This window comes from Desulfovibrio simplex (assembly GCF_055387835.1).
The window spans coordinates 3,388,790-3,619,475 of sequence record NZ_AP042377.1; the positions used below are offsets into that span (position 1 = coordinate 3,388,790).

General features: G+C 59.7%; 177 protein-coding genes and 1 riboswitch (2 of these 178 cut by a window edge). Of the genes, 75 read left to right on the plus strand and 102 right to left on the minus strand.

Annotation, left to right across the window (positions count from 1 at the left end; all coding sequences use genetic code 11):
- A protein-coding gene (locus ACZ5DH_RS13790) for a hypothetical protein (protein ID WP_464254818.1) crosses the window boundary here: on the plus strand, positions 1 to 1,524 show its 3' portion. 1,419 nt of this gene lie to the left of the window's left edge; 1,524 of the gene's 2,943 nt are visible here — the last part of the coding sequence; its start codon lies off the left edge, out of view; its stop codon occupies positions 1,522 to 1,524.
- A 262-nt stretch (positions 1,525 to 1,786) separates the two neighbouring features.
- Here ACZ5DH_RS13790 and ACZ5DH_RS13795 read toward each other — a convergent pair whose 3' ends face one another.
- The 4 genes from ACZ5DH_RS13795 to ACZ5DH_RS13810 all read right to left on the minus strand — a co-directional run bounded on the left by ACZ5DH_RS13795 (position 1,787) and on the right by ACZ5DH_RS13810 (position 4,950).
- Positions 1,787 to 1,912 (minus strand): hypothetical protein, encoded by a 126-nt coding sequence (locus tag ACZ5DH_RS13795; protein WP_464254819.1) that lies wholly within the window; start codon positions 1,910 to 1,912, stop codon positions 1,787 to 1,789.
- A 256-nt stretch (positions 1,913 to 2,168) separates the two neighbouring features.
- On the minus strand, positions 2,169 to 3,737 hold the full coding sequence (locus tag ACZ5DH_RS13800; protein WP_464254820.1) for an SLC13 family permease: 1,569 nt from the start codon (positions 3,735 to 3,737) through the stop codon (positions 2,169 to 2,171).
- 78 nt (positions 3,738 to 3,815) lie between these two features.
- Positions 3,816 to 4,454, minus strand: a complete 639-nt coding sequence (locus tag ACZ5DH_RS13805; protein WP_464254821.1) for a hypothetical protein — start codon at positions 4,452 to 4,454, stop codon at positions 3,816 to 3,818.
- Between the two features lie 31 nt (positions 4,455 to 4,485).
- Positions 4,486 to 4,950: a CYTH domain-containing protein gene (locus tag ACZ5DH_RS13810; protein ID WP_464254822.1), complete on the minus strand. Its 465-nt coding sequence runs from the start codon at positions 4,948 to 4,950 to the stop codon at positions 4,486 to 4,488.
- A gap of 301 nt (positions 4,951 to 5,251) precedes the next feature.
- On the opposite strand from ACZ5DH_RS13810, the gene ACZ5DH_RS13815 reads away from it, so the two are divergent.
- The 18 genes from ACZ5DH_RS13815 (at position 5,252) to ACZ5DH_RS13900 (ending at position 27,577) form a co-directional block, all read left to right on the plus strand.
- Positions 5,252 to 6,883: an outer membrane homotrimeric porin gene (locus tag ACZ5DH_RS13815; protein ID WP_464254823.1), complete on the plus strand. Its 1,632-nt coding sequence runs from the start codon at positions 5,252 to 5,254 to the stop codon at positions 6,881 to 6,883.
- A gap of 116 nt (positions 6,884 to 6,999) precedes the next feature.
- Positions 7,000 to 7,917, plus strand: coding sequence for a LysR family transcriptional regulator (locus tag ACZ5DH_RS13820; protein ID WP_464254824.1), 918 nt, complete (start codon positions 7,000 to 7,002; stop codon positions 7,915 to 7,917).
- A gap of 678 nt (positions 7,918 to 8,595) precedes the next feature.
- Entirely contained in the window at positions 8,596 to 9,834 is a 1,239-nt protein-coding gene (locus tag ACZ5DH_RS13825; protein WP_464254825.1) for a sugar transporter, read from the plus strand.
- The gene (locus ACZ5DH_RS13830; protein ID WP_464254826.1) at positions 9,831 to 10,223 is read left to right on the plus strand and encodes a DUF488 domain-containing protein; all 393 of its coding nucleotides are present in this window, start codon (positions 9,831 to 9,833) and stop codon (positions 10,221 to 10,223) included. Before ACZ5DH_RS13825 ends, ACZ5DH_RS13830 begins: the two co-directional genes overlap by 4 nt.
- A gap of 458 nt (positions 10,224 to 10,681) precedes the next feature.
- A complete protein-coding gene (locus tag ACZ5DH_RS13835) occupies positions 10,682 to 12,496 on the plus strand; it encodes a KUP/HAK/KT family potassium transporter (RefSeq protein ID WP_464254827.1) in 1,815 nt (604 codons plus the stop codon).
- Between the two features lie 450 nt (positions 12,497 to 12,946).
- On the plus strand, positions 12,947 to 13,261 hold the full coding sequence (locus tag ACZ5DH_RS13840) for an ElaB/YgaM/YqjD family protein (RefSeq protein ID WP_464254828.1): 315 nt from the start codon (positions 12,947 to 12,949) through the stop codon (positions 13,259 to 13,261).
- Positions 13,262 to 13,269: 8 nt separating this feature from the next.
- Positions 13,270 to 13,554, plus strand: a complete 285-nt coding sequence (locus ACZ5DH_RS13845) for a hypothetical protein (RefSeq protein ID WP_464254829.1) — start codon at positions 13,270 to 13,272, stop codon at positions 13,552 to 13,554.
- The gene (locus ACZ5DH_RS13850) at positions 13,518 to 13,892 is read left to right on the plus strand and encodes a hypothetical protein (RefSeq protein ID WP_464254830.1); all 375 of its coding nucleotides are present in this window, start codon (positions 13,518 to 13,520) and stop codon (positions 13,890 to 13,892) included. The genes ACZ5DH_RS13845 and ACZ5DH_RS13850 overlap by 37 nt, the downstream gene beginning before the upstream one ends.
- A 201-nt stretch (positions 13,893 to 14,093) precedes the next feature.
- On the plus strand, positions 14,094 to 15,134 hold the full coding sequence (locus ACZ5DH_RS13855; RefSeq protein WP_464254831.1) for a mechanosensitive ion channel family protein: 1,041 nt from the start codon (positions 14,094 to 14,096) through the stop codon (positions 15,132 to 15,134).
- A gap of 183 nt (positions 15,135 to 15,317) precedes the next feature.
- The gene (locus tag ACZ5DH_RS13860; protein ID WP_464254832.1) at positions 15,318 to 17,051 is read left to right on the plus strand and encodes a translation initiation factor 2; all 1,734 of its coding nucleotides are present in this window, start codon (positions 15,318 to 15,320) and stop codon (positions 17,049 to 17,051) included.
- Between the two features lie 103 nt (positions 17,052 to 17,154).
- A complete protein-coding gene (locus tag ACZ5DH_RS13865; RefSeq protein WP_464254833.1) occupies positions 17,155 to 17,946 on the plus strand; it encodes a type III pantothenate kinase in 792 nt (263 codons plus the stop codon).
- A gap of 109 nt (positions 17,947 to 18,055) precedes the next feature.
- On the plus strand, positions 18,056 to 19,354 hold the full coding sequence (gene eno / locus ACZ5DH_RS13870; protein WP_464254834.1) for a phosphopyruvate hydratase: 1,299 nt from the start codon (positions 18,056 to 18,058) through the stop codon (positions 19,352 to 19,354).
- Between the two features lie 617 nt (positions 19,355 to 19,971).
- Positions 19,972 to 20,874 carry a bifunctional methylenetetrahydrofolate dehydrogenase/methenyltetrahydrofolate cyclohydrolase FolD gene (gene folD / locus ACZ5DH_RS13875; protein WP_464254835.1) on the plus strand — a complete coding sequence of 301 codons (903 nt, stop codon included), beginning with the start codon at positions 19,972 to 19,974 and terminating at the stop codon, positions 20,872 to 20,874.
- Positions 20,875 to 21,021: 147 nt separating this feature from the next.
- A complete protein-coding gene (locus tag ACZ5DH_RS13880; protein ID WP_464254836.1) occupies positions 21,022 to 21,627 on the plus strand; it encodes a DUF805 domain-containing protein in 606 nt (201 codons plus the stop codon).
- A gap of 262 nt (positions 21,628 to 21,889) precedes the next feature.
- Positions 21,890 to 22,969 carry an iron-containing alcohol dehydrogenase family protein gene (locus tag ACZ5DH_RS13885; protein WP_464254837.1) on the plus strand — a complete coding sequence of 360 codons (1,080 nt, stop codon included), beginning with the start codon at positions 21,890 to 21,892 and terminating at the stop codon, positions 22,967 to 22,969.
- Between the two features lie 368 nt (positions 22,970 to 23,337).
- Positions 23,338 to 24,525, plus strand: coding sequence for a DegT/DnrJ/EryC1/StrS family aminotransferase (locus ACZ5DH_RS13890; protein WP_464254838.1), 1,188 nt, complete (start codon positions 23,338 to 23,340; stop codon positions 24,523 to 24,525).
- Positions 24,526 to 24,904: 379 nt separating this feature from the next.
- The gene (locus ACZ5DH_RS13895; RefSeq protein WP_464254839.1) at positions 24,905 to 26,548 is read left to right on the plus strand and encodes a cytidine 5'-phosphate N-acetylneuraminic acid synthetase; all 1,644 of its coding nucleotides are present in this window, start codon (positions 24,905 to 24,907) and stop codon (positions 26,546 to 26,548) included.
- Between the two features lie 324 nt (positions 26,549 to 26,872).
- Entirely contained in the window at positions 26,873 to 27,577 is a 705-nt protein-coding gene (locus ACZ5DH_RS13900; RefSeq protein WP_464254840.1) for a cytidylyltransferase domain-containing protein, read from the plus strand.
- Positions 27,578 to 28,010: 433 nt separating this feature from the next.
- Here the strand turns inward: ACZ5DH_RS13900 and purN are convergent, their stop codons facing one another.
- From purN to ACZ5DH_RS13920, 4 genes are all read right to left on the minus strand, one after another.
- A complete protein-coding gene (purN, locus tag ACZ5DH_RS13905; RefSeq protein ID WP_464254841.1) occupies positions 28,011 to 28,685 on the minus strand; it encodes a phosphoribosylglycinamide formyltransferase in 675 nt (224 codons plus the stop codon).
- A gap of 364 nt (positions 28,686 to 29,049) precedes the next feature.
- Complete coding sequence (gene cobA, locus ACZ5DH_RS13910) at positions 29,050 to 30,570, minus strand: uroporphyrinogen-III C-methyltransferase (RefSeq protein WP_464256563.1); 1,521 nt, start codon at positions 30,568 to 30,570, stop codon at positions 29,050 to 29,052.
- Positions 30,571 to 30,572: 2 nt separating this feature from the next.
- Positions 30,573 to 32,078: a leucyl aminopeptidase gene (locus ACZ5DH_RS13915; RefSeq protein WP_464254842.1), complete on the minus strand. Its 1,506-nt coding sequence runs from the start codon at positions 32,076 to 32,078 to the stop codon at positions 30,573 to 30,575.
- Between the two features lie 221 nt (positions 32,079 to 32,299).
- Positions 32,300 to 32,689: a winged helix-turn-helix transcriptional regulator gene (locus tag ACZ5DH_RS13920; protein WP_464254843.1), complete on the minus strand. Its 390-nt coding sequence runs from the start codon at positions 32,687 to 32,689 to the stop codon at positions 32,300 to 32,302.
- A gap of 129 nt (positions 32,690 to 32,818) precedes the next feature.
- Here ACZ5DH_RS13920 and ACZ5DH_RS13925 point away from each other — a divergent pair, with 129 nt between their 5' ends.
- Both ACZ5DH_RS13925 and hemW read left to right on the plus strand, forming a co-directional pair.
- Positions 32,819 to 33,415 (plus strand): flavodoxin family protein, encoded by a 597-nt coding sequence (locus ACZ5DH_RS13925; RefSeq protein WP_464254844.1) that lies wholly within the window; start codon positions 32,819 to 32,821, stop codon positions 33,413 to 33,415.
- 237 nt (positions 33,416 to 33,652) lie between these two features.
- Positions 33,653 to 35,065 (plus strand): radical SAM family heme chaperone HemW, encoded by a 1,413-nt coding sequence (gene hemW / locus ACZ5DH_RS13930; RefSeq protein ID WP_464254845.1) that lies wholly within the window; start codon positions 33,653 to 33,655, stop codon positions 35,063 to 35,065.
- A gap of 347 nt (positions 35,066 to 35,412) precedes the next feature.
- Here the strand turns inward: hemW and ACZ5DH_RS13935 are convergent, their stop codons facing one another.
- The 6 genes from ACZ5DH_RS13935 to ACZ5DH_RS13960 form a co-directional block, all read right to left on the minus strand.
- A complete protein-coding gene (locus ACZ5DH_RS13935) occupies positions 35,413 to 35,826 on the minus strand; it encodes a (deoxy)nucleoside triphosphate pyrophosphohydrolase (protein ID WP_464254846.1) in 414 nt (137 codons plus the stop codon).
- A 524-nt stretch (positions 35,827 to 36,350) separates the two neighbouring features.
- On the minus strand, positions 36,351 to 38,339 hold the full coding sequence (locus ACZ5DH_RS13940) for an ABC-F family ATP-binding cassette domain-containing protein (RefSeq protein WP_464254847.1): 1,989 nt from the start codon (positions 38,337 to 38,339) through the stop codon (positions 36,351 to 36,353).
- On the minus strand, positions 38,336 to 39,499 hold the full coding sequence (locus tag ACZ5DH_RS13945; RefSeq protein WP_464254848.1) for an NAD-dependent epimerase/dehydratase family protein: 1,164 nt from the start codon (positions 39,497 to 39,499) through the stop codon (positions 38,336 to 38,338). The genes ACZ5DH_RS13940 and ACZ5DH_RS13945 overlap by 4 nt, the downstream gene beginning before the upstream one ends.
- Positions 39,496 to 40,626 carry a hypothetical protein gene (locus ACZ5DH_RS13950; protein WP_464254849.1) on the minus strand — a complete coding sequence of 377 codons (1,131 nt, stop codon included), beginning with the start codon at positions 40,624 to 40,626 and terminating at the stop codon, positions 39,496 to 39,498. The genes ACZ5DH_RS13945 and ACZ5DH_RS13950 overlap by 4 nt, the downstream gene beginning before the upstream one ends.
- Before the next feature lie 3 nt (positions 40,627 to 40,629).
- Positions 40,630 to 41,556, minus strand: a complete 927-nt coding sequence (locus ACZ5DH_RS13955; protein WP_464254850.1) for a dihydroorotate dehydrogenase — start codon at positions 41,554 to 41,556, stop codon at positions 40,630 to 40,632.
- 587 nt (positions 41,557 to 42,143) lie between these two features.
- Positions 42,144 to 42,953: an iron-sulfur cluster-binding protein gene (locus ACZ5DH_RS13960; protein WP_464254851.1), complete on the minus strand. Its 810-nt coding sequence runs from the start codon at positions 42,951 to 42,953 to the stop codon at positions 42,144 to 42,146.
- A gap of 433 nt (positions 42,954 to 43,386) precedes the next feature.
- On the opposite strand from ACZ5DH_RS13960, the gene ACZ5DH_RS13965 reads away from it, so the two are divergent.
- Positions 43,387 to 44,460, plus strand: a complete 1,074-nt coding sequence (locus ACZ5DH_RS13965; protein WP_464254852.1) for a M24 family metallopeptidase — start codon at positions 43,387 to 43,389, stop codon at positions 44,458 to 44,460.
- 341 nt (positions 44,461 to 44,801) lie between these two features.
- On the opposite strand, the gene htpG is transcribed toward ACZ5DH_RS13965, so the two are convergent.
- Positions 44,802 to 46,778 (minus strand): molecular chaperone HtpG, encoded by a 1,977-nt coding sequence (gene htpG / locus ACZ5DH_RS13970; protein ID WP_464254853.1) that lies wholly within the window; start codon positions 46,776 to 46,778, stop codon positions 44,802 to 44,804.
- Between the two features lie 242 nt (positions 46,779 to 47,020).
- On the opposite strand from htpG, the gene ACZ5DH_RS13975 reads away from it, so the two are divergent.
- From ACZ5DH_RS13975 to ACZ5DH_RS13985, 3 genes are all read left to right on the plus strand, one after another.
- The gene (locus tag ACZ5DH_RS13975; RefSeq protein ID WP_464254854.1) at positions 47,021 to 48,337 is read left to right on the plus strand and encodes a cytochrome ubiquinol oxidase subunit I; all 1,317 of its coding nucleotides are present in this window, start codon (positions 47,021 to 47,023) and stop codon (positions 48,335 to 48,337) included.
- A 2-nt stretch (positions 48,338 to 48,339) separates the two neighbouring features.
- Positions 48,340 to 49,365, plus strand: a complete 1,026-nt coding sequence (gene cydB, locus ACZ5DH_RS13980) for a cytochrome d ubiquinol oxidase subunit II (protein ID WP_464254855.1) — start codon at positions 48,340 to 48,342, stop codon at positions 49,363 to 49,365.
- Between the two features lie 304 nt (positions 49,366 to 49,669).
- Entirely contained in the window at positions 49,670 to 50,032 is a 363-nt protein-coding gene (locus ACZ5DH_RS13985; RefSeq protein WP_464254856.1) for a hypothetical protein, read from the plus strand.
- A 310-nt stretch (positions 50,033 to 50,342) separates the two neighbouring features.
- Here ACZ5DH_RS13985 and ACZ5DH_RS13990 read toward each other — a convergent pair whose 3' ends face one another.
- The 17 genes from ACZ5DH_RS13990 to ACZ5DH_RS14070 form a co-directional block, all read right to left on the minus strand.
- Positions 50,343 to 52,175: a DUF6056 family protein gene (locus ACZ5DH_RS13990; protein WP_464254857.1), complete on the minus strand. Its 1,833-nt coding sequence runs from the start codon at positions 52,173 to 52,175 to the stop codon at positions 50,343 to 50,345.
- A gap of 30 nt (positions 52,176 to 52,205) precedes the next feature.
- On the minus strand, positions 52,206 to 52,553 hold the full coding sequence (locus tag ACZ5DH_RS13995) for an EamA family transporter (RefSeq protein WP_464254858.1): 348 nt from the start codon (positions 52,551 to 52,553) through the stop codon (positions 52,206 to 52,208).
- Positions 52,550 to 54,400 carry an asparagine synthase (glutamine-hydrolyzing) gene (gene asnB / locus ACZ5DH_RS14000; protein ID WP_464254859.1) on the minus strand — a complete coding sequence of 617 codons (1,851 nt, stop codon included), beginning with the start codon at positions 54,398 to 54,400 and terminating at the stop codon, positions 52,550 to 52,552. Before asnB (ACZ5DH_RS14000) ends, ACZ5DH_RS13995 begins: the two co-directional genes overlap by 4 nt.
- Positions 54,400 to 55,359 carry a glycosyltransferase family 2 protein gene (locus ACZ5DH_RS14005; RefSeq protein ID WP_464254860.1) on the minus strand — a complete coding sequence of 320 codons (960 nt, stop codon included), beginning with the start codon at positions 55,357 to 55,359 and terminating at the stop codon, positions 54,400 to 54,402. Before ACZ5DH_RS14005 ends, asnB (ACZ5DH_RS14000) begins: the two co-directional genes overlap by 1 nt.
- Positions 55,360 to 55,931: 572 nt before the next feature.
- Positions 55,932 to 57,737 (minus strand): translation elongation factor 4, encoded by a 1,806-nt coding sequence (gene lepA / locus ACZ5DH_RS14010; protein WP_464254861.1) that lies wholly within the window; start codon positions 57,735 to 57,737, stop codon positions 55,932 to 55,934.
- Between the two features lie 497 nt (positions 57,738 to 58,234).
- Positions 58,235 to 58,639: a F0F1 ATP synthase subunit epsilon gene (locus ACZ5DH_RS14015; protein WP_464254862.1), complete on the minus strand. Its 405-nt coding sequence runs from the start codon at positions 58,637 to 58,639 to the stop codon at positions 58,235 to 58,237.
- An 82-nt stretch (positions 58,640 to 58,721) separates the two neighbouring features.
- Complete coding sequence (gene atpD, locus ACZ5DH_RS14020; RefSeq protein WP_464254863.1) at positions 58,722 to 60,143, minus strand: F0F1 ATP synthase subunit beta; 1,422 nt, start codon at positions 60,141 to 60,143, stop codon at positions 58,722 to 58,724.
- A gap of 11 nt (positions 60,144 to 60,154) precedes the next feature.
- On the minus strand, positions 60,155 to 61,039 hold the full coding sequence (locus tag ACZ5DH_RS14025) for a F0F1 ATP synthase subunit gamma (protein ID WP_464254864.1): 885 nt from the start codon (positions 61,037 to 61,039) through the stop codon (positions 60,155 to 60,157).
- Positions 61,040 to 61,065: 26 nt separating this feature from the next.
- On the minus strand, positions 61,066 to 62,574 hold the full coding sequence (gene atpA, locus ACZ5DH_RS14030) for a F0F1 ATP synthase subunit alpha (RefSeq protein ID WP_464254865.1): 1,509 nt from the start codon (positions 62,572 to 62,574) through the stop codon (positions 61,066 to 61,068).
- 3 nt (positions 62,575 to 62,577) lie between these two features.
- A complete protein-coding gene (gene atpH, locus ACZ5DH_RS14035) occupies positions 62,578 to 63,129 on the minus strand; it encodes an ATP synthase F1 subunit delta (RefSeq protein WP_464254866.1) in 552 nt (183 codons plus the stop codon).
- On the minus strand, positions 63,126 to 63,707 hold the full coding sequence (locus ACZ5DH_RS14040; RefSeq protein ID WP_291303473.1) for an ATP synthase F0 subunit B: 582 nt from the start codon (positions 63,705 to 63,707) through the stop codon (positions 63,126 to 63,128). The genes atpH and ACZ5DH_RS14040 overlap by 4 nt, the downstream gene beginning before the upstream one ends.
- 105 nt (positions 63,708 to 63,812) lie before the next feature.
- Positions 63,813 to 64,232, minus strand: a complete 420-nt coding sequence (locus ACZ5DH_RS14045; protein ID WP_464254867.1) for an ATP synthase F0 subunit B — start codon at positions 64,230 to 64,232, stop codon at positions 63,813 to 63,815.
- A 330-nt stretch (positions 64,233 to 64,562) separates the two neighbouring features.
- Positions 64,563 to 65,630, minus strand: coding sequence for a glycosyltransferase (locus ACZ5DH_RS14050; protein ID WP_464254868.1), 1,068 nt, complete (start codon positions 65,628 to 65,630; stop codon positions 64,563 to 64,565).
- The gene (aroL, locus tag ACZ5DH_RS14055; protein WP_464254869.1) at positions 65,623 to 66,267 is read right to left on the minus strand and encodes a shikimate kinase AroL; all 645 of its coding nucleotides are present in this window, start codon (positions 66,265 to 66,267) and stop codon (positions 65,623 to 65,625) included. Before aroL ends, ACZ5DH_RS14050 begins: the two co-directional genes overlap by 8 nt.
- Before the next feature lie 497 nt (positions 66,268 to 66,764).
- A complete protein-coding gene (locus tag ACZ5DH_RS14060) occupies positions 66,765 to 67,475 on the minus strand; it encodes an OmpA/MotB family protein (RefSeq protein ID WP_464254870.1) in 711 nt (236 codons plus the stop codon).
- A 424-nt stretch (positions 67,476 to 67,899) separates the two neighbouring features.
- Positions 67,900 to 68,748, minus strand: coding sequence for a flagellar motor stator protein MotA (motA, locus tag ACZ5DH_RS14065; protein WP_464254871.1), 849 nt, complete (start codon positions 68,746 to 68,748; stop codon positions 67,900 to 67,902).
- 426 nt (positions 68,749 to 69,174) lie between these two features.
- Complete coding sequence (locus ACZ5DH_RS14070) at positions 69,175 to 71,268, minus strand: AsmA family protein (RefSeq protein ID WP_464254872.1); 2,094 nt, start codon at positions 71,266 to 71,268, stop codon at positions 69,175 to 69,177.
- Between the two features lie 347 nt (positions 71,269 to 71,615).
- On the opposite strand from ACZ5DH_RS14070, the gene ACZ5DH_RS14075 reads away from it, so the two are divergent.
- The 9 genes from ACZ5DH_RS14075 to ACZ5DH_RS14115 all read left to right on the plus strand — a co-directional run bounded on the left by ACZ5DH_RS14075 (position 71,616) and on the right by ACZ5DH_RS14115 (position 84,396).
- Positions 71,616 to 73,202, plus strand: coding sequence for a cobyric acid synthase (locus ACZ5DH_RS14075; protein ID WP_464256564.1), 1,587 nt, complete (start codon positions 71,616 to 71,618; stop codon positions 73,200 to 73,202).
- A gap of 156 nt (positions 73,203 to 73,358) precedes the next feature.
- Positions 73,359 to 76,370, plus strand: a complete 3,012-nt coding sequence (locus ACZ5DH_RS14080) for a response regulator (RefSeq protein ID WP_464254873.1) — start codon at positions 73,359 to 73,361, stop codon at positions 76,368 to 76,370.
- 376 nt (positions 76,371 to 76,746) lie between these two features.
- A complete protein-coding gene (locus tag ACZ5DH_RS14085) occupies positions 76,747 to 77,241 on the plus strand; it encodes a chemotaxis protein CheW (RefSeq protein WP_464254874.1) in 495 nt (164 codons plus the stop codon).
- Positions 77,242 to 77,354: 113 nt separating this feature from the next.
- Entirely contained in the window at positions 77,355 to 78,494 is a 1,140-nt protein-coding gene (locus tag ACZ5DH_RS14090) for a DegT/DnrJ/EryC1/StrS family aminotransferase (protein WP_464254875.1), read from the plus strand.
- Positions 78,461 to 79,018 (plus strand): GtrA family protein, encoded by a 558-nt coding sequence (locus tag ACZ5DH_RS14095; protein WP_464254876.1) that lies wholly within the window; start codon positions 78,461 to 78,463, stop codon positions 79,016 to 79,018. The genes ACZ5DH_RS14090 and ACZ5DH_RS14095 overlap by 34 nt, the downstream gene beginning before the upstream one ends.
- Positions 79,015 to 79,989, plus strand: a complete 975-nt coding sequence (locus ACZ5DH_RS14100) for a glycosyltransferase family 2 protein (protein WP_464254877.1) — start codon at positions 79,015 to 79,017, stop codon at positions 79,987 to 79,989. Before ACZ5DH_RS14095 ends, ACZ5DH_RS14100 begins: the two co-directional genes overlap by 4 nt.
- A 713-nt stretch (positions 79,990 to 80,702) precedes the next feature.
- Complete coding sequence (locus tag ACZ5DH_RS14105) at positions 80,703 to 82,340, plus strand: L-lactate permease (protein WP_464254878.1); 1,638 nt, start codon at positions 80,703 to 80,705, stop codon at positions 82,338 to 82,340.
- A 269-nt stretch (positions 82,341 to 82,609) separates the two neighbouring features.
- Entirely contained in the window at positions 82,610 to 82,981 is a 372-nt protein-coding gene (locus ACZ5DH_RS14110; protein ID WP_464254879.1) for a MarR family winged helix-turn-helix transcriptional regulator, read from the plus strand.
- Between the two features lie 122 nt (positions 82,982 to 83,103).
- A complete protein-coding gene (locus ACZ5DH_RS14115) occupies positions 83,104 to 84,396 on the plus strand; it encodes an MFS transporter (protein WP_464254880.1) in 1,293 nt (430 codons plus the stop codon).
- 388 nt (positions 84,397 to 84,784) lie between these two features.
- Here ACZ5DH_RS14115 and thiF read toward each other — a convergent pair whose 3' ends face one another.
- From thiF to ACZ5DH_RS14140, 5 genes are all read right to left on the minus strand, one after another.
- On the minus strand, positions 84,785 to 85,384 hold the full coding sequence (thiF, locus tag ACZ5DH_RS14120) for a sulfur carrier protein ThiS adenylyltransferase ThiF (protein WP_464254881.1): 600 nt from the start codon (positions 85,382 to 85,384) through the stop codon (positions 84,785 to 84,787).
- 356 nt (positions 85,385 to 85,740) lie between these two features.
- The gene (thiH, locus tag ACZ5DH_RS14125; protein ID WP_464254882.1) at positions 85,741 to 86,862 is read right to left on the minus strand and encodes a 2-iminoacetate synthase ThiH; all 1,122 of its coding nucleotides are present in this window, start codon (positions 86,860 to 86,862) and stop codon (positions 85,741 to 85,743) included.
- 278 nt (positions 86,863 to 87,140) lie between these two features.
- The gene (locus ACZ5DH_RS14130; RefSeq protein WP_464254883.1) at positions 87,141 to 87,953 is read right to left on the minus strand and encodes a thiazole synthase; all 813 of its coding nucleotides are present in this window, start codon (positions 87,951 to 87,953) and stop codon (positions 87,141 to 87,143) included.
- A 216-nt stretch (positions 87,954 to 88,169) separates the two neighbouring features.
- Positions 88,170 to 88,370: a sulfur carrier protein ThiS gene (gene thiS, locus ACZ5DH_RS14135; protein ID WP_464254884.1), complete on the minus strand. Its 201-nt coding sequence runs from the start codon at positions 88,368 to 88,370 to the stop codon at positions 88,170 to 88,172.
- A 205-nt stretch (positions 88,371 to 88,575) separates the two neighbouring features.
- Positions 88,576 to 89,043 (minus strand): hypothetical protein, encoded by a 468-nt coding sequence (locus tag ACZ5DH_RS14140; protein WP_464254885.1) that lies wholly within the window; start codon positions 89,041 to 89,043, stop codon positions 88,576 to 88,578.
- Positions 89,044 to 89,227: 184 nt separating this feature from the next.
- Here ACZ5DH_RS14140 and ACZ5DH_RS14145 point away from each other — a divergent pair, with 184 nt between their 5' ends.
- Positions 89,228 to 91,051, plus strand: a complete 1,824-nt coding sequence (locus ACZ5DH_RS14145) for a carbon starvation CstA family protein (RefSeq protein WP_464256565.1) — start codon at positions 89,228 to 89,230, stop codon at positions 91,049 to 91,051.
- Between the two features lie 447 nt (positions 91,052 to 91,498).
- On the opposite strand, the gene dnaJ is transcribed toward ACZ5DH_RS14145, so the two are convergent.
- Positions 91,499 to 92,605 carry a molecular chaperone DnaJ gene (gene dnaJ, locus ACZ5DH_RS14150; RefSeq protein WP_464254886.1) on the minus strand — a complete coding sequence of 369 codons (1,107 nt, stop codon included), beginning with the start codon at positions 92,603 to 92,605 and terminating at the stop codon, positions 91,499 to 91,501.
- A 111-nt stretch (positions 92,606 to 92,716) separates the two neighbouring features.
- Positions 92,717 to 92,956: a DNA-directed RNA polymerase subunit omega gene (gene rpoZ, locus ACZ5DH_RS14155; protein ID WP_464254887.1), complete on the minus strand. Its 240-nt coding sequence runs from the start codon at positions 92,954 to 92,956 to the stop codon at positions 92,717 to 92,719.
- Between the two features lie 233 nt (positions 92,957 to 93,189).
- On the opposite strand from rpoZ, the gene ACZ5DH_RS14160 reads away from it, so the two are divergent.
- From ACZ5DH_RS14160 to ACZ5DH_RS14170, 3 genes are all read left to right on the plus strand, one after another.
- Entirely contained in the window at positions 93,190 to 93,960 is a 771-nt protein-coding gene (locus ACZ5DH_RS14160; protein WP_464254888.1) for a tRNA lysidine(34) synthetase, read from the plus strand.
- 157 nt (positions 93,961 to 94,117) lie between these two features.
- A complete protein-coding gene (locus ACZ5DH_RS14165) occupies positions 94,118 to 95,017 on the plus strand; it encodes a M23 family metallopeptidase (protein WP_464254889.1) in 900 nt (299 codons plus the stop codon).
- A gap of 314 nt (positions 95,018 to 95,331) precedes the next feature.
- On the plus strand, positions 95,332 to 95,646 hold the full coding sequence (locus tag ACZ5DH_RS14170) for a DMT family transporter (protein ID WP_464254890.1): 315 nt from the start codon (positions 95,332 to 95,334) through the stop codon (positions 95,644 to 95,646).
- A gap of 483 nt (positions 95,647 to 96,129) precedes the next feature.
- Here the strand turns inward: ACZ5DH_RS14170 and ACZ5DH_RS14175 are convergent, their stop codons facing one another.
- The 5 genes from ACZ5DH_RS14175 to dnaK all read right to left on the minus strand — a co-directional run bounded on the left by ACZ5DH_RS14175 (position 96,130) and on the right by dnaK (position 102,755).
- The gene (locus ACZ5DH_RS14175; protein ID WP_464254891.1) at positions 96,130 to 96,684 is read right to left on the minus strand and encodes a cysteine hydrolase family protein; all 555 of its coding nucleotides are present in this window, start codon (positions 96,682 to 96,684) and stop codon (positions 96,130 to 96,132) included.
- 88 nt (positions 96,685 to 96,772) lie between these two features.
- Positions 96,773 to 98,233, minus strand: a complete 1,461-nt coding sequence (gene gatA / locus ACZ5DH_RS14180) for an Asp-tRNA(Asn)/Glu-tRNA(Gln) amidotransferase subunit GatA (RefSeq protein ID WP_464254892.1) — start codon at positions 98,231 to 98,233, stop codon at positions 96,773 to 96,775.
- Positions 98,234 to 98,861: 628 nt separating this feature from the next.
- A complete protein-coding gene (gene gatC / locus ACZ5DH_RS14185; RefSeq protein ID WP_464254893.1) occupies positions 98,862 to 99,158 on the minus strand; it encodes an Asp-tRNA(Asn)/Glu-tRNA(Gln) amidotransferase subunit GatC in 297 nt (98 codons plus the stop codon).
- Positions 99,159 to 99,217: 59 nt separating this feature from the next.
- Complete coding sequence (locus tag ACZ5DH_RS14190; RefSeq protein ID WP_464254894.1) at positions 99,218 to 100,576, minus strand: penicillin-binding protein activator; 1,359 nt, start codon at positions 100,574 to 100,576, stop codon at positions 99,218 to 99,220.
- Positions 100,577 to 100,841: 265 nt separating this feature from the next.
- A complete protein-coding gene (gene dnaK / locus ACZ5DH_RS14195; protein ID WP_464254895.1) occupies positions 100,842 to 102,755 on the minus strand; it encodes a molecular chaperone DnaK in 1,914 nt (637 codons plus the stop codon).
- Positions 102,756 to 103,064: 309 nt separating this feature from the next.
- Here dnaK and ACZ5DH_RS14200 point away from each other — a divergent pair, with 309 nt between their 5' ends.
- The gene (locus tag ACZ5DH_RS14200) at positions 103,065 to 103,904 is read left to right on the plus strand and encodes a split-Soret cytochrome c (RefSeq protein ID WP_464254896.1); all 840 of its coding nucleotides are present in this window, start codon (positions 103,065 to 103,067) and stop codon (positions 103,902 to 103,904) included.
- Positions 103,905 to 104,465: 561 nt separating this feature from the next.
- Here ACZ5DH_RS14200 and ACZ5DH_RS14205 read toward each other — a convergent pair.
- From ACZ5DH_RS14205 to ACZ5DH_RS14235, 7 genes are all read right to left on the minus strand, one after another.
- Positions 104,466 to 106,091 (minus strand): methyl-accepting chemotaxis protein, encoded by a 1,626-nt coding sequence (locus ACZ5DH_RS14205; protein WP_464254897.1) that lies wholly within the window; start codon positions 106,089 to 106,091, stop codon positions 104,466 to 104,468.
- 438 nt (positions 106,092 to 106,529) lie between these two features.
- On the minus strand, positions 106,530 to 107,369 hold the full coding sequence (locus tag ACZ5DH_RS14210; protein WP_464254898.1) for a ZIP family metal transporter: 840 nt from the start codon (positions 107,367 to 107,369) through the stop codon (positions 106,530 to 106,532).
- A 584-nt stretch (positions 107,370 to 107,953) separates the two neighbouring features.
- Positions 107,954 to 108,565 (minus strand): recombination mediator RecR, encoded by a 612-nt coding sequence (gene recR, locus ACZ5DH_RS14215; protein WP_464254899.1) that lies wholly within the window; start codon positions 108,563 to 108,565, stop codon positions 107,954 to 107,956.
- A gap of 4 nt (positions 108,566 to 108,569) precedes the next feature.
- Positions 108,570 to 108,881 carry a YbaB/EbfC family nucleoid-associated protein gene (locus tag ACZ5DH_RS14220; RefSeq protein ID WP_291303442.1) on the minus strand — a complete coding sequence of 104 codons (312 nt, stop codon included), beginning with the start codon at positions 108,879 to 108,881 and terminating at the stop codon, positions 108,570 to 108,572.
- Between the two features lie 258 nt (positions 108,882 to 109,139).
- Positions 109,140 to 109,361, minus strand: a complete 222-nt coding sequence (locus ACZ5DH_RS14225; protein WP_464254900.1) for a DUF6485 family protein — start codon at positions 109,359 to 109,361, stop codon at positions 109,140 to 109,142.
- Between the two features lie 64 nt (positions 109,362 to 109,425).
- The gene (dnaX, locus tag ACZ5DH_RS14230) at positions 109,426 to 111,615 is read right to left on the minus strand and encodes a DNA polymerase III subunit gamma/tau (protein ID WP_464254901.1); all 2,190 of its coding nucleotides are present in this window, start codon (positions 111,613 to 111,615) and stop codon (positions 109,426 to 109,428) included.
- Positions 111,616 to 111,815: 200 nt separating this feature from the next.
- Complete coding sequence (locus ACZ5DH_RS14235) at positions 111,816 to 112,736, minus strand: branched-chain amino acid transaminase (protein WP_464254902.1); 921 nt, start codon at positions 112,734 to 112,736, stop codon at positions 111,816 to 111,818.
- A gap of 229 nt (positions 112,737 to 112,965) precedes the next feature.
- Between ACZ5DH_RS14235 and ACZ5DH_RS14240 the strand changes: the two genes are divergently transcribed.
- From ACZ5DH_RS14240 to ACZ5DH_RS14280, 9 genes are all read left to right on the plus strand, one after another.
- Entirely contained in the window at positions 112,966 to 115,008 is a 2,043-nt protein-coding gene (locus ACZ5DH_RS14240; protein ID WP_464254903.1) for a hydantoinase/oxoprolinase family protein, read from the plus strand.
- Positions 115,009 to 115,320: 312 nt separating this feature from the next.
- Positions 115,321 to 115,803, plus strand: a complete 483-nt coding sequence (locus tag ACZ5DH_RS14245; RefSeq protein ID WP_464254904.1) for a tRNA (cytidine(34)-2'-O)-methyltransferase — start codon at positions 115,321 to 115,323, stop codon at positions 115,801 to 115,803.
- Entirely contained in the window at positions 115,800 to 116,987 is a 1,188-nt protein-coding gene (locus ACZ5DH_RS14250; RefSeq protein ID WP_464254905.1) for a CobD/CbiB family cobalamin biosynthesis protein, read from the plus strand. Before ACZ5DH_RS14245 ends, ACZ5DH_RS14250 begins: the two co-directional genes overlap by 4 nt.
- Positions 116,988 to 116,996: 9 nt before the next feature.
- The gene (locus tag ACZ5DH_RS14255) at positions 116,997 to 117,734 is read left to right on the plus strand and encodes a sulfite exporter TauE/SafE family protein (protein WP_464254906.1); all 738 of its coding nucleotides are present in this window, start codon (positions 116,997 to 116,999) and stop codon (positions 117,732 to 117,734) included.
- A 13-nt stretch (positions 117,735 to 117,747) separates the two neighbouring features.
- Positions 117,748 to 120,918 (plus strand): efflux RND transporter permease subunit, encoded by a 3,171-nt coding sequence (locus ACZ5DH_RS14260; protein WP_464254907.1) that lies wholly within the window; start codon positions 117,748 to 117,750, stop codon positions 120,916 to 120,918.
- A gap of 614 nt (positions 120,919 to 121,532) precedes the next feature.
- Positions 121,533 to 122,300 (plus strand): YkgJ family cysteine cluster protein, encoded by a 768-nt coding sequence (locus ACZ5DH_RS14265; protein ID WP_464254908.1) that lies wholly within the window; start codon positions 121,533 to 121,535, stop codon positions 122,298 to 122,300.
- A gap of 99 nt (positions 122,301 to 122,399) precedes the next feature.
- Entirely contained in the window at positions 122,400 to 123,614 is a 1,215-nt protein-coding gene (locus ACZ5DH_RS14270; RefSeq protein WP_464254909.1) for a bifunctional 3,4-dihydroxy-2-butanone-4-phosphate synthase/GTP cyclohydrolase II, read from the plus strand.
- Between the two features lie 254 nt (positions 123,615 to 123,868).
- Complete coding sequence (locus tag ACZ5DH_RS14275; RefSeq protein ID WP_464254910.1) at positions 123,869 to 124,444, plus strand: cytochrome b/b6 domain-containing protein; 576 nt, start codon at positions 123,869 to 123,871, stop codon at positions 124,442 to 124,444.
- Positions 124,445 to 124,690: 246 nt separating this feature from the next.
- Entirely contained in the window at positions 124,691 to 125,479 is a 789-nt protein-coding gene (locus ACZ5DH_RS14280; RefSeq protein WP_464254911.1) for a hypothetical protein, read from the plus strand.
- 47 nt (positions 125,480 to 125,526) lie between these two features.
- Here ACZ5DH_RS14280 and ACZ5DH_RS14285 read toward each other — a convergent pair whose 3' ends face one another.
- From ACZ5DH_RS14285 to ACZ5DH_RS14305, 5 genes are all read right to left on the minus strand, one after another.
- Positions 125,527 to 125,994 (minus strand): hypothetical protein, encoded by a 468-nt coding sequence (locus tag ACZ5DH_RS14285; protein ID WP_464254912.1) that lies wholly within the window; start codon positions 125,992 to 125,994, stop codon positions 125,527 to 125,529.
- A gap of 195 nt (positions 125,995 to 126,189) precedes the next feature.
- A complete protein-coding gene (locus ACZ5DH_RS14290; RefSeq protein ID WP_464254913.1) occupies positions 126,190 to 126,675 on the minus strand; it encodes a hypothetical protein in 486 nt (161 codons plus the stop codon).
- 217 nt (positions 126,676 to 126,892) lie between these two features.
- Positions 126,893 to 127,366: a hypothetical protein gene (locus ACZ5DH_RS14295; protein WP_464254914.1), complete on the minus strand. Its 474-nt coding sequence runs from the start codon at positions 127,364 to 127,366 to the stop codon at positions 126,893 to 126,895.
- Between the two features lie 314 nt (positions 127,367 to 127,680).
- On the minus strand, positions 127,681 to 128,586 hold the full coding sequence (locus tag ACZ5DH_RS14300) for a carcinine hydrolase/isopenicillin-N N-acyltransferase family protein (protein ID WP_464254915.1): 906 nt from the start codon (positions 128,584 to 128,586) through the stop codon (positions 127,681 to 127,683).
- Between the two features lie 314 nt (positions 128,587 to 128,900).
- A complete protein-coding gene (locus ACZ5DH_RS14305; RefSeq protein ID WP_464254916.1) occupies positions 128,901 to 130,787 on the minus strand; it encodes a 3-phosphoshikimate 1-carboxyvinyltransferase in 1,887 nt (628 codons plus the stop codon).
- Positions 130,788 to 131,236: 449 nt separating this feature from the next.
- Between ACZ5DH_RS14305 and aprB the strand changes: the two genes are divergently transcribed.
- From aprB to ACZ5DH_RS14335, 6 genes are all read left to right on the plus strand, one after another.
- Positions 131,237 to 131,725: an adenylyl-sulfate reductase subunit beta gene (gene aprB, locus ACZ5DH_RS14310; RefSeq protein ID WP_464254917.1), complete on the plus strand. Its 489-nt coding sequence runs from the start codon at positions 131,237 to 131,239 to the stop codon at positions 131,723 to 131,725.
- Positions 131,726 to 131,762: 37 nt separating this feature from the next.
- Complete coding sequence (gene aprA / locus ACZ5DH_RS14315; RefSeq protein WP_464254918.1) at positions 131,763 to 133,751, plus strand: adenylyl-sulfate reductase subunit alpha; 1,989 nt, start codon at positions 131,763 to 131,765, stop codon at positions 133,749 to 133,751.
- 431 nt (positions 133,752 to 134,182) lie between these two features.
- Positions 134,183 to 135,418, plus strand: coding sequence for a CoB--CoM heterodisulfide reductase iron-sulfur subunit A family protein (locus ACZ5DH_RS14320; RefSeq protein WP_464254919.1), 1,236 nt, complete (start codon positions 134,183 to 134,185; stop codon positions 135,416 to 135,418).
- 5 nt (positions 135,419 to 135,423) lie between these two features.
- Positions 135,424 to 137,697 (plus strand): FAD-dependent oxidoreductase, encoded by a 2,274-nt coding sequence (locus ACZ5DH_RS14325; protein ID WP_464254920.1) that lies wholly within the window; start codon positions 135,424 to 135,426, stop codon positions 137,695 to 137,697.
- A gap of 13 nt (positions 137,698 to 137,710) precedes the next feature.
- A complete protein-coding gene (gene qmoC / locus ACZ5DH_RS14330; protein WP_464254921.1) occupies positions 137,711 to 138,892 on the plus strand; it encodes a quinone-interacting membrane-bound oxidoreductase complex subunit QmoC in 1,182 nt (393 codons plus the stop codon).
- A 106-nt stretch (positions 138,893 to 138,998) separates the two neighbouring features.
- A complete protein-coding gene (locus ACZ5DH_RS14335; protein ID WP_464254922.1) occupies positions 138,999 to 139,724 on the plus strand; it encodes a hypothetical protein in 726 nt (241 codons plus the stop codon).
- Positions 139,725 to 140,473: 749 nt separating this feature from the next.
- Here the strand turns inward: ACZ5DH_RS14335 and ACZ5DH_RS14340 are convergent.
- From ACZ5DH_RS14340 to ACZ5DH_RS14385, 10 genes are all read right to left on the minus strand, one after another.
- Entirely contained in the window at positions 140,474 to 140,701 is a 228-nt protein-coding gene (locus ACZ5DH_RS14340) for a SlyX family protein (RefSeq protein WP_464254923.1), read from the minus strand.
- Positions 140,702 to 140,715: 14 nt separating this feature from the next.
- Positions 140,716 to 142,803, minus strand: a complete 2,088-nt coding sequence (locus ACZ5DH_RS14345) for a radical SAM protein (RefSeq protein WP_464256566.1) — start codon at positions 142,801 to 142,803, stop codon at positions 140,716 to 140,718.
- A 178-nt stretch (positions 142,804 to 142,981) separates the two neighbouring features.
- A complete protein-coding gene (locus tag ACZ5DH_RS14350) occupies positions 142,982 to 143,407 on the minus strand; it encodes an EF-hand domain-containing protein (RefSeq protein WP_464254924.1) in 426 nt (141 codons plus the stop codon).
- Between the two features lie 328 nt (positions 143,408 to 143,735).
- Positions 143,736 to 144,140, minus strand: a complete 405-nt coding sequence (locus tag ACZ5DH_RS14355; RefSeq protein ID WP_464254925.1) for a hypothetical protein — start codon at positions 144,138 to 144,140, stop codon at positions 143,736 to 143,738.
- A 455-nt stretch (positions 144,141 to 144,595) separates the two neighbouring features.
- Complete coding sequence (locus ACZ5DH_RS14360) at positions 144,596 to 145,318, minus strand: ABC transporter ATP-binding protein (RefSeq protein WP_464254926.1); 723 nt, start codon at positions 145,316 to 145,318, stop codon at positions 144,596 to 144,598.
- A gap of 9 nt (positions 145,319 to 145,327) precedes the next feature.
- Complete coding sequence (locus ACZ5DH_RS14365) at positions 145,328 to 146,098, minus strand: ABC transporter ATP-binding protein (protein WP_464254927.1); 771 nt, start codon at positions 146,096 to 146,098, stop codon at positions 145,328 to 145,330.
- 68 nt (positions 146,099 to 146,166) lie between these two features.
- Positions 146,167 to 147,327: a branched-chain amino acid ABC transporter permease gene (locus ACZ5DH_RS14370; RefSeq protein ID WP_464254928.1), complete on the minus strand. Its 1,161-nt coding sequence runs from the start codon at positions 147,325 to 147,327 to the stop codon at positions 146,167 to 146,169.
- Between the two features lie 12 nt (positions 147,328 to 147,339).
- Complete coding sequence (locus ACZ5DH_RS14375) at positions 147,340 to 148,254, minus strand: branched-chain amino acid ABC transporter permease (protein ID WP_291303413.1); 915 nt, start codon at positions 148,252 to 148,254, stop codon at positions 147,340 to 147,342.
- 180 nt (positions 148,255 to 148,434) lie between these two features.
- Positions 148,435 to 149,604 (minus strand): ABC transporter substrate-binding protein, encoded by a 1,170-nt coding sequence (locus ACZ5DH_RS14380; RefSeq protein ID WP_464254929.1) that lies wholly within the window; start codon positions 149,602 to 149,604, stop codon positions 148,435 to 148,437.
- Positions 149,605 to 150,463: 859 nt separating this feature from the next.
- Positions 150,464 to 150,748: a hypothetical protein gene (locus ACZ5DH_RS14385; protein WP_464254930.1), complete on the minus strand. Its 285-nt coding sequence runs from the start codon at positions 150,746 to 150,748 to the stop codon at positions 150,464 to 150,466.
- 351 nt (positions 150,749 to 151,099) lie between these two features.
- Here ACZ5DH_RS14385 and ACZ5DH_RS14390 point away from each other — a divergent pair, with 351 nt between their 5' ends.
- A complete protein-coding gene (locus ACZ5DH_RS14390; protein ID WP_464254931.1) occupies positions 151,100 to 153,457 on the plus strand; it encodes a methyl-accepting chemotaxis protein in 2,358 nt (785 codons plus the stop codon).
- A gap of 1,526 nt (positions 153,458 to 154,983) precedes the next feature.
- Here the strand turns inward: ACZ5DH_RS14390 and ACZ5DH_RS14395 are convergent.
- A complete protein-coding gene (locus ACZ5DH_RS14395) occupies positions 154,984 to 156,534 on the minus strand; it encodes a lipopolysaccharide biosynthesis protein (protein WP_464254932.1) in 1,551 nt (516 codons plus the stop codon).
- Positions 156,535 to 156,853: 319 nt separating this feature from the next.
- Between ACZ5DH_RS14395 and ilvD the strand changes: the two genes are divergently transcribed.
- Positions 156,854 to 158,536 carry a dihydroxy-acid dehydratase gene (gene ilvD / locus ACZ5DH_RS14400; protein ID WP_464254933.1) on the plus strand — a complete coding sequence of 561 codons (1,683 nt, stop codon included), beginning with the start codon at positions 156,854 to 156,856 and terminating at the stop codon, positions 158,534 to 158,536.
- Between the two features lie 334 nt (positions 158,537 to 158,870).
- Positions 158,871 to 159,806 (plus strand): AEC family transporter, encoded by a 936-nt coding sequence (locus ACZ5DH_RS14405; RefSeq protein ID WP_464254934.1) that lies wholly within the window; start codon positions 158,871 to 158,873, stop codon positions 159,804 to 159,806.
- A gap of 324 nt (positions 159,807 to 160,130) precedes the next feature.
- Here ACZ5DH_RS14405 and ACZ5DH_RS14410 read toward each other — a convergent pair whose 3' ends face one another.
- The 11 genes from ACZ5DH_RS14410 to aroQ form a co-directional block, all read right to left on the minus strand.
- On the minus strand, positions 160,131 to 160,670 hold the full coding sequence (locus ACZ5DH_RS14410; protein WP_464254935.1) for a hypothetical protein: 540 nt from the start codon (positions 160,668 to 160,670) through the stop codon (positions 160,131 to 160,133).
- 199 nt (positions 160,671 to 160,869) lie between these two features.
- Positions 160,870 to 161,550, minus strand: coding sequence for an ABC transporter ATP-binding protein (locus tag ACZ5DH_RS14415; RefSeq protein ID WP_464254936.1), 681 nt, complete (start codon positions 161,548 to 161,550; stop codon positions 160,870 to 160,872).
- An 18-nt stretch (positions 161,551 to 161,568) separates the two neighbouring features.
- Entirely contained in the window at positions 161,569 to 163,470 is a 1,902-nt protein-coding gene (locus ACZ5DH_RS14420) for an ABC transporter permease (protein WP_464254937.1), read from the minus strand.
- A gap of 3 nt (positions 163,471 to 163,473) precedes the next feature.
- Positions 163,474 to 164,001 carry a Fe-S-containing protein gene (locus ACZ5DH_RS14425; protein ID WP_464254938.1) on the minus strand — a complete coding sequence of 176 codons (528 nt, stop codon included), beginning with the start codon at positions 163,999 to 164,001 and terminating at the stop codon, positions 163,474 to 163,476.
- A gap of 465 nt (positions 164,002 to 164,466) precedes the next feature.
- Positions 164,467 to 165,327: an FAD/NAD(P)-binding protein gene (locus ACZ5DH_RS14430; RefSeq protein ID WP_464256567.1), complete on the minus strand. Its 861-nt coding sequence runs from the start codon at positions 165,325 to 165,327 to the stop codon at positions 164,467 to 164,469.
- Between the two features lie 170 nt (positions 165,328 to 165,497).
- Entirely contained in the window at positions 165,498 to 166,571 is a 1,074-nt protein-coding gene (locus ACZ5DH_RS14435; RefSeq protein WP_464254939.1) for a 4Fe-4S dicluster domain-containing protein, read from the minus strand.
- Complete coding sequence (locus tag ACZ5DH_RS14440; protein ID WP_464254940.1) at positions 166,568 to 168,016, minus strand: hydrogenase iron-sulfur subunit; 1,449 nt, start codon at positions 168,014 to 168,016, stop codon at positions 166,568 to 166,570. Before ACZ5DH_RS14440 ends, ACZ5DH_RS14435 begins: the two co-directional genes overlap by 4 nt.
- Positions 168,004 to 169,965 carry a 4Fe-4S binding protein gene (locus tag ACZ5DH_RS14445; RefSeq protein WP_464254941.1) on the minus strand — a complete coding sequence of 654 codons (1,962 nt, stop codon included), beginning with the start codon at positions 169,963 to 169,965 and terminating at the stop codon, positions 168,004 to 168,006. Before ACZ5DH_RS14445 ends, ACZ5DH_RS14440 begins: the two co-directional genes overlap by 13 nt.
- Positions 169,962 to 170,882 carry a CoB--CoM heterodisulfide reductase iron-sulfur subunit B family protein gene (locus tag ACZ5DH_RS14450; RefSeq protein ID WP_464254942.1) on the minus strand — a complete coding sequence of 307 codons (921 nt, stop codon included), beginning with the start codon at positions 170,880 to 170,882 and terminating at the stop codon, positions 169,962 to 169,964. Before ACZ5DH_RS14450 ends, ACZ5DH_RS14445 begins: the two co-directional genes overlap by 4 nt.
- Positions 170,879 to 171,460, minus strand: coding sequence for a 4Fe-4S dicluster domain-containing protein (locus ACZ5DH_RS14455; protein ID WP_183718935.1), 582 nt, complete (start codon positions 171,458 to 171,460; stop codon positions 170,879 to 170,881). The genes ACZ5DH_RS14450 and ACZ5DH_RS14455 overlap by 4 nt, the downstream gene beginning before the upstream one ends.
- A gap of 128 nt (positions 171,461 to 171,588) precedes the next feature.
- On the minus strand, positions 171,589 to 172,035 hold the full coding sequence (aroQ, locus tag ACZ5DH_RS14460; RefSeq protein WP_464254943.1) for a type II 3-dehydroquinate dehydratase: 447 nt from the start codon (positions 172,033 to 172,035) through the stop codon (positions 171,589 to 171,591).
- Positions 172,036 to 172,046: 11 nt separating this feature from the next.
- Between aroQ and ACZ5DH_RS14465 the strand changes: the two genes are divergently transcribed.
- Positions 172,047 to 172,391 carry a hypothetical protein gene (locus ACZ5DH_RS14465; protein WP_464254944.1) on the plus strand — a complete coding sequence of 115 codons (345 nt, stop codon included), beginning with the start codon at positions 172,047 to 172,049 and terminating at the stop codon, positions 172,389 to 172,391.
- Between the two features lie 71 nt (positions 172,392 to 172,462).
- On the opposite strand, the gene ACZ5DH_RS14470 is transcribed toward ACZ5DH_RS14465, so the two are convergent.
- The 4 genes from ACZ5DH_RS14470 to ACZ5DH_RS14485 all read right to left on the minus strand — a co-directional run bounded on the left by ACZ5DH_RS14470 (position 172,463) and on the right by ACZ5DH_RS14485 (position 177,368).
- A complete protein-coding gene (locus ACZ5DH_RS14470) occupies positions 172,463 to 173,386 on the minus strand; it encodes a shikimate dehydrogenase family protein (protein WP_464254945.1) in 924 nt (307 codons plus the stop codon).
- Positions 173,387 to 174,028: 642 nt separating this feature from the next.
- Entirely contained in the window at positions 174,029 to 175,525 is a 1,497-nt protein-coding gene (locus ACZ5DH_RS14475; RefSeq protein WP_464254946.1) for a flagellar hook protein FlgE, read from the minus strand.
- 87 nt (positions 175,526 to 175,612) lie between these two features.
- Positions 175,613 to 176,020, minus strand: coding sequence for a rhodanese-like domain-containing protein (locus tag ACZ5DH_RS14480; RefSeq protein WP_464254947.1), 408 nt, complete (start codon positions 176,018 to 176,020; stop codon positions 175,613 to 175,615).
- Positions 176,021 to 176,171: 151 nt separating this feature from the next.
- A complete protein-coding gene (locus ACZ5DH_RS14485; RefSeq protein WP_464254948.1) occupies positions 176,172 to 177,368 on the minus strand; it encodes a pyridoxal phosphate-dependent aminotransferase in 1,197 nt (398 codons plus the stop codon).
- 88 nt (positions 177,369 to 177,456) lie between these two features.
- Here ACZ5DH_RS14485 and ACZ5DH_RS14490 point away from each other — a divergent pair, with 88 nt between their 5' ends.
- A complete protein-coding gene (locus tag ACZ5DH_RS14490; protein ID WP_464254949.1) occupies positions 177,457 to 177,894 on the plus strand; it encodes an MbtF in 438 nt (145 codons plus the stop codon).
- A gap of 309 nt (positions 177,895 to 178,203) precedes the next feature.
- On the opposite strand, the gene ACZ5DH_RS14495 is transcribed toward ACZ5DH_RS14490, so the two are convergent.
- The 7 genes from ACZ5DH_RS14495 to ACZ5DH_RS14525 all read right to left on the minus strand — a co-directional run bounded on the left by ACZ5DH_RS14495 (position 178,204) and on the right by ACZ5DH_RS14525 (position 189,414).
- Positions 178,204 to 179,913 carry an FAD-dependent oxidoreductase gene (locus tag ACZ5DH_RS14495; protein WP_464254950.1) on the minus strand — a complete coding sequence of 570 codons (1,710 nt, stop codon included), beginning with the start codon at positions 179,911 to 179,913 and terminating at the stop codon, positions 178,204 to 178,206.
- Positions 179,914 to 180,082: 169 nt separating this feature from the next.
- A complete protein-coding gene (gene selB / locus ACZ5DH_RS14500; protein ID WP_464254951.1) occupies positions 180,083 to 182,059 on the minus strand; it encodes a selenocysteine-specific translation elongation factor in 1,977 nt (658 codons plus the stop codon).
- 243 nt (positions 182,060 to 182,302) lie between these two features.
- Positions 182,303 to 183,331 (minus strand): chemotaxis protein, encoded by a 1,029-nt coding sequence (locus ACZ5DH_RS14505; RefSeq protein ID WP_464254952.1) that lies wholly within the window; start codon positions 183,329 to 183,331, stop codon positions 182,303 to 182,305.
- A 36-nt stretch (positions 183,332 to 183,367) separates the two neighbouring features.
- Positions 183,368 to 184,234: a 4-hydroxy-3-methylbut-2-enyl diphosphate reductase gene (ispH, locus tag ACZ5DH_RS14510; RefSeq protein ID WP_464254953.1), complete on the minus strand. Its 867-nt coding sequence runs from the start codon at positions 184,232 to 184,234 to the stop codon at positions 183,368 to 183,370.
- Between the two features lie 285 nt (positions 184,235 to 184,519).
- Positions 184,520 to 185,515 carry a tRNA dihydrouridine synthase gene (locus ACZ5DH_RS14515; RefSeq protein WP_464254954.1) on the minus strand — a complete coding sequence of 332 codons (996 nt, stop codon included), beginning with the start codon at positions 185,513 to 185,515 and terminating at the stop codon, positions 184,520 to 184,522.
- A gap of 598 nt (positions 185,516 to 186,113) precedes the next feature.
- Positions 186,114 to 188,291, minus strand: coding sequence for a SulP family inorganic anion transporter (locus ACZ5DH_RS14520; protein ID WP_464254955.1), 2,178 nt, complete (start codon positions 188,289 to 188,291; stop codon positions 186,114 to 186,116).
- Between the two features lies 1 nt (position 188,292).
- Positions 188,293 to 189,414 (minus strand): hypothetical protein, encoded by a 1,122-nt coding sequence (locus ACZ5DH_RS14525; protein WP_464254956.1) that lies wholly within the window; start codon positions 189,412 to 189,414, stop codon positions 188,293 to 188,295.
- Positions 189,415 to 189,907: 493 nt separating this feature from the next.
- Here ACZ5DH_RS14525 and ACZ5DH_RS14530 point away from each other — a divergent pair, with 493 nt between their 5' ends.
- From ACZ5DH_RS14530 to ACZ5DH_RS14540, 3 genes are all read left to right on the plus strand, one after another.
- Positions 189,908 to 190,981: a transglycosylase SLT domain-containing protein gene (locus ACZ5DH_RS14530; protein WP_464254957.1), complete on the plus strand. Its 1,074-nt coding sequence runs from the start codon at positions 189,908 to 189,910 to the stop codon at positions 190,979 to 190,981.
- A 315-nt stretch (positions 190,982 to 191,296) separates the two neighbouring features.
- Positions 191,297 to 191,893: an OmpH family outer membrane protein gene (locus tag ACZ5DH_RS14535; protein WP_464254958.1), complete on the plus strand. Its 597-nt coding sequence runs from the start codon at positions 191,297 to 191,299 to the stop codon at positions 191,891 to 191,893.
- Positions 191,894 to 192,515: 622 nt separating this feature from the next.
- Complete coding sequence (locus ACZ5DH_RS14540; protein WP_464254959.1) at positions 192,516 to 193,499, plus strand: AEC family transporter; 984 nt, start codon at positions 192,516 to 192,518, stop codon at positions 193,497 to 193,499.
- 376 nt (positions 193,500 to 193,875) lie between these two features.
- Here ACZ5DH_RS14540 and ACZ5DH_RS14545 read toward each other — a convergent pair whose 3' ends face one another.
- A complete protein-coding gene (locus ACZ5DH_RS14545; RefSeq protein ID WP_464254960.1) occupies positions 193,876 to 194,835 on the minus strand; it encodes a LysR family transcriptional regulator in 960 nt (319 codons plus the stop codon).
- A gap of 228 nt (positions 194,836 to 195,063) precedes the next feature.
- Here ACZ5DH_RS14545 and ACZ5DH_RS14550 point away from each other — a divergent pair, with 228 nt between their 5' ends.
- A complete protein-coding gene (locus ACZ5DH_RS14550; protein ID WP_464254961.1) occupies positions 195,064 to 196,356 on the plus strand; it encodes an MFS transporter in 1,293 nt (430 codons plus the stop codon).
- Positions 196,357 to 196,377: 21 nt separating this feature from the next.
- On the plus strand, positions 196,378 to 197,568 hold the full coding sequence (locus ACZ5DH_RS14555) for a mandelate racemase/muconate lactonizing enzyme family protein (RefSeq protein WP_464254962.1): 1,191 nt from the start codon (positions 196,378 to 196,380) through the stop codon (positions 197,566 to 197,568).
- Positions 197,569 to 197,725: 157 nt separating this feature from the next.
- Here the strand turns inward: ACZ5DH_RS14555 and ACZ5DH_RS14560 are convergent, their stop codons facing one another.
- The 6 genes from ACZ5DH_RS14560 to ACZ5DH_RS14585 all read right to left on the minus strand — a co-directional run bounded on the left by ACZ5DH_RS14560 (position 197,726) and on the right by ACZ5DH_RS14585 (position 203,635).
- Positions 197,726 to 198,901 (minus strand): MFS transporter, encoded by a 1,176-nt coding sequence (locus ACZ5DH_RS14560; protein WP_464254963.1) that lies wholly within the window; start codon positions 198,899 to 198,901, stop codon positions 197,726 to 197,728.
- Positions 198,902 to 198,928: 27 nt separating this feature from the next.
- A complete protein-coding gene (locus ACZ5DH_RS14565; protein ID WP_464254964.1) occupies positions 198,929 to 199,246 on the minus strand; it encodes a DUF190 domain-containing protein in 318 nt (105 codons plus the stop codon).
- 10 nt (positions 199,247 to 199,256) lie between these two features.
- Entirely contained in the window at positions 199,257 to 199,646 is a 390-nt protein-coding gene (crcB, locus tag ACZ5DH_RS14570; protein ID WP_464254965.1) for a fluoride efflux transporter CrcB, read from the minus strand.
- A gap of 249 nt (positions 199,647 to 199,895) precedes the next feature.
- Positions 199,896 to 199,954, minus strand: a riboswitch (Fluoride riboswitch).
- Positions 199,955 to 200,143: 189 nt separating this feature from the next.
- Positions 200,144 to 201,031, minus strand: coding sequence for a lipoyl synthase (gene lipA / locus ACZ5DH_RS14575; RefSeq protein WP_464254966.1), 888 nt, complete (start codon positions 201,029 to 201,031; stop codon positions 200,144 to 200,146).
- 11 nt (positions 201,032 to 201,042) lie between these two features.
- Positions 201,043 to 201,735 (minus strand): lipoyl(octanoyl) transferase LipB, encoded by a 693-nt coding sequence (lipB, locus tag ACZ5DH_RS14580; protein WP_464254967.1) that lies wholly within the window; start codon positions 201,733 to 201,735, stop codon positions 201,043 to 201,045.
- A gap of 334 nt (positions 201,736 to 202,069) precedes the next feature.
- Positions 202,070 to 203,635, minus strand: a complete 1,566-nt coding sequence (locus tag ACZ5DH_RS14585; RefSeq protein ID WP_464254968.1) for a BPL-N domain-containing protein — start codon at positions 203,633 to 203,635, stop codon at positions 202,070 to 202,072.
- Positions 203,636 to 203,730: 95 nt separating this feature from the next.
- On the opposite strand from ACZ5DH_RS14585, the gene ACZ5DH_RS14590 reads away from it, so the two are divergent.
- The 6 genes from ACZ5DH_RS14590 (at position 203,731) to argJ (ending at position 212,200) form a co-directional block, all read left to right on the plus strand.
- Positions 203,731 to 206,397, plus strand: coding sequence for a valine--tRNA ligase (locus ACZ5DH_RS14590; protein ID WP_464254969.1), 2,667 nt, complete (start codon positions 203,731 to 203,733; stop codon positions 206,395 to 206,397).
- 478 nt (positions 206,398 to 206,875) lie between these two features.
- Positions 206,876 to 207,220 (plus strand): SMR family transporter, encoded by a 345-nt coding sequence (locus tag ACZ5DH_RS14595; protein WP_464254970.1) that lies wholly within the window; start codon positions 206,876 to 206,878, stop codon positions 207,218 to 207,220.
- Between the two features lie 166 nt (positions 207,221 to 207,386).
- On the plus strand, positions 207,387 to 207,758 hold the full coding sequence (rpsL, locus tag ACZ5DH_RS14600; protein WP_012625691.1) for a 30S ribosomal protein S12: 372 nt from the start codon (positions 207,387 to 207,389) through the stop codon (positions 207,756 to 207,758).
- 116 nt (positions 207,759 to 207,874) lie between these two features.
- Complete coding sequence (rpsG, locus tag ACZ5DH_RS14605; protein ID WP_464254971.1) at positions 207,875 to 208,345, plus strand: 30S ribosomal protein S7; 471 nt, start codon at positions 207,875 to 207,877, stop codon at positions 208,343 to 208,345.
- Between the two features lie 103 nt (positions 208,346 to 208,448).
- Positions 208,449 to 210,527 (plus strand): elongation factor G, encoded by a 2,079-nt coding sequence (gene fusA / locus ACZ5DH_RS14610; RefSeq protein WP_464254972.1) that lies wholly within the window; start codon positions 208,449 to 208,451, stop codon positions 210,525 to 210,527.
- A 485-nt stretch (positions 210,528 to 211,012) separates the two neighbouring features.
- On the plus strand, positions 211,013 to 212,200 hold the full coding sequence (gene argJ / locus ACZ5DH_RS14615) for a bifunctional glutamate N-acetyltransferase/amino-acid acetyltransferase ArgJ (protein WP_464254973.1): 1,188 nt from the start codon (positions 211,013 to 211,015) through the stop codon (positions 212,198 to 212,200).
- A 414-nt stretch (positions 212,201 to 212,614) separates the two neighbouring features.
- Here the strand turns inward: argJ and ACZ5DH_RS14620 are convergent, their stop codons facing one another.
- From ACZ5DH_RS14620 to ACZ5DH_RS14645, 6 genes are all read right to left on the minus strand, one after another.
- Entirely contained in the window at positions 212,615 to 213,094 is a 480-nt protein-coding gene (locus ACZ5DH_RS14620; protein WP_464254974.1) for a FeS-binding protein, read from the minus strand.
- Complete coding sequence (locus ACZ5DH_RS14625; RefSeq protein ID WP_464254975.1) at positions 213,091 to 214,089, minus strand: 4Fe-4S dicluster domain-containing protein; 999 nt, start codon at positions 214,087 to 214,089, stop codon at positions 213,091 to 213,093. Before ACZ5DH_RS14625 ends, ACZ5DH_RS14620 begins: the two co-directional genes overlap by 4 nt.
- 863 nt (positions 214,090 to 214,952) lie before the next feature.
- Positions 214,953 to 216,392 carry an oligosaccharide flippase family protein gene (locus ACZ5DH_RS14630; protein ID WP_464254976.1) on the minus strand — a complete coding sequence of 480 codons (1,440 nt, stop codon included), beginning with the start codon at positions 216,390 to 216,392 and terminating at the stop codon, positions 214,953 to 214,955.
- Between the two features lie 9 nt (positions 216,393 to 216,401).
- The gene (locus ACZ5DH_RS14635) at positions 216,402 to 217,364 is read right to left on the minus strand and encodes an HlyD family secretion protein (RefSeq protein ID WP_464254977.1); all 963 of its coding nucleotides are present in this window, start codon (positions 217,362 to 217,364) and stop codon (positions 216,402 to 216,404) included.
- The gene (locus ACZ5DH_RS14640; RefSeq protein WP_464254978.1) at positions 217,364 to 218,827 is read right to left on the minus strand and encodes a TolC family protein; all 1,464 of its coding nucleotides are present in this window, start codon (positions 218,825 to 218,827) and stop codon (positions 217,364 to 217,366) included. The genes ACZ5DH_RS14635 and ACZ5DH_RS14640 overlap by 1 nt, the downstream gene beginning before the upstream one ends.
- A gap of 66 nt (positions 218,828 to 218,893) precedes the next feature.
- On the minus strand, positions 218,894 to 223,297 hold the full coding sequence (locus ACZ5DH_RS14645) for an acyltransferase domain-containing protein (protein WP_464254979.1): 4,404 nt from the start codon (positions 223,295 to 223,297) through the stop codon (positions 218,894 to 218,896).
- 352 nt (positions 223,298 to 223,649) lie between these two features.
- On the opposite strand from ACZ5DH_RS14645, the gene ACZ5DH_RS14650 reads away from it, so the two are divergent.
- The 5 genes from ACZ5DH_RS14650 to asnB (ACZ5DH_RS14670) all read left to right on the plus strand — a co-directional run.
- On the plus strand, positions 223,650 to 224,969 hold the full coding sequence (locus ACZ5DH_RS14650) for an aminotransferase class I/II-fold pyridoxal phosphate-dependent enzyme (protein WP_464254980.1): 1,320 nt from the start codon (positions 223,650 to 223,652) through the stop codon (positions 224,967 to 224,969).
- A gap of 56 nt (positions 224,970 to 225,025) precedes the next feature.
- Positions 225,026 to 226,411 (plus strand): glycosyltransferase, encoded by a 1,386-nt coding sequence (locus tag ACZ5DH_RS14655; RefSeq protein WP_464254981.1) that lies wholly within the window; start codon positions 225,026 to 225,028, stop codon positions 226,409 to 226,411.
- Positions 226,408 to 227,445 (plus strand): polysaccharide deacetylase family protein, encoded by a 1,038-nt coding sequence (locus ACZ5DH_RS14660; RefSeq protein ID WP_464254982.1) that lies wholly within the window; start codon positions 226,408 to 226,410, stop codon positions 227,443 to 227,445. The genes ACZ5DH_RS14655 and ACZ5DH_RS14660 overlap by 4 nt, the downstream gene beginning before the upstream one ends.
- A gap of 92 nt (positions 227,446 to 227,537) precedes the next feature.
- Positions 227,538 to 229,001 (plus strand): glycosyltransferase family 4 protein, encoded by a 1,464-nt coding sequence (locus ACZ5DH_RS14665; protein ID WP_464254983.1) that lies wholly within the window; start codon positions 227,538 to 227,540, stop codon positions 228,999 to 229,001.
- A protein-coding gene (gene asnB / locus ACZ5DH_RS14670) for an asparagine synthase (glutamine-hydrolyzing) (RefSeq protein WP_464254984.1) crosses the window boundary here: on the plus strand, positions 228,989 to 230,686 show its 5' portion. Its footprint extends 228 nt past the window's final position; the window shows 1,698 of its 1,926 coding nt (coding positions 1-1,698); its start codon is at positions 228,989 to 228,991; its stop codon lies beyond the right edge, outside the window. Before ACZ5DH_RS14665 ends, asnB (ACZ5DH_RS14670) begins: the two co-directional genes overlap by 13 nt.

Consider the following 230,686-nt stretch of genomic DNA (forward strand, 5'->3'; position numbering starts at 1 on the left):
AGCCGCATGGCGCGCCGCATGCGGGCTGATCCCGACCTGGCCCGGCGCGCGGCCAAATTTCGCCATATCCTGCATCGCCTGCCCTTGCTGTGGGAGCGCTACCGCAGCCTTCCCCTGAGGTGCCGCATGGGTTCCGCGTCTGCCAGCCGGGAAGCCAGAAGCCGCATGGGGCTGGCCTTTCCCGTCACCTTGCCCGCCCGCGCGCAAAGGGCCATACGCCGTCGGCGCGTGAGCACCATTGCTGTCCCCATTCAGACAGAGCTCGAAGAGCGCGCCATTCGCTTCCTTGATTCCCCGGATTCGCCCGAGCCCAAACGGCGCACCGAACGCCGGTGGCTGGCCCATACGGAAACGGCCCGCATGGCTCATATCGGCAATATGGTCAGCCTGGCAGGCCCGCAACAACCTGTTCACAGCAACGGGCTGCTGCGCGAGCCGTCCCAAAGGCGCAAGACCATGCCGGGCTGGGCCTGCCTCAACACGGGCATCGGCAACTGCCTCAAGGTGGCTGCGGGTTTTATTCCTGCCGCGCTGACGTTCTGGTATACGCAGGAGTGGTGGTTCCTGGCCTGGTTTGGCGCTTTGATATGGTTTGCCATCACTGGCGTACGCAATAGTATACAGATGGTCATTTCCGGCGGGGGAGGGGCCAGGGGGAGCCTGTTGCGCTGGCGCGACCATGTGAGCGTGAGTCGCATATGTGATTCCTTGCTCTACACGGGGCTTTCGGTACTGTTGCTTGAGGCGGGCGTGCGCATCGGGCTGCTGGAAAAATGCATGGGCATAAGCGTTCAGAGCCATCCCCTGTTCGTTTTCACGGTTCTCAATGCGGTGAATGGCTTATATATAGCCGCGCACAATGTTTACAGGGGGTTTCCCCGTGCGGCTGCCGTGGGCAATCTGTTTCGCAGCGCGCTGGCCATTCCCCTGTCCGGGCTGTTCAATACGGCTTTCATAAGCGCGCTTGCTCTGGCCGGGGTGGCCGATCCTCTGTATTACATGGTTCCTTGCGCCGCCATTATCTCAAAAACCGCTTCGGACACTGTGGCCGCCATCATCGAAGGGTATGCGGACAGCCGCAATAACCGGCGTATGCGGTACTGGGACTATGCGGGCAAGCTGGCCAGCCTGCGCGCCTGTCACGCCCGCCTTGAACTCATGTTTCCCGAGGATGACATACTGCTGAACCTGAATCGCGCCAGAAGGCTGATCCGCAATGGCGGAGAAAGGGCGCGGCGTCTTGAGCGCGACCTGTGTATTCACGCGCTGGACCTCATGTATTTCTGGTTCCATCTGCCGCGCGCTCAGGACGTTTTTGCCAAACTGCTGCGCGCAATGACGGACAAGGAACGAAAAGTCCTGTTGCGTTTGCAGCTTGTATTGTGCTGCAGACATACCGTAAGCAAGATACTGATCAATGGCGACCTCGTGGGGCGAAACTTCAGGAAACCGCTGGCATTTTATCTGAACTTTCATGGCAGATACCTGAAGGACATGGCCCACATGATCAGGCGCTGCCGCTGAACAGCAGCCGCGCCTGACTTAGAGCAGATTAACTTTGAAATGTTTCACATTTCAAAGTGTTCATTCAGCCGAAAATGCGATTTGCGGTAGCCGTTAGCGGGGCTTTACCGCTTACGGATAGCGACAGCCATCAGTAGGCTGTCCGCTCAATTAACCAATGCTGTCTTTGCGGCAGCCGTTGCTTTAGCCGTTGTGACGCAGGAAGCTACGGATAAAGACGGCAATGAGTTACGCAAAAATCTTACTCAAAGAGTCGCTGTCGTTATCCGTAAGCCGCTGACGCTGCAACGGCTAACGCGCCCGCAGGGCTTACGGATGGCGACAGCGATTGTATGGGACAAGCCGTGTCGTTACGCATGCTGTCTTCAAGCGTAGTTTCCTGCGTCACAACGCTTGAAGCATCCGTAGCTTCCTTCGTCGCAACGGCTAAAGCTCGGCAGAATCCACGCCACGTTGTGGCGCGCTGCACTTTCGTGCAGCATTGGAGCATTTACACTTTTTCAAAGTTGAAATGCTCTAAGGGGACGAGCGCTCGCCATGCCGTGCGGAGCGGATCGGCAAAATCACATGCCGCAATGCCAGAGCCGCCCCCCGCTGTATTTTGCGGGGGGCGGCTCTTCTGTGGGGTGTAAGCTTTCTGGATGTTACCAGAGCCGGCTGTCAAAGCCCATCAATGGCATGACATACTGTGTCCAGAGTATGAGCATCCCGATGCACGCCAGCATTTGCAATATGCCGAACTTGAAAGATTCCCAGCTGGAATATTGGTTTGTGAGGTAGCTGATGTTGGCTGGCTTGGAGTTGAAATAGAGAACGTACACCTGGTTGATAAGAAAAGCCATGGGCAGGCTGAATCCTATGACATCCCATCCGAACCTTTTGGCAACGGCAATGATGATGGGGAACATGACAATGGTTCTGGCCGTCTTGCTTTCGCTGATCAGTGTGGTCAGGCCGAAAACCAGGGCCAGAATCCCGAAAACGGCGACCTTGGGCAGCGTGTCTGCATTCCAGCTATCCAGCATGGAGTGTATCCACAGTCCCACGATGTCCGTTTTTTCCACCAATCCTCCCAGCACATACGCGCCCCAACTGAACATAAGCATGTGCCAGGGGATATCGGCATCGTTCCACTTGATGACGCCAAGTCGGGGGAGCTTGCACACGCTGGGCATCAGTACGCAGATGGCGCCTGCCAGCGCCACAACTTCCGCGCGGATGCCAATCAGCTTGTCAGAAGCCCAGAGCGCCAGCACCGCAAGAAAAACAATACCCGCGCGGATTTCTGCCGAGCTGATCTTGCCGAGCTTGGCCAGTTCGTCGTGCAAACGCGCCGTGCCGCCTTCCATCTTGGGCACCGAGTCCTGCTTGCTGATGGGGAATATCCAGCGGGTGCCCGTATACCAGGCAAACAGGCACTGGATGATGCACAGAGGCAGCATGACCTTGAGCCAGTCGGCGTAATAGACTTTGTATCCGGCCATCTCAAGCAGGTTGGCAGCCACAAGGTTGGCGGCGGAACCGGTAATGAAGGCAGACGCCGATACGTTGTTGGCAAGCAGGTTTTGCAGAACCATGTTGCGGCCCACATTATTGCGGTGTTCACCGCCGGTGGCGCCGTACATGGCCGATATGACCATAAACAGGGGCAGAAGCAGGGCCGTCTTTGCCGAAGTTGCGCTGATAAAGGCGCCCAGCAGCAGGTTCAGACCGATGAAACAGAGCAGCATCATGCCGAGGTTGCTGCCCATGCGCAGCACCATATAGATGCAGATGCGCTTGGCCAGCCCCGTTACCACCAGGGCGCTGGCCATAATGAACGAGGCAATGTTGAGGATCATGACAGGTTCGCCGAGCATGGCGAAGGCGGGGCGCATTTTCATGACGCCTGTAAGGATGGCTGCAACAATAATCAGAAATGAAGTAAGGTAATTGGGAATAGATTCAGCCAGCCAGAGAATGAGCGATGAGACAAAAATGGCCAGAGCCGAATAACAGTGTGCCGGAGGCACCTTGGTTTGCGTTTCGAAAACGCCAATGGTGCCGCACCAGTGCAGATCAAAGTACAAAAAAAAGAAAATGGCCAGCGGCACTCCGGCGAGCTTGACGCGATCCGCCCACACGCCGCCTTTCATTTCCGGCAGTTTCTCCAGCGTGTAGTTCCGCATGTCAAGGGGGTCAAAACTCTTTGGGGGTGTAAACACTTGTGACATGGCCTGAACCTCCCAGGCAAAAAGGCGGCTTCACCCCTGGGGTAGGGGAGGGGGCAAAGCCGCCGGGGGTGCAATGTACTATTCCATGCCGATAACGCGTCTTGCCGCCTTGAGGTAGTTTGTATTGGGCAGGTCGGAAAGGCCCAGTGCTTCCACGGCGTTGCGCATACCAGCATAGTTTTCGCTTTCGCAGCAGGCCGATTCCACCAGTGCGCCGTTAAACCACACCTGGGCAAATTCGCAAATAATGCCGTCAACGGTAAAACCGTAGCGCATTTTTTCCACGCTCACCGGCGAAAGTTGCGCATGAGCGCGGGCCATTTTGATGAATTCTTCAATGGAATACGTGGGCATGTCCAGGGGCATGTCCACCTTGAGATGCCCCAGAATGGTCGCCAGATCCTCTTTGCTCACAGGGAACTGGAACTTGCCGCGCGGCTGAAAAATCTCATAGCCTTCGGGCGTTTCGCCGGTTTTTGTTTTGATATCCAGCAGGCCGTCGCGCACTTTTACATTGGCCTCGGTGGTATTGACCGAAAGAAAATAGGTTTCCGCGGGCATCTTGCGGGCCTTGTGCAGAGTGGCAGCGCAAGACCACATGCGCTCCCTGACCTTTTCTATGATGCCGTGACCAAAAACACGAAACTCGGCGCGGGGAACAATCTTTTCAGCATCTGCCGCTGAAGTGGCCACATTCTGGGAAAATACATTGGACATGACGGGCTCCTTATTGCAGGGAAATCCCCGCTTACCACTTGGTGAAGGGGTGCTTGATGAGGTTGGAATTGAAATAGCGGGGATCGCCAGTCACTTCTTCGCCCACCCATTCGGGTTTGGGGAAAGCCTGATCTTCGCTGGCCAGCTCCACCTCAGCCACAATGAGGCCCTTGTTGTCGCCGAAGAATTCGTCAATTTCCCAAACAAATTCGCCTTGTTTGATTTTGTAGCGTTTTTTCTCGATCAGGGGTTTTTCCGCCAGGTTGTCCAGCAGCGCGTTGCAGTCGGCAAAGGGAATTTCATACTCGTATTCGGCGCGGGTTGCGCCAACGGTTATGCCCTTGATGGTCAGAAAAGCCTTGTCGCCCACAGTGCGAACCCGGACGGTGCGTTCTTTTGCGCTGTTGAGATAGCCCTGCCGATACATGGTGCCCTGCGCAAGATCACGCCACGCGTCGCCTTTGAGTAAAAATTTACGCTCGATTTCTTTGCCCATGAGAAACTCCTTTGAAGTTCTGTTGGTTTCATTGGCATCTTTTACGTTTATCTCTTACGAAAATTCATACAGGATTTTTTTTACGCAAAAAAATCAAAAGAGTTTTTTTCAGCTATAAATTTTGTTTATAACTTGAAATAATACTATGTCGCGTGTATGGTGAGAAACAATTCAATCCTGTACTGTTTGAGCGACCAGACTTTCATAACAAAAGTTTATCAATACAATTACACAACATGATTTTTAAGGACTCTCTCTTTGTGGTATATTTTTTACAATATATCCTTTGGGGAGGTCACCGATGAAAACGTGTCTCGCTTTCCTTCTGGCTGCGGGCCTTGCCTTGGCCCCGCTGCAGGCCTTGGCTATGGAGTTCAAAATCAAGGGGCAATGGATCGTAAACTTTGACTATGGCAGTTATGGCAAATTTTCCAACAGCGGGCGGCCAACCAACAAATCGCCCAACCCGCCCGCCTACACCGGTTACAATGGGGGGGCGACCAATACGGCGGACAATTTTGGCACCAACCAGCGTGTCCGGCTGCAGCTGCAGGCCATAGCATCGGAATATCTTTCGGGAACCGTGTGGTTTGAAATCGGCGACCAGCAGTGGGGCAACGCCATGGACCGGCCCGGAGGCACCAAGTTTTATGGCGGCTCGCTGGGTTCGGACGGCAACGCGGTGGAACTGAAGAATGCCTATATCGACTGGGTAGTTCCCAGTACGCGGCTAAAGCTGCGCATGGGCATTCAGGAGATCAAGCTGCCCAACTTTGTGGCCAAGACATCCAACATCTTTCAGGACGATGTGGCAGGCATTGTGGCTTCGTACAAAATCGGGGACAATGCGGATGTCACGGGATTCTGGTTCCGTTTTTACAATGACAACTATCCCGGAAGCCTCGCCGGCCAAGTCAACACACCCGCAAACTATATGGACAATATGGACGCGGCCGGGCTGCTTCTGCCCCTGTCGTTCGACGGGCTCAAAATTACCCCCTGGGCCATGTACGCGGCCATTGGCCCCAATGTCATGAATCCCCGCATCAATAAAAGCTACAGTTCGTGGAACAGCGTGCCAAGCAACACGTCAAACCAGATGGGCAACGGAATCACCAGCATATACACCGGCATGCTCCCGGCGGTCTGGGCTACAAAAAAAGGGCAGTCCATGCGCCTTACCGAATATGGCAATGCCTTTTGGGGCGCGGTAACCGGCGAGTATACAGGCAGCAGCCCCTTCCGCATGGCCTGGGATTTCGCGTACGGCAGTGTTACCTATGAACACGCGGAGCTTAACCGATCCGGCTGGGAAGCTTTTTTGCTCGGCGAATATAAGCTGGATTGGGCCATCCCCGGCGTATACGGCTGGTATAGCTCCGGCGACACGGGCGACATAAAGAACGGTTCGCAGCGCATGCCCACCCTGCGCTCCACCACGGGCAACGAACTTTCAAAATACGCCAGCAACGGAAATGTCATCTCCCGAAAAAACGCGGTCACGGCGGTTTGGACGGGAACCTGGGGCTTTGGCGCAAGGCTCAAGGACATATCTTTTTTTGAAAATCTCAAGCATACGTTGCGCGTCAACTACTTCATGGGTACCAATGATCCGGTGATGGCCAAATATTTTCTTGGTAAAAAAGATGCCAATGGAAATTATACTACCACGCGCGTCGGCACGGACTTCAACGCGGGTGTTGAGGGCATTTATCTGACAACCCGTGACAGCGCCACGGAATTCAGCCTTGTCAACGAATGGCAGATATACAAGAATCTTCGCATGAACCTTGAAGGGCATTACGTCATGCTCAATCTGGATACATCGCGTGGTGTATGGGGAAGAGGGCCTGTCGCCAGCGGCGGCTGGGTGGGCAATCCCAACTTGCGGGATGCCTGGCAGTGCAACCTCTCCTTTTATTACAGCTTCTGATGGTCTTGCGCCTGTGCCCGCATGGGTCCCATGCGGGCGCAGGACTCGGAACGTGCGAGGCGCTCCGGTGTAACCGCTTGATCCCCCCTGTAAAAGCGGCGCAATCAGGAGACAGTATGAATATTGAAAATCTCAGGGCATTTCACAAGGTAGCAGAAAAAGGCAATTTCACACAGGTGGCGCGGGAACTGTTTCTTACGCAACCGGCAGTGAGCATGCAGATACAGAATCTGGAACAGAGCCTCGGCGTGGTGCTGTTCAAAAGAACCTGCCGCAACGTCAGGCTTACCAGCGAAGGACATGTTCTTTACAAATACACCCAGCAAATATTCGGCGTGCTTGACGAACTGAAAAATGCCTTTCAGGAGCTTGGTGAGCTGCAAAGTGGCGAACTGACCATAGGCGCAACCGCCATCATGGGCGCATACTGGCTGCCTTTTTTCATCAACAGCTTTCACCATCGATATCCCCGCATCAAAATCCGCATGGTTATCTGCAATTCGCACAAACTTGCGGGCAAACTACAAAGCGGCGAACTGGAGATTGGTTTTGGAGGTTCATCCTCCGGGCACCCCAATCTGGTGCAGCATTTTTTGCATCGTGAACCCCTCATCCTGGTGGCTGGCAAGAACCTCGCCCCTATCGGATCCCACAAGGTTCTTCAGGCCGAGGATATCGTGGGTGAAACTATAATCATGCGGGAACAGGGCGCCCGTATGACGGAAAAAGTTACCAAGTGGCTGAAAAAGCACGCGCCTCGTGCCAACCCGCCCACTGTGGTGACTGTTGACAATATGGAAGTTACCAAGCAAATGGTCATCAACGGCGTGGGTATCACGGCCTTGCCCCGACATGCCGCCATCAGAGAACTGGAGAGCGGCATTCTTGTTCCCCTGCCAGTCAAAGATTTTTCAATGCACACCAACTATTTTCTGGTGACGCTCCCCGGCGTTGCCTTCAGCCGGACTACCAAGGCTTTTCTGGCCACCCTGTTTGAACATGGCGTTCCCATCTCGGAAGAAATGTTGCAGTAACCAGCCTGCATCGAGCCCTTGTCGTGCCCGCGGGCAGGCTTTTTTTCGGGTTTCAGCAAGAGCGGGATGGGCGCACAAGCGACCTGTATAGTAACGGGAAGGGGCTGGTGCGCGACGGGGAGTGGGCAGGGCCATTTTGCCGCTTTTTCGCCCCGGTTCCGCTAAAAGCTCGCTGGCCTCAAGACTGCCGGTGGAACAGGGGGAGTATGCGCCGCGCTCTTTCCGTATGCCTGTCGCGTTTGGGCCCGCGGGCAGTCTGCAAGGATGTTTGAACAAAAATATCAGCCAGTTGTCAGAAAAAATACGTGCGATAAAAAATCTGTGTCAAAAAAAGCTTTTTGCGTATAGCCTGTCCTCAGGCAGGTGTATGCCCGCCGCCGTTCATAAAAAGCACTATGAGGCAGACAACACCGCTGCCGACCTGATGCGGTTCCCGCAGAATTCCTTGGAGTAAAGACGGCCCTTTTGTCGGGCGAGCCCTGTGCGCCCAATGGCGCGGGGTACTGGTTTTTTACCATCCGCATGGCGCGCCTTGCCCGCACCTTCCCGCTGCGCCCGACCCCCTTTTCGCCGAGTCCGGCTCAGCCCGGCCCCATCTCGTCCCGGCTTGTGTTTCGCCAGAATCAGCGTATGAAATACACTGGATATACTGTTTATTTGTGTGATTGAGGAAGAGATATGACGACGATCAAAACCCCGGAAGGCAGACGCATTTGGGTTCCTGTGCTCGCCCTTGCTCTGGCCGCCTTTATTTTTGTTACAACAGAAGTTCTGCCCATTGGTCTGCTGCCCACCATTGCCAAGGACCTTGGTGAAACAGAGGCTTTTACGGGCCTTCTGATAGCCGTGTATGCCTGGTGCGTGGCGCTGTTTTCACTGCCCATAACGGCCCTCACCGCAAAGGTGGCACGCCGCAAACTGCTGCTTATTTTGTTTACCGTATTTGTGCTTGGGCACGGGCTTTCAGCCCTGGCCATCAATTTTGCCACCCTCATGCTCGCGCGCATTTGCGTGGCCATCGCGCACGCGGGTTTCTGGTCCATAGCAAGCCCCATTGTCGTCCGCATAACGCCGCCCGCCATGAAGGCCAGAGGCATTGCCATCGTCATTGTGGGCGGCTCTCTGGCCACGGTGCTTGGGGTGCCGCTCAGTACGCTTGTGGGCCAGCATTTCGGCTGGCGCGTGGCATTTCTGCTTATCGGGCTGCTGGCCAGTTGCATAGCGCTGATACTCTGGCGGCTGCTCCCCGCGCTCGAAGCCAAGGATACGGGTTCCTTCAAAAGCGTTCCCCTTCTGTTCCGCAACAGGGAACTTGCGCTTCTGTATCTGCAAACCGTGCTGGCGGTGACGGGCTACTTTCTTGCCTATACCTATTTTGCGCCCCTGCTTATACAGGTTGGGGGCTTTCCGGAAGAGGCCGTGCCCGCGTTTCTGCTTGTCATGGGTCTGTCAGGCATTGGCGGCAGCCTGTTCGCCACGCGCCTGACCTTCGTGAAAAGCAAACTGGTGTTCGCTGTGCCTTCGCTCATAATTTTTCTGTGCCTGATGGTGCTCAATCTTTCCATCAGTCGGCTGCTGACCATCATTCCCGTATGCATCCTCTGGGGCGGCAGCATGGCCGTGCTTGGTCTGCTGTTCCAGAGCAGGATTCTTGAAATTGCCTCCCACTCGGCGGATATCGCCACTTCCATCTATTCCGGAATCTTCAATGTGGGCATTGGCAGCGGCGCTTTTGTGGGCAGCATCGTGTTCAACAAGCTGGGCCTGGGCATGACAGGCTATGCGGGAGCGGCGTTTTTTCTGGCCACCGTGCTTGTCAGCGTCTATTCCGCGCGCAGCGTCGGCGCACAATCCACAACCGTAACGTCGCCGGATTATAAGGCTGGCGGCTCCAGTGATAAAGGAGGGCAGGCGTGAATATCATCCTGCACCGCGTGTACGATCATGACAGCATTGAACCCGGAAGCGTGCGCATTCTGGTTGACCGCATCTGGCCAAGAGGCATAGCCAGGGCAACCGCCAACTGGGACGTGTGGCTCAAGGAAGTGGCCCCGTCCAATGATCTGCGCAAATGGTTCGCCCATGACAGAGAAAAATGGCAGGAATTTCAGCGGCGCTACTTTGCGGAGCTGGATGCGGCCGGGCCAGCCAGCGAGGCTGTCGGTGAACTGAAGAAGCTTCTCGCGGGCAAGCACACTGCGGTTTTTCTGTATGCCGCCAAGGATGAGATCTGCAACAACGCTGTGGCCCTGAAAGCCTATCTGGAAGCCCTGCCCGGCAGGGACAAGGCGGCTGCAAAGGACTGAGCGTTTAGAGCATTTTCACTTTGAAATTGCTCTGGCGACTGCGTGAGCAGGTGCCCGCAGCGAAGGCGTAAGCGCAATTTATTTGCGCTGTTAAGCGCCGAAGTATGCGTGTCTTAAACTTTGAGAATGTCCATTCTCAAAGTTAATCTGGTCTAGACGGCTCCTGGCGCTGCCCAGGGCCGCTCCCTTGCAGCGCTCACCTGAACACACTGTTGCGCCGCCCTGCTGCGGGAGGGGGCTTTTTGCGTTCGCGTCACTCCCTTGCGCCGCTCCCGGCCCGGCGGGCAAACGCCGGTCAGATGAGGCACAGGCGGCATGTTTTTGCGTGAATGGCGGCCTTTCTTGTGCGAACGCAAGGCGCATTTTACTGGTATTTAACATGTTTTTATCAACATTGCGCCGAGTATTGCCAGACTCGATTCTCTGCTATAGTGTCCGCTTTGCTTAGTGGAGGCTTCATGGACACACAAAAAATTTCCCCTGCCAATGTTATAAAATCCTTGGGTCTTGTCTTCGGTGACATCGGTACAAGCCCCATTTATACGCTGGCCGTTATCTTTTTGATGACCGAAAGAACGGAAGCGAATTTTATTGGCATTCTTTCATTAATCATCTGGACTCTTCTGCTGCTTGTAACGGTCGAGTACGCCTGTCTGGCCATGAGTCTCAGCAAAGGCGGCGAAGGCGGCACCATTGTGCTGCTTTCCATCCTGCGGCCCCTGTTGCGGTCTGGCAAAAAGCTGGGCGTGGCCTCGGTGCTGGCCTTTATTGGCGTGTCGCTGCTGGTGGGCGACGGCGTCATTACGCCCGCCATCACCATTCTGTCGGCGGTGGAGGGGCTGGTGCTCCTTCCCGGCCTGGAAGACACCTCGCAAGGGGTTCTGGTGGCGCTGGCCCTGTTTGTGGCCATTTTTCTTTTTTCTGTGCAAAAAAAGGGCAGCAGCAAGCTTTCCGCCCTGTTCGGCCCGGTCATGGTCGTATGGTTCGCGGCCCTGGCCTGTTCGGGCGTGGTGGCGCTCAGTCAGGCTCCGAGTGTGATGAAAGCCATCAACCCCTGGTATGGCATCAATTTTATGCTGCACCACGGGTGGACCGGCTTTTTTGTGCTGTCGGAAGTCATCCTGTGCGCCACTGGCGGCGAAGCCCTGTACGCGGATATGGGACATATGGGGCGCAAGCCCATCCTTGCCGCCTGGGCATTGGTGTTCACGGCCCTTTTGCTGTGCTATATGGGCCAGACGGCCTTTCTCGTACACCATCCCGACACCAGCAATGTGCTCTTTGAAATGATCCACAGTCAGGCGAGCTGGCTGTACGCCCCCTTTCTGGTGCTGAGCCTGCTGGCGACCATTATTGCGTCCCAATCGCTTATCAGCGGCATTTTCTCCATCATGTACCAGTGCATGGCCACCCACGTCATGCCCCTGTTCAAGGTGGACTACACCTCAAGGGAAATGCATTCGCAGATTTACATAGCCTCGGTGAACTGGGCGCTTTTTGTGGCGGTGACCTCGGTCATCATTGGCTTTCAGGAGTCGCACCGGCTGGCGGCCGCCTATGGCCTGGCCGTTACGGGAACCATGACCATCACGGGCATTCTCATGGTCTGGATTTTCCATCTGAGAAAGCGCCCCTGGCTGTGCGCCGCGGCCTTTGGCATCTGCATGCTTGACGTGATCTATCTGGTGGCCAACTTCTACAAACTGCCCCACGGCGGTTACTGGTCGCTGGTCATTGCCATGATCCCTCTGGCTGTCATTTTGATCTACACGCAGGGGCAGAAGGCCGTCTACCAGCGCATGGTGCCTATGGACAGGGAATCCTTCATCAAGGAATTCACTAAAGAGAGAAAGGAAGGTCACACCATCAAGGGCACGGCCATATTCTTTTTGCGCAGCCTGGACAAAGTATCGCCCTATATCTGCAAGACCATGTTCGACAATGGCATCATTTATGAGCGCAACATCATGCTGAGCATCTCGCGCACCTATGAGCCGCTCGGCGTGGAATGCCGTTTTGAGGAGTCGCCCGTGGAGGGCATACAGATATTCACGGTCACGGCGGGGTATATGGAGGTTGTGGACGTGGACGCCATCCTTGGCGAGGCGGGCATCAAATCGCGCGCCATCTTCTACGGCGTGGAAGACATCCTGACCCGTTCGCCCCTCTGGAAGATTTACGCTGTCATCAAAAAGCTGGCTCCGCCCTTTGTGCAGTTCTACAAACTTCCCCTGCAGTCAGTGCACGGGGTTATCAGCCGCATTGTCCTGTAGTCACTCCCTGCCCCGGCCGTATTTTACGGCGGCCGGATGAGGGGAGAGCATAAGTGACATCGTTCCGGGTTGCGTGGGCAGGCTCTGCCGTTACGGCGCGCTGCGCTTTCGTGCAGCGTTAGAGCATTTACACTTTTTCAAAGTTTAAGGCACGCTCACTTCGGAGTTTAACCGCGCAGATAAACTGCGCTTACGCCTCCGTAGCGAACGTCTGCTCACGCAGCCGTCAGAGCAATTTAAAAGTTAAATTGCTCTAAAATCTGGGCTGTGCAAAGTACGCCCTGCCAGAAAAAGGGTTTCTGGCGCATTTGGGCCGCAGTGCCCCTGTGCCGGTGTAAGAGGCCGCTCGTTGCGACCCCGATGCTATTAGGGTAGGAAGAAGATGGCGGGATGGATGAACGCAATGCCCACCCGCCATATATACGGGCCACGCGCCCCAAAGGAGATAGTATGACCGCCAAGACCGAAGAAAATATAGATGTCCTGAAGGAAGAACTGCAGACACTGCGCAAGCAGATTGAAAACCTCGCCAAGGCCGTGGAACAAGACGCTTCGGGCCGCACCGCAGTGGCGGCCGCGGACCTTGAAGACCAGTTTGACAAATACCAGAAGCTGGCTGGGGAAAAGTTGCAAAAAGCCCTGAGCGCCGGCAATGACGGTGTGGAGAGCATCAGCGAACACATCCGCCAGAACCCCCTTGGCAGCTTGCTGCTGGCCTTTGGCGCGGGGTATGTGATCTCGCGCTTTTTCCGTCAGGACAGGTGATTTCAGGCGTGAACGGCCTTACCGAAATTGTGATCCGCTTTTTTGACCTGCTGGAAGCGGAAGGCCGGCAGTTGCAGCGTTCTGCCCTGCTCACGGTGCGCATGGCCGCGCTGCTGGTTCTTGGCCTGATCTTCGGGGCTGTGGCCGTGTTTTTTCTGGTCGCAGCCCTGTATCAGGCTCTTGTGGTAATTCTGCATCCGGTCTGGGTTCTGTGTATCATGGGCCTGGTCTGTGCGGGCATCGCCGGAGGATTGTTGTGGCTGTCGCTCCCACGCAAGAAACAGGTTCAGTAAAAGAAGCCAAGTGCCGTCTGCGCGAGGCTTCGGCAGGGTTTGATCCTTATGCCCTGGTGCGGGCGCGCCCCCTCTCCTGCGCGGGAGGAGCCTTTTTGCTCGGCCTTGGCTGGAAATGGTTGCGGCCGGGGCGGGCTGTGCCTGCCCTGGCGGCGCTGTCGCTCCAGATGGTGGGCAGGGCGCTTGCCAAAAATCTGGCCGTCCGCCTGAAGAGCGGTCTGACGCAGGAACGTCCCGGCAAGACCGCCGACGGTTCCGGCGCGGGAAATGAAACGGGCGGCCAGGGCGGCGCTGCCGCCGGCGGCACATCAGCCTGGAGCAGCTTACGAATGAAATGAATCAGAGCAATTTAAGAAAACACTGATTAAAGAGCCTGTTGGAAACGCGCAGTCGTTTCGTTTGGCAAGGCGCGATCTTTTCTTGAAGCAGGAGTGGACCCTTCCGTCTTCGACTGTTTCAAAAAAAGTGAAACAACGCCGCCAAACGGAATAAATCAGCGTTTCCTTAAATGCTCCAGAGTGTGATGCGGAACAACGGGTATGGACGAAAAAGAAATTATTGCGCTTCTGACAGACAGGTATGCCATAGCCGCCGTTGTGACGGTCATCCTTTTTTATTTCACCATACGGGGGCAGAAGCGCAGCGCCAACATCGTGGTGCATCTGGCCCGCGTGTGCGCAGCCTGCGCCCTTGTGGTGGCCACAAGCCTTTGCGCGCGCGAGCTTGCGGGCAAGTTTGGCATTTCCTTCATAAATCCGAACTATATTGATATTTTTCAGCGCGTTGTCATTATCCTTATCTTGATGCGCGAAGCCTTTTTGGGCATTAACCGTTTTTGCGATCACCTGGCGAAAACCAGCGGCGACGCCACGCTGGGGCGTATGGTGGCGCGTCTGCTCAAAGCGGGCATCTGCCTGTGCGTCATGCTGCTTTTTGGCGAGTACCTGGGCGTGAGCTTTGCGGGCCTGCTGACATTCGGCGGTATCGGCGGCATTGCCATTGGTCTTGCGAGCAAGAACATTCTTGGCAATTTCTTTTCGGGCCTTATGCTGTATTTCGACCGTCCCTTTGACATCGGCGACTGGGTGCGATCCCCGGACCGCAAGGTCGAGGGTACCGTGATGGAAATCGGCTGGCGCATGTGCAAGATCATGACCTTTGAGCACTATCCGCTTTACGTGCCCAATGACGTTTTTTCATCCATCTGTATTGAAAACATAGGGCGCATATCCAGTTACCGTATAAAACTGCAGGTGGGGCTGCGGTATGAAGATGCGGACAAGGTACAGGCCGTTGCCGAGGGCCTGGAGAAAATGTTGCGGCAAGACGATGGGATTGACAGGGATCAGACGATTCTGGTCTGCTTTGACGAATTTGCCGACTCATCACTGAATGTTATGATCTACTGCTACGCCAATACGTCGGACTGGAGCCAGTTCATGAAAATCCGGCACAACGTGTACCTGAAAATCATCAGTGTGGTGCATGGTCTTGGGGCAGACTTCGCCTTTCCCACGCGCACCCTGTATCTTGAGAAGGATGACGCCGCCTCTGCGCCTGTCACCTCCGCGCAGCCCTGACTTTTCAGAATAGTGAATTTGGTGTTTTTGCATCCCCTGAAACGCCGAAGCTTGCTCTTGCAGACGATCACGGGCTTTACTTTTTTAGGGGATCAAATTATAATATCCTGATATCACTTCATATCTATTGGTGAACCGATGGTTGACTGTCCCCGCCCCGGGAGCCACGGCAGCAAGAACTGTGTGGCTGACGCATTTTTTGTGATCCTGGCTGCGCTTTATGCGTTGTCAGTGGCCGTGGGCATTGTGTCCCTTTCAGGGCGGGGCGCCGAACTGGACACTGACCTTGCCTGCTATGCCTTTGCCATGGCTGGCGAACATCTGCCTGACAATTTTCACGCCGACCCCCTGTTGCGCGAGGCGACGCCCGCCAATTCGCTCTGGAATCTGCAACAGTTTGCGGCCGAAATCCTGACCCCTGGCGATCAGTACGCTGTGGGGCTGCTGCGGGCGGGCGCGCTCATCATCTTCGTCTATCTGACGGGCATGTATCTGCTGGGGCGCTGGCTCTACGGCAGGCCTGGGCCAGCCCTGATACTGGCCCTGCTCATGAGCATCACCGTATGGGTGGGCTGGGGCACCTTCTGGGGCGTCACCCATTCTGATCCTATACCCCGCACGTTCTTTGCCGCCCTGTGGCCCTTTATGCTCATGGGGGCCATGACCGCGCTGCGCCATGCAGCCTGGCGTCCGGCAGTCATGCTCGTTGCCGGACTGGGCATGTGGGTGCACAGTCTGGGGGCGCTGAACACAGGGGCCATGTTCTTTCTGGCCTTTGCCTTTCACAGGCCGCAGGGTTGGACATGGTCACGGCATATATTGAGCCTTGTGCTGTGTCTGGTGGTCTACTTTGTGCCTGTGCTGCTCTTTCTCTGGCCTTCGCTTGCGCAGAAGCAGGCTCTCGGGCCAGCGGAACTCGAAACATTTCACGCGCTCTTCTCCCAACGCTGGGCCAAGGATTACGGGCATTTTGCCAGGCGGCTGGCGCTTTTTCTGTCCTTGGACAAACCCGTGTTCTGGATTTTGCTGGCCGGACTTGGCAGCTGGTTTGTGGTGCTGCGGCACGGCAGTGAGCGGTTACGGCGCCTTGCGTCCATGTGTCCGGCCTTTGTGCTGGCCCTTGCGCTGGTGGCCACATTTTCCTGGCTGGAATCCCTCCTCGCGCCGCGTATGGGGCGGCTGCCCATGGCGCACGAATTCGTGCGCGGGCTGCGCTATCTTCTGCCCCTTGCCTGGATACTGATCGGCGGGGCTCTCGGCCTACTCTGGCCCCGGTTTTCCGGCTGGCTGCGCACGGGTTTTTGCGCGCTGGCAGTGCTGCTTTTGCTGCTTTGCAATGGCGACAGGCAGAACATGGCCGCCCTGTATGCCATAGCGGAAAAAACAGGGCTTCCGTTGCCGTATGTGTCCAGGGCAGAAGAAGACGCGGCCCGCGCCAAAAGCCACCGCGAGGCGCTTGAAGCCCTCAGGGAACTGACGGTTCCCGGAGATGTCGTGTTCAGCAACTCCGGCGACCTGGGCGTGCGGCATATCGCCCAGCGCGGGCTTTTTCTCACCTTCAAGGACGGCTATCACCCGTATTACAACAAAAATCTTGACCAGGCGCGGCAGTGGCTTGCCAATGAGAAACTGCGCACCCAGAGTCCCGCGGGCTATGTGGACGTGTGGCTGAATTCCGGCTTGCCATGGCTTATCAGCGACAGGCCCGAAGACCGCGACACGCTGGAAAAGTACGGGCAGGTGGTGTGGGAAAATCCCGGCTGGCTTATAGTGCGCCGGAAGGCCGACATTTCAGCGTCCCCTGCTGGCATCTCCGCGTCCCCAGTTGGCGTTCCCGCTGCTCCGGTCGATGTTTCCGCGCCCCCGCCGCCCCCGGCTGGCGCGCCCCCGGCGGAGCCTCAAGACGCGCCGCGATAACTAACCGGCGCTCCACGGGCAGGGCCTGCGCGCACCTTGCGAAGCACGGGCCAATTGGGCATAATCATTGGGGTGAACCACTCCAGACCCGTGCGGAGGCCCCATGCAGCCTGAACTTCTACTTTTCGATATTGGCAATACGTCCATAAAGATCGGGCTGGCGCACGAGCGGCAGGTGTCGACCTCATATACCTTGCGCACCGATGTGGGGCAAACGGCAGACAATCTCGGCCTCAGCCTCATCACTCTATTGGGGCATGCGGGCATTGCGCCGCAAAGCCTCAAGGCCTGCGTGGCCTCATCCGTGGTGCCGGGATTCGATCCCCTGCTGCGCGAGGCCGTGTCCCGGTATGTGGGCTGCCCCCTGCTCTGTGTCGGCATGGATTTGCCGGTTCCTCTCGAAAATCGTTACGAACGGCCCGGCGAAGTGGGGGCCGACAGGCTGGTGGGCGCTTACGCGGCGCGCCGCCAGTGTCCCGAAGCGCCCGGACTGCTTGTGGTGGACTTTGGGACCGCCGTCACCATTGACTGCGTCAACGGTGACGCCTACATGGGCGGATTGATTTTTCCCGGCCCGCGCACGGCGCTGAGCGCGCTTTCGCGCGAAGCCGCCAAGCTGCCCAGAGTCAATCTGGACGTGCGGGCCGATGAGCCCATGCCGGGGCGCAACACCACCACCAGCATACAGCATGGCCTGGTCTTCGGCTTTGCCTGTATGGTGGAGGGGCTGACGCAAAGGCTTAAAAGACAGTTGCCCGGCCCTGTGAAGGTGCTGGGCACAGGGGGCTTTGCGGCCTCCATTGCACGGGTAAGCCCGGTTTTTGATCACGTTCTGCCCACCTTGTTGCTTGAGGGTTTGCGGCGGCTGTACTATGAAGAGCGCACGGCGCTCTGATGCCCGCGTAGACGGAGCAAACATATCTGCCGCCCGTTTCGGGCGGAATCAGCGCCATTTTGCGTTAGCGTATAAAGAAAACAAGCCCAAGAGGGCAAAGGAGCCACACATGAGCAGCATTGCCTCGGTATTTGGCCGTGAAATTCTGGATTCGCGCGGTAATCCCACCGTTGAGGTGGAAGTGACCCTGGAGTCCGGGCTCAGAGCGCGGGCCGCCGTTCCTTCCGGGGCTTCCACCGGCAGCCGTGAAGCCCTTGAAATGCGTGATGGCGACAAGGCGCGGTATTGCGGCAAGGGCGTCACCAAGGCCGTGGACCATGTGAACGGCGAAATCGCCGACGCCCTGCTCGGCATGGATGTGCTGCGCCAGGTGCAGATAGACAATACCCTTATTGACCTCGACGGTACGGACAACAAGTCCCGTCTGGGCGCCAACGCCATGCTTGGCGTGTCCATGGCCTGCGCCAGGGTGGCGGCTTCGTTTCTGGGCCTGCCGCTCTACAAGTACCTCGGCGGCATCAACGCCAAGGTGCTGCCCGCGCCTATGATGAACATCATCAACGGCGGCGCGCACGCCCCCAACAACCTGGATATCCAGGAGTTCATGATCATGCCCGTGGGGGCCATGACCTTCCGCGACTCCCTGCGCATCGGTACGGAAATTTTCCATACCCTCCAGGGCATCCTCAAGAAGGACGGCCACGTCACCAGCGTGGGCGACGAGGGCGGCTTTGCCCCCAACCTCAAGGATCATGATGAAGCCTTTACCTACATTATCAAGGCCATTGAAGAAGCTGGCTACAATCCCGGCACTGAAGTGGCCCTGGCCATTGATGCGGCCGCCAGCGAATTCTACAAGGACGGCAAATACGTTCTGGCCGGTGAGGGCAAGACCTTCAACAATGCCGAAATGAGCGAATGGCTGGCCGAGTTCACGCGCAAATACCCCCTTATTTCCATCGAAGACGGCATGGCCGAAAGCGACTGGGACGGATGGGGAATGCTGACCGCCAGCCTGGGCGACCATGTGCAGCTGGTGGGCGACGACGTCTTTGTGACCAATCCCTCCATTCTGGCCGAGGGCATCGCCGAGGGCGTGGCCAACTCCATCCTCATCAAGCTCAACCAGATCGGCACCGTCACCGAAACCCTGGACACCATCGAGATGGCCAAGGAAGCGGCGTACACCACCGTGATCTCGCACCGCTCCGGCGAAACGGAAGACAGTTTCATTGCCGACCTGGCAGTGGGCGTCAACTCCGGCCAGATCAAGACCGGCTCCCTGTGCCGCTCCGAGCGTATGGCCAAGTACAACCAGCTGCTCCGTATTGAAGAAGAGCTGGGCGACGATGCCGAATTCTTCGGCCCCATGCTGGCGGAATACTATTCCCTCGGTTCCGACGACTAGAGCGTTTTACCTTTGAAATGCCTTGTGGGAGAGGGACCCTTTTGCAAAAGGGTCCCTCTCCCACGCCCCCACCCCCTAGAGCAGATTACCTTTGAAATGCTTCACATTTCAAAGTTTTCATTCAGCCGAAAAATGCGATTTTCGGCTGAATCCACGCCACGTTGTGGCGCGCTGCACTTTCGTGCAGCGTTAGAGCATCTACACTTTTTCAAAGTTAAAATGCTCTAAAATTTTTACTGTGCCGTAAGCGCCGCGCCTGCCGTGTCCGCCGTATTTGGAGTAACCGCCATAACCGGGTGGAAAACGGCGCGTGCGCCTTCAGGCTGCTCCAACGAACGCAGCCGCCAGAGCTGGTACATCATAAAATCGCTCTGGATTTCTGGCAGATATAAAAATAGGAGCCCGTGGCCGCACTGTGGCCGCGGGCTCTGACAGTATTGTTCCGCAATGATTGCCGGGCCTTGCCATGGGCACGGGGCAGGCGCGATCAGACCGGGGTGGATAACGTGGGCGGAGCGCTTGAGATTGGAAGCTGGGCAGTCTATACTGCAATTTCGTAGGTCAGAATGATGTCAACCGTCTGCGAACCTGTGGACGGAAAATCCATGGAGCAATACATGATAGTAATTGACGGCAAGAAGACCGCGCAGGATATCCGCACCGAACTGGCTGTCGAAGTGGGCGAGGCCAGGGCCGCAGGTCGCCGCGCGCCGGGTCTGGCTGTTATTCTGGTGGGTGAAGATCCGGCTTCGCAAGTATACGTGCGCAACAAGGAAAAAGCCTGCGTCGACGTGGGCATTGTTTCTTTTGCCTATCGCCTGCCGGCTGATACCGCGCAGCAGGAGCTGCTGCAACGTATCAGGGAATGCAATGCCCGGCCCGATGTGGACGGTATTTTGCTGCAATTGCCCCTGCCCAAGGGGCTGGACGCCCAGGCCTGCCTGCTGGCCATTGACCCGGCAAAGGATGTGGATGGATTTCATCCCGAAAACGTGGGGCGGCTCTCGCTCGGGCTGCCTGGCTTTGTGTCCTGCACGCCTGCCGGGGTTATAGAGCTTCTGCGCCGTTACAACCTGCCCACCAGGGGCAAAAAGGCCGTTGTGGTGGGGCGCTCGGACATTGTGGGCAAGCCCCTTGCCCTGCTGCTGACCCGCTCCGGCGAATTCGGCGACGCCACCGTCACCATCTGCCATTCCCGCACTCCCGATCTCGCGGCGGAATGCCGCGGTGCGGACTTTCTTTTTCTTGCCATCGGCAGGCCGCGCCTTATCACGGGCGACATGGTGCGCCAGGGCGCAGTGGTCATCGATGTGGGCATCAACCGTGGCCCCGACGGCCTGTGCGGCGACGCGGACTATGAAAGCGTGAGCGCCAAAGCCTCCGCCATCACGCCCGTTCCCGGCGGCGTAGGCCCCATGACCATAGCCATGCTGCTCATGAACACCGTTCATTCCTGGCGGCAACGCACGGCTGGCGAATCGTCGTCAGAGCATGGCCACGTTGAAATGCCTTGCGGGTGAGGGCCTCTTTTGCAAAAGGGGCTTCTTCCTCGCGTATCACCCGTCTAAGGTCTTTACTGGATGTCAGGATGGGACAGGGTGTTTTTTGATCCGGAGCGGAGTGTTAGAGCATATAACCTTCCCGGCGCGAGACACAAAGGAGCGCGAATGGATTTCAAGACTGCGGTCAGAACGTGTCTGTTTCGAGAGTACAGTGACTTCAGGGGCCGTGCTTCGCGGTCGGAATTCTGGTGGTTCGTGCTCTTTGGCGCCATCGTTAATTCGTTTCTGGGAATTTTCAGCAACGCCTCGCCACAGACAGGCATGCTGACAAGCGGTCTTGTTAGTCTCATACTGCTTTTGCCGCATCTTGCGGTGACCGCCCGCCGCCTGCACGACGCCAACCTTTCCGGCTGGGTTCAGGCGGCCCCCATAGGGCTGGCCGCGCTCGGGGGGCTTGCCCTGTATCTTGACTTTGGCACATCCGCATATATGTGCATCATGCTGGCTGGTCTGAGTGGTCTTGGGCTGCTCATCCTTTACGCCCGCAGGGGCACTGTGGGACCCAACCGTTTCGGCCCCGACCCGCTGGAAGACGGGGCGGCCGCATCCACACCAGCCGCCAGCGCAGCTGCTGCCGGCGCAAACGCCGATGGTGGCGCTGATAATGGCTGGGCGCGACTGGCTTCTAAGCCGGGCGACACCCAGGCGCGGGGCGGGGATGCCTCCGGCGTGGAGCCGGGGCAGCGTGCCGTGCCTGACAAAAGAGACTGATCCGTCTTTTTAGAGCAGATTAACTTTGAGAATATACATTCTCAAAGTTTAAGGCACGCTCACTACGGCGTTTAACCGCGCAGATAAACTGCGCTTACGCCTTCGCGGCGGGCGCCTGCTCACGCAGTCGCCAGAGCAATTTCACTTTGAAATTGCTCTAACCCCGCTGGTTCGCGCTGGAAGCCGCTTTGCAGCGGCTATTGCAAGACCTGCGGCTATAGCGTATGGCCCGGAAATCCTATGCCATACTGTGAGGACACCTATGTTCCGTAATGCAAAAAATGTCGGTTATTATATGATTGGCCAGGGCAGCCTGAGCCAGCTTGGAGATCTTTTGGCCACACGCCGCGCGGCTGTGGCTGGCCCCGCGGTCTTTTTTCTGGATCACTTCTTTCAGGGCAAGGACCTGACGGGCAAACTGCCTGTGGAAAGCCGCGACATGGTGCTCTACATCGACACCGCCAGCGAACCCACCACCGACAGCGTGGACGGCTACACCGATCAGGTGAAGGCCTTTCTGAAGGGTGCGGAGCCCTGCGCCCTGGTGGCTCTTGGTGGCGGCTGCGTGCTTGACACCTGCAAGTGCGTCGGCAACCTGCTTGATAATCCCGGCAAGGCTGAAGACTACCAGGGCTGGGATCTGGTCAAGAACCCCGCGCCCTACAAAATCGCGGTGCCCACCCTGTCGGGCACGGGCTCCGAAACCTCGCGCACGGGCATTATCTGCAATGAGCAAAAGAACATCAAACTGGGCATGAACAGTGACTTCACCATGTTCGACCAGGTGCTGATGGATCCCGAGCTCACGGCCAGCGTGCCCCGCAACCAGTATTTTTACACGGGCATCGACACCTACATGCACTGCTTTGAGAGCATCACCGGCTCGTACCGCAACGTTGTGGTGGACTCCCTGGCGGCAAAAGCCATCGACCTCTGCAAGCAGGTCTTTCTCTCGCAGGACATGATGAGCGAAGAAAACCGCGAAAAGATGATGATCGCCTCCTACCTGGGCGGCATGGCCGCCGGTTTCGTGGGCGTGGTGCATCCCCTTTCCGCCGGCCTCAGCATGGTGCTGCACATGCGCCACGGCATAGCCAACTGCTATGCCCTGTCCGTGCTGGAAGACATCTATCCCGAGCAGTACAAGGAATTCATGACCATGATGGAACGCCAGGGCATTGATCTGCCCAAGGGCATCTGTCAGGGCCTTACCGACGCCCAGTACGACGCGCTCTACGGGGCGAGCATCGTGCATGAAAAACCGTTGTCCAACCGCCTTGGCCCGGATTTCAAAAAAATCCTCACCAAGGAAAACGTCATCGATCGCTTTAAAAGGATGTAGCCGCAGGGCTGGCATCTGGACACTAGAGCAATTTCATTTTGAAATTGCTCTGGCGGATGCGGGAGCAGACGCCCGCCGCGGAGGCGTAAGCGTAATTTATTGCGCTGTTACGCGCCGAAGTGGGCGTCTTGGAAGCATTGAGAATGGATATTCTCAATGCGAAAATGCTCTACTGTCATCATCTGCCGGCGGCGGGGGCCAAAGCCTCGCCGCCGTCAGCCACTTTCGGACGGCAGCCCCAAGGCGTCCTGCCTGCCAGATGCCTGGCAGCGCCGTACTGTCATGGCTGATCCGCCTTGTGGAACGCAGGCCGGCGCAAGTTTTGCCGGGCCGCGTTTCAAGCGCAAAACTCCACAGTGAGGAGTCTCATGGATATCAAAGTCAACTTCAGCGGCCGCGCCATCCGTTACACCGAAGACGAGATCGCCGTGGTGGTAGAGGCCATGCGCAATGCCGATCCCCTGACCCAGGGACCCTATATGCGCCAGTTTGAAAGCAAGTTCGCCGACTATCAGGGCGTTGCCCAGGGCACGTGCTTTACCACCATGAATGGCTGCTCCGCGCTGGAACTTTCGGCTCAGCTCTGCCTGTTCAATGAAGGCGACGAGGTGGTCATTCCCTCCCACACCTTCACGGCTTCGGCCTATCCGTATGTCAAAAAGGGCGCAAAGCTTGTCTGGGCAGACGTGGACCTGCACACCCGCGTGGTCACGGCCGAAAGCATCGAGCGTGTGCTGAGCCCGCGCACCAGGGTCGTGGTGGTGGTGCACCTTTATGGCTATGTGGCGGACATGCCCGCCATTGCCGCCCTGTGCAAGGAGCGCGGCCTGATCCTCATCGAAGACGCGGCCCAGGCCATCGGGGCCGAGGTTGACGGTGTCAAGGCCGGAGCCTTCGGCGACATGGCCATCTTCTCCTTCCATTCGCACAAAAACCTCACCACCTTGGGCGAAGGCGGCATGTTGTATGTGCGCGCCCCCAAACTCGCGGCCATGGTGCCTACCCTGCGCCACAACGGGCACTGCGGCTTTGACTTTGAACGCCCGGACTACTGGAAGCCCGCCATGGGCAACGTGGACATGCCCATTATCGACGGGCGCATGGTGCAGCCCAACAACTACTGCCTCGGTGAAGTGGAGTGCGCCCTGGGCGCAAAACTGCTGGAGCGCATTGATGAAATCAATGACCAGAAGCGTGCGCGCGCCCTGGCCTTCATCGACGCCCTGAAGGATTTTCCCGAGCTGGAATTCCACCGCGAAGACAGCCGCCGTCACAACTACCATCTGCTGGCGGCCCGCATGACTTCCGGTGTTGAGGCCCGTGACCGTTTCATGCGCGCCATGTTCAATGAAAAGGGCGTCAAGTGCGTGGTGCAGTATATTCCGCTGGACAGGTACGAGTACTACCGGCGTCTGGGCATGGGCGAAGCCTGCTGCCCCAATGCCGACGTGTTTTTTGACACCATGATTTCCTTCCCCTTCCAGCACTGGCTGTCGGAAGAGGAGTTTGACTACATGCTGGCGTCGACCCGCGAAGTGCTGGCGAAAATCCGTTAGAGTCTTTTGCCTTTGAAATGCGTCACATTTTAACGGTAATCTGAGCCGGGACTGCGGTTTTCGTCCCAGGCCGCGTCATATATAAAGGCGCTTGCCGGGGGGCGCGCCAAGGCGCCGCCCCCCGACGGCCTTCAAGCAATTGTCCGTTGAAAACGCTCTGGCCACTGCGGGGGCAGGCGCCCGCCGTTAAGGCGCCAGCTCAGGTATAGGCGCGTTACCTGCCGAAGCGGGCGACTGAGCCGTTGAGACCATCGATTTGCACTGTAAGTCTGCTCCGGGCTTTGCAAAAAGACTGTGCCGCCTTGGACAGCCGGGCATCCCCAACGAACGGGCCGCGTTGAAAATGGTTTCAAACCGGCCAGCCGCATAAGGGTTAACCGTGAAAGAACGCTGTATTGTCATTCCCGCCATCAAGAAAAACGCCGTCATACCCGACCAGCTGGTGAAAAAACTTGCTGGCGTGACGCTCGTGCAGCGGGCCATCAATACGGCGCGGGGCGTTCTGCCTGGTGAAGACATTGTGGTGCTCACCGACAGCCAGGAGATCTCCCTCATCTGCGAGCGCGCCGGGGTGGGCTTTCGTCGCAACAAGGACCTGCGCTTCACGTCGCTGGATATTGTCAGCGAAATGCGCGTGCTGTTGGACGAACTGGCGCAAGAGTATGAGCACTGCATCATTCTGCGCGCTTCCTGCCCTCTGCTGACCTGGGTGGATGTGGAACACGCCTGGAAAAAATACCGCGAGGCCGATGCCGACAGTCTTGTGACCGTCAAAAGCGTGCGGCAGCGCATCTGGAACATGCACGGCGAAGGGCTTGAGGGCCTGCTGGACGATGACGCGGCCCCGGATGAAGAAAAGACGCTGGTTGTCGAAAGCCGCGCGCTCATCATGCTGCGCCTGTCCTGTCTTGCGAACCCCAAGGGGCCGGGGCGGGGGCGCGTCATCCCCTATTTTCTCAATGACAGGGCCATTGAAATCCAGGGCTATCAGGACTGGTGGATATGCGAGCGCCTGCTGGAGCGGCGGCATGTGGTCTTTGTGGTGGCCGGCTGGCCCGCCATCGGCATGGGCCACGTGTTCCGGGCGCTCATGCTGGCGCACGAGATTTCCAACCACAGGGTAAGCTTTGTCTGCACGCGCGAAAGCGAACTGGCGGTGGAGAGCATTGCCCGCAGGGATTACAAGATCGTGCGGCAGGGTCAGGAAGACCTGGCCGACACCGTGCTTGCCCTGCGGCCCGACCTTGTGATCAACGATATCCTCAATACCACCACGGCCTATATGAAGCGCCTCACCAACGCGGGCGTCCGCTGCGTGAATTTTGAGGATGAAGGCCCCGGCGCGTCGCTGGCCCGGCTGGTGGTCAACGCCCTGTACGAGGGCAAGAGTACGGACAGGATTTGCTGCGGGCCGGAATTTTTCTGCCTGCGCGACGAATTTGTGAACGCGGCGCGTAATCCTTTTCGACCTGAAGTCAAAACCGTGCTCATAACCTTTGGCGGCACGGACCAGCACGACTGCTCGCGCCGGGTGCTGGACATCATCGAGCCCATCTGCCGTGGCTACGGCATTGCCATCCGTCTGGTGGCAGGGCCGGGCTATGCCCATAAGGAGGCCATGGAAGAGCGCCTCCATAAGCTCGACAATCCCCTGGTCACCTTTACCTGGGCCACCAATGTCATGAGCCGCATGATGGAAGGGGCCGACCTTGCCATCTGTTCCGCCGGGCGCACGGTTTACGAACTGGCCCATATGTGCGTGCCCGCCCTTGTGCTGGCCACGCATGAGCGTGAGGCGCGCCATACCTTTGCCCGCCCACGCCACGGTTTTGCTTTTGTGGGCATAATGGACCGCGTGAGCGACGGCAGGATACGCAACACCTTTCTGGCCATGCTGAAAAATCCGCGCCGCGAACGCTTCTGGCAACGGCAGGCTGACATGGATTTTACCGTCAACAAGGGCCGTGTGGTGCGGCGCATGCTGGGGCTTCTGAACGAACGCCCCCAGGATACGGAACGTTAGGGCATTTTACCTTTGAAAAAGTGTAAATGCTCTAACACCGCACGAAAGTGCAGCGCGCCACAGCGTGGCGTGGATTCAGCCGAGCTTTAGCCGTTGCGACGAATGAAAACTTTGAAATGTGAAGCATTTCAAAGTTAATCTGGTCCAGAGCATTTAACACTTGAAATGCTCGCGCACGGCAGGCAAAAGCCTGCCTGTGCGCATTTCGTGGCAAGTATTTTCAGGAAAATCCTCGCAGAGCAGCTAACTCATTTCATTCGCAATCTGCTCTAGCGCCAGGGCAAATACATATTTTCAACGCCGATCTGTTCAAAAGGAAGTATCATGTCCAGTAAAGGCAAGGTTGTCGCCATTGTTCAGGCCCGGCTGGGGTCCAGCCGCCTGCCCCTGAAATCCCTGCTCTGCCTGCGTGACGTGCCGGTTATCGACTGGGTTACGCGCCGTCTTGGCGTGTGCGCGCGTCTGGATTCCATCATGGTGGCAGTGCCGGAGACCCCGCTGGATGTGGTGCTGCTGGAACACCTGCGCCGTCGCGGTATCCCCTGCATGGCCGGGCCGGAAGACGACGTGCTGGCGCGGTTCTGCCAGGCCGCCCAACTGGCGGACGCCGGTCTTGTGGTGCGCGTGTGCGCGGATAACCCGCTCATCTGGAGCGGAGCCGTGGACAGGCTGGTGGATTTTTACCGTCAGGGCAACTGGGATTACGCCTACAACCATATCCCGCGCAATAACCTCTGGCCCGATGGCCTCGGGGCCGAGATACTTTCGCGCGAACTGCTTGAGGATATGGGCCGCAAGGCCGCACTGCCTTCGCAGCGTGAACACTGCCTGAATTATATCTGGGACAATGCCGCCGATTTTCACATCGGCACCTTTGACCCCGCTGAAGACTGGCTGCGCCGCCCGGATCTGCGCCTGGACATGGACAGGCCCGACGACTTCCGCCGTCTGGCGCTCTTGCCCATCTCGCCCGATATGGACGCGCGGGCCATTGTGGACGTGTGCGGCACGGCCTGCGCCAAGGCCTGAGGGAAGGGCTGAGATCGGGGTATGTTTTTTTGAAGTGCTTTGTGGGGGAGGGACCCTTTTGCAAAAGGGTCTCCTCCCCCACGCCCCCACCCCCTAAAACTCTTATTATAGTTTGGTAGAGTTGAAAGGGTTTTCTGATCTGAGGTGGGGAGGTTGAACAGCGCCTTCCACAGCCAACACCGGATTGCAAAATTAATCTGGGTAGATTGAGCCCACGCCTATTCTTGCCCGTTTAAAAGAAACATAGATCAAAAGGCTCCCCGGCACTGTCGGGGAGCCTTTTGATCTATGAAGCGATGTGCTGCATGTATTGTTCAAGGCAAGCCATGCGCAATCCTTTTGAAACTGTTCAGGCGGCGGCGGGAGCAGGCGTTCGTTGCGCCGATGCTGTGAGGGGCCCTCCCCCACAAAGCTCTCCCAACATAAAAATACACTAAAATCCTTGTTCCAGCGGCGGCCATACCAGCCACGGCCCGTCGGGCGTCACGGTACTGGCTTTGCCGGGGGCCACATGCACCTCACGGCCCCATACGCTGATGCGGTTCTGGGCGAACCACTGGATGGCCTGCGGGTAGATGCGGTGCTCCATGGCGTGGATGCGCTGCATGAGGTCGTCCACCTCTTCGCCGGGGTTCACGGGCACGGCGGCCTGAATGATGACCGGGCCGCTGTCCATCTTTTCTTCTACAAAATGCACGGTGCAGCCGGATATCTTGACGCCGTACCCGCAGGCGTCGGCGCCGCCGTGTACGCCGGGAAAGCTGGGCAGCAGGGCGGGGTGGATATTGATGATACGGCCTGAAAAGGCTTCCAGAAAGGCCGTGCTCAATATGCGCATGTACCCGGCCAGCACGATGAGCTGTGCGCCGTGATCCTGAAGGGTCTGCACCACGGCGAGATCAAAACTCTCGCGGTCGGCAAATTCCTTGTGGTCCAGCACCACGCATGTAACGCCGGCCTTGCGTGCCCGCTCGATAACGCCCGCGCCTGGGCGGTTGCAGACGATGCAGCAGATGTTCACGTCAAGAACGCCAGCGGCGGCTTTATCGATCATGGCCTGTGCGTTGGAGCCGCTGCCCGAGGCGAGTATGGCGATATTCAGTGGCATGAGGTTTCCGTTTTATTAAGAAGACACTGATTAAAGAGCCTCTTGGAAACGCGCAGTTGTTTCGTTTGGCAAGGCGCAAACTTTTTTTGAAGCAGGAGTGGACTCTTCCGTCCTCGACTGTTTCAAAAAAAGTGAAGCAACGCCGCCAAGCGGAATAACTCAGCGTTTCCTTAGAGCTTTTTTATGCGGACCCGCCGGTTTTGTGAACCCTGGCTTCACTCGCTTCGGTTCAGGAGGCTCCCCGCAGCATACTGCAACAAGGTAAAAGTTTTTGGGGGTGGGGGTGTGGGGGAGGAGACCCTTTTACAAAAGGGTCCCTCCCCCACAAAATACTTTCCCCTGCAAAAGCCAGCCCGGACGCGGGTCAGGCCTTGGCGAAGTGTTCCTGCAGCGCCGCAACCAGAGCGGGAATGGTGTATTCCGCTGGCTGGATGTGGCAGGGCAGACCGTTGGCCGTCAGTGTGTCGGCCGTAATGGGGCCGATGGCGGCAAGCTGCACTTCGGGATGGGCCTTGAGCACGGCCGCCGGGATAAGGGAGAGAAAGTTCTCCACAGTGGATGAAGACCCGAAGGTCACGCAGTCCAGCGTACCGGCCGTGATACGTTCCAGCACCTCGTCCCTGCGGTGGGCGGCGGGCACGGTCTGGTAGGCGGAGATGACGTCCACAACGGCTCCGGCCTTGCGCAGTTCGTCGGGCAGCACTTCACGGGCCTTGGCGGCGCGGGGCAACAGAAAACGCTTGCCGCGCACGTTGCCGTTTTCGCGGGCCACAAGGCCGTCAAGCACGCCCTCGGCCACATAGCGATCGGGGATGAAGTCGGGCGAAATACCGCGTTGCGTCAGGGCATCGGCGGTGGCGGGGCCAATGGCTGCCACCTTGCAGGCGCCCAGGGCGCGGCTGTCCTTGCCCGCCTCGGCCAGACGCTGCCAGAAATGGCGCACGCCGTTGACCGAGGTGAAGATGATCCAGTGGTAGTTGGCAAGTCTTGCGAGGGCGGCGTCCAGTTCCGCGTAGTCGGCCATGGGGCTGATCTCAATGGTGGGGCACTGGATAACCTCGGCCCCCAGTTCCGTCAGGCTGGCCGCGAGACCGCTGGCCTGCTCGCGGGCGCGGGTGACCACAATGCTGCGGCCCATGAGGGGCTTTTGTTCAAACCAGTTGAGCGTCTTGTGCAGACTCGCCACCTTGCCCACCAGGATTACGGAAGGGTTGGTGAATTTGGCCTCAATGGCGGCGGCGGGCAGTTTTGCCAGTGTGGACACAAGGCTGCGCTGGCGGGGCGTTGTGCCGCGATAGATGAGGGCGGCCGGGGTGTCCGGGGCCATGCCGGCATCCAGAAGGTTGCGGGCAATGTCGGGCAGGTTTTTCATGCCCATGACAAAAACCAGTGTGGAGGCGCTGGCCGCCAGGGCGGGCCAGTTGTGGACGGAGCCGGGCTTGTCCGGGTTTTCGTGGCCGGTTATGATGGTCACGGAAGACGCAAAGTCGCGGTGGGTCAGCGGTATGCCCGCATATGCCGGAGCCGCGATGGTGCTGCTGATGCCGGGCACTTCTTCAAAGGGCACTCCGGCGGCCACAAGCTCTTCGGCCTCTTCGCCGCCACGTCCGAATATGTAGGGGTCGCCGCCTTTCAGGCGGGCCACGATCTTGCCTTCCTTGGCCTTGCGCACCAGCAGGGCGTTGATTTCGTCCTGGGGCAGGGCGTGGTTGCCCGCCACCTTGCCCACATAGATTTTTTCCGCGTGGGGGCTGGCGTGGTTGAGCAGGCTGTCATTGGCCAGAGCGTCGTAGACCACCACGTCGGCGGCGGCCAGAGCGTCACGCCCCTTGAGGGTAAGCAGGCCAGGGTCGCCGGGGCCTGCGCCGATCAGATACACCTTCATCATTACTGAACGCCTCCTCTGGCCAGTTCAAGCAGCGTGCGCGCGCCAAAGGCCGAAGGCCCGGCGGGGCACAGGGGCGTGGGCTTGGCGGCCCAGTCAACCCCGGCAATGTCCAGGTGCGCCCAGCGTACCCCTTCCTGAATGAAATGCTGCAAAAAGAGCGCGGCGTTGATGGCCCCGCCTTCGCGCGGGCCCATGTGGCAGATGTCGGCCACGTCGCTTTTCAATTGTTCGGCATAGGGCTTCCACAGGGGCAGGGGCCAGAATTCTTCGCCGCATGCGCCCCCGGCGGCGCGGATGCGCTCGCTGAGGTCTTCATCATCGCTGAAGAGCCCGGCCACCTGCGTGCCAAGGGCCACAGCGCAGGCTCCCGTGAGGGTGGCTATGTCCACCATGGCGGCGGGGGTCCAGGTTTTCTGGGCGTAGGCCAGGGCGTCGCACAGGGCAAGGCGGCCTTCGGCGTCGGTATTCTGGATTTCAACGGTATCGCCGTTGGCGGCCCGCACAACATCGCCGGGGCGCATGGCGCGGCCTCCGGGCATGTTTTCGGCGCAGGCCAGAAGGCCGATGACCCGGCGGGGGGCCTCTTCCTGAGCCAGCGCGGCCACGGCGGCCAGCACGGTGGCGGCCCCGGTCATGTCGGCCTTCATCTGGTGCATGTTGGGAGCGGGCTTGAGGCTGATGCCGCCCGTGTCAAAAGTGATGCCCTTGCCCACGAGGATAAGGGGCTTGTCCTGCTCGTGGTCCTTGGGGGCGTATTCAATGATGACGAGGCGGGGCGGACGGCCGGAGCCCTGGCCCACGGCCATCAGGCAGCCCATGCCTTCTTTTTCAAGGGCGTGCTCGTCAAGCACGGTGCAGGCAAAGCCCTTCTGGCGGGCCAGTTCCTGGGCGCGTTCGGCCAGCTTTTCAGGATAGAGCAGGTTGGGGGGGGTGCTGGACAGGTCGCGGGCCATGCCCACGGCCCAGGCCGCGGTTTCACCACGGCGGGCGGCGGCGTGGGAGGCGTCGGGCACTTCTTCGCCGTCAAAGCCGAGGGCCAGCCACTGCGGATCGGCGGGTTCATCCTTGTCGGCCTTTTTCAGCGCCGAAAAACGGTACAGGGCCAGCTCTGCGGCGCACACGCATTCTTCCACCAGGCGTTCGCGGCCGCCGGGCAGGCGGGCAAGGGCCGGTTCGGGCAGCAGTATGGAAGCGTAGCCTTTCTGGCGGCACAACTGCACGGCAGCGGCAATGGCCTTGCGGATGCCCGCGGTATCCACCTTTTCTCTGGGGCCAAGGCCCACGGCCAGCACGCGTGGCACGGAAAGCTCGGGATGCCCGTGCATGAGGGCAAGCTCGCCGGCCTTGCCCTTGAAGTCGCGCAGGGCGGGCGCAATGGCCAACCAGGGCGCGGCCTTGTCAATCTGGGGGCAGACTTCCGTCAGGGCCTCATCCTGGCAGACAGGGGCCAGCATGACCTCGCCCTTCCAGTGTTCCGGGCCAAGATTCTGAAAACGTATATCCATGGGCTGCGTTCTCCTCATATGTGCCGCACGCATGCGGTGGTAGGCAGGCTTCTGGCACTGTGTGCGGCGGCCTGTCCGGGTTGGGAATATACGCTGCCCCGGCCTTTTTGCCAAGGGTGCAGCACGACGGGCCTTGCCGCGCCGCCACAGCAGCGCCTCATGCCGGTCAGAAGTCGCGCGCCGGGGACGCGATGCGCAGGGCAGTGACAGCCATGCCGCGCTTACGGCGTGGCGGCGCTTTTTACCGGATTTTTTGCCAGGTCTTGCAATTTTTCGTCATAGCCGTCGCCCCAGGCGCGCAAGGAGCGCATGATGGGGATGAGCGACACGCCTATGGTCGTCAGTGAGTATTCCACACGCGGCGGAACAGTTCCATAGGCTTCCCGGTGAATGATGCCGTCATGCTCAAGTTCACGAAGCTGCTTGACCAGCATGCGCTCGCTGACATCGGGCAGGCAGCGGCGCAGCTCGCCAAAGCGAAGGACAGGGCGCTCCGCCAGAAAATAGATGATAAGGAGCTTCCATTTGCCGCCAATAAGGTCAAGAGTGAGTTCAAAGCCGCAACGGTACGGCTTGTTTCCCGGTGTTTTGGTTTCGCAGGCGTCAGGCATGGCAACTCCGGCCTGGTAAAAGCATTCATACTATATTTTTTGTTAGTACATGATTTTTTTGTCAGTACTTACAAAATTGCATGAAAAGGATAGTATCCAAGCATTACCCTATCCGCAAGGAGCAAAACAATGAAAGTACTCGCACTTAACGGCAGCCCGAGAAAAAATGGAAATACGGCGGTATTGCTGGAAAAAGTTCTGTCGCCGCTGATGGAAGCAGGCTGGGAAACCGAGCTTGTGCAGATTGGCGGCCAAAAAATCCACGGCTGCCGGGGCTGCCAGAAATGCCTGGAAAAGCAGGACGAACGATGTGTATTTGACGACGACATCCTCAACGGAATTCTGGAAAAAATGCTCGCGGCAGACGCGATGATTCTAGGAACGCCGTGCTACTTCAGCGACATGAGCGCGGAGATGAAGGCCCTTGTGGACCGCGCCGGATATGTGGCCTTTGTCAACGGCGGTCTGTTTCAGGGCAAGATAGGGGCCGCAGTCGTTGCCGCAGGCAGCGGCGGGGCAACGCACGCCTTTGACAGCATCAACCACATGTTTCTCATGTCGCGGATGCTTGTTCCGGGATCGACGTTCTGGAACATAGGTTACGGCAGGGACGAAAAAGAGGTTGTAAGCGACGAGCGCGCCATGGAAAACATGCGTCATCTCGGACGTGCCATAGCATGGCTCGGCAAGGCGACAGCCCCGCACATGGCGAGCTTTCCGGCGTAGCGGCTCTCGCGACATCAGCGAACCCCGCACGATACGAGCGGACTCCGCACGATACGGGAGTGCCCCGTGCCGGGCAAGCCGGGGAGCGTCGAAGGCCGGCCTTGTCAGCGCTCCGGCGGCAAGGCTGGCCTTGTCATGCGCGGGCGGTGCGGGCATGGTGGGGCATAATCCTTGCAAATATCCCGCAGGGGCTTGCCGCCGCATTGACCGCGCCATTTTTCTGTCACTGGAAGGACCATGCTCATATATATCCACGTTCCCTTTTGCAGCACGCGCTGCCGCTACTGCGCCTTTTTTTCCAATCCTCTGGGGCGCGGGGTGGACCCTGTGTCATCCCCTGTGGTGCGCGACTATATTGACACCCTGTTTATGGAGATGGCCCACTGGGGCGACCGCCTGGGCGGCAGCACCGTGCAGTCGGTATTTTTCGGGGGCGGCACGCCGAGCCTGTTGCCGCCGCGCGTCATAGGGCACATTATGGAACGCCTTGGCCGCTACTTCAAGCTGGCGCACAAGGCCGAAGTGACGCTTGAGGCCAACCCCGAATCCCTGCGGGGCGGCCACCGCGTGACCCAGTATCTTGAGGCGGGCATCAACCGTCTTTCCATCGGCATTCAGAGTCTTGACGACAGCATGCTGCGCATGCTGGGGCGTCCGCACAAGGCCCAGGACAGCCTGCACGCGGCCTTTCTGGCGCGGGAGGCGGGCTGCGCCAACATCAACGTGGACCTCATGTGGGGCCTGCCGGGGCAGAGCGTGCGGCAGTGGCTGCAAACCCTCAAGGACGTCATGCGCATGAGCCCGGACCATATCTCGGCCTATGGCCTGACCGTGGAACCGGGCACGCCCCTGGAACTGGATGTGGAGGAAGGCCGCCTGATATTGCCTCCGGAGCGCGACCAGAACATCATGTTTATGGAAGGCGCGGCCCTGCTGGAACAGCACGGCTACCTGCACTACGAGATCTCAAATTTCGCCCGTATGGGCTTTCAGTGCCGTCATAATATGGGCTATTGGGAGGGCGAGGACTATCTGGGCCTCGGGCCTTCAGCCACATCGACCATAGGCGGACAACGCTGGACCAATCCGGCAAGCCAGAGAGCCTGGGACATGCGCGCCCGGGACGGAAGCCTCGGTCAGGAAGTGGAGGTTCTTGATGCGCAGACGCGCGTGCTGGAACTGCTCATGCTGCGGCTGCGCACGTCACGCGGATTGCAGGTCAAAGCCTACCGGGAGATGACCGGGCGGGATTTTGTGCGCGACCACCAGCGCCTGGTGCAGGCCCTGCATGAAAACGGACTCATACGCATACGTAACGGCTATTTGCGGCTGACGCGCAGCGGCATGCTGGTGTCCAACTCCATTTTGAGCAATCTGTTCGCGCGCACGCGCGAAGTTCTCAAGCAGGGTCTGGCCTCCGGAGCGCGACCAGACGTGAAGCCTGCCGTCGGCACGGGCGCCGGCAGCCTTGGCGAGGCTGTACTGGCGGAAAGGGCCGTGGGCCAGGTGGCCGGCCAGCCGGGCGATATGACGGCAGGGGCGGCTGACGCGGCCGCGCAGGATGTTGTGATTCCCGCCGGACCGCTGGGGCACAAAAGGAACGCCCGCAGCAGGCCGGAGATACGCACGGTGCAGTGGCCCAAGGCCTGAGGCTCAACATCTGAGGCCCCGATAGTTGTGGTTCAAGGCTTGAGGCATGACGTCCTGAGCATGCGGTGTGCGGTTTGGTGCCTAAAGCATGAGGCCCGCAGGGCTTGCCTGAACCGTTGCAGCGTCAGCGGCTTACGGATAACGACAGCGACTCTTTGGGTAAGATTTTTGCGTAACTCATTGCCGTCTTTATCCGTAGCTTCCTGCGTCACAACGGCTAAAGCAACGGCTGCCGCAAAGACAGCAATTGGTTAATAGAACGAACAGATTGCTGATGGCTGTCGCAAATCGCATTTTTCGGCTGAATGAAAACTTTGAAATGTGAAGCATTTCAAAGTTAATCTGCTCTAGTGGAACGTGCCGAGGGCCAGAAGCTGTTCGAGCACGCCCGCGTCGGCAGGCAGAAAGCCCAGGCCCGGGGCTTCGTCCGGGCTGACCCATCGCAGATTCTGCCCTTCTACGGCGCAGGGCTCGCCCGCAAACTCGGTAACGTGAAAAAAATACAGGCGCACGATGAGTTTCCGCTCCAGGTAGTGGTGCTCAACACACTGCCAGTAGCTGGCCTCGCGTACGCCGATGCCCAGTTCTTCAGCCAGTTCGCGCCGCAGCGCTTCTTCCGGGCTTTCATTGCCCTCAAGCTTGCCGCCGGGAAACTCCCAGTAGCCTTCCATTATCTTGTTGGTGGGCCGTTGGGCGGCAAGAAAAAGCCCGCCGCGCCAGATTATGCCCGCCGCTACATCAATTGTTTGCGTGTAATCCATCCCCGATCTTTTCCTTTGAATCCCTTGAGAAATTGCGCCGCAGGTCTGCCATGTTGTGGCATGACCACGGGTAGTGCGACGCCCTGGCCCGCCCGTCAGAGCCGTTTCACGCTGAAACTGCTCTGACGACTGCGTGCGCAGCGCCGCCGTGAAGGCCGTGTGAGCCTTTGATAGTAAGCACTGAAGCGGGCGAGTCAAAAAAAACTTTGAGAATGGGCATTCTCAAGGTTGGTCTGCTCCGGCGTGTTTTTCAGGGCGCGTGGCAAAAAACCGCCGTCCTGCCTGCTGGTTACGGCAGCAGGGCAGGCCCGATCCGCTGGTGTTACGAAAACGCGCGCGCTGTTGTACGAAGCCGTCTTGCCACGGCCCACGGCAAAAACGCCGTTCCCCTGGCCATGGCTAGAGCATTTAACACTTGAAATGCTCGCGTACGGCAGGCAAAAGTCCGCCTACGCGCATTTCGTGGCAAGGATTTTCAGGAAAATCCTTGCAGAGCGGCTAACTCACTTCATTCGGAAACTGCTCTAGTCTTCCGTATTCCAGCGTGCGCGCACGGCGTCCATGCGCTCCTCGAGAGCGGTCATTTCTTCAAAAAGGTCTTCGCCGCGCTTTTTGCAGGCCTCAAACGTTTTCAGCAGTTCCGAGGAGCGCGCGTGGTCGGCATAAATTTCGGGGTCGGCCAGTTGGGCCTCGACCGTTCCCTGCTCGTCCAGCACCCTGGCCAGCTCTTTTTCCATGACGTCATACTTGCTTTGCAGGGGCTTGAGTTCCTTGTGCAGGGCATTGCGTTTCTCGGCCTGTTCGCGCTTGAGGCGCTTTTGCTCCTCACGCGAAAGGCTCTGGCCGGCGTCGGCCGCTGATCCGGCTTCCTGCGCCTGCGCGCCCTGGCCGCCGCCTGCGCCCGCCGCAGCGTTGCGCGCGCGGCGTTCCGCGTCATAGGCTACAAAGTCGGGAAACACCGTAATGCCCTTTTTGTCAAGCTCCCAGGCCTCCGCGCCCACCTGTGAAAGCAGCCAGCGGTCGTGGGCGACCATGAGCAGGGTTCCCGTGAACTTTTGCAGGGCCGATACCAGCGCTTCACGACTTTCAAGGTCCAGATGGTTGGTGGGTTCGTCCAGCAGCAGAAAGTTGCAGCGCTTCAGAAACAGGCTCGCCAGCACAAGGCGGCTTTTTTCACCGCCGGAAAGCGCGCCGACCTGCCTGTCAAAATAGTCCTGCCCCAGAAGAAAGAGGCCGAGCACGCTCATGAGCTCTTCTTCAGTGGTGCGCGGGTCGGACAATCGGCGTATTTCGCCAAGCACCGTGGTGTCGTCGCGTAGGGTGTCCATCTGGTGCTGGGTATAGTAGCCCATGCGCAGTTGCGTGGCCGTGGCCAGATTGCCGCCGCAGCGCTCCAGCGTGCCCGCCAGCAGCTTGAGCAGCGTGGACTTGCCGCAGCCGTTGTGGCCCACCAGGGCTACCCGCTGCCCGCGGTACAGGGTAAAGGTCAGGGGCGGCCACATGACTTTGCCGTCGCCGAAATGAAAATCCAGATCAGCGGCGGCCAGAACGATTTTTTCAGAGTGCGGCGCTTCGGGCCAGGAAAAGTTCAGCTCTTTGCGCTTGGGTTCCGGCCTGTAATCTTCAAGCTCTTTTTCAAGTTTTTTCGCCATCTTCTGGCGCGAACCAGCCTGACGGGCCTTGGTGGCCTTGGCGCGAAAGCGCTCCACAAAGGCCATTTTTTTATCAAGGTCTTCCCTGAGGGCGCGGGCCTCGCGCTCGCGCTGGGCGTTGTACTCGTCCTGCAGGGTCAGAAACTGGGTGTAGGTGGCTTTGCGGAACACGGGGCGCGAGAGGCCCAGATAGAGCACGTGCGTGCCCACCGTGTCCATAAAGCGGCGGTCGTGGGCCACGAAGACCAGCGCGCCCTTGAAGTCCAGCAAAAAGGACTCCAGCCACTCCACGGCTTCCATGTCCAGGTGGTTGGTGGGTTCGTCCAGCAAAAGCACGTCCGCCCCTGCTGTGAGCACGCGGGCAAGCTTGGCGCGTTCGCGCCAGCCGCCGGAGAGTTCGCGCAGGGTGCGGCCCCACTTGTGCTCGGCAAACCCCAGACCCGAAAGCACGGCCTTGGCCCTGTGCTCGGGGTTGTACCCGTAGAGTGATTCCAACTCGCTCTGGCGATGCATGAGTTCGGTAAGGCGGGATTCGTCCTTGTCGGCGGCGGCTTCTTCCCATTGCGTCCAGAAGTCGCTCCAGTCGTGCAGCACGTCCAGGACGTAGGTGAGCAGCGGCGTTTCAAGAGCCTCTTCTGAAAGTTCCTGCTCCACATAGCCCATGCGGCAGCCGCGCGGCAAAATGACGCGCCCGCCGTCAGGGGACTCCACCCCGGCCAGCAGCCGCAAAAACGTGGACTTTCCCGTACCGTTGGGGCCACAGACGCACAGGCGCACCCCGGAATCCACCTCCAGCGAAAAATTGCTGAAGATGTCCCTTCCGCCAAAAGATTTTGAAAGTTCCTGAATCGTTATTTTCACAACCAGCCCTCGCGACGGTAGCCTTCCACTGCTTCAGCCATGCCAGCCTCAAGGCTCATGCAGGGCGTGAAGCCAAGTTCTCGCCGAATGCGGCTGCCATCGCTCAGCCAGCCAGCTTGCCGGGCTTCACGGTATTTGTCCAGATTCCAGTTGGGCGCGCGGCGCAGGCGGCCGCCGAAAGAGGCGGGGAGCCTGCCCAGCAGGGCGTCGGCAACAATGCCGAAGGCGGAAGAAAGCCCTGCCGTAAGCGCCATAATGGGCAGGGGCATGTGAATGACATGCACCTCGCGCGAGCGGCGGTTCAGCGCCTTGTCCACGGCATGCCCCATGGCGCGGCAAAAATCGCTCATATTGTGGGCCTGCCCGTCATTGAGGTGGTAGACGCCCCGTGCGTCGGGCCTGCAGGCGCACATGACGGCCTGACCCATGTCGCGCGCGTGTATGGCGCTGACGGGAAATTTCCGCCCAAATCCGGGGCTCACGGCCACGCCGCGCATGACCCCCTTGAAGACGGGCAGAAGGCCCTTGTCGCCCGATCCATAGATGATGGGCGGGCGCAAGGTGACCATGCGGTCGCCAAGGGCGCGGCCCAGAATCTGTTCGGTCAGCGCTTTTGACCAGCCATAGGCCGACACGGGCGCGGGCACGGCATCGTCGTCAACGCCGGGGGCCGTGCCGCAGGGGCCGGTGGCCGCCTGGCTGGACACCAGCACCAGCCTTTGCATGCCCTGTTGGCCGCGCCCGGCGGCGCCGCTGTCTGCCTGACGGATGGCCTCGGCCAGGCAGGCGGCGGCGCGGGCGTTGGCGCGCAGATAGTCCTGCCAGCCCAACCCGAAAAGAAGGGCGGCCATGTGGATGACCACCTCCTGTCCTTCAAGGGCTTCGGTCAGGCCGCGCCCGCTGCCGAGATCGGCCTGGGCCACGGCCACGCCTTCAGGCAGGTCCGCCGTGCGCGAGCTTGCCCGCGTGAGGCAGGTGACGCGCGCCCCTGCCCGCAACAGTTGCGGCAGCAGATGGCGGCCCACAAAACCCGTGCCGCCCGTAAGCAGCACCCGCACGTTCTCAAGATGTCCGGTGGCGGCGGAATCCGCCGCCCAGGAGCCATCGCGGCAGGCAGGGCCGGTCTGTCCAATATCTTTTTCGCAGCCCGGCGCGCTCATGCCTCAATCTCCCTGCGGTAGATGCGGTAGCGCTTGGTGAGGCGACCCGAAAAATCTTCGAGAAGATCGTTGATGGCCACGTTGTCCTCAAGCACCCACGAGCCTTCCACCCACTGAAAATCCGGCCGCAGCCGGGCTTTTTCCAGCATGAAGTCCAGCAGCAGCAGGGGCAGGCCCATGAGCCTGAATTCCTCGCGGATGCCGAAAAGGATGGTGCGGTAGCCGCCGCGTATCTCGGCCCGCGCGCGCCACCAGTGCCACAGGGCGGACAGGCCGAGCTTGCCGTTGAGCCGCCGGAGCAGGGGGGCCATGTCGGGCAGGGCCACCATACCGGCGGCCGGTTCGCCGTTGTGGTAAAAGAGGACGAAAAATTCCGGGTCCAGCACGCTCTTCAGTTCCTTGACGTGCTGTTCGGCTTCGCCGTCCGAAAGGGGGGAGAAGCCCCAGTTGTCCGCCCACGAATCCTTGTACAGGGCCAGCATGTCGCGGATGTCTTCGGTCAGCGTGCCCTTGCTGGAAGTGCGGCAGGTGAAATGGGCCTCGGCCTTGAGGCGGGCCACTTCGTCATGGAGCCATTCCGGCGGATTGAAGCGGCCTCTTTCGAGAAGATAGGCGAAAAGGTCCTGTTCTTTGCGCAGATGCCAGCTTTCCAGCAGTATGGGGTAGTACGACGGATTCCAGGGCATCATGATGGTGGGCGCAAGCTCAAAGCCGTCTACCAGCAGCCCGCAGGTATAGTTTGCGGAGGGGTTCAGCGGTCCGCGCATGAAGGTCATGCCCTGGCCGGCCAGCCAGTCTCTGGCGGCTTCCAGCAGGGCATGGGCGGCTTCCTTATCGTCTTCGCACTCAAAAAAACCGAAGCCTCCGCAGGCTTCGCCCGCGTAGGCATTGTATTTTTCATCGACAATGGCGGCGATGCGGCCCACAAGCCGCCCGTCGCGCGCAGCGAGAAAAAGCTCCCGGCGGGCCGTTTCCCAGAAGGGATGCTCGCCAGGGGTGAGCAGTTCGCGCTCCTGACTCTTGATGGGCGGCGTCCATAAAGGGCTTTGGGCGTAGATGCCCCAAGGCAGATCAAGAAACTGGGCGAACTCCGCTTCAGAGCGGACGGCGGTGATGGTAAGCGCCATATATCAGCCCAGTTGCAAGCTGCCGCGCAGCTCGTTCAGCGAAGAAACGCCCAGGCGTTCGCAGGCGGCGGGAAGCTCCTTCACCAAGGCAAAGGCGCAGTCCGGCCGCATGAAGCTGGCGGTGCCCACCTGAACGGCGTGCGCTCCCACCATGATGAATTCCAGCGCGTCCTCAACGCACGAGATGCCCCCCACGCCCACCACGGGGATCTTTACCGCGCTGGCGACCTGCCATACGCAGCGCAGGGCCACGGGTTTGATGGCAGGGCCGGAAAGGCCGCCGACCACGTTGGCCAGGGACGGGCGGCGCCGTTGCAGGTCAACCGCCATGCCGAGAAGCGTATTGATGCAGGATATGCTGTCTGCGCCGGCTTCTTCCGCCGCGCGGGCCATGACGGTGATGTCGGTGACATTGGGCGAAAGTTTGACCATGACGTGCTTGTCGGGCGCGGCGCCGCGCACGGCGGACGTCACCTGCGCCAGCATCCGGGGATCCTGACCAAAGGCTATGCCGCCCTCACGGACATTGGGGCAGGACACGTTGACCTCAAGCGCGGCCACGCCTTCCTCATCATTGAGGCGGGCGGCCAGCAGGCCGAAATCTTCAACCGAGCTCGCATAGATATTGGCGATAACGGGCGTTTCCTGCCAGGGCAGGGCAGGGAGCTTTTGCGAGCAGAAGACATCGACTCCGTCGTTCTGCAAACCCACGGCATTGAGCATGCCCGCCGTGGTTTCCACAATGCGGGGGGTGGGGTTGCCTTCGCGGGCCTGGAGCGAAAGCCCCTTGACCACCATGCCGCCGAGGCTGGCAAGGTCGCCGTAGGTGGCGAATTCCACGCCGTAGCCGAAGGTTCCGGAGGCCGTAAGTATGGGATTTTTGAGGGGCAGATCGTGCGTCTGGCCGCTCAGTGTGACGGAAAGATCCATGCCGCGTTCTCCAGTAACCGCGCAGACCCGCCTTAGCGCAAGGCCTTGCGCGGGGGCGGTGAGGGGGTTGTATGCCCGGCTGGGGGTGAGCCTTCACGGGCGTTGTTTGCTTTCTGCCGCTGCCGCAATCTGTGGGTGGCGCCGCTCCGCGGACAGCAGTGCCGGTTTTAGCCCCGGCTTTCAGCCTTGCATCCGCGTTTGTCTCGCTGCTTCGTGAGGCTCCGCCTTGACGGCAGACGTGAAAAGCGCGCTTCGGGCGCAGCCTGTCTTGCGGGTCAAGGAGCAGGTTTCTGTAATTGCCAATGCCCTTGAGGGCAAAGCAGGCAAGCAGCGACGTTGGTTATCGGCTTTGCGCGAATTTTTGTAAAGCCCGCGCAGTAAATTCGCGAAGTAAATCCGGGCTGCGAAGCCGTGTGGCAAGACCCGCGCAGTAAGTCTGTGCTGTGAAGCCACGCAAGGCCTGCCAGGAAGGTCGGCTGTTTTGCCTGCTGCGTGGCGACGTGGCGTCATGGCGAACAGGCCGCAATGTCATGCCCGCATGGCAAACACGCCTCGCCTTCAGGCGGGCGTGTTACCATAGAGGTCTATTACAGTTCAATCTGATCCGACCAGAACACGGGGCCGTGATTGCACACCTGCACTTGGCCGCCGCGTTTGGCGGGCACTGGCCAGTTTTCCGTGGTTTTGCTCACGCAGCCAAGGCAGGCGCCCACGCCGCAGGCCATGCGGTTTTCAAGCGAAAGCTGACAACGCACGCCAAGCTCGGCGGCAAATTTTTGCACCGTCCGCATAAAGGGCGTGGGCCCGCAGGCCAGCACCAGCCCCTTTTGCTCGGCATATTCGGCCATGCGTTCCTGAATGGAAAATATGAAGTTGTCCAGGTCGCCGGGCACGGTTTCACGCAGGCTGTCCAGCGTCACATGCTCATTGATGCTGTCCACTGGATAGCAGCTTATGGGCTCGCGGTGGCCGAAAAGCATGCTGACGTTCCAGGGCTTGGGGTGTTCGTTCACATAGCCCACAAAGGGCACAATGCCCATGCCCCCCGCCAAAAGCAGAGTAGGCGTGTCAGGCTCAATGGCAAAACCGTTGCCCAGGGGCCCCCATACACGAACCTTTTCGCCGGGGCGCAGTTCGGACATGCGGCGTGTGCCCTTGCCCACGACCTGAAAGAAACAGATCATGTGCCGGGCCGTCATATGACATATGCCAAGGGGCCGCGCCCAGGGAATTTCAAGACCGAAAGACTGGGGGCGGATCATGACAAACTGGCCGGGCCGCCACTTGGTCCATTCAGGGCGGGTAAGGCGCAGCGCGAAGAAGCGGCTTTCGTTGCCGGTCTGCCCAAAGGGCACGAGGTCCAGAACACTCAGCTCGCATGATGTAGATTGCGACATGCGAAAAAGTATAGGCGTACTTGGTCAGGTGGTCAACCGGGGGGATCCGGATAAGTGGACAATTAAATACTCTTTTTTTGTGTGTATTTTATGTGTTCCCATCTGCAGCGCAGTATATGTAGAATGCCACCGCGGAGCCTTTGGAAGGCCTGCGATCCTGCTTGCCCGCACTTCGTGAGGCCGGAGTCTGCCGTCCGTTGCCGCTATCATGGCCGCAATCCTGCACGACACGTCGCAGATAACGTATCCAGGGCAGCTAAAAATCTCTGCTGTCGCTACCTTGCATGATGGCTGCCAAACCCCGCGAGCCGGCCGGGACTGCCGTCTGTGCCCCTCTTACGCTGCCGTGTTGGCGCAACCTGCGTACAATGCACGGCATTTTCAACTTTTCAGCCCGCCGCACACGCGCTACACTGGAGACAGGAGAACCGTCATGAACCATATGTATGCCAACCGTCGGGAAAAATTGCGTCAGGCCATGCGGGCTCGCGGTCTGGATGCGCTGCTTGTCAACCAGGCTGCCAACCGTTTTTATCTTTCGGGTTTTGAACTGCACGATCCGCAGTACAACGAAAGCGCCGGTCGGCTGGTCATCACAGCCGATGGGCGCGACTGGCTAGCTACGGACGCGCGTTATCTGGACGCCGCCGCCCGCCTGTGGGATGTGGAACGTATTTTTATTTACGGCGGCTACGCGGCGCGGGATATTTACGGACTGCTGCGGCGCTGCGGCGGGCGCATCGGCGTGGAGGCGCAGGGCATGAGTCTGGCCTTTGCCCGTGACCTGCGCCGGGCCGGGCCGGGCCTCTACTGCGAAGCCGCGGACGGTCTTGTGGAGCATTTGCGGCGCATCAAGGAGCCTTGCGAAGTGGCGGCTCTGGAAAAGTCTTTCAGCCTCAACCACAAGATGCTGCAATGGGTGGAAAGTCAGTTGGAGCCGGGCCGCACAGAGGCCCAGGTCAGCTGGCTCATTGAACGCTTTTTCCGCGAAAACGGGGCGTCGGAGCTGGCTTTTGCCAACATTGTGGCTGTGGGAAAAAATGCGGCCCTGCCACACGCCATACCCGGCGAGGACGTCATCGCGGACAACTGCCCTGTGCTCATTGACGTGGGTTGCCGCGTGAACAGCTATTGCTCTGACCAGACCCGCACCTTCTGGGTGGGCGAACATCCCACGGACGAGTTCCGCCGTACCTATGACCTTGTGCGTCAGGCGCAGACCGCAGCCATTGAGTCCATGCGCCCGGGCCAGCCCATGCGTGACGCCTATGGCTATGCCCGCGCGGTGTTTGAAAAGGCCGGAACCGCAGACGCGTTTACTCATGGCCTGGGGCACGGCGTGGGGCTTGAAACCCACGAGGCCCCCAGTCTTTCGCCGCGCTCGGAAGGCGTGCTTGAACCGGGCATGGTGGTCACCGTGGAGCCGGGCCTCTACTACAACCAGTGGGGCGGGGTGCGCTGGGAATATACCGTGCTGGTGGAAGAAGACGGCGTGCGGATTTTGTAGGCCCGCGCTTTACGGTGCTACGGCTGGGGCGCTTGTGGTGCACTGTTCGCGCACTGATCATCTATTGGGCGTAGCCGCATGAGTCATAAAAATACGGAAAGCCGGGGGGCAATCCCGGCTTTCCGTATTTTGGCGTGTGGTATGATGCGTAACCGTATGGCGAAACCTTGAGCGGCGGATGCTGGAAGAGGCCGTCTTCAACACCCCAGCTTCAAAACAGAGCACCCTTTCAACCCACCAAACCATAACAAGAGTTTTAGGGGGTGGGGGTGTGGGGGAGGAGACCCTTTTGCAAAAGGGTCCCTCCCCCACAAAGCATTCCAAAATAAATCAGCGGTTCCCTATATTTTGCGAACCTCGGTGTACCACGCGGCTGCTTCTTCAAGCAGCTTGTTGGTACGGGCGGCGAGGGCCTGCGGATCCTTGAGGTAGCCGTCCAGCAGCAGGCTGGCGTCAAAGAGTCCCTGCGTCATTTCCGCCAGGGTCTTGTCGTCCCTGTCGGCCTTGAACATGCGCAGCATGTTGCGGAGCAGGGGGTGGTCGCGATTGACTTCCAGCACCTTGACCGGCAGGGAATCGTCCTTTTGCATGACCTTGAGCAGCTTTTCCATAGATGAGGACATGCCGCCGTCAGGCGACACAAGCACGGCCGGGCTGTCGGCCAGACGGTGCGAAACACGCACGTCCGTAACCTTGTCGCCAAGAATTTCCTTCATCCTGGCCAGCAGGGCTTCAAAGCTGGTGGAGTCCTCGTCCGAAAGGGGGGCGACGGCTTCGCGGGCGGGCTCTTCCTTGTCGGCAAAATCCTTGAGTGCGTCGTCGGAGGCGGCCTCCACGGACTTGAACTCCCATTCCTTGTAGCGGCCGAGGCCGTCCATGACGAATTCGTCAATGGGTTCAAAGAGGTAAAGAACTTCAATGCCCTTCTGGCGAAAGCGCTCCATATGCGGGTTCAGGCGGGCGGCCTCGCGGTTGGGCGCGGCCACATACCAGAACGTTTTCTGGCCTTCAGGGGCGCGTTCCATATAGCCGTCAAGGCTGCTCAGAGCCTCGGCGTCGGCCAGGGTGGAGGAGTTGAAGCGCAGCAACGCGGTGACGCGCTCGCGATTGGCAAAGTCATGATAGCCAAGCTTGAAGATCTTGCCATGCAGCCGCCAGAAGGCGTTGTATTTTTCGGCATCGTCGCGGGCGAGTTTTTCAAGGTGGTTGAGGGTCTGCTTGACCACAACCTGGCTGATCTTGCGCAGCACCACGTTTTCCTGAAGGGTTTCGCGCGAAATGTTCAGGGGCAGGTCTTCGGTATCCACCACGCCCTTGAGGAAGGCCAGGTATTCGGGGATCAGTTCCTTGTTGCGGTGCTGGATAAGCACGCGGCGGGCGTAGAGATCAAGCCCCCAGAAATCCCGGTCGGAGCCGAAGAAATCCTGTGCGCTGTCGGGGATGAAGAGCAGGGCGTTGAACTGTACGGGGGCGTCCACCGAAAAGTGCAGTTCGTCCAGCGGATCCGCGCTGTCGTAGGTAAGGGCTTTGTAAAAGGCCGCGTACTGCTCCCTGGTGATGGAAAACTTGGGTTCGCGCCACAGGGCGGGCTGGGTATTGGCCTGCTCGTTGTCCACAAAAACGGGAAAAGGCACAAAGGCAGAATGCTTGCGGATGGCCGACTCCACGCGGAATTTTTCAAGAAACTCCACAGCGTCGTCCTTGAGCCAGGCCTTGATGACCGTGCCGCGTGCGGGTTCGGCCCCGTCGGATGTGGTCACGGTGTAGGTGCCAAGACCGTCGCTGGTCCAGGTGTGGGCCGCGTCGTCATCGCCAAAAGCCGGACGCGAGGTGACAGCAACCTTGTTTGCCACCATAAAGACGGAATAAAAGCCCACGCCAAAGCGGCCGATAATGTTGGCGGCGTCAGCCACTACTTCTTCGCCCTCGGCGCTGTCGTCGCCACGGCCGTTGCCGGACTTGGCCTTAGCGGCGTTTTCGGCCGCGATGTCGGCCAGAAACTGCTCGGAACCAGATTTGGCTATGGTGCCCAGGTTTTCGGCCAGTTCATCCGCCGTCATGCCAAGGCCGGTGTCGGCTATGGTGAGGGTTTTGGCGTCTTTGTCGAGGGTTATGCGTATTTCCAGCGGCAGGTCGGGCAGTTTGGGGCTTTCGCCACGATTGATGCGAAAGCGCAGCTTGTCCAGCGCGTCCGAGGCGTTGGAAACAAGTTCACGCAAGAAAATCTCACGGTTGGTATACAGAGAGTTGGTCAGGATGTGTAAAACCTTACGCACCTCTGCACGGAATTGGCGGGGTTTTTTACCAGCCTCTGCCATGACAAACCTCCTGAAAAGTGATATCCTTAGAAGTAATGCAGCTTCCAGTTTTTTCAAGAGCGGAAGCGGCATTGTTGTGAAAAAAAATTGGCCAACGGCCTGCCCCAAAGGCATTTTCGTCATAATGGCGGAACATTTAAACCAGCGCCATGCAAGGAAATAAGGGGATATCGATATTCATAATTACTTGCCTTCAATGACTGAAAAGAGTAAGCACAAAGAGGATATACAAGGAGGGCCTAATGGACGTTGTAATGCTTTCGCGTCTGCAATTTGCTGTGGCCGTGTTTTTTCACTTCATTTTCGTGCCTCTCACGCTGGGCCTCTCGGTAATCATTGCCCTGATGGAGACCCGCTATGTGCGTACCGGGGACGAGTTCTGGAAAAAACAGGCCAAATTCTGGGGCAAGCTGTTTGTCATAAACTTTACCCTGGGTGTGGTGACCGGTATCACGCTGGAATTCCAGTTCGGCACCAACTGGTCACGATATTCGGAATACGTGGGCGACATCTTTGGTTCGCTCCTTGCTATTGAGGCCACGGTGGCCTTTTTTCTTGAATCCACGTTTCTTGCGGTGTGGCACTTCGGCTGGAACCGCGTGGGCAAGAAGCTGCATCTGACCAGCATCTGGCTGGTTGCCCTCGCGGGCAACCTTTCCGCCCTGTGGATCATCCTTGCCAACGGATTCATGCAGAATCCCGTGGGCTACTACATCAATGAAGTCACAAAACGCGCGGAACTGGCGAACTTTTACGAGGTCGTCACCAACCCATACGGCTGGGGCATGTTCGCGCATACGATCCTTGCTTCGTGGGTGCTTGGCGGCTTCTTTGTGCTTGGCGTTTCTTCCTGGCACTTGTTGCGCGGCAGCAATACCGACTTTTTCCGCCGCGCGTTCAAGATGGTGGCTCCCTTTACCCTGATTTTCGCGCTGCTTCTGGCCCTTTCGGGCGACCAGCAGGGCAAGACCGTGGCCAAGTATCAGCCCGCCAAGCTGGCGGCTATGGAAGCGCACTGGGAAACACATACCAACGTGCCCTTCTACCTGCTGGTGTGGCCTGACCCCGAAAATGAAACCAATACCGTGCAGGCCCTCGGCATTCCTGGCCTTCTGAGCTGGATCGCCTTTGACGACGTGCATGCCGAAGTCAAGGGCCTCAAGGCTTTTGCCAAGGAAGACAGGCCGCCTGTGCTGCCGACCTTCCTCACCTTCCGCACTATGGTCGCCCTTGGCGGCATATTCCTGGCGCTTTCCTTCTGGGCCTTCCTGCAACGCAAAAAGGAAGTGCCCAACACTCTGCTTCTCAAGCTGCTTGTGCTCAATATTCCGCTGCCCTACATCGGTCTGATGGTGGGCTGGGCAGTGACGGAGATTGGCCGTCAGCCCTGGATAGTCTATAATCTCATGCGTACAACGGATGCCGTTTCGCCGGTTCCGGCCGATAACGTGCTTATCTCGCTGATCGCCTTTATCGGCGTGTACTCGCTGCTCGGCATCCTGGACATCTATTTGTTGCGCAAATTTGCCATCAAGGGCCCGGACGCCCAGGAGGTGTAGCCATGCTGGAAACCATCTGGTTTGTGCTGTGGGCATTGCTGTGGGCCGTGTACTTCATTCTGGACGGCTTTGACCTTGGTATGGGCACGCTGTTGCCTTTTCTGGGCAAAAACGAGTCGGAACGCCGCATCATGTACAACGCCGCCGGGCCGTTCTGGGACGGCAACGAAGTGTGGCTTATCGCCGCGGGCGGCGTGACATTCGCGGCTTTTCCCAAGGCCTATGCGGTCATGTTCAGCGCGCTGTACGCGCCTTTGCTGATGTTGCTTTTCGCCCTGATCTTCCGGGCGGTATCCTTTGAGTTCCGCAGCAAGGTCGAGCACGACGCCTGGCGTAGCCTGTGGGACTGCGTACACTTTGTGTCCAACCTGGTGCCCTGCATCCTGCTGGGCGTGGCCTTCGCCAACCTTTTCATGGGGATTCCCGTGGACGCCCAGGGCGTCTACCACGGCAACCTGCTCGCCCTGCTCAATGTGTACGGACTGGCGGGCGGCGTGTTCTTCCTCTGCATGTTCGTGCTGCACGGCTCGCTGTGGCTGGCCATCAAGAGTCGCGGCGACCTGCAAACCCGCGCGGTAGCCACGGCCAGCTTTGTGTGGCCCATCATGCTGGTGCTGCTGGTGGCCTTTCTTATTCTCTCGGCTTTTTACACCAAGCTGTTTGATAACTATCTGGCCATGCCCATTCTGCTGGTGCTGCCTCTGCTGGCCCTGGCAGGACTTGTGGGCGCGCGCATCATGCTGCACGCGGGCAAGCTCTGGTGCGCCTGGGCTTTCAGCGCGTTGTTCATCCTTGGCGTCACCTTCTTCGGCGTTGTGGGCATGTTCCCCGGCATGATCATCTCTTCCATAGATCCTGCCGCCACCGTGACGGCCTTTAACGGCGCTTCAAGCCAGCTGACGCTCAAGATCATGCTTGGGGTGGCTCTGGTCATGGTGCCCATCGTGCTTCTGTATCAGTTCTGGATGTACCGGCTGTTCTCCGAGCCAGTGCTGCCCAAGGATCTGGACGACGATCACGCCTACTAAGGCTGTTTGCAAAATGGTTGAAACAAGGCCGCGCCCTTTGGGGCGCGGCCTTGTGCATTATAAAGAAAAAGAGGAAGGTTGGAGCATGGGTATTTTGAAATGTTTTGTGGGGGAGGGACCCTTTTGAAAAAGGGTCTCCTCCCCCACACCCTCTCCCCCTAAAACTTTTATTGTGGCCTTGAAGGTCCAATCCAGCAGGTACGAACCGTTTCTTGCTCGCTGATATGCCGGACTGAGCCCCCGGAAAATGGGAGCGCATGGGACGCAAAAGGCATGAGTGAGGAACAGTGTTGGCGGAGGAAATATGAAGAAGACAACAATGACCTTGTGGCGTCGGGTGTGTGTATGGCGGCGCGGGAAAGAAACCGGGCCGGTAATGGCGAAAAAGGCAAGGGGCGGGGGATTCTTGCTGATACCGATGCTGTGCCTTGCCCTTGTACTGGGCCTTGCTCTGGGCCTTGGCGCTTGCGCGCCGCGCGAGCGGCGGCCCCTGACATTTGAAGAGCAGCAGGACCTCGAAGCCTACAGGCAGTGCAAACGCGAAGCCACGTCAATGAACCCGGAATGGCGGGGCGACTCAAGCTATTTTCCGTGGCGGGCCTATTTTGACATGTGCATGCGGCGTATGGGCGTGAGCGATGAGCGGATGCGACACATGCGCATCTAGAGCAGATTAACTTTGAAATGCTTCCCATTTCAAAGTTTTCAGTCAACCGAAAAATGCGATTTGCGGTAGCCGTTGGCGGGGCTTTATCCGTAGCTTCCTGAGTCGCAACGGCTGAAGCCTTCGTCGCAACGGCTAAAGCTCGGCTGAATCCACGCCATGTTGTGGTGCGCTGCACTTTCGTGCAACATTAGAGCATTTACATTTTTTCAAAGTTAACACGCTCTAAGAGCAGTTCAAACAGAACCCTTGCTTGCCGAATGGGTTTTGGCCAATACGCGTGCCCCTTCACAGGGTTGGACGCCGCAGTTTGTTATGGGGTTAAAATCGGGCTCTCGTGTAGCGTCATGATATCAAAGGATATTTTTTGCTCGCCTGGACGCACCAGCCACACGTCGCCAGACAGCGGGAACAATCCCCACAATTTTGTCTTGCCCTGAGCCGTTGCATCAGCGTTCCAGCGGAGCTTTATATCGGCGCGAGCCAACAGGATGGGTACAAGCAGGAGCCGCAGGTCTCCGTCTTTACCTTTTTCCAGCCAGCGAAATATCGGGTCGGCCGCGTACTGCGGCAGTTTGCTTAACAGACCTGGGGCTCCATAGTAGTATACGTACAGGCTTTCGGGATGCAGTCCTTCCGCCGAACCCTGATACCGCGCGTGCAGTATGGTGCCGTCCTGTGTCAGGCCGACCTGCGTTGAAAAATCCGACCCTGAAGACGGGTGCAGCAAGCGTGGCGGGGACATTGTGATGGCGACGCTTTTGAGGCCATACCATGCTGCTACGGCACGGTTGACCCAATGTTGCGGGTCTGTGTCGATATCCTGCAAGTCAGAACCAAGAACCATATATCTGTTGCCTCTTACTGTAAGGGCCGGTACTCGCGCATCGCCGCCTTTGTGTGCATGGAAGACAACTTCGCGGGCCGCAATATCCTGATCCACTTGATAAAAGGCCCATACTTCCTGGGCAAGGCTTATAATGCAAAAGATGCACAGCACGGCGCGCAATTTGCGGAAAACCCGAAGGGCGCCGGGGTTGGCTGTGGGAAGGGCCGTCCAGGCCACAATTCCAGCAGCTACTATCAGCTGAACCGCCGTGGTTGCAAAGGCACGAGCCGGAGGCCAGAAGGTGAAAAGATATGCCCCGTGAGTGGCCGCAGCAGGCAGTAAAAAAAGAAAGGCCGCTGGTGGCAGGTGTCGCCACCAATTTTTGCCGTGGTATTGATAAAGGGACCAGCAACCCCACAAAAGGAGAACAAGGGGCACTCCCTGCATCAGGGCTGCCTGGGGCAGATTGAGAAAATAGGATGCAATTCTTTCGCCCCAACTGCTGGCCAGATATGCCTGAAGGCCCTGATCGGAACTCAGGCGCATACGCTCTGCATTGCCTGGGGCCAGCAGAGTGAAGGCGGCCCCAAGGCATACGCCCAGCGCCCCGGCGAGGAGCATGCGAGGTAACCGGCGTGTTCCGGCCTTTTGCTGAAAGTACAGCCATGCCACGCAAGCGAGGGAGGCCACAGGCATGGCCGCGCTTGTGGGGAAATCCAAAGAGGCCACAGCCATACCCGCAAGAAAAAAGAGGGCACAACGCGGATAGGAATCTGCCGACGTGGACGCATTGGGGTCAAGGGCCAGACGGTAGGGCAGCAAAAACAGGGCTTGCCCGAGAAGAGCTATGGAGCCTCCAACGCTGATCCAGAAAAAAGCCGAACCAAAGGAAGGCAGGCCCGCCCACAGCAATGCGCTGAGACCAAGTACCCAACCTGCATTGAGGGTGTCTCTCCAGCGGTGTCCCCAGATGCAGGCATGCAGCAGCAATACGTATACAACAAAGGCCGTGGCGGCCAAAAAGGCATAGGCGGTGTACGGCAGAAGAAAGATGAGGTATACTGCCAGGTTGCCAGTAAAACGGCCACACCAGGAGCTGTACATATGGATGGCTTGATGTACTGCGGTCCAAAGCGTCATAGGCTCCAGGCGTTCGATGGGCGCTCCTGACATAAAGGCGGCATAGCCTGGAAACATATAGCGACTGAACAGGAAGTTGTCTGCCATATATGGCGTCATGAGGAGGAAATACAGCATCAGCCCCCAGACAAAAATACAGGCGAGGATAAAGGGAAGAGTAATGATTTTCTTGGTCATGTCAGATAGGCGTTTGGGGTAACTCGATAATCACCGCGAAACAATCAGGGCAATACCAATAGCAACCAGTACAAAGCCGCCAGCTTGTACGGAGTCAATGCGTTCATGCAGCAAAAGCCATGCGCCTAGCACGGTGAAAATATACTGCGAAGAAAGAACTGCTTGAGCCACGCTGAGTGTAACGTGGCGCAGCATATAGGCGTAGGCGATTCCTCCTATGCCAAAGCAGGCCAGGCCACAAAAGGAGCGCCAACTCATCAGCCCCAAAAGCAGGGCCGCAGGTTTTTCGTCCGCGCCGATTTTCAGCAGCAGGCTGGCGCAAACATTGACGGCCACCACGGGCAGCATGAGCAGCCAGGAGGGCAGAGAACTCATCATATCGCGAGACCTTTGCGCACGCCATCAAGAGCGTGCAGGCACCACAAGAAGAGACGATGATCGCCCTTGCGGGCCTTTTGGGCGGTTTCACAACTGCGCACTGCCTGGGCGTGCAGCCCCGGCACATTTCCAGAGGGCGAGGACATGTCGCGAAGCCAGCGGTTAAGGGGGATGCCAAAACCTTTCTTGGGCAAGGCCAAGATACGTTCTGGCAGCCAGCCGGCAAGGGCTTTGCGTAATAAATATTTGCGCGTGCCATTGCGGTACTTGAAAGAGTTGGGCAGGCGCTGGCAAAAGGCCACGATGTCATTATCCAGAAAAACAGCCCGACTTTCCAAAGAAACCATCATACTGGCTCTGTCCGCTTTTACCAAAATATCGTCAGGAAGGTAGAAACGGGTAAAGAACAGTAAGGCCTGGCTCATGTCGTCGCTACCGGCATGGGCATCCCACAGGGTCAGGGCGTCTTCGTAAATTTCTTCAGCGCTGAGGGGGCAGTCAAAGAAGCGCCGGACTTCTGCCGGCTCCAGGGGGCTCATCCACAGAGGCAGCTGCATGCCCTTGGTATGGGAAAGGCCGCGTAAAACGCGTTTCAGCTTAAATTCCAAGCTCATGTTGCGATCAGAACTGGGTAGCAGACCCACCGCGCGCCGCAGAAGTTTGTGCAGGGGGGCGGGCACAAGCCCACGGTACAGTGCTGCAGGTTTGAGCGCCGCCAGCGGGTCATACCCTGCGAAAAGCTCATCCCCGCCGTCGCCGGACAGAGCAACAGTAACGCTTTGACGAGTAAATTTTGCCAATTGAAAGGTCGGGACAAGGGAAGCGTCTCCCAAGGGCTCACTCATGTGAGCCAGAATATCGGGAGCAGAAGCTTGCATGCGTTCGGCATCGAGCACAGATACATGGTGCCGCACGCCAAAAGCTTCGGCCACTTGCCGAGCGTTGCCCGATTCGTCAAAGCTCGGCTCGGTAAAACCAACAGTAAAGGCGCTGATATGGTCCGGCGGCAGTATCCGCGCGGCGGCAGCCAGCACCGAACTGGAATCCAGGCCGCCAGAAAGAAATATGCCAAGGGGCACGTCGCTCAGCAGTCTGCGTTCGACGGCCTTTATCAGTAGGTGACGCAATTCCTCCACCAGGCGCTCTTCATCCTTGTCAGTGAGGAAATCGTCTGGCGTGAGTTCAAATTCCCAGTAGCGGGTATGCTTTTGTGTGCGGGTGGCAAGATCCAGCTCAAGCCATGACCCAGGCAACAGACTGCGGCAGCCAGGGTGCAGGGTACGGCCACCCGGCAGATAGCCCCAGCCAAAGAATCGCTGTACATTGGCCTGATCGAGGCTTGCGTCAAAATGCGGCCAGCGGGCCAGCGCGCAGATTTCGCTGGCAAAAGCGAATCCGTGAGAATTGTGTGTGTAAAACAGCGGCTTTTCGCCAAAACGGTCACGGGCAAGCCAGACCGTTCGTCGTTGTGGGCAGTAGATGGCCAGGGCGAACATTCCGTTGAATCGCGCAAAACAGTCCGTTCCCCATTCCAGAAAGGCGCGCAACACTGTTTCAGTATCACAGTGGTCAGTGACAAAAACGTGCCCCAGAGCTTCAAGCTGGGCTCGGATTTCAGCGTGGTTATAAATTTCGCCATTATAGACAATGGTTGTCCCTGTGGCGGCGTCTTGCATCGGCTGGCGCCCATGAGTCAGGTCTACGATACTCAGGCGGCGGTGTCCCAGATGAAGAGCCGCATCCACAAAGATATTCCCGTCGTCAGGGCCTCGATGGCGCAAGGCTGATGTCATGCTTAGGATGTCATCTCGCGAACCTGCGCCGTAGAAACCAGTTATGCCGCACATTAACGATCCTCAAGCGATGAATCCGGCAGATTCAGGACTTGACCCACGATGTAGGACCGCCGGTGTTGTGACTCGAAATAGGTACGGGAAAGCACCTCGGCGAGAAGCCCCATAAGAATGGACATGAAGCCAAGCAGAAAAGTAATGCCGCTGAAAAGTGGCAGTGGCGTCTGGATCAGGCTGACACCGCAGAAGAATTTAAGGCTCAAGGCCCAGAGCAGTGTGAGCAGGGCTAACGAAAAAGCCGCGATGCCAAATCCGCCGAACACATAAATGGGCTTGGTCAGATAGCTGTCCAGAAATTTGATGACAAAAATATCCAGGATGACTTTGAAAATACGTTCAAGGCCATATTTTGAACTGCCAAATTCCCGCGCGTGGTGGGTGACAGGAATTTCTGTCACTCTGGCTCCCTGCCAGGCAGCGTAGATGGGAATGAATCGATGCATTTCGCCATACAGGCGTACATCTTTGATCACATTATTGCGATACGCTTTGAGTGTGCAGCCATAGTCATTAAGGTGCACGCCGGAAATTTTTGAGATGATGCTGTTGGCTACACGGCTGGGCAGGTTGCGCTTGAGTTCGCTGTCTTTACGGTCTTTACGCCATCCAGAAACCACATCGTATCCTTCATCCAGCTTGGCAAGCAAGGCGGGGATATCTGCCGGATCGTTCTGCAGGTCGCTGTCCAGAAAAACAAGCACGTCGCCGCAGGCATGGTCAATACCGGCTTGAATAGCCGCGGTCTGCCCGGAATTGCGTGCAAGTTTTACGACTTTAATATAGTCATGCCGCGTTGCGGCTTCGCGTAACAGGGAAAAAGAATTGTCCTTACTGCCGTCGTCAATGAAGATGGCTTCCATTTCCGGAAGGTGCTTCGTGAGTTGATGAATTTTTTCAAACAACCGCAGCAGGCTTTCTTCTTCATTGTATACGGGAATAACTAAGCTGACCATTTCGACCTAACATCGTTACAGGGTTAAAAAGACACAAATTATGTATGCGCTGGAGCACTTTGCCTTTGAAAAAAGTATATGCTCCATGCTGCACGAGAGCGCAGCGCGCCGCAACGTGGCGTGGATTCAGCCGGAAATCGTATTTTTCAGCAGAATAACAAATTGAAATGTGAAGTATTTCATTGTTTATCTGCTCCAAATGCAGCGTGACAGCGCACTGTTCACTCTGCGTCCAGTTTTAAAACTAAAGCGTTACGTCCATGTCCACAAAAAGACACAACACGTTATACGAATGCGCCACAATAGACAAATGGGAGGTTGTTTTTCCATAAGTCGGTATATATTTGCGCATGATTTTACTCTTCCAAGGTGGATTTAGAAAGATTATCGGGTTGACGTTAGTTTACGTGTGGCAGGTTGGGCTTGTTTATGCTTTATTTTATCTTCACGATAAGCATCACAGAACTTTAAGATGCTTATATAATATCTATTCGGGGAATCCTTTTGTAAGGTCCCTTATGCGTTTTAACCGTGTTCTGCCAAAGCGCTGCGCACCGGCGGCATGGCTTCGCCTAGTCGTCGCCCACCTTGAGCGCGGCCAGAAATGCCTCCTGCGGCAGCTCCACGTTGCCCATGCGCTTCATGCGGCGCTTGCCCTCTTTCTGCTTTTCCAGCAGTTTGCGCTTACGCGTGATGTCGCCGCCGTAGCATTTGGCGGTAACGTCCTTGCGGAAGGCGGAGACGGTTTCGCGGGCGATGATTTTCTGTCCGATGGCGGCCTGAATGGCGACCTGGAAGAGTTGGCGCGGGATGCTGCGCTTGAGTTTGAGGGCCAGGCCGCGTCCGTAGCTGTAGGCGCGGTCGCGGTGCACGATGACGGCCAGGGCGTCCACGGTCTCGCCGTTGAGCATGATGTCGAGGCGCACGAGGTCGGAGGCCCGGTAGTCCAGGGGGTGATAGTCCATGGAGGCATAGCCGCGTGTGGCGGACTTGAGCCTGTCAAAGAAGTCGTACACGATTTCGGCAAAGGGCAGTTCGTAGGTGACCACCACGCGGTTGGAAGCGAGGTAGTGCAGGTTTTTCTGGGTGCCGCGCTTTTCTTCGCAGAGCTTCATGACGTTGCCCACATATTCGTTGGGCACGTGAATGTCCATGTTGACGTAGGGCTCGTACAGCGTGTGGATCTTGGTGGGATCGGGCAGATGGCTGGGGTTGTCGATTTCCAGCGTTTTGCCGTCATTGGTGTCGACTTTGTACACCACCGAAGGCGCGGTGGCGATGAGGCCGACCTCAAATTCCCGCTCCAGCCGTTCCTGAATGATTTCCATATGCAGCAGGCCAAGAAAGCCGCAACGAAAACCGAAGCCCAGGGCCTGTGACGTTTCAGGCTCATAGGAAAAGGCCGCGTCATTGAGTTGCAGCTTTTCAAGGGCGGCCTTGAGGTTTTCGTAGTCCTCGGACTCTGTGGGGTAGAGGCCGCAGAAAACCATGGGCTTCACTTCCTTGAAGCCGGGTACGGGGCTTGCGGCGGGGCGGTCGGCATGGGTGATGGTGTCGCCCACGCGGGCGTCGCCCAGTTCCTTGATGGAACCGCAGAGAAAACCCACTTCGCCAGCCAGCAGTTCCTTGACGTCAGCGGCTTCGGGCGAAAATACGCCCAGGCGCAGCACTTCATAGTCCTTACCCGTGCTCATGAGGCGCACGGTTTCGCCCTTGCGGATGACGCCGTCCATAATACGGAAAAGCACCACGACACCCTGGTAACTGTCGTACCAGGAGTCAAAGATAAGCGCCTTGAGGGGGGCCGCCCTGTCGCCCTTGGGCGCGGGCAGGTGCTGAACGATGGCTTCAAGCACGGCGTCAACGCCCATACCCGTCTTGGCGGATACGGGCAGGGCCTGGGAGCAGTCCAGGCCGATGCTTTCTTCAATGTCGGCCTTGACGCGGTCAACCTCGGCGCTGGGCAGGTCTATCTTGTTGAGTACAGGCAGCACTTCATGGTTGTGATCCAGGGCAAGATACACGTTGGCCAGGGTCTGCGCTTCCACGCCCTGCGTCGCGTCAACCACCAGCAGAGCGCCTTCGCAGGCGGCCAGGGAGCGTGATACTTCATAGTTGAAGTCCACGTGGCCGGGCGTATCGATGAGGTTGAGCTCATATTCCTGACCATCGGCGGCAATATAGGGCAGGCGCACTGTCTGGGCCTTGATGGTTATGCCGCGTTCGCGCTCCAGATCCATCCTGTCAAGATACTGCTGGCGCGCCTCGCGTTGGCTGACGACCTTGGTCAGTTCCAGAATGCGGTCGGCCAGCGTGGACTTGCCGTGGTCGATATGGGCGATGATGCAAAAATTGCGTATATTTTCCTGCTTGACCATGTTTTTTCCTGCGTAAAATCTGGTTGCGTAGCTGATCTGTATAGCCAAGATTTGTCACGAAGTCCATGCAAAGGCCAGCAGTTTCGCCGGGCCGCGGCAGAGGCATGTGCGATGGATTTCAGCCTTTCTGCAACCTTGCGCAGCTATGTGCAGGAGAATAGAAGTGTTACCCGTCTAGCGTGTGAGTGTGCAGCGCACAGCAACATTGTGCAGATTCGATAAAAATAGCCTTTTCGGCAGAGTGGGGATTTGAAATATCAAGCGTTTCAGCGGAAATCTGTTCTAACTGATTAAAGAGCCTGCTGGAAACGCGCAGTTATTTCGTTTGGCAAGGCGCGATCTTTTTTTGAAGCAGGAGTGGACTCTTCCGTCCTCGACTGTTTCAAAAAAAGTGAAGCAACGCCGCCAAACGGAATAAATCAGCGTTTCCCTAAAAAAACAAAAAGGCCGTACAGCGTAAAACGCCGCACGGCCTGTCAGCTCTGAACAAAAACGGTCTAGCGGAACTGTGCCAGTTGCAGGCGGATCAAAGCCCTGTGCAATGCGGCTTCAGCGCGAACCGAATCAATCTGCTCGTCATGGCTGGCAATGCGCTTTTCAGCGCGTTCCTTGGCGGCCATGGCTCTTGCTGTGTCGATATCCTGCGCCATTTCGGCAGACTCGGCCAGCACGGTGAGCACGTCGTTGTTCACGTCGGCGAAACCGCCGGATATGAACACGTGTTCTTCCTTGCCGCCAGCCAGCTTATAGCGCAGACCACCAATCTTGAGAGCGGAGAGCAGGGAGACGTGCTTGGGCAGCACGCCGAATTCGCCTTCAACACCGGGGCAGACGGCCATTTCAACTTCGCCGCTTACCACGGTTTTGTCCGGCGTCACCACTTCCAGTTGCAGTGTGCCCATAGGTACTCCTTCGCTCCTGATATGCCAGATGCGTTTGTCCAGTGACCGCGCCACACGGCACGGTCACTGGACTGTCAACGATCTAGTTTTCTTCCTGCAGCTTGCGCTGCTCGTACTTGGCCACGGCCTGTTCGATGCCGCCCAGCATGTAGAAGTCGCCTTCAGACATGTGGTCGTACGCGCCGTCCAGGATGCCCTTGAAACCCTTGATGGTGTCTTCAAGCTTCACATACTGGCCGGGGGTACCGGTGAAGGTTTCGGCCACGTGGAAGGGCTGGGACAGGAAGCGCTGGATGCGGCGCGCGCGCGCCACAGTGAGCTTGTCTTCGTCCGACAGTTCGTCCATGCCGAGAATGGCGATGATGTCCTGCAGTTCTTTGTACTTCTGCAGCACCATCTGCACGCGCCGGGCCACCATATAGTGGTCTTCGCCCACCACGTCGGGGGCGAGAATGCGCGAGGTGGAGTCCAGCGGGTCCACGGCGGGGTAAATGCCAAGTTCCGCGATCTGGCGCGAAAGCACGAGCGTGCCGTCCAGGTGCGAGAACGTGGTGGCCGGGGCCGGGTCGGTCAAGTCGTCGGCGGGCACGTAAACGGCCTGCACGGACGTGATGGAACCGGTGTTGGTAGAGGTGATGCGTTCCTGAAGCGAGCCAAGGTCCGTGCCGAGGGTGGGCTGATAGCCCACGGCCGAAGGCATGCGGCCCAGAAGGGCGGACACTTCGGAGCCGGCCTGGGTAAAGCGGAATATGTTGTCGATGAAGAGGAGCACGTCCTGATGTTCTTCATCGCGGAAGTATTCCGCGCAGGCCAGGGCCGTGAGGGCCACGCGGGCACGGGCTCCCGGAGGCTCGTTCATCTGGCCGTATACAAGGGTGGCGCGTTCCAGAACGCCCGCATCCTTGAGTTCGTGATACAGGTCGTTACCTTCACGGGTGCGTTCGCCCACGCCCGCGAAGACCGAGGAACCGCCGTGCTGTTTGGCGATGTTGTTGATCATCTCCATCAGAATAACGGTCTTGCCCACGCCGGCGCCGCCGAAGAGGCCCATCTTGCCGCCCTTGGGGAAGGGCACAAGCAGGTCCACAACCTTGATGCCGGTTTCGAGCAGCTCGACCTTGGTGTTCTGGTCAGTGAAGGCCGGAGCCGGACGGTGGATGGGATAGTACTTTTCAGCGTTAATGGGGCCCAGTTCATCAACGGGATGCCCGATAACGTTAAGGATGCGGCCCACAGAGGGCTTGCCCACGGGCACCATGATGGGCTGACCGGTGTCAACCGCTTCCATGCCGCGCACCAGACCTTCGGTGGCGTCCATGGCGATGGTGCGAACAACGTTGTCGCCCAGGTGCTGCGCAACTTCACAGACCAGGTAGGGGGCGTCGGTGTTGTTCGGATTTTTGATCTCCAGGGCGGTGAAGATATTCGGCAGGTTGCCGTCGGTGAACTCAACGTCCACAACAGCGCCGATAACCTGGACGATTTTACCGATGTTTTTGCTCATTAGTTGGCTCCTTAACCCTTCAGCGCTTCAGCGCCGCCGACGATGTCGATGAGTTCGCTGGTGATGGAAGCCTGCCGCGTCTTGTTATAGAGCAGGGTCAGCATGTTGATCATTTCGTTGCAGTTGCGCGTGGCGTTGTCCATGGCGGCCATGCGGGCCGCATGTTCGCTGGCAGAAGTGTCCAGCATGCCACGGTAAACCTGCACCTTGACGTAGCGGGGCAGAAGCTCCGCCAACAGCTTTTCTTCCTGCGGCTCGTATACGTATTCGCAGCGCGGTTCTCCGGCTTCTTCGGCGATTTCCTCAGCCTCAGGCGTTTTCAGGGGCAACAGGCAGAGACTGCGCGGGGGCTGATGCCCCATGGACACAAACTCGCCGTATATCAGCCACACTTCGTCGAGACCAAAGGTTTCGTAGCCGTGAATGACTTCCTGGGCCACGGAGCTTGCCAGGGCAAAGTCGATGCTGCCCATACGGTCCGCATAGGCTTTGACAATCTTGTAGCCGGCCGCCCTGACGGCGTCACGGCCCTTCTTGCCCATGCAGACAAAGCTCACTTCAAGGCCTTCCGCTTTTTTCTCTTTGGCCAGCCGCAACGCAGTGGCAATGATATTGCCGTTGAAGCTGCCGCAGAGCCCGCGGTCAGAGGTCACCAGCACAATGGCGCAATGCTTCTTTTCCTCATGCTCGGCCAGCAGGGGGTGGGCGTTGCCCTCCACCTTGCTCGACAGTTCGGCGAGCACGTCGCGGTATTTGGCCGCATACGGCCTGAAGCGCTCGATGCGGGCCTGAGCGCCACGCAGCTTCGCCGAGGCCACCATGTTCATGGCCTTGGTGATCTGCTTGGTCTTACCGACCCCCACGATCTTCATTTTTACGTCTTTGAGTGAAGGCATGCTTTTCTCCCGGATATTGGGGGCCCCTAGGCCGTCCAGCCCTGCTTGAAGGCGGCAATAGCCTCGGTAAGCGCTTTTTCCACAGCCTCGTCAATGACTTTCTTTTCTTTAATGGCGTCCAGCACTTCTTTCCTGGTGTCGCGCAGGAAGGTCAGCATGGCGGCTTCAAAACGGCGGACGTCTTCCACCGGCACGTCATCCATAAGACCGCGCGTGGCGGCGTAGATGGAGGCGACCTGTTCATTGGAAGGCATGGGCTGGTACTGGGGCTGCTTGAGCAGCTCCACCAGACGCGCGCCGCGGTCCAGCTTGGCCTTGGTGCCCTTGTCCAGGTCAGAGCCGAACTGGGCAAAGGCCGCCAGTTCGCGATACTGGGCAAGGTCAAGACGCATGGTGCCCGCCACCTGCTTCATGGCCTTGATCTGGGCCGCGCCACCCACGCGGGACACGGAAAGACCCACGTTAATGGCCGGACGCACACCGGCGTTGAAGAGGTTGGGTTCCAGGTACACCTGACCGTCCGTGATGGAGATCACGTTGGTGGGGATGTACGCGGACACGTCGCCGGCCTGGGTTTCAATGATGGGCAGAGCCGTCATGGAACCGGCACCGAGACTGTCGTTCACCTTGGCCGCGCGTTCGAGCAGGCGCGAGTGCAGGTAGAACACGTCGCCGGGGAAGGCTTCACGTCCCGGAGGACGACGGAGCAGCAGGGACATCTGGCGATAGGCCACGGCCTGCTTGGAAAGGTCGTCGTAAATGATGAGGGCGTGCTTGCCGTTGTCGCGGTAGTACTCCGCCATGGTGCAGCCCGTGTAGGCCGCGATGTACTGGAGCGGCGCGGGATCGGACGCGGTGGCCGAAATGATGGTGGTGTACTCCAGCGCGCCGTGGCGACGCAGGGTATCGGCCACCAGAGCCACCGAGGACTTCTTCTGGCCGATGGCCACGTAGAAGCAGTGGATGTCCGTTTCTTTCTGCGCCAGGATGGCGTCGATACACACAGCGGTCTTACCGGTCTGGCGGTCGCCAATGATAAGTTCGCGCTGGCCGCGGCCAATGGGCGTCATGGCGTCAATGGCCTTCAGACCCGTGGGCATGGGCTCATGCACGCTTTTACGCGCGATGATGCCGGGGGCCTTGATTTCCACGGGGCGCACTGCGGCAGCCTCGATGGGGCCAAGGCCGTCGATGGGCTCACCCAGAGGGTTGAGCACACGGCCCATAACGCCGTCGCCGACAGGCACGGAGAAGATCTTGCCGGTACGCTTGACCGGGTCGCCTTCTTTAATGCCCACGTCCGAACCGAGCAGAGCGACACCTACGTTGTCCTCTTCGAGGTTGAGCACCATGCCCATGACGCCGCCGGGAAATTCCAGCAGTTCCATCGACATGGCGTTCTGCACGCCGTAGACGCGGGCGATGCCGTCACCAACATAGAGCACGGTGCCGGTTTCGCTCATTTCTACGCGCTGCTCGTAGTTCTGGATTTGATCCTCAATGATCTTGCTTATCTCTTCCGCTTTGATCTGCATGTGCTATTCACCCCTCTTGAATGTCTCCCGGAGGATACCCAATTGCGCGCGCAGACTTGCGTCCAGCACCCGGTCACCCATTTTGAGCACCATACCCCCTAGTATGTCCTTGTCGACAGCAAAGGTGAGCTCAATGGCGGCGCCGGTTTTTTGTTCCAGCGATTCTTTGAGCTTGGCCTTTTTGTCGGCAGGAAGTTTGACTGCTGTGACGAGCTGGCCACGCACGATGCCCTTGGCCTCGTCAAGCAGTTTGCCATACCAGGCGGAAATTTCGCGCAGAAAGGCGAGCCTTTCCTTGTCTGCCAACAGAAAGCAGAAGCTGCGCATAGTCTGGTCGGCCTTGAGCTTGCCCAGCAGCTTGTCGAGAACTGCCTTTTTTTCCTCCACGCCGATCACGGGACTTTTGAGGGTCAGGTCAAGTCCCGGCGTGGCGACAAGCATTTCACCAAGAGCGGCAAGGCATTCGCCCCGCGCACTCAAGGCTTCGTCCCCATCCTTTTTGCCCAACGCAAAGATGGCGTTGGCGTACCTGCGTGCAACCACGGTGTCGATCAATGGAGCACCACCTTTTTAAGGGAGTTGGCGATAAGCTTGTCGTGGGCTTCGGCATTGAGCTTGCTGCTCAAGGCCTTTTCGGCGGCGTCCACGATTTCGTCCGCAATGACGGCGCGCACTTCAGCAAGCACGGCACGGCCTTCATTTTCAGCGGTCATGCGCGCCTGCTCCACAATTTGCGCCGCCTGACGGTGCGCCTCTTCCACAATGCCCGCTTTCAGGTTTTCGGCCTGTTTGCGGCTTTCGGCCAGAATGGCTTCACGCTCCTCGTTGAGGCGGGCAATGCGCGACTCAACGGCGGCCAACTGTTCCTTGGCCTTGGCGCGGCGTTCATCCAGGTCGTCCAGCGCTCCACTGATGGTCTCGCGGCGATTCTTGAAGAAGCGCTTGGCCAGTCCACCAACAAAGTACCAGAGGATGCCCGCAAAGATCACGAAGTTCAGCACGCGCCAGCCGAAGTCCCCCCAGCGCGGTCCCCCATGCCCTTCAGAGGCCAGCGCCTCAAAAGGAATGAAGACAAGCGCGGCAAAGGCAATAACGAGCGGCAGGATATAACCCGCGTGTTTCCATTTGCTCAAAGCCCACCCCCCTCTGTTCAGAGAATAATGCAATAGCGTAGACTGTGCCTAAAGAAGCCGGATCGCCTGAAAGGCGCCCGAAAAGGAACCAAAAAAGCGCAAAAACTAACCCTTGAGAAGCTTGGTCGCCAGCCGGGCGGAAAAATCGCTCACCTGGTTTCTCAGCTCGTCAAGGGTCTTGGCCGCCTGGGCCCGCAAGGAATCGCGGGTTTCGGCAAGGATGTCGCGGGCGCTTTTTTGGGCTTCGCCCACCAGCGTCTGCTGTTCAACCATGCCTGCGGCGCGGCCTTCTTCACGGGTCAGACCGGCGTCCTGACGGGCGCGGGCCAATTCGGCCTCATAGTTGGCAAGGCGTTCCGCAGCCTGATACTCGAAAGACTCGGCTTCTTCGGCCATGCCGTCCATGATGCCGTTGCGCTTTTTTATGATATCGCGGATGGGTCGGATAAGGAGGATGTTTAGCACATAAATGGCGACGAGAAAGTTCACCAGCTGAAAGATCAATGTAACGTTAAGATCCAGCATGCCGCATCCTCCCGATGATGTCGGATTGTAGGAATGAAAAAGACATTAAGCCCTTGCAACATATCTCCTTGCCCCTGTTCTGTCAAAGGGTATTGGTGACAAATTTCGCAAAGTCTGAAACTTTTTTTATAATTGCGTGTAATTTTAGCATGTTAAAAAATGGATGCAAGCGGCCGTACGTACCGGCGCCCGACGCCGGGCTTCGGACACCGGCATGCTGGCAGCAGGGACACACGCCTTTTGGGGCATTTTGGGGTTTTGGGAGGGCAATGAGATCATGAAAGAAAACACTTGCGTAATGCAAATGAATATCGCAAATTGTTTGTTTGGTCAGACAAGTATCCAGTCTGTCGGGCTGTATCCCCGCTGTTCAAGCCAGTTTGCGGCCTCTTCGGCTGCGCCATGCGCTGTCAGGGCATTGAGGACGCGGCAGCGGCCAGGCTCCGGCAGGGCTTGTCGGCCAAGCACGGGAACGCCGTCCACCACATTGCCGATCTTTTTGGCGTCAATGTCTATGTACCCAGCCGGGCGCACGCCAAGCCGCCACAAAGGCGCGAGCCTTCTGCGCGCCATGCGGCCGGCGCCAATCACCCATACCCACGGGTGAAAAGGGTTGTGCCGCGTAAGGTGCCGGGCCAGCCACAGCGCCCGCAGCCGGTCGCAGGACTCTGCCGTATAGCGTCTGTCCGTTCTGGTGGCGCGGTCGGGCGCGTCGTTCCATACCAGCAGTGTTTGCGGCAGTTTTTCCATTACCGCGCCCTTGTGCAGCCAGCGCAGCCACAGTTCCCAGTCTTCCGCAAAGTCTCCGTCGGCATAGGGGCCCCAACGGTCAACCGCCTCCCGCCGGAACATGGTGGTCGGGTGGCAGACCGGCGTATCCCTGAAGCGGTGGCGGCTGATCTCCTCCGGGGATTGCAGGCTGTTCTGCCAGTCCACAAAATGCGCAAAGCCGTAAGCAGTTGTGCGGTCGCCGCCGAATGCGGCCAGACTGGCCGAAAGCGTGAGATCTGGATTGCTCCAAAGGTGGGCGGTTTGCAGGGACAGCCGCTGGGGGTGGGCCGTATCGTCGGCATCCATGCGGGCGATGAAGCGCCCGCGTGCCGCTGCCAGGCCGGCGTTCAGGGCGGCGACGATGCCGCCGTGCGGCAGGTGCACAACGCGCAGTCTGCCCTGAGCGGCGTTTTCGCTGGCGCAGGTTTCGAGCAGCGCGGCGCTGTCGTCAGTGGAACCGTCGTTAATAACAATGATCTCAAAAGGGGGGAGGGGGCAACCGACTGTCGCTTCCTGCACAAAAAGGCTGTTCAATGCCGCCTTGAGCGTACGGACGGCATTGAACGCAGGCAGAAGAACCGAAACAAGGGGCGGCGCGTCCGCGACGGAAGCGCGGGACCTATTCACTGTCAGAAGCGGCCCCGTGTTGGGTGGGCTGACGCAGGGGGGAAGCAGCAGATGCCTCTTCTGTTTCCACACCCCTGTCCGCCTCGTAGCACGTCATGGCCTCCGCACCCAATACGGTCAGGCTGTTCAGAAAATCCATGGCTTGTGAAGTTATGTGGCGCGGAGACTGGCTGGCGTCCAGATGGTGATGCGCGACCTCATGATAGAGCGGCAGCCGCTCCCGCAGCACCTGCCACACTTCGTCCCTGAAGTCCGCGCCGGTGAGGGACGGGCGCTGCGCCGACAGGGGATTGTTGTAAAGCCGCCCCACCAGGACCTCCTCAGGGGCTGACAGATAGAAAACGTGCCCATGTTCGCGCATGAAGGCGCGATTTTGCTCGTCCAGCACCATGCCGCCGCCTGTGGCTATGACGGCCCCCTGGGGATGGATGGCCGCGACAGCCCGCAGCGCATCGCTCTCGCGTTTGCGAAAGCTGGGCCAGCCCTCTGTTTTCACTATCTGGGACACACTGCACCCCATCTGTTCATGAAGATAGTGGTCGGTGTCAATAAAGGGCAGCGCAAGGCGTTGCGCCAGCAGACGGCCAATGGTCGTTTTGCCACAGGCTCGTGGACCCACAAGGAAGATAAGAGGCATGGGGTTTCCTGGTGCTGTGGCTGCCCGGTGGGCAGTGCACGGTTCAAAGTGATTTATTGGCAGCACGCTGTGCCGCCCATGCTGTTTCCGGGGGCAGCCCGGCGAGGCCGCGGCCCGGCGCTGGGCGGCACAAGGGTTGCGGCATCAGCGCCGTGTATTCCGAAAGTGTAGCTTGCGGTCGCGTGGCGAGTGGTCACCGTGAAAGCGCGGGCAGCGTAAACGCATCGCGCCAGCGCGCCGACGGGGCGCGTCAGCTTTGAGAATGTGTGTTCTCAGGGGATCCGCTCACTCAGGGCGTCATGACAGGTCTTTGCCTTTCAGCCCGCCGGAATGTCAATAGTCAGAAAATTCCTGGATCAGAGTAATTCTGAAATGCTTTCATTTCAGTTGTTATTCTGCCGAAAACCGCTTTTTTCGGCAGAAGCCACGCCACGTTGTGGCGCACTGCGCTTTCGCGCAGCGTTAGGGCATTTACACTTTTTCAAAGTTAAAATGCTCTAATAAACCACGCTGTATGACATGACTTCCGGCCTGTGGAAGAAAAACTCCACGCGGCGGTTCATGGCGCGGCTCTGGTCGTCGATGCCGGGTTTGAGGGGCCGGGTGTCGCCATAGCTGACAGCGCGCATGCGCGTGGCCTTGACGCCATGCTGCACCAGATAGTTGACCATGGCAGCGGCGCGCGCTCCGGACAGCTCCCAGGCTGAGGAAAAGGGCGGGGCCGTTTCTGCCGAATCGGCATGGCCGCGCACCACAAGATACAGATTGTATTCTTCCATAAGGTCAAGCACGGCGGTCAGCACTCTTTCGCCATCGGGCAGCAGATCGACGCTGCCGGGCTTGAACATGATGTCGGAGTTGACGCGCAACTGAACGCCCACGTCGTCGGCGCTGATGCCCGAAGCGCTCTGGGGTATGGCATCGGACATAAGCATCTGCTTGATTTTCTGGGCAATGGCGTAGTGGGATTTTTCGACTTCAGATATCTTGATGTCGCGCGCGTCGATCTTGTCCGTGTTCTGAATGAAGGGATTGTTGGAGATGGGTGAAGTGGAACTGGAGTCAAAGTTACGGTCGCCGCTGAAATAGGCGGCCAGACCCGCCCGTGTTTCGGGCGGCACCATGCTGAGAACCCAGAGCAGGAGGAAAAAGGCCATCATGGCCGTTACGAAGTCGGCATACGCGACTTTCCATGCGCCGCCGCCCATAGAGAAAACTCCTTATCGTAGATGTCTCGCGCAAGAGCCGCACGCGAGGGACTGTCATGCCTGTTCCCCCAGGCCAACCTGTGAAACATGGGGGGCAATCCGGGGGGCTGAAGCGCGTTGCCTTTTGCCCGTCCCGGCCATGGGCCATTATGGCAGGCAGGGGCCGCTGGCGCAAGGTCAAAGCGCCGGGCGGGGTACGCGGCCTGATTTGCCTGGACCAGATTAACTTTGAAATGCTTCACATTTCAAAGTTTTCATTCAGCCGAAAAATGCGCTTTGCGGTAGCCGTTAGCGGATCTTTGCCGCTTACGGATAGCGACAGCCGTCGCAACGGCTGAAGCCCGGCTGGATCCACGCCACGTTGTTGTGGGCTGCGCTCTCGTACAGCGTTAGAGCATCGACCCATTTGCAAGGGTAAAATGCTCTAGCCGCTCTTCAGTCTGTCTTCCATTTCAGCAAAGGTGGGCCGGAAAGGGTAGGGGATGGCCCTGCGCCCGTATTCAACGGCGATAAGGGGCGTGGACCCGCGAATGGCCGCCGCCACGGCTTCCTTGATGGAATGATAGTAAAAATGCTCTTCAGCCACGTAGTTTTCAAGCTTGGAGCCCATGGGGCCAAACAGGCCGTAGCAGCAGAGAATACCAAAAAATGTGCCGACGAGGGCCGCGCCGATGTAGTGGCCGAGAACTTCCGGCGGTTCGTTGATCTTGCCCATGGCGAGCACCACGCCGAGCACGCAGGCGACGATACCCATGCCTGGCAGCGATTCGGCCATGTGCCCCACGGCATGGGCGGGCAGGGTGCCTTCTTCGCGCATGGTGGCGATATCCACGTCCATGAGGCTGTCGATGTCGGCCGGGTCACCCGTGGTCAGGTAGACACGCAGGGTGTCGCCAATAAAGTTGACGATCTTTGTGTCCTTGGACACGTTGGGATATTTGCTGAAAATGGGGCTGGATTCGGGTTTTTCCACATCACTTTCGATGCTGATGACGCCTTCGCGGTGCATTTTGGAAAAGAGCGCGTAAAGCAGGGCCAGCGTCTCAAGATAGCGCCCTTTGCTGGACCCGGGGTCGGCAAAAAGGTGCTTCATGCTCTTGAGAATAAGCCCGAATGTATACTTGGTCTGCGAACCAAAAAAGGCCCCCAGGCCGCAGCCGAGAATGATAATGAATTCCGCGGGCTGAAAGAGGATGCCCCATTCACCGTGGGCAAGGGTGTATCCCGTAAACACCGAAGCCGCAACGATGCCAAGACCTATTAATAAATACATAGTGCCGCCTGTAGGCTCAATTCGTCCTGTGTCGTTCCATCACCTGCCGTGCCGGGGAAATGTGCTTCCCCGGAAAAGTGTTGCGGAGCAGGTATGTGCCCGTTGCCCGCACTTGTCCGGCCATTGGTCGACGATGCCGTCGCCAGGCCCGCAGTGGCAAACATGCCAGCAGGATGCCGCGCAGTCAAAGCCCTTTTCCGGCCATTCCAGAGTGCCGTACGCGACTCTGAGGGAGGCTCAGCCCGGGGATTCCTACATTCTTAACGCCTGTCTGTATAAAACCTTTAGCCTGTCGCGCGGAAAAGGCAAGCCCCGGCATGGGGAAATGTCCGGGCGAAAACCGGAAAATATATAAGATTATAAAGTAATCAGACAGTATTTTCTCTTTGTCTGCCTGAATGTTATACAGAGTGCCATACCCTTCGTCTAGTTGCCGAAGAGGCCGCGCACAAGTCCTTCCGCGCCGCGTATGCCGTCCTGCAACAAGTCCGGAAGCTTTTTGCCCCTGCCCTGCGCAAAACGGGGATCAAGGCTGTAGGCGATGTTGCTGAACGGCCCCCTGGCAACGACCGGCAGGCTCATGCCCAGGGTTTCCACTGTGGCGGATGCTTCGAGATACTGTCGCGGCAGGCTGATTTTCGCCTGCCCTCGGGCGCTGAGCCCTGTGGCGCTCACCGTGACGGGGCTCGCGTGGATGTCGCCGTTTTTGACGGTGAAGGGCGCGCGCGCAAGGTCGAAGGTGTCCGGCACAGGCTTGCCCACGATGCCGGGCACGTTGGCGGGCAGGGTTGGCAGGCCTTTCAGGCGCATTTGCCGTATTTCAAGCAACCCCGAGCCGGAAAGGCTTTTTTGCAGGGCAGCGGCGCTTTTGCCGTTCATGCTCAGGTCCGCGTCCAGACGGGCGGAACCCTCCACGGGACGCCCCTTGCCCAGGCTTTCCAGCAGCGCGCCCAGATTCACGTCCGACGCCGTGCCGTTAACGGCATAGGCTGAGGCTGGCACATTGGCCGTGCCCTCGGCCTTGATGACGCCGCCGCTGCCAAGGATGCAACTGAATGTCGAAATTTTGTAGTTGCCGCGCAGGCCCTGAGCCGCGAACTGCACATCCCTGGCGCGCACCTTGCCCTGACGGATGCCCGCCAGCGCGGCCCGTATGTTGATGTCGGGCAGGGAGGAAGCTTCGGTTCCTCCGGATTTTTTGCCTTTCGGCACGTCAGCCGTCTGCTCCTGCGGCTTGCTGCTCTCGGGCAGGGGCAGGTAGGCATCCAGATTAACGGTGCTGATCTGCAGATCGGTCGTGATGGACAGGGGCGCGCCCGGTTCCATGCCCAGGCGGAGCTGGCCGTTCAGGGTCACATCATCCACAAGAGCGTCAATGTCGGAAAGATTGAGACTGTTGTCGCCATAGGCCAGCCTGCTCTTGATTTTGAGCGCGTCCGTGACGTCGCGCGGGGCGGGTTTGAGCGGTTGTCCTGCCAGGGCGGCCAGCTTGCGCAAGGATCCGTCCAGTTCAAGGTTGCCCGTGAAAGCCGGCGGGTTGAACGCCGCTTCGCCCTGAATGCCCAGGCGCGCCTGTGGCGTGGCAATCCAGCATTTGGCCACATGCATGCGCCATGCGTCTGTGTCCAGGCTGCCTTCGATATTCAGTTGCAGGGGGCCGACTTCCCTGGGCAGGGGGCCGGTCAGGGGACTGAGGGTCAGCAAGGTCTGGCGCAGGGCGAGGTTAGGCGGCGCATAGCGCAGCTTGGCCGACAGGGCCAGATTGCCCGACAGCGGCACGGCCCCGGCCTTGCCGTCCTTTGCCGTATCCGTATCCGGGCGGCTGGTGGTGAAGGTGAAGTCGCACTGGGCGACAGCCTCTTGCCCTGGCCGCAGATTTTCCACAGAAAGATTCAGATCGCCGAGGGTCAGCGTCTGTCCCTGCGCGTCCGTATAGCGCACGGTGCCCTGTCGCGCGACCAGGCGTTTCAGCTCGATGGCCGGAGCCGCTCTTTCAAGCGTCTTGGCCTGCTCCACAGCCGGAGCCTTGACGCCTGCCGTGGGAGTGGGCGGGGCCGCAGGACCGCCGGAGACCCGGGGACCTGTCGCGCCAGTGGCGTCGGAACCAGCGCCAGAGCCGGGAGCCGCGCCAGCGGGCGAGGCCGTGTCGCCGGCCCCAGGTGCGGCGGCGTACTGCCGTATCTCCACCACAGGATTGTCCAGGCGAACTTCGCGCACGACCATGGAGCCGGAGAACAGCGGCATCAACTCCAGTTCCGCCATGCCGCCCTTGGCCGAAAAGACGAGGCCGTCGCCCATCTCCGGCTGGCCCCAGCGGACTTGCCCGAAGCGCACGCCTGGGGGGAAAAAGGAAATCTTCGGCACAGCTTCAAAAACCAGCGGTTTGCCCGTGGACCTGGCCGTGGCGTCAGCGATCTGGCGGACAACAAAGGCGGTGTCTATCTGGCTGAGAACAATGGCCAGGGCCGCCGTGACAACCAGCAGCACGCCAGCGGTCCAAAGCAGAAAACGTTTCATCATGTCTCCAAAACTCTCGTGGCACGCATGCCGGAAAAACCCCTGACCGGCAAAGGCTGCCGTGCGCGCGGATAGCGCCAGGATCAGTGCCGGGCCCGGCCCGGTTCTCTCCCCACCTTTTCCTTTATACGAAAAGGGCAAATACTGTGCAAGTTTGCCTCCAGCCGTTGCCTTGCGCCATTTTTGTGGGGTCGCTTGCCCACGGTCATACTTGCGCGTATGAAAAATCCATGTCGTCAGCACCTTCCCCACCCGCGTCTGTTCCCCCTGTTCGGACTGAAGCCTCCGGCGGTTCATGGCCGTTGTCCGTCCGCTCTCCTGAAGGCCCGGCAGGGCTGCCTCCGGCACTCATGTTTCAGGGCACCTGCTCCAACGCGGGCAAAAGTCTGCTCACTGCAGCCCTGTGCCGCCTGCTGGCGCGACGGGGGCTCAGGGTCGTGCCCTTCAAGGCGCAGAACATGGCGCTCAATTCCTTTGTGACCGCCGACGGCAAGGAGATGGGACGGGCCCAGGCGCTTCAGGCCGCCGCCTGCGGCCTGGCCGCCGATGTGCGCATGAATCCCGTTCTTTTGAAGCCCACATCCAACACAGGCTCGCAGGTTATCGTGCTGGGGGAGCCGGTGGGGCAGATGCGCGTGGGGGCCTACCTGCGGTACAAGCCCGAAGCCTGGAAGGCCGTGCGGCGCGCCTATCGCAGCCTTGCGGCCGAAGCCGACGTGGTGGTGCTGGAAGGGGCGGGCAGCCCGGCCGAGATCAACCTCAAGGCGCATGATATCGTGAATATGCGCATGGCCCGCTATGCCCGCGCCCACGTGGCCCTTGTGGCCGACATTGACCGGGGTGGGGCCTTCGCGGCCCTGGCGGGCACCATGGCACTGCTGACGCGGGCGGAAAGGGCGCGGGTGGCCGGATTTATACTCAACAAGTTTCGCGGGGACCCCACCCTGCTGGACCCGGCCCTGCACAGCCTTACCCGCCGCACCGGCAAGCCTTTTTGGGGCGTGGTGCCCATGCTGGAAAACCTGCGCCTGCCCGAAGAGGACTCCGTCAGCTTCAAGCTGGGCATCACGCCCGGCCTCAGCATGGGCGAAGGCCGCGCGGAAACAGCGGGAGCGCTGGATATCGTGGTGCCCGACCTGCCCCACATCAGCAATGCCACCGACCTGGACGCCCTGCGTCAGGAGCCCGGACTGCGCCTGCGCATCGTGCGCGCTGCTGGCGACTGGGGGCGTCCACACGCCGTTATTGTGCCCGGCAGCCGGAACACCGTGGCGGACCTGCGCTTTTTGCGCGCCACGGGCCTGGCTGACGCCATAACGCAGTTTGCCCGCACAGCCCTTGCAGAGGGGCGCGGCGCGCTTGTGGGCATCTGCGGAGGACTGCAGATGCTTGGCAGCGTCATTGACGATCCTCTGGGCCTTGAGGAAGGCGGCGTGGAGCGCGGCCTGGGAATTCTGCCTCTGCAAACCCGTCTTGAAGCGGATAAAAAACTGCTGCGGGTCACGGGGCGGGTCTGCGTCTGCCTTACGGCCGATTTTCCTGCACAAGACACCGACAGCGCGATGCACGGGGGGCTTGCGGCATTCGCTCAAGAAATTGAAGGCTATGAAATACATCATGGCCGCACCGTGCCCCTGTCAGAAGGGGCAAACGCCCGCCCCCCCCATGTGGTAATGGCGGACACGGCGGGTCGCCCCCTGGGATGGGGGCTGTGCGATGCCGCCGGGCGGGCAAGGGTCTGGGGCAGTTATGTGCATGGCCTTTTTGATGCCGACGCCTTTCGCCATGCGTTCTTGTCTTCCTTGCGGCGCGACTGCGCCATGCCGCCCCTTGAGGGGGCCGCGTACGCTCTTGGTCCCGAACTTGACAGACTGGCGGACTGCGTTGAGAACTCCCTGGACATGGCGGCCATTTACGGGCTTCTTGGGCTGTGCTAGCCTGAGCGGGGTTCGTGTTTTTACGCGCGCCATGTTGGACAAAGAAATGCCGTTCGTATGCCTTCCCGGCCACCACGGAACGCGGCGCGCGGATAGGCCCCGGACTTCTCGGGGCAGGGGCATCGGTCGTACCCCCGGGTTACGGGAGCACAAGAAATGAGCATCAGAACCCTCATTAAAACCTCCAACATGGCGCAACTGAGCGTGGTTCTCATGCTTGGCCTGTGCATCATATGGCTCGGACGCAGCCTGTACGAGGTCAACGGGCTTCTGCACCGCTACAACCGTTTTGCCAACCTGCTTGCCGAAATAGGCAGCACCCCGCATAAAAGCTACCATGCGGCGCTTGACTATCTGTCCACTGGCGATACCGCCCACCTTGAGCGCTGGCAGCGTCTCCTGCGTGAGGAGCGGGGCGAGGAGCCCCGTCCAGATACGGCAAGGGAGGCTCCGGGCGAACGCGTGGCGCTGGTCACGCTGGTGGAAAATATGGAGGTGGACGCGTCCGCGCGGGCGCAGATGCATGCTCTTCTGGCGCAGGTGGACGCGTTCAACGTCATGGCCGAGGCTGCAGTCAATCTTGCCCTTGAGCAGAGGCCGGACTCCGGTTTGGCGGCTGATGCCGCCTGGAGCGCCCGGCCCGGCCCGCAGGCCGCCCTGCGCCTGATGCACGACTGCAATCTGGCCCGCCTGCCGGATAGCATTGCCGCGGACGCCAGCAAGATCGGCGGCATGCGGTACGCCGAACTTCTTGTCCGTCTGAACGAGCGTGAGGGCCTTCTGCGCTGGACCATGCTGGCAGCCGTGGGCGGTCTGATCCTGCTTGGGGGCAGCGTGCTGGGCAATGCCTGCATTTTCATAACGCGCGTGGCCAACCCTCTGGACAGGGTGAGCCGCTATGCCGAAAGCGTTGCCGAAGGGCTTGATCCGAAGCCGCTGCAACTCAAGCACAGGGATGAGCTGGCGGGCATGTTCGCCTCGTTGCAGCGCATGAAGGGCACGCTTTTTTCCCGCATCAGCGAGTTGAAAGAGGTTGAAACGTGGGCGCGCAAAAGTCGTCAGCAGGCCATGCTGGCGCGGTCGCAGGCGCTCGCTTCACTGGAGCTCGCCCAGCGGGCCTCGCACGTGCAGGACGATTTTTTGCGCCGCATCAGCCATGAAATACGCACGCCGCTCAATGCCATCATCGGCATGAGCTACCTCAGCCTGCAGACGGATCTCAGCGGCGTGCAGCGTGACTATCTCGCTCATATCAACAAATCCGGCAGCGTACTGCTGGACATGGTCAACCGGATTCTGGATTTTTCCAGCGCCAGTGAAGGGTCCATGCGTATGGAGCGCAGGGTATTTGACCTGCCGGGCTTTCTGGAACTGCTGCGCCAGAGTGTGGCGGGCACGGCTCTGGAAAAGCGCCTTTTGCTCAAGGTTGCGCTGGACGCGTCCATTCCCGCCGCCGTGGCGGGCGATGAACGCCATCTGGAAGAGGTGCTGCGCATCCTGCTGGACAATGCCGTCAAATACACAGTGCGCGGCGGCGTTGCATTGAGCGTGCAGCGGGCGGACGAACCCGCCTCCACCGAGGGAGCCCTGCGGCTGACCTTTGTGGTGGAGGACAGCGGCCCCGGCCTGCAAGAAGAGGAGTGGAAAAAACTTTTCGAGCCCTTTGCCCTGGGGGACGAGTCCATGACGCGGTCTCGCAGCGGCCTGGGCCTGGGGCTTGCGCTGGCGCGGCAGTTGGTCAACCTTATGGGGGGCGAGCTTGAGGTGTTCAGCGTGCCGGGAGAAGGCAGCCGCTTCTTTTTTTCGGTGGATGTGGATATGGTGGACAGATTCAGTCCATCTGCCGGGCTTGCGGGAAAGACGCCCATCGCCCGGCCTGTGCGCCACACCGACGGCTCTTCCGGGATTTTTTTCACCGGGGCGCAGACTCGGGCGGGCGAGCCGGGCGGGAACACACGTGCGACGCCCGAAATCGGCGGCGAGCCCGGACCTGCGGCAGACCCGCCAGCTGGGGGCACGGATGTTCCGGATCCGGCCGAATTTTCGCCCCGCACGGTGCTGGTGGTGGAAGACAATGACATCAACGCGCAGATCGCGCGTGAACTGCTGCAGCAGGCGGGACTGGAAGTCATTCTGGCGACCAACGGACAGGAAGCCCTGGATCAGCTGAAAACGTCTGCGCACACGGACATCGCCCTGGTGCTGATGGATGTGCAGATGCCGGTTATGGACGGTCTTGAGGCCACAAGGCGCATCCGTTCCCAGGGATTCACCCCGGAAGACCTGCCTGTCATCGCCATGACGGCCCACGCGGACATGGCCTCGCGCATGGACGGCAAGGATGTGGGCATGAATGACTATCTCACCAAGCCCGTAAATCCTGAAACACTCTATGCCTCCCTTGAAAAATGGCTTCCGGGAGGACTCCGGCGCAATCCTTTCAGGAAGGCGCGCTTGGAGGACGCATTGCAGCCAGACCCGCAGGCGGACTCTTTTCTTTCGAGCACTGGTGAAGAAGACAGTTATACCAAATGGTTAAAGGCACTCAAGGCCCGCATGAAAGGGCAGCACAACCCCGTCATCAACATTGAAGCCGGTCTTGCCACTGTGGGCAACAACAGAAAACTGTATCTTGAGCTTTTGTTCCGTTTTGTGGAACACTATGGCAACAGTGCGGTCCGGCTGCGCGACATGTTGCGCGACGGCGACCTCGATGCCGCCGCCCGTCTGGCGCATACCGTCAAGGGCGTGGCCGCCAATCTGGGGGTGGAGCGCATCAGACGTCTGACCCGCATGATGGAAAACGCGCTGCCGGATACCCCGCTGGATCCGGGCCTGCTCAAAGCCTTTGAGGCGGAAATGGCGCGTGTGCTCGAATATGTTCAGGTCATAGACTCCGTTGGCCGCGAAACCAGAAGCGGCAACCTGCAACTTGCCCAAGAACACCGCACCGCGCTGCTGGCTCTGCTGGACGAGTTCCCCCAACGTGTGGAAACGGACTGGGGCGGAGTAGAGGGCACTTTGGAAACTCTGATGCCGCTGATGGAAGGCACGCCCCACGCCGAAGAGGTGGCGGCCATACTGGCGGCGGTCAAGGATTTTGATATGGACGGCATGACAGACAGAGCCTGCCGGTTGCGCAAAAAGTTGCTGGTCGAGGACGCCTGACGCGTTTTTCCGGGTGCCCCGCCGCCCGGCCCCTTTTGCCGCAGGCGTCTTGGAGCAGTTTGCGAATGAAATAAGTTAACTGCTCTGCAAGGATTTTCCTGAAAATCCTTGCCGCGAAATACGAGCAGGAAGGCTTTTGCCTGCCGTACATGAGCATTTCAAGTGTTAAATGCTCTAGAAAAGATTAACTTTGAAATACTTCATATTTCAAAGTTTTCATTCAGCCGAAAAATGCGATTTTCGGCTGAATCCACGCCACGTTGTGGCGCGCTGCACCTTCGTGCAGCGTTAGAGCATTCACACTTTTTCAAAGTTAAAATGCTCTAGCCGATAAAGCCAATGGGGCCTTTTGCCCGCCACTGATGGAGGTAAGACCATGGATCATATGGCAGATACCGCGTTTGAGCGGGGCGTTGAAGACGGGCACGAAGGCGACAGGCTGCAACTGGTCACCTTTCATATCGCCGGAGAAGAGTTTGGCGTGGACATCCTTTCCGTGCAGGAAATCATCCGGCCCATGCAGATAACCATGGTGCCGCATGCGGCGCGCTTTATTGAAGGCGTCATCAATCTGCGGGGCAAGGTCATACCCGTCATCAACATGCGCACCCGTTTCAATATGCCCGCCCTGGACCGCGACAGCGACACCCGTATCGTGGTGATGGAATTTGACCAGAAAATCGTGGGTTTTCTGGTGGACGGCGTTTCAGAGGTGCTGCGCATTCCCGCTTCCACGGTGGAGCCGGCCCCGCCCGTAATCTGCGGCATCGGCTCGGAATATATCAGGGGCGTGGGCAAGCTTGACGACCGCCTGCTTATTCTGCTTGACCTCGACACGTTATTGAGCGAAATGAACGCCGAAGCGGGCTAGGCGGCGTTGCTACACCACACGTAGGTGCTGCCCGGCGACCCGGCGCATGCCGCGCCGCAGCCACCGGTCGGGCGTCTGCCCGCCGGACAACCGCCCGCACAGCAGGAGGCTGTATGTCCATGCGTCTTTCCCGTTCCATAGTGGGTGAAGCAGAGGCCCGTGCCGTCAGCCGTGTTCTTCTTGAAGACGGCTATCTTGGCATGGGCAATGAAGTGCGCCTTTTTGAAGAAGAAGTGGCCCGGTATCTCGGCGTAAGGCCGGATCAGGTCATTACAACCAATACGGGCACGGCGGCCCTGCATCTGGCCGTCGACGCCGTGGCCGCCCGGTGCGCTGTACCCGGCAAGCCCGAAGTGCTTGTGCCCTCCCTGACGTTTGTGGCGTCTTTTCAGGCCATCAGCGCCGCGGGCTGCGTGCCTGTGGCCTGCGACGTGCTGACCGAAACCGGCACCCTTGACCTGGCCGATGCCGAAAAACGCCTTACCCCCAATACCATTGCCCTCATGTACGTGGACTATGCCAGCAACCCCTGGCGCCTTGACGAGGTTTATGACTTTGCCCGCCGCAAGGGACTGCGCGTCATTGAAGACGCCGCCCACGCGTTCGGCTGCAGGTATGACGGCCGCAAGATCGGCAGTTTCGGCGATATGGTCTGCTTCAGCTTTGACGGCATCAAGAACATTACCTGCGGCGAGGGCGGCTGCCTGGTGGCTTTTGACGCCGAAGCAGGGCGGCTGGCTTCCGACGCCCGCCTGCTCTCTGTGGAAGATGACGCGCAAAAGCGTTTTGCCGGGGCCCGCTCCTGGGATCCAGACGTGAAGCGGCAGGGCTGGCGTTACCATATGAGCAACATTATGGCCGCCATCGGGCGTGTGCAGCTTTCGCGTCTCGACGCGGAGTTCATTCCCGCGCGGCGCGCCCTTGCGGCCCGCTATGCCGAGCGCCTGTCCGGCGTGCCGGGCGTGGCCCTGCTGCGCACCGATCCCCGCGACTTTGTGGTGCCCCACATCATGCCGGTGCGCGTTCTTGACGGCCGCAAGGATGCGGTGAAGGAGACTCTGGCCGCCCAGGGTCTGCCCACAGGCGTCCACTACAAACCCAATCACCTTTTGAGTTACTTCGGCCATGGCGAAAGCCTGCCCGCAACCGAACAACTGTACGCCGAACTGGTGACGCTGCCCATGCATCCCGGTCTGACCGTGGAAGATGTGGATGCCGTGTGCGCCGGAATCGCCGGGGCATTGAAGCGTTGAGCGGCGCAGGTCTGCGGCCGCCCGGCGTATCTGACCTTGCCGCGTTTGTAAGGGGACTGCTGGCCAAACGCTGGGTACGCTTCGGCATGGTGGGCGGGGCGGCCAGTCTTACGTACATTCTGCTGGGCCTGCTGTTCGTCAATCTGTGGGGCATGCCTGTTCTGGCAGGCAATGCCCTGGCCTATGTGCTGAGCTTCATCGTTTCCTACCTGGGGCAGAGCCTGTGGACCTTCCGGGCGGCCGGGCCGGGAAGCGGGCTCTCCCACTGGGCCATGCTGCCGCGCTTCGCCGCCACCCAGGCCCTGGGGCTTGGCCTCAATTCCGCCATCATCTGGCTGCTCATGCGGCTTGGCCTGACGTATGAGGTGGCCATGCCCATCGCCGTGCTGCTCGTGCCGGTCATGGTCTATCTGCTGTGCAAGTATTGGGTGTTCCGGCACAGTGCCGCACAGGCAAAGGCTGCGCAGCCTGCCTGCCGGGCGGCTTCGCCCGCCCATCCCCCAACCCGCGAGGAAAAACCATGAGCGTTCCCGCCGTTTCCGTTATCATGAACTGCCTCAACAGCTCCCGCGACCTGCGTGAAGCTATGGACAGCATCATGGCCCAGACGTTCACGGATTTTGAAATCGTTTTCTGGGATAATGGCTCCACGGATGAAAGCCCCGCCATTGCCATGAGCTATGGCGAAAAAGTGCGCTATTTCAGGGGCGAAGCCACGGTTCCGCTCGGCGCGGCCCGTAATCTGGCTCTGGCGCGGGCCCGAGGGCGGTATATCGCCTTTCTGGACTGCGACGACATCTGGCGGCCCCGCAAGCTGGAACTTCAGGTAAACCTGTTTGAGGCCAATCTCCACGTGGGGCTTGTCAGCACGGATACCGAAATTTTCGACGGCAGGCGGGTAATCAAGCGCCTTTTTGCCGAAACGCGCCCCGAGCGCGGCATGGCCTTTGCCGCCCTGATGGAACGGCAATGGATTTCCATGTCGTCAGCCATGGTACGGGCCGAGGCCCTGGCCGGTCTTTCAGAGCGCGGCGTGCCCACGGGGCAGGGGGAAAATGGCGGCTGGTTTGATGAAAGCCTCAACGTCTGCGAAGAGGCCGACGTTTTTTATCGCATTGCCCACGACTGGGAACTGGACCATGTGGACGAGCCGCTCACGGTGTGGCGTGTGCACGGAGCAAACACGACCTTTCGCAAGTTTGGCCAGTTTGCGGACGAAACTCTGCGCATTCTGGACAAACACCGCCGTCTCTATCCTGGGTATGATCAGGAGCATGCCGCACTTGTGCTCTTGCTCTCCCGCCGGGCCGCCTTTCAAAAGGCCGTGGCGCTGTGGCGCGAAGGCAGGAACGCCGAGGCGCGCAAAACCATGGCTCCCTGGCGGAACAGCGGCAAAAAATATCAGATGTTCTGGTGGGCCAGCTTTTTGCCGGGAGGGTGCTTTGACGCGGCAGCCCGCCTGTATTTTGCCCTTCCTGCCTTCCTTCGGCGATAGCGCCGTCCAGAGCAGATTAACTTTGAAATGCTTTACATTTCAAAGTTTTCATTCAGCCGAAAAATGCGATTTGCGGTAGCCGTTAGCGGGTCTTTACCGCTTACGGATAGCGACAGCCATCAGTAGGCTGTCCGCTCAATTAACCAATGCTGTCTTTGCGGCAGCCGTTGCTTCAGCCGTTGCGTCGCAACGGCTAAAGCTCGGCTGAATCCACGCCACGTTGTGGCGCGCTGCACTTTCGTGCAACGTTAGAGCGTTTACACTTTTTCAAAGTTAAAATGCTCTGGCTTGCGATGCTTTGTGGGGGAGGGACCCTTTTGCAAAAGGGTCTTCTCCCCCACGCCCCATCCCCTAAAACCTTTGTTGCCCTTTAGCATGCAAAGTGTTTTCTTATATTTTTTAACGGAACTCTACTCTGGCGGTTTGTGGTCTGACCCCGGCGTAACGGCGCAGGTAACTCGCATTTTTTCCTGGGAGCCTGGGCGGTTGTGTGAAAAAAAACTGAGAGTGCATATCCTCAACGTTGATCTGTATTATTATCATTTTTTATCGTTGATACCGTCTGACTTTCAAAAAAGCATTGTTTTTTGCTCAGGAAACATGTATCCGTCCAAGAGCTATTCTTGGGGATGGACGGGTTGCAGATCGCGTGGGATGGACAAGCGCCTGTCACTCGTACTTCCAAAACCCACAGCGTTAAGGGAGCAGTTGTTATGGCATGGACGCAAGTTTACGATCCAATGGGCGGCCCCGTATGGTCCGCTCTGGTGGCGGGAATTCCACTCATCAGTCTTTTTTACATGTTGGCGGTTCGACGCGCCAAAGGGCACTACGCGGCAGTTCTGGCCGTGGTTCTGGCCTTCATCCTGGCCCTCTTTGTATGGGGCATGCCCGCGAGCACGGCATTCAGCGCTCTGACGTACGGGGCAGCCTTCGGGCTCTTCCCGATCATCTGGATTGTTGTCACAGCCGTGTGGGTGTACAACATGACTGTGGAATCGGGCGAATTTGAATACATCAAGGAATCGCTCGCCCGCCTGACGGACGACCGCCGTCTGCAGGCCATCTTTATCGCCTTTGCCTTTGGTTCGTTCATTGAAGGCACGGCCGGCTTCGGCACCCCGGTGGCCATCACCGCGGCCATGCTGGTGGGCCTGGGCTTCAGGCCCCTGTACGCCGCCGGTATCTGCCTTATCGCCAACACCGCTCCCGTGGCCTTTGGCGCCATCGGTATTCCGATCATCGTGGGCGCGCAGGTTTCCGGTCTGAACGAAATGACCGTAAGCCAGATCGTGGGCCGCCAGCTGCCCTTCCTGTCCATTCTTGTGCCCCTGTGGCTCTGCTGCGTCATGTGCGGCTTCCGCCGCGCTCTGGAAGTGCTGCCCGCCATTCTCGTGGCCGGTGTGGCCTTTGCCGGTTCGCAGTTCCTGTTCTCCAACTTCCACGGCCCGACCCTGCCCGACATCATGTCGGCCCTGATCACCATCATCGCCATGGTGCTGCTGCTGCGCGTGTGGAAGCCCGCCCGCATCTGGCGCTTCGAAGGCGAACAGGAAAGCAAGCTTGAAGGCGCTGCCCCGGCTTTCGGCGTGGTGCTGCGCGCATGGCTGCCCTACATCATTCTGGCCGTCATGGTCTTTTTGTGGGGCCTGCCCCAGTTCAAGAACATGCTGAACGCCATTCCCGGCGCGGTCATGAAGTTCTCCTGGCCCGGCCTGGACGGCATGGTTGAAAAGACCGCCCCCATTGTTGCCAAAAACAGCAACTACGCCGCCGTGTTTATGTTTAACTGGCTGTCTGCCGGCGGTACCGCCATTCTGCTGGCCGGTTTCATCGCCGTGCCCTTCATGCCCGGCTACTCCTTCGGCAAGGCGATCAGCTGCTTCGGCCGTACCATTTACCAGTTGCGCTTCCCCATTCTGACCATCGCCATGATCCTTGGCCTGGCCTACCTCATGAACTACTCGGGCATGAGCTCCACAATGGGTATCGCCTTCACCCTGACCGGTTCGCTGTTCCCGCTGTTCTCGCCCATTCTGGGCTGGCTCGGCGTGTTCCTGACCGGTTCGGACACCTCCTCCAACGCCCTCTTCTGCGGTATGCAGCGTTCCACCGCCGAAGTGGTGGGCATGGACCCCAACCTGGCCGTGGCCGCCAACTCCTCCGGTGGTGTTACGGGTAAGATGATTTCGCCCCAGTCCATCAGTGTGGCCACCGCGGCTACCAATCTGGTGGGTCATGAAGGCGACCTCTTCCGCTTCACCCTGGGTCACAGTATCGCCATGACCCTGTTCATCTGCGCGCTCACCTATCTGCAGGCCGGCGTGCTGCACTGGATGCTTCCTTCCTAGCATCCGGCACAAGCTGATTATAAGCGCCGCTCCATAAGGGGCGGCGCTTTTTTTTGTGCGGCACAGGGACAGGCGTAGTTTTACAGAACGCCTGTCCCTGCGCCTGCGTGCTCCCGCGTGGATTCATGGTTTGGGTGTTGCCGCACGTGCTTTTTCTTGACTGGGCAGCTTGACCTCCATATGGTGTATGTACACTATATGGAGGCAGAACGATGAACACCGTTTCGACCCCGCCAAAATCGCCATGCGTCTGCACAAATTTGCGGCGCATGTCTCAACGGGTGACAGCTTTTTATGACACAGCGCTTGAGCCTGCCGGCATCAGCGTTACCCAGTATTCCTTGCTGGCGAACATTTCGCGCATGCCGGGTTGCGGCACGGGGCAGTTGGCGCAGAGGGTGCGGCTGGAGCGCAGTACGTTGGTGCGAACCTTGCAGCCGCTTTTGAGTCAGGGTTTCATTGTGGACAAGTCGCCTGCCGGAAGCCGGAAGCGCCAGCTTTACCTCAGCCCGCTGGGAGAAGACGTTTTCGCCACGGCCATGCCGTTATGGCAGCAGGCCCAAACGGACATCAAAACGCATCTTGGCGAAAATTATGAAACGCTTTGGCATATTTTTACGCAGATCGACTCGCTGGAATAGTGTTGTCCCTGAATCGTTCCGTGGTGCCCGGAAATTTGCAGCCAATGGCCGCTTCTGGCTGAAGATGCCATGATGCCGTGTGCGCGCTTTCGACCAACGTTCGCAGACCAAGGAAAATACCCGTGACAAATCCCATCGAAAATCGCCCGATCCACAGCCGGCTTTTTCCCACTGCCCCGGCAAGCGGCTTATGGGTGATCATCGCCCTGTCCAGCCTCGTATTGATGATTACAATGGGCATTCGCCAGACTGTAGGCCTGTTTGTGCACCCACTGATAGGCGCCACTGGCATGAGCATCACTGAAATGAGCATGGCCCTGGCTATCGGGCAGTTGATGTGGGGGGTATTTCAGCCATGTTTTGGCGCTTGGGCCGACAAGAAGGGGCCTCTTCCCGTGCTGCTGACAGGCGCGCTGCTTTTGTGCATCGGGCAGGTATACACGCTTCAGGCCGGGTCCTTCTGGAGCATGACCCTTGCACAGGGGGTATTAAGCCCGGCCGGTGCGGCTGCGGGCAGCTTTTCCATACTCATAGGCATTGTGGCCGGACGTTTGCCGGAAGACAAACGTTCTGTGGCCAGCGGCATCATCAATGCCGGTGGCTCGATGGGGCAGTTTGCCTTTGCGCCTCTGGTGCAGGCCGCCATCAATTTTAAGGGCTATACCGGCGGGCTGCTGCTTTTGGCGGCTTCTGCGGTGGCGTCCATTGTACCTTCATGGCTGCTTTGCCGTCAGGCGGGCATGGCGCGGGCTTCTGACAGCCAACCTGCAGTCGGGACGGCCCATGCCGCCGCAAGTGCCGCCAATCTGACTGGCAGCCAAGGTCTCAAACCGCAGTTGAAAGCAGCCTTTCGGAATCCCAGCTATCTGCTCTTGCACGCTGGTTTTTTTACCTGTGGTTTCCATGTGGCTTTTCTGACTACGCATTTGCCGGGTGAGGTCAGCCTGTGCGGGCACGAGGCTTCGGTTTCGGCCATCAGCCTGTCTCTCATCGGTTTGTGCAATATTGCGGGCAGCATCGGGGCCGGCATCCTGGGCAAGTATTTTCGCATGAAGTTTATCCTGTCTGCCCTTTATGCCTTCCGCGCATTGATGATCACCGTTTATCTCGTTTCGCCCAAGACCGAGCTGACTTTCTATATATTTGCCGTAACTACGGGGTTCACCTGGCTGGCCACTGTGCCCCCCACTGCGGGTATTGTGGGCAAGCTTTTCGGCACGCGCTATCTTGCTACACTTTTTGGGCTGACGCTGTTGACGCACCAGATTGGCGCTTTTCTTGGCGCGTGGCTAGGAGGAGTGGCGTTGCAATATTCGGGCAGTCTTTTGTGGGTATGGCAGGTGGATATAGCGTTGGCCCTTCTGGCGGCCCTTGTAAATCTGCCCATCAAGGAGGCCAAGGTTGTCCGGGCCTAGAGCAGGTTACGAATGAAACGGGTTAATCGCTCTGCAAGGATTTTCAGGAAAATCCTTGTCATAAAATGCGGGTAGACAGGCGTTTGCCTGCCGTACGCGAGCATTTCAAGTGGCAAATGCTCCAGAGGCATACCTTGCTCATTATATGCGCAATTCTGCAAAGGACATAAAAACAGGAGTTCAAAAACTGTCAGGATATGTCCGGTACTGAGGCATTGCAGCGCCCAAAGGTTTATGCCGTGCGCATGGTTAACTCTTTGTGCCGGAACGGGCACATATTGTACCTGCCGGAAAAAGGCTGTTGCGGCGGAGCTGCTCCATTGGGATCAGTTTGCCGGAACAGCCTTTTTATTCGTGGCGGCGGGTTGCCAAGGTTGCCGTGGTAACGTCAGCCCAGCACCATTTCCAATACGGCGTCGGCCAGCAGGGCGGCGGCTTCGGTGACGCGGGGGGCCAGGGGCGGGGCCGTGAGAATATCCGTGGTAAAATCTCCCACCAGCACCAGAGCACCCAGGGTTCTCCGGCCCATGGGCGCGCCGCCGCAGCCGCCCATGCCCGATGCGCTGGCCACCCTGTGCCCTGCCAGCAAGGCTCCTTCCACAAACAGGCTTTTGTCGTTGGGGCCGTCAAAAGCTTCTATCCAGATGGGGCAGGCTGGCAGCAGAGCGGGCAGATTGTTCGCCGTGACGCGCAGTTTGTGCGTTGCCACGTCCATATGCGGGTTCAGTTCCAGCAGCAGTTCGCGCAGGGCATCCACCTTGTGGCGGCCCACGTGGCGCGGCCAGTATTGCTGGCGATTGAGATTGGAGGCGTCCACCACGTCGTCGTCCACCAGGGTGATGTGCCCCACGCCGCAACGGGCCAGCAGGAGGGCCGCGTTGGAGCCAAGGCCGCCAGCCCCGGCAATGCCTATGCGGGCATTGAACAGGGAGGTCAGCTGTTGGGGGCTGAAATAGCGCTCAAGGCCGTCATGCAGAGGATTGTTCATGTTGTCTCCTTGGAGCAGATCACCAGTGCGCATGCACATTCTCAAAAATTTTGAAATCCAGATGCTGTGCGTTATATTAGGGCCTGTTGACACTAATTTGTTACAGAGGTTACGTCATGGCGGCGAGCGCCGGATCCCACAGTTGCGGAGCAGTTTCAGTGTGAAATTCCCATGGTGATTTTTTGCCTTGTTGTGCAGGGTCGCCTGTGTGTGCGCCATGCGGGGCGTAGTGGCGCGTCCGCCTTGACGGGCGGGCGACGGGTCATGCAGCCATCGTAAGCCCATCCTTTGCCGGCGCCGCAGGTTCCGGCGTCGGCAAAGGATGAGCGGATGGTCAGCAGGCGGTCAACAGGCAGTCAACAGGCAGTAACGGGATGTTCCCAGTCCTTGAGTACGGGCTGGTAGCCCATCTCCAACAGGTCCGAGGTCATTTCCTCCAGGCTGCGGCCGTCGGTGATTTCAAACTGTCCGGGATTGTGCAGGTCTTCGGTGGCGCGGCCGCCCACAGCCGTGGAGACGCCTGCGGAAACGCGCGTGACCCCAAGGGGCAGCAGGTGGTCGCGCATGAAGGCGCTTTCACGGCTGGAACAGGTAATGCCCGCGCGGGGCAGGAAGCAGCGCAAGGCGGTCACGTACTGCACGAGGTGGCGGTCGTCCAGGGCGTGCGGTACGTCAAAGCTGCCTTCGTGCGGGCAGATGCGCGGTATGGACACGCTGACGTCCATGCCGGGATAGTGGCGTTGCAGCCACCAGGCGTGCAGGCCCGTGGCAAAGGCGTCCTGCTCGAAGGATTCCAGCCCCAGCAGCGCCCCGACGCCCATGGAGCGCATGCCCGCCTGGGCCGCGCGCTGTGGCGCGTTGAGGCGGAAGGCGTAGTCGCGTTTGGGCCCGGCGGGATGCAGCCATGCGTACAGATCAGGGTTATACGTTTCCTGAAACATGGTCATGCTGTCCACGCCCGCGTCCACAAGCAGTTTGTATTCGTCGGTGGTGAGGGAGTAGACCTCGATGCCCACGGAGGCGAACCAGGGTTTTATGCGCCGCGTCACATCGGCGATATACTGCGGCGAGGACAGGTGGCGGGCGTCCCCGGTGAGCAGCAGCACATGCTGGAAGCCCTGGTCGGCTATGGCCCTCGCCTCGGCGGCGGCCTCATCCACGCTGAGGTGGTGGCGGGGCTGTTTGTTTTTGGCGTTAAAGCCACAGTAGCGGCATTGGTTTGTGCAGACGTCGGAAATGTAGAGCGGGGTGAAGATGTGCACCGCCCGGCCGAAAAAGCGCAGGGTGAGTTCATGGGCGCGGCGGGCCAGAAGCTCCAGATGCGGGGCGGCGGCGGGGGAGAGAAGGGCCAGGAAATCCTCGGGCTGGAGGCTGTTTTTTTCAAGAACGGAAAAAACCTGTTCTTCCGTGGCCTTCTGCACGGCCTCGGCCCTTCGTTGTGCGGGCCAGTTCTGTAAAAAATCCTCGAATGATTGCATCTGCTTTACCTCCTAGAGCAGATTAACTTTGAAATGCTTCACATTTCAAAGTTGTCATTCAGCCGAAAAATGCGATTTGCGGTAGCCGTTAGCGGGTCTTTACCGCTTACGGATAGCGACAGCCATCAGTAGGCTGTCCGCTCAATTAACCAATGCTGTCTTTATCCGTAACTTCCTTCGTCGCAACGGCTAAAGCTCGGCTGAACCCACGCCACGTTGTGGCGCGCTGAACCTTCGTGCAGCGTCAGAGCATTTCACTTTTTCAAAGTTAAAATGCTCTAGCGCAGGAAGCCCGTAAGCGGGGATGAGGCTTCGGCTCCGGCTGCCATGCCACGCACAAATCCTGGCCCGGAGAGCCAAGCGTTGCGCCCGGCCCGCACGGCCTCGCCAAAGGCGCGCGCCATGGCCACAGGGTCGCTGGCAGAGGCTATGGCCGTATTGACCAGGCACGCGGCCGCGCCCATTTCCATAGCTTCGCAGGCTTGCGAAGGCCGCCCTATGCCCGCGTCCACGATGACCGGAAGGTCCAGTTCCTCTATCAGGATGGCGATCATCTCCTTGGTGCGCAGCCCCCGGTTGGTGCCGATGGGCGCGCCAAGGGGCATGACCGCGGCTGCTCCGGCCTCGACGCAGGCACGGGCCACATAGAGATCGGGATTGATATAGGGCAGTACGGTGAAGCCTTCCTTGGCGAGAATTTCCGTGGCCTTTGCGGTTTCGTAGCCGTCGGGCAAGAGATGGCGCGTGTCGGAGATGACCTCGATCTTGATCCAGTCGCCGCATCCCGCGGCGCGGGCCAGGCGGGCGAGGCGCACGGCCTCTTCGGCGTTGCGCGCGCCGGAGGTGTTGGGCAGAAGACGCATGTGGCCGGGAATGTGCGTCAGTATGTTTTGCGAGGCCTGCCCCGGCGTGGCGCTGTCCTTCTGGGAGGCGGGCTTGTCCACACGGCGCATGGCCACCGTGATGACCTGAGAACCACTGGCCTCGGCCACGGCTGGGATAAGGCCGTCGGCACCATATTTGCCGGTGCCGATAAAAAGGCGGCTGGAAAGGCTGATGTCGCCCAGCACAAAGGGATCATTAGCATTCATGGCGTACTCCGCGCAAAGCGCTGCTGGAAGATTGCGGTTGTGGATATGCGTTTTGTAAACAGGTGGATGCGGCAGCAGAGCAGGGCGTTTTTGAGAAAATATCTTCTCAAATTGCGCTCGCCCTTTGGTGCGTAACCGCGCGGAAACCCGCGCCTACGCCTTCACGGCGAGCGTCTGCCCGCGCGGCCGCCAGAACAGGCATACCGTGACCGTGCTCTATCCACCGCCCACAAACTGCACGATCTCAAGGCAATCGCCTTCTTGCAGCATGGTTTGCGCAAAAGTGTCCCTGGCTATGATCTGTCCGTTGCGCTCTACAACCACGGCGCTGGCTTCATACGCCCGTTCAGTCAGAAACCGGCTGATGCTGGCGCCTGGCGCGCAGTCCTCGGTTTGGCCGTTAACCACGATGTTCATAACGAACCTCCATAGGTTACAGGAGCCTGATCCGCGGGGACGTGGCTGACGATACCGAACAGGGCCACAAAAAAACCCGCAGAACCAATACGGCTGCGGGCAAGCACAAACCTGTTTCCAGGCTGGCCAGCTTCCCTTCGTCGGCATTATCCGCGTCAGGTGCAGAATCGCGTTTTTTTGCGCGATCCAAGGGGTCAGGGCGCTATCACCCTTTCTCAGCCACCGATGGCTCCCCCAGCCGGAAGGTAAACGATAGACCCATGCAATATGAAATGCAAGTCCCTCCGGTGAGACCTTTTTTGTACTGAATATGCCGGGCGGAAGCTGTGCGGGTGAAGATGCCGGCCTTGTTGGGCGCGCGTAGAGAACAGGATGGCATATGACGGGGGAATATTGCGAAAAAAAGTGCAAGTCGCGGAAAAAAATCCACAACGAGTTCAGCACCACCAACGCCCCCTGCATTATTTAAAAAATCTAATAAATATAAATTGTTATTATTATCAGGAATGGGTGTCGAAAGAAGCTCGGGGGTTTCCAAAGGGCCGCAACTGGCAAAAAGATCGCGCCAGACAGTTTTCAGTGGCATGGACAGATATAAATAATGGGTGTAGCAAAAAATTACGCAGGCCCATAATAATTGCATTGCTGGGTTTACATGCAGTATACGGGCCATCCCAGGCTATTTTTTCTACAGTCACGCAAGATGAGGAGGCGCATCACTGATAGACTGCTGTTTGGTGTATGTTTTTTGTGTTGTTTTGGGCGGTTTCGCAGGGTGGCGGCATATCAGGCCGCCTGCCCGGTTGAGGAAACAAGCCAAGCCCTGACGGGAGTAAATGATGGAAGCTCTTGAAAACATTAATGCCATAACACTCGTGTTTGCGGCATTGTGTATCTTTGCTATTGCATACCGTGTTTACGGGATTTTCTTAGCAAATAAAGTATTACGCCTCGATGGCAGCCGCATTGCGCCGTCTGTGCGTTTTGCCGATGGTCATGACTATGTGAAAACCAACGAATACGTTCTGTACGGCCACCACTTTGCGGCCATCGCCGCCGCCGGTCCCCTTGTGGGCCCCGTGCTGGCCGCCCAGTTTGGCTATCTGCCGGGCGCGCTGTGGATTCTTATCGGCTGCGTTCTCGGCGGCGCGGTGCATGACATGGTGGTTCTTTTCGCCTCCGTGCGCCATAAAGGCCAGAGCCTTGCGGCCATCGCCACGCGCGAAATCGGCCCTGTTACGGGCACAGTGGCGGGCATCGCCATTCTGTGTATTCTCATTCTCACCCTTGCAGGCCTTTCGCTGGCCTGCATCAGCGCCATGCACAACGCGCCCTGGTCGCTGTTCATTGTTGTCATCACCATGCCTATTGCCATGATTATGGGTCTCATCATGCGCTACAAGCAAAACAGCGTGCTGTTCGCCAGCCTTCTGGGTCTGGTGCTGCTTGTGGTGGGCATTCTGAGCGGCCATGATCTCATGCAGAAGGATGCGCTGGGCTGGGCCTTCGACTGGGACAGAAACACCGTGGCCATAGCCATTGCGGTTTACGGCTTTTTCGCTTCGGTGCTGCCCGTATGGTTCCTTCTGGTGCCGCGTGACTATCTGTCCACCTATCTGAAGATAGGCACCATTCTCATGCTCACCGTAGGCATCATCTTTGTGCAGCCTACCATTCTCATGCCCACCATTACGCCCTTCATCAACGGCGGCGGCCCCGTGATCGGCGGCCCCGTGCTGCCCTTCATCTTCATCACCATTGCCTGTGGTGCCATTTCCGGCTTCCACGCCATTATCGGCACGGGCACGACACCCAAGATGATCGGCAACGAGCGCGACATTCTCTTTGTGGGCTACGGCGCCATGCTGACCGAAGGCTTTGTGGCCATGATGGCCCTTATCGCCGCCTGCACGCTGATGCCCGGCGACTACTTCGCCATCAACGCCACCCCTGCCAAGTATGACGCGCTGCTGGCGGTGCATCCCAACCTGCACACTGTTGATCTGGGTTTCTTTGAAGAAAAGATCGGCCTTAACCTGCACGCCCGTCCCGGCGGCGCAGTGTCGCTGGCCGTGGGCATGGCCCATATCTTCCACAAGATCCCTTACATGGATCACCTGATGGCCTACTGGTACAACTTCGCCGTCATGTTTGAAGCGGTCTTTATTCTGACCGCCATCGACTCCGGCACTCGCGTGGGCCGCTTCTTCCTTCAGGAAATGCTCAGCAAGGTGTACGCCCCCTTTGGCGACAAGAACTGGACGCCCGGCGTCATCATCACCAGCCTGGTCTTCACTTCCATGTGGGGCTACCTGGTGTATACCGGCAACATCAGCAACATCTGGCCGCTCTTCGGCATGAGCAACCAGCTGCTGGCCGCCTGCGCCCTCATCGTCTGCACCAGCATGCTGCTGCGCATGAACAGGGGCAAGTACTGCCTCATGACGGCCATCCCCGGCGTGTTCATGACGGCAGTGACCTTCTGGGCTGGCTACCTGCAGCTGACAACCGACTATATCCCCAACGGCAAGTATCTGCTGGCGAGTCTGGCCTGCCTTGTCATGGTGCTTATGGTCTTTGTCATTGTGGGTACGTTCCGCCGCTGGACTGAACTTATGAGCATCAAGACCCTGGTTACAGACTCCTACGGCGAATCCGTGCGCGCGGTTGTAGAAGAATAACCAGCTCGCATAACGCTGCTTAGACCAGATTAACTTTGAGAATGGACATTCTCAAAGTTTAAGACACGCATGCTTCGGCGCTTAACAGCGCAAATAAATTGCGCTTACGCCTTCGCTGCGGGCGCCTGCTCACGCAGTCGCCAGAGCAATTTCAAAGTGAAAATGCTCTAAAGGGGATTACTGCGATGCAGTGGTCCCCTTTTTGTAAATGGCCCCCCCCGCTAGGCGGGGGGGGCCATTTACAAAAAGCGGCAGCGCCCCATTTCTGGAACGCTGCCGGCATGCGAACAGCGTTCGCGCTAGAGCAGATTAACTTTGAAATGCTTCACATTTCAAAGTCTTCATTCAGCCGAAAATGCGATTTTCGGCTGAATCCACGCCACGTTGTGGCGCGCTGCACTTTCGTGCAGCGTCAGAGCATTTACACTTTTTCAAGGTTAAAATGCTCTAATCGAGGCCCATGGCCTTGCTGATTTTTTTGGCGGCTTTTTTTACTTTTTGCAGCGGCGTCTGCTCCCCGGCGGCCTCAAATTCACGCAGCAGTTCCACCTGCCGGTCTGAGAGGCGCGTGGGAGTGAGCACCCTGACTTCCACCAGCATGTCGCCGCGCTGTCTGCGGCCAGGGTAGGGCATGCCCTCGCCGGGCACGCGCAGCACCGCGCCGCTCTGCACGCCCTTGGGAACATCAAGGGGAATGGGTTTTTTCAGGCCGGGGATTTCCACCCTGTGCCCGAGGGCCGCCTGCACAAAACTTACTTCCTGGGTGAAGACAAGATCCTGACCCTGACGCCGCCAGCGCTTGTCCTGTTCGACAGTCAGCACCACGTAAAGGTCGCCGGGGGGGCCGCCGTGCACGCCGGGTTCGCCCTCACCGCGCACACGCAGCCGGGTTCCCGTGTCCACACCGGCGGGCACGCGCACCACAAGTTCCCGGGTATCGGTCACAATGCCTTCACCCTTGCACTTGGCGCAGGGTTTGGTAATGACGCGGCCCGTGCCCTGACAGGTGTTACAGGGCATGGATATCTGGAAAATTCCCTGTGACCGGCGTACCTGACCCGTGCCGTTACACTGACGGCAGGTCTCAACCTTGCTGCCCGGAGCCGCGCCACTGCCCTTGCAGTCGCTGCAGGTGACGTGCTTTGGCAGGGAAAGGGTGATTTCATCACCAGTGGCGGCCTGAGCAAAAGAAATGGTAAGGTTGTAGCGCAAATCCGAGCCGGCCATGGGGCGCGGCCCCCTGTTGGCGGAAGAAAACCCGAAGATATCGCCGAAAATATCGCTGAAATGGGCGAAAATATCTTCGTTGCTGCCAAAACCTCCGCCCCCGTTTACGCCGGCGTGGCCAAAACGGTCATAGCGGGCACGCTTGTCGGGGTCGCGCAGAACGTCATAGGCTTCGGCCGCGCGCTTGAAATTCTGTTCGGCCTCGGGATCGCCGGGATTGTGGTCCGGGTGATACTTGAGGGCAAGCTTGCGGTAGGCCTTTTTGATCTCATCTTCGCCAGCGCTGCGGCTAACGCCCAGCACCTCGTAGTAATCAAGCTCCATCATGGTCCGGATTCCGGTGGCTGCGTGCTTGTGCGCCTGGGCTAAAGGTTGTATTCACAGGCGCGGCGGCTGCCCAAGGACAGCCGCCGCGCAGACAATGCAAGCTATGAATCCCTACTCGCCGGAGGCAGGCGCGGCCTGTTCTTCTGCAAGGGGATTGTAAAGGCTCTCATCATCGGGCAGCACTTTGCCCGCGGCAATTTCTCGAAGGGCGGTGACCACTTCCTTGTTGCGCGATTCCACAAGGGGCTCATACCCCTCGCGGTACTGATGCACGCGCTTGATGGCCATTTGCACAAGCAGAAAGCGGTTGTCTACGCGCTCCTGGCAATCTTCAACTGTAATACGGGCCATGCTGCCTCCGTAGTGTGCGCGGCCAAGGGCCGCTGGCTGGGGCGAAAGGGTCTCCGCCGCAGTTCGTTTTGATAAATAATACCGCCCGACCTTTTGTAAAGGGCCGGGCGTGGAATACGCCTGGAGCAGGCTTTGCCTGCTGAAATAAGATATGATATAGGCCGCCATTGACACTGTCAAGCATGGCCGGGAGAGCCCGGCAGCATAGACGATTTTGAAGGAGATTGCCAGCCATGAGCAGAGAAAAAAGGTCTTTCGCGCAGGAAGTGTGCGTAAAAAGCGCGGGCAAGGCCATGCAGATGACAAATATGCTCTGGCCTGGCTGCCGGGTGGGCGTGGCTGCCTCCGGCGGGGTGGACAGCTTTGTGTTGCTGAAGACGCTTAAAATTCGCCAGGGAATCGTACCTTTCCACTTTGAAATGATGGCCCTGCACCTTAATCCCGGTTTTGACAGCCAGAGCCACGCGGCTCTTCTGCCCTGGCTGGCCGAGCATGGCATTCCCGCCCATGTGGAAGTGACAACGCACGGGCCTGACGCCCATTCAGAGAAGAACCTGCGCCGCTCGGCCTGTTTTCGCTGTGCATGGCTGCGGCGCAAGAGGCTTTTTGAGCTTTGCGCGCAGTACAAACTGACCCACCTGGCGCTGGGCCACAATGCCGAAGATCTGGTGGAGACGTTCTTTATGAATATTTGCCGCAACGGACGTGTGGACGGCATGAGCATGAACGAGCCTTTTTTCAACGGCCAGTTGCGGCTTATCCGCCCGCTCATGCTTGTGGAGAAAAAGTATATCCGGCAGGCGGCGCGCCAGTGGGGCTTGCCCATATGGGCCAATGCCTGCCCTTCGGCTGGCAGGACAGCCAGAAGCGACATGGCCCAGACGCTGGAACATCTTTACGCCGTCACCAAGGATGGCCGCCGCTGCGTGCTCAACGGCCTGACGCGCTGGCAGCTGGAAAAAAGCAGCAGCGCCGCGCAAAGAAACGTGGGGGACGAAGAGTAAGTCCCAGGCGTTTGCATCTGCACCAGTCCTGACGCTCCAGCCTGACGTCATGGCCGGGAGCGTCAGGACAAGGAATTTCTGGGCCACGAGCGCAAGACCGTGGTTGTCAATTTTCTTGCATTGACAGTGCTGCCCTGGCCCCATAAGGTTTGCGCACATGCTTTTCGGCAAATATCATATTGTCATATTCAAGGAAGGTCGCAGCGGCAGCCGCAATCTGCGGATGCGTGGCTGGTTCGGCTTTTTTGCCTGCGTTCTGGTGGTGGCTCTGGCGGCTTGCAATGTCTGGCTGGTGCGCGCCTGGCTTGAGGCGCGCCATCTCAACGACGACGTCGCAAACGCCCAGCGCGTCATCAGCGAGCAGCGCCGTCAGCTTGTCAATCTGGCCGAGCGCATTTCGCAGATGGGGCGCGACCTGCAAAGGGTTCAGAGTTTCGACTCCAAACTGCGCATCATGATGAATATGGATAAAGACCCCGCCGATGCAGGCGGCGGTCTTGATATCGCGGGCGACTTTTCGCGGTCTTACCTGCCCCTGCACCGGCAGGAGCTGGCAGCCCGCAAGATGCAGGATTTTCTTGAACGGCTTTCGGAGTCCGCCCGTCTTGAAGAAGTGCGCCAGCAGGACCTGTTGCTGGCCCTGCGCGAAAACAGGGACGCGCTTTCTTCCATGCCCACAATCTGGCCCGTGGTGGGCTTTGTTTCTTCCAGCTTTGGCTGGCGTTCCTCGCCCTTCGGCGGTCGCGGGCACTTCCACAAGGGGCTGGATATCACCAACCGCATCGGCACCCCCGTGGTGGCTCCGGCACAGGGGCTGGTTACCCAGTCCGGCCATGACGGCGCGTACGGCTTGAGCCTGGAAATCAACCATGGCGGCGGCGTTATCACCAAGTACGGACATATGCAGCGCTGCGCCGTGCCTGTGGGCGTATGGGTCAAGCGGGGACAGGTCATCGGCAATGTGGGCATGAGTGGGAGGACCACCGGCCCGCATTTGCACTATGAAGTGCGCCTCAACGGTGTGCCGGTGAATCCCATGCGCTACATTCTTGATTAGAGCAATCTTACGTGAAGTTTTTTTGTGGGGGAGGGACCCTTTTGCAAAAGGGTCTCCTCCCCCACGCCCCCACCCCCTAAAACTCTTGTCGCAGTTCAGTACGGCATGAGGCGTTTTCTGGCCTGAAGTGGGGGGCGAAATACCTGTCGCATTCCTGACCGCCACTCTCTTTTCAAGCGGTACCGTAACTGCGCACCATCTGCCCAACTGGACAGGGCGGCATTCACTCTTATATACTATTATGCGTGAGGACGACCTCCCCCATAAAGGGTATGCAATCCGGGACGACCCGGCTCTGATCAAGGAGAGCCGTGATGGCCTGGATTTTTCTTTTTTTCGCCGGACTGCTTGAGGTTGTCTGGGCATATACAATGAAGCTGTCGCTTGGTTTCACCAGGCCTCTGCCTTCGGTGCTCACCATTGTGGCCATGGTCGCCAGCTTTGCGCTGTTGTCCATAGCCATGAAGAGCCTGCCCCTGGGCACGGCCTATACCATCTGGACGGGCATAGGCGCGGTGGGCGCATTCTTACTGGGCATACTGGTGCTGGGCGAGCCTGCCAACGCCATGCGCGTGGGCGCGGCCGCGCTTATAGTGACCGGGCTTGTGATGATGAAAATTTCTTCGTGAACGCCATTTTCTCTCGTAACACCCCCCTAACCGAAAAAGCCGCTGTAAAAAGCGGCTTTTTTGTATTGGATACACTTGTTCACGTGAAATAGTTCTGGGCACTGCGAGGCAGGCGTTTGCCACAAGGGGGCTGCGAAGTTGCCCGCGCTGCTGGCGCAGATACCCTTTGATGAGGCGTGATGCCTTTACGCTGCCTCTTGTCCCCCCACTTAGACCAGATTAACTTTGAGAATGGACATTCTCAAAGTTTAAGACACGCATACTTCGGCGCTTAACAGCGCAAATAAATTGCGCTTACGCCTTCGCTGCGGGCGCCTGCTCACGCAGTCGCCAGAGCAATTTCAAAGTGAAAATGCTCTAAGGCCAGAAAAACTCTTTGTGCCGTACTGCAACACCATAAGAGTTTTAGGGGGTGGGGGCGTGGGGGAGGGACCCTTTTGCAAAAGGGTCCCTCCCCCACAAATCCCGCTATCATCCCTGTCGCTACGCCGATAATTCCTTGCAGATATCTTCTGCAGAGCGCACGGAAGCAAAGACGCCGTTCAAGGCGGCCATGAAGGCCAGATGCACGTGTGCCGCCGTCACGGATTGATCAGCGAGGGTCAGTGTTCTCGTGGCGCAGGCATCGTGTGCAAGAGTGCAGGCATAGCCGAGGTCAAAAGCCGCACGAACCGTGGTATCCACACACATGTGCGACATCATTCCGGCCACAATCAGTTGCGTGATGCCGTTGTCTTCCAGATGTTTTTTCAGCGTCGTTTCGCGGAACGAATTGGGAAAATGCTTGATGACCACAGTTTCGTCGCTTTTCGGCTGGACACATTTGTGGATGTTAACCCCTTGGGTGTCCGGCAGAAAAAACGTTGCGCCGGGCTGCACGGCCACATGTTGCACATGGATGACTGGCAGCTGTAGCTTCCTGAATGTTTCAAGCAGCAGACCAGCCTTGTCTCCGGCCTTGTCGCTTCCATCCAGTTCCATCTTTCCGCCGGGGAAGTAGTCGTTCTGAACGTCAATTATGACGAGAGCTTTCTTCATGTCATACCTCCATGAGGTGTTTTGCGGCAGGTAGTATTGTTTGTCCTGTGTCTTCCCTCATCAGGATTTTTTTCAGTGCGATTGGCCGTTACAGCCTGGGGCCGCCAATGGCTGGCAGGGTCTGTTCCAGGCTGTGCCCAAGGGCCAGCAACCGCGCTTCGGCAAAGGGCCTGCCGATGAGTTGCATGCCCACGGGCATGCGGCTTTCCGCGCCAAGGCCCACCGGCAGTGAAAGGCCGGGCAGGCCCGCCAGGTTCAGGGACAGGGTGTAGGCGTCCATGAGGTAGATCTCCAGCGGATCCGCCGTATTGCTGCCAAGGTCGCTGGCGGTGACGGGCGACACGGGGGCCAGCAGCGCATCGCACTGTTCAAGGGCTGCCAGCAGTTCGTCGCGGATAAGGCGGCGCACCTGGGCGGCCTTGCGGTAATAGGCGTCGTAGTAGCCGGAGGAAAGCACGTAGGCTCCCAGCATGATGCGGCGTTTGACTTCCTGTCCAAATCCCTCGGTGCGGCTGCGCACATAGAGTTCTTCAAGGTTTTTGACGTCAGCGGCGCGGTGCCCGAAGCGGACGCCGTCAAAACGGGCCAGGTTGGAACTGGCTTCGGCCATGGCGATGATATAGTAGGTGGCAATGGCCGCATCCGTATGGGGCAGGCCCACTTCCACAAGTTCAGCGCCGTTGTCCCTGGCTGTCTGCATGGCGGTTTCGCAGGCCGCACGGACTTCCGCGGACAGCCCTTTGCCGTAAAACTCGCGGGGAACGCCCAGGCGCGCGACCTTGAGGGGGCGGCTGTCAAGCGCGGCCGTGTAGTCTTCAGCGGGGCGCGGATCGCAGGTGTTGTCGCGGGCGTCCGGCCCGGCAATGGCGGCAAGAACGCGCGCGCAGTCGGCAACGTTGCGGGTCAGCGGACCCACCTGATCCAGGGACGAGCCGTAGGCGATCACGCCGTAGCGTGAAACGCGGCCATAGGTGGGCTTGAGGCCCACGCAGCCGCAGAACGCGGCGGGCTGACGAATGGAGCCGCCCGTGTCCGTTCCCAGCGAGGCAAAGCACTGGCCGGCGGCCACCGAGGCTGCGGAGCCGCCGCTGGAGCCGCCGGGAACCTTGTTGACGTTCCAGGGGTTGCGGGTTGTCTGGTAGGCCGAGTTTTCCGTGCTGGAGCCCATGGCGAATTCGTCCATATTGGCCTTGCCCAGAATGACGGCTCCGGCTTCACGTAGTTTTTGCACCACAAAGGCATCGTAAAAGGGGGTGTAGCCTTCCAGTATGCGCGAGCCGGAGGTGGTGGGCATGCCCCTGGTGGAAAGGGCGTCTTTAACCGTGACAGGCACGCCCCACAGGGGGCGCGAGGCGTCGGGGCCCGCCTTGTCCAGGGCGGCGGCCGTTGCCAGGGCGTTTTCGGCGTCCACATGCAGCAGGGCGGCCAGTGCGGGCTCAGTGGCGGCCACGCGGTCAAGGCAGGCGGCGGCCACTTGCTCGGCGCTCAGTTCTTTTTTTTGCAGTGCCTGGGCCACAGCCGTGAGGGAGAGGGAGCAGATGTCGGTCATGGGTATTCTCAAGTGTTCCGCTTACGGTATTTGCGCGAATACAAACAGGCCTCCGGGAGTACGCATGCTCCGGGAGCGGGGCTTTCGGGCAATCTTGCCATGCGGGCTGCCAGGGGCAGACGACGCTGCGACGGCGTGCCCGGCTGCCGTAACTGCCGTGCCGTAAATGTTGCGAATGGCCGTTCTCAACGACAATTCGCCTGGAGCAGTTCACGAGTGAAACGAGTTAACTGCTCTGCAAGGATTTTTCTGAAAATCCTTGCCACGAAATGCGAGCAGGCAGGTTTTTACCCGCCGTGCTCGAGCATTTAACGTGTTAAATGCTCCAGGAACGCTCTGATTAAAGAGCCTCTTGGAAGCGCGCAGTTATTTCGTTTGGCAAGGCGCGATCTTTTTTTGAAGCAGGAGTGGACTCTTCCGTCCTCGACTGTTTCAAAAAAAGTGAAGCAACGACGCCAAACGGAATAAATCCGCGTTTCCCTAGAGCAATTTCACTTTGAAATTGCTCTGGCGGGTGCGGAAGCAGACGCCCGCCGCAGAGGTGTAAGCGCAGTTTATCTGCGCGGTTAAGCACCGAAGCGAGCGTATCTTAAACTTTGAAAATGTACATTCTCAAAGTTAATCTGCTCTAAACGATGCGCGGCACCATGAAGTATTCGCCGTCAGCCTCGGGGGCATTGGCAAGCACTTCCTGACGGGTGCGCACATGGGCGGCCACGTCTTCACGCACGGCGGATGTATGCTGCGCCGGGCTGTACAGGGGTTCAACGGCGCTGGTGTCCACCTTGGCGAGCACATCCATATAGCCAAGGATGTCGCCCAGTTGCCGGGCAAAAAGCTCCTGCTCCTGCCCGCTCAGACTGAGCCGTGAAAGTTCGGCCATGTGGGCCACTTCTTTTGAACCGATGCCTTTATTCTCTGCCATTATGAAGTCCTTTGTCCGGCCCGGCGGCAATTGCCGCTCGCCGGGCCAACGATGGTGTTCTAGAGGTGTGAGGGCAGACTGAGCTTGTACGAGGGACGCGGCGTGGTGCCGATGGGCTGGAGCGTGGGCTGTTGCCCCGCGCCCGGCGTAACGGGATTGCCCGTCGCGTCCACAGGGGGCAGGCCCTGCATGCGCAGCGCGGACTGTTGCAGGATATTGCTGTGGGTCTGGCGGAAGTCTTCCAGAACAACGGGCACCATGCCTGTGGGCGACACGCCGAAGATGAAGAGCTTCTGGTGGGCCACACCGGCGTTGTCCCAGGTGATGGGAGCCATGCCCCAGACCATCTGCGAGGCGCGCTGCACGCGAGCGGTTATTTCCGGCGAGCTGAGGCGCGTATTGAGGCCGAGGCTCACGGCAAAGCGGGTGAAATCATAGCCAAGGGCCGTCCAGAAGTCCAAGCCCGGCGCTTGCAGGGCGCGCGGGGCGCGGGCAGGGTTCCAGGCGGCGGGAAAGACCGCGAGAGCATATTTTTCAGGCATGTTCACCACCTTGCCGGAGAGCCCCTGCTCCCACAGCGTGGTGCCGAGCAGCACCAGACGGTCTTCGCCATTATAGAGCAGGCTTGTGGTCAGCATTTCCATATTCTTCCACGAATCGGGAAGAAACAGGGCTTCAAAGGCCGTCTGCGGCACGGGCGTGCTGCTGCCCTCGGGCGTCTTGGCGTTGATGAGCGGCGCAACAGCGGCACTCCATGATGTGGAGTCTCCCGGATTGTATGAGGCCTTTTGCAGAGCCATATTGCGCTTGTAGAGGCTCTGCTCCAGAAGGCCCGTCATGCGCGCGCCGTAAGCGTCGCTGGGATAGAAGGCCCCGTAGCTGCGTATGTTCAGGTCGTCAGAGGCAAAGCCGATGAGGGCATCGATCTGGTCCTGGGGACTGGGGAAAAAGCGCCAGGCGCGCGTGCCTTCGTCGCCCTGCTCAAGGGACGGCAGAAAAGTGAAGAGCGCGCGTTCGGTCGTGACGCCCGCGTTGCGGGCCTGGGCGTAGTTGGAGGCCTGAAGGGGGCCGCCCACCACGGTGCAGGACGGCGGCAGGGCCTTGAGCTTTTGCAGCCAGTCAGCAGCGGATGTATTGATTATTTCAAGGCGCATGTTGACGCCATTGGCAGCCATTTCCTTCTGGGCCATCTGGGCGCCCTGACGGATCTTGCTCCCAATGGGCGCATACGGCCCTGAAGAGGGCAAAGCCAAAGCCACACAGGTTCCGGGGGCGACAACCGGCTTGGCTGGGGCCACAGGGGCGTCCTGCCCGCTGAAAGGCATCTTGCAGGCGCTGAGGCTGCCGAGCAGCACAAGCGTCAGAAGGCCAAGCGTCAGGCGCGCGAGGGCGCGGCAATACGTCGTGGATGTACGCACTGTATCCTCCGACAGGATAGGTATTACACGGGCGCTTGTCATGCCCGCGAAAAGCAAAAGGTCTGGCTCACAGGGAGCCAGACCTTTTTAGTACAGTGGAGGCATTGAGGCAAGTTCACCTGCGTTCACCCAAGTCCGGGCGGTGGCCGCCCCGCCGTCAGGCCGGTGGGCCGCTCGTCCGCCGGTGGGCGCGGGCGCAAGCGCCCGCAGCCGTAACCGGAAAGTAAACCTTGGGCAACTCTGCTGCCAGCTGCTCCTGGCGTGCTTATTTCTTCACTTCGGTGTAGTCGGCGTCCACCACGTCGTCACCGGCATTGCCGTGAGACTGGCCTTCAGCCGCACCCGGCTGCGGGCCGGGCTGGCCGCCCGCCTGCTGGGCCTGCTGCTGGTAGAGCTGTTCGGCCAGCTTGTGGGAGGCCTTGGCGAGCTCGTCCGTGGCGGTCTTGATGGCAGCGGCGTCTTCGCCTTCCATCAGCTTGCGCAGGTCGGCCATCTTGGTTTCAATATCGCTCTTTACAGCGGCGTCAGCCTTGTCGCCCAGGTCGGCCAGGGACTTTTCGGTACCGTAAATGAGGCTGTCGGCATGGTTGCGGGCTTCAATAAGCTCCTGCTTCTTCTTGTCTTCATCGGCGTGGGTTTCAGCCTCGCGCACCAGCTTCTGGATGTCGTCTTCGGACAGGCCGGAAGAAGCCGTGATCTTGATGGACTGTTCCTTGCCGGTGCCCATGTCCTTGGCGGACACGTTGACGATGCCGTTGGCGTCGATGTCAAAAGACACTTCGATCTGCGGCACGCCGCGGGGCGCCGGGGGAATGCCCGTAAGGTCAAAGCGGGCCAGGGTCATGTTGTCGTTGGCCATGGGCCGTTCACCCTGGAGCACGTGGATGGACACCGAGGGCTGATTGTCCGAAGCCGTCGTAAAGACCTGGCTTTTGCGCGTGGGGATGGTGGTGTTGCGCTCGATAAGCTTGGTGAACACGCTGCCCATGGTTTCAATGCCGAGGGAAAGCGGGGTCACGTCGAGCAGCAGCACGTCCTTCACGTCGCCGCTGAGGATGCCGCCCTGGATGGCGGCGCCCATGGCGACCACTTCGTCAGGGTTGACGGAGCGGTTGGGCTCCTTGCCAAAGAACTTGCCCACAACCTGCTGCACAAGGGGCATACGGGTCATGCCGCCCACGAGGATGACTTCGTCGATCTGGTTGGCGGACATGCCGGCGTCGGCCAGGGCCTTCTTGCAGGGCTCGATGGTGCTGTCCACGAGGTCGCCCACAAGGGATTCCAGCTTGGCGCGGCTGATCTTCATGAGCATGTGCTTGGGGCCGTTCTGGTCAGCCGTGATAAAGGGCAGATTGACCTCGGTTTCCATAGAGGTGGAAAGGTCTTTCTTGGCCTTTTCGGCGGCTTCCTTCAGGCGTTGCAGGGCCATGCTGTCCTTGGACAGGTCAATTCCGTTCTCTTTCTTGAACTCTTCCACCAGGAAGTTGATGACGCGCTGGTCGAAGTCTTCGCCGCCCAGGAAGGTGTCGCCATTGGTGGCGCGCACTTCAACAACGTTGTCGCCCACTTCCAGAATGGAAATATCAAACGTGCCGCCGCCAAGGTCGAAGACCGCGATTTTTTCGTTGGCCTTCTTGTCCGCGCCGTAGGCCAGCGAGGCGGCCGTGGGCTCGTTGATGATGCGCTTTACTTCAAGCCCGGCGATACGGCCCGCGTCCTTGGTGGCCTGACGCTGGGCGTCATTGAAGTAGGCCGGAACCGTGATGACGGCTTCGGTAACTGTTTCACCCAGGTAGGCTTCAGCGTCGGCCTTCAGCTTGGCCAGGATCATGGCCGAAATTTCAGGCGCGCTGTAGGTACGGCCGTCCACCTCAACGCCCGCGTCGGCATTGGGAGCTTTGACAATGGCGTAGGGGCTGTGTTCCTTCCAGCGGTCAACTTCGGGGCTGTCAAATTTGCGGCCCATCAGACGCTTGATGGCGAAAATGGTGCGCGTGGGGTTGGTAACGGCCTGGCGCTTGGCAATATCGCCCACAAGGCGTTCCTTATCCGTAAAAGCCACCACGGAAGGGGTGGTGCGGCCGCCTTCAGGATTGGTGATGCATTTGGGGTCCTTGCCCTCCATGACGTAAACGCAGGAGTTGGTGGTACCCAGGTCAATACCGATAATTTTGGACATATGGTGATCCTCCTCGGGGAAAGCTTTTCTCTTGTAGTTTCGCGCAGCGACCGGGTCGCCCTCTGGGCCGCGCAGAACGGCGCGCGCGACAAATTCTGGCAGATGGCTAACCAACTGCGAGGTATATGTAAGTCCTTCTGGCGGGTCGTCCAGAGCATTACCGAAAAAAAACAATAAAAAGTATGCGCTCGGGAAGCCGGAGGAGGCGTTTTTACCCCCTTTTTTGTATTTGACCTTTCTTTCTCAATATTGGTAGTGAATTAATTAACTTAACCGTGTCACGGCAGACACATAACCAGGAGGAGTAAAGTGAACATCGGCAGACGTGATCTTATCTGCGGCCTTGGCGGGCTCGCAGTGGGCGGAGCTATGCTCGGATTGGGCGGTGCTGAGGCCAATGCTGCTGGGCAGACGCAGCAGGCCGTGGGCCGCTTTGACCAGGTTGGAGGAGCCTTTGGTTGGACGCCCCACAAACTCGACCCCCAGGAATGCGCAAAGGTGGCTTATGAAGGCTACTGGCATAAGGGTTTCGGCTGTGGTTTTGGCACGTTTTACAGTATTGTCGGCCTGATGGGCGAAAAATACGGCGCGCCGTACAATCAGTTTCCCTTTGCCATGCTTGAGGCCAACAAGGGCGGCATTTCCGATTGGGGCACCATTTGCGGCGCTCTTTACGGAGCCGCGTCCAGCTTTTCGCTGTTCTGGAGCCGCAAAGAAGTGCGCCCCATGGTGAACGAGCTGTTCCGCTGGTACGAAGTCACCAAGCTGCCCGTGTATAATCCCGGCGACGCGGCCCAGGGCTTCAAGGGCGAGCAGCCCATGAGCAGTTCGGATTCCGTGCTCTGCCACATTTCCGTATCCAAGTGGTGTTATGAAAACAAGATTGAGGCCGACAGCAAGCAGCGTAGCGAGCGTTGCGGCCGTCTCACCGCGGACACCGCTTTCAAGGCCGCGGAAATCATCAATGCCAAGATCGAGCAGGGCAAGGATTTCAAGAGCAGCTTCCCCATTCAGAAGTCCGTGACCTATTGTGGCGAGTGCCATATGACCAAGGGCAACGATGCCAACTGGGCCAAGGGCGTCATGGACTGCACCCCCTGCCACAGCGGCGTGTCCGCCACGCAGAACAAGTTTGTGAACCATCCCTAGAGCAGATTGACTTTGAAATGTTTCACATTTCAAAGTTTTCATTCAGCCGAAAAATGCGATTTGCGGCTGAATCCACGCCACGTTGTGGCGCGCTGCACTCTCGTGTAGCGTTAGAGCATACACTTTTTTAAAGTTAAAATGCTCTGGCGCGGTGCCGGGATGATGGATTGATGGTCAAGGGCGTCGGCAAACGGCCCTGACAAGTTGACATGGGGCGGCCTTTCCGTGTGGAAAGGCCGCCCTTCGTATGGATATTCGTCAAGATACGCTGCTGTCATGAGCGCGGCGGCATGGAGCTGTTCTTCACATAACGCCCCTGCACCATGAAGATTTCCGCTGAGCGCGGTGCAATCCGAACATAGGATGAAATTCACATCATAGTGGTTGTCCTTTTGGTCGCAATCGCGCTGAAAGGCGGGGAGAAAAATGGTTTTGGCCTGAAAAAACGAGCAACATCCACTGGAAATCACCGGCGGATGTTGCTCGTGGGCTTATGGCCCGGATTTGCGCGCGTAAAGTGCGGTCTGACGTCAAGTGTGGGCCGTTCTGCGACGCGGCCTGTTATACTCGGACGGCATGCGTTTTTGATTCCGCCTCTTCGGCGAGGGTCTGTTGCTTGTCTTCCTGGCGGATGACGTCCAGGATGCCCGTAACAACATTGACCTGCCCGGCCATGTCGCTGACCTGACGCGCGGCCAGGTCCATGGCCCCGGCGATGTGGGCGCTCAGGGTGTTTACTTCAGCGATGTTGCGGTTGATTTCTTCAGAGGCGGCGGACTGTTCCGTAGCTGCGGCGGCAATGGCCGAAACGCGCGAACTGGAGTCGCCAGCGAGGTTTGAGATGCGCTCCAGCGACTGGCCGGATTCTTCGGCCATTCGACCGACCTCTTCAATGGAAGTCACGGTGCTGTCCACAGTGGTGGAACTTTTGCCGGTGCCTTCCTGAATGGTGGCAATGGCGGTTTCCACCTCGCGGGTGGCGCTCATGGTTTTTTCAGCCAGCTTGCGCACTTCGTCGGCCACCACGGCAAAGCCGCGTCCGGCCTCGCCTGCGCGGGCAGCCTCAATGGCGGCGTTGAGCGCCAGCAGGTTGGTCTGGTCGGCAATGTCGCGGATGAGCGTGAGCACCGTGCCGATGTCCTTGGCCTGCTTGTCCAGATCAGCCATGTCGCCCTTGAGCCCGCTGGACTGCTGCTGCACGCTCTGCATGCGCTGTATGGTGCGCAGCACTATGCCCGCGCCGTCCTGAGCATGCCCCTGCACCGAGGTGGCGGCTTCCGCCGCGCCTTCGGCGTTGTGGGCCACTTCAAGAACCGTGGCGTTCATCTCGTTCATGGCCGTGGCGGTTTCAGCCATGCGGTCTGCGGCTATGCCGGCCTTGTCGCGCACATCACCCAGCGAGGCGTTGAGGGTGTCGGCCGCCTTTTGCAGATGCGAAACCACGTCCTCAAGCTGCGTCACGGTGGACATTCTGGCCTGATGCGCGGCGGCGGCTGCCTTTTTTTCAAGAAGCACTTTTTCAGTAATGTCTTCGCCTATTTCCACATGACCCACTGTTCTGCCCTGCGAGTCCTTCAGGTAGTCCAGCATGATCTGCATGGTCTTGCCGTTGGGCATGTGATTGATGACCCTCTTGTTGCCAAGGCGGAGCTGCTCAATGCCACATTCGGGCGTGTTGCAGATGTTGCCCTGCTTTTCAGAGCAGTGCTTGCCCACCACGTCTGACTGACAGGTTTTTTGCATGCTTCCGAGGGCATTGGCATTACAGAACGTCCAGACCATGTCGTTGTCCGTGACGGAAACGGACAGGGGCAGGGTATTGAGTATGCTCTCGTACCAGTGGGTCTGATCCTCAAGCTTTGACACCATAATGCGCAGGGATTCGGCCAGGTGGCCGAGACAGTCTGTGCGGTACACATCAAGCTTGGCGTCTTCGTGTCCGGAGGAGATGGCTTCGGCGAACAGCACGCATTTTCTTATGGGTGAAAGCCAATTGTTGATAAGCAGGGCTCCAACCGCGCCGATGAGCGCAACCACAGCCATGCCGCCGAGCAGCGCTTTCCACAGTTGCGGCGAAGAAAAGCCGTCACCCAAAACCAGCTTGAAGCTCGCAAGCATGGCGGTACAGGCCAGGACAAGGCTTATAATGAAAAAGATGATCATGCGAAGGCTGAGGGTAAGATTCATACGGTCTATCCTTGAGTGCCCGTTACCGGAGTCACAGGTTGTGGAGGAAAGGTCAGTGGCGCCTGTGAAGCGGTGTTATGTCGTACGGGCTGTCCACCGATTCAGCCCGAACTGTAATGTTGCCCCATTACCAGAGAGTTTTTTGTACCCGGAACTACAGTTAAAGTTTGACTTCCCGCATGCCTGCCTCTCCTTCGCCGTGCGAGAGGCCACAAACCCGGAGACCTGTGTTTCGCGCGAACATTCGGCTATTGAATAAAATATGGTTTGTCTGAAAGTAGGGTAAAAGAGCAGTGGCCGCAAGTGTCAAAAACGCATAGCTTGACAGATAAACAATTTTTTTGCCGCGCGCATATTGATGCTATCGGACATGCCCAAAAAACATTTATAGCTTGTCATTTGCGAACATGAGTTTTTGTATTAAAAACAAGTAGGGCTCTAACCAAGAAGCGTTGTCAGCGCCATGACCAGACAGACCCCGCAAATACAGGAAACGGAAGCGGCGTTGCCGTTGCCGGAGGCATTGGCCTCAGGAATGACTTCTTCAAAGACCACATAAATCATGGCTCCCGCGGCAAAGGCCAGGGCCACGGGCAGTATGCCCGCGGTCACGCCTGCGGCCAGAGCCCCGGGCACAGCCCCGATGGGCGCGGTAACGCCGGAAAGCATGCCGTAGAAAAAGGATTTTTTGGCCGTATAGCCTTCAGCCCGCAACGCGGTGGACACAACCATGCCCTCGGGCAGGTTTTGCAGCATGATGGATACGGTGAGTACCAGGGCCGTACTCATGCCGAGGCTTTCAATGTTGCCGAGCATGGCGTTTTCAGCAGCGGCCGCGCCATAGCCCACGCCGATGGCAAGCCCCTCGGGGATGTGGTGCAGGGCCATGGCCGTCACCAGAAGCACGCTACGCCTCCAGCGGGTGGAAATGCCCTCGGTGGTGCCCTGAACCAGGTGCAGGTGTGGCAGGGCGCGGTCAAGCAGCAGAAGAAAGGCCGCACCCAGCATAAGGCCGAAAACCACAGGTATAAAACCAAGGCGGCCCATATGCCCGGCCATTTCCATTGCGGGTTGCAAAAGGCCCAGGAACGCCGCGCCCAACATCATGCCGCCAGCCGCGCCGAGAAGACAGTCCATGGCCTTACGCGAAAATTCACGGCGGGTGAAAATAAAGGCGGCCCCCAGTGTTACCGAAAGCCAGGAGAGTATGCCCGCCACAAGGGCTTGCGCCAAGGGATGCAGAATAAGGGATTGAGCGGAAGAGCTGGCCAGTTCCATCTGGACCTCCCGGTTGTCGAAAAGATATTTTTGGCAGGGGACGCGGCGGGCGAACGCCGTCGCGCGTGAAAATCCGGGGATGCCAAGGCGATTCTTTCTGAGCGATTTCGCCAGGGCAATTTTGCCATGGCGTCGTCACCAGCGATGCTGCCGCCATCTGTAATGTTCGTCCGCCGCAAGCGGCTGCCGCAGGAATATCCGGGCAGCGTGAGAGGTCTCCGCCTGACGCCGCAACGTGGCGCGAATTCTGCCGGAAAGCGCATTTTCGGCAGAATGGCAAATTGAACTGTGAAGCATTTCAAAGTTACTCCGATCCAGGGGCAGCGGCTTCAGCCTTTGCCTCCAGGCCCCGCGGATATTTTCTGCGCAGTGCCCAAGGAGTCCACACAAGAAGGCCGCATGCGTAATGCCGCGGCTTGTCCCATGCGACCACTGCCGCCATCCGTAAGGCTCACAGTTGCCAACGGCTGTCTCAAAGGCAGCGCTGCCGTGTGCCGGTCTGGCGTGGTGCTGTGCCCCGCGTGCCGCAATCCACGCGCCGCAACCTTTGGGAATGCCTGCTTTCAAAGGCACTCCACTCAAGGCTATGTGAGATCCTGCCGGTACTGCAAGGACTGCCGCAGGGTTTCCCTGTCCATATACTTTACCTCGGCTCCCAGCGGGATACCCTGGGCGAGGCGCGAAATCCGCACCTGCGGAAAACGCTTGGACACCATCTGTCGTATGAAGGTGGCCGTGTTCTCCGCCTCAAGGGTGGCGCCAAGGGCCAGGATAAGCTCCGCAATTTCGCCTTCTTCAAGGCGGCGGACCAGCCTGTCGGTATCAAGGCTTTCAGAGTCCATGCGGTCCAGCGGGGCCAGCAGGCCCCCCAGAATCATGTATTGGCCCCTGTAGAATCCACCCTCGTCAATGGTCAGCATGCTGTCCCACTCGGTGACAAGGCAGAGCGTGTCCCGGGCGCGCTCGACATCGGCGCAGACCGGGCAGGGGTCTGTGGACGAGAGGCCCCCGCAGCGCGAGCACAGGTGCAGATTGTCACGCAGGTCGTGAATGCCCCGGCCAAGACGGCGCGTTTCGGCCTCGGGCCACTTGAGCAGCGCCATGGCCGCGCGCATGGCGGATTTGGGGCCAAGGCCCGGCAGACGCGCGAGCTGCTCTACCAGGGCCTTGAGCGGTTCTGGAATGCGTTTGTTCATGGACCTAGAAAAGACCGGGCAGCTTGATGCCGCCGGAAATGTTGCTCATTTCGCGGTCCATGGTTTCACGGGCAATGCGCCCGGCCTCATTGACGGCAGCAAGGATGAGGTCCTGCAGCATTTCCACATCGCCGCCTTCCAGTGCCTTGGGATCAATGGTGATCTTGCGCAGTTCCTGCTTGCCGGAAACCTCGGCCTTGACCATGCCGCCGCCACTGGTGGCCTCATAGCTGTGTTCGCCCAGTTCCTGCTGGAGTTTGGCGATCTTATTCTGCATGACCTGCGCCTGGCGCAGGATGTCATTCATGTTGCGCATGGGACTCTCCTTACATATTCAAGTTGTTACGGCCTACTATAGTGGCGCGGATGTCCGGGCGCGCGGTGCTGCCGCTGTGCAGGGGCAGGCTGCCGGGTTTCGCCGGACGGGCTGCTGAACATCGTGATAATTCAGGGCATTTTGACGGTTTTTACGTCAGTATGCCCGCAACGGGTAGACGTGCCGTCCGTCGCAATATTTCATGGGTTCCACCGAAACCCGCGTTTGGCCGATGCCGGTTCTGAAACGCGCAGCATTTCAACCTTTATCCGGTCTGGTAGAAAAAACCTGCTTTGCAAAATCCTCAAAGAAATCTCCACTTCTGGATTCCGAACCCGGCAACAGGTCGAAAAAACAGTTGGGGATCTCCCGCAACTTGAGGTTTTTGCTGATACATGGCGCACACCCTTTGTCGTGTTTGGTGGGATGCAGGGGGCAGTCCATATTTTTGCACGAACAGAATGGGCTTATGTTGTTCATGCCGTCTCCTGAGCTGTTTGTGTGCCCACAGGCAGGATGACCGCCTGTTCCATATCTGCCAAGATCACGATTCTATGGGGCGGCAGCCCTTCACTGAAGCGTTAAGTACTTCAAGGCAGGGTTGCAGCGCCTCTTTGCGGCTGAATTCCGCAATAAGCTCGGCTTCGGGCCGGTGCGGTTTCGGCGGGATGATTTCCATCCGCGTATCCGCCGCGCCAAACGCGGCCAATGCCGCATACAGCGCTTTGCTCTGTTTTTCAAGCTGGTTCAGCTGGGTTTCCGTTCTCGGTTGCAGCCGTAGAGTGTCGTCCTGCCATTGCACGCCGATTCCGCGAAGGATATACGGCGCGGGAGCGGGGCGCGCGGCTGCCTGCTCGGCAATGCAGAATTCATAAAAATCCTGCCAGTTGCGGCTGGAGCCGCCCGTCGGCCCGGGCGCAACGGCCGTTGGTCTGGCCGCAGGGGCCGCTGGCATTGCAATTTCGCTGCCGGGACCGGCACCGGCCCAGGGAATCCCGCCGGAGGGCTCAGCCCCGGAGTCATCGTCAATATCCCCATCCGCATAGGGCGGAGCGCCCCATGCGCCGTCAGCGTCGTCGCCCCACGGGGCGTCGTCTTCCACCGGGGCGGCGGGCTTTTTCGGCGTGGGGGCCGCGCCTTCTGGCGCTCCTGAGGCGCTGCTGTTGCCAGTGCGAAAATCGTTGTTCTGTGAAGGGCCGCCTGCGGCAGGATCAGAGGCTTCGGCCTCTTCCCCGTCAGCGGCAGGGCCGGGAGCCGTGGCCGCGTCACGCGGACGCGACGGGCTTCGGCCCGCGTTCTGGGCGGAGTAGCCGTTGCGGGAGGCTTCGCCCCCGGCATGGGGCGGCTGGGCTGCCGCGAGCCCGGCGGGCTGGCCCGAAGGCTGCTGGCTGGCGGCGCGGGACGCCGGGGCTTGCGTCTGGCCCGCGGGTTGGCCTGACGCATGATCTGATGCCCGCGCTGACGCCCGCTCTGATGCTTGTCCTGATGTCTGCCCTGAAGTTGGGCCTGAAGTTGGGCCTGAAGTTGGGCCTGATGCTTGCCCCGAAGTCTGGCCCGAATTCTGGCCTGAATTCTGGCTTGATGCCTGTCCGGGAGCCTGGCCAGTCATTTGCGCGGGCGTCAATTGTCCCACGGGCAGCAGTTGCGGCAGCATGGCCAGGTTGAGCAGCAAGAGTTCAAGGGCCGCCGCCGGTTCCGGGCTTTGCACAATGCCGCGCTGCGAATCGAGCGTCATTTGCCATGCGGCGTGCAGGTGCGCGGTGGAAAAACGCGGCGCGATGCTCTGCCACAGGGCGGCTTCGTCAGCGGGCAGGCGCAGGCTCGGCAGCATGGCCTCGCCGCCCTGGCGCAAAAGAAAAAGATTGCGCAGGTTGCCCGCCAGTTCGCGGATGAAAAAGCCGATGTCCACGCCCTGCTGCAATATCTGGCCGCAGAGGTCGGCCACGGCCGCGCAGTCCTGCGCGTGCAGGGCCGTAAAGAGATTGCCGAACATTTCCTGCCCGGCCAGGCCGAGCACCTGCCGTGTGGCGGCTGCCGTCAGTTCCGCCCCGCCGAGGGCCAGGGTCTGATCCAGCAGGGACATGCTGTCGCGCACGCTGCCAGCGGCCCGACGGGCCAGCAGGCGCACGGCGCTTTCTTCAAAGCTGACGCCTTCCTTGCGCAGCACGCCGGAAAGATGCTCCACCAGCGCGTCTTCGCCCAGATGGCGAAAAACAAAATGCTGGCAGCGGCTCACAATGGTGATGGGAAATTTGTGCGCTTCCGTGGTGGCGAAGATAAAGACCACGCGCTCCGGCGGCTCTTCCAGCGTTTTGAGCAGGGCGTTGAAGGCGTTGCGCGTGAGCATGTGGGCTTCGTCGATGATGAAGACCTTGTAGCGGCCTTCCATGGCGGCGTAGCCGATGGTTTCGCGCAGGGAGCGGGCGTCTTCAACGCTGTTGTTGGAGGCGCCGTCGATTTCGGTGACGTCCACATGGATGCCCTGCGTGATCTTGCGGCACTGGGCGCACTCATTGCAGGGTTCCGGGCCGGGCGCGTGCTCGCAGTTGAGGGCCTTGGCGAAGATTCTGGCTATGGTGGTCTTGCCCACGCCGCGAGTGCCGCTCAGAAGATAGGCGGCGGCGGGCCTGTCCTCGGCTGCGGCGCGGGAAAGGACGGCCTTGACCATGTCCTGTCCCGCCACCTGGGCAAAGGTCTGGGGGCGGTAGCGCGATGCGAGGGAAAGATGTTTCATGTGTTTTTGCGGGCGCGCCCGGCAGGGCCGGGCGCGCCGGTATACCTGGGGAAACGCTGATTTATTTCGTTTGGCGGCGTTGCTACACTTTTTTTGAAACAGTCGAGGACGGAAGAGTCCACTCCTGTTTCAAAAAAAGATCGCGCCTTGCCAAACAAAATAACTGCGCGTTTCCAGGAGGCTTTTTAATTAGTGCTTCCCTAGACGTTATAGTGGTGCAGCCAGCTGGCGTACTTGGAGTTTTCGCCCTTGACGATCTTGAAGTACTCGGTCTGCAGGTGCTTGGTCACAGGGCCTGCGTGCCCCACGCCGATCTGGCGGCGGTCCAGTTCGCGGATGGGAGTGATTTCAGCCGCGGTGCCGGTAAAGAAGGCCTCGTCGGCGATATACAGCTCATCGCGGGTGAACTGCTGTTCTTCCACCACATAGCCGAGATCACTGGCCAGTTTCATGACGGAGTCACGGGTGATGCCGCCGAGAATGGACGTCCAGGGCGTGGTCTTGATGACGCCGTCGCGCACGATAAAGATATTTTCGCCAGTGGCCTCGGAAACGTAGCCGTTGGTGTCCAGCATGACGGCTTCGTCATAGCCTTCGTCCTTGGCTTCCACCTTGGCGAGAATGGAGTTGATATAGTTGCCGGATGCCTTGGCCTTGGACATGCTGGTGTTCACATGGCTGCGGGCAAAGGTGCTGGTCTTGATACGGATGCCCTTTTCAAGGGCTTCGGCGCCGAGGTAGGCTCCCCAGGGCCAGACGGCCACAATGGTCTGCACCGGATTGTTGCCGGGGTAGACGCCCATTTCGCCGTGGCCCACAAAGGAGAGCGGACGCACGTAGCCTTCTTTCAACTCGTTGGCCTTGAGGGTTTCGATACAGGCGGCAACCAGTTCCTCGGCAGTGAGGGGGAGGTTCATGCGTAGAATCTTGGCGGAGTTGAGCATGCGCTTGCAATGGTCTTCAAGGCGGAATACGGCGGAACTGCCGTCGGCACAGGCGTAAGCCCGGATGCCCTCGAAAATGGCGCTGCCATAGTGCAGAGCGTGGGTGAGCACGTGAACCTGAGCCTGATCCCAGGGAACCATTTTGCCATCAACCCAGATGTACTTCATCTTTTGCATGCTGTCCTCCGCAAGCCTCTTTGTAGGGCGGTCCCATCGGCGGCGCACGTGGCTGCCTGAGGCCGCAAGAGCAAAAATTTACTGTAAAGCGTCGCGTATGGCAAGCAGTAGGCAGGGCTTCACAGGCTTTCAAAACAGCCTGCGCGGGGTACTGGGGAAAGCTCTGGCCCTGCGGCAAGGCATGTCGTATGCTGGCCCCGGCCTTTTGGCCCAAAAGGGATGACACGAAATGAAGCAGAATTATGGTGCAAATGCGTCCGCAGGGCAGGTGTTTTTGCTGGGCATAGATGCCGGAGGAACCCATACCGACGCGGTTCTTCTTGTGCAGGACCAGGACGCATCTGAAGGCCGCGCGGCTTCACCTCGGGAGCGGGCGCAGGCTGATCCGGCGGCGCGGCTGCCGCGCGTGCGCCTGCTGGCTGCGGCCAAAACGCGCACAAAGCACGATGACCTGCCCGCTTCGGTGCGCGAAGTGCTGCACGCCCTGGCCCGCGTCCTGGCTGGTGATGCCGCCGCCCGCGCCTTGGGAGGGACGGCCCTTTTGGGGCGCGTAAGCCGCGTCACACTGGGGGCCACGCTGGCGGTCAACGCTCTTGTGCAGGACAAGGCCGATACTGTGGCCCTTGCCCTTTCCGCCGGGCCGGGGCTTGATCCTCGGCGTTTTGCCATGGGGCGGCATGTGTATGTCGTTCCCGGCGGGCTGGACCACAGGGGCACGGAAGTCAGCCCGCTCACTGTCAGCGGCCTTGAGGCCCAGGCTGCCCGCTGGAGCGCGGAAGGCATCACCGCTGTGGCCTGCGTGGGCAAATTCTCGCCGCGCAATCCGGCCCACGAGCAGAGGATGGCGCAGGCTCTGAACCGTGAGAGCGCCGCATCCGCCATGAACAGCCCCAATGCCGTGTCAAATGCCGCGCCAAATGTAGCGCCAACTATAGCAACTGGCGCATCCTTTTCCATCACCCTGGGGCACAAGCTTTCGGGGCGGCTCAATTTTCCCCGCCGCATCGCCACGGCCTATTTCAACGCCGCCGTGCAGCGCCTGCACTCCGGCTTTCTGGACGCTGTGGAAAGCGCGCTGGCAGCGGCCGGAGTGCGCGCCGCCGTGCGTCTGCTCAAGGCTGACGGCGGGGCGGTGCCCCTGAGCCTTTCTCGGCGGGAGCCGGTGCAGTCGGTTCTTTCCGGCCCGGCCGCCAGCGTTATGGGCGTGCTGGCCCTGTGCCCTGCCGCCCGTGAAGGCTGCGCCCTGCTGCTGGACATGGGCGGCACCACCACGGACATGGCTCTGGCGGTGGACGGCTCCCCTGTGGTGGACAGGGAGGGCATGATCCTTCAGGGGCGGCGAACCCTGGTGCGCGCCCTTGCTTCGGTTTCCATCGGCGTGGGTGGAGATTCCCTTGTGTCCATTGACGGGCACGGGGATGGAGCGTCCGTGCGCGTGGGGCCGCTGCGTCAGGGGCCGGCCATGGCTTTTGGCGGCACGTGCCCGACCCTGCTGGACGCGCTCAATACCCTGCACAGCGCCCCGCAAGCGCCAGGGGCCGGAACAGGCGCGGCAATGGGGGATGCTTCGGCCAGCCCTGCGGCTCAAGAACCGCAGGGTTGGCTGGCTGACGAGTTGGCCGGAAACGCGGCCGAAGATATGGCGGGCGAACTGGCCGGAAACGTGGGCGCCTCCCTGTCCGGCATGGAGGCGCTGGCGCGGCGGTGCGGCCTTGAGCCCCGCGTTCTGGCCCGCAAGGCTGTGGACAACGCCCTGGACCAGATCCGCCGCGCCGCCGGGGAACTGGCGGAGGCCGTCAACGCCCGTCCCATATATACGTTGGCGGGTCTGCGGGCCCTGCAGGAGGCGCGTCCTTCACGGGCCTGGCTGGTGGGCGGCCCGGCGGCCTGCGTGGGGCCGCATCTGGCCGCCGCCCTGGATCTGCCCGTGGACTGTCCGCCCCATACGGCTGTGGCCAATGCCGTGGGCGCGGCCCTTACCCTGCCTACCGACGCTGTGGAAGTTTACGCCGACACGGGTTCCGGCATTTTGCGCGCTCCGGCGCTGGATCTGACGGAAAGCGTCCGCAAGGGATTCAGCCTTGACGCCCTTGGCGAGCGGGCCAGGGAGCTTCTGCTCCAAAGGCTGGAGCAGGCAGGGGCGGAAGGGGCCGCCGTGGAAATCACCGAGGCCGAGAGCTTTGCCACGCTGGACGACAATGGCTTCGGCAGCAGGGACATGCGCGTTGTATGTCAGGCTGTGCCCGGCCTGGCAGGGTTGGTGTCAGACTAGACAGTGTCGTCACGAGCGCCTCCAGTTATTTCTGCGTCGAACTTTGAGATTTGAAGTTTGAAACGCTTTGTGGGGGAGGACCCCTTTTGGAAAAGGGTCCTCCCCCACGCCCCCACCCCCTAAAACTTTTATTGTATTTTAGGGTGATACAGGGTGTTTTCTGTTTTGAAGCGGAGTTGTTAGGCTCTGGCGGCGGGCACTGGCGGCCTCCTGTCCCAGCAGCCTCTTGAAAAGCATCCATATACGCCATACTATCGCGCTCCAACGAAATTTACCCGAGGGCCATGCCCGGCGGGCGCGAGTGCGAATGCCATGCAGATAGTTCTTTATGAACCGGAAATTCCCCCCAATACGGGCAATGTCGCCCGGCTCTGCGCCGCCACCGGCGTGGCGCTCAACCTGATTGAACCCCTGGGCTTCAAGCTTGAAGACCGCTACCTCAAACGCGCTGGGCTGGACTACTGGCCCAATGTGCGTCTGAACGTCTGGCCCGACTGGCGAACCTTTGCGGAAACATCCGGCGCAGGCGGCGCGGGCGGGCGGCTGGTGTTCACCTCGGCCAAGGCGTCTGAGACGAGCGCGGCGGTGCACCATTTTGCCTTTGAGCCTGACGATTTTCTGGTTTTCGGACCTGAAACGCGCGGTTTGCCGCAGGCCATTCTGGCCCTTTCGCCGCACCGCGTGCGCATTCCCATGCTGGAAGGGCGCGTACGCAGCATCAACCTGTCCACGTCGGCGGGCATTGTGCTGTATGCGGCTCTGGCCAGGGCGAATCTTATGGAGAACTGGACGTGAGCCTGCCCCACGGGCTGGCGCTTGTTTTTCCCTGGTCCGTATGGGAGTGCTGGTGGCTGGCTCCCGTGGCCCTTGTTCTGGATTTATGGCTTGGCGATCCCGCCTTGCCCTGGCGGCATCCTGTCTGCCTTGTGGGCAGGCTGCTGGATATGCTGGAAAGCCCTTCGCGGAGCTTTATGCTGACGGCAGGGGCCGAGTATGAGCGGAGCCGGGGCAGACTGGCCGGGGCGTTCGCCCTGCTGGGGCTCGTTGCCTGTACGGGATTCGCGGTATGGGCGGCGGTGTCTCTGCCCGTAGTGGGGCTGCTGGCGGCCGTGTATCTGGCCTGGGCCGGGCTTGCCATGGGCAGCCTGCTGCAAACGGGCGATCTGGTGCTGGAAAGGGTGGAGGGGGCCCCGGAAACCGAGGCCCGAGAAGCGCTTTCATGGCTGGTGAGCCGCGACACCAGCGCCATGGATCGCCCGCTCATGCGCAAGACCCTGGCCGACACGCTTTCTGAAAATCTTACGGATGCCTTTACCGCGCCGTTTTTCTGGCTGCTGGTGGGCGGGCCGGTGGCCCTGTGGTGCTACAAGGCCGTGAGCACCACGGATTCCATGTGGGGCTACAAGACGGAGAAGTGGCGCTGGCTTGGCTGGGCCGGGGCGCGGGCCGACGATGGGCTGGCCTTTGTGCCCGCGCGTCTTGCTGCCTTGAGCGCGGCACTGGTTCATGTCCTTTTTATGCTGCGGCAAAGGCTTGAGGCGACATGCCGTAATGGTGGTCGTGATGGCGGCCGTGACGGCGTTGCGCCGTGGTTCATGCGTTGGCCCATGGCATGGGTGTGCGCGCGCCTGTCAGGATGCCGGGCAGCATGCTGCCCTGGTCGCTGGTCCGGTCGCTGGCCAGGCCTGTCCGTGGTGGCCCGTCAGGCTTCGGGCATGCCCAGCCCCAATTCGGGGTGGCCCATGACGGCCTGCGCCTGGCTCTGCGGGGCGCGTATGGCCGGGCCTTCCGTCTATTTCGGTGAAATGGTTGATAAACCCTGGCTCGGGCCTCCCCCGGATGAGGGCCATCCCGGCGCATCCTCCGCTATGTGGGACGCCCACCGCCTGCTGGCCTTGTGCTCCCTCTTGCGGCAAAGTGCTCTTTACGGCGGTCTGGTTCTGTGGGCTCTGGCCCTTGTGTGCCTTCTTATTTTCTGAGGCTCTGTAATGCTTACAATCGTTCTGTATCTTGTGTCGTTGCTGGTGGGCTTTCTGGTGGGCATAACCGGGGTCGGGGGCATACTTATTCCTCCTGCCCTGATCCTGTTCAGCGGGCAGGAAACCCACATGGCCATGGGCACGGCCCTGGCGTCATTTTTGCCAGTGGGTGTGGTGGGCACGATCATGTACCGCCGCCTGGGGCATATCGACTGGCACAAGGCCCTGCCCTACATGGCGGGCAGTCTGGCTGCCTGGCCCGGAGCCCTGCTCAACGCCATGCTGCCCGCCGGGCCCCTGGTGGCCATGCTGGCCTGCATTATCATGTTTGCCGGGTTGTGCGCCCTGCGGCCCCCCAAGCCGGGAAGCGGCAGCGTATTCTGGCAGAGCGGCAAGGGGTTTTTCTGCATCGGGGCCGTAACGGCCCTGCTGGCAGGCCTGACTGGCGCTGGCGGCCCTGTGGTGTCCATCCCCTGGATGATCATAGCCGGGGTTTCACCCATAGTGGCGGTGGGGCTTGCCATGCCCTACCAGGTGACCACGGCTCTTTTCGGCACCATTGGCAACGTGGCCGACGGCCATGTGGACTTTGCCATACTGCCATATATCTGCCTTATGGCCCTTGTGGGGCTCTTCGCGGGGATCGCCGTGGCCAAGCGCATCCCCACAGAAGTGCTGCGCAAGGTCATTGGCGGCCTGTGCTGCGGACTCGGGCTATTTTTGCTCTTGCGCCTGTTGCTCAGTTGACGTAGGAAAAATTATGAATATCGCCGCCATATTCATTCGCCGCCCCGTAGCCACGGTGCTGCTCATGCTCGGCATGCTTTTTTTCGGCATGACGGGCTACAAGAATTTGCCCGTCAACCATCTGCCCAATGTGGACTTTCCCACCATTCAGGTCATGGCCGACCTGGCAGGCGCTGACCCGGAAACCATGGCAGCGTCCGTGGCCACTCCGCTGGAAAAGGAATTTTTCACCATTGCGGGCATTGAGTCCATTTCTTCGGTCAACTCAACGGGCCGCACCCGCGTTACCATACAGTTCGCCCTTGACCGCAACATTGACGCGGCAGCCCTGGACGTGCAGTCGGCCATCGGCCTCGCCCAGCGGCGCATGCCGGCCAGCATGACCACGCCCCCCAGCTTTCGTAAGGTCAACCCGGCGGACATGCCCATACTGTACCTGCGGGTATCGTCCTCAACCCTGCCCCTGTACGCCCTCAACGAATATGCCGACACCCTCATAGGGCAAAGACTTTCGATGGTGGACGGCGTGGCCCAGGTGGTGGTGTACGGGCAGAAAAAGTACGCCGTGCGCGTGCAGCTTGACCCGGACGAACTGGCCTCGCGCGGGCTTGGCATTGACGAAGTGGCCGATGCCGTGGCCGCGGCCAACAGCATGCTGCCCACGGGCGCGCTGGAGGGCGAGCAGAGGGCCAGCGCCATCAAGTCTTCCGGGCAGCTGCTCAACGCCCGCGCCTTTCAGGATACAGTGGTGGCCTATCGCAACGGCGCGCCCGTGCGTCTGAGCGACCTTGGACAGGTGGTGGACAGCGTCAAGCAGGACAAGCAGATCACCTGGGGCAACGGCGGCGCGCCGGGCATTACCCTGGCTGTGGAACGCCAGCCCGGCACCAATACCGTGCAGGTGGTGGACGCCATCCGCGCGCTGCTGCCGGGCCTTGAGCGTCAGTTGCCGCCGTCCGTATCGCTGGAGATTTTTTACGACCGTTCAGAATCCATCCGTCATTCCGTGGCGGATGTTAAGTTTACTCTGGTGCTTACCGTCTTTCTGGTTGTGCTTGTCATCTTTGTTTTTTTGCGCAACCTGCCCGCCACGGTCATTCCCAGTCTCGCCCTGCCCATGTCGGTCATATCCACCTTTGCGGTCATGGCCGTGATGGGCTACAGCCTGGACAACCTTTCGCTCATGGCGCTCACCCTGGCCGTGGGTTTTGTGGTGGACGACGCCATCGTCATGCTGGAAAATATCGTGCGCCACCAGGAGATGGGCAAGGACCCGCTCACCGCGGCCTACGACGGCTCGGCGGAAATCGGCTTCACCATCGTGTCCATGACGATTTCCCTGGCGGCGGTCTTTATTCCCGTGCTCTTTATGGGCGGCATCGTGGGGCGTTTGTTCAGGGAGTTCGCCGTGGTCATCATCGCGGCCATTCTGGCTTCGGGCGTGGTGTCGCTCACGCTGACGCCCATGCTCTGCGCCTACTTTCTCAAGGCGCAAGGCGCGCACAAGGCCGGCCCCAGCGCCGGGCAGGGCCTGTATGGCTGGCTTGAGCGCGGTTTTGACCGCCTCAACCTTCTGTATGCCCGCTCTCTCGACATTGTGCTGCACCACCGTCTGAAAACGTTGACGGCCTCGCTGGTTCTGCTGGCGCTCACGGTCTGGATCGGCATGACCATGCCCAAGGGCTTTCTGCCCGTGGAGGACCTGGGCATGCTGGTGGCCAGCACCGAGGCGGAGCAGGGCGTGTCCTACGAGGGCATGGTCAGCGCGCAGCGCAGCCTTGACCCCCTGCTGGAAAAAAATCCCCATTTGTCCATGTACAATTCCATTGTGGGCATTGTTGGCGGCAGCCCCAGCATGAACAACGGCATCTTGCTTATGCCGCTCAAGCCTCACGACCAGCGGCCCGGCATCGAGCAGGTGGCGGAGCATCTGCGGCGCGAACTCAATATCTCGCCTTCCATGCGGGTCTTTGTGCGGGTGCCCCCGGCCATCAACCTGGGCGGGCGCTCGTCCAAGGCGCTGTACCAGTATACGCTTTCCGGCCCGGATATGGAGGACCTCTATGACAGCGCCCAGAAAATAGAGAACGCCCTGCGCGCCCTGCCGCAAATACAGGACGTGAACAGCGATCTGCAACTGAAAAACCCCGAACTGCGCGTTTCCATTGACCGTAACCGCGCGGCGGCTCTGGGCGTCAGCCCGCACCAGATAGATCTGGCCCTTCAGTCGGCCTACGGTTCGCGTGAAATATCCACCATCTACGCGCCCACCAATGACTACACGGTTTTTGTGGAATTGCAGAAAAAATTTCAGCAGGACAGCTCGGCCCTGTCGCGCCTGTATGTGCGCGCCGCCAACGACAGTCTTGTGCCCCTGGACACCCTGGTCAAAATGGAGCCGGGCGTGGGGCCCATTGCCGTGAACCACAACGGCCAGTTCCCCTCGGTGACCATTTCGTACAACCTGCGCCCCGGCGTGTCGCTGGGGCAGGGGGTCGCCGCTGTCGAGGCCGCCGCGCAGCCGCTGCTGCCCGACACGGTGACCGCCGAATCCCAGGGCACGGCCCAGGCTTTTCAAAGCTCGCTGACGGGCATGGGCTGGCTGCTGGTGCTGGCCATCGTGGTCATCTATCTGGTGCTTGGCATTTTGTACGAAAGTTTCATCCATCCCCTGACCATCCTTTCCGGCCTGCCCTCGGCGGGCTTCGGCGCGCTGGGCACACTCTGGCTGTTCGGCATGGACCTGAACCTCTATGGCTTTGTGGGCGTGATCATGCTGCTTGGCATCGTGAAAAAGAACGCCATCATGATGCTGGACTTCGCCCTTGAGGCGCAGCGCCATAACCCGAAAATGGAACCGCTGGAGGCCATCACGCGGGGCTGTCATGTGCGCTTCAGGCCCATCATGATGACCACGATGGCGGCGCTGATGGGCGCTCTGCCCATTGCCATCGGCGTGGGCGCGGGGGCCGAGGCCCGGCGGCCCCTTGGCATGGCCGTGGTGGGGGGACTGTGTTTTTCGCAGATTGTGACGCTCTACATTACGCCCGTTTACTATTACTATATGGAAAAGCTCTCGCGCTCCCTGGGCAGGCGCTGGGGCGGACGGTTTCATAAGGACGCGAGAGCGGGCCAAACAGGGGGCGACACTGCCAGAACAGCGACGGGCGGCACTGCCGCATAGGGCGAATCTGGCGCTGTGCATGAAACCGGGGCCGCCCGGAGGCCTTGCCGCACAACCTGTGCTGGCAGCCTGAGACCGGTTGGCGTAGCGCGCGTATGCGTGTATTTGTAGTGTTACGGCACGTCGTTTTGACGGTTCGCCGCATGAAGGCGCGAGCCTGAAGAAACTGGTCGACGGCATGCGCCTTGACGGCATGCCCGGCGGGGTGCGCGGCACGTATGCGGCGCAAGGCTCCCCGCGCCTCGGCCCCGGTCTGATCCGCTCCACGTGGAGCTCGCCGCGTCAGCGGTCCTGCGGGCATTCAGCCACGGTTGCGGGCGTGTTCGATGGTCTGAGGCGAGCTTGCCCGCGTACCCGCCAGAGCCGTTTCAAGGTGAGAGGCTCTGAAGTCTGCCGCACAGTCCGGTTGGAGCTTTTTACCTTTGAAAAAGATCACATGCTCCACACCGGGCGAGAGTGCAGCGCGCCGCAGCGTGGCGTAGATTCAGCCGAAGATCGCGTTTTTTCGGCAGAATGACAAATTGAAATGTGAAGCATTTCAAAGTGTATCTGATCTAGTCACCAGCATGCGCCAGGGTTCCTGACCCCGCGGGCATGCCGGTTCCGGAGGCTTCATGATTTCACAGGATATGTCTTCGCCCCTTGAGGCGCCCGTTTGCCGCCGCTGCGGCATGTGCTGTCTGCGCGGCGGCCCCACCCTCATGGTGGACGATGCCTCGCGCCTCGTGAGCGGCGCTCTGACTCTGGATAGCCTGGTCTGCCTGAGAAAGGGGGAGTGGGCGCGTGATGATGTGCGCGGCGGCCTGCGGCCTCTGGAACAGGAGTATATCAAGGTGTCCGGTCTTGGCGGGCAGGTGCATCCCTGGCGCTGCCGTTATTACCGCGACGGTTCTGGTTGCGCCATTTATGCCCAGCGGCCCGTGCAGTGTTCCGCGCTGTTCTGCATGGACACTGCCCCGCTGGAAAACCTTTTGTCCGGCACGCCGCTGATGGACCGGGCCGAAGCGTTCAGGATTCTGGCCAACGAAGCGCAGCTGCCCGGCTTTCCGGCTCTGGACGCCGGAGCCCGTGCGCTTCTGCCAGACCTTATGGCCGCGCATGAAGAACAGAGCCCTGCCACTCCCGTGCTGGAAACCGCCGCCAGGCTCGGCTTTGTCCCGCAGGGCGTGCAGGTTCACGACGCTGACGCAATGGACGCGGAAGAGCGCCAGACGCTGCTTGCCCACCTGGGCGAAACCGTGCGCACCGAGGCCGCGTTCCGTCAGTTGTGCGTGGAACGCGCGGGCGTGCCTGCGGCCATCCTGCCCTTCCTTCTGGGGCGTCCATTGCGGGATCTGCTGGTCGAAGTCGGGCTCAGGCCCACTGCCACTGACGAGATTTGAGGAATTTGCGCGGTTGACAGAAGCGCGCGCCAGCCATAGTTTTAGTTTTACTAATTATAATATTCACAGCCCGCGCGCGGGCCAAACGAAGGAAGCATCATGCCACTGTGCAGCATTGAGGAAGCCATTGCCGATATCCGGCAGGGCAAGATGGTCATTCTTGTGGACGACGAGGGTAGGGAAAATGAAGGCGACCTGACCATGGCCGCCGAATTTGTTACTCCGGAGGCCATCAATTTCATGGCCAAGTACGGGCGGGGGCTGATCTGCCTGCCTATGGCTCCGGAACTTATCGACCGTCTTGACCTGCCCCTTATGACGCAGCGCAACGGTTCACGCTTCGGCACCAATTTCACCATATCCATCGAAGCCCGCGAGGGCGTCACCACCGGCATTTCCGCCGCTGACCGCGCCACTACCATTCTGGCGGCAGTGGCCGACAACGTGCGCCCCGAAGACCTCGTGACGCCGGGGCACGTCTTTCCTTTGCGCGCCAAGGCGGGAGGGGTGCTTTCACGCGCCGGACAGACCGAAGGCGGCGTGGACCTTTCAAAGCTGGCAGGCCTCAAGCCCGCCTCGGTTATATGCGAAATCATGCGCGATGACGGAACCATGGCGCGCATGCCCGATCTGGAAGCCTTTGCCGAAGAACACGGCCTCAAGATAGCGGCTGTCAAGGACCTCATCCGCCACCGCCTGAACCGCGGACAGGTTTCCGTGCGCAATGTGGACAAGGCCCACCTGCCCACCAGATTTGGCGACTTCACCGTTTACGCCTATGAGAGCGAAACCGATCAGGGCACGCATCTGGCCCTGGTCAAGGGCGACCTCAGCGGGCCGGAACCCGTGCTCACGCGCGTGCACAGCGAGTGCCTCACGGGCGACGCCCTGGGTTCCCTGCGCTGCGACTGCGGCGGCCAGCTTGGCGCGGCCCTGCGGCAGATTGAAAAAGAAGGGCGCGGCGCGCTGCTGTATATGCGTCAGGAAGGGCGCGGCATCGGCCTTGCCAACAAGATTCGCGCCTACGCCTTGCAGGATCAGGGCTACGACACGGTGGAGGCCAACCGCAAGCTGGGCTTTCCCCCGGACTTGCGCGACTATGGTACCGGCGCGCAGATACTCGTTGATCTCGGCATCCACAAAATACGGCTTTTGACCAACAATCCCAAGAAGATCGTGGGCCTTTCAGGCTACGGCATCGAAATTGTCGAGCGTGTGCCCATCGAAATGGAAGCCTGCCCCGAAAACGAATACTACCTGCGCACCAAGAAAGAAAAAATGGAACATATGCTGCACTGCTCGTGCAGCCATTAGGGCAGCTTTAGCGAGGGGGTCCCGGGGTCGGGACAGCCTCGCGGCGCGTCCGCCCTGAGTATTCCCGAAAAATGAATATTGCCCCCGGCGGGGTGAAAAATCCCGCTGGGAGCGTGTTTTCATGGCGTCAATGTGGAGGATTGCCTTTTACTAATCTGGCCCGGACTTTTCTTGCGACACGCTCGTCATGCCGCGATTGGAAACAACGGACTGGCAGCGGCATGAAACCGGGCCCGGACTTCAGGAGCGACTGCATGACCGTGAAGGAAAAAGTTGTGGCCCAGGGCGCATTGCTGTGGAAATTTTTGGGTTTTTTTCAGCCCCCCCTGCTGCGCTGCATTCACGCCAGCGTCATAACGCTGGTATTATTGCAAATATTACTCAGCTTCGGCATGGTCGTACTGCCAACCGGCCCCTCGGCCCTGGCCTGGATACATATCATCCTGGGCATGTTCCTGTGTGTTTTTGGCGTGACCCTTGTGATTCTCAGCGTCAAAAAGCGCGGCCTGCGCAATTTCTTTCCCTACCTCTGGGGAGATAACGAGCAACTGATCAAGGACGTGCGCGCGGCGGCGCAGTTCAAGGTTGTCGGCCCCCGGCCCAAAGGCCTGCCCGCCTGTGTGCAGGGGCTTGGCATGTGGGCCCTGCTGCTGACGGTCGCTTCCGGCCTGTGGTGGTTTGACAACTGGAGTAACCACCGCTCATTGCTGACGGCCTACAGCGTGCACAAGTTTTTTGCATGGTCTCTGGCCCTGTATCTGGTTGGTCACGGCGGCATGGCTCTGGCCCATTTTGCCATATGGCAAAAAAAGACCGCGCCGAAAAAATAGCGCCTTTTTGTTGCGGCTGTTGAGTTACAAGCCCGGCATGTTTTTGGACATGCCGGGCTTGCTGCATTTGTACGGCATGTACGGGAGGTGTTATTTTACAGTAATGAACTTGAATAAAAAGCTTTTTTTGCTTTTTACACAGGTAAAAATATTTATAACACAGCTATTTTGCAGGATTTATTTTTTCATTTTTACACCAGTTGGCCCCTCTGATTTTATAAAACCCGCGCCAGCCGGGCGTTGGGCATGACTGAACCAGTTCAGTCTTACAGAAATCCTCGCCCGCGCTATGCTCTCCTCAAACCACGCAGTTTCATAACTGCGCAAACAGGAGGGCATATGGCAACTACCGGTAAAAGCAATGGACATCTGGGCATCAGCCATCCTTTCGGGGCCAGACACGGCACGCCTGTGGTGGGCCAGGGGAACGAACGGACGCGGCAGTCACTGGCGGACAGAATGTACGGGGCGAAAAAAGACCCGCTGACACAGCCCTTGCCCGTGTCGCCGGACGCGCCGCTGCAAGAGCGCATGTACGCCGAAAGCGTGTCCGACGTGGTGGCGCGGCATGCCGCGAAAACGCATGACCTGAAGCCTTTTCGCTTAAACCCCGAAGCGGAGGTTCCCTATTATCAGATGGGGGTCAGACCGTTGGATTTGGGGGTAGGTTTAGGTGAAAAAATATATGGAAAAAAGGTATGGGGGGTAAATCGGCAACATCTCGAGCATATGCAGTTTGTGGGTAGCGACGGCAGCAATTTCGGTTTGTCCAAGGGAGAGGGATTGCTTGTGGAAGACATGAAAACGCTTTTTACCTATGAAGTCGAGGCGCCCAGGTACAGAAAAGAATATGTTGACCGCGCCAGACAGGCTTTTGATGCGGAGTGGGAGAAGGAGAAAGGCGAAGCATATCAGGCGGAGTTTACCCCAGTACGATACAATCTTGCGTTCAAGAACTGCCAACACTATTTTGCTGCAATCATGCAAAAAGCGCAGGAATATGAAACCCCAGATAAACCCTTGGTGCTTCCGTAGGTGTCTGGTGCAGGGTGGATATTTTCCGCCCTGCACCAGACGTCGCATCATATGCCGGAGAAGGAGAGCGCCAGCATGAAAAGTGTGGGTTCAATGCTGAGCACCAGAAAAAAGACGCAGAGGGGAATCTTTAATAACGTGGCATAGCCGCCCATACGGTCGAAAAAGAACAGGGAAAAGGGCAGGGCCATCAGTGCCGACTTGAAGGCTATGATAAAGGCCCATATAGATATTTCTATATTCCCAAATATATGTTCCACCTGTGTCATTTCGTTGCTTGATGGAAATCCGGCAAGAAAGGCCGCAAGTGTAAGGCCGTATATGGGCCAGAAGGTGGCAAGGCCGAAGCCGCGCACAAAAATCATGCAACCGGCAAGGCTGTACAGTATGAAAAAGAATATATCTGGATCATGAAGCGCGGCTAAAATCAGCATGTTGGGCATGGCGATAAGACACAGGGGCCATGCGCCGCGTATGAAGGTCCTTGCTGATGCGTCCACACCTTCCAGCATCATAATCCCCCTTATTGCGGTAGTTCGCTTTGATGCGGTACTTTTATGGCAACCTTGTTTCCTTGCCGCAATTGTTAGCATTACTGTGCTGTAATTCTACAAAAAACACAAGAATGCGAAACGCCAGCAAATCACGGGTGCTTTTGTAACTGATCTGCTGAAGGGTGGACATTCTTTCGCCCTGCACCAAACGTTGCCTCACATGCCGAACGTGGCGAGCATGGCGAACAACAGCATGAAAAGGGTGGGGGCGAGGACAAGCGCCAGAAAAAAGACGCAGAGGGGAATCTTTACTAACGCGGCATAGCCGTCCATACGGTCGAAAAAGAACAGGGAAAAGGGTAGGGCCATCAGTGCCGACTTGAAGGCTATGACGAGGTCCCATAGATAGATATAGGCTAAATACTCAAGATTCAGCATGGCCTGCAACTGTGTTATTTCATTCTCGACTGGGAATGCAGTAAGAAGGGTCGCAAGGGTAAGGCCATATATGGGCCAGAAGGTGGCAAGGCCGAAGCCGCGCACAAAAATCAGGCAGCCTGCAAAGCCGTACAGGATGGAAACGATCATGTATGGGTTGCAGATGAAGGGCATAAACAGCAAGCTGAGCATGGCGATAAGACACAGGGGCCATGCCCCACGTATGAAGGCCCTTGCAGATGCGTCCACATCTACCAGAGTCATAAGCTCCCCCACTGTTGCTTCCGTAGCGGATCTGCTAAAAGTCGGACATTTTTTCGCCCTTCAGCAGATTCCCTCTTGTATATGATGGATGAAGAACATCCGCATAATGAATATGGCCTAAAAGACAGGGTTTTCCAGTGTAACAAGGGGGCTATTGTGCTGGCTTTCGCTTTGCATACATCAAATTTGTGCTCAAGGCGGCTGCGGTCCGCCATTTTTACAAGCCGGAGTTAGCGAGCAACAGAATAAAAAGTGTGGGTTCAATGCTGAGCACCAGAAAAAAGACGCAGAGGGGAATCTTTAATAACGTGGCATAGCCGCCCATATGGTCGAAAAAGAACAAGGAAAAGGGCAGGGCCATCAGTGCCGACTTGAAGGCGATGATAAAGGCCCATAGGAATTCTCTCATATGTTCAACGTTAAGCATATGTTCCAAAAGTTTCATTTCGTTGCTTGATGGAATTCCGGCAAGAAAGGCCGCAAGGGTGAGGCTGTATATGGGCCAGGAAGTGGCAAGGCCGAAGCCGCGCACAAAAATCATGCAACCGGCAAGGCTGTACAGGATGAAAAAGAATACATGCGGGTCATGTATCGCGGCTAGAATCAGCATGTTGGGCATGGCAATAAGGCACAGGGGCCATGCGCCGCGAATGAAGGCCCTTGCTGATGCGTCCACACCTTCCAGCGTCATTGTAACCCCCCATTATTGCGGTAGTACGCTTTGATGCGGTACTTTAATGGCGACCTTGTTTCCTTGCCACGATTGTTAGTATTACTGTGCTGTAATTCTACAAAAAACACAAGAATGCGAAACCGCCAGCAAACCTCTGGTGCTTCCGTAGCTGACCTGCTGAAGGGCGGAAAATATCCGCCCTGCACCAAACGTTGCTTCACATGCCGAAAATGGCGAGCAACAGAATAAAAAGGGTGGGATCGCGAACAAGCACAAGAAAGAAGATGCAGAGGGGAATCTTCAACAAAGCGACATCGCCATAGCAGCCGCAGCTACCGGCCTTTAACGGCGGGCGTCAGCAGCGAATCCAGTGTATTCGTTTCCTCATGTTCGGGTTTACCCTCCTGAAGCAGGCGCACATAGACCTCGGTTTCCCCTGACGCAGGCAGGGATACGGCGAATACGGCCACGGTTTGCGGTGAGGTCGGCGTAGAGCCCGTGCGCAGGATGCTGTCGTCCGGCCCGTCAGCGTGATCGCGGGTGAAGGCCAGCAGGCTGTCAAAGGTGTAGGGTTTGGGGCTGGTTTGCAGCAGATGGGCTATGCGCGCGTAGCGGGCGGTGCTGCTTTCGCCAAGTTTTCTGTTGAAGCGTTGCAGGGCCGGTTCAAGATAGTGGTTGGTATGGTACAGCACGCCGTTGGTCTGCGTGCGCCAGGCCACCATTCCTTCCAGGCCGATTTCAACGATCGCTATTTTATCCCTGTCCGCAAGCATCAGAAAGAGCGGCCCGCGAAACCGGGACCGGTCCAGAGCCATAGCTTCATCCACCGAGCCGCAAAGGGTGAGTATCTGGGCCATAAGCTTGTGGTTGGCCGTGGATGCCTGCCTGTCCCTGCGTGGCAGGCTGCTCGCCGCCGCGCTGACGACCGTAAGCCCCTTTTCATTGACCCCCGCCACCGGGCGGTCAATCTCCACTTGCCCGCCGGTGTTTTTTTGGGCTTCGCGTGTGGCCATGAGCGCCGCATAGGCATACCCGCCCGCTGGCCTGAAAATCTCGATGCGCTGGCTTTCCCCCGGCGTCCAGTCCCTGTTTTTCACGATGATGGTGCCGCCCCCTAGGACGGCGTCTCCGGCTGCGGCCCACAGGGTGCAGGCCAGAGCAGTGGGCGCGGCAAGCAGAAAAAATACCAGAGCTGACATCAGGGGCGGGAGGGTGAGCCGTAAAGGACGACGGGGCATGGTGGGCATTCTCCTGTGGCTAGTCGTAGTGCCTCGGATTGTTTTTCCTGGGGGGACGGCGGCATGGCGGAAAAGGGGTTCGTAAGAGTTTTAGGGGGTGGGGGTGTGGGGGAGGCGACCCTTTTGCAAAAGGGTCCCTCCCCCACAAAACACCGCAAGACGCTACAAACCCCCACAACCCCCCACAAAATACCAAAAACACCTGCGAACAACGCATATTCCAACTACTCTGCGCTAATGCGGGTAGGGCGTCAAACGCAAGAGGGCCGCCCGGATGGGCGGCCCTCGCGTAGCAGCACTCAGGAAATCCTGAGCTAGAAGTCTTCATCTTCCTTGAGTTCGGGCGGCACGGCCACAACCGAGGTGATAATGCGGCGGCGGGCCGGGGCGGCCGGGGCGGCCTCGGCGGCGGCGCGGCGCTGCGGCGGTTCGGGCAGGGCATTGTACAGGGCCCAGAAAGCCGGGTACAGGCCCGTCATGACGCCGGGGTTGCCAAGCTTCTGGTGCTGTTTGGCGCAGGCCGCCAGGGCAAAGGCCATGGCCCATACAGGGGAGGGGGCATTCCAGCCCGTCTTGACGCCAGATTGTTCATTTTTGCACAACTTGCCATCACTGCCCTGTTCCAGGCCAAGGGCGTGGAGGAAACTTTCCACCTCATGCACGTCCGTTCCCTGCGAAAGTGGGGGCAGGGTGACCTGCGCGCCGCGCAGGGCGGCGCAGGCGGCCAGGCCAACGGCCAGCGGGGCCCAGTCCGAAGGCAGGTTTTCGGGCAGGGCGGCAAGGGAGAAGTTCTTGATGGGGGCCGCGCTGCTGGCGGTTATTTCCGCGCCTTCCGCGCCATTGTGCTGACGCAGGTCAAGGCCCAGACCGTGCAGGAGCTTCCAGCCAGCCTCGGCTGCGGGCCATTGGGGCCAGAGCCCGGCAAGGCGGGTTTCGCCGCCCATGGCCAGGGGCAGGGAGAGCAAAAAGAGCGCCAACTCAGGCTCCATGGGCAGGTCGGGCAGGGCGGGAATTTCCAGCTTGGTCGGATGAATGCGCACCACGCCGCCGTCCACGCTCACATCGGCCCCGGCTGCCCGCAGTATGGGCAGGGTGCGGGCAAAGATGGTCTTCTGGGCGGGGTGGCCCGTCAAATCCATCATCAGGCTGTGTTCGTAGCCAGGCGCTGCCAGCAGTATGCCCTCGGCCAGTTCCGCAGGCGTGTTGGCGGGCATGACCACCGCATCGGGAATAATGCCGGAGCACTCCAGGCGGGCGGGCAGTCCGTCGCTTTTGGGCACCACATGCACAAGGCGCGCGCCCATGGCGGGCAGAAAATGGCGCACCGCGGAAAGGTCGGCCAGTTTCAGGCTTGTTTCACCCATGAATTTCGCGCGTGAGGGGCGGCCCAGATAGTGTCCCAGCAGCAAAAAGAAGTTCCATGCGCTGTCGCCCACGTACAGCACCTTGTCGGGCGCGCTCACGGGCACGGAGGGGCGCGCCGTGACGCCGTCGTCTTCACGGGTAAGGGAGGCCCCGATCTGGATGAGCATCTTCACGCAGTCCACGATAGGATCGTTCATGAGGCAGGGGCTCAGGCGCGTGGGCTGGCCCGTGGCCGCGGCCAGCATAAGCCAGGCGCGGGTGGCGCGACAGGCCAGGGGCGCCTGCATGCGCAGGCGAACGGGCTTCGCGGGCGGGGCGAGGTTGAAGGCAATGCGCTTGTCCGGCCCTTCCTGTGCGGCAGGGCCTTCACCCGTGCGGCCATCGGCGTTTTCCTGCCCTTCGGCGCCTTCAGTCTGCCGTTCGCTCACGGGGCGGGGCAGAAATTCCACTTCCTGCATCAGAGAAAAAAAATGGCCCGAAAGGCGGGCATCGCGGCTGATGCGGGCCACTGCGCCTTCCCACGATTCGCGCAGCATTTTTTCTTCGGCGGAGTCAAGATGCGACTTGTCGCCGCGCATGCGCGCCAGAATGTTGTGGCGGCGCAGCAAAAGGCGCAGAATGTCGCGGTCAATTTCGCAAACAGTTTCGCGCAGGGGGCGGCGCACAGGCGCGTCATCACGGCCGCGTGCATCGCGTGAGTCACGGGCATCCCGGGGGGGACGCGGCCCACGTGCATCGCGTGCGTCACGAGGAGTGCGGGGACCGCGGGAGTCGCGCGCGTCGCGGGCGTCTCGAAAGGGGCGGGAGCCGCGTGAATCATTGGAATGGTCAGTCATGCTCTTTCCTGTGGGAAAAATGGAAGGGATATGGCAAATACTTATACGTTGTAAGGGATAACAGAGACTTGGCAGAAATGTGTAACAATTTAGTGTCACAGTCTTCCTTTCTCTGCGCATGCGTGTTAGCTTGAAATGGCTTCTCTTGCAAGGGTCGGCTCGCGAGGGCTCTGCGGGGGATGGTGAGAAACGGGGATTAGATTTTTTTTCACAAGATGATTAACCGGTTTGAATTTAAGAAGAATTGATGTTCGGCGCTGTAGACTTTCCACGAATTTTTGCAGAGGGGGCTTGACTCGGACGCTAAGTGCTTGTTACTAATTGCGCAAGCCATTCGCCCAACGTTTGTTGCGAAAGCGCTCGGCTAACCCCGGCGTGTCGGAATCTGCCGCCACGCCACGCCGAACCCGGCGGGTTTTCAAACACTTTTACAGAGTTGGAGGATACGTATGCCGACTTATGTCGATCCGTCCAAATGTGACGGCTGCAAGGGTGGCGAAAAGACGGCCTGCATGTACATTTGCCCCAACGACCTCATGATCCTCGATGCCGAGGAAATGAAGGCCTACAACCAGGAACCCGACGCCTGCTGGGAATGCTATTCCTGCGTGAAGATCTGCCCCCAGGGCGCCATTACGGCCCGCCCCTACGCTGACTTCGCTCCCATGGGTGGAACCTGTATCCCCATGCGCTCGGCCGACTCGATCATGTGGACGGTTCAGTTCCGTAACGGCAATGTCAAGCGTTTCAAGTTCCCCATTCGCACCACGCCGGAAGGTTCCATCAAGCCTTTTGACGGTCATCCCGAAGGCGCCAACATCGAAGACGAACTGCTTTTCACCGAAACCGCCCTGGTTGCCCCCAAGGAAGCTCTCGGCAAGAAGTTCGAAATGTTGGAAGCCGACAAGGCTCTCACCTGCATGGAAATCGGCCGCTAGGCTTTTGCAACCGCTAGTGCGATAAGGAGATACCATTATGCCTATGATTCCCGTCAAGGAAGCGACCAAGGGCGTAGCCATTGCCGAACCCGAAGTGAAAGAACATGCGGTTGACCTGCTCATCGTGGGCGGCGGCATGGGTTCCTGCGGCACCGCTTTTGAAGCAGTGCGCTGGGGCGACAAGCACGGCCTGAAAATTATGCTTTGCGACAAGGCTTCCCTCGAGCGCTCCGGTGCCGTGGCTCAGGGTCTTTCCGCCATCAACACCTACCTGGGCGACAACAGCGCCGACGACTACGTGCGCATGGTCCGTACCGACCTTATGGGTCTCGTGCGCGAAGACCTTATCTTCGACTGCGGCCGTCACGTTGACGACTCCGTGCATCTGTTCGAAGACTGGGGTCTGCCCTGCTGGATCAAGGGTGAAGACGGCCACAACATGAACGGCGCCGCCGCCAAGGCCGCCGGCAAGAGCCTGCGCAAGGGCGACGCCCCCGTGCGCTCCGGCCGCTGGCAGATCATGATCAACGGTGAATCCTACAAGTGCATCGTGGCCGAAGCCGCCAAGAATGCCCTGGGTGAAGACCGCATCATGGAACGCATCTTCATCGTGAAGCTGCTGCTCGACAAAAATACCCCCAACCGCATCGCCGGCGCCGTGGGCTTCAACCTGCGCGCCAACGAAGTGCACATCTTCAAAGCCAACGCCATCATGGTGGCCGCCGGCGGCGCGGTGAACGTGTACCGTCCCCGCTCCACCGGTGAAGGCATGGGCCGCGCCTGGTATCCCGTGTGGAACTCCGGCTCCACCTACACCATGTGCGCTCAGGTCGGCGCTGAAATGACCATGATGGAAAACCGCTTCGTGCCCGCCCGCTTCAAGGACGGTTACGGCCCCGTGGGCGCGTGGTTCCTTCTGTTCAAGGCCAAAGCCACCAACAGCAAGGGCGAAGACTACTGCGTGACCAACCGTGCCATGCTGAAGCCCTACGAAGACCGCGGCTACGCCAAGGGCCATGTCATTCCGACCTGCCTGCGTAACCACATGATGCTTCGCGAAATGCGCGAAGGTCGCGGCCCCATCTACATGGACACCAAGACTGCCCTGCAGACCACCTTCGCCACTCTGAATGAAGAGCAGCAGAAGGAACTTGAGTCCGAAGCCTGGGAAGACTTCCTCGACATGTGCGTTGGCCAGGCCAACCTGTGGGCCTGCACCAATACCGCTCCTGAAGAACGCGGTTCCGAAATCATGCCCACCGAACCCTACCTGCTCGGCTCCCACTCCGGCTGCTGCGGCATCTGGGTGTCCGGTCCCGACGAAGCCTGGGTGCCCGAAGACTACAAGGTCCGCGCTTCCAACGGTAAAGTCTACAACCGCATGACCACGGTTGAAGGTCTGTTCACCTGCGCCGACGGCGTGGGCGCCTCCGGCCACAAGTTCTCTTCCGGTTCCCATGCTGAAGGCCGCATCGCCGGCAAGCAGATGGTGCGCTGGTGCCTTGACCACAAGGACTTCAAGCCCGAGTGCAAGGAAACCGCCGATGAACTGAAGAAGCTGATCTACCGTCCTTACTATAACTTCCTTGCTGGCAAGGACGCCTCCACCGACCCCGTGGTCAACCCCAACTACATCACGCCCAAGAACTTCATGATGCGTCTTGTGAAGTGCACCGACGAGTACGGCGGCGGCGTGAGCACCTACTACACCACCTCCAAGGCTCTGCTCGACACGGGCTTCAACCTGCTTGCCATGATGGAAGAAGACTCCCTCAAGCTGGCCTCCCGTGACCTGCACGAACTGCTGCGCTGCTGGGAAAACTACCATCGCCTGTGGACGGTGCGCCTGCATATGCAGCACATCTCCTTCCGCGAAGAATCCCGTTATCCCGGCTTCTACTATCGCGCGGACTTCATGGCCCTGGACGACACCAAGTGGAAGTGCTTCGTGAACTCCAAGTATGATCCCGCCACTGGCGAGACCAAGATCTTCAAGAAGCCCTATTACCAGATCATCCCCGACTAGTCGGCGGCATTGCAGCACTAAAGGGGCGGCCGTAAGGCCGCCCCCTTGGCTGTACGTATGTTCAGTCAAGGGGTGTGCGAAGAAACACAGAGAGCGTGAAGCAAGGGCTGCCGCCGCTCAGCGCGGCGACGGCCCGGCCCGGGCATACAGCCCGGATGCCAAACCAGCAGGTTTATGGTCTGTTTGGCCTTCACGCTCCCCGCTAAACGGTTGACCGTCGGCGGGAGTTTTGCCGGTTATGGGGAGGCAGTGTCTTAAAGGGCGCGTGGACGGCTCAGGGTCATCGCACTCAGGCAGAGCGATTGACCGTCGGCAGCCGGTAAGAGCCGGAGCCCGTAAAGACAGGCCGGATGCGGCCACCCTTTTTTCTGCGGCGGAAGCCCGTTGGCGCTTCTTCAGCCGCTATGCAACAACGCAGGAGGATATCCAGGATGTCCAATGCCATTCTCGTCGTGGGCGGCGGCTTTGCAGGCCTTACAGCCGCCATTGAAGCGGCGGAACTGGGCCACGACGTCTATATCGTCGAAAAGTCGCCCTGGCTCGGGGGCCGCGTGGCTCAGCTCAACAAATATTTCCCAAAACTCTGTCCTCCCTCCTGCGGTCTGGAAATCCAGTTCCAGCGTATCAGGAAAAATCCCCGTGTGAAGTTCTTTACCCAGGCTGAAGTCGTTGGCTTTAGCGGGGTCAAGGGCGACTACACCGTGAAGGTGCGCATCAAGCCGCGCCACACGGCGCCCCACAATGTGGATTTCAGCCTGCTGGCTTCCAGTCTGGACGGTGAAACCCCCAGCGAATTCGACCTTGGTCTTTCCAAGCGCAAGGCCCTTTTCAAGGCCATGCCCTTTGCCTTCCCCAGCCGCTACACGCTGGACATGAAGGGGCTTTCCAAGGCCGACGCGGCCCGCGTTGCGGGCAACACGTTTCTGGACGTGAATGAAGAACCTCGCGAAATCGAGCTCAGCGTGGGCGCGGTGGTCGTCGCCACCGGCTGGAAGCCCTATGACGTGACCCGCCTCACCAATCTTGGCGCCGGCACTGTGAAAAACTGCATTTCCAACATGCAGCTTGAACGCCTCGCCGCGCCCAGCGGGCCCACCGGCGGGCGCATCGTGCGCCCCACTGACGGGCGCAGGCCGCACCATGTGGCCTTTGTGCAGTGTGCGGGTTCCCGCGACCAGAACCACCTGAACTATTGTTCCTATATCTGCTGTATGGCCACGCTCAAGCAGTGTCAGTATCTGGCCGAGCAAAGCCCCGAAACGCAGATCACGGTGTACTACATCGACCTGCGCGCCCCTGGCCGCTACGTGAAGGTGCTCGAAAAGGTCAAGGCCATGCCCAATGTGCATTTTGTCAAGGGCAAGGTGGCTGACGCCGTGCAGGCCGAAGGCGACAAGGTTCGCCTGACTGCTGAAGACGCCGTGAGCGGTGAAAAACTCACCCTTGATTATGACCTTGTTGTACTGGCCACGGGCATGCAGCCCTCGCTGGCCGGTGAAGACGCGCCTCTGCCCCTGCCTCTTGATGAAGAAGGCTTTGTGGCGGGCGGTGAAGAGGCCGGCATTTTTGCAGCCGGTTGCGCTCGCATGCCCCTGGATGTGATGCGCTCGGCTCAGTCCGGCACAGCCGCCGCCCTGAAGGCGGTACAAACGGTGAAAGGGAGGTAGGCGGCATGGCCGGTAAGATTGGCGTCTATTTTGACCAGCAGAATATCGGCGGCGGCCTTGACGTAGAGGCGCTTGCCGCCCAAACCGCGGAAAAGTGGGGCGATCTCACTGCCGTGGTCAAGGTGGTTCCCGTGCTGGCATTGGCCCTGGATGAAATCAAGGACGACATCGAGGCCCAGGGCCTTGACGGCGTGCTGTTCTGCGGCTCTTCCCCGCGCGTGGATGGCGAACTCTATCGCCTGCCCGTGCTGGTTGAGCACGTGAACCTGCGCGAACAATGCGTGCAGGCGTACAAAAATCCCGACAGAAGCCCTGTGGATACAGCCAAGGGCGCGCCGGAACTGCTGAAGCTCATGGCCCGTGACTATGTGAACATGGGCGTGGTGAAACTGCAGAAGAGCGAGGCCCCCGAAGCCGCTTCGGTACAGGGCGTGCAGCGCATTCTGGTTATCGGCGGCGGCTGGACCGGCCTCACGGCGGCCCTTGAAGCCGCGGCCACCGGCTATGAAGTGGTGCTGGTGGAAAAGAGCGACAAGCTGGGCGGCGCGGCCAACAATATTCCCACGGCCTCACCTCTGGCTTCTCCCTGGGAAAACAAGCAGCCCACCAACCTCGTGGCCAAGGTCAGCGAGGCCATGGGCAGCCCCAAGATCAAGATTTACACAAACGCCCAGATGCAGAAGCTGGAAGGCCAGCCGGGCGAATTCAAGGCCGCCATCGCCACAGCCTCCGGCACGGTGGACGTGGAAGTGGGCGCTGTTGTGCTGGCCACGGGCTGGGTGGCCCTGGACCAGAAGTACCTCGCTCCCATGGGCCTCGGCAAGAGCCCCATGGTGGTGGACGCAGCCACCTTTGGCAAGATGCTGGTCGCTGATCAGGTCAAGGCCAACCGCATAGCCTTTGTGCTTGATACCACCATGGCCGAAAAGGCCGTGACCGAAGCTGTGGAAGGTTGCCCCATTGAGGGCGAAGCCTCTGCCGAAGCTCCTGTCGCAGATCCTGCCGCAGAAGGCGAAGAAGTCTTTGTGAAAGAAGACCTCGAAAGCATCCGCCATCTGGCGTACTCCAACGCCGTCAACAGCGTGGGCATGCTGCGTCTGGCCAATACCGTCTGTGAAAAGACCAACGACGCCTGCCAGACCTTCATCCTTTACAAGGACATGACCGTTCCCGGAATTCTTGAGCGCTTCTACAAGAAGATGCAGGAGCGCCTGGGCGTCATGATGACCAAGGCCGACGTCACGGATATCCGTGAAGCTGGCAACCACATGGTCGTGGAGTGCAAAAACACCCTGCTGGGCATGGACTTTGACCTTGATGTGGACATGGTTGTTCTGCCTACGGGCCTTGTGCCCACCACGGCCAAGGACGTGACCATCCATTTCGACTATCGTCAGGGCCCGGATTTTCCCGATCTGGCGCTGTTTGACGGCTTTGCCGACTCAAACTACATCTGCTTCCCCTACGAAACGCGCCGCACCGGCGTGTACGCGGCGGGCTGCGTGCGTCAGCCCCTGACCATGGACGCCTGCGAAGAAGACGCCAAGGGCGCGGTGCTCAAAGCCGTGCAGTGCATTGAAGCGTCAAGCCACGGCGTGGCCGTGCACCCGCGTTCGGGCGACCTGTCCTACCCGCTGTTCAACATGGTTCGCTGCACCCAGTGCAAGCGCTGCACCGAGGAATGTCCCTTCGGCGCACTGGACGATGATGAAAAGGGTACGCCCAGGCTCAACCCCACGCGCTGCCGCCGCTGCGGCACCTGTTTTGGCGCCTGCCCCGAGCGCGTCATCTCCTTCGCGAACTACAATATCGACCAGATCGGCTCGATGATCCGTGAAGTGCAGGTGCCCAAGGACTTCAAGAAAGACGGCCCCCGCGTGCTCATCCTGGCTTGCGAAAACGACGCCTACCCGGCCCTCGATATGGCCGGTGAGCGGCACAAGCCCTGGAGCCCCTACTGCCGCATCATTCCCGTGCGCTGCCTCGGTTCGGTGAACGCCATCTGGGTGTCCGACGCCATGAGCAAGGGCTATGACGGCGTGATGCTGCTGGGCTGCAAGTATGGTGACGACTACCAGTGCCACTTTGTGAAAGGCTCCGAAATCTGCGCCAAGCGCAAGGACAACATAGCCGAGACTCTCAACCGCCTGGGCGTGCAGCCTGAACGGGTGGAACTGCTTGAAGTGGCCATTGACGAGTACGACAAGGTCCCCAACCTCATCGACGGCTTTGTGGACCGCATCATGGCAATGGGCCCCAACCCGTTCAAGGGCATGTAGGAGGAAGGCAGCAATGGCACAAATTACAATCAAACCTGACCTGGAGTTCGCCAGGGCGCTGGAAGAGGCGGGGGGCGAGTCCCTCAAGAAGTGCTACCAGTGCGCCACGTGTTCCGTGGCCTGCCCCCTGGCTCCTGCCAACGCGCCCTATCCGCGCAAAGAAATGGTGTGGGCCTCCTGGGGCCTCAAGGACAAGCTGCGCTGCGACATCGACCTGTGGCTTTGCCACAACTGCGGCAACTGCTCCGACTTGTGCCCGCGCGGCGCCAAGCCTGCCGACCTCATGGGCGCGGCACGCAACGTCATCTATAAAGATCTGACCGAGCCCTCCATCGTGGGCAAGTGGATGAGCAAGCCCTCAGGCCTGCCCATTCTCTTCGGCATCCCCGCGGTGCTCTGGCTTGTGGTGTGGTGGATCCGCGCCGGTTTCAACGGCGGCCAGTGGTTCCCCCGCGCCGCCGACGGCCGTATCGTCTTCGGCCAGGTATTCTATGGCGATTACACCATTGACCCCATCTTCATGCTGACCTTCTTCACCGCGCTGTTCATACTGGCGCGGGGAGCCATGAAACTGTGGGCGCAATTCAAGCCTGAAGGCTCGATGACCGTTATCGGCAAAACCAAATGCTGGGTCTGGCATCTGTGGGACGTTCTGTGGGACGAAATCATCACCCACCGCAAGTTCGACGATTGCGAAGACGGCCCCGTCACCGGCAGGGAAACGCCCAGCCGCAAAAACGGCCACTTCCTTCTGGTGTGGAGCTTCGCCATCCTGGCCTTTGTGACGGCTGTGGTGGCTTTGGGCCACTGGGGCGGCAAGGTCATTCCGCTCATCAAGATTGAAACGCCCATGCCGCTGACCTTCCCGGTGAAGATTCTGGCCAACATCGGCGCGTTCATGCTGCTGCTGGGCCTGGGCCTGCTGACGGTTCGCCGTCTGCGTCTGAATCCCAAGTTCCAGGGCTCCAGCTGGTACGACTGGTACCTGCTGGGCATCATATGGGTAATCGCGCTCACGGGCGTGATGGCTCAGGGCTTCCGCCTGGCGGACGCCATTGTGCCTGCCTTCGTCGTGTATTACCTGCACCTGGTGTTTGTGTGGATGCTTTTCGCCTATCTGCCCTGGTCCAAGCTCGGGCATATTTTATACCGCACAGTGGCGCTGCTGTACGCCCGCATGTACGGCAGAAGCTAGTCTGGCGCGTCTCCCCCGGTGGTTTCGCCGGGGGCGACGGCAAAGTTTGGACTGTTGGAACAGAGTTTTCATGAATAAAAATACGATCTCCGAGGAGGAGGCCGCCATGTCCGATACATCTCGCAAAGTTTTTCCTGTGGAGTCCGTGCTTGCCCTGGTGGTGGGCAAGGATGGCGTGGACGTAAAGGAAATCGCCGGTTTTGTGGCCGGGCGCACTGTTGTCTGTGACACCTGCGCCAAGGCTGTGGGCCCCTTCGCCGCCACCTGGCTGGCCCGTTGCTTCCCCAAGTTTCTGGAACTGGAATGGAAAGAAGGCCAGTCCTGGGACGCCTTTGTGAGCAACGGCAGAAGCCTGCTTGGCGACAATGTTTCCCTCCCCGCCATGGACGGTCACACCAAGGCCATGGTGGACAAGGTGCTGGACTTCCTGGGTGAAGTCTATGACAGCATGGTCGCCCAGACTTCCGCAGCCACGGCTCTCGAAGAACGCGTACGCGTCCTTGAGCCCACGGAAGCCCGCGCCGAAGCCCTGTCCAAGAAGGTTGACGAACTGGAAGCCAAGATCAAGACCCTGAACGCCGATATTGGCGGACTGCGCCGCCAGACAGCCGAATACCAGGGCAAGATCGCCGTCAACCATGACGACCTGCTCATGAATATCAAAGACGCCATCAAAGACGGTCTCAAGGGCATGGTCATGGCCGGCGGCGCTGGCGCGGCCCTGACCGCCTCCGGCGACGAAGCCGCTGCTGAAGCCATTGAAGAAAACGCCGTGCCCGATGATTTCGGCTTCGGAGCTTCCGGCGCGAGTTCTGACGGCTTCGGCTTCTAGAACAGAGCTTTTTGGGGTGAAGAGTTCTGCGGGGTGAAGTGTTCTGTGGGGGAGGGACCCTTTTGTAAAAGGGTCTCCTCCCCCACGCCCCCACCCCCTAAAACTTTTATCATGGCTCTTCCTGTTGCTGCACGCTCCCTGACCTGACGGAGGCTGTCGCAGCACTAAGCCAGCTTTTTGTGCCAAGAGGCCCGCACTTCTGCGAAGTGCGGGCCTCTCGCTGTTGCCGCAGGCATCAGTGCAGAAAACTGCGAACAGGTCGCGACCTTGCCGCGCCGTGTGTGAGCTGTTTTCGTGCCTTTCCGCCCGGCGGTTTTGCCGCCGGTGGCGGCGTACCAAGCGATTAAACGCGCAGGTGTCATCAAAATGGTCGCCCGCACTTCTTACGAAGTGCGGGCCTCGTTCTGTGGAGTCGACTGTCTTTGAAATCGCGTGACTCTGGAAGACGCGACCACTGAAAATCGCTTCAGACCTGGCCATCTTCCAGCGTTGACTCACCTACAAATAAAAGTTTTAGAGCAATTTCATAATGAAATTGCTCTGGCGGATGCGGGAGCAGACGCCCGCCACGGAGGCGTAAGCGCAATTTATTTGCGCTGTTAAACGCCGAAGTGAGCGTGCCTCAAACTTTGAAAATGTATATTTTCAAAGTTAATCTGCTCTAGAGGGAGGGGGTGTGGGGGAGGGACCCTTTTACAAAAGGGTCCCTCCCCCACAAAGTATTTCACCCACCCTGTCCCGATACGATATTACCAGCGTTCGGGCATAAAGTGCGGCGGCAGGCCGTTTTCCGGCTGCTCGGCCAGCTTGTCGCGCAGGGCGCGAATGACAGTGCGGGCGCTGGCCAGTTCCTGCTCCAGGGCGTCCAGCTGGCTTTGCTGGGCCATAAGGGCCGCGTCGAGTTTCTCGATGCGTTCTTCCTGAAAAAAAGTCAGTTCTTCCAGACGGGTAAGGCGATCTTCGATTTGTTGCGACATATATCCTCCTGCTGTCAGGCGCGGCGTCCGGGTGCTGGAAGCCTGCGCCTGTCCGCCCCGTGTTCTTTCTGACGGTTCCCCTGCCTGTCGGGCTTCTGGCCCGTTCTTTCCGGGGGCCTGCCCCGGGCCGCGTCCGCGTCACGTCGGGCATCGGGCCGTGCGTCACGTCGGGCATCGGGCCTGGCATCACGATCCTGCCTGCCGTCAGGCGTGTGGCGACGGGCTTTGGCGTCATCTTTGCGGGGAGCATGACTCTCGTTGCCGCGTCGCGGGCGGTTGTTGTCCTCGTCGCCCGGTTTTCTGCCTGGCATGAGCAGACCGTGCTGCCGCAGGCGCTGCGCGTCGGTTCGGGCCACGTAGATGTCTTCCCCGGCCTCGTTTTTGCCGCAGTAAAACATGGCTGTGGCGATGGTTCCGGGCGTGGGGATAAAGCACTGGGTCTGGCGTGGATTCCAGTTGCGCTGGCGCAGCCAGTTGGCGAGGGTGCGCATGTCGTCGTCCGTACAGCCCGGGAAGCCGCTCATCAGGTAGGGAACAACGTACTGTTCGCGTCCCGCTGCCTTGCTCTGGCGCACAAAGCTGGCCAGAAAGGCTTCAAAAACTTCCAGGGGCGGCTTGCGCATGAGCGAGAGCACGCCGGTGGCGCAGTGCTCGGGCGCGACCTTGAGTTGCCCGCCCGTGAACTCGCCCGTATAGGCCGCCAGGGCGGCGGCGTCACGCAGGGCCAGGTCGGCGCGAACGCCGCTGGCAACGCGGGCCTGCTTGACTTCGGGCAGGGCCGCGACCTTGCGCAGCAGGCCCACATGCCTGTTTTGCGGCGTTGTGAAAAACTTGCATACCGTAGGATAACAGCAGCTTGCCCGACGGCAGCGACTCCTGGCGGGCGCGTCTGCCGGGGCGTGGGCAGCGCTGTGTTGCTTGGGGCTTTGATCCGTGGAGATTTCAGCGGAGGGCATATGGTCTTCGCTGGCGGCTTCCGCCCGATCAAGGGCGCAATAGCCCTGCCACATGTTGGCCGTGGGGCCGCCCACGTCTGAAATGGCCACCGGCCCTTTGCCACGGGCCATGTTTTCCTGACCAAGCCTGCGGGCTTCGTCCAGTACGGAAGACTCGGATCGGGAGCTGATGCGGCGACCCTGATGCAGGGCCAGGGAGCAGAAAGAGCAACCGCCGCCGCAGCCGCGATGGCTGGTAATGCTGGTACGCATCATTTCCGCCGCCGGGATGGCTTCCCTGTAGCTTGGGTGAGGCCGCCGGGTGAAGGGGATTTCGTACAGGGCGTCCATTTCCTGCGTGGTCAGGGGCGGAGCCGGTCGGGCCAGGACCACGGCGCGGTCGCCAACGGGCTGAAAGGCCCAGGCGTCCAGCCTGTGCACCTGGCGCTCCAGTTCCTGCGTCATGGTCAGCAGTTGCACGGGGTCAGCCAAAATTTCTTCGTGAGCGGGCAGGGGCACGCGGGGGGCCTGGGCCATTTCCGGTGGCAGGTTGGCCGGGAGCGGGCCATCGGGGAGCTGTTCAAGTTTGTCCAGCCACGCCGTGCCGGGTATGCCGCGCAAGTCTTCTCCGGCGTCCAGACGCTGAGCGCACTCCAGGGTGGCGCGTTCGCCCATGCCCCAGATGAGCAGGTCGGCCTTGGCGTCCATAAGAATGGGCTTGCGCAGAGCGTCTGTCCAGAAGTCGTAATGGCTCACGCGCCGCAGGCTGCCCTCGATGCCGCCAAGCACCAGGGGCAGACCGGGAAAGGCCCGGCGGGCCAGGTTCGCGTATACCAGACAGGCCCTGTTGGGGCGCGCACCCGCTTTGCCGCCAGGGGTGTAGGCGTCGTCGTGGCGCTTTTTGCGAAAGGCCGTGTAGTGGGCCAACAGGGAATCCAGAGCGCCTGCGCTGACGCCAGCGAAGAGGCGGGGTCTGCCCATGACAAGCAGGTCATCGGGAGTTTCCCATCGCGGCTGAGCCACAATGCCCGCGCGGAAGCCGTGGTGGATCAGCCAGCGGGCCAGCAGAACGCTGCCGAAGGAGGGGTGGTCCACATAGGCGTCGCCGGTGATGAAGAGCACGTCCAGGCTGTCCCAGCCGAGCGCGTGCATTTCAGCCGCGCTCATGGGCACGAAGAGGGGCTGTTCCTTGGCGGGCAACGGTCCGGACTGGGCATCAGGCTGAGGCACGGACTTTGATCGGGGCTGCGACCTGGACTGAGACCCAGGATGAGACCCGGAAACAGAAGCGGCCCCGGCATTCGCAGTGAAATGCCGGGGCTCGGAAAAGGCCGGTCCAGAGCGCCTAGTTGCCATTGGGCGGCGTGACCAGCGGCAGCTCCGCGCTGCCCGGATTTGGCATCATCGGGTTGCCGGGAACAGTGGGCATGGGGCCGTTGTTCATAGTATTGGGACGCATGCCGGAGGAATGCTCCTTCATGAAGGCATTCCATTCGTCAACGGAAATGAAGCCGTCGCCGTCCTTGTCTATGGCCACAAAGGCTTCTTCTCTCATGTTGGGAAAGAGCGCCTTGAACTCTTCACGGCTGACCTTGCCATCTTTATTGGTATCCATCTGGCTGAATTTGTCGCCCATGCCGCTGCCCTCGCCGCTGCCCATGCCGGGCATGGCGTGGACAGGAGACGCCATAAGAATGAGGGCCGCCAGAAGGGGAAGCAGAGATATTTTCAGTATTGCCGAAATGTCGGGCAAATCTAGGGTGCGCGTCATGCGGTACTCCTTGGATGTTCTGAAGCCGCGCGGCCCCATGCCGGGCGGTGCTGTATGCTGGTTGCGCCGCCTTGCGGGCGGCTTGCAAATTTGAAATAAGTTCACAAAGACCTTTGACAAGAGTTCTGCCCGTCCGCTGTTTTGCCATCCGCGTGGCAGGTGTTCGTGCCAGCGCGTCACGGAGCGGTGCAAGCCGCGAACACCTGGAGCGTTTAACACTTGAAATGCTCGCGTACGGCAGGCAAAAGCCTGCCTGCTCGCATTTCGTGGCAAGGATTTTCCTGAAAATCCTTGCAGAGCAGTTAACTCATTTCATTCGTTGACTGCTCTAGTCGTGCTGGAAGTCTTCGCCCTGTTTTTCAATACGTTCAATGCACAGAATCAGGTTGTCTGGCTCGCCTTTTTTGTGGTCGTCCGGGTAAAGCAGGGCGCCCATGTAGAAGATGGAACTGAGCCGCAGGGCCATGCGGGCGCTGGAGGAAAACTTTTCAAGAGCCATGGCCAGATTGAAACGCAGCTCGCCGGGCAGAAATTCAAGCATGGGCTTGGCGTCTTCAGCCATGGTGGACAGCAGTTCGGCCTTCTGGCGCATGCAGGCATTGTGGCTGGGAGCGTCTCCCGCGTCAAGGTATTGCAGGGCTTTTGCCTCGGCCTGCATCACCTGATCATGGCGTTGGCGCAACCAGTGGGTAAGCTGGGTCAGTGCCGGATTGAGGGCGTGTTCTTGATTCATGCTTCCTCCGCATGCGTTGCCATTGGCGTGGCACGGTGGGCGTTTGGGGGCAAAGAAATGTCAGCTTAAATCAGCCTGTTTTTGAAATGCCTCACGTTTCAATATTGTCATTCTGCCGAAAAATGTGATTTGTGGTAGCCGTTAGCGGTTCTTTGCCGCTTACGGATAACCAATGCTGTCTTTATCCGTAGCTTCTTGCGTCGCAACGGCTGAAGCTCGGCAGAATCTATGCCATATTGCGGCGCGCTGCACCACCGTGCAGCGTTAGAGCATGTAATTTTTCAAAGGCAACATGCGCTAATGCACAAATGCAGCAGAGCCAGCATACCCCTTTGTTCCGCCCCTGTATAGGAAGCCATGGCTTCTTGTCGGGGCGGAGGGATGCTGGCTCCGCTTGGCTGTTATTGCCGGGATTCCGTGAAAGGTAAGACGGTGTCCGGCAGTTGTGCCTGCTGTTACGCGCCCAGATAGGCCGCCTTTATCTCGGGGGTGTCGGCAAGTTCCGCCGCCGTGCCCTGGGCTACGATGGCTCCCGTGTCCAGCACATACCCCCGGTCCGCCACCTGAAGAGCCAGGCGGGCGTTCTGCTCCACAACGACAACAGTGAGCCCTTCGCTGTTGAGCTTTTTGAAAGTGCGGAACATGTCATACATGAGCAGGGGCGAAAGCCCCATGGAGGGTTCGTCCAGAAGAATGACGGAACAGTCCGTCATGAGCGCCCGGCCAACGGCCAGCATCTGCTGTTCGCCGCCGGAGAGGGTGTCGCTGCGCTGGTGCATGCGTTCCTGAAGGCGGGGGAACAGGTCAAAAACCCTGTCCATGTCCTTTTCAATACCGTGGCCCTTGCGTGTCCATGTGGCGAGCTTGAGGTTTTCATGCACGGTGAGGTTGCCGAAAATGTGCCTGCCTTCGGGCACAAGGTCCATTTTCAGATGGGCCACCACGTTGTGCGCCTCGGTCTTGAGGATGGATTTGCCCTTGAAGCGGATGTCGCCACCGAACACCGTGGGCGATTCCGGCGGCGTAAGCCGCATGACTGCCTTGAGCGTAGTGGACTTGCCCGCGCCGTTGGCCCCGATGAGCGTGACAATTTCGCCTTCGTTCACATGAAAGGAGATGCCGTGCAGGGCTTCAATTTTGCCGTATCCCGCGTAGAGATTTTCAACTTCCAGCAGCATGTCGCCCCCTTACACGTTTTCGTCGCCCAGATATGCCTTGATGACATCCGGGTTGTTTTGAATTTCCTGTGGCGTGCCGCTGGCGATAATCTGCCCGAACTCCATCACGGTGATGTGCTGACAAAGCGACATGACCACCTTCATCTGGTGTTCGATCATCCAGATGGCGATTTTGAACTGGTCGTAAATCCAGCCGATGTGCTTGATCAGACCGTCAACGTCCGAGGAATTGAGCCCGGCCGCCGGTTCGTCCAGCAAGAGAAGCTTGGGGTCTGTGGAAAGGGCGCGGGCCAGTTCCACACGGCGTTGCAGGCCATAGGGCAGGTTCTTGGGCATCTCCTCCGCCACGTCGCTGAGTTCCATCACTTCAAGGATGTGGGCGGCCTTGTTTTTTACGCGCTTTTCTTCGCGGCCGTAGCGGCCCGTATTGAACCACGCGTCCAGCAGGCCATAGCCAAGGCGGCTGTATTGCGACACGCAGATATTGTCCAGAACCGTCATGTCGCTCCACAGGCGGATGTTCTGGAAGGTGCGGGCCATTCCCAGATTTGTGACCTCATGTGGCTCAAGTTTGGAGTTGTACTTGTAGCCGTCAAAGGTAATGTCGCCCTCACTGGCGTGGTAAAAGCCCGAAGCCAGGTTGAACACGGTAGTTTTGCCAGCGCCGTTGGGCCCGATAAGGCCGGTCAGGCTGTTTTCCTCAATTTGTATGTTGAAGCATGACAGCGCTATAAGTCCGCCGAAGCGTTGCGTCACGTCGTTCATTTCAAGCAGTGCCAAGGTTTGCCCCCAGTATGTTGTCGGTCATCAAGGATTTTGTCCGTACAACCATGATTTGCCGCCGCCGGTTATTCCACACGGGCGGTGGTGAGCAGTCTTTTCAGCCGGGGAAAGACCTGGGTAAGTTCGCGGTTGCCCAAAAGCCCTTCGGGACGGAACTGCATGAGCAGGATGAGGATAAGGGGAATAAGCACCCACTTCCATTCCTGGCTGATCATGAAGCTGTCGGGCACAAAGGGCAGGGTGTGCATGAGATCGCTCAGGGCGGGCAGCGCGAAGCGCAGCACCTCGATGAGCAGGGTAAAGAGGATGGCCGCCATCACGGAGCCGGAAAGCGAGCCCATGCCGCCCAGATAGACCATAACCATGGCTTCCGTGGACTTCATGATGCCGAAACTGTTGGCGTAAATGGAGCTGAACATGTGGGCGTATACCGCGCCCGCCATGCCCGCGATGCCCGCAGAAACCATGAATGCCACGAGTTTGACCTTCTTGGTGTTGACGCTCATGATTTCCGCGGCGACCTCGTTCTGACAGACGGCGGGTATGCCCTTGCCCAGGGTGCTGTTAACCAGCCTGAAGAGCATCATGACGGACACCATGACAAGCAGCACGACCCAGATCATCATCCAGGGCACGTCGGCCACGCGCTCCATGGCGCGCACCGTGGCGCGCATGCCCGAAAGGCCGCGCGGGCCGCCCACAACATCGATGTTGATGATTACGGCGATGATGATGTAGTTGGCCGCGATGGTGATGATGGCCAGGTAGTCGTCACGGGTCTTGAACGAGGGCAGGGCCACCAGCAGGCCGAATATGGCCGCCGCGCAGCCCGCCACCAAAACGATCAGGGGAAAGAGCAGCGGAGCCATCTCGGGCGGCAGCAGCGGAGCTCCGAGCAGTTTGTTCTGCGTAAACAGGATGATGGAAATGAGGCCGCCCACGTAGGCTCCAACGCACATGAAGCCCGCGTGACCACAGGAAAACTCACCCATGTAGCCGTTGACCAGGTTGAGACTGGAGGCAAAGACGATGTTGATGCCCATAAATTTGAGAACAGAGAGCCAGTAGCCGTCCAGCCACGCGAAGTGCTCGGCACAGATGAGCGCCACGCCGAGGATCAGGAACAGCAGGCAATCGACCTTTTTCTGGCTGACGACCCGTTTTATGGCATAACCGAAGCAGAGCAGGGCGAGGATCGCAAGTACTATTTGCACAATGGTGAGCATCTCAGACTCCGGCTAGATTTTGGTCGTTTGGGGGGTTCCGAAAATGCCTGTGGGCCGCATCCACAGAATGAGCAGCAGGATGGTGAAGGAGAACAGGTCCATATAGGTTGAAGGCAGAAAAGCCACCACCATAATCTCCACAAACGCCAGCAAAAAGCCGCCCACAAATGCTCCACGTATGTCGCCAATGCCGCCCACCACTGCGGCGATAAAGGCTTTCCAGCCGATCATGGCCCCCATGTAGGGTTCAAGAGTGGGATAGCACATGGCAAAGAGCATGCCCCCCAGCCCGGCGATGCCTGAGCCGAGAATAAAGGTGACCACAATGACGCTGTCCAGGGGTATGCCCATAAGGGGCAGGGCGAAGCGGTCCCATGACACGGCGCGCATGGCCATGCCCACCTTGGTGCGCGTGACGATGGTCTGCAAGGCGATGAAAACAAGAATGGCCGCCGCAATGACCCAGAGCTTCAGGTTGGTGATAACCAGGGGGCCGATGGAATAGACGGCCTTGTCAACCAGCTCGGGAAGTTTGCGTTTGGTGGCGCCCAAAAGGGCAAGGTTGCCGTTTTCAAGAATAAGACCGCACATGAGGGCTGTGATGACCACGTACAGGCGGTGCGCGCCCTTGCGGCGCAGAGGCCGGTAGGCCACGCGCTCGATGGTTACGCCCACAAAGGCCGTAAGAATCATGGTCAGGGGAATGGTGAGCCAGAGCACGGCTTGCTGCGGCAGGCCGAGCCCATCACCGGAAATGAGCCAGGTTGAGACAAAAAATGCGATGTATGCGCCCACCATGAAAATATCGCCATGGGCAAAGTTGATGAGCCGAAGAACGCCGTAAACCAGGGTGTAACCCAAGGCTATAAGAGCGTAGAAACTTCCCCATTGCAGTGCGTTGAGCATTTGCTGCAAAAAAAAGTCCATAGGGCACCCGATTCGGTATCAGCAGTTGGGGCTTGTTTCGGCTCAGGTCGCACAGAGGGGATGGGCCTTGGCCCATATGCGCGGCGTGTGCCGAATAAACCCTCGGGCAGTGTGCGCCGTGTGCACCCGCCCCCCGCGGGTGCACACGGCCTGCCATCCCAGGCTTGTCAGCAGGTTTGGCTATTTCGGGCAGACGGATTCAACGAAGGCGAAGCTGCCACTATCTGTAACGCGCACGATGACGGCGCATTTGATGGGGTCGTGGTTAGCGTCGAACTTCATGCTGCCGGTGATGCCGTCGAAGTTTTCAAGAGAGGCCATATTGTCGCGGATGACCTTGCGCTGCTTCTTGAGGTCGGGGTCGACCTTGCCGCCGTTCTGAATGGCCTTGAGCACGATGTTGATGGAGTCCCAGGTAAGGGCGGCAACGTCGTCGGGCACATAGCCGTACTTGGCCTTGTACTTGTCGATGAATTCCTTTGTCTTGCCCGTTGCGCCTTCAGCCGTGTAGTGGGTGGAGAAATACTGGCCAACGCAGTCCTTGCCGCAAAGATTGAACAGTTCGGCGGAACCCCAGGCGTCGGAACCCATGAAGGGGCCCTTGTAGCCGAGGTCACGCGCCTGGGGCACGATAAGCGCCGCAAAGCTGTAGTTTTCAGGCACAAAGATAAAGTCGGGTTTGGCCGCGATAATCTTGGTCAGCTGGGCTGAAAAGTCCTGATCCTTGGGGCCGTGGGATTCCATGGCGACCACGGAGCCCTTGCCGTGCACTTTTTCAAAAGCTGCCTTGAAGTTGTCGGCCAGGCCCTTGGAGTAGTCGTTGGACACTTCAAAGAGCACAGCGGCCTTCTTGGCCTTGAACTGCTTGCTGGCAAAGTCCACCGCCACAGGAGCCTGGAAGGGGTCAAGAAATGCGCCGCGGAACACCCAGGGGCGTCCGTTGGTGGCGTCGGGGTTGGTGGACCAGGGAGTGATCAGCGGTACTTCTTCGTCATTGGCCACGCCACCAGCGGGAACGGCCTGACGTGAAGACTGCGGGCCCACGATGGCGTGAACCTTGTCGCGCTCAATCAGCTTGAGGGTGACGTTGACCGCAGATTCGGGCTTGGACTCGTTATCTTCATAGATAAATTCGAGGGGATAGTATTTATCGCCCACCTTGAGGCCGCCCTTGGCGTTGATTTCTTCCTTCAACATTTCGGCCGCAAATTTTGAGCCTTCGCCTACCTTGGGGATCTCGCCGGTAAGGGGAATGGGGAAGCCTATCTTGATGGGCTGTTCCGCCGCAAGGGCCGCCTGCCCCATAAAGAGTGTGAGAGCACAAGCAGTCGCCAACTTGAACAATTTCATGAAAGCCTCCCAATGGTTTACGTGCGGGATTGAAAAATCTCGACCCATGGAAAGCATATAAGCAAAAATGGTTCCATTATTGTAATCGACTGTATTCATGCAATAAATATTCGGAGAGCCGAAAATTAACCTACGGAACTGTAGTTTGCCTTGTTTAGTTTTTACTATATTGTAGAAAAGTGGTGAATTTCGGGAGGGGTTGACCCAAAGGAGTCGAGCGTGCTTTTGCGGACATAAGGGCGAAGATTGTGAAATAACAAACAAATATGTATAATACGCTTATTTTATTAGATAAAAAAATCATGATAAGTAAAGTATACTTTGAGTGAAGAAACAGCACCAATTTTTGGCTGTATGAGCATACAACCAGCTAAAATCATTAAGTGTTTACATTTATACAGACTTTGAAAGTGGGTAAAAAATATTTACATTAATGTCGAAAATTTTGCTGCTAAAAAAATGTATCTCAATAATTCCAGCATAAAGTTATTATAATTTATATGATTAGGTGTGTAATGCTGTTTCTACAAAAAAGTTGATTTTAGGGCGCAAAATATTTTCTCCCCACCTGTGCCAAAGGTCTAGGCGGGGCAGGCCTGAAGAACGGGGGGATGTTGCGCCGGCATGGTTCTTACATCTCCTTATGGGACGGCGGGTTGTCTGAAGCCTGGGGGATGGGCGGTTTACAGCTGGGCCAGTAGCGTCTGTTCAAAGAAGGCTGCGTTGCGGTGGATGCCTTGCCAGAAAGAGTTTTGCAAGTGTTATGCCGAAAAAAAGAAGAGCAGGGTGGTGACCCTGCGCTTCCAGCGGTTATGCCGGCGTGTCCGGCAATGAAAAATGACGCCTTTGCAGACGCGCGCTATTTTTTTCTGGACCTGAAACCCTGGAACAGAAAGAAAATGGCTGCTGCGGCCAGCGGAATTCCCAGATAGGTCAGCATGTTCCAGCTCTCCTGCACTTCAAAGTCTGACAGGTCGGCAAACATGCGCTCAAGCAGATAAAGAAGAAAGAGCAGAAACAGGCCCGTAAAGAGCGGATGGTACCAAAAAAATTTGAAATTGCGTCGCTTGAGTATTTGGTATACCCACACAAAAAGCAGGGCGATGCCAAAACCCACCAGCCCCCACGTTACATGCGTATTCATGCCCCCTCCTTAATTTATGTCGTCATACGTTACCCTTGGAACGTCTTTGCACGCCACCCCATATAATCACGAAACTGTGGTTAATGCCATATAAAAAACTGGCGGTCAGGGGCTGAACGCCGTGTGGGAAGAATTGCAACAAGAGCTAATGTTTTTTCGCTCTTTAACGATTAAGTCCATATCGGGTCCATGATCAAAAATACACTCGGGTTGGCGCAACCGGAGTGGGGGCGCCGATTTCTTATTTTCGGACCTCAAGAGCATATGCTGCTCGGGGGAACCACGGTCGGCGGCCTTTTTACAAAAGAAAAGCAGTTGTCAATGCTGCCAGCTTGGCATACATGCGAGATTATGATTCACTTTAGCGTCGGGGGGCGCACCATGCGGCAGCTTCGCATAAATACCATTTGCACGGTTTCTTTAACGGCATCCATTTTTGTCATCATAGCGGTTCTGATCGCCTATGTATCCTCATCGTCTTACCGGATGGTGTCTGGAGTGCAGAGCGAGGCTCTGGACCAGACGGCCATGATCGTGGCCCAGTCCGCCCAGAACTATATTGAGCAGTCCGCCGGCGTGGCCTCATCCCTGGCCGGGCAGGAAGCCGTCCGCGACGCGCTTGACGGTTCGACCCTTGCGGCGCAGGACGTGCAGCAGCTTTTGCACACGTACGTAAAAGCCTTTCCGGCGTACTGGTCCTTCTTTATTTTTGATGTCAGGGGCCGCATTGTGGCCGGGCTTAACGCCGACCTCAAGGACATGACGGGCGGCGACCGTTTTGACCGCGACTACAGCAAGGCCATTTTCAGCGGCAAAAGTCTGGCCTTCAGCGGCAGTGTCATGCCGGCCACCACGGATGCGGGTATGCTCGTATACGTTGTTGCCAAGGCGGTATACGCCGCCAATGGCACCTTGATGGGAGCCGTGGCCGTGTGCCCGCGTTGGAGCGATTTTACAGCCAAAACCATCGACCCCATCCGGCTTGGGCAGCGGGGCTACGGCTTCGCACTGGATACGACGGGGCGCATTATCGCCCACAGCGCCAGTAAAAAGCTGCTGCTGACCGACCTTTCCGGACAGGACTTTATCCAGAAAGCCTTGAAGGCCCAGAAGGGCATTATCGAATACCCCTGGGAAGGCGAGAAGAAATTTATGACCGTGGCGTCCATTCCGGCCACGGGCTGGCTCGTGTGCATGAGCGCCTATGACGCAGAACTGGCGGCCCCCGCCCTGACCCAGCGGATGGTGCTGTGCGGCGTGGGCCTTGTGGCCATCGTGCTTCTGGCCGGGCTGCTGACTTTTATCAATCAGCGTCTGGTGTTCAGCCCCCTGCGCGCCTTGTCGGACTTTACCGCCAGAGTGGCGGCGGGGGACCTCAAGGCTGCCATGCACGGTCAGTTCAGGGCCGAAATGGCCACGTTTGCCGGGTACCTGCACAGTATGGTGGAAGAACTCAAGAAGCGCCTTGGCTTTTCGCAGGGCGTGCTGGACGGCATCCCCACGCCCTGCGGCATTGTGGGGCCGGATTTCAACATGATCTGGGTCAATGATGAAATATGCCAGCTGCTTGAAAAAACCGGCCCGCGTGAGTCCTATGTCGGGCAGCGTTCCGGCCTGTTTTTCCAGAATGACGCGACACACGAGACTTTGTCCGACCAGGCCATCAGGGAGCGTAAGGCCCTTTCGGTGGAATTCGACTATACCACGGTTTCGGGCCGCCAACTGCGCATAGCCGCGCGGTCCACGCCTTTTTACAACCTTGACGGCACGCTTCTTGGCTCCATAGCCTTCTGGAATGATCTGACGGAGATATACACCCAGAAGAGCCGTATTGAAGCCCAGAACGCAGCCATTGCCCAGGCGGCCCATGAGGCTTCGCAGGTGGTTGAGCATATGGCCAACGCCTCGAAACAGCTTTCAGACCAGATCGGGCACTCAAGTCAGGGGGCGCGTGAGCAAAGCTCCCGCGTGGCCCAGACCGCCACGGCTGTGGAAGAGATGAACGCCACCATTATGGAGGTGGCGCAGAACGCCGCCGCCACTTCGCAAAGCGCGGACGCTGCCAAGGTCGAAGCGCAGAATGGCGCGCACATGGTGGCCGAGGTAACGGCAGCGGTGCAATCCATCCACGCTGAAGCCTCACGGCTGACCAGCATAATGGACAAGCTCGGCGAGCAGGCACGGGGCATTGGGGCCATTATGGGCGTTATTTCCGACATTGCCGACCAGACGAATCTTCTGGCCCTTAACGCCGCCATTGAAGCCGCCCGCGCGGGCGAGGCCGGCCGGGGCTTTGCCGTTGTGGCCGACGAGGTGCGCAAGCTGGCCGAAAAAACCGCTCAGGCCACAACGGAAGTGCACCACGCCGTTGGCGGCATACAGGATGGCACCAAGGACGCCGTAAACCAGATGGAATCGGCAGTGCAGCGCGTGGCCGAGGCCACCAGTCTGGCGCAGCGCTCTGGCGAGGCCATTGCCCAGGTGGTGCGCATGGTGGAAACAGCTGGAGATCAGGTGCATTCCATTGCCGCTGCGGCTGAACAGCAGTCTGCCACGTCAGAAGAAATCAATAAGGCCATCATCTCCATCAGCAGTATCGCCGATGCCACGGATCAGGGCATGGCGCAGTGCAGTACCGCCATTGCGGACCTGTCCAGACAGGCGAATGAACTGGAAAGGCTCATCACGAGCCTGAGCGCGAATGGATAAGGCTCGTATAGTTTAGACTGAACAACGCAAAAGGCCCCGCCGTTCGGCGGGGCCTTTTGCGTTAAAAAGCGGTCCGTTTGCGTTCAGGGGGAAGCTATTTCAAAGCGTTGGGCGGCCTGTGAGGTGGAAGAGTTTGTACGGCAGGTACGCCGGTGAGAATAAAAATCAAGCCTGTCCTTTGAGAGGCGAGTTTTGTGCCCTGCGGGCACGGGAGCCTTTCTTTTATTGGGTTTTGGCCGCCTGCGCGGCGGGCGGCAGAGGGGGCCTGTTAGGGGCTGCCGCCCCTCCGAGGCCCCCTCTGCACTCCCCCCGGACGACCCCGCTGGGGCTTTCCCGTTTCCGTGATTCCGCGCGGGCTGCGCGGCTGCTGCTCCGGGAGCTTCCTCGCTTCGCTCGGCGATCTCCCTGCGCGCCGCGCAATGCCAGCGTGCGCCTTCGCGCTGAATGAGAGGCCGGGGGGCGTATCGGGTTGACTGTATGGAGTCCCAGAAATGGCGGTTCATTGTTGGGGAAAAGCATATTGTGGCGGAGAGTTTGCGGAGCGGGTGTTTCAAGAGAATAAAAATCAAGCCTGTCCTTTGAGAGGCGAGTTTTGTGCCCTGCGGGCACGGGAGCCTTTCTTCTATTGGGTTTTGGCCGCCTGCGCGGCGGGCGGCAGAGGGGGCCTGTTAGGGGCTGCCAGACACAATCATTTTGGCGAGACCCCCTCTGCACTCCCCCCGGACGACCCCGCTGGGGCTTTCTCGTTTCTGCCATTCCGCGAGGGCCGCGCGGCTGCTGTTCCGGGAGCTTCCTCGCTTCGCTCGGTGATCTCCCTGCGCGCCGCGCAATGCCAGCGTGCGCCTTCACGCTGAATGGGAGGCCGGGGGGGCGTCGGGTTGACTGTATGGAGTCTCGGGAATGGACGTATGCCCGCTGAGGTAGAGGATTTGAGCTGTGTATCTGTCCTTTGCATTGCGTCCAAAACATGACGTCGGGCTTGGCGTGGCTCAATCCAAAAGAATTTTCACGCAGGCAACGCATTCAATTTTGTGCCGTTTCTCAGGCAGGGATCGGATTGGTGCCGGGGGCGGCGTCATAAAGAACCGAAGCCGACACGTCGGCGAGGTTCGTGCGTAGCCGCCCCCGAAAAAAGGTATTTGTTGGTCAGGGTAGGACAGGGGGTGCTTCGGGGGGGATGCAAGGGGGGCCGAGAAGGGGGCGCAGCCCCATAACCGGCCCCGCCTTGCCGCGCGCCGCGCAGGCGGCCCAAACTAAATAAATGAAAATCCGCCGTGCCCGCAGGGCACAGAATCCATCTTTCAAAGGACAGGCCCGGATTTGTTTTCTTCGGAACGCCCGTCGCGCTTGCCCTCGCCTCGCCGCGCAGGCGGCCCAAACTAAATAAATGAAAAAACACCGTGCCCGCAGGGCACAGAAACTTGCTCTAAAGGACAGGCTTGTTTTCAACTTTGCCTGGAGTATCTGCCACGCGAGTTATCGCGCCTTGCCGCGCGCAACGCAAAAAACATCAGCAGCGCAACCCTCTACCCGGTCTTTTGACGGGACTTTCTGAAGCGGGTCAGAAGCTCCCGCACATCCTGCCGTGAAAGTCCCAGCAGGGCGGGCATGGCCACGCAGACCATCCCGGCCCCGACGCTGTACAGCACGCCGGAGATAAGAAAGCGGGAAATAGTGTTGAGGTCGCCCAGACCGACCATGATGGTTCCTTCACGGCAGAGCCATGCCAGGGTGAGCAGCACTGCGAGGCTCCATATCTGGTGGGCGAAATTGCGCCAGAAACTCAGGGGCAGAAAGCGCGAAGCCAGCCACAGATAGACGTTGACCGTGATGATCTGCACGGCCACAGTTTTGATGGCAAGGCCGACGGCTCCCAGGTTCAGGCCCAGATATTCCGGCGGGGCCAGCAGAAACCATGCGGTGGTGAAGCCGTAAACACACTCAAGGGCCGCCATGTTGCGCAGTACGCGCGTGCGTCCCGTGGCGTGAAAGACCGATCCGGCCAGTTGGCCGTAAGCCTGATGCAGCGGGTAAAGAGCCATGATCTGCACGGGCAGTGTGGCTGCGGCAAATTCCGCCCCGCCAAAAAAGTCCACCAGGGCGGAGCCTTCCACCAGCGTGAAACAGGAAAAATAGGCCGCCACCACATAGAGCAGGGGGGCGAAGCGCGTGAGCAGCCGCCCCATGGCCTCGCGGTCATTGTGCCCCCAGGCGATGGAAAGCTCGCGCATGATCAGCGGCGTCATGGCCGAGACAAAAAGAAAACAGGCCATGCTGACTTTTTGCGACAGGGCAAAAAAGCCCTGCTGCACGCTGCCGTCAAACCATTGCAACAGCCAGCGTTCGGCGGTGAGCAGCAGGAAAGAAAGCAGGGCCTGTACAAAAAGCGGATGGCTGTAATTGAAAAATTCTCGGCGGTACGCCTTGCTCTGTCCTTCAGGCAGGCTGAACGCCAGGGCCACCTCGCGGCTGCGCCAGTGGCGGCGCGTCACCAGCCAGTAGCCAAGGGCCATAAGCCCCAGCATAAGGTACTGCTGCGCAAAAAGGGTGTGTATGTTCAGCCAGTCCTGCCAGAACATAAGGCCCAGCAGGGCCACCATAAAAAGCGAAACCACCGTGCGTACCATTTCCGAGGCCACAGTGGCTCCCACTGCGTCGTTCATTGAGCGCAGCACCCGCCCCCACCAGGTAAGAAAGGCCCATAACGCCGCCAGGGGGGCCAGCCACAGGGGCACGTCCGGCATGAGCAGGTCACCGAGTATGGGGGCTTGCAGGGCCAGCGCCGCCAGCAGGATGATGCCGAATACCAGCGCGGTCACACGGGCGTAGAATCCCACAAGACCGGTTTCGTTCTGCCGGCGGGACAGGGCGTTGTAAAAGCAGGTGGAGGTGCCCATATCCAGAAAGCCGGTAAGCTGCTGGAAAAGGTTGGTGGCAAAGCTGTAGTTGCCGTACATGTGCGGTCCCAGGGCGCGCGGAAGAATCGCCTCCATGACCAGATAGACGGGTACAGTGGCGATGTTTGCCAGAAGCTTGAAGATGTAGCGGCGCGCCAGCGTCGGGGTGGAGCTTTGCATGCCCGGAAACTACCCCACTTCCTTATGGCGCTCAATAGCGGGCAGCCCTCTGTTGTAAAAAAATGGGCCGTGGGCAGGCGTTCGCCATGAAGGTGTAAGTGCGTCTGCCTGCGCTGTTACGCGCAGCAACGAGGATGCCGTATCCTCGGGGAATAGTTGTTTTTTAAAGCGATCTGCCCAGCCTGGGGCCTGCGCCCCGGCGGGCCGGCAGGAAGCGATATTGTTTACGAGCGTAATCTTTTGCCGTATGACTTGACCGTTGCCCGCACGCCGAGTGTGGCGGCGGGAGAGTTTGTTATCACAACGTAAGGATGCCGTCATGGATGAGAGCCGCAGTAAAAAGATGAAATCCGGCCTTGAAAAAGCCCCCCACCGTTCCCTGCTTTATGCTCTGGGTCTGACCAGAGAGGAAATGGACCGCCCGCTGGTTGGCGTGGTCAATGCTGCCAGTGAAGTGGTACCGGGGCACCTGCACCTAAATGCTCTGGCGGACGCGGTCAAGGCCGGTGTACGCATGGCTGGCGGCACGCCCTTGCAGTTTCCTGCCATTGCCGTGTGCGACGGCCTGGCCATGAACCACGAAGGCATGCGTTTTTCGCTGCCCTCACGCGAATTTATTGCGGACTCCATCGAAATCATGGCCCGTGGACACGCTTTCGACGCCCTCGTGTTCATACCCAACTGCGACAAGTGCGTGCCCGGCATGCTCATGGCCATGATGCGTCTGAACATTCCCTCCATCATGGTTTCCGGCGGTCCCATGCTGCCCGGCAACATCGGCCCGAACCAGCGCGGCGACCTCATCACCGTGTTTGAGGCCGTGGGCAAGGTGCGCAGCGGCGCAATCACCGAAGAGGAACTGGAATACATGGCCGAGCGCGCCTGTCCCGGCTGCGGAGCATGTGCGGGCATGTTCACGGCCAACTCGATGAACTGCATGGCCGAAACCATCGGCGTGGCCCTGCCCGGCAACGGCACCATCCCCGCCGTGAGCGGCGCGCGCATCCGTCTGGCCAAAACGGCGGGCATGCGCGTTATGGATCTGCTTGAGCGCGCCATATGCCCCAGAGACATCGTTACCCCCAAGGCCGTGGCCAACGCCGTGGCCGTGGACATGGCCCTTGGCTGCTCCACCAACACGGTGCTGCACCTGCCCGCCGTGTTCGGCGAGGCCGGGCTTGACCTTGGGCTGGAAATTTTTGACGAGGTAAGCCGCAAGAGCCCCAACCTGTGCAAGCTTTCCCCGGCGGGCAAGCATTACATGGTGGACCTCGACAATGCGGGCGGCATCCCCGCTGTCATGACGGAACTGGACAAGCTGAACCTTATCAATAAAGACTGCATGACGGTCACCGGCAAGACCGTGGGCGAAAACCTGCGCGACATGAACGCCCGCGTGCTGGACAGCGATGTCATCCACAGTGTGGACAATCCGTATTCCAAGCAGGGCGGCATTGCCATCCTGCGGGGCAGCCTCGCCCCCGGCGGCGCGGTGGTCAAGCAGTCCGCCGTTGCGCCGGAGATGATGTGCCGCGACGTGCGCGCACGGGTGTTCGAGTCTGAAGAAGACGCCATGAAGGCCATTCTTGACGGCAAGATCAAACCCGGCGACGGCGTTGTCATCCGCTACGAAGGCCCGCGCGGCGGCCCCGGCATGCGTGAAATGCTTTCGCCCACAGCGGCCATCACGGGCATGGGCCTTGGCAAGGACGTGGCCCTGCTGACGGACGGGCGTTTCTCCGGCGGCACCAACGGCGCGGCCATCGGACACATTTCGCCCGAAGCGGCGGACGGCGGCATTATCGGCCTGGTGCACGAAGGGGATATGATCCACATTGACATCCCCAACCGCAAGCTGGACCTCATGGTTGACGCCGCCGAACTGGAACGCCGCAGCGCCGGTCACAAGCCTGTGGAAAAACGCAGCCCTTATCCCGTACTGCGCCGCTACGCCCATCTTGTGAGTTCTGCGGCCAACGGTGCGAGATACCAGGATATATAAAGGTTTTGTGGGGATTTCTTTGTGTTCCGGCTCGTCGCTTTTCGCTTTGTTTCTGGCAGCGGGGTGCATGCCGCCTGTCAAAGCACAGCTGTGAGCCGGAGCGCAAAGGGCGCGCTCGAGGCACTGTGTTCCCTGGCGAATACGGCCCGCGCGGACACTGCGCCCGCAGCCCTATAGTTGCTGACCCCACGGGCTGCCATGCCCGTGGGGTTTTATGACCGCGCTCCCCTGGAAGACCTCGCGGAGGACGGCCTGAAACGGCTCGGCACATCTGCCGGGGTGTTTTGAGTTGGGCGGATGGCCCGCCCGCGAAAGTTCTTATACGGAGAGCGTCATGGCTTTTTTGCATGCAATGGGGGGCGTTTTCGGCCTCATTCTTATGGGCATGGTGGGCTACGTGCTGGCGGGCAAGGGATGGTTTGGCCCTGAAACCCGTATTCTGCTGCCCCGGCTTATCACCTATGTGGCTCTGCCGCCCTATCTTATGTCCACCATCATGCAGGCCTTCCGCCGCGATGACCTGCTGGAGTTCATGCAGGGGGCGCTGCTGCCCCTGGCCTCGGTGATGCTGACCTTTCTGTTGGCCTTCATCCTGGGCAAGATCGCCAGGGTGAAGCGGCAGCATTTCGGCCTTTTCTGCGCCAGTGTGGCCAATTCCAATACCATTTTTGTGGGTATTCCCGTCAATCTGGCCCTGTTCGGCGAAGGCGCCGTGCCCTATGTGCTGCTGTACTATTTCGCCAGCACCGTGTTTTTCTGGACAGTGGGGCAATACGCCATTACGCGGGACATTGAGGGCGAAGCTCGGGTGATTCCCTTGCGCACCCGCGTTATGCAGATATTTTCGCCGCCCCTGCTGGGCTTTCTGACAGGGGTGCTGCTGATACTCTGCAATGTGGAGCTGCCCTTCTTCATTCAGGATGCGGCCCGCTACCTCGGCAACATGACCACGCCCCTGGCGCTCATATTCATCGGCATCACCATGCACGACATGGGCCTGCGCGGCATCACGATCACACGCGATATGGCCCTGACCCTGTCGGGCCGCGTACTGCTCGGCCCGCTGGTCATGTACACGCTGCTGACCTTCTTCCCTGTGTCAGGGCTTATGGGCAAGGTCTTCATCATGCAGGCATCGCTGCCGGTAATGGCCCAGGCGGCCATTCTGAGCGCCTATTACCACACCGATGCGGAGTTCGGCGCGCAGGCCGTGACCATGTCCACCTTGCTCTGCATATTCACGGTGCCCCTGTACATGACCATTTTGTGATTTGCCTCTGAAATGCTTTGTGGGAGAGGGACCCTTTTGCAAAAGGGTCTCCTCCCCCACGCCCCCCCCTAAAACCTTTATTTTTAGCGCATGCTACCTTTGAAAAAGGGTAAATGCTCTGACACTGCACGAAAGTGCAGCGCGCCACAACGTGGCGTGGAGAAAACTTTGGGATGTGAAGCATTTCAAAGTTAATTTGCTATAGAGTAAAAAGCTCCAAGGCCGTGCGTAAGGCGCGTAAAAAAACAGCCGTCTCCAGAGAGACGGCTGTTTTTTCAGACTGCGCGCCGCGTTTTTTGAGCGGCAAAGAATTCTTTATGCGGACTACTTGGCGCTCTTGGCCAGCACGTCAAGCATAAGGGCGTCCGGCTGCTTGACGCAGGCGTCCAGAAATGACTTGAGGGTGGCGTCACTTTCAAGCACAGAGGCTGTGGTTTTGTTCTTGCCACGATTATAGCCGTCCAGCCAGATCACAAAACCGCTGCCGTTGTCGGGGTCGGCGTTGTAGTCACTGCACTTGGTTTTGTCAGCCTGCCAGATATCGCCTTCGGGCATGTCCTGGGCCTTGCGGGCCTTGGCCCAGATGTCGGCAACCTTGTCGGTAGGATGGCTCTGACAGTAGGTGTATACTCCGGTAAGCAGCGGGGCCAGAATGTCGGGATGGGCCACGGTGTCGCCCATGCCGGCGCTGACGTAGCCGTCGATCTGAAGCGCTTCAAATATGGGCGGCTGGCCGCCGTCCGTCATGGGCATGGTCACAAGCTCGGCGCAGATAAAGCTATCGGGCGAGATTTTGTCATTGGCGGCCTGAGCCGCCACAGGCAGGCCCAGCAGCAGGCAACAGAGAACAAGAACTTTCTTCATGGATACTCCCTTGGTGAAAGACTCGTTCTTCCATTACTCACAGGGGCGCGTCTGTCAACAGGCAATACCGTGCCGCAGGGTCTGCCGCTGCCGCGAGGGCGCGTGGGGCATGCCCCGCACGCGGGCAGGCGCGCACGTTTGCCAGCGTGTGCGTCCATTTCAGGAGACCGCTGAACCGGCGATGACTTTCCTTGGCTGGCTATCCTCGATTGCCGTCTGGCAGCACGCGGCCTTCCTGCATCTGGACGCAACGCCCGGCCAGCGCGGCATAGTCGGGATTGTGGGTGACCATGACAATGGTCAGCCCTTCACCATTGAGTTCACGCAAAAGCTGCATGATGGAATCGCCTGTGGCCATGTCCAGGCTGCCCGTGGGCTCATCGGCAAAAAGCATGCGCGGGTCGGATGCGAGGCCCCGGGCAATGGCCACACGCTGCTGTTCACCACCCGAAAGCTCGGAGGGCAGGCTGTTTTTCTTGTGCCCCAAGCCCACGCGTTCAAGGCAGCTTACGGCCCTTTGGCGCTGCTGCGCGCTTATGCCGCGAAAGCCGTGGGCCCCCGGCAGCAGGACGTTTTCCAGCACCGACAGGTAGGGCATAAGGTGGTGGGCCTGAAAAATCATGGCAAAGGCGCTGTTGCGCAGGCGGTCGCGCTCCTGCTCGCGCATGGCGGCAAGGTCGGCCCCCTGAAACAGCACCTGGCCGCTGTCCGGCTCCGTAAGGGTGGAGAGCACGTTGAGCATGGTGGATTTTCCGGATCCGGAGCGTCCCGTCACTGCCATAAACTCGCCTTCTTCAATGCGCAGGTTTACGCCGCGCAGTACGGGCGCGGACTGACCGCCCGTCCGGTAGGATTTAACTATATCAATTGCTTCAAGCATATATATGTATCCTTATGGCTACAGCGAAGTGAGCGCTTCCGCCGGATTGGCGCGGGCCGCCTTGCATGCGGGGAAGGCGGATGCGAGCACCGCCAGGGCGCTTGCCATCAGTCCGTAGCCGAACAGGGCCGCGAAGGAAAAAGCCGGGTAGGCCGCGGCCTCTATCTGCATGGCCACAAGCACCTTGCTGCCCGCGAAGTATCCCGCCGCATACCCCGCCACGCCTGCCAGAAAGCCGATAACAAGGGCTTCGGCGGCAAAGATGAAGAAGACCGCGCGCCGTGAAAAGCCCACGGCGCGCAGCAGGCCGATTTCCTTGCGGCGTTCGTTGACGGAGACCAGCATGGACATGACCACCATAACGCATGCGGAGAAGAGGATGACCACCGTAACCACAAGGGCCATGTTCTGCGCAAAGGAGATGGAGTACATGCGCTGGGCCACCACCTGTCGCAAGGCCCGGATGTCCTGGCCGGGCAGGGACGCGCCCAGTTCGTTGACAATATCCTCAATGGGGCAGCCGGAGCAGAGCGCGGCCACTTCTATAAAGCTGGCGGCGTCAGGCGCGTGAAAAAGTTTCTGCGCTTCGGCCATATGGGCGAAAAGAACGCTGTCGTCATCGCTGCCCGTGGGTTGCAACACGCCCTCCACAAGGTACTGCGCGTCATTGAGCCAGATTGTCTGCCCAGGGCCAAGCTTGAGGCGTTCCGCCACGGTTGCTCCTGCCAGCAGGCTGCGCGCGGGCGTAAGCCCCTGATCCGGGTGCTGCGGCGCGGCGTGCTGCCCGTCTGGCGCGGTATGGTCGCCGCCCTGTCCGTCAGGCCGCGCGGCGTCCAGCATGGCGGCATGGCCCATGTCCGCCCGCGCCGGGTTGAACACCTGTCCGACGACGTTGGCGGACAGCGGCGCGCCGTGCCCCTGTTGGCTTGTCTGGCCTGGTTGCCCTGCAGGGAGGGCTTGGTCGTCCATAATGCCCGCGCAACAGTCATCCTCCCCGGCCGCGGCGGAAACGACATTGGGATCAATGGGGCCGGGCGCATAGAGAAATTGCTGAGCTTTGGCTATGTCTGCAAAAAAGGCGCTGTAGTCATCGCTGGCCGCGCTGTCGGTTTGCATGCCGCTGGCGGAAGGCGCGGGGCCTTCGGACTGACCGGATGGGTTTGTCGGGCTTGGCAGGCTTGTCGGGTTTATCGAACTTGCCGGGGCTGCCTCCATACCGCTGGCCGAGCCGCCTGCCTTGCCTGCAAGCGCCGTGTTGCCGGAGCTCTGTTCGCCCGTCCTGTCTGCGTCTGCCCTGTCTGTACCCGCCCTGTCCGGGTTCGCCCTGTTCGCGCCTGCCATGTTTGCCTCGGGCGAGGTCGTGCCCGCCAAGTCGGCACCGGGCGCATCCGCCTGCGCGGCGTGTCTGGCGTGCTGCTCTTCCAGTCGTTGCATGAGCGGGTCGGGGATCTGCATGGTCGCAACGCCGGGTATGGAACCCCGAGCATGCCAGAACTGCTTCAACTCCACTTCGGATTCAAAATTTACGCCCACAAGGGGCACAAGCACCGGAGCCTCGCCCGCCTTTGCCGCAAAGGACACAAGGCCCGCGAGCTTGGGCGCCACCACGGATATCCTGTCCCGAAGGGGGATGCCTTCAATGGCGCGCTGGGTTTCGGCCAGGGGGATATAGCCGTTGTCCACCGTGGCGTTGCCAAGAGGGATGCCGCCATAGGAAATCTGGAGGGTTTCCCTCTTGGGAGTAATGGCGATGTTGGCCCCGAAGGCGCTGAGTTTTTTTTCAAACCCCTCGGCCACGGATGAAGATACGTTGTTGAGGGCGGTAATGGCCGCCACGCCGAGCAGAAAGACGGACAGCAGCGCGGCGGAGCGGCCCCATTTCTGTCGCAGGCAGCGTAAGGGAATGGTTATGATGTTCATGTATTACCGGGTCCCGAAAAATCTGACGCCAGCCCGCAGTTCCGCCACCGGAATGACAACGGCATTGTCTGAAAGGTTGTAGACCACGGGGTGCGGATTGCAGCCGCCCTTGCGAATGGCGATGCGATCTGAGTGGAAGGCCATGCCGCAGTTCTGGCAGATCATTGAATCGCCCTGCTGTTTATACCCCTTGCCCGACTGCCAGCAGGAATCGCAGGCATCCAGAGCCACGCGCACTTTTCCGGTGGAATCCAGCAGGGCAAAAAAAATGACGTCGGTTCCGTCAATTTTCACTTTGTAGAACGAAGCCTTGGCGCTCACGTCAGACACGGGCAGAGAAACAGTCCCGTCCTTCACTTCAAGCACGGTTTCCTTGCTGAAGAGGTTGCCGAAAGGCCCGGCATGGGCTGGAACGGCAAAGAGGGCACAGCAAAGGGCAAGGGCCGTCAGAATCAAGGCGCGGATATGGCGGTCAAAGGGCAGTGTAATGGCCTCGGCGGTGGAATATCCTGTGGTGTGGGGGTGACGCATGTCTTCTCCGTGGCAATGTGTAGTGGGGGCGGGAAGCGCCCGCGTACATTCATAGTTTTTTAGTATGAAAACATATTTCAGGAATTATTTCCAGTGTTTTTCTCTCACGCCTGAGAAGAGAAAAATCACTGCTAATTAGGGTAGTTTTATCTTTGAGTGATGTGCGGTTCAACTTTCTGCAGATCCTGTTGGGGGCAGAAGGTTTTCTGCAAGAGACTGAAACGGGAATAAAAAAACACTGATTAAAGAGCCTATTGGAAACGCGCAGTTATTTCGTTTGGCAAGGCGCGATCTTTTTTTGAAGCTGGAGTGGACTCTTCCGTCCTCGACTGTTTCAAAAAAAGTGAAGCAACGCCGCCAAACGGAATAACTGCGCGTTTCCAAAAGTTTTAGGGGGAGGGGGGGGGAGGAGACCCTTTTACAAAAGGGTCCCTCCCCCACAAATCACTCCAGTATCAACATTCTCTACATTTCAGGCGGCAGTTCCTGCAGTTCTTTCCAGGTAAACACCGGGCCGTCCACACAGACGTAGCGCCCGCCGATGTTGCAGCGGCCGCAGATGCCGATGCCGCACTTCATGCGCTTTTCAAGGGTGGTGACGATGTTTTCGGGAGCGAACTTCAGTTTTTCCAGAGCCTGCACCGTAAACTTGATCATGATGGGCGGCCCGCAAAGCACGGCCACGCAGTTTTTGGGATCAGGGTTCAGTTCGGTAAGCACATTGGGTATGAGACCGACCTTGTGTTCCCATCCTTCAAAGGGCGCGTCGATGCACAGGGTGCAGTCCAGATCGTCGCGGCGCAGCCAGTCTTCAGTCTCGTAGCTGAAGGCCATGTCGCGGGGGGTGCGCGCGCCGTAGAGCAGGCTCACCTTGCCGTAATCCTTCCTGTTTTCCAGAATGTGCATCATGATGGTGCGGATGGGGGCCATGCCTATGCCGCCGCCCACAAAGAAGATGTCCTTGCCCTTCCAGTCATTGTAGGGAAAGAAGTTGCCGAGCGGCGCGCGCACGCCCACCTTGTCGCCGGGCGACAGGCGGTGGATGGCGGCGGTGACTTCCCCTGCCTGCATGACGGAGAACTGCAGATAGTTCTTCTGCGACGGCGGCGAGTTGATGACAAAGGTGGATTCGCCCGCGCCAAAGACGGAAAGCTGCCCCACCTGGCCGGGTTCGTAGGTGAAGTCTTTCATGGCGCCAGCGTCGTCGAGCACCACGCGAAGGGTGCGGATGTTGCCTGTCTCCTGAATGACTTCAGCCACAGTGGCGGGCATGGGCAGGTACGGGTTGCCCGAAGGTTGCGGGCGGGGCGTTATTTCACGCAGCATGCCGCCCCTGGCCGGGGCCTGGGGCTGGCTCTTGGGCGCAGCCGCCTGCGCGGCTGCGGGCTTTGCCGCTTGGGTCTGAACTTCAGCGGCCTTGGCCGCGGCTGCGGGAGCGGCCGCCTGGGAGTCGTTTTTGGCTTTGGTAGTAGTCTTCTTGGTTGCCATGTCTGCTCCTACTCGGCTTTGGGCTGCTTGGCTTCCAGCGCTGCCAGTACGATGGCGCGGATGTCCAGACAGACGGGGCAGTTGCTGATGCACCGGCCACAGCCGCTGCAGGAGAACGAACCCCAGTTTTCAGGATAGGTGGAGTACTTGTGCGAAACTCGGTTGCGCATGCGGAAGGCCTTTATGGTGCGGGGGTTATGCCCGCTGGCCTCGCGCGTGAACAGCGACGACATGCAGTTGTCCCAGCTGCGCAGGCGGCGGCCGCCTTTTTCGCTCAGACCTTCACCCTCGTCGGTGATGTTGAAGCAGTAGCAGGTGGGGCAGAAGTAGGTGCACGCGCCGCAGGACAGGCAACGGTCGGTCTGGTTTTGCCAGAACTCCACATCTGTGAACAGGGCCGCCAGCTTTTCCGGGGCTTCCTTGAGATTGGGAGCGGGCACAAGGCTGGCCCAGGCAGCCTTGCGCACTTCCTCAACCTTGGAGAAGCGGTCAGCGCCGTCCTCGAGCGAAGAGGCGGCCAGCAGTTCCTCACCCTTGGGGGTGATGGCCTGAAGCACATAGCCGCCCTCGATTTCGGTCATGAGGATGTCCGAACCTTCGGGAGAAGTGGGGCCGCCGCCAACCCAGTGGCAGAAGCAGGTATTGCAGCCGGAGTTGCAGGTCAGGCTGATGACGGTGAGCGCCTCGCGCCGGGCCTTGTAGTAGGGGTCGGCAAAGGGTCCCTTGAGATAGGGCCGGTCAAGGATGGCGTAACCGCGCGCGTCGCAGGGGCGGGTGGCGAAAACCACCGTGGGCTCGGCCTCGGGTTTGTCGTCAAGCTGTATGGAGACGCGGCCGGGATTTTCCGGGTCCTTGCTTTTTTTGTAGCGCACCAGAGTTTCGCTCTGGGGCAGTACGGCCTCCTTGGCGGGCACGGTGGCTTTTTCGAGGGTGAAGGGCATGCCTTCGCGCCAGGGTTCAAATACCACCGAACGCTTGGCCGCAGGCTTTTCCACGGGCACAAGCACTCGGTTGCCCTGTTGCGAGAGAAAGGCCAGAAAGGCGGGCAAACCGTCGGGGGTTACAAATCGGGTCATGCTCATTTCCAGTCCCTCTCATGGATGTTCTTTTCTTCCACTTCGTAGCCCAGCAGCGGCGGCACGTCCTCGGCATTGAGGCCCGACTTGTAGCCGTCAAAGAGCTGGGTCACGGCACGGGCGATCTGCTGGCGCAGGGCAAGGATGGGAATGCCCACGGGGCAGGCCCGCTGGCATTCGCCGCAGCCCGTGCAGCGGCCGGCAAGGTGCATGGCGTGTATGGTCTGGAAGAACAGTTTTTCCTTCACGCTGTCGTCCTGCGTCATCCAGTGGGGGTCGCGGCTGTCGGAAACGCAGAAGTCGCGGCAGACGCACATGGGGCAGGCGTTGCGGCAGGCGTAGCAGCGCAGGCAGCGCTCCATCTGGCCGCGCCAGAAGGCCATGCGTTCTTCAAGACTCATTGAGTCCAGCAGGGCCAGTTCCGGCGGGGTATAGGGGCCTGCTTCCACCTTGACGGGCATGCCAAGGCGCGTGTCGGCCAGCACCGCCGAGGGCGTGGTACAGCCGTAGCATTTGCCCTGGGCGTAGTCGGTCATGCAGAAGCGGATGGGCTTGCCGTCAGCCGTAATGGTGACACCGGCCTCGTCATACTCCACCTTGTCGATCTTGGTGTACCGGCCAAGGCCCTGGTTGACGCGGGCCATATCCAGCGTGCCCTCGCAGGGCATGGCGAAGATGGTCACGTCCTCGCGGCGGATGAGCTTTTCCTGCAGCAGTTCCACCACGGAGCGGGAGTCGCAGCCCTTGACCACGATGCCGACCTTCTTGCCCTTGAAGGAGGGCAGATACACGGCGAGGTTGTTGACGTTGAAGGGTCCCCACACGAGCTTGTCCACGTCTTCGGGCGTCTTCATGAATATGGGCACGGTATGGGCGGCGTCATAGCCTTCGCCCCAGCCGAGCACCATGTCCAGTTCGGGCAGTTTGGCCTTGATGGCGTCCTTGAGTTCGCCGAGGGCGGCGCTCTGCCCTGTGCCCAGAGGCCGCAGCGAGGTAAGCGCCATGTCGGCTATCTTGAGCAGCGGTTCGGGGTCCTCAAGGCTTGGCGCGGGGCCGAGCTTGTGGATGCGGTCGGTAAAGAGCGTCACCACCTGCTGCCAGCGCTGGCCTTCAGAAGCCGAAACCCAGGTGTATTCAAAGCGGCGGTCGTCAATGCCGAGTACGGGCAGGAACTGCTTGAGCACCTCAAGACGGCGGCGGGCATAGAAGTTGCCGGCCGCGTAGTGGCAGTCGCGCGGATGGCAGCCGGAAACCAGCACGCCGTCCGCCCCGTTAAGCAGGGCCTTGACGATGAACAGGGGGTCGATGCGGCCCGAGCAGGGCACGCGTATGATACGCAGATCCGTGGGCTGGGTGGCGCGGGCCACACCAGCGGTGTCGGCGCCGCCATAGGAGCACCAGTTGCAGAGAAAACCCACAATCCGCAATTCTTTGCCTTCTAACACTGGCATAGCGCGTTAACCTCCGCAAGGATCTGGTTGTCTGTGGCGTGTGAAAGCTGGATGGCGCCCTGCGGGCAGGTGGCCGTGCAGAGGCCGCAGCCCTGGCAGACGGTTTCGATAACCTGCGCCTTGCCCTCGCCCCGTACTTCCACTTCCTTGATGGCCCCGAAGGGGCAGCACTGGATGCACTTGCCGCAGTTGACGCAGCGGCGCATGTCCACCTGGGCGATCTGCGGGTCGCTTTCAAGCTTGTCCTTGGAGAAGAGGGCCAGCACCTTGGCGGCAGCGGCGGAACCCTGGGCCACGGAGGCGGGAATGTCCTTGGTGCCCTGGCACACGCCAGCCAGATATACGCCGGCGGTGTTGGTTTCCACAGGCTTGAGCTTCACATGGCTTTCCATAAAGAAGCCGTAGCTGTCGTAAGAGATGCGCAGCTTTTCGGCCAGTTGGGGCGCGCCCTTGCTGGCCTCGATGCCCACGGCCAGCACCACGAGGTCGGCCTTGATTTCAATGGCCTCGCCCATGAGCGTGTCCACGCCCATGACCACAAGCTGGCCCTGGCCGTCGGGATAGATCTGCGAGACGCGCCCGCGGATGTATTCCGTACCGTATTCTTCCACTGTGCGGCGGGTGAACTCGTCGTACAGCTTGCCGGCGGCGCGGATGTCCATATAGAAGACGTAGGACTGGGAATCGGGGATGTGGTCCTTGGTCAGAATGGCCTGTTTGGCGGTGTACATGCAGCAGAAGCCGGAGCAGTAGGGCCGCCCGATGGACTTGTCGCGCGAGCCGACGCACTGCACGAAAACGATGCTCTTGGGCTCCCTGCCGTCCGAGGGGCGCACGATGTGCCCGGAGGTGGGGCCGGAGGCGTTGAGCAGGCGTTCGTACTGCAGGGACGTGATGACGTCGGGGTACGCGCCGCCGCCGTATTCCTGGTACACTGTCCAGTCCATGAGATCGTAGCCGGTGGCGGCAATGATGCTGCCCACTTCCACGGTGATGATCTCATCTTCCATGTCATACTTGATGGCCCCTGTGGGGCATATCTTGGCGCACACGCCGCACTTGCCCTTGACGAACTGGCGGCAGTGGGCGGCGTTGATGACGGCCTTTTTGGGAATGGCCTGGGGAAAGGCTATGGTGATGGCCGTGGTGTCGCTCACAAGCTCATTGAAGGCGTCGGGCGTTTTTTTGCTGGGGCATTTTTCGGTGCAGGCCCCGCAGCCCGTGCACAGGCTCCAGTCCACATAGGTGGCGCGCTTGCGGATCTTGACCGTGAAGTTGCCCACATAGCCCGAAATGTCTTCCACTTCGGAATAGGCGTGGAGCGTGATGTTGGAGTGCTGGGCCACGTCCACCATCTTGGGGCCGAGAATGCAGGCAGAGCAGTCCACAGTGGGGAAGGTCTTGTCCAGCTTGGCCATCTTGCCGCCGATGGTGGCGTCGCGTTCGACGAGCACCACGGGCACGCCGCCGTCGGCGCAGTCGAGAGCGGCCTGAATGCCCGCCACGCCGCCGCCGATGACCAGCACGCGCTTGTTCACGTCAAAGCTCTTGGCCAGGAGCGGCCTGTTGTTGCGCAGCTTTTCCACCGCCAGCAGCACGAGCTCCGCGGCCTTGTTGGTATTGGCGTCCATGTCGCGGCCGATCCACGAAACGTGTTCGCGGATGTTGGCCATTTCAAGCATGTAGCGGTTCAGGCCCGCGCGTTCCACCGTGCGGCGGAAGGTGGGTTCGTGCATGCGGGGCGAACAGGAGGCGACTACGACGCCGTCAAGCTTGTGTTCGTGAATGGCGGCCTCAATGGCGGCCTGGCCGGGTTCGGCGCAGGTGTACATGGGGTCGTCGGCATAGACAACGTCGGGATAGGCGCGGGCAAGTTCCGCCACCTTGGCGCAGTCGACAGTGCCCGCGATATTGCTGCCGCAGTGGCAGACGAAAACACCTATTCTCATGACCTGCCTCCTTCAGCGGCCTTGGATCCGGCGGCGGAGTCGCGCCGCAGTTCGTCCAGCTTGCGGATGAGGCCGTCGGCGCTGACGCGCAGCTTGCCGAGCCCCAGGTCCTTGTGGTCAAGGCCAAAGGCTATGCCCATCATCTGGGTGAAGTAGAGCACGGGCAGGTTGAAGGACGTGCCCATTTCCTTGGAGGCCTGCGGCTGGCGCAGGTCAAGGTTCATCTGGCAGAGAGGACAGGCCACGATGACGGCGTCCACGCCGAGCTGGGTGGCAAGGTCGAGGATGCGGCCCGAATTGCGGGCCGTCATGACGCGCTCGGGTATGCCGAAGGACGCGCCGCAGCAGGCCGTCTTGAGGGGAAAGTCCACCATTTCGGCCCCACATGCGGCCAGCATGCTTTCCATCAGGGTGGGATTTTCCGGATCGCCGAAGTTCATGATCTCCGCCGGGCGGCTCATGAGGCAGCCGTAGTAGGCGGCCAGCCGCAGGCCCTTGAGGCTCTTGCGCACGCGGGCGGCGATGGCTTCCATGTCAAAGTTTTCGGCAATGCCCTGCATGACCGAGGTCACGGGCGGGAAGGTCTTGGCGGAAGGCCCGTCGAGCAGTTCGTCCACCCGCACGCGAAAAGCGGGGTCTTCCATACGTTTGGAAGCCAGCTTGAGGTTGGACAGGCAACTCGGGCAGGGGGTGAGCAAAAGCTCGGCCTGCTGCTGGGCGGCTATGTCCAGGTTGCGCACGCAGAGCGCGGCGGAAAGCTCGGTGTCCACCGCGTGGGCCGGGGTGGAGCCACAGCAGTTCCAGTCGGGAATGTCCACAAGGTTGATGTCCAGGGCCTTGCAGACGGCCTGGGTGGACAGTTCGTAATCCTTGGAAGACCCCCTGGCCGAGCAGCCGGGGTAGTAGGCAAAATTCATGGGCGTACCCCCTCGCGTTTGGCGCGTTCTTTATAGCGCTCGAAAATGCGTGAAACCGGGGCGGCTCCCTGGGGCAGCACATGGGGCTTGAGGCCGAGCTTGCCTTTTTTGAGGGCTTCGGGGGCCAGGTCCACGTCTGTAAAAACGCGCATGGAGCGCATCATGAACAGGGCCATGGTGCCTATTTCATAGGTGCGGCCAAAGGCGCGCACGGTGTCAAGGAAGGAAAACCAGAACTTTTCCACCTTGGGCACGGTCACGCGGCCTTCCTTGCGGGCCATGTGGCGCAGCGTCTCCATTATGCCCGCCACGTCGATATTGTTGGGGCAGCGGAGACTACAGGTGGAACAGGACAGGCACATCCAGATGGAGCGCGAGTTGAGCACTTCATCTCTGAGGCCAAGCTGCACGGCCCGCATGATCTTGTTGACCTGAAGGTCGTAGGCGAGCCCTGCCGGGCAACCGGCTGTACAATTGCCGCATTGATAGCAGGTAGACACGTTTTGGCCGCTTAGCGCCTCCACTTCCGCCGTAAAGGCGGTATCGCGCATCCGGCTCAGATTGATGGCGTCGTTCATGAGAACTCTCTGGTTAGAAGCTGAGAGGGAGGACCCTTTAGGATAAGTAATAATGCCACAACGAGTAACGCAGAAAAACGAAAAAAGCTAGTTCCAGCGCCGTGGAATGTACTGGAACCAGCTCAAGTTTATTTGTTCATATGTATGACAGCATTGCGTGCCGCGCGCAGGCCAAGAAGATAACTGGCCGGGCCAAAGCCGCAGATGCTGCCCGTGCATACGCCCGACAGCACGGAATTGTGCCTGAAGCTCTCACGGGCGTGAACATTGGACATGTGCACTTCCACCACGGGTATTTTCAGTATGGCAAGTGCGTCGGCGATGGCATGGCTGTAATGGGTCCAAGCTCCGGCATTGATGACCACAGCCTGAACCTCTTCATCCATAACCTTGTGGATGCGCTCCACCATTTCGCCTTCATGATTGGTCTGAAAACATTCCACCGTGACGCCGAGTTCCGCGGCCAGCGTCTCAAGCCCCGAATCTATCTGGGCCAGGGTTGCTGTGCCGTAGTGGGTTGGATCGCGCCTGCCAAACATGTTCAGATTGACGCCGTGCAAAACAAGAATGCGCATATGAACCTCGCTTGCGTCTGGCCGACTACGGGGGGAATCCGGCGGCCCGGGCTTTCGCCCTGTATATACTCCACGGCGGCCGCAAGCGCGCCTGTGGAATGGTGTCATTATCCAAACATTGCGGCTTTGGCCGGAACGGCCACACGCCAGGGCTGCCGTGCGCCTGGGACGTGCCGCGTAAAAATGTCCTAGAGCAGATTACCTTTGAAATGCTTCACATTTCAAAGGTTTCGTTCAGCCGAAAATCGCATTTTTCGGCTGAATCCACGCCATGTTGTGGCGCGCTGCCCTTTCGCGCAGGGTTAGAGCATTTAACACTTGAAACGCTCGCGTACGGCGGGCAAAAGCCTGCCTGATCGCATTTCGCGGCAAGGATTTTCCTGAAAATCCTTGCGGAGCAGTTAACGCATTGCATTCGTAAACTGCTCTAGTTTGCGGCCAGAGCCGCTTCCAGGGCGCGCCACGACGCCAGGGGCAGGTCGTGGCCTGTCCACAGGCGGAACTGGGCGTCGCCCTGCCCGAAAAACATGTCCATGCCAGAGAGGCAGCGCCTGCCATGGCGGGCGGCATCGCGCAGAAACAGCGTTTTCAGTGGGTTGTACACGATGTCGTAGGCCAAAGTGGTTGTTTTGGCTGCATCTTTTTCATTTTTTTTATCCACGAGATCAAAAAGATAGGGAGTCTCGTTTTCGGCCTTGCCGCGCATGCCAAGGGGCGTGGTGTTAACCACAAGCCGGGCCGGAACCTCATGACGCCGCGCCCATGGCAGGGGCGCCAGGCCGAATTCCTCGGCCAGGGGCAGGTGCGAAGTGTCAGAAGGGGTGCAGATGAACACCGTACCCGGCCTGCGCTCCCGGGCGAGGCTCGTGAGCCCGACGGCGGCGGCTCTGGCCGCGCCGCCGGCGCCCAGCAACAGCACGTCAGCGCCGTGCAGGTCTTCCCGCGCCAGTGGGGCCATAAATCCGGCCACATCGGTATTTTCGCCGCAGAGCCGGTCACCCTGCCAGTAGATGGTATTTACCGCGCCCACCTGCCGCGCCAGAGGGCTTGCCTCGTCCAGCAGGGGCAGCAGGGCGACCTTGTGGGGAATGGTGACGGAGCAGCCGCCAATGCGCAGGGTGCGCACGCTGTCCACAAAAGCGGGCAGACGCTGTGGCGGAAGTTCCCATCGCAGGTAAAGGGCGCGCAGCCCAAGTTCTGTAAAGCCGATATTGTGCAGAAGAGGGGAGAGGCTTTGCGCCAGAGGCCAGCCCGTAACTCCGTAAAGGACGGTTTCAGCGGCGGCCTGCGCTTCGGGCTGAAGATTTTTCCTGCCTGAAGCAAGGATATCTGACGGTATTGAAGCGTTCATGGCTTCGGCTTCTCCATGTGGAGCCGTGCCGCCTCATAACTTGATGGCGGACAGAGCCGCCGTCTAACAAGAGTAGATGCGGCAGTATGGCCCGAGGCGTACCCCAGGGTAATGTTTTAGCCAGCAACCACAAAGTGTTAGGTGTGGTTCTGGCTGGCCGCCGGAAAAAGGCGGATTCCGAAGATAGGACGTGCAACACACTTGGAGGTGAAAGCAAGTCCGTATCAAAATTGACATTTTTGCACAACATGCCGCGTTTTGTGCATTCGAAGGCAGCACTATACCATTTGTGAAAATAATAAAAAAGCCCCTTTACAGGGGCAGTAAATGCAGGATGCGGCGTGTGTTCATTAACATACTGGTTTATCGATACAAATTTGTTCTGTATCAACAGTGCTCCCCAGCGTGCGGTACTCTGGCCAGATACGCTCTGGAAGGGAGGATACGAATTTTGTTGGCAAATTTGCCGGCAAAATGCTGGTGTTCCCCGCCAGACGCGCGGCAAGAGCCAGTCTGACCAGAGCGTTTAACACGTGAAATGCTCGCGTGCGGCGGGCAAAAGCCTGCCTGATCGCATTTCGTGGCAAGGATTTTCAGGAAAATCCTCGCGGAGCAGTTGACTCATTTCATTCGTACCCTGCTCTAACGCTTCAGTTCCACGGCCTTTTGCAGCATCTGGTCTGCCGTTGTGACCACCTTGCTGTTGGACTGGAAGCCGCGTTGGGTAATGATCATATTGGTCATTTCCGTGGCCATGTCCACGTTGGAATTTTCAGTGTTGTACGCGCGTATGGTGCCGTAGTTTTCCGTCCCGGCCACGCCCATTTCCATTTTTCCGGCATCGGGCGAGGCGCTGAAGAGGTTGTTGCCTTCACGGCGCAAGCCGTCCTCGCTGGTAAACCGGCAGACGGGTATCTGCCACAGGTTCGTGCTCTGGTTGTTGGAGTAGCTGCCCACCACCGTGCCGTCACTGGAAATGCTGATGGTACTCAAGGACCCGGAGGCGTATCCGTTCTGGGTGTTGCGCCGCGTGACCGGCGAAGAGCCGGTATAATTGGTGGTGGCGTCGACGGCAACTGTTGCGCCTGAGCCCATGCCGCCCAGGGCGGACTGGCTTGTGCCCACGGCCGCCGCGTTGGCGGGCGCGTTCTGCCAGCCGCCAGCGGACTTGATGCCCAGATCCACCGTGGTGGGCACTCCGTTCACGGTCATCTGGGGCAGGCCGTCCGCTGAAAGCTGCGAGGGCACCCAGTCCGTCAGATTGGTGCTGCCCGCCACCGCCGGGGTGAAGGCCGTCATGTCTTTCAGTTGCCCCGTGGAATCAAAGGTCAGGGTGCCGGTCATGAGCGCGCCCGTGCCTGCTGTGGCTGTGCCGTCCTTGGCGGTGTCGCCTGTGGCGATGAGGTATTTCACCACACTGCCGGGCTGGCTGCTGGGGGCGGCGTCAAAATAGATGGTGGCCTGCTGCTGGGCGCCGTCCGCGCCGTACATGGTGATGCTCTGCGAGTAGCCATAGGCCGTGTTGGAAATTGGCGGCGAATTGGCGGCATTGTAGTTGCTGAGAAGGGTGAAATACGGGTTGGTTGCGTCAGTGGAGCTTGGCGTGTTCAGGCCGAGGTTGTAGCGCATGTCCACGGCGGTGGTTGTCTTGGCGGGCATGTTTGAGAACTTGTCAATGGTGACCTGTTGCAGACCGCCCTTGGTGCCGTCGGCATTGTACTTGTACCCGTTGAGGGCCATGCCCGAAGGCGTGCGCAGCACGCCCTGGTCATCCGTGCGGAAGTCTCCGGCACGGGTGTAGTACAGATTCACGCCATCCGTGACCTGAAAAAAGCCCTTGCCGCTGATGGCCATGTCCGTGACGGTATTGCTGGAGTCAAAAGAGCCCTGACCGAACATGGTGCGCACGGATTCCACCTGAAGGCCCATGCCTACCTGGCCCAGGGCCACGCGAGAGTTGTCCTGCGCGTTCCACCAGTCTCCTATGCCGCCCTGTTGGGCATAGAAAATGTCGGAAAAGAGGATGCCCTGCTGCTTGTAGCCTATGGTGCTGATGTTGGCGATGTTATTGGTGGTAACATTCATGCCCTCAGCCAGGCCCTTCATGCCGGTGGCGCCTATATATAATGACGAGTTCACGCTGGCCTCCAAAAAAATAGGGGCGGCGGAGGAAAAATATTCCTCCCCGCCCCTGAAGATGCAGAGAGCGTGCCAGGCTGTGAAAGATTACTTTTCCAAAGGCAGACCAAGCTGTTGCCACACGATGATGCCTTCGTGCATATGCAAAATATTCCCAATGCCGGCCTTTGTCATGGCGCCATAGGCGCTGCCCGAACGGTTGCCCGTGCGGCAGTAGAGCAGAACAGGGGCGGTTTTGGGCAGGCTTTTGATCTGCGTTTCAAACGGGCCGCCAAAGTAGTCCATATTCACCGCGCCGGGCAGATGTCCCTCACGAAACTCCGCCGGAGTGCGCACATCCACGATGACCAGCCCTTCAGGCGGGTTCTGTAGCAGGGCGGCGGCGTCCTGCACGCTTATGTCCCTGGCCAGAGCGGGAACCGCCACCAGCACGAGCATGAGCAGAACCCAAAGGCGAAAAATATGGCGCGGTATGAAGTGATGTGTGTTTTTCATGATAATCCCGGTGCGACCTGGAAGAAAGGGTGATTGTGAAAGCGTCGTTGCGCATTGGCAGGGCAGCTTCAGTTTGAAGGCTGAAGCTGCCCTGAAAGGCTTTTTGCGGGAGAACTGCTTTCCTGTCTTTCGTTTACGCTGCTTACCTACGCTATTTTACGGTAGCGCGGGCCTTGGCAAAGCCTTCGGCCGCGTTGCGGATGACGCTTTCGTCCACGCAGAAGGCCAGGCGGAAATGGCCGGGGCAGCCGAAGCCCGTTCCGGGCACGGCCAGAATGCGTTCTTCAAGCAGGGCGTTTACAAAGGCCACGTCGTCGCCGCCGGGCGCTTTGGGGAAGAAATAGAAGGCTCCGGCGGGCATCTGGAATTCATAACCAGCATGGCTGAGCACCTCGCCCATGGCCTTGCGGCGGGCGGCGTAGACCGTAAGGTCCACCTGGCTGCCCAGCGCGGCGGCCATGATGTGCTGGCCGATGACAGGAGGGTTGACGAAACCCAGGATGCGGTTGGTGAGGGTAAGGCCCGCCATGAGCTCGGCTTTTTCTTCCGTTGGCAACAAGGGGGAAACAGCGGCGTAGCCCAGGCGCTCGCCCGGCAGGGAGAGGCTCTTGGAAAAGGAACTGATGGCCACGGCATAGGGATAGAGGGGCAGTACCGAAGGCACTTCCACCCCGTCATAGGCCAGAAAGCGGTAGGGCTCGTCAGACACCAGCCAGATGGGCTTGCCGAATTCCTGGCTCTTGTTGAGCAGAAGGTCGGCTATGGCCGCCACTTCCTTGCGCCTGTAAACGACGCCCGTGGGGTTGTGGGGCGAATTGATGAGCACCACGCGGGTTTTTTCGTTGATGGCGGCCTCAAGGGCGTCCAGGTCGGGAGCGAAGGTGTCCTTGACGCTCGGCACGGCCTTGAACACGCCGCCGTGGTTGGCGACGTAGAAGCCGTACTCCACAAAGTACGGGGCAAAGGCGAGCATTTCTTCGCCTGGGTTGAGCACAGCGCGCAGAAAGGCGTTGAGCATACCTGCCGCGCCGCAGCCGAGAATGACATCTTCAGCCGTTATATGCACACCCTGCTCCTGGCTCAGGTGTGCGGCCAGCTTTTCACGCGCCCAGGGGTAGCCGCCGTTGGGCATGTAGCCAAAGGCAAAGGGTTCGCGCGCATGTTGGGCAAAGGCGGTCAGGCCTTCGCCCACAGCGGGCGGAGCGGGCAGGTCGGGGTTGCCGAGGCTGAAGTCATAGACCTTGTCCGCGCCATAACGGGCCTTAAGCTGTCCCCCGGCTTCGAACATGCGGCGTATCCAGGATGCGTGTTCAAGATAGCCGGTAACGCTGTCGGCAAGAATAGACATAAACGACTCCCAGTGGTTGTTGTATTCAACATGACTATTGGTTATGCTTCCAAAAGCTGCATAAAGCAAATGTCATTTGGAGGCTCTGATGCGTTTTGATATTTTCGGTAAAGCCCTGCGCGTCCTGATGCCCGCGCTGTGCGCGGCCCTGCTGTTACCGGCCTGCGCCGCCAAAGAAACAGAAGAAGCGCCCGCCGGTATGGGCGTTACGGTTAATCTGCGCGACGTTCACCGCTGTTCACGTATTTCTCCTGAAATAACGGTAGTCCAGGCCCCCAACGGTACGGACTACTTTGATGTGCGCCTGTTGGAATACACCGGGGATTCACAGGAACTTTTTCTCGGTGGCGGCACGTGGAACAATGACGGTTCCGGCATCATACCCGAAGGCGGATTGACCCGCCACTATCGCGGCCCCTGCCCCCCCAGCGGACAGGCCAGGGATTTCGCCTTTGTGGTGGCGGCCATGCACAAGGGCAGCATGCAGCCCCTGGCCGTGCGTTTGCACCGTTTTACGCAGGAATAGCGCTGTAGCGGACAGTTGTGTTCGCGCGAAATATAAGAAAAACCCGGCCTTCGTGCAAACGAAGGCCGGGTTTTGTTTTTCATGCTGATTTTATTGACACTGTGCGGTGTCGTGCCCTTTCCAGAGCAGATAAACCTTGAGATGGCGATCTACCTGTAAAGACGCAGCCCCTAAAATCCCAGCTTCAAATCAGAAAACACCTGCTAATACACCAAAAAACCAATAAAGGTTTTAGGGGGTGGGGGCGTGGGGGAGGAGATCCTTTTGCAAAAGGGTCCCTCCCCCACAAATAAAAAAGGGCACAATGCTCTACACAGAAAGGCCCATCTTTATGACCGACTGCATGCCGCCGGTGGAGTTCACCACATCGGTGATGCCGTGGCGGGCCAGAACAAGCAGGCTGTCGTAGGAGCGCAGACCGGTGTTGCAGATAATGGCCACGGGGCGGTCTTTGGGAACCTCATTGACGCGTGCGGCCACTTCTTCCAGCGGTATGGCGTGCCAGTCGGGGTATTTTTCCTGCATGGCGCGGCCAGCGGCGGCAGGTCGCGCGTCAATGAAAAACACGTGGTTTTCTTTGCGGTTTTCCCACAGGTCTATGAACTTGTCGCCGGTGACAGGGGTAAAGCGCCCGGCCAGAACATTGTCGGCCACGTTGGCCACAACGTTGACCACGTCCATTGCCGAGGCAAAGGGCGGGGCGTAGGCGATTTCAAGGTTGGAGATGTCCTCCACGGTGGGCCTGGAGTATTGCAGCGCGGCGGCCACGGCATCCACGCGGGCCTTGAGGGAATCGCCGTTGGCGCAGGCCCCCTGCATGCCAAGCACGCGGCTGCTGGCTTTATCCACAACCAGTTCCAGCGTCATCATGGCTTTTTCGGGGTAGAAGTGGGCGTGGTCGAACTGCTCCACGCTGACGCTGACGGCGTCAAAGCCTTCCTTGCGGGCGCGCTCAACGGTAAGGCCCACGCCGCAGAATGAAAGATCAAAGAGTTTTACGGCCCAGGAGCCCACATAGCCGGGGAAGCTGGCATTGCCGCCAGCCAGGTTGGTGCCGATGACGCGGCCCTGGCGGTTGGCCATGCTGCCCAGGGGCAGGTAGCCAATTTTATCGGTGATGATGTTTCTGATGGCCACGCAGTCGCCGCCCGCATAGATGGACGGGTCAGAGGTGCGCATGTGCTGGTCGACGACAATGGCGCCAAAGGGGGCCACTTCCAGCCCCGCGTCCTTGGCTATCTGCCCGTTGGGAATAAAGCCGGCGGCAAAGATGACCAGCTGTGCATTGAGTTCGCGCTTGTCGGTGACAACCTTGCTCACCGCGCCGTCCTTGCCTTCAAGACGCACGACCTTTTCGCTGGTGTACACGTCCACCTTGTGCGCGACGCAGTCGTGGACGGCCATTTGAGCCACGGAGTTCGAAAGGACGCCGGGCAGGATCTGGTCCACCATTTCCACCACGCTGCACTTGACGCCCCACATGTCGGCCAGCGCAACGGCGGCTTCAAGGCCGATAAAACCGCCGCCCACAATGACGGCCTCGGTGATCTTGCCTTCTTCGCAGGCGCTGCGGATGGCTCCGGCAGCTTCAAGGCGGGTGAGGGAAAGGACATTCCTGAGGTCTTTGCCCTCAACAGGGGGCACGCGGGGGGTAGCGCCGGTGGCCAGCACCAGTTTGTCATAGGGCAGTTTTTCTTCCTGCCCGGTAACCACGTTTTTGACGGTAAGGGTTTTGGCCGCGCGGTCAATGGCCGTGGCGCGCGTTTGCGTGCGAGCGGTGATGCCCTTCATGTCACGGAAAAATTCCGCGTCACGCACTGTGTGGTAGGGCGTGGAGCGCAGGTCGTTCAGGTTCTGGATTTCGCCGGACACGTAGTAGGGGATGCCGCAGCCGCCGTATGAAATAAAGACGTTTTCATCCACCAGAGTCACTTCAGCATCAGGCATGAGACGTTTGCATCGGGCCGCAGCCTTGGGGCCAAGGGCGACGCCGCCCACAACCAGAATTTTTTCAGGCATTTCTGCGCTCCTTACTTGAATGTATTATGAGCAAATGAGCATTAATACCGTATAATAAGCACGGTTCGCAACAGGAACAGTAGCTGAAAGCCGATATTTTTACCATCTTTCAGCAGGCCGGGGCAAAGACGCGACGGTCTGTTGCCCGCCGCCGCCTTCGGGCAGGCCTTTATCCGCGCCCGCGATAGCGCCGCTGGTCGCCCACGCGCACGGTGATACGTTCGTTGTCCATATATTCAAGAAGAGAAATCAGATACTTGCGTGAAAGCCCCAATATTTCCTTGAGGCTGCCCACATCCAGATTGTCGTTGCTTTCAAACCAGCGGCGCACACGCTCGAGGATATCGTTGAGCACGGGGCCGTGGTAGTAGAGGCCGTCCTTGATTTTCACAAGGGCTCCCTCTTCGCAGAGCAGGCGCATGACCGGCGCGGCCTCCTTGGCGCTGACGCCCAGTTCTTCAAGCACGTCCTTGAGATTGGGCGGGGTCAGTTGCGCGGTGGCGTGGGCGTCCAGCAGCTTTTGCCGCAGCCCGGCCTGATCCGCCGCAAGGCTGACCTTGTGCCCGGCCAGGCGCAGGCCTTCGCCTTCAAGAGCGAGATGTTCCTGCTTGAGGGCTGTGTCCAGCACGCGCTGGACAAGGCGCGGGGGCAGGGCCTTGCTCCAGCCCGCACAAAGAGCGCCACGGGTGAAGCCGGGCTTGAGCGGGTCTTTCTGGTGCAATTCGGCGCCACGGGCCAGGCAGGCTTGCAGCAGGGCTTCAAAGGGCTGCTTGCCGATCCAGAGTCGTCCCTCCTTGTCCCAGCACAGGGCCGAGCCACGGGCGGAAAGCAGTTGCAGGCCCGCTTCCAGCGCCGCACGGGGAAAGCCCGTGAGCACGCGCAGGCGGGCTTCGTCCGCGCCTTCGGCGCCGCGCAGGGTCAGCACCGCGTCAATAAGTCCGGCTCTGGCTTCATCCCTGACCTTGGCTCCGGCCTTGCCCGTGGGGGCCGTTTCAATTTCCTGGTCCAGGGTGGGCAGTTTTTGCAGCAGGGCCAGCTTTGCCTGCAACTGCGGGTCCTTGCGGCGCAGATCAGGCGGCAGTGGGCTCAAAAGCAGACCACCGGCCACAGTGCGCAGGGGCGAATAGGCGCGCACGACGCAGTGGTCGCCAAAAACGCCCACCATTTCGTCCTTGAAGCGCACTTCCGCTAGAGCGGTTTCTCCTGGAGCCAGTTTGTCCCTGTCCCAGAAGACTGCGCGCGCCGGACATTCCAGCGTGCCGTGGTGGAAGTGTATTTCCACCCGTTGCCGCAGGGCGCGCGGGGCGGAAGAAAGGCAGGTGAGGCGCATGAGCCAGCGCTTGCTCGGAAAAAGCTCGCCGGGATGGGCCAGAACCTGGCCCCGCTCGATGTCGCCCACCTCAAGCCCCTGCACGTTGGTGGCGCAGCGCTGGCCTGCCTGCACCTCATCCACGCTCTTGCTGTGGCGTTGCAGGCCGCGCGCCCTGGTGGGGGTGTCGGGCGGCATGAAGCGCAGTTCGTCGCCCACTTTGACCGCGCCGGAAACAACCGTGCCCGTGATGACCGTGCCGTGCCCCTTCATGCTGAACACGCGGTCCACGGGCTGGCGGAAAATGTCGCAGCGGCGGCGGGCGGGCAATTCTTTGGCCATCTGGAAAACGTGGGCGCGCAGGATGTCCACGCCCTGGCCAGTGGCCGACGATACGGGAAAGATGGGCGCGTTTTCAAGAAAAGTGCCCGCAAGAAAGCCGCGCACGTCTTCGGTCACCATGTCCAGCCAGTCGGTTTCCACCATGTCGGCCTTGGTCAGGGCCACAAAGCCGCTGCGGATGCCGAGCAGAGAGCAGATTTCAAGGTGTTCGCGCGTCTGGGGCATGACGCCCTCATCCGCCGCGATGACCAGCATGACAAAGTCCACCCCTGCCGCGCCAGCCACCATGTTTTTTACAAAGCGCTCGTGGCCGGGAACGTCCACAATGCCAAGCCGTTCGCCGTCGGGCATGTCCACCCAGGCAAAGCCGAGCTCAATGGTGATTCCCCTGCGCTTTTCTTCTTCCAGCCTGTCGCAGTCAATGCCGGTAAGAGCGCGAACCAGTGATGTTTTGCCGTGGTCGATGTGACCCGCTGTGCCCAGCACTACTGCCATATGGCACCCCCTGAATTTGTTGCGCAAGGATAGCATGTGGCAACAGGCATTTGCAAATGTTTGCAAAGGTGGATTCCCGTCAAGAAAACCCTGCGCGTGCAAGGCCGAAACGCCACAGGGCAGGGGCGAAAAAAAGCGGGGCACGAGGCCCCGCTGTAGTGTATGGAGATCCCCCGCCGGGGCGGGGCGCTTTGACGCGGGCCGCTCACCCTGAAGCGCCAGGGTGCGGCCCGCAAAGGTCGTTTATTGCTTGTGGACTGCCGCGCCGCCCGCGGCCGCCTCTTCCCGCGCCTTGATCAGGGCCAGGGCGCGGCGGGCCAGCTGGGTGACCTCGGGTTTGGATATCTGGTCGTCAGCCCCCACGCTGTCTCCCTTGTGGCGCAGCTTGTCCGTAATGAGGGAAGAGAACAGCACCACGGGCAGCTTGTTGAGCATGGGGTCGGTCTTGATGCGGTGGGTAAGGTTGAGACCGTCCATGACGGGCATTTCAATGTCCGACACAACCACATGCACAAAATCCGAAATGGGCTGTCCGCCTTCTTCACAGCGGCGTTTGATGTCCTCAAGCCGTTCCCAGGCGGCGCGCCCGTTGGAGACGACCTCAACGGTAAAGCCCGCCTTTTCCATCAGGTCGCGCAGCATTTCGCGCACAAGAGCGGAGTCGTCCGCCACCAGGGCGCGGTAGCCGGAGTTGCTCCAGTCTTTGCCAAGGTCGTCCAGGCGCAGGCCCAGTTTGGGATTGAGGTTGGCCACGACCTTTTCAAGGTCCAGCAGAAAAATGATGCGGTCTTCAAGCTTGACCACGCCGATGACCGTGTTGTTGGAGACAGCGGCCACATATTTGTTCGGCGGTTCAACCTGTTCCCAGCTGATACGGTGAATGCGGTTGACGCCGGACACCATAAAGGCCGTGGTGACGTTATTGAATTCCGTCACAATGGTCTTGGGCTGCTCTTCGTTTTTCGGATGGGTCTTGCCGAGCCACATGGCCAGGTCCACCAGCGGAATGATGCGCGAGCGCAGGTTGAATGCGCCAAGCACGCTGGGGTGCTGCACTTCGGGCAGCTCGGTGACCTTGGGCATGCGGATGATTTCAAGCACCTTGGCCACGTTGACGCCGTAGTAGCCGCGATAGGAGGGCTCGGGAACGGGCTGGCCGTTTTCATCGGTCTGTGGCGCGGCGTCGGACGGAGGCACGAATTCATCCAGATAGAATTCGACTACTTCCAGTTCGTTGGTTCCGGCTTCAAGTAAGATATTGGACTGGGACATTCTGCCTCTCCAGGGTCGTGCCGCACGTGCGGGTCGTTAGAGCGACGAAAGCCATGCCTCGGCCGCGTCTATAAGGCTTTTCGGCGTGGATGCGCCCGCCGTAAGGCCTGCCTGCGATTTATTTGCAAAATTGGCCGCTTCAAGCTCTTCTGCGCTTTCCACATGATAGGTGGCAATGCCGCTGAGGGCGGCTACGTCGGCCAGGCGTCGCGTGTTGCCGCTCTGCCGTCCTCCAACGATTACCATGATATCCACCTTGGAGGCAATGTTCCTGGCTTCTTCCTGCCGTTCACGGGTTGCGTCGCAAATAGTGGACAATACGGTAAGATTTTTGAGCGAGCGGGAAAGCGTCTCGCGTATGCCAGTGAAAATTTCACGGTCCTGCGTAGTTTGCGAGGCAAGCACGTAGGTGCCGGACGGGTTGAGGCGCAGGGCCGCCAGTTCTTCGGCGTTGCCGAATACGTGGGCGGGGCCGCTGGCGTAGGAAATGAGGCCGCGTACTTCCGGGTGGTCCTCTTCGCCGAAAAGCAGCAGGGTAGCCCCGTTCGAGGTGGCGCGGGCGATGGAAAGCTGCGCTTTTTTGACCTTGGGGCAGGTGGCGTCCACCACTATGGCCCCGCTTTCAAACACCTGACGTTCCACCTGACGGGTGATGCCGTGGGCGCGGATGACGGCAACGTCGCCCGGCCGCAGCTGCGAAGCTTCATTGACGCAGGCCACGCCCTTTGCTTCGTACTCCGCCAGCACCTGCGGATTGTGGATAATGGGGCCAAGCGTGCATATGCGGGGCGGCTCCGCGCTCCCGGAGCGTCCTGAAGATCCTTCCAGCGCGGAATTGAGCTTCTGCAGGGCCAGGCTGACCCCCATGCAGAACCCCGCTGTTTTGGCGCGGCAAACTCTCATGCTTTCTCCTGTGGTGCCGTTGCCGTCCTTAGGGAAACGCTGATTTATTCCGTTTGGCGGCGTTGCTTCACTTTTTTTGAAACAGTCGAGGACGGAAGAGTCCACTCCTGCTTCAAAAAAAGATCGCGCCTTGCCAAACGAAACAACTGCGCGTTTCCAGAAGGTTCTTTAAGCAGTGCTTCCCTAGAATCTTTTTGCACTGAAAATATTCATTCTCAATGCGGAAATGCTCTAACGGCCAACGGCCCTGACCGTCATAATCGACGATTCCGTAAAGGCAGCGTCTCAAACAGTCAGGCATCTGTCCAGCGCTTCTTCAAGTTCTTCCCAGCTCGAGCAGCGGCAAAGTTCCTGCCGTAGGGCACGCGCGCCAGGAAGGGCGCGCACATAGCGCGGCACCACGCTGCGCATTTTCCATACGGCCGCATTACCGGGGCAGTGCAGCCGGGCAAGCTCCATATGCCGCAATATCATGCCCTTGAGGCCAGCCGCGTCCTGGGTCTGGGGGGTGCCGCCCGCGCACAGGGCCGCGTGCTCGGCAAAAATGGCCGGATTGTGCATGGCCCCGCGCGCGTACATGAGCCCCGCAACGCCTGTCTGCGCGAGACAGGCCATGCCGTCGGCGGCGGTAAACAGGTCGCCGCTGGCCATGAGGGGGATGGAAAGGCGCGGGGCAAGGTCGGCCAGGGCCTGCCACTGGGCCGTGCCGCCAAAACCCTGACGGGCCGTGCGCGGATGCAGCACAAGCCAGCCGGCTCCGGCATCTTCCAGCCGCAGGGCCAGGTCCGGCAACACGGGGCGCGCATCGTCCAGGCCAAGACGCAGCTTGAAGCCCACCCTTCCCGGCCCGGCGGCGGCCAACATGGCGCGGGCCACCTCAAGAATATTGTCCGTATCGCCAAGCATGGCAGCGCCCGCGCCCTGACGCAGCACCTTTGAGACCGAACAGCCCATGTTGAGGTCAAACCAGCCGTACCCGGCCTCGCGCAACAAGGTGACGGCCCTGCCCAGAAAGGAGGCTTCAGCCCCGAAAAGCTGCACCACCAGCGGCTGGTCTTCGGGCAGGCTCATCAAAAGTTCGTTGGTGCCGGGGCTTTCATAGACCAGCCCCTTGGCGCTGACCATCTCCGTCACGCAGACGGCGGCTCCGTATTCGCGGCAGAGCAGCCGGAAAGGCAGGTCGCTGTATCCGGCCAGGGGGGCCAGCCAGGGATGCTCGCGGCCGATGGGCAGGGTTTGCGGGTTGCAGGGACAGAGGGGCAGAGAAAAGGCCTTGCTCACGGGAATCCTTCGGGAATCGTTGCCAGATGTTTATGGGGGCTTGTGCCTTCTTGGCAGCGCACCCTGTATTAGAGCATTTTCACTTTGAAATTGCTCTGGCGACTGCGTGAGCAGGCGCCCGCAGCGAAGGCGTAAGCGCAGCTTCAGCCGTTGCCCGCAGGGCTTACGGATGCTTCAAGCGTTGTGACGCAGGAAACTACGCTTGAAGACAGCACGCGTAACGACACGGCTTGCCCATACAATCGCTGTCGCCATCCGTAAGCCCTGCGGGCAACGGCTGCCGCGAAGACAGCACCGCTATTTATTTGCGCTGTTAAGCGCCGAAGTATGCGTGTCTTAAACTTTGAGAATGTCCATTCTCAAAGTTAATCTGGTCTAATAATCATTGGCGAGGGCTCGTAAACACCTGACATGTTGCGAAACCACGCAGCCAGCGGCTGTAGTCCACAAACGCAACCCGCGGATGCAATCTACAGACGCCATCTGTAAATGCAACCCACGGATTGCAGCCAGTGAAAGCGCCGTGAAGTCACCGGCTGCGCCGGTATGCCGCTGCTTTTAAACCAGATTAACTTTGAAATAGGTTAAAATGTTCCAGCTATTTTCGCGGTGTCGGCGGTGTGGTGTCGGGCACAGTCGGTCCTTGCAGATCGTCGGGGCCGGGAAAGGCCGCAGGCGGGCGAGGGCCGACAATGGTTATGCTGGCCTTGGCAACCTGATCGGACATGGGCTCGGCCTGCGCTTCGGCGGCACGGGCCGCGCCGCTGTACGAAACATCCGCGCCGGAACCGTCCGTTCCGGCCCGAGCATCGTCAGGGGACATCCTGTCGTCCGTAGTGCTCGGAGGCTGCGCCGCAGGGTTCGCATCGGCATCATGGATGTCCGGGGGCATCTGGTCAAGCTGGGTGGGGGCAGTGCTGGCGGCGGCCCCGGCTTCCGTGGCTTCCATGACGGGCGGCGCATCCTCTTGGCCGGCGGCGGTTCCAGTGGACGGGTCTGCAGGGGCTCCCGGCTGCCTGGGCGCTCCAGCGCCGGATGAAGCCGCCGGAGCCGCGAGGCCGGGCACGGGATAGACGCACTCGTCGTCACGGCAGGCAACCCTGTTGAGAAGGGCGGCGGCCTGGCGCAGTCCGTCATTGGTGGTTTCGGCGACAAAACCATTGCTGAGGTAGTCAAGTATGCCGGTGCGCTCAAGGATGCGCTGAACGGAGCGGCTGCCCACCACAAGAATGACGGGGATGCTGCGGGCGTAGCAGCGCTCAACAAACTGCGACAGGGCGTGGGCCCCGGAAGCGTCCAGCCAGAAAACCCGTGTCAGGTGCAGAACCACAAGGCGGGCGGGCTCTTCATCCTCTTCATACAACTGGCGCTCCAGTTCGTGGATGGCGCCGAAAAAAAGCGTGCCCTCAATCACATAGACGGCAATGCCATCGGGCAGTCCGGCGGGGGCATCGCGCAGCAGCGGGTCGTTGGCGCGCAGCCGCCGCACGCGCGGGTGGGCGGTCTTGTAGATAAAGAGCACCAGCGACAGCAGCACGCCGATAAAGATGGCCTTTTCAAGGTCAAAAATAAGTGTGGACGCAAAGGTCATTGACAGCACGATGCGGTCGATGCGCGTGGCCACGAGGCACAGGCGTATGGCCTCGATGTCTATCATCCCGGCGGCGATGATGAGCAGGATGCCGCCCAGGGCTGGCAGGGGCAGCCACGCGAAGAAGGGGGCCAGCACAAAGAGCATGGGCAGGGCCAGCACGCCCGAAAAGACTGTGCCCATGCGGGTGCGGCCGCCCGATGTGACCATGAGCGCGCTGCGGGTGAACGAGCCGCAGCCCGGTATGCCTGAAGTGACGCCCGCGGCCATGTTGGCGAGCCCCTGTCCAATGAGTTCCTGACTGCCGTCAAAGGAGTCGTTCCTGACGCTGGCAAGCTGCTTGCCGATGGCCAGGGATTCCACCGCGCCCAGCAGGGCCAGTGCCAGGGCCGGCATGAAGAGATCGCGCACGGCGGCGAGGTCAAAGGCCGGAGGAACGGACAGGGGCGGGATGACGTTGGGGATGGCCCCCACAAGGCGGACGCCGTACTGGTCAACCTTGAAATACCATGCAATGGCCGTAACAACGGCCAGAGCGGCCAGCGAAGCGGGAAAGCGGCGGGAGATGCGCTTGAAGCCTATGGCCAGCACTATGGTCAGGGCCGCCAGCCCCAGGCACCAGTAATTGGCCTGCGGCAAGCCGTGCAGCACGTCGAATATCTGGTGAAAAAAGCCCGCCTTCTTGGGGCCGGGTATGCCAAGAACCGTCTTGACCTGGCCCATGCCGATAAGCAGGGCCGCGCCAGTGGTAAAGGCCACCATGACCGAATGGGAAATGAAGTTGGCAAGGTCGCCCAGCCGCGCCATGCCCATGCCCACCTGTATGAGGCCGCAAAAGAGGGCGAGGCCGAAAATATAGGCCATGCGCACTTCTTCGGGCAGGTTGAGGATGTGCGCGCCGCCCACGCTCACCGTGGCCATGGTGGAAAAAATCACCATGGAGATGGCGTTGGTGGGCCCGGCGGCCATGAAGCGCGAAGAGCCCCACAGGGCCGCCAGGATCACGGGCAGCATGCAGGCGTATATGCCGTACTGTGGGTGCACGCCAGCGATGATGGCGTAGGCCATGGCCTGGGGGACGGCCATGGGCGTGACGGTGACGGCGGCCATGAGGTCCGCCCTGAAATCACGGGGTGAATATGTTTTAAGCGTGGTGAGAAAAGGAAAGATGCCCGTGAGGCGCATGCTAATCCTCCCTTGGCAGGTCGTCTTCAAGACGCAGCACGTCATGTCCCAGGGCGTAATGCATGAGACGCGGTCGTTCCACGGATTTTTTCAGTGAATTGATGATGCGGGTCATGCGCCTTGTGCCTTCGAGCACGCCGCCAAGATGTCCGGCGAGTTCGGTGAGGTCGGCGTGGGCAAGGGCGTTCTCCAGTTCAAGGGCCAGCATGCGGCCGCGCGTATCCTCGGGAAACTCCGCCATCAGTTCGCGCGTAAGGCGCAGGGCGCGGGCCTGGTTGGCGTCGATATCCTCCACCAGCTCACCACAGTATTCCGCCTGGTTGCGCATGATGTTGAGGGCGTTGTTGCCGTAGTGGGCCATGGCTCCGGCCGCTTTTTCCAGGGTGTCGCGGGCAACGGCTATGCGGCGGCCCACGGTAAGGGATACAAGGCGCGCGCATTTGCCCAGAAAGCGCTCGTCAAAATTCTCAAAGCCATACTCCCTCGTGGTGTACAGCATGACAAGACCAAAGGGGGGCTTGTCGTTGCGCTCGCGCAGCACAAAGGACAGGCGCGAGCGGTAGCCCTCCTTGTAGATGATGCAGTCAAAGGAGTCGCCGCCCTTTTCAAGGGCCTGAAGGTTGTTGGAAACAACGTAGCGCGTGTGCCTTTGCAGAATGGCGTTCATGACCGGGTGTTCACGCAGGCTTTCTTCCAGCATGGGGGCCACGATGGGAATGGATTTTCCGCGCACATGGTTGGCCGAGCGCGCCACCCACTCGCCCTTGCTGTTGCGCAGACGGCAGACATAGAGCTCCGCATGCATGGCATGCACAAGAATTTCGGCGCTCTGGCGCAGCACTTCGCCGGGAGGGGCCATACGGTCGGCAATGGCGAGCAGGTCGCTGGAAACGCGCAGCAGCATTTCCGTGTCGCTTTGCATTGACGCCACGGAAGACAGCAGGTGCAGCAGGCAACGCCAGCTGCGCAGCGGCACGCCGCGCATGGTGGGCTTATAGCCCTGGTTGAGGGTCCGCTTGGTAGCGGGCAACAGGCCAAGAACGGCCACGCGCATTTCTGGCGGGGCGTATTTCAGAAGCCGGATGATTTCCTCACGGATATCTTCTTTGGTGTGCTGTGCCACCGCGTACTCCGTTTTTCCGCAGGGCGGCCATGGCCGCGGTAGAGAAATATAAAAGGCTGCGGCCTTTCACGCCACAGCCGCCTGGATTTTTATTTGCTGGGAGGCAGGTCTGCTTTAATGGCCCGCAGTCCTGTAGACAAAAAAGCAGGACTTGCCGCAGACTGATAATTATATTCCTGAATGCTCGGCAGGTCAACGGCATTCATTATTTTGACCATTCTGGCGCAGGATTTTCATGATGGGTTTTAACCTGCTTGAAAATCAGTCTGTTTTTTTGAATGGCAGTAAATTTGCATCAGAAAAAATGCGGCCGCGACGTTGTTGCCGTGCCGTGTATGGCAACGACGCCCGCCGGGCAGCGCGGATGACGCGCCGGAAAAATATCGGACACGGGCAGGATTCAGACGCGGCCCCGCTCCGGAGCGCGCGTCAAGCCATTGTGTAAGTCACGCCAAAAGTCCAAGGGCAAGGCCCGCAGATCACAGGAATACTCATGAAGCCCCACAGAACTCTTCTTATCATAGCCTCTTGCCTCGCTGGCGCATTGCTGCTCCTGGGGCTTTTGGCGGGCTTTGTGCCCCAGAAAGAAGGGTATGAGGTGCGTCGCCGGGTGAGCCCCGTGGTGGCCAGCCTGCGGCCCGAGGATATGCCTGCCCCCATTGTTTCGCGGGGCAACGGTTCGCGTCTGTGGTCTTTGCGCCGTGCGGTTTCGCCCGTGGTCGCCACTGCCGTCTCGCCCCTGCCCGCAGGGACGGAGGCAGAGGAGCTTTTTGCCGGTGGCAAGGATTCCCTGGTTCAGCTTGCCCCCCTGCTTGCGCTGGACGGATTCTCCATGCCTTTTCTTCTGGCCGTGCAGCCCCCGCAGTACGGCGACGCCCTGGACGCCAAGGGTCTGCCCCTGCGCTGGCTTGCCGCTGAAACCCTGCTGGAGGGATACAGCCCCTTTACTCCGCGAGCGGACGGCAGGGCGCGTCCGGGTCGGACGGGTAAAGACGGCGCGCCGGCGGACGACGACAGCCTGGGCTACGGCAGCCTGCCAGCCAGGGCCGTCCGTTACCAGCAGTTGGTGGAAAATTTTGCCAGGCGGTATAATCTCAGCACCGAACTGGTATATGCCATCATCCACAGCGAAAGTTCCTTTTCAACCACCCTTGTGAGCGAGAAATCGGCCATGGGACTCATGCAGATACTGCCGGATACCGCCAGCGGTGAAGTGCACAAGTATCTGTACGGACATACGGGCGACATCAGTTTTGACGAACTCAGCGTGCCGGAAGTCAACATCCGTTACGGAACCACCTATCTTCATATTCTGCTCACGCGCTATTTTTCCGGGGTGTATGATCCGCGCGCGCGCGAATACTGCGCGGTAGCGGCATATAACATGGGGCCCAACCGCTTTCTGCGGCTCTTTGGCAAAACCAATGAGGATGCCGTGGATGCCATCAACGCGATGACAGCCGAAGAACTGTATGAAGACCTCACCCGCCGCCTGCCCGTTGCCGAAACACGCGCCTATGTGGCCAAGGTGGCGCGGATGAAGGGGCACTACGCCGCGCTGCAATAGGCCCTGGTGAGCGGTGCTGCCGTCATCCCTGCGGCCACCCTTTATTGTAAGCTGTCCGTGCGGGTACGCGCCGCCCCTGACGCGCCGTGGGCCTTGGGGCGAAACGTCGTGTAAATCCTGTGCCCGTTTACGCCAGTGCGCCGGATTTGTCGTCATGCGCCGGAGGAAGCGCCTTGCGTCGAAATTTATGCACCAACGGGGATTGGTTGGGAAAAAACGGTTGAGGTGGCTGTAAAAACAACGTACACCATTGGCAACACCGCCGTGCGGGCTGTTCAGCGTAACACGGCAATTCTGAGAGGAGTATCCATTACCATGCGAATCCGTTATTTTATGCCGCTGGCCCTGCTGCTGAGCCTGATGCTTATTGCCTGCCAACAGGGCGAAGGCACGTCCCAGCCCAAGCTGGCGGTCGTGGATATGACGCGCATCATGCGTGACAGCGAAGCCGGAAAGGCCGGGGTGAAGCACCTTGAAGCTCTTCAGGCCGAAATGCAGGAACAGCTGAACGCCATTCAGGGACGCCTTGAAAAGAACGCCAATGACGCTGACGCCCAGAAAGAACTGCAGACAGTCTACATGATGTCGCAGCAGCGTATGCAGGTGGAACAGCAGAACGTGGTCAACGTGCTGTATGACACCATGCAGCGCATCGTCAATGCGTACCGCACTGAAAAGGGCTATGCCCTTATCATCAGTTCTGAAGCGGCCGCCTCTTTTGACCCCAAGGCTGACGTGACCGCCGATATCATCGCGGCCATGAACAAGCAGAAGGTGGACTTCAAGCCTATGGCCCCCGAAGGCGATGCCGCTGCCGCCCCTGCCCCCGAAGCGTCAAAGCCCGCCGACAAGGCTGCGGAAAAACCCGCCGCCCCTGCCGACAAGCCCGCTGGCAAGGCTGACAAAAAGTAAGACACACAGCGCGTTTTTGCGCTGCCGGTGTATGCCGGCCAGCGACACTGTAAACCCCCGGTCTTCAGGATCGGGGGTTTTGCTTCTGCCACGGCAGGGGCAGGCTGGAATCAGCCGGATATTGTGACGTTTATGTGCCGGGCTGGACAGGGCGCGGCATGCAGAGCATGCTGGCACTGCTTGCGGCGGCGTACTGATGGAAACAGGGGTACGGCCGCCCTGCGGCACAGCCTTTTGGGCGTCTTTGTGTTGCAATGCCCCCGCCGCATGAACGGCCATCCACAGTGAAGGCGTATACGCAGCTGGAGCCATCGCCCACTGGGTCTCACGCGCCCTTGACGGAATCGTTTTGGGGGAGCATGACAGCCGCGTTGCGGATGCGGGCGGCAGCGCCGTCTTCATTGCGCGAGCAGGCACTGTGACGGGCAAGGCCTGACCCTTGGGAATGGATATGCCAAAAGTTCATGGGCCTGAGGACTGAATGCCCCGCCCCGCCGTTTGGCGGCACAACCATGTTTGTGCCCGCCGCCTTGTGGCTGGCGTCTGTCCGATGAGACGCCAGGGCAGGTTCAGCATGGATCTGCTCCAAAAAATTACCGTATTGCAATGGTTGAGAGTTGATATGTTTCACGCACTTTTTGCAGTTATCCCCGTATTTTGCATCATTGCCTTTGGCGCGCTGCTGAGGACGCGCGACGTTTTGCCCGAAAACGCCGGGCCAGTGCTTGGCGTCTACGTGCTCAAGGTGGCCCTGCCGCTGCTCATCCTGCACCTGCTGGCCGGTGCAAGACCGGAAGACCTGTCCAGGGGCGGCTTCTGGCTTGGCCTCATCGGCTCGCAGCTGTTCGTCTATGTGCTTGGGTATATGGGAGACAAGCTGTTCTGCCGCCGGGGTGTCGGCCCCGCCGTCATCAGCGGGTTTTCCTGTTCGGCCTGCAACGCGGCCTTTGTGGGGCTGCCCATTGTGTCCAACCTCTGGCCCGGCAACGGCGAAGCCATGCTGGTGGCGGGCCTCGCCATCCTCACGCCCAATGTCGTCATTATTCTGGCGCAGGCCCGGCTTGACATCCTGGCCGGTTCTCTGGCCTGGAAAGGCGGCAGCCCGCTGACCTTTGCGGGCAGTCTGGCGCGCATTTTCATTCTGGGCAATCCCCTGCTGCTTGCCACTCTGGTGGGCGCGGTGCTCTCCATGTCGCGACTGGGCCTGTGGGAACCCATGGACCGCGCCATAAGTCTGGTGGGCTACACGGCTGCTCCCTGCATGCTGCTGGCCCTGGGGCTTGATCTGCGGCAAAAGCTTGCCATTGCTACCCGCCGCTCGCAGGGCGGGGTGGCGCTCCGGCAGGCATGGTTCATCTTCTGCAAGCTGGTGCTGCATCCCCTGCTGTGCTGGGGCATCCTGTATGCCTTGGGCGTCACGGGGCTGTGGCTGGTCATTCCCGTGCTTATCAGCGCCACGGCGACGGCCCTGCTGGTCAGCGTCATCGCACAGGTGTACAGCGCCGTGCCGGAAGAGGCTGCCCTCACAGCCGTGGTGACCAATGGCGTGAGCATTCTGACCCTTACGGGCTTTGTGTGGCTGTTCCATGCCATGGGCATGCTTTAGACAGCGCCCTTTGAGAGTGCGTGTGCGCACAGGATATGCCGCGTCCCTTATGGCCTGTAAAAGCGCAGGCGCGCGCACGCTCACACGGCGAGCGGCCGCGCGCGGCCGTCAGGGCAATTGCAATGTGACAATGCTTTAGGGCCGAATGCGGCGTGCATGCCAGCTTTGCGTTGTGCGGGCGGCGTGCATAAAAAGAAACACAGTATGTCTGCAAAAAATGTCCGGCCTGCCGGACATTTTTTGTTTGCGGCCCTTTGAGGAAATGCGTCAGCCCCGGCCCGCAGCGAGGCCGGAGCGCTGGCAGCGGCTGCGCCTGCTCCTGCACGGCGGGCGTCAATGCGGGCGTGCCCCAAAGCGTTTCAAGATGAAAAACGCCTCAATGACCGGGGCCGTCCGAGCTGTTATCCGGCGCAGGAGCCAGGGTGACAACGCTGTCGGAGTCCAGGGTGTTGGGGTCGTGGGCGCGAACAAACGCCTTGGCAAAGCTGACAAAGGCCTGCGCCGCGTCAGAGAGTTTACGAAGCCCGGGGGTATAGAGCTGCATCTTGCGCCGCAAAACAGGCTCGTGCAGCAGTGTGGCCGTAAGCCCGTAGCCTCTGGCCAGCAGCAGCGAAAAACGCCCGGCAAGAGCCACGCCACAACCCGAGGCGGCAAGGGCAAACGCGGTTGGCATCTGGTTGACCACATGGCCGATGAGAAAAGGCGGCTGCGGGCCTACGTCAGCTGCGATATAACCGACGGACTCCCTGCCCACAGCGATGATGGGAACTTTTTTGACCTCGTCCCAGGTGCTGTAGCGGCCAGCCAGGGGGTGATCAGGCCGCGAAAGCATGCTCACCGGAGTGGAAAAAAAATGCTGTGCGGTTATTCCGGCTTCCGGATGACGAGCCGGACCAAAACCAACCTCGGCATCTCCCTGCTGTATGCTTGACTGCACCTGCGCCATGGGCTGATCCACCAACTCCACGCGGATGTTGGGCTGCGCCCGCGTGAAGTGCGCCAGCAGCAGCGGCAACAAGGTGCAGGCAATAAGCGGCGCACCCACGATGCGCACGCGCCCGGCGCGCAGGCTGCAAAGGTCGCCAGCATATTTTTCCATCAGCAGAAATTCATGAAAAGCCTTCTGGGCCAGTCCGTAAAATTCCCGGCCATCAGGCGACAGGGAGACAAAACGCGATGTTCTGTCAAAAAGCGGCACTCCTACCTGGCCTTCCAGTTCCTTGATGAGATTGCTTACCGCGCTTTGCGTTATGTGAAGCGCCGTCCCGGCGGCTGTAAAGCTGCGCAGGTCAGCAACCATAAGAAAAGCCTCTATCTGGCGCAAAGTCATTTGCATTGATTTTTCTCTTGTTTTTTGACGATTGATAACTTCAGGTTATCAATCGAGAACTAAAAACAATTTTACCAGTATCAGCATCAGTCGTAGAGTGCATATTAAGACATATTCAAAGAAATTTAAGCCGGCATGCTTCGTAATGTCTGTGTAAAAGGAAGAGTTGTTATTTATTCAGGGGATAATTGATGCGTATCAGCAGGTAACAAAATATTGTATAGGGGGAAAACCATGAACACAGAAGTGATGCCTGGTTTACATAGTGCGTCACAGCAGGAAATACCTACAAAAAAACGTTTTGTCATTGTTTTTTGCCTGTTCATTGGTATCTTTATCGCATATCTGGACAGAGTCAACGTTTCGGTGCTGGCCGCCGATGATCCATTTTTGATCGAGATGGGCATCAAGGGGCTTCCAGTACAGATCGGCATGATGATGTCAGTATTTCTGGCAGCTTACGGCGTAGCTAACGTGGTGCTGTCGCCGCTTGGGGATTATCTTGGACCGCGCAAATCCATGATGCTCTGCATCGGCCTGTGGACGATATCACTGTTTATGGGCGGCATTGCCTCCACATTCACGATGATTGTCGCCAGCCGGGTGCTGCTTGGCATTGGCGAGGGTGCGTACTATCCGCTGCAAAGCGTGTTCGTAAAAAACTGGTTTCCAAAACAGGAAAGAGGGCGTGCCAATGCCGCGTGGGTCGTGGGCCAATCCGTGGCGCCAGCCATCGCCATGCCTTTTTTTGCCTATTTGATAGCCGGGTTCGGCTGGCGCTCAAATTTCTGGGTTTGCCTGGTTTTGGGTTTGATTCCGCTTTATCTGCTTTGGCGGCACGCCGCGGATACTCCCCGCCAGCACAAGAGCATCAATAAGGCCGAGCTTGCTTTCATTGAAGCGGGGCAGGACACGCCCGGTCCCAAGGGTGAAGTCATCCCTCTCAAGGCACGTTTTAGCGGTTTTGTTGGTAATTACCGCTACTGGCTGCTGGTGTTCTGGTATCTTTGCCTTCAGTGCATGTACTGGGGGCTTATCACCTGGTTGCCAAGTTACCTCAAGACCGCCAGAAACTTCAGCTGGCAGGAAATGGGCTGGCTGGCCTCACTACCCTTCGTGCTTTCCATTATTTTCAAGGTATTCAGCGGCGTTCTGGCCGACAAGGTGGGCAGAAGCGCGCCTATCCTCATGGCGGCAATGTTTTTTGCGGGCATTTGCGTGTACCTGGGGGCAACCACCGAACATAAGTATCTGTCCGCCGTGCTGCTGGCCCTGGCAGTGGCTTTCTGCACCATGGGCACGCCCGTGGCCTGGACCCTGCTTCAGGGCATAATTCCTTCCTCCTCTATGTCTACGGCTTCGGGCACCATGAACGGTCTGGCCAATGGGCTGGCATCTCTGGCCCCCGCCATGATCGGCTTTTTTATATCCACCACCGGCCACTATGGCGGCGGTTTGCTCTGCCTTGTCTTCACCGGCGCGGCGGCAACGGTGGCGGCGGGCATCCTTGCCCTGCAAAAGTATTAAGCATGCTCACAGGAGACGCATATGAAAATTACAAGCATTGATATTATTGACGTTGCCAATGATTTTCAGTCCGCCACCAGCAAATGGCGTCCGGTGGTTGTAAGGATCAATACCGACGAAGGCATCAGCGGGTATGGAGAAGTTGGTCTGGCTTACGGTGTGGGGGCATCCGGGGGCTTTGGCGTGGCCAGGGATCTGGCGGGCATTCTTCTGGGCATGGATCCCATGCGCAGTGAAGCCATATGGGAAAAAATGCTGCGCAAGACGTTCTGGGGGCAGGGCGGCGGCGGTATTTTTTCCGCAGCCATGAGCGGCATAGACATCGCGTTGTGGGATATCAAGGGCAAAGCGCTCAACGTGCCCCTGTATCAGCTTCTTGGCGGTAAAACGCGCGACAAGATACGCACCTATGCCAGCCAGCTCCAGTTTGGTTGGGGCGACGGCAAGGACAAGGCCATGCTGGTTGAGCCGGAACAATACGCCGAAGCCGCGCTGATCGCTGTGGAAGAAGGCTACGACGCCATCAAGGTGGACGTGATCGCTATGGACGGCGAGGGCAGGTGGAACCAGCAGGACCTTCAGGGTGTTCTGCCAGACCGCGTACTGCGCAGGGGCTACGACAGGCTGGCGGCCATGCGCAAGGCCATAGGGCCGGATGTGGACATTATAGTTGAGATGCACTCCTTCACGTCAACCACTCCGGCGATCCAGTTCGGCCGTATGATTGAAGAGCTGGGCGTGCTTTACTATGAAGAGCCGACCATGCCCCTGAACCCCAAACAGATGAAGAAGATTTCAGACAATGTGGGCATTCCTCTGGCGGCAGGCGAGCGCATCTACTGGCGCTGGGGCTACAGACCCTTTCTTGAAGACGGCTCGCTGAGCGTCATTCAGCCGGATATCTGCACTTGCGGCGGCGTTTCAGAAGTGAAAAAAATCTGCGACATGGCCCACGTTTACGATGTGACGGTACAGATCCACGTTTGCGGCGGCCCCATTTCCACGGCGGCGGCTCTGCATATGGAAGCGGCCATTCCCAACTTCATGATTCATGAGCTGCACCGTTATGCCCTGCTGGAGCCCAATACCCGTACCTGCGTGCACAACTATATGCCGGAAAAAGGCATGTACTCGGTGCCCGAACTGCCCGGTCTTGGTCAGGAACTTACAAAGGAAACCCTGGAAGCTTCCACTGTGGTGACGGTAAAATAGGCGGCACTCTTTTTTGTCAAAACTGAGGATGCCCGGCACGGTCTTGCGTCCGTGCCGGGCATCCGACCTTGTAGCGCCATCTGGCTTTTGCCTGCCTGCGCAGGCTCGCAGCGTTCTTTTGAACTAGCCGATCAGGCGGTTGGTTGTGTTGAGGCGGTTATGGACGCCTGTTTGCCACGAAAAATATAAGCAGCAAGGCTGCGGCAATGGCGCAGCAGCCTGAAAACAGAAATGCGCACGTTGGTGATATGCCCTGGTATAAAAAACCAAATAATACCGAAGCGGGAAGAAGGAACAGGCCGGTCGTCAGGTTGAACCAGCCAAAAGCCGTTCCCCGGCGGTCTTCTGCCACCAGATCAACCACCAGGGCTTTTTCGACCCCTTCAGTGGCTCCCATAAACAGGCCGTAGAGGCCGAAAAGGAGGAAGAGCACGCCTGTATTTTTTTCTATGGCACTGATCCCAAAGTAAAATACGGCATATGCCGTATAGCCGCAGACCAATACCGTGATGCGTCCGACCTTGTCCGACAGTGCCGACAGGGGGATGGAAAAAATCATGGCAACCGCGGACACGGCCGCCCAAAGCAGCGGCACATATTCTGACGGCATTCCGACTTCTTTGGCGCGAAGCAGCAGAAACATGTTTGAAGAATTGCCGAGCGTAAAAAGGGCGACAACCACAAGGTATTTTTTGAATACCGGGGGCATGTCGCCCAGGCGCCAGTCAAAGGCAACGCGCTTTGGAGCGGGCGTCGCAGGGGCGGATTCCCGTATTTTCAGCGAAAGAACAAGGCAGATGAGCGCGGGAACTATGGCCCACAAGAAGATATGCGCAAGCGGAACCTCCCACGACAACAGAGCGAAGGCCAACAGCGGGCCGATAACCGCTCCCGCGTTATCCATGGCTCTATGCAGGCCAAAGGCCAGCCCGCGCTGACCGGGCGCTGCGCAGGAGGCCAGCAGCGCATCACGTGGGGAAGTTCGCAGGCCTTTGCCCACCCTGTCGGCAAAACGGATGAGCAGAAGCCAGCCCCAGCTTTCGGCAAGGGCGATCAGGGGACGGCCGAACCCGGCAAGGCTGTAGCCCAGGATAATCCACGGCTTTGCTGTACGGGTGCGGTCCATGATGACCCCTGAAAACAGTTTCAGCAGGCTTGCCGTGGCCTCCGCTATCCCTTCAATGATGCCAAGCGCGCGAGGCCCGGCCATCAGTACTGAAGACAGGTAGAGCGGAATGACCGGGTATAACATCTCGCTCGCGCTGTCATTGCACAGGCTTATCAGGCCAATGAGCCAGATGTTGCGCGGCAGGTTCAAAATTCCGTGTATCATTTTCCAGTTCCCGCAGCGTGAACGGTGCTATTCTTCGCCGGTGACGCCGAATTCAATGGGCGTTTTCACATAAAAAATCTTGAGGCGCTCTGCGGCAATTTTCGCAAACAGCAGGTCTGATTTTTCCGTGGTTACAGCCATGGTGACTTCCATAGGTTGCGTGCCAAGGTCGAAAAAGTGGGCGGAATGCAATTTGCCGTCGCGGCCATAGCCGCTTTGCGCCGCAGTTACGGTTACGCCGCTGATGCCAAGCTTTCTGGCTTCTGCAGTCAGCCATTCGGCAATGGTCAAAGCGCCGTGAAGGCGGGTCTGCTGCGTGAAGAACGTCAATTGATAGCCTTGCATGGGCGGCCTCCTAAATATGCAGGTTTTTGAGCAGGGCAAACGTGGCGATGCCCAGAAGCGTCATCAGCAGGGAGCCGAAAACGTGCAGCCCAATTGCGCCCACTGCCATGACAAGGCGCTGCTGCTGCAAGAGAGCGGTTACTTCAGCGGAGAATGTGGAAAAGGTCGTGAGCCCGCCCAGAAATCCGGTGATGCACAAGAGCCGCCATTCCGGGGACAGGGTCGGAAAAAAGTCAAAAAAGCTGACGGCCAGGCCGATGCAGTAGCCGCCGATGAGGTTGGCCGCAAGCGTGCCCATGGGGATTGGCGGGAACAGCGCGTTGAGCGTGAGCCCCAGCCCCCAGCGCAGTACCGAACCTGCCGACGCTCCCAGGCTTATGGCAATGACGGACTTCAGCATATGCGGGCGCTCCTTCCGGCATCATGACGTGGTGAGACGACGTTCCTGTGTCGGGCACAGCCCACCTGCGCTTTCGCTGGCGGTCGCACGGACAAAACGTGCTGAAAGCAGACTTCACATATTCCGAAAGTTCCAAGGGTTGTCGTTGTGTGCAACATGGCATCCTCCGATAAAAAATACGCGCACCAAAAAAAAAGATAACCACACCCTTGGGCGTGGTTATCACAAAAAATACCTGACAACGCCGAAGCAGTGGCAGGAGTTATCAGCAAACGCGGTTCAAGGGGAACTCCATCCCCGTTCGGACAAGCTTATTCGCTTGGCGCAAAAAGTCAATTCCCCCGTGGGCGCAAGCGCCTGCGCCCGCAGCCACTAGAGCAATTTCAAAATGAAGTTGCCCTAAAAGTAAACGTTTTGGAGGGTGGGGGAGTGGGGGAGGATATCCTTTTACAAAAGGGTCCCTCCCCCCCACAAAGCATTCTCCCTCCCACGAAGTATTACATAAAGCTGCCTGCCTGATAGCTGCTGCGCACCAGCGGAGCGGAAAACACATGCTTTATGCCCAGAGATTTTCCGTACGCGGCGTAGGCATCAAACTGTTCCGGGGTCACGTAGCGGTCAAGGGGGTGGTGCTCCTTGCTGGGCGGCAGGTACTGGCCGATGGTGATGATGGAGCAGCCCGCGGCATGCAGATCGTCCACCACCTGACGCACCTGATCGTCGGTTTCGCCCAGGCCCACCATAAGGCCGCTCTTGGCCACGCCGCCCGCCACGTGCACGCGGCGCAGCAGCTCAAGGCTCTGTTCGTAGCGGGCCTGGGGCCGCACGCGGCTGTAGAGGGCCGGATGCGTTTCCACATTGTGATTGATGATGTCGGGCGCGGCGGTCATGACAGTGCGCAGCGCCGCTTCATTGCCCTGAAAGTCGGGAATGAGCACCTCAATGCTGCTCGCGGGCAGCGCGCTTCTGACGGCGGCGATGGTGCGGGCGAAATGTTCTGCGCCGCCGTCTTCCAGGTCGTCGCGCGTGACCGAGGTTATGACGATATGTTTGAGTCCCAGAGTCCGGGCCGCCTTGGCCACGCGTTCCGGCTCGTCAGGGCTGGGAGCGGCGGTCTGGCCCGGGTGGATGTTGCAGAAGCGGCAGTTGCGCGTGCATATTTCGCCCAGGATCAGAAATGTGGCCGTGCCGGAAGAGTAGCACTCCTGCCGGTTGGGACAATTGGCGGCCTTGCATACGGTGAAGAGGCCCAGGTCGTCCACAAGGCCCGTGGTGGTGAAAAAGCGCTTGTCAGAGGCCAGGGGGCGGCGCAGCCAGGGGGGCATGCGCAGGGATTTTTGCGCGCCGGGGCCGCAAGTGGTGGAGGCGGAAGTTTTGCAGTTCACTTTTCTGTCCTTTATGCGCTGTGAAGCAATTTCATAAGGCTGTCGCGCCCCTGCATGACGGGGGCCTCCCCGCTGGCGGCGGGGTAAAAGACGGCGTGAAACTCCCTGATGAAGGCCCGCTTGACCGCATCCATAGACGGCGCGGTCTGCGCGGATTCTCTGGCTATGGACGTGGCGGAAACGCCGTCCAGTCCGCAGGGAGTGACGAAGTTGAAAAGAGAAAGGTCTTCGACCACGTTGAGGGCCAGACCGTGCATGGTCACGTATTTTTTTACGGCAATGCCCAGGGAGGCTATTTTTCTGCCGTCTGTCCACACGCCGGGGAAGCCCTCGCGCCGGGCGGCGGTCACGCCAAAGTGCGCCAGCATGCGGATGGCGGCCTCTTCAAGGTCGTGCACATAGGCACGGATGCCGCCGGAGCGCTTTTTCAGGTCAATGAGGGGATAGGCCACCAACTGACCGGGGAAATGACAGGTCACGTTGCCGCCCCTGGTGCTCCGCACCACGTCCACATGCCCCTTGCACAGGGATTCCAGATGGGGCGGCACGTTTTCCGCGCCGGAATTCTTGCCGACGCTCACGGTGGGCGGGTGTTCCAGCACCAGCAGGACGTCGTCTCCGCCCGCCTGTACCCATGCCAGTACCCGCTCTTGCAGGGCGAATGCGTCAAGATAGCCGATGCGGTCAAGGTCAAATGCCAACATGTTCATGCCGTGGGGTTGTGGGTCTGAGAAATCCTGGGTCAGGAGCGTACGCCATTGGCCCGGCTTGCGTTGTATCGCCCGCGACAGATATGGCCGGGCAGGCGCGGGCAGAATACCGGCGGGGCTCTGTATGGCGCGGGCCGCGCGTCGGCCTCTGCATGCCTGTTGCCGACCCTGCCTGTGGTATGGTCAGCAGTGCTGTTGTCAGCCGTTCCGTGGTCAGGCGTGCCGGAAAAAACGGGGCCGTGAAGGACGTCCGCAAATCGGCAGAGACCTCTGAGTCCGCATGGTTGCGATCAACAGCGCGGCCTCCGGCAGAATCTGAAATGCCGCACTACCTGAGGTCGCACGGGGTCGCGCCCTGCGACAGAAAAATCAGTTCTTCCGTGATGTCCAGCAGTTCCTCCATCAATCCGCCGCCGCTCATGGGATGGCCGAAAAGCGCCTGCCGCTGGTTGTCCAGGCCGCGTCTGTCCACGGCGTCCGGCAGTGTGGGATGGAGGGTTTCGGCCAGTCGGCAGGCCAGAAAATAGCCCTCGGCTCCGGCGGCGAACAGATCGGCCAGCCTGCTGAAGCGCGGCTCCACCTCCCGCCAGTAGGCCAGGGCGGCGGGCGAGGGCGCAAGGCTGGCAGCCGTGCACAGGGCCGCGTGCAGGTTGTTGCAGGCCGCGCCCGGCAGTCCGGCGCGCCAGCCCCACAGCCAGTGGGTGCGCGCAAAAAAGAGATGGTGCTCGACGGCCAGATCCAGCAGGCCGCGCATGTGACGCAGGGCCGCAAGCAGCGGGCCGCTGCGGCTGCCTTCCGGCCAGGCGTGGCAGGGGTGGCGCAATTGCCACAGGGGCACGTCGGCGCGGGAGGGCGCAAGCCCGGTAAGCTGTTGCAGCAGTTGGGCCAGCCATGCGTTGGCGTCCGGGCTGTGCGGGGTTTCCAGGTGGGAATAGCTCAGCACATAATGGCCCTGGCCGTAGTCGCCGCTGACCACAAGGGGCTGGCCCTTGAGAAAGTCCGCCGACAGGTTGACGCCGTACAGCGCCTGCCACTGCTCGAAAATGTGCGGCGGCACGCTCTGCAGGGGCAGGTCGGCCAGCCAGAAATCGGCGTCGGGCGCATCGTAGGACGCCAGAATCCGTACTGGCGTGTTTTCTTCAGCGGCAAAGCGCCCAGGCCACCAAACGGGCAGGCTGGGGCCGGGGGGGGCGTCCTGTTGAGGCTGGCTCTGGCGCGGGCTTGGGCACTGGCCGGACTTTCCGGCTGTGGCCGTCGCGCGGGACGGCGTGTCAGATGCCGGGGCAGCCGGGTTCATGACCACAGAGGCTGGCGCAGCCGCCGCACTGGCGCGGCGCTTGCCTGCGGCGTCGGTCGCTTCGCGGGGATTCGCCTGTGCGCCGCCTGCGTCATTTGGGCCGTCCATACCATACGCTGGGCCATACGCCGGGCCATTCGCCGTGCCGCCCGTGCCGCGCGCTTGCGGGCAAAAGGAAAATTCGTCGCCTTCAAGCATGCGCACCTGCGCATGGCCCGAAATGAGGTGGTGCAGCCTTTCGGGGTATCCGGCCCGCGACCAGGGGCAGATGCCCAGCCCATCCTGGGGCGCGGCATGGCTCAGGGCCAGTCCGGCCCCGCCGCAGAAGCCCAGATAGTTGCCGCCAGCTTCCATCCATTGGCGCACGGCGGCCCTTCCCGCATCACCCAGTCCGGCCGCCTTGAGGCGGGCGTTGCCGCCGGGAACCAGCAGCAGGGCGGCGCGATCTGCCGCATTTTTGTCTGTGGCGGCAGACTGTTGGGCCTCGCCGGAAGCGTGAAAACGCTGCGGCTTGCCTAAAAGGACGCCTTGGGCTATCTCTTTTCCCTTAACCAGGCGGCAGGGCAGTCCCATCGCGCGCACAGCGCGCCAGGCCATGAGGCCCCAGATGTGGGACGAATCCCATAAAATACAGATTGGCTGAGCGGCATGCATAGTGCTGCACTATTGCCGCCTTTTACGGAGAATGCAAGATGGCGGATACCCTCCCCAAGGGCTATGAGCCCCATGACGTGGAAGCCCGGTGGTGCAAACACTGGGAAGAAGACAAGACCTTCACGCCTGATCCGGACGCCCCTGGCGAGCCTTATTCCATAGTCATTCCCCCGCCCAACGTCACCGGCGCGCTGCACATCGGCCACGCCCTCAACGTCACGCTCATCGACGTGCTCTGCCGTCATGCCCGCCAGAAGGGCAAAAACGTGCTCTGGGTGCCCGGCACCGACCACGCGGGCATTGCCACGCAGAACGTGGTTGAGCGCGCTCTGGCCAAGGAAGGCAAGGGTCGCAAGGATCTGGGGCGCGAAGCCTTTATCGAGCGCGTGTGGGAGTGGCGCGAAGATTACGGCCACCGCATTCTTGACCAGATACGCGCCCTCGGCGCTTCGGTGGATTGGTCGCGCCTGCGCTTCACCATGGACGAAGGGCTTTCCGCCGCCGTGCGCAAGGTTTTTGTGCAGCTGTATAATGAAGACCTCATTTACAAGGGCGACTATATCATCAACTGGTGCTCCCGTTGCCATACGGCCCTGGCCGATGACGAGGTGGAACACGAGCAGAGCAGGGGCAAGCTCTGGAAGGTGCGCTACCTTCTGAAAGACGGCTCCGGCTCCATCGTCATCGCCACCACGCGCCCTGAAACCATCCCCGGCGACACGGCCATCTGCGTGCATCCCGAAGACGAGCGCTATGCCGGCATGATAGGCAGGACGGCCCTTGTGCCGGTGCTCGGGCGCGAGATTCCCATCATCGCCGACGCCTATGTGGACCGCGAGTTCGGCACAGGCGCGCTCAAGGTGACGCCAAGCCACGACCACAACGACTGGATGCTCGGCAAAAAGCACGATCTGCTCTTTATCCAGGCCATTGACGAAAACGGCATCATGAAGGCCGAGGCCGGCATTTATGAAGGCCTGACCAAGGAAGCCTGCCGCGAAAAAATCGTGGCCGATATTGAAGCCGCCGGACAGCTTGAAGGCATTGAAGAACTGGACCACGCCGTGGGCCATTGCTACCGCTGCCATACGGTGGTGGAACCGCACGTGTCCACCCAGTGGTTTGTGGCCGCCACCAAGATGGCCCCCGCCGCCCGCGACGCCGTGCCCGACATGACCCGCATCCTGCCCGAAAACTGGCTCAAGACCTACTATCACTGGCTGGACAATATCCGCGACTGGTGCATCAGCCGTCAGATATGGTGGGGGCACCGCATCCCCGCCTGGACCTGCGAGGACTGCGGCCAGCTTATCGTGACCGAAGAAGCGCCGGAGGCCTGCCCCCACTGCGCCGGCGCCCACCTCAAGCAGGACGAGGACGTGCTGGACACCTGGTTCTCGTCCGCGCTCTGGCCTTTCTCCACCATGGGCTGGCCCGCGGACACCAAGGAACTGCACCGCTGGTATCCCACGTCCGTACTGGTGACAGGTTTTGACATCCTGTTCTTCTGGGTGGCCCGCATGATGATGATGGGCATCCATTTCATGGGCAAGCCGCCCTTTGCCGACGTGTATCTGCACGCGCTGGTGCGCGACGCCTCCGGCCGCAAGATGTCCAAGTCCACGGGAAATGTCATCAATCCTCTGGAAATGATTGACAAATACGGCTGCGATTCCCTGCGCTTCACCCTCACGGCCTTTGCCGCCATGGGGCGTGATATCCGCCTTTCAGAAGAGCGCATCGAAGGCTACCGCCATTTTGTCAACAAGCTCTGGAACGCGGCCCGCTTCACCCTCATGAACCTGCCTGAAGAAGCCCCGGCCTCCGTGGATCTTGGCGACATTCAGGGGCTGCACCATCAATGGCTGCTGCACAGGCTTGAGACGGTCAAGCAGGAAATGGATCTGGCCCTTACAGAATACCGCTTCAACGATGCGGCCCAGCTTGGCTACAAGTTTTTGTGGAACGAGTTCTGCGACTGGTACCTCGAACTGATCAAGCCCGACATGTACAGCGAAGACGAACAGCGCAAGGCAGCCGCACAGTATGTGCTGTGGGTGGCCCTGCGTGAAACGCTGCTGCTGCTGCACCCCATCATGCCTTTTGTCACCGCCGAAATCTGGGCCGCCCTGCCCGTGCCCGCCGGTGAAAAAGCCACAGATCTGGCCCGCGAACTGTACCCGGTCCCGCGTCCGGCCTGCGTGCGTCCCGCCGAGGCCGCGCGTATGGAGCTCGTCCAGGGCGTCATCGGGGCCGTGCGCACCATCAAGGCGGAATTGGGCATCAGCCCCTCGCACCGCGTCAGCCTTATGCTGCATCCCGTGGATGCCGACCAGCAGAATCTGCTGGAAGAAAACCGCGATCTCATGTTGACCCTGGCCCGTCTGGAAGACCTCACCGTGGGCGTTGACGTGTCCGCGCCCAAGGCTTCGGCCTCTGCCGTGGTTGAAGGCTGCCAGGTTATCGTGCCCCTGCGCGGCGCTGTGGACCTCAATGGCGAACTGGCCCGTCTGGACAAGGAACTGGCCAAGCTTGAAAAGGACGTTGTGGGCGTCAACATGAAGCTCAGCAATGAAAGTTTTGTGAGCCGCGCGCCCGCCGATGTTGTGGAACGTGAACGTGAACGCGCCGAAAAGCTGCTGGACGCCAAGGCCAAGATGGTTGCGCTGCGCGCGCGCTTTGCCGAGGCTTTGAGCGAGGAATAATCGCGACAGCGTACCGTGCTGTAAAAAAGGGGTTTTCAACGCTGCCTTCCGCGTATTTTGCGGGGCTGGCAGGATGAAAATCCCTTTTTCGCGCCCGGCCTCGCGGCTGCGCGGGTCGCGCAGGCTGCCTGCGGCGTCAGGAGCGTGCTGTTTGAAAGGCTTTGTGGGGGAGGGACCCTTTTGCAAAAGGGTCTCCTCCCCCACGCCCCCACCCCCTAAAACTTTTGTCGCGGTAGAGTGTGGGCGCGCAGTAGTTTCTGATCTGAGGCGGGGCAGGCAGAAGCAGCGTCTTTCAGGCAGCGCACCGCGCAAGGTTTATCCGCCAAGTTTATTTGCGCTGCTGCGAGCCGGAACGGGCGCGCCGAAATTTTGTGGGAATGTGCGTGCGCAATGCTGATCGGTTCCTGGCAAAAGACTGTGAATCGTCAGCATGATGTAACCTTGGATATGGCAGATTCCGCCTGTGAACGAGGAGAGTATGAGTCCCGCCAGCATAGCCTATGTGCAACTGGGCAGCGCCATTCTGCTTGAGGTGCTGGCCACGGCCTTTCTCAAGCAGTCCAACGGCATGAGCCGGATCGTGCCCTCAATGGCCGCCCTGGCTGGCTATGGCGTTTCGTTCTATCTGCTGGCCCAGGTGCTCAAGATTGTGCCCATGGGCATCTCCTACGGCATCTGGAGCGGAGTCGGCATTGTTCTTGTTTCCGTCATGGGCCTTGCCCTGTTCGGGCAAACGCTGGACATGGCCGCCTGTCTTGGCCTGGGACTCATTGTGGCGGGAGTTCTGGTCATACATTTTTTTTCAGGCTCCATGCCGCATTAGGTCGAGCGGCGGCAACAGGCCGCAAACACATATTTTTTCTGGCATGCCAGAGAAAAAGCCCGGCGTTTCCAATGCCGGGGCGCTCTTGACAGTTTTTTGCGGGCAGGCTATGACCTGTCCTCTTAAAGGTTTTAGTTCAGAGTAATATCCAATATGGAGAGAAAGAATGCCCACTATTAACCAGCTTATCCGCATTGAGCGGAAGGCAGTGCTGAAACGCAAGAAGACCCCCGCCCTGCAGGCCTGCCCGCAGCGTCGTGGCGTGTGCACCCGCGTTTACACCACCACCCCTAAAAAGCCTAACTCCGCTCTGCGTAAGGTCGCCCGTGTGCGCCTGACCAACGGCATTGAAGTGACGGCTTACATCCCCGGTGAAGGTCACAACCTTCAGGAACACTCTGTGGTTATCATCCGTGGCGGCCGTGTAAAAGACTTGCCCGGCGTGCGTTACCACATCGTGCGCGGCACCCTGGATACCTCCGGTGTGGCCGATCGTCGCAAGAGCCGTTCCAAGTACGGCGCCAAACGCCCCAAATAAGGTTTTATCACTTGTATACGGCGTGCGCCATGCGGCGCGCCAGGCTGCCCGCCACTGCGGAGCGCCGGCGCGTTGCGGGGTTGGTGACGCCGAAACCCGCATGAAGGAGAAACCCCATGCCCCGTAAAGGTCCTGTTCCCAAAAGGGAAGTGCTGCCCGATCCGATTTATTCCAGCCGTCTCGTCACCAAGGTCGTGAACCGGCTCATGTATGACGGCAAGAAGGGCGCCGCTGAAAAGATTTTCTACAGCTCGCTGGAAACCCTGGCCGAAAAAACCGGTGAAGATCCCATGCGCGCCTTTGAAAAGGCCCTGGATAATGTGAAGCCCCACATGGAAGTCAAGGCTCGCCGTGTTGGCGGCGCGACCTACCAGGTGCCTATGGAAGTGCGCCCCGAACGCCAGGTTTCCCTGTCCATTCGCTGGCTTATCAACTACGCTCGTTCCCGCGGCGAAAAAGGCATGACCGCCAAGCTTTCCGCTGAACTGCTGGATGCTTTCAATGGGCGCGGTGGCGCGGTGAAAAAACGCGAAGATACCCACCGCATGGCTGATGCCAACAAGGCCTTCTCGCATTACCGCTGGTAAGAGGCCGTCCCGATTTTCTCATGAATGTATCCCGACGCCGCATCCGTAAGGAAGCGGCGTCGGTTTTGCACCACACCGCATCCGCAGTATGGAGGAAAACCCTGTGTCCCGCACCGTTCCTGTAAACAAACAGCGCAATATAGGCATCATGGCTCATATTGACGCCGGCAAAACGACCACCACCGAGCGTATTCTATTTTATACCGGCGTTAACCATAAGATTGGTGAAACGCACGAAGGCCAGGCCACCATGGACTGGATGGAGCAGGAACAGGAGCGTGGCATCACCATTACCTCCGCTGCCACCACCTGCTTCTGGAAAGACTGCCGCATCAACATCATCGACACCCCCGGCCACGTTGACTTCACCATTGAAGTTGAACGTTCCCTGCGCGTGCTCGACGGCGCTGTCTGCGTGTTCGACGCCGTCGCCGGCGTTGAGCCCCAGTCTGAAACCGTGTGGCGTCAGGCCGACCGCTACCACGTGCCCCGCATCTGCTTTGTGAACAAGATGGACCGCATCGGCGCCAACTTCTTCCGCTGCGTGGGCATGATCCACGACCGCCTGGGCGCCAAGGCCGTGCCCCTGCAGCTGCCCATCGGCGCTGAAGACAAATTTGAAGGCGTTGTGGACCTCGTGACCGGCAAGGCCATCCGCTTTGACAAGAGCACCAAGGGCGCCGAATTCCTCATTGAGGACGTGCCCGCCGACATGATGGAACTGTACGAAGAAAAGCATCATGAAATGGTGGAAGCCGTCGCCGAAGAAGACGAAGTCCTGCTCGAAAAGTACCTGAGCGGCGAAAGCCTGACGGAAGAGGAAATCATGTCCTGCATCCGTAAGGCCACCATTGCCCGCACCATCGTGCCCGTCATGTGTGGTTCGGCCTTCCGCAACATGGGCGTGCAGCCCCTGCTTGACGCCGTGGTGGAATACCTGCCTTCGCCCGTGGACATCCCGCCCATGCCCGGCCACGTGCCCGGCAAGGAAGATGCAATCATCGAATGCAGCTGCGACGACAAGGAACCCCTTGCCGGTCTTGTGTTCAAGCTTTTCTCCGACCCCTTCATCGGTCATCTGTCCTTCTTCCGTATTTATTCCGGCTTCCTTGAATCCGGCATGACCGTGTTCAACGCCAACACCAGCAAGCGCGAGCGCATCGGCCGCATCCTCAAGATGCACGCCAACAAGCGTGAAGACGTGAAGTGGGCTGGCGCGGGCGACATCGTGGCTCTGGTGGGTCTTAAAAACGCCTCCACCGGCGACACCCTGTGCGACGAAAAGCGCCCTGTCATTCTGGAATCGCTGAACATTCCCGAGCCGGTCATTGAAGTGGCCATCGAGCCCAAGACCAAGCCCGACCGCGACGCTCTTTCCGCCGCGCTCAACAAACTGGCCAAGGAAGACCCCTCGTTCCGCGTCAAGGGCGATGAAGAAACCAACCAGACCCTTATCGCCGGTATGGGCGAACTGCATCTGGAAATCATCGTTGACCGTCTGACCCGCGAATTCGGCGTCAACGCCAACGTGGGCAAGCCCCAGGTCGCCTACCGCGAAACCATTTCCAAGCCCTCCAAGTCCGACCTCAAGCACGCCAAGCAGTCCGGCGGTCGCGGCCAGTACGGTCACGTCGTCATCGAGGTCGAACCCAACCCGGGCAACGGGTATGAGTTCATCAACGGTATCACCGGCGGCGTTATTCCCAAGGAATACATCCCCGCGGTGGACAAGGGCATCACCGACGCCCTGAAGTCAGGCGTCATGGCCGGCTTCCCCGTGGTGGACGTGAAGGTCAAGCTGGTCTTCGGTTCCTACCATGAAGTGGACTCTTCGGAACAGGCCTTCTACGTGGCTGGTTCCATGGCCATCAAGGACGCCATGCACAAGGCCGGCCCCGTGCTGCTTGAGCCCATCATGGACGTGGAAGTGGTGACCCCCGAAGAATACCTCGGCGACGTCATGGGCGACCTCAACGGCCGTCGTGGCCGCGTGCAGAGCATGGAAGCCCGCGCTGGCGGCGCGCAGAGCGTGCGCGCCCAGGTGCCGCTGTCTTCCATGTTCGGCTATGCCACTGACCTGCGTTCGCGCACTCAGGGCCGCGCCACCTTCACCATGCAGTTCGACCATTACGAAAAGGTGCCCCAGGCCATTTCTGACGAAATCCAGAAGAGCAGAACATAGGCATCAGACGGGTCGGCGCTGCAAAGCGCCGACCCGCACCCTTCATGCCTGGGTCGGCCTTGCCGCCTGATGGCAGATGAAGACAGGGGAAGGACATCTGGCGAACAGGCGAGATTCCTTCCCCTTGGTTTGGTGTAGCCCTTGTGCGGCAAAACGCCGGGGAACTTCACAAACACGTTGATCCCAGGCATGTTCAGTGCAAAAATGCTCACGGCAGCGTGCGGTCTATGCTCCTCTGCACGCTTGAGCAGATGTGCAGTTAACCTGCATGTTCACTGCCTGGGCACGGCCATTACGACGTGTATTGGCGTGTATCAGCGTGTATCGGCGCATGACGCCTGCGCTTCTGCCTTCAGGGCGAGCGCCTGCGCACGCAGACGCAGGGCAATTTCAGGGTGAGATTGCTTCAACATGTACCTTGCTTCCGCAAACCCGGCATTGTGCGCCTGGTACAACTGCGGACGACATACTTTCAGGAGAGCGCCATGCAGAACGATTTGCCCAAGGGGTTCAGGGCAGGAGCCGCGGCAGCCGGGTTCAAGAAAGCCGGTCGGGACGACCTCGGTCTTATTGTTTCCGACACTCCCGCAGTACTGGCAGGCATGTTTACCCAGAATCTTTTCAAGGCCGCACCGGTACTGGTTTGTCAGGACATTCTGACCCGTTCGGGCACGGCGCGCGCCGTGCTTGCCAACGCAGGCCAGGCCAATGCCTGTACCGGCGATGAAGGCCTTGCCAACTGCCGCGCGACCCAGGCCATGGTGGCCGGGCTGACGGGCCTTGACGCCGATGAAATTCTGCCGCTGTCCACCGGCGTGGTGGGCGCGCATCTCAAGATGGACCGTTGGCTTGACGCAGTGCCTGCCCTGGTGAAAAGCCTGGGCACGCGCGATGCCGAGGGCTTCACACGTTCCTTTATGACCACCGACGCCTTTCCCAAGTTCGCCACGCGCGAAGTCACGCTTACGGGGGGTACGGTGCGCCTCACGGTCATGGCCAAGGGCGCGGGCATGATCTGTCCCAATATGGCCACCATGCTCTGCGTCGCCCTCACTGACGCCCAGGTGGAACGCAAGCCCTGGCAGGCCATGTTCGGCCGCGCTGTCAACAAAACGTTCAACCGCGTGAGCGTTGACGGCGATACCTCCACCAATGACACCATTCTTGGGCTTGCCAACGGCGCTTCAGGCGTGACCGCCGGGAGTGCGGCGGATATGGGCCTGCTGGAAGAAGCTCTTACCGCCATTCTGGCCCAGGTTTCCTACATGCTGGTCAAGGATGGCGAAGGCGCGAGCAAGGTTATCCATATTACGGTGACGGGCGCCGCCAATGATGCCGACGCGGAACTGGTGGCCCGTAGCGTGGGGCATTCACAGCTGGTAAAAACCGCCATCTACGGCGGCGACGCCAACTGGGGGCGTATCGTGACGGCGGTGGGGTACAGCGGCGCAAAGTTTGACCCTGCCAAGGTCAGCATGAAGCTCTGCGGCATTGAGCGCTTCCAGAAGGGCTGCCCTGTGAATGATGATCAGGAAGACGCGCTGGCCGAGCTGCTCAAGGGTACGGACGTGCAGGTGGACATTGAACTTGGCAACGGCAATGGCACGTACAGCTTCAAGGCCTCGGACCTTGGGCATGAATACGTGACCCTGAACTCGGACTACCGCTCCTAGGGAAACGCTGATTTATTCCGTTTGGCGGCGTTGCTTCAAAAAAAGATCGCGCCTTGCCAAACGAAATAACTGCGCGTGTCCAGAAGGCTCTTTACTCAGTGCTTTCCTTAAGCATTTTGCTTTTGAAACACTCCTTGTTTCAACGCATCATTCTGGCGAAAACCGTGGTTTTCGCCAGAATCCACGCCACTTCGTGGCGGCTGCCGCCTCCGCGTCAGCAGAGCAACTGCAAAGTGAAATTGCTCTAAATTCCCGTCTCAATCAGAAAATCCGTTGCACGCTCCCAAACTACCATAAGAGTTTTAGGGGGAGGGGGCGTGGGGGAGGAGACCCTTTTGCAAAAGGGTCTCCTCCCCCATAAAATTTTCTCCAATAAAATTGCTCCAGCGCCCGCAGGGCAGATTATGCGGAAGGTCACCTGGTTTCGGTGGTGCAGGCTTTCAGCGAGCTGGGTTTTCCGGCAAGCCACAGGGCCCCCTGCATCAGAAGAATGGGCACGAGCAGCAGGGCGCTGAAGAGGTGGCAGAATTTTATGGCCGCGTAGGCACGTTCAAAAAGGGCCACATCGGGCAGGTTATGCAGCACGAGGAGCAAGCCCGAGAAGGACAGCAAGACGAGCAGGGCCGTGCGGATGGCTCCGCAACGAGTGAAGGAAAACACCCCCCTGCCCCTGAACCACCAGATAATGACGGCATACGTGCCGAGCATGAGCAGCACAGTCGCCGCGTAGTAGTGCCATATGGTCGAGCGCGCATCCGTCTGCACGAGGCCGTAGCGGACGGCAAACGGCAGATGCGACAGCCCGGAAAGCACGGCGGTCAACAGGGCTGTTGTCCAGAAAAAACAGAAAATGCCTGAAAACAGTTGCGTGGTTTTTTTTTGTGACCGCATCATGGCTTTCGTCCCTTCAGTCTGTCGCGCAAAAGCCGCAAGGAAGCCAGGGCCGCTCCCGCCAAAGGCGCTGCCAGCACAATGTCCACAAGGCTGTTTTCTTTTTCCATGCTGGCTCCGGCCGGGCGCAGGCTGGGCCTGCCAAAACTCACCTGTTCCTGTTGCAGCATGGCGGCCTCAATATCACGGAAAGGAATGGACGAAACGTAAACGGTATTGGTGCCGCCGTTTTCCCTGAGCCCAAAAAGCTCGCCCTTTCTCTGTTCGGCCATTTCCTGCGCGTGGGCAACCATCTCGCCCCTGATGCCGAAACTCTGGGCTCCGGCAGGGCAGGCGGCAACACAGGCAGGGGGCTGACCCTGGGCCAGCAGTTCATGGCAGAAATCACACTTGAAAACCAGGCCATAGCCCATGTAGCGGGGAGCAAACTTGAGGTACGGCCCCACCCCTGACTGGCGCTGGGGAATCAGCCAGGGACAGGCCCTCTGGCAGGGGCCGTCGCCAAAACAGATGTTTTCATCAATGTAGGCAGCGCCCTGGGGGCTTTGGCGGGCCGCGCCCGATGGACACAGGCTCACGCACTGCGGGTTCAGGCAATGCAGGCACCGGCGGGGCATGAAAACCCGGCGCATGCCGTCAGCGGCGGGCAGGGTGCAGGTCTGGATGTATATCCAGTTGTAGGGAGTCAGACGGTTGTTTATGTGCTGGCGCGTTGACCAGTCGCTGATGGGCACCCAGGAGGGCACCGGTTGGGGGATGGGTTGTTTCGGCACGGGCAGGCGCGAAAGGTTGCGGGCGCGGCAGGCTGCAACGCAGGCCCCGCAGCCTGTGCATTTGTCCACATCAATGACGGTGCAGCAGTCAATTCCGTCGGAAGACAAGCGCAGCGACATGGCTTGTGCGGGCTTCGGCCCGGTCAGCGCCAGGCTGGCGGCAGCGCCCGCTGAGGTCAGCCCCTTGAGAAGCCGTCTGCGTTGTAAAAAATGATCACTTGGCATGAAATCACCTGAAGTTTCTTACCGTTGAGCATGCGGACATGCAACGTTCACAGGCGTGCGCCGCGTTGCCTGGCAAAGGACGCGTGGCGGCTCTGACGTCGCAAGTGGTTTGATGAAGCCGCAGTATGAAAAAGGCGTGAATGACGGTGGCAGTTTTATGGGCAGCGGCGTCATTGTCCGCGCTGGCTGTCGAGCGGTTCATAACGCGTGCCAGACGTCTGGTGCGTGCTTGCGTGCCAGGCCCATCAACTGGGCCATGTCTTCATCAGGCGCAGACCTTGCTCGTCAGGCATGTGCGTATCCGCGAAGGGACTTCAAGCTGCTGTTGCGCCACGGCTGCCTCTATCGCTCCCTGGCATACGCGCCAGTTTGCAGACTACGCGTTGCCGGAGGCTCACGTCAATGCAAGGCCGGGTGATTCCGGACAAAAATTGCCCCAGCTGTCTGAAAAATTTATGAAACTGGTCGTGAGCGTGAATGCGAACGGCAGATGGGGAGCACTGCCAAAGGGCTGTGTCCGGCGTGCCGCACGTTTGCGGCGCACTGCACCCTTGTGCCGTGGCAGAGCATGTAATCATTTTAGAGCAATTTAATTTTTAAATTGCTCTGGCGGCTGCGTGAGCAGACGTTCGCTACCGAGGCGTAAGCGCAGTCTATCTGCGCGGTCAGACGCCGAAGTGAGCGTGCCTTAAACTTTGAAATGCTTCACATTCCAAAGTTTTCATTCAGCCAAAAAAAGCGGCTTTCGGCTGAATCCACGCCACGTTGTGGCGCGCTGCACTTTCGTGCAGCGTCAGAGCATTTACACTTTTTCAAAGTTAAAATGCTCTAAAGGTACAATGCTCCGGTGGGGCAGTGATGCCTTACGAAGTGCCCGTGGTTTCAGCCTGCGGGGGCTCGTCCGTGGGCTTTTCAAAGGGGGCGGGGGGCCGCCACCGCCAGAACAGGGCCAGCAATGGGATGAGGCCTGCGCCTTCGGCGAGTTCTCGCGGAGCAATAGTGCCAATACCCCACCACAGGGCCACGCTTGAGGCGGCGGTGGTCAGCATAAGCAGCCACTGTCCGGGGCTCATGGGCCTGGCTGCCCACTGGAAAAAGCCCACAGTGAGGATGGCGACCCATACCTTGGTAATGGTCAGGGAAAGGGCCGCGCCTTCCAGCGGGCTGGCCGGGATAAGCGTAAAACAGCAGACAATGTTGAGCAGGAGCCCGCTGACATAGAAGAGCAGCAGCAGGCGGTGGCGGCGCATGCCGATCATGGCATAGGCGGCGAGGTTGTGCAGAAAGGCAGTGGCCAGACAGGGGGTAAGCAGCTGTTGGGCGCGAACAGCGCTTTCATAGCTGGGGCCGTAAACAAGGGGCAAAAACCTGTCGCTTTCAACACAGATAAGAAAAATGACGGGCAGGGATGCCGCCCACAGGGAACGGGCCGTCTGCCCGGCAAGCTGTCGGAAAGAGTTTTTGTCCTGCTGCCAGAATTTTGCCAGCAGCGGAAAGATGACCTTGCCGAGCAGGGCGCTGGACACCAGAACCGACAGTCCTTCCACAGTTTCCCAGGCCACGCCGTAGCCGCCCACATCGGCGTTGCCGCCGTACTGCTTGAGAAAAATGACGTTGATCTTGTTATAGAACATGGCGCAGGCCGCCATGCAGGTGAAGATGAGGCCGTGCTTCATCTGCCGGGCAAGATCAAGCATTCCTTCCCGGCCCACGCCCGCAAGGGGGTTGCGCCCCAGGGCGGCGAGCGCGAACACGATGCACAGTATGGATTCAATGGGCTTGTACAGGGCAATAAGTATGGGCGGCGCGCCCATGACCACACAGGTGATGCCAAAGCCGATGCCGATGAGCGCCGAAGGCACGCGGATGCGCATTTCCACATCCTGACGGCCCCGGGCCTGGCACAGAGCAAAAAAAGAGTCGCTGACGCCGTCAAGGCCAAGCCCGGCGGCAATGCACAGCACGATAAGGCGCAGTTCCGGGCTGTAGTTCTGCCAGCCGGTGACCAGCCAGGTAACGCCCAAGGCCAGCACCAGCACCGTGAGCTTGAGCCAGGTCACTTCGCCCAGCAGGGCGCGGGGGCGGCCTTCACGTCGCGCAAAGGTGGACAGCAAAAAGTCGTTGAGGCCCACGTCGGCGATGGTTTTTACCAGATAGCCGAAGGTAAGGGCCAGAACCACCTGACCCATGATGTCGGGGCTGCGGCGGGCCAGCAAAATGGTAAAGGCCGTCCATGCCAGGTCGCGCGTCCATTGCGCGCCCAGAATGTAGCCGAGCCTGCGGGGAATGCTCTTGAGCTTCATGTGGGGGCTTTACCTGCTGCCCCCGAAACGCACAACAGCCTTGAAGCCGGGCTTGAGCTCCAGATCAGGGTTGGGCACGGTGATTTCCACCGTGTAATACGAGGGGTTGGCAACGCTCATGTCATTGGAAACCCACGATATTTCAGTGACCTTGCCCGTAAATGTCTTGTTGCCAAGAGAGGGTATCTCCACCGCAACGCTGTCGCCTTCAGAAATGCCGCTGACCTCAGCTTCATATACAGGCACCTGGATAAGCACGGGATTAAGCTGCCCCACCTTGATGGGAGCGCTGCCAGCAGAAAGCAGGGTTCCGGGGTTGAGCGTGGCGTCCAGGGACAGCACATAGCCCTTGAGGGGCGAGGTCAGGGTAAGGGTTTCAGGCAGAATTTCCCCTTCCCTGATTTCCTGTCCGAAGTAGTTGCTCAATTCCTTGAGGCGTATGGCAAAGCTGTTTTCGGCCTTGTTGATGGTGATGCGTGTGAGTTCGATACGCCGTTGCAGGGAGGCCACGTCTTCTTCAAGACGACCCGATGCCTGACGCGAGCCGAGGCCCGAGGCCGCAAGCTGGCGAGCTTTGTTGCGCTGGGCAATGGTTTCCGCCAGACGGCGTTCAAGATCCAGCACCTGGCTTTTGAGGCTTTCCGTGCTGGCCCCCTGCATCACTTCACGCTGCACGGAGCGTTCCGCATCTTCATGCAGATGGTAGCGCATAAGGGGCGCGCCTTCGTCAACGGGATCACCGGGCTTGACCAGCACGGAATCCACCACGGCGTTAAACGGCATGGGAATGGCGCGGATGACCGTGGTCACCACCTTGCCCGTAAGAATGGTCGCGCCTGATTTCGGAGCGTCCGCTGCAAAGGCCGACGCGGCGAGAGTCAGGCCGAGCACGATGGCCAATGCGAGGCCCAGTGCGCCCTTGCGGGCCCGATGGACCGAGCGTGCAGGGTTGGTGCGGGAAAAGCGCGCCATTACAGCACCTCCTTGGCGGGCAGACCGAGGAAACGTTCCTGAAGCGAGGTGGCAAGGTACATCCATTCAAGCTGGGCCAGTTCACAGGCAAGTTCGGCTCGGATAAAGGCGATCTGGGCCTGCACCATGGCTTCCTGCTTGTCGGCCACGGCGGGAAGATCAGCAATGCCCTCGTTGAAGGAAATGTGGGCTTCCTTGTACTGCATGGCCGCTGTATCAAAGCGCGTGCGTGCGAGTTTTAGCTCGGTTTCGGCCAGGGCCATGTTCTGTTCGGCCTGCAACCATTTGTTGGAATAGTCCGTGCGCTTGCGGGCCATTTCGTGGAAGGACTGGGCCTTCATCATACGGGCGGTCTGCACTCCACGGTAGCGGCGGCCCCAGTCCAGCAGGGGGAAGTCGAAAGTCAGATGCAGGAAAGTGTCTTCAGTGCCGCTGGCGGGCTGGTATTGTCCAGCAGGCGGGTAGCTGTTGACGCTGATGCTCATGCTGGGAATATACTGGGCCCAGGCGACCATGATATTGTAATCGCCCAGCTTGATCTGGCCGCGCAGCAACAGGTCGTCTTCGGTGGTGCTCCAGCGGTCCTCCCATTTGAGGCCGCGCCCGTTGAAGCCCTTGAGGATGTCGTCCGAGCTGGCGGTGTCCACGTCCAGCTTGTGTTGGGGGTCAACACCAGCGAGGATTTTCAGTTGGGTAAGCTGCATGGTTTCCTTCATCTTGGTCTGTTCCACCATAAGCTCCAGCTCGCGCTGGTGCTGCATGGCCAGATTGAGGGAAACACCCTGACGGCCGTCCACGGCTTCGACCTGCTGCCAGTACGAAACCAGTTCCTTGCCGATGGGCAGCAGCTCTTTCTGTGCCTTCACGATATTTTTCTGCGCCTGCAGTTGCAGGTAGGCCTGGGCAATTTTGTAAATGGCTTCGCCCACGGCCTTGCGGTGCGTGGAAATGGCCAGGTTGACCATGGCCTTCTGCACCTGGTGCTCAAAATAGGTGGCCACAGGGTTGGGAAAGGCCGCATAGAAACCCACGGTAAGCTTGGTGCGGCCGTAGTCGCCGGGGGTGTCCTTGTTGTCCATGTTGTTGCGGGTGAGGTTGTTGGTGACCTGCATGGTCATGCGGGGTTCGGGCAGGTACTTCCAGACGGCGTCGGTAAGGGCCACCCGCTTGATTTCAAGGTTCACAGCGCTGTTGACCAGCAGGGGCGACTGCTGGATGGTCAGGAAGACGCAGTCTTCAAAGGTGAAAACCTTGCTGGGGTCGTAGAGGTTGGGCACTGCGGCCTCAAGTTTTGTCTTGTTTTCCACCGGCACGCCGGGCGCTTCTTCCAGCCAGTGCCTGGCCGGAAGTTCCGGGGACTTGAGCCCGGCCTTGTTGGAGGCGCATGCGGAGAAAAACAAGGTCATGACGAGCAGCAGCGGCAGATATGCACGCGCTGAGAGAGTACGTATAATATGCGGCATCAGGCACCCTTTGCAGTCTCGCGCTCGGCGCGTTGGTATAGTCGCTATTGCTGTGGCGGAGACGCGCTAAAGCGCGGCGGCCCCGGTGTCCCGCCGGTTAAATTCAAGGTGGTGGAGCGTGAGGAAGACGCGGCCCTGTTCGTCAGCGGCCTGGCCGTCAAAGCGCAACAGGGCGGGGTCGGACCAGGAACGGCGCAACATTATACGCCATGGCCCCTTGCCCCTTTCGCTGCCAAAGCGGATGAACCCCGCCGCATGCAGACGCCAGCGCCCAATGGCGGCGGCAACCGCCCCTGCGTCCATTTGGGCTTTGTCAGTGCCCCGGGCAATGGCCAGCCAGGCGGACTGCACCATTCCCTCCACCACATTCAAGATGTCAGTATAGCCTTTATTGCCATCGGGGGCAATGGCTGTATGCCAATGATCCAACCTTGCGGCATACTTGTGATTGGGCAAAACGGTAAAGTCGCGCAACAAACGCCAGGGTTTGCCAAAACCCATTGCGTCGTAAAAAATATCAGTATTTACTACGTGTTGCGATGAGCCGGCAGGCGCGTCTTCTCCATGCGCCCACATGGGCGGCACCTGTCCGTTGGCGGCGGCCAGCATGGTCATGCCCGCAGCCACAGGCGCGTAGCGCTCAAGGTGTCTGCCGTTGGGCGTGAGTTCTCTTACGTCCAGCGTGCTCCGGCACATGCGCGCCATGACGCCGTCCTGCATGAGCCAGGGTTCTGCCTCCACTGTCGCGCGACACTCACGGGTAATGCCCGGCGGCAGCAGCGGTGGATCATAAAAGCGCAAGTCCAAAAAACCGGTGACTGTCAGCCAGGGCAGCCACAGGCTGGAGGCCTCCAGCAGGGCCGCCAGTGCCCGGCTCGTCGGCAACCAGGGCGTGTCGCCCATGGCGTTGCCGGGCTGGCCGCCGTGCAGGGCGAGATCCGTGTCGGCAAAGCGTGAATAGTGGCAGCAACCCTGAAAAAGAGTAGAGGTGGCCCGGTAGGGCGGGTGCGGATCGGGGAAAACCAGGGGATACAGACGCGGCCTTTCCTGAATAACGAGCCCCGGCGCCAGACCGTCGTTCCTGGCAGCATGCCCGTGAGCAGCGGCGGGGGTGGCCCGAAGGCCCGCGCCGGATGCGGCAAACCCGGGCAGGGTTGTGGGTCGTACCCACAACGCGCGTCGTGAGGTGCCCCGCAGAAGTTCACGGGCCATCATGTCGCCCCAGTCATTGAGTCCGGCGCGCAGGCTTTTTTCCAGCAGACGTATGGTCCGGGTGCCCACGCCGGCTTCTTCTCCCAGCTCGTCAAAACGTTTTTCCAGCGGGCTGTCGCAGTACAGGTTTTCATGCGTGGGTTGCAGCAGACTGCACAGGCATGCGTAACGCAGGCCGTGTATCTGGGTTGCCCGCATGGCCGCGGCCAGCAGCTTGGGCATGCCGACGGCGGCAAAGGAGGCTGGTGAAAGGAGCGGAGCGGCATCGTGTTCTTCACTGCCGTAATGGCCGGCAGGCGTGAAGATCAGGCCGTCTACCCTGCCTTCGCTTTTTGCCAGGCTTGTCAGGGCGGTGGCGACTTCCTCCGCCAGGGTCTGGGCTTCGGGGGCATCTCGCGGAATGCGCATTTCAAGGTTGAGCGGCACAATGCGTGCGCCCGCCTTGGCCAGTGGCGCGCATGCCTCAACTTGCCCGCGCGGCACTGCCAGCACGCAGCCCAGAGGCGCGAGACCGTTCATGAGAGAGGGCAGCAGGGCTGATTCGAAGAACAGCAGGGCCAGAATATCTCCCCGGCGGATGGGCAGGCCCTGGCCGCAGGGGTCCAGCGGCAGCGGCCGAGGCATCTGACCGGAACTTTGGTCTCTTTCTCCGCTTTCGGCCTGCGGGGTTCGTTGCAGCGGGGTGAAGCGGCACAGCGGGGCGCAGGCCCGCACACGCGCCTTCTGGCGGACTCCGGCCTGGCGGACGGCCTCGGACGCATCGGATTCTCTGGTTTCGCCAATGCCGGACGCGCCAAGGATCCGTGCAAGATCGCCCACTGTGGACACTTGCAGCAGGTCTTCAAAGTTGACGGTGATATCCAGCGCTTTTTCCACTTCTTGAATGATGAGCGGAAAACGGCTGGAACGCAGGGCCAGATCGTAGCGCAGGTCCAGGTCTGGCCGCATGTCTTCCACCGGACGGCCGCTGGCGCGGGCCAGCACGTCCAGCACCACGCGCAGGGCCGCGGCCGATGTTACGGAATACGCGGAATTCACTATTACGGGCGGGACGTCGGCCGCAGAAGCCGCGGCGGGAGCCGCCGTGGTTGCCGGCGAGGTTTCTGGCGCTGCCGTGGGGCAGGCCATGCCGCAGGTTCTTTCATAGGCCGTGCCGCAGTCCGGGCCGCAGTCGGAGCCGCCGTCCGGCAGATCCACGGGCACAAGGCCGCAGTGCGGCAGCGGCATATGCGCGGCCACGACCGCGTCCTTGCCCTGACGTATGTCGTCGATGCGGGCGCTGATGGCTTTTTTGCTCAAATGTCCGAGCGCGTACAGGCGCGCGCACGTCTGGCGCATGCCTTCCACTTCTCTGCCCTTGCGTCCGGCGGACAGGCAGAACGCCCGGGGCTCGTTGTCCTTGACCAGGCCGCAAAGCGTGTCCTGCGGCCCCAGCTCCAGAAAATGGCGTATGCCGTCCCTGCGCCATGCCGCGTGTACGCATTCGGTCCAGCGAACGGAATTTTCATCCAGATCGGCGATATGGCGGCTGATGGACGGTTGGTCGTGAGGATAAAAATTCGTGGTGATGCAGCTCATGGTGGGATGGCGCGGGGCGTGCATCTCAAGCGCATTGAGGCGGCGCAGCGAAAGGTCGCGCAGCATGCGCATGCTTGGGTGGTGGAAAGCCAGACTCACGTTGAGCATGATGGCCGGTATGCGCCGCTTGCGCAGACTTTTGCGGGCCTCCATCAGGACTTCGCGCGGCCCGCTCAGGATGAACTGCTGGGGGGTGTTGTAGTTGGAAACGTAGAGGGCAGGCCATGCGGCGCGCGTTTCGTCAATGATCTCGGCGCTGGCGTGTACGGCCATCATGCCGGTCTCGCGCGTGGCGGCGGCCTCCAGTTCGGACATGTGCACGGCGCGGGTATCGAGTATGTACCAGGCCACTTCCGGGTCATAGAAGCCGCTGAGGCACAGGCCGATCAACTCGCCCAGACTGTGCCCGCAGAACAGCGAGGGCTGCAGGCCGAGGGAGGAAAGAACGCTCCACTGCGCAAACTCGAGCATAAAGAGATAAGGCGACTGCCAGCGCGTGAGGCTGACTTTTTCAACATCCTTTTCATCCATAAGGCCGAGCACGTCCCAGTCGGCCACTGCGGCGATGCGGTCCATGGCGGCGCGCGCCACAGGAAAATTGTCGTACAGTTCGCGGCCCATGCCGGGCCATACAGAACCGAGGCCGCAACACATGACGGCAAGGGGCGGGGCATCCGCTTCCGGCGAAAGCCAGACGCCGCGCCCTTCGAGGCGAGCCAGGGCCGTGGCGTCGGGATTGTGCGGCAGGGCAAGCAGTTCCTGCCGCCACAGCGGATTGGTGGATCCCATGCGCCACATCAGGTCGTCCTGGGGCAAGTTCGCGTAGCGCACGCCGTCCAGAATAAGCTCTTCCGGCAGGCCCTGACTTTCTGTGGTTCCGGCGGGGCCGGAAACAGCAGTCTGGCCTGCGCCCACAGTGAGACCGCCGGGCTGCCACAGTGCTGGCGTGGCGTCGGGGAGGGGCCGGTCAGGCTGCTGCTGGGGGTTTTTACGGCATTTGAGCGTGTCGCAGCACGGGGGGGTGGGGGCAGGCAGGCTCAACAGAAGCGGTTGGCACTGCAACTGGAGCGACTCGACTGCCTGAAAGTCCAGCAAAAGGATGGTGGGCACGCGCCCTGCCTGCGGGTACATGGGTTGTTCCTCGCCCAGAGCGCAGTCCGCATCGGATACGTAGTAATCAGGGCACTGCGGCATGCTCACGCCCATGGTGTCGGGCTGGGGTGCGTTGTCGGTCATGCGCTGGCAGATGTTTTTTGTCTCCACGCCCGTGCCAAGGGCCGCGCGCAGCAGCCTTTCGCATTCCCTGAGGTGACCGGGATGGAAAGATTCAAATTGCAGGCGTACCGGCCCGAGGCGCCACAAATTTTGCAGTCCTTCCAGGGCAAGGCTCAGAGACTGGGCCAGCGCGGAAGGCATGGTGGATTCGTTCCAGCACAGGCAGAGCATGACGGGTCCCGGGTTTTCCACAAACTTGAGCCAGTCAAGGCAGTGCCGGATCAGCGTCTGAGCGCACACCTGGCCGGAAGATGCGCCGGATTTTGACGGATTTTTGGGGCCGGGACAGGAAAGCGTGATGCTTGGAGGCGATGCGACAAGCAGCCCGTCCTCAAGAACGGCGCTGTCTGGCGTACTGGCCTTGTCTGGCGGAGTGCCGTATGCTGGGGCAGGGTCTTGCTGCATAAATTTGGGGCCTGTGGCGCGGGGTTGGTCAAATGGTCAAGCCATGCTGAGGTTTGGTTAAGGGCAGTATACTAGTGTATATCGGTCCTCTTGTCCAGAAGCCGGGCAGGAAATAAGCCCTGGCGGCGGTGGCGGCGAGCCGCCACCGCCGCATCCAACAGGCCGGCATAATGGTGAAAAAAGCCCTGCTGGCATCATCGCGCATGGCTGACAGGCAATGGTCACTCCGCACTTGCCATAGGTTGACGGTTCAGCTATACTGAATCCTTACAAAGTTGCGCCCTCTGCCTGGCCGCTTGCTGTCGGCTGCGGGCCGGTGCATTTTTTTGGACAAATTTTAAGAGGATACGGCATGAAGAACGACCATTCCTGTCAGGCTGGCCAAGAGGCGGCGTCAACTGCTGCCGCCGCAGAAAGCTCCGCAGGCGGATTCAGCCGCATGCGTTCCAAGCTCGCCTTTGACCGGCTTGTGGAGATGGGAGCCAAGATGGGGATGGAAAATCCTCTTTTCCTCTGCCACGAGCGGGCAGCCAAGGCTACCACGCTCATAGGCGGCAAGGAATATCTGAATTTTTCCACCTACGACTATCTGGACATTAACGCCCATCCGGAAATAACCGAGGCCGTTACCCGCGCTGCCACTGTTTACGGCACGTCGGCCGGAGCCAGCCGCCTTGTGGGCGGCGAGCGCCCGCCCCACCGCGAGCTTGAGCGTGCCTTTGCCGACCTGTATGGCGTGGAAGACTGCATTGTCTACGTGAGCGGCCATGCCACCAACGTGTCCACCCTCGGCTTTCTGCTCGGCCACCGCGACGCCATCTTTCATGACGGCCTGGCCCACAACTCACTGGTGCAGGGCGCACGCCTCTCGCACGCCGCGCGCTACTCCTACAATCACAATGACTGCGATGCCCTTGAAGAAATGCTCAAGACCAAGCGCGCGGAACACAAACGGGCCATCATCGTTACCGAAGGCCTGTTCAGCATGGACGGCAATATTCCCGACCTGCCCCGCATCATCCAGCTGAAAAAGCAGTATGACTGCATGCTGCTGGTGGATGAAGCCCACTCGCTGGGCGTGCTCGGCAAGACCGGACGCGGCGCGCATGAATATTTTGGCATTGACGCCAGTGAAGTGGACATGTGGATGAGCACGCTCTCAAAGTCCATGTGTGGCTGCGGGGGCTTTATCGCGGGCAAGCACGAACTGGTGGAATTTTTGAAGTACGGCTCGCCGGGCTTTGTGTTCAGCGTCGGCATGCCGCCCGTTATTGCCGTGGCCTGCCACAAGGCCCTGGAGATCATGCTGCGTGAACCCGAACGGGTGCACAAGCTGCAGAGGATTTCGCAGTTCTTTGTGGAATATGCCGCCAGTATCGGCCTGGACACGGGCTCGGCCCAGGGCTACGCCATCGTGCCTGTCATGGTGGGTGATCCCATGGTCGCGGGCTTTTTGTCCAATGCGCTTTTCAAGCGTGGCGTCTATGTTATGCCCATCACCTTCCCGGCGGTCAAAGAAGGCACCGACAGGCTGCGCTTCTTCCTTTCCGCCGCTCACACGGAAGAACACATCCGTCAGGCCCTAGACGCGGTGAAGGAAGAAATTCCCAAGGCGCAGGCCATTGTTGAAAAATACAAAAGCGAACACGCCGACGAAACCCTGGGCGAATAGAAAAGCACTCCGGGCCGGGCCATCAGGCCCGGCTCTCGTTTATAGCGGAGACCGATATGCCTTTAACCAGCGGCGCTGCCACAGAAGCGGGCGCAACAAACGGCCGGCAGACCGTTCCGCCGGTTGTTGCCTATGTGCTTCTCTGGTTTCCCCTGTCTTCAGAGACATTTATTTTTCGTGAGGTCGTGCAGCTCCGAAAGCGGGGCATGCCCGTATTCGCCTACAGCATGTATGGCGAGAACCTCAAGGGCTGCAGCGAGGAAATGCGCGCCTATGACGGCCCGGTTGGCCGTATGGGCATCAGGGCCGCAGGCAGGATACTGGCCGCTTTTGTGCGCGCCCTGTGCCAGCGGCCCGGGTCCACGTGGAAGCTCATGCGCGAAGGGCTTTTTCGCCGCATGCGCAACCTTGAAGCGCTGGGCGAAAATATCTGGTGCTTTCTGGCGGGCTTTCTGCTGGCCGAAAAATGCCGTGAGGATGGCGTGCAGCTTATCCACGCGGCCTGGGCAAACGGCCCGGCCACAGCCGCCTGGGTGGCCTCGCGGGTGACGGGCATTCCCTTTGCCTTTACCGGCCGCGCCGGCGACATCTATCCTGAAGACGGCCTGCTCAAGGAAAAATCGCGCGACGCGCTGTTCATCCGAACCAACAATCACACCAACGTGCAGTGGCTGCGCAAGTTTTGTCCCCCCGATGCCGCTGACAAGGTGCATGCCATTTATAACAGCCTCACCTTCCGCCCGCGCGGCCAGTGCGCCATGCCCATGCAGCCCCCCTACCGCCTTCTGGCCGTGGGCCGTTTTGCCCGCACCAAGGGGTTTCCCGAGCTGCTCACGGCAATGGCCCGCCTGCGGCGCGAAAATGTGCCCGTGACCCTGACGCTGGTGGGCGACGGGAACTGGCATCGCAAGCTCGTCAAGATGCGTGATGACCTCGATCTTACCCAGGTTGTGGACATGCCAGGGTTTATTCCCCATGATAAAATCTGCGGCTTCATGCTGGACCACGATATGCTCATCATGCCCAGCGTGGTGCACACCAACGGCGATCGTGACGGCATCCCCAACGTCATAATGGAAGCGCTCTCGCACCGTATGCCTGTTATCGCCACCAACGTGTGTGGCATAGGCGAGGTGGTCATAGACGGTGAAACCGGCCTGCTGGTGCCGCAACGCGATCCCCGCGCCCTGGCCGACGCGGTGCGCCGCATGGTGGCCGACAGGGACGCTGCCCTGGCCATGGCCGAGGCGGGACGGGCTTATGTTGAAAAACTTTTTGATCCCACGCGCAATATCACGGCGGTCTACGACCTCTATGCGAACCAATGCGCCGGGGCTGCTGGTTCTGTTGGTGCTGCCGGTGCTGTCGGGGCCACCGCCGGGGGCCAACAGGATAAAATTTTCGGCCCGGTCAGCGCTGACGCGGAAAAAGAGGAAATATGAGCCGCCCTGTGCTCTACCTTGCCGTCAGCCTGGACGTGGAGGAAGAGGGGCTTTTTGGCGGCCGGTACGCGCGCCGGGGCTTTTCGACGGCCAATACGGCCAGTCTGGCGCGGCTTGCCCCCCTGTGCGAGCGGGGGATACGGCCCACACTCTTCTGTGCGCACAGCGTTTTCGCCGATACGGCTTCCCGGCATGCGCTGGCGCAGATGCGCGACAGGCATGGGGCGGAAATAGGCGCGCACCTGCATCACTGGAATACCCCCCCCCTGACCCTTGACGGGCCGGGGGCCGACGCCGCGCTGGCCGACAATGCCTCAAGCGTGCCTGCCGTCGCCGTGCCCGCGCCGCTCATGGCCGCCAAGCTCGAAAGCCTTATGGCTGCGGGCAGGGATTTTCAGTCCGCGCCGCTGACATCTTTTCGCATGGGCCGCTGGGATCTTCACAAAGACCTCTGGCCCTTGCTGGCTCAGGCCGGAATACGGGTGGACGCCTCGGTGCGTCCCTTGCACTGCGGGGCTACGCCCCTGGCCGGGCCGGACCATTTTGACGCTCCCTGCAACCCCTATTGGGTGTCCGTCGGACAAGAGCGCATTTTCGAGGTTCCGCTCAGCGTGACGCCCCTCGCGCGCCCATTGCCGGGCCTGGTGCGCCGGGCGGCCCCTGGTTTGCGCCCGGGGTTCAAGAACTGGGGGGCGTTGAGCCTGCTGCCCGTGTATCATCCCCTGTGGGCCATGCAGGCTGTTACCAGACTTTTTGCCGCCAGGGGAGGGCAGGTGTTGTCGCTTACCTGGCATTCGTCGGAAATGATGCCGGGCGGCGCGCCACACTTGCCCGACGCCGCCGCTGTGGACAGGCTCATGAACAAGATATTGGCCTGGACGGACTGGCTCACATCCCGCTGGGAGGTGCGCAGTCTGACCATGGACCAGTTGCGGAAAGCGCTGGGGCCTCAGGCTCCCTGCAGTGCGGATCTGCTGCGCGACGGCAGCGTGGGATGCGGCGATTGGGTATACCCGCCCCCTGGAGCTCCATAGCTGGCGTTTTTTTCAATCCGACCCGGTCAATGTGTGGAATATCAAGACATAACCTGTGGGTTTGCTAGGTCGCAGACGCTCAGGAGCAAGAAATGACAGAAAGCAAGACAAATGAGCCGGTCACCCAGAAGTCATTTGAACCCGGTCTGCCCCATGTGGCCTGCGTACTCTTGTGGTATCCCCTGTTCACACAACCCTTTATTTTTCGCGAAGTACAGGGACTCAGAAAACGCCTTCCCGTTTCTGTCTACAGCTTGTACGGAGCCAATCTGCGCCACTGTTCCACAGAAATGCAGATGGCCGCGCGGCGGACGTGTACCCTGGGCACAAAGGCGCTCTTCGCCATCCTGGTCGAAGTGATGCGCCAGGTGTGCGCCCATCCTCTGCGCATGGGCCGTCTTTTCAGGCGCACCATGTTTCGCCGCTGGCGCTGCATTGAAACCATGGGCGAAAACCTCTGGGCTTTTTGCGCGGGGGTGTACCTGGCGCGGCGCTTCACGGAAGCCGGCATCGACATGATATACGCGCCCTGGCCGCGCGGCACGGCCACTGCCGCCTGGGTCGCGGGCAGTATTGCCGGGCTCCCGTTTGCCACCTGCGCGCGCGGCGACAATCTTGAACCAGCGGACCCGGACCTGGGCGCAAAGCTCGATGCGGCTTTTCTGGTGCGCGCCAACAACGGCGCGGACAAGGCGCGCATCGAAAACTTTGACCGGGGCCAGGCCAAGGGCAAGGTGGAGCTTGTTTACAACGGCCTGACCCTGCCGCCTCTGGAAGACGTATCCGGGGCCGGACAGGGTGATCAGGTCGGACAGGCTGACCATGCAGGGCATGGGGCATCGTTGGCGGGGCAGACTTCTCCGACCCCCTGCGACTTCAGCGACGTTGCCCATTCCTTCCCGCAGATGGAGATGGTTCCTCCTTCGCCGTCGCCTGTTCCCATGGCGCGCCCCGTGCGCCTGCTGGCCCTGGGCCGGTTTGACGTCACCAAAGGCTTTGACGTGCTGCTCCGGGCTTGCGGTTTGTTGCAGGACAGGGGGCTGGACTTCACCCTGACTCTGGCGGGCGGCGGCGGGACCGCGATGGGACTTGGCAACATGCAGGCCGAATTGACGCGTCTGCGCAAGGAACTGGGGCTTGAAGCCCGCGTGAGCATGCCCGGCCTCATTTCTCACAATGAACTGCCCCGGCTGCTTACGGACCACGATATTTTTGCGGCGCCCTGCGTGGTGCACGCTTCAGGCCGCCGCGACGGCATCCCCAATACTGTTATCGAGGCTCTGGCGTATGGCCTGCCCGTGGTCAGCACCACGGTCAACGCGCTGCCCGAGGTGGTCCGGCACGGCAAAACAGGGCTGGCTGTGCCCCAGCACGATGCCCAAGCCCTGGCTGCCGCGATTGAAATGCTGGCCAACGATTCGGCCCTGGCGGCTGGCCTTGCCCGCAATGGCAGGCTGCTGGCGGCCCGGATGTTTGACCCTGAAGCCAACAATGACCGTTTGGCGCGTATTTTTACCAATAATTACAGGTGTTGGAAAGAAACATGTGTGGAATAGCCGGTATTTGCCAACTGGACGCTTCGCCTCTTGATCCCCAGGCCCGGTACTGGGTCAAGGCCATGACCGACTGCATCGCCCACCGGGGGCCGGACGGTGAAGGGCAGTGGCTGCAAGGGCCTGTCTGCCTGGGACATCGGCGTCTTTCCATCATTGACCTGGGCACGGGAGGCCAGCCCATGCACAGCGCCGACGGGCGCTATACGGTCACGTTCAACGGCGAGATATATAATTTCGCGGAACTCAAGCAGGAGCTTGCCGCCAATGGCGCGCGTTTTTGCACCAGCTCCGACACCGAGGTCATACTTGAAGGCTACCGTCAGTGGGGCGTGGAGTGCCTGTCCCGCTTCAACGGCATGTTTGCTTTTGCCCTGTGGGATGCCCACGAGCAGCGCCTTTTCTGCGCGCGCGACCCCTTTGGCAAAAAGCCCTTTTTCTACACCGTGCAGCAGGGCAGGCTGCATTTTGCCTCCGAGCTGGCGGCGCTTGAAAAAATTCCCGGTCTGAGCCTGACCATGCAGCCCGAAGCTGTCATGCGTTACCTGGCCTATGAGTATGTGCCCACGCCGCAGACCGTCTATGGCGAGGTGGAAAGCCTGCCGCCCGCGAACTGGCTGATGCTGGAGGGCGGCATTGTGCGCACGGGCCGTTACTGGGACATGCCCATGCCCGACGAGAGCGACAGGCGCAACCCGGACCAGCTTGGCGAGGAATTGCAGTTTCTGATGGCGCGCGCCGTGCGTCGGCGCATGGTCAGCGACGTGCCCCTGGGCGTTTTTCTTTCGGGCGGCATTGACTCGTCCATTGTGGCCGGGCTTATGGCGCGGCAGTCTCCCACGCCCATAAAGACGTTTTCCATCGGCTTCAGCGAAGCCAGCTATGACGAATCGCGCTACGCCCGCATAGTGGCCCAGGCTTTTGGCACCGATCACCATGAGCGCGTGCTTTCCGCCGAAGAGTGCGCCGACAACCTGCCCGGCATCGTCAGCAGAATGGACGTGCCCATGGCCGACGCCTCGGTGGCGCCCACCTGGCTGCTTTCGGGCGTGACGCGGGAAAAGGTCACCGTGGCCCTTGGCGGCGACGGCGCGGACGAACTGTGGGCCGGGTACGAGCATTACATCGGTTTCAAGGTGGCGGAATGGTACAATGCCCTGCCCGCGCTGGTGCGGCGCAAGGTTGTGGAGCCCCTGGCCCGCCGCCTGCCTTCCTCCGCCGGGTATATCAATCCGCGTCTGGCTGTGGCCACGTTTCTGCGGGCGGCCCAGGCTCCGGCCTGGCAGCGGGTGCAGACCATGCTTACCGCCTTTACTCCCGATATGCAGGCCGAGATCCTGACTGGAGCCTTCAAGGCGCAAGCGCCGGGCTTTCTTTCGCCGGAGCGCCTCTTTGCGCCCACGCGCGAGCAGTTTGAACACTGGCAGCCCTACAGCGCGGCCACGCCGCTGGCGCGCGCGTTTTATGTCTACGCGCGCCAGTTCATGCTGGACGATATCCTGGTCAAGGTGGACCGCTGCTCCATGCTGCACAGTCTTGAAGTGCGCGCGCCCTTTCTGGACAAGGACGTGGCCGAATTCGCCGCACGCCTGCCCGTGGACCGCAAGCTGCACGGATTCAAGCGCAAGTGGCTGCTCAAACGGGCCTTTGCGAATCTTTTGCCCCGCGAGATACTGCACCGCAACAAG

Excerpts from the sequence above, each read along its gene's own strand:
- ACZ5DH_RS13800 (WP_464254820.1), bottom strand. The coding sequence starts at position 3,737 with ATGTCACAAGTGTTTACACCCCCAAAGAGTTTTGACCCCCTTGACATG.
- ACZ5DH_RS13805 (WP_464254821.1), bottom strand. The coding sequence starts at position 4,454 with ATGTCCAATGTATTTTCCCAGAATGTGGCCACTTCAGCGGCAGATGCT.
- ACZ5DH_RS13810 (WP_464254822.1), bottom strand. The coding sequence starts at position 4,950 with ATGGGCAAAGAAATCGAGCGTAAATTTTTACTCAAAGGCGACGCGTGG.
- ACZ5DH_RS13815 (WP_464254823.1), top strand. The coding sequence starts at position 5,252 with ATGAAAACGTGTCTCGCTTTCCTTCTGGCTGCGGGCCTTGCCTTGGCC.
- ACZ5DH_RS13820 (WP_464254824.1), top strand. The coding sequence starts at position 7,000 with ATGAATATTGAAAATCTCAGGGCATTTCACAAGGTAGCAGAAAAAGGC.
- ACZ5DH_RS13825 (WP_464254825.1), top strand. The coding sequence starts at position 8,596 with ATGACGACGATCAAAACCCCGGAAGGCAGACGCATTTGGGTTCCTGTG.
- ACZ5DH_RS13835 (WP_464254827.1), top strand. The coding sequence starts at position 10,682 with ATGGACACACAAAAAATTTCCCCTGCCAATGTTATAAAATCCTTGGGT.
- ACZ5DH_RS13840 (WP_464254828.1), top strand. The coding sequence starts at position 12,947 with ATGACCGCCAAGACCGAAGAAAATATAGATGTCCTGAAGGAAGAACTG.
- ACZ5DH_RS13855 (WP_464254831.1), top strand. The coding sequence starts at position 14,094 with ATGGACGAAAAAGAAATTATTGCGCTTCTGACAGACAGGTATGCCATA.
- ACZ5DH_RS13865 (WP_464254833.1), top strand. The coding sequence starts at position 17,155 with ATGCAGCCTGAACTTCTACTTTTCGATATTGGCAATACGTCCATAAAG.
- eno (WP_464254834.1), top strand. The coding sequence starts at position 18,056 with ATGAGCAGCATTGCCTCGGTATTTGGCCGTGAAATTCTGGATTCGCGC.
- folD (WP_464254835.1), top strand. The coding sequence starts at position 19,972 with ATGATAGTAATTGACGGCAAGAAGACCGCGCAGGATATCCGCACCGAA.
- ACZ5DH_RS13880 (WP_464254836.1), top strand. The coding sequence starts at position 21,022 with ATGGATTTCAAGACTGCGGTCAGAACGTGTCTGTTTCGAGAGTACAGT.
- ACZ5DH_RS13885 (WP_464254837.1), top strand. The coding sequence starts at position 21,890 with ATGTTCCGTAATGCAAAAAATGTCGGTTATTATATGATTGGCCAGGGC.
- ACZ5DH_RS13890 (WP_464254838.1), top strand. The coding sequence starts at position 23,338 with ATGGATATCAAAGTCAACTTCAGCGGCCGCGCCATCCGTTACACCGAA.
- ACZ5DH_RS13900 (WP_464254840.1), top strand. The coding sequence starts at position 26,873 with ATGTCCAGTAAAGGCAAGGTTGTCGCCATTGTTCAGGCCCGGCTGGGG.
- purN (WP_464254841.1), bottom strand. The coding sequence starts at position 28,685 with ATGCCACTGAATATCGCCATACTCGCCTCGGGCAGCGGCTCCAACGCA.
- cobA (WP_464256563.1), bottom strand. The coding sequence starts at position 30,570 with ATGAAGGTGTATCTGATCGGCGCAGGCCCCGGCGACCCTGGCCTGCTT.
- ACZ5DH_RS13915 (WP_464254842.1), bottom strand. The coding sequence starts at position 32,078 with ATGGATATACGTTTTCAGAATCTTGGCCCGGAACACTGGAAGGGCGAG.
- ACZ5DH_RS13920 (WP_464254843.1), bottom strand. The coding sequence starts at position 32,689 with ATGCCTGACGCCTGCGAAACCAAAACACCGGGAAACAAGCCGTACCGT.
- ACZ5DH_RS13925 (WP_464254844.1), top strand. The coding sequence starts at position 32,819 with ATGAAAGTACTCGCACTTAACGGCAGCCCGAGAAAAAATGGAAATACG.
- hemW (WP_464254845.1), top strand. The coding sequence starts at position 33,653 with ATGCTCATATATATCCACGTTCCCTTTTGCAGCACGCGCTGCCGCTAC.
- ACZ5DH_RS13935 (WP_464254846.1), bottom strand. The coding sequence starts at position 35,826 with ATGGATTACACGCAAACAATTGATGTAGCGGCGGGCATAATCTGGCGC.
- ACZ5DH_RS13945 (WP_464254848.1), bottom strand. The coding sequence starts at position 39,499 with ATGAGCGCGCCGGGCTGCGAAAAAGATATTGGACAGACCGGCCCTGCC.
- ACZ5DH_RS13950 (WP_464254849.1), bottom strand. The coding sequence starts at position 40,626 with ATGGCGCTTACCATCACCGCCGTCCGCTCTGAAGCGGAGTTCGCCCAG.
- ACZ5DH_RS13955 (WP_464254850.1), bottom strand. The coding sequence starts at position 41,556 with ATGGATCTTTCCGTCACACTGAGCGGCCAGACGCACGATCTGCCCCTC.
- ACZ5DH_RS13960 (WP_464254851.1), bottom strand. The coding sequence starts at position 42,953 with ATGTCGCAATCTACATCATGCGAGCTGAGTGTTCTGGACCTCGTGCCC.
- ACZ5DH_RS13965 (WP_464254852.1), top strand. The coding sequence starts at position 43,387 with ATGAACCATATGTATGCCAACCGTCGGGAAAAATTGCGTCAGGCCATG.
- htpG (WP_464254853.1), bottom strand. The coding sequence starts at position 46,778 with ATGGCAGAGGCTGGTAAAAAACCCCGCCAATTCCGTGCAGAGGTGCGT.
- ACZ5DH_RS13975 (WP_464254854.1), top strand. The coding sequence starts at position 47,021 with ATGGACGTTGTAATGCTTTCGCGTCTGCAATTTGCTGTGGCCGTGTTT.
- cydB (WP_464254855.1), top strand. The coding sequence starts at position 48,340 with ATGCTGGAAACCATCTGGTTTGTGCTGTGGGCATTGCTGTGGGCCGTG.
- ACZ5DH_RS13985 (WP_464254856.1), top strand. The coding sequence starts at position 49,670 with ATGAAGAAGACAACAATGACCTTGTGGCGTCGGGTGTGTGTATGGCGG.
- ACZ5DH_RS13990 (WP_464254857.1), bottom strand. The coding sequence starts at position 52,175 with ATGACCAAGAAAATCATTACTCTTCCCTTTATCCTCGCCTGTATTTTT.
- ACZ5DH_RS13995 (WP_464254858.1), bottom strand. The coding sequence starts at position 52,553 with ATGATGAGTTCTCTGCCCTCCTGGCTGCTCATGCTGCCCGTGGTGGCC.
- asnB (WP_464254859.1), bottom strand. The coding sequence starts at position 54,400 with ATGTGCGGCATAACTGGTTTCTACGGCGCAGGTTCGCGAGATGACATC.
- ACZ5DH_RS14005 (WP_464254860.1), bottom strand. The coding sequence starts at position 55,359 with ATGGTCAGCTTAGTTATTCCCGTATACAATGAAGAAGAAAGCCTGCTG.
- lepA (WP_464254861.1), bottom strand. The coding sequence starts at position 57,737 with ATGGTCAAGCAGGAAAATATACGCAATTTTTGCATCATCGCCCATATC.
- ACZ5DH_RS14015 (WP_464254862.1), bottom strand. The coding sequence starts at position 58,639 with ATGGGCACACTGCAACTGGAAGTGGTGACGCCGGACAAAACCGTGGTA.
- atpD (WP_464254863.1), bottom strand. The coding sequence starts at position 60,143 with ATGAGCAAAAACATCGGTAAAATCGTCCAGGTTATCGGCGCTGTTGTG.
- ACZ5DH_RS14025 (WP_464254864.1), bottom strand. The coding sequence starts at position 61,039 with ATGCCTTCACTCAAAGACGTAAAAATGAAGATCGTGGGGGTCGGTAAG.
- atpA (WP_464254865.1), bottom strand. The coding sequence starts at position 62,574 with ATGCAGATCAAAGCGGAAGAGATAAGCAAGATCATTGAGGATCAAATC.
- ACZ5DH_RS14045 (WP_464254867.1), bottom strand. The coding sequence starts at position 64,232 with ATGCTGGATCTTAACGTTACATTGATCTTTCAGCTGGTGAACTTTCTC.
- aroL (WP_464254869.1), bottom strand. The coding sequence starts at position 66,267 with ATGCCTCTTATCTTCCTTGTGGGTCCACGAGCCTGTGGCAAAACGACC.
- ACZ5DH_RS14060 (WP_464254870.1), bottom strand. The coding sequence starts at position 67,475 with ATGGGCGGCGGCGCATGGAAAGTCGCGTATGCCGACTTCGTAACGGCC.
- motA (WP_464254871.1), bottom strand. The coding sequence starts at position 68,748 with ATGTATTTATTAATAGGTCTTGGCATCGTTGCGGCTTCGGTGTTTACG.
- ACZ5DH_RS14070 (WP_464254872.1), bottom strand. The coding sequence starts at position 71,268 with ATGATGAAACGTTTTCTGCTTTGGACCGCTGGCGTGCTGCTGGTTGTC.
- ACZ5DH_RS14075 (WP_464256564.1), top strand. The coding sequence starts at position 71,616 with ATGTTTCAGGGCACCTGCTCCAACGCGGGCAAAAGTCTGCTCACTGCA.
- ACZ5DH_RS14080 (WP_464254873.1), top strand. The coding sequence starts at position 73,359 with ATGAGCATCAGAACCCTCATTAAAACCTCCAACATGGCGCAACTGAGC.
- ACZ5DH_RS14085 (WP_464254874.1), top strand. The coding sequence starts at position 76,747 with ATGGATCATATGGCAGATACCGCGTTTGAGCGGGGCGTTGAAGACGGG.
- ACZ5DH_RS14090 (WP_464254875.1), top strand. The coding sequence starts at position 77,355 with ATGTCCATGCGTCTTTCCCGTTCCATAGTGGGTGAAGCAGAGGCCCGT.
- ACZ5DH_RS14100 (WP_464254877.1), top strand. The coding sequence starts at position 79,015 with ATGAGCGTTCCCGCCGTTTCCGTTATCATGAACTGCCTCAACAGCTCC.
- ACZ5DH_RS14105 (WP_464254878.1), top strand. The coding sequence starts at position 80,703 with ATGGCATGGACGCAAGTTTACGATCCAATGGGCGGCCCCGTATGGTCC.
- ACZ5DH_RS14110 (WP_464254879.1), top strand. The coding sequence starts at position 82,610 with ATGTCTCAACGGGTGACAGCTTTTTATGACACAGCGCTTGAGCCTGCC.
- thiF (WP_464254881.1), bottom strand. The coding sequence starts at position 85,384 with ATGAACAATCCTCTGCATGACGGCCTTGAGCGCTATTTCAGCCCCCAA.
- thiH (WP_464254882.1), bottom strand. The coding sequence starts at position 86,862 with ATGCAATCATTCGAGGATTTTTTACAGAACTGGCCCGCACAACGAAGG.
- ACZ5DH_RS14130 (WP_464254883.1), bottom strand. The coding sequence starts at position 87,953 with ATGAATGCTAATGATCCCTTTGTGCTGGGCGACATCAGCCTTTCCAGC.
- thiS (WP_464254884.1), bottom strand. The coding sequence starts at position 88,370 with ATGAACATCGTGGTTAACGGCCAAACCGAGGACTGCGCGCCAGGCGCC.
- ACZ5DH_RS14140 (WP_464254885.1), bottom strand. The coding sequence starts at position 89,043 with ATGGCCCGTATACTGCATGTAAACCCAGCAATGCAATTATTATGGGCC.
- dnaJ (WP_464254886.1), bottom strand. The coding sequence starts at position 92,605 with ATGATGGAGCTTGATTACTACGAGGTGCTGGGCGTTAGCCGCAGCGCT.
- rpoZ (WP_464254887.1), bottom strand. The coding sequence starts at position 92,956 with ATGGCCCGTATTACAGTTGAAGATTGCCAGGAGCGCGTAGACAACCGC.
- ACZ5DH_RS14160 (WP_464254888.1), top strand. The coding sequence starts at position 93,190 with ATGAGCAGAGAAAAAAGGTCTTTCGCGCAGGAAGTGTGCGTAAAAAGC.
- ACZ5DH_RS14165 (WP_464254889.1), top strand. The coding sequence starts at position 94,118 with ATGCTTTTCGGCAAATATCATATTGTCATATTCAAGGAAGGTCGCAGC.
- ACZ5DH_RS14170 (WP_464254890.1), top strand. The coding sequence starts at position 95,332 with ATGGCCTGGATTTTTCTTTTTTTCGCCGGACTGCTTGAGGTTGTCTGG.
- ACZ5DH_RS14175 (WP_464254891.1), bottom strand. The coding sequence starts at position 96,684 with ATGAAGAAAGCTCTCGTCATAATTGACGTTCAGAACGACTACTTCCCC.
- gatA (WP_464254892.1), bottom strand. The coding sequence starts at position 98,233 with ATGACCGACATCTGCTCCCTCTCCCTCACGGCTGTGGCCCAGGCACTG.
- gatC (WP_464254893.1), bottom strand. The coding sequence starts at position 99,158 with ATGGCAGAGAATAAAGGCATCGGTTCAAAAGAAGTGGCCCACATGGCC.
- dnaK (WP_464254895.1), bottom strand. The coding sequence starts at position 102,755 with ATGTCCAAAATTATCGGTATTGACCTGGGTACCACCAACTCCTGCGTT.
- ACZ5DH_RS14205 (WP_464254897.1), bottom strand. The coding sequence starts at position 106,091 with ATGAATCTTACCCTCAGCCTTCGCATGATCATCTTTTTCATTATAAGC.
- ACZ5DH_RS14210 (WP_464254898.1), bottom strand. The coding sequence starts at position 107,369 with ATGGAACTGGCCAGCTCTTCCGCTCAATCCCTTATTCTGCATCCCTTG.
- recR (WP_464254899.1), bottom strand. The coding sequence starts at position 108,565 with ATGAACAAACGCATTCCAGAACCGCTCAAGGCCCTGGTAGAGCAGCTC.
- ACZ5DH_RS14220 (WP_291303442.1), bottom strand. The coding sequence starts at position 108,881 with ATGCGCAACATGAATGACATCCTGCGCCAGGCGCAGGTCATGCAGAAT.
- ACZ5DH_RS14225 (WP_464254900.1), bottom strand. The coding sequence starts at position 109,361 with ATGAACAACATAAGCCCATTCTGTTCGTGCAAAAATATGGACTGCCCC.
- dnaX (WP_464254901.1), bottom strand. The coding sequence starts at position 111,615 with ATGAAACATCTTTCCCTCGCATCGCGCTACCGCCCCCAGACCTTTGCC.
- ACZ5DH_RS14235 (WP_464254902.1), bottom strand. The coding sequence starts at position 112,736 with ATGCAAAAGATGAAGTACATCTGGGTTGATGGCAAAATGGTTCCCTGG.
- ACZ5DH_RS14240 (WP_464254903.1), top strand. The coding sequence starts at position 112,966 with ATGAAGCAGAATTATGGTGCAAATGCGTCCGCAGGGCAGGTGTTTTTG.
- ACZ5DH_RS14245 (WP_464254904.1), top strand. The coding sequence starts at position 115,321 with ATGCAGATAGTTCTTTATGAACCGGAAATTCCCCCCAATACGGGCAAT.
- ACZ5DH_RS14255 (WP_464254906.1), top strand. The coding sequence starts at position 116,997 with ATGCTTACAATCGTTCTGTATCTTGTGTCGTTGCTGGTGGGCTTTCTG.
- ACZ5DH_RS14260 (WP_464254907.1), top strand. The coding sequence starts at position 117,748 with ATGAATATCGCCGCCATATTCATTCGCCGCCCCGTAGCCACGGTGCTG.
- ACZ5DH_RS14265 (WP_464254908.1), top strand. The coding sequence starts at position 121,533 with ATGATTTCACAGGATATGTCTTCGCCCCTTGAGGCGCCCGTTTGCCGC.
- ACZ5DH_RS14270 (WP_464254909.1), top strand. The coding sequence starts at position 122,400 with ATGCCACTGTGCAGCATTGAGGAAGCCATTGCCGATATCCGGCAGGGC.
- ACZ5DH_RS14275 (WP_464254910.1), top strand. The coding sequence starts at position 123,869 with ATGACCGTGAAGGAAAAAGTTGTGGCCCAGGGCGCATTGCTGTGGAAA.
- ACZ5DH_RS14280 (WP_464254911.1), top strand. The coding sequence starts at position 124,691 with ATGACTGAACCAGTTCAGTCTTACAGAAATCCTCGCCCGCGCTATGCT.
- ACZ5DH_RS14285 (WP_464254912.1), bottom strand. The coding sequence starts at position 125,994 with ATGATGCTGGAAGGTGTGGACGCATCAGCAAGGACCTTCATACGCGGC.
- ACZ5DH_RS14290 (WP_464254913.1), bottom strand. The coding sequence starts at position 126,675 with ATGACTCTGGTAGATGTGGACGCATCTGCAAGGGCCTTCATACGTGGG.
- ACZ5DH_RS14295 (WP_464254914.1), bottom strand. The coding sequence starts at position 127,366 with ATGACGCTGGAAGGTGTGGACGCATCAGCAAGGGCCTTCATTCGCGGC.
- ACZ5DH_RS14300 (WP_464254915.1), bottom strand. The coding sequence starts at position 128,586 with ATGCCCCGTCGTCCTTTACGGCTCACCCTCCCGCCCCTGATGTCAGCT.
- ACZ5DH_RS14305 (WP_464254916.1), bottom strand. The coding sequence starts at position 130,787 with ATGACTGACCATTCCAATGATTCACGCGGCTCCCGCCCCTTTCGAGAC.
- aprB (WP_464254917.1), top strand. The coding sequence starts at position 131,237 with ATGCCGACTTATGTCGATCCGTCCAAATGTGACGGCTGCAAGGGTGGC.
- aprA (WP_464254918.1), top strand. The coding sequence starts at position 131,763 with ATGCCTATGATTCCCGTCAAGGAAGCGACCAAGGGCGTAGCCATTGCC.
- ACZ5DH_RS14320 (WP_464254919.1), top strand. The coding sequence starts at position 134,183 with ATGTCCAATGCCATTCTCGTCGTGGGCGGCGGCTTTGCAGGCCTTACA.
- ACZ5DH_RS14325 (WP_464254920.1), top strand. The coding sequence starts at position 135,424 with ATGGCCGGTAAGATTGGCGTCTATTTTGACCAGCAGAATATCGGCGGC.
- qmoC (WP_464254921.1), top strand. The coding sequence starts at position 137,711 with ATGGCACAAATTACAATCAAACCTGACCTGGAGTTCGCCAGGGCGCTG.
- ACZ5DH_RS14335 (WP_464254922.1), top strand. The coding sequence starts at position 138,999 with ATGTCCGATACATCTCGCAAAGTTTTTCCTGTGGAGTCCGTGCTTGCC.
- ACZ5DH_RS14340 (WP_464254923.1), bottom strand. The coding sequence starts at position 140,701 with ATGTCGCAACAAATCGAAGATCGCCTTACCCGTCTGGAAGAACTGACT.
- ACZ5DH_RS14345 (WP_464256566.1), bottom strand. The coding sequence starts at position 142,803 with ATGAGCGCGGCTGAAATGCACGCGCTCGGCTGGGACAGCCTGGACGTG.
- ACZ5DH_RS14350 (WP_464254924.1), bottom strand. The coding sequence starts at position 143,407 with ATGACGCGCACCCTAGATTTGCCCGACATTTCGGCAATACTGAAAATA.
- ACZ5DH_RS14355 (WP_464254925.1), bottom strand. The coding sequence starts at position 144,140 with ATGAATCAAGAACACGCCCTCAATCCGGCACTGACCCAGCTTACCCAC.
- ACZ5DH_RS14360 (WP_464254926.1), bottom strand. The coding sequence starts at position 145,318 with ATGCTGCTGGAAGTTGAAAATCTCTACGCGGGATACGGCAAAATTGAA.
- ACZ5DH_RS14370 (WP_464254928.1), bottom strand. The coding sequence starts at position 147,327 with ATGCTCACCATTGTGCAAATAGTACTTGCGATCCTCGCCCTGCTCTGC.
- ACZ5DH_RS14375 (WP_291303413.1), bottom strand. The coding sequence starts at position 148,254 with ATGGACTTTTTTTTGCAGCAAATGCTCAACGCACTGCAATGGGGAAGT.
- ACZ5DH_RS14380 (WP_464254929.1), bottom strand. The coding sequence starts at position 149,604 with ATGAAATTGTTCAAGTTGGCGACTGCTTGTGCTCTCACACTCTTTATG.
- ACZ5DH_RS14385 (WP_464254930.1), bottom strand. The coding sequence starts at position 150,748 with ATGAATACGCATGTAACGTGGGGGCTGGTGGGTTTTGGCATCGCCCTG.
- ACZ5DH_RS14390 (WP_464254931.1), top strand. The coding sequence starts at position 151,100 with ATGATTCACTTTAGCGTCGGGGGGCGCACCATGCGGCAGCTTCGCATA.
- ACZ5DH_RS14395 (WP_464254932.1), bottom strand. The coding sequence starts at position 156,534 with ATGCAAAGCTCCACCCCGACGCTGGCGCGCCGCTACATCTTCAAGCTT.
- ilvD (WP_464254933.1), top strand. The coding sequence starts at position 156,854 with ATGGATGAGAGCCGCAGTAAAAAGATGAAATCCGGCCTTGAAAAAGCC.
- ACZ5DH_RS14405 (WP_464254934.1), top strand. The coding sequence starts at position 158,871 with ATGGCTTTTTTGCATGCAATGGGGGGCGTTTTCGGCCTCATTCTTATG.
- ACZ5DH_RS14410 (WP_464254935.1), bottom strand. The coding sequence starts at position 160,670 with ATGAAGAAAGTTCTTGTTCTCTGTTGCCTGCTGCTGGGCCTGCCTGTG.
- ACZ5DH_RS14415 (WP_464254936.1), bottom strand. The coding sequence starts at position 161,550 with ATGCTTGAAGCAATTGATATAGTTAAATCCTACCGGACGGGCGGTCAG.
- ACZ5DH_RS14420 (WP_464254937.1), bottom strand. The coding sequence starts at position 163,470 with ATGAACATCATAACCATTCCCTTACGCTGCCTGCGACAGAAATGGGGC.
- ACZ5DH_RS14425 (WP_464254938.1), bottom strand. The coding sequence starts at position 164,001 with ATGCGTCACCCCCACACCACAGGATATTCCACCGCCGAGGCCATTACA.
- ACZ5DH_RS14430 (WP_464256567.1), bottom strand. The coding sequence starts at position 165,327 with ATGCTGCGTGAAATAACGCCCCGCCCGCAACCTTCGGGCAACCCGTAC.
- ACZ5DH_RS14435 (WP_464254939.1), bottom strand. The coding sequence starts at position 166,571 with ATGAGCATGACCCGATTTGTAACCCCCGACGGTTTGCCCGCCTTTCTG.
- ACZ5DH_RS14440 (WP_464254940.1), bottom strand. The coding sequence starts at position 168,016 with ATGCCAGTGTTAGAAGGCAAAGAATTGCGGATTGTGGGTTTTCTCTGC.
- ACZ5DH_RS14445 (WP_464254941.1), bottom strand. The coding sequence starts at position 169,965 with ATGAGAATAGGTGTTTTCGTCTGCCACTGCGGCAGCAATATCGCGGGC.
- ACZ5DH_RS14450 (WP_464254942.1), bottom strand. The coding sequence starts at position 170,882 with ATGAATTTTGCCTACTACCCCGGCTGCTCGGCCAGGGGGTCTTCCAAG.
- ACZ5DH_RS14455 (WP_183718935.1), bottom strand. The coding sequence starts at position 171,460 with ATGAACGACGCCATCAATCTGAGCCGGATGCGCGATACCGCCTTTACG.
- aroQ (WP_464254943.1), bottom strand. The coding sequence starts at position 172,035 with ATGCGCATTCTTGTTTTGCACGGCGTCAATCTGAACATGTTTGGCAGG.
- ACZ5DH_RS14470 (WP_464254945.1), bottom strand. The coding sequence starts at position 173,386 with ATGAACGCTTCAATACCGTCAGATATCCTTGCTTCAGGCAGGAAAAAT.
- ACZ5DH_RS14480 (WP_464254947.1), bottom strand. The coding sequence starts at position 176,020 with ATGAAAAACACACATCACTTCATACCGCGCCATATTTTTCGCCTTTGG.
- ACZ5DH_RS14485 (WP_464254948.1), bottom strand. The coding sequence starts at position 177,368 with ATGTCTATTCTTGCCGACAGCGTTACCGGCTATCTTGAACACGCATCC.
- ACZ5DH_RS14490 (WP_464254949.1), top strand. The coding sequence starts at position 177,457 with ATGCGTTTTGATATTTTCGGTAAAGCCCTGCGCGTCCTGATGCCCGCG.
- ACZ5DH_RS14495 (WP_464254950.1), bottom strand. The coding sequence starts at position 179,913 with ATGCCTGAAAAAATTCTGGTTGTGGGCGGCGTCGCCCTTGGCCCCAAG.
- selB (WP_464254951.1), bottom strand. The coding sequence starts at position 182,059 with ATGGCAGTAGTGCTGGGCACAGCGGGTCACATCGACCACGGCAAAACA.
- ACZ5DH_RS14505 (WP_464254952.1), bottom strand. The coding sequence starts at position 183,331 with ATGTCCCAGTCCAATATCTTACTTGAAGCCGGAACCAACGAACTGGAA.
- ispH (WP_464254953.1), bottom strand. The coding sequence starts at position 184,234 with ATGAGAGTTTGCCGCGCCAAAACAGCGGGGTTCTGCATGGGGGTCAGC.
- ACZ5DH_RS14520 (WP_464254955.1), bottom strand. The coding sequence starts at position 188,291 with ATGCGCCTCACGGGCATCTTTCCTTTTCTCACCACGCTTAAAACATAT.
- ACZ5DH_RS14530 (WP_464254957.1), top strand. The coding sequence starts at position 189,908 with ATGAAGCCCCACAGAACTCTTCTTATCATAGCCTCTTGCCTCGCTGGC.
- ACZ5DH_RS14535 (WP_464254958.1), top strand. The coding sequence starts at position 191,297 with ATGCGAATCCGTTATTTTATGCCGCTGGCCCTGCTGCTGAGCCTGATG.
- ACZ5DH_RS14540 (WP_464254959.1), top strand. The coding sequence starts at position 192,516 with ATGTTTCACGCACTTTTTGCAGTTATCCCCGTATTTTGCATCATTGCC.
- ACZ5DH_RS14545 (WP_464254960.1), bottom strand. The coding sequence starts at position 194,835 with ATGCAAATGACTTTGCGCCAGATAGAGGCTTTTCTTATGGTTGCTGAC.
- ACZ5DH_RS14550 (WP_464254961.1), top strand. The coding sequence starts at position 195,064 with ATGAACACAGAAGTGATGCCTGGTTTACATAGTGCGTCACAGCAGGAA.
- ACZ5DH_RS14555 (WP_464254962.1), top strand. The coding sequence starts at position 196,378 with ATGAAAATTACAAGCATTGATATTATTGACGTTGCCAATGATTTTCAG.
- ACZ5DH_RS14560 (WP_464254963.1), bottom strand. The coding sequence starts at position 198,901 with ATGATACACGGAATTTTGAACCTGCCGCGCAACATCTGGCTCATTGGC.
- ACZ5DH_RS14565 (WP_464254964.1), bottom strand. The coding sequence starts at position 199,246 with ATGCAAGGCTATCAATTGACGTTCTTCACGCAGCAGACCCGCCTTCAC.
- crcB (WP_464254965.1), bottom strand. The coding sequence starts at position 199,646 with ATGCTGAAGTCCGTCATTGCCATAAGCCTGGGAGCGTCGGCAGGTTCG.
- lipB (WP_464254967.1), bottom strand. The coding sequence starts at position 201,735 with ATGTTGGCATTTGACCTTGACCGCATCGGCTATCTTGACGCATTCGCC.
- ACZ5DH_RS14585 (WP_464254968.1), bottom strand. The coding sequence starts at position 203,635 with ATGGCCTGGCGCGCTGTGCGCGCGATGGGACTGCCCTGCCGCCTGGTT.
- ACZ5DH_RS14590 (WP_464254969.1), top strand. The coding sequence starts at position 203,731 with ATGGCGGATACCCTCCCCAAGGGCTATGAGCCCCATGACGTGGAAGCC.
- ACZ5DH_RS14595 (WP_464254970.1), top strand. The coding sequence starts at position 206,876 with ATGAGTCCCGCCAGCATAGCCTATGTGCAACTGGGCAGCGCCATTCTG.
- rpsL (WP_012625691.1), top strand. The coding sequence starts at position 207,387 with ATGCCCACTATTAACCAGCTTATCCGCATTGAGCGGAAGGCAGTGCTG.
- rpsG (WP_464254971.1), top strand. The coding sequence starts at position 207,875 with ATGCCCCGTAAAGGTCCTGTTCCCAAAAGGGAAGTGCTGCCCGATCCG.
- argJ (WP_464254973.1), top strand. The coding sequence starts at position 211,013 with ATGCAGAACGATTTGCCCAAGGGGTTCAGGGCAGGAGCCGCGGCAGCC.
- ACZ5DH_RS14620 (WP_464254974.1), bottom strand. The coding sequence starts at position 213,094 with ATGATGCGGTCACAAAAAAAAACCACGCAACTGTTTTCAGGCATTTTC.
- ACZ5DH_RS14625 (WP_464254975.1), bottom strand. The coding sequence starts at position 214,089 with ATGCCAAGTGATCATTTTTTACAACGCAGACGGCTTCTCAAGGGGCTG.
- ACZ5DH_RS14630 (WP_464254976.1), bottom strand. The coding sequence starts at position 216,392 with ATGAAGCTCAAGAGCATTCCCCGCAGGCTCGGCTACATTCTGGGCGCG.
- ACZ5DH_RS14635 (WP_464254977.1), bottom strand. The coding sequence starts at position 217,364 with ATGGCGCGCTTTTCCCGCACCAACCCTGCACGCTCGGTCCATCGGGCC.
- ACZ5DH_RS14640 (WP_464254978.1), bottom strand. The coding sequence starts at position 218,827 with ATGCCGCATATTATACGTACTCTCTCAGCGCGTGCATATCTGCCGCTG.
- ACZ5DH_RS14645 (WP_464254979.1), bottom strand. The coding sequence starts at position 223,297 with ATGCAGCAAGACCCTGCCCCAGCATACGGCACTCCGCCAGACAAGGCC.
- ACZ5DH_RS14650 (WP_464254980.1), top strand. The coding sequence starts at position 223,650 with ATGAAGAACGACCATTCCTGTCAGGCTGGCCAAGAGGCGGCGTCAACT.
- ACZ5DH_RS14655 (WP_464254981.1), top strand. The coding sequence starts at position 225,026 with ATGCCTTTAACCAGCGGCGCTGCCACAGAAGCGGGCGCAACAAACGGC.
- ACZ5DH_RS14660 (WP_464254982.1), top strand. The coding sequence starts at position 226,408 with ATGAGCCGCCCTGTGCTCTACCTTGCCGTCAGCCTGGACGTGGAGGAA.
- ACZ5DH_RS14665 (WP_464254983.1), top strand. The coding sequence starts at position 227,538 with ATGACAGAAAGCAAGACAAATGAGCCGGTCACCCAGAAGTCATTTGAA.